Annotated in this window: 201 protein-coding genes and 7 pseudogenes (2 of these 208 cut by a window edge); 79 read left to right on the top strand and 129 right to left on the bottom strand. The window is 66.7% G+C overall.

Going from position 1 to position 228,490, the window contains the following annotated elements:
• Positions 1–283, bottom strand: partial view of a hypothetical protein gene (locus WJ16_RS17715; protein ID WP_069258371.1) — the 5' end (the start) only. Its footprint begins 1,232 nt before the window's first position; only the first 283 of its 1,515 coding nucleotides appear in the window; its start codon is at positions 281–283; its stop codon lies off the left edge, out of view.
• Between the two features lie 459 nt (positions 284–742).
• Between WJ16_RS17715 and WJ16_RS17710 the strand changes: the two genes are divergently transcribed.
• Both WJ16_RS17710 and WJ16_RS17705 read left to right on the top strand, forming a co-directional pair.
• Positions 743–2,914, top strand: coding sequence for a PA5441 family protein (locus tag WJ16_RS17710; RefSeq protein ID WP_069258370.1), 2,172 nt, complete (start codon positions 743–745; stop codon positions 2,912–2,914).
• 7 nt (positions 2,915–2,921) lie between these two features.
• Positions 2,922–3,635 (top strand): DUF3142 domain-containing protein, encoded by a 714-nt coding sequence (locus tag WJ16_RS17705; protein WP_069258369.1) that lies wholly within the window; start codon positions 2,922–2,924, stop codon positions 3,633–3,635.
• Positions 3,636–3,830: 195 nt separating this feature from the next.
• Here the strand turns inward: WJ16_RS17705 and WJ16_RS17700 are convergent, their stop codons facing one another.
• The gene (locus WJ16_RS17700; RefSeq protein ID WP_069258368.1) at positions 3,831–4,667 is read right to left on the bottom strand and encodes an alpha/beta fold hydrolase; all 837 of its coding nucleotides are present in this window, start codon (positions 4,665–4,667) and stop codon (positions 3,831–3,833) included.
• A 190-nt stretch (positions 4,668–4,857) separates the two neighbouring features.
• Positions 4,858–5,688, bottom strand: a complete 831-nt coding sequence (locus WJ16_RS17695; protein WP_069258367.1) for an oxidoreductase — start codon at positions 5,686–5,688, stop codon at positions 4,858–4,860.
• Positions 5,689–5,782: 94 nt separating this feature from the next.
• On the opposite strand from WJ16_RS17695, the gene WJ16_RS17690 reads away from it, so the two are divergent.
• Positions 5,783–6,754 carry an AraC family transcriptional regulator gene (locus WJ16_RS17690; protein ID WP_069258366.1) on the top strand — a complete coding sequence of 324 codons (972 nt, stop codon included), beginning with the start codon at positions 5,783–5,785 and terminating at the stop codon, positions 6,752–6,754.
• Between the two features lie 32 nt (positions 6,755–6,786).
• Here WJ16_RS17690 and WJ16_RS17685 read toward each other — a convergent pair whose 3' ends face one another.
• Positions 6,787–7,422 (bottom strand): NUDIX hydrolase, encoded by a 636-nt coding sequence (locus WJ16_RS17685; RefSeq protein WP_069258365.1) that lies wholly within the window; start codon positions 7,420–7,422, stop codon positions 6,787–6,789.
• 251 nt (positions 7,423–7,673) lie between these two features.
• On the opposite strand from WJ16_RS17685, the pseudogene WJ16_RS17680 reads away from it, so the two are divergent.
• Positions 7,674–8,150, top strand: a pseudogene (locus WJ16_RS17680) (PhzF family phenazine biosynthesis protein); the annotation flags it as partial.
• A gap of 170 nt (positions 8,151–8,320) precedes the next feature.
• Here WJ16_RS17680 and WJ16_RS17675 read toward each other — a convergent pair.
• Entirely contained in the window at positions 8,321–8,737 is a 417-nt protein-coding gene (locus tag WJ16_RS17675) for a PIN domain-containing protein (protein WP_069258364.1), read from the bottom strand.
• Entirely contained in the window at positions 8,728–8,982 is a 255-nt protein-coding gene (locus WJ16_RS17670) for a type II toxin-antitoxin system Phd/YefM family antitoxin (protein ID WP_069258363.1), read from the bottom strand. Before WJ16_RS17670 ends, WJ16_RS17675 begins: the two co-directional genes overlap by 10 nt.
• A 116-nt stretch (positions 8,983–9,098) precedes the next feature.
• On the opposite strand from WJ16_RS17670, the gene WJ16_RS17665 reads away from it, so the two are divergent.
• Positions 9,099–9,365 carry a hypothetical protein gene (locus WJ16_RS17665; RefSeq protein ID WP_069258362.1) on the top strand — a complete coding sequence of 89 codons (267 nt, stop codon included), beginning with the start codon at positions 9,099–9,101 and terminating at the stop codon, positions 9,363–9,365.
• A gap of 83 nt (positions 9,366–9,448) precedes the next feature.
• Here WJ16_RS17665 and WJ16_RS17660 read toward each other — a convergent pair whose 3' ends face one another.
• The 15 genes from WJ16_RS17660 to WJ16_RS17595 all read right to left on the bottom strand — a co-directional run bounded on the left by WJ16_RS17660 (position 9,449) and on the right by WJ16_RS17595 (position 23,319).
• On the bottom strand, positions 9,449–10,054 hold the full coding sequence (locus WJ16_RS17660) for a hypothetical protein (RefSeq protein WP_167375382.1): 606 nt from the start codon (positions 10,052–10,054) through the stop codon (positions 9,449–9,451).
• Between the two features lie 143 nt (positions 10,055–10,197).
• A complete protein-coding gene (locus WJ16_RS17655) occupies positions 10,198–11,427 on the bottom strand; it encodes a hypothetical protein (protein ID WP_069258360.1) in 1,230 nt (409 codons plus the stop codon).
• Between the two features lie 20 nt (positions 11,428–11,447).
• Positions 11,448–12,083: a LysE family translocator gene (locus WJ16_RS17650; protein ID WP_069258359.1), complete on the bottom strand. Its 636-nt coding sequence runs from the start codon at positions 12,081–12,083 to the stop codon at positions 11,448–11,450.
• A gap of 55 nt (positions 12,084–12,138) precedes the next feature.
• Positions 12,139–12,738 (bottom strand): formyltransferase family protein, encoded by a 600-nt coding sequence (locus tag WJ16_RS17645; RefSeq protein ID WP_069258358.1) that lies wholly within the window; start codon positions 12,736–12,738, stop codon positions 12,139–12,141.
• Positions 12,739–12,770: 32 nt separating this feature from the next.
• On the bottom strand, positions 12,771–14,000 hold the full coding sequence (locus WJ16_RS17640; RefSeq protein ID WP_167375381.1) for an amidohydrolase family protein: 1,230 nt from the start codon (positions 13,998–14,000) through the stop codon (positions 12,771–12,773).
• Positions 13,997–14,236, bottom strand: a complete 240-nt coding sequence (locus tag WJ16_RS35310; protein ID WP_167375380.1) for a hypothetical protein — start codon at positions 14,234–14,236, stop codon at positions 13,997–13,999. Before WJ16_RS35310 ends, WJ16_RS17640 begins: the two co-directional genes overlap by 4 nt.
• Positions 14,237–14,283: 47 nt before the next feature.
• Positions 14,284–15,615 carry an aspartate aminotransferase family protein gene (locus WJ16_RS17630; RefSeq protein WP_069258355.1) on the bottom strand — a complete coding sequence of 444 codons (1,332 nt, stop codon included), beginning with the start codon at positions 15,613–15,615 and terminating at the stop codon, positions 14,284–14,286.
• Between the two features lie 25 nt (positions 15,616–15,640).
• Entirely contained in the window at positions 15,641–15,775 is a 135-nt protein-coding gene (locus WJ16_RS35770) for a hypothetical protein (RefSeq protein ID WP_257785872.1), read from the bottom strand.
• Positions 15,776–15,796: 21 nt separating this feature from the next.
• The gene (locus WJ16_RS17625; RefSeq protein ID WP_069258354.1) at positions 15,797–17,638 is read right to left on the bottom strand and encodes a carbamoyltransferase family protein; all 1,842 of its coding nucleotides are present in this window, start codon (positions 17,636–17,638) and stop codon (positions 15,797–15,799) included.
• 63 nt (positions 17,639–17,701) lie between these two features.
• The gene (locus WJ16_RS17620; RefSeq protein ID WP_084636082.1) at positions 17,702–18,382 is read right to left on the bottom strand and encodes a LysE family translocator; all 681 of its coding nucleotides are present in this window, start codon (positions 18,380–18,382) and stop codon (positions 17,702–17,704) included.
• Between the two features lie 55 nt (positions 18,383–18,437).
• Entirely contained in the window at positions 18,438–20,651 is a 2,214-nt protein-coding gene (locus WJ16_RS17615) for an iron-containing redox enzyme family protein (RefSeq protein ID WP_069258353.1), read from the bottom strand.
• A 183-nt stretch (positions 20,652–20,834) separates the two neighbouring features.
• Positions 20,835–21,833: an SGNH/GDSL hydrolase family protein gene (locus tag WJ16_RS17610; protein WP_069258352.1), complete on the bottom strand. Its 999-nt coding sequence runs from the start codon at positions 21,831–21,833 to the stop codon at positions 20,835–20,837.
• A gap of 101 nt (positions 21,834–21,934) precedes the next feature.
• Positions 21,935–22,267 carry a branched-chain amino acid transporter permease gene (locus WJ16_RS17605; RefSeq protein WP_069258351.1) on the bottom strand — a complete coding sequence of 111 codons (333 nt, stop codon included), beginning with the start codon at positions 22,265–22,267 and terminating at the stop codon, positions 21,935–21,937.
• Positions 22,257–22,988: an AzlC family ABC transporter permease gene (locus WJ16_RS17600; RefSeq protein WP_199855897.1), complete on the bottom strand. Its 732-nt coding sequence runs from the start codon at positions 22,986–22,988 to the stop codon at positions 22,257–22,259. The genes WJ16_RS17605 and WJ16_RS17600 overlap by 11 nt, the downstream gene beginning before the upstream one ends.
• Before the next feature lie 49 nt (positions 22,989–23,037).
• Entirely contained in the window at positions 23,038–23,319 is a 282-nt protein-coding gene (locus tag WJ16_RS17595) for a DUF2917 domain-containing protein (protein ID WP_069258349.1), read from the bottom strand.
• A gap of 168 nt (positions 23,320–23,487) precedes the next feature.
• On the opposite strand from WJ16_RS17595, the gene WJ16_RS17590 reads away from it, so the two are divergent.
• The 7 genes from WJ16_RS17590 to WJ16_RS17560 all read left to right on the top strand — a co-directional run bounded on the left by WJ16_RS17590 (position 23,488) and on the right by WJ16_RS17560 (position 29,362).
• The gene (locus tag WJ16_RS17590; RefSeq protein ID WP_069258348.1) at positions 23,488–24,891 is read left to right on the top strand and encodes an aminotransferase-like domain-containing protein; all 1,404 of its coding nucleotides are present in this window, start codon (positions 23,488–23,490) and stop codon (positions 24,889–24,891) included.
• Positions 24,892–25,003: 112 nt separating this feature from the next.
• Positions 25,004–26,380: a nitrate regulatory protein gene (locus WJ16_RS17585; protein ID WP_236858301.1), complete on the top strand. Its 1,377-nt coding sequence runs from the start codon at positions 25,004–25,006 to the stop codon at positions 26,378–26,380.
• A 322-nt stretch (positions 26,381–26,702) separates the two neighbouring features.
• Positions 26,703–27,545: a formate/nitrite transporter family protein gene (locus tag WJ16_RS17580; RefSeq protein WP_069258346.1), complete on the top strand. Its 843-nt coding sequence runs from the start codon at positions 26,703–26,705 to the stop codon at positions 27,543–27,545.
• A 395-nt stretch (positions 27,546–27,940) separates the two neighbouring features.
• On the top strand, positions 27,941–28,189 hold the full coding sequence (locus tag WJ16_RS17575; protein ID WP_069258345.1) for a CsbD family protein: 249 nt from the start codon (positions 27,941–27,943) through the stop codon (positions 28,187–28,189).
• Positions 28,190–28,241: 52 nt separating this feature from the next.
• Positions 28,242–28,613, top strand: coding sequence for a phage holin family protein (locus tag WJ16_RS17570; protein WP_069258344.1), 372 nt, complete (start codon positions 28,242–28,244; stop codon positions 28,611–28,613).
• Complete coding sequence (locus tag WJ16_RS17565; RefSeq protein ID WP_069258782.1) at positions 28,613–28,924, top strand: hypothetical protein; 312 nt, start codon at positions 28,613–28,615, stop codon at positions 28,922–28,924. Before WJ16_RS17570 ends, WJ16_RS17565 begins: the two co-directional genes overlap by 1 nt.
• Positions 28,925–29,107: 183 nt before the next feature.
• Positions 29,108–29,362 carry a GlsB/YeaQ/YmgE family stress response membrane protein gene (locus tag WJ16_RS17560; protein ID WP_069258343.1) on the top strand — a complete coding sequence of 85 codons (255 nt, stop codon included), beginning with the start codon at positions 29,108–29,110 and terminating at the stop codon, positions 29,360–29,362.
• A 505-nt stretch (positions 29,363–29,867) separates the two neighbouring features.
• Here WJ16_RS17560 and WJ16_RS17555 read toward each other — a convergent pair.
• From WJ16_RS17555 to WJ16_RS17545, 3 genes are all read right to left on the bottom strand, one after another.
• Positions 29,868–30,089 (bottom strand): hypothetical protein, encoded by a 222-nt coding sequence (locus tag WJ16_RS17555; RefSeq protein ID WP_069258342.1) that lies wholly within the window; start codon positions 30,087–30,089, stop codon positions 29,868–29,870.
• Positions 30,090–30,240: 151 nt separating this feature from the next.
• The gene (locus WJ16_RS17550) at positions 30,241–31,365 is read right to left on the bottom strand and encodes a zinc-binding metallopeptidase family protein (protein WP_076605965.1); all 1,125 of its coding nucleotides are present in this window, start codon (positions 31,363–31,365) and stop codon (positions 30,241–30,243) included.
• A 37-nt stretch (positions 31,366–31,402) separates the two neighbouring features.
• Entirely contained in the window at positions 31,403–31,882 is a 480-nt protein-coding gene (locus tag WJ16_RS17545) for a hemerythrin domain-containing protein (RefSeq protein WP_236858299.1), read from the bottom strand.
• 642 nt (positions 31,883–32,524) lie between these two features.
• Here WJ16_RS17545 and WJ16_RS17540 point away from each other — a divergent pair.
• The 5 genes from WJ16_RS17540 to WJ16_RS17520 all read left to right on the top strand — a co-directional run bounded on the left by WJ16_RS17540 (position 32,525) and on the right by WJ16_RS17520 (position 37,558).
• Positions 32,525–33,028 (top strand): inclusion body family protein, encoded by a 504-nt coding sequence (locus WJ16_RS17540; protein ID WP_069258340.1) that lies wholly within the window; start codon positions 32,525–32,527, stop codon positions 33,026–33,028.
• Positions 33,029–33,093: 65 nt separating this feature from the next.
• A complete protein-coding gene (locus tag WJ16_RS17535) occupies positions 33,094–33,603 on the top strand; it encodes an AidA/PixA family protein (protein WP_069258339.1) in 510 nt (169 codons plus the stop codon).
• A gap of 558 nt (positions 33,604–34,161) precedes the next feature.
• Positions 34,162–35,088 (top strand): ribokinase, encoded by a 927-nt coding sequence (rbsK, locus tag WJ16_RS17530; protein ID WP_069258338.1) that lies wholly within the window; start codon positions 34,162–34,164, stop codon positions 35,086–35,088.
• A 41-nt stretch (positions 35,089–35,129) separates the two neighbouring features.
• Positions 35,130–36,503, top strand: a complete 1,374-nt coding sequence (fucP, locus tag WJ16_RS17525) for an L-fucose:H+ symporter permease (protein ID WP_069258337.1) — start codon at positions 35,130–35,132, stop codon at positions 36,501–36,503.
• A 2-nt stretch (positions 36,504–36,505) separates the two neighbouring features.
• Entirely contained in the window at positions 36,506–37,558 is a 1,053-nt protein-coding gene (locus WJ16_RS17520; RefSeq protein WP_069258336.1) for an aldose 1-epimerase family protein, read from the top strand.
• A gap of 22 nt (positions 37,559–37,580) precedes the next feature.
• Here WJ16_RS17520 and deoR read toward each other — a convergent pair whose 3' ends face one another.
• Positions 37,581–38,351, bottom strand: coding sequence for a DNA-binding transcriptional repressor DeoR (gene deoR, locus WJ16_RS17515; RefSeq protein ID WP_069258335.1), 771 nt, complete (start codon positions 38,349–38,351; stop codon positions 37,581–37,583).
• A gap of 146 nt (positions 38,352–38,497) precedes the next feature.
• Between deoR and deoC the strand changes: the two genes are divergently transcribed.
• Positions 38,498–39,178 carry a deoxyribose-phosphate aldolase gene (gene deoC, locus WJ16_RS17510; RefSeq protein ID WP_069258334.1) on the top strand — a complete coding sequence of 227 codons (681 nt, stop codon included), beginning with the start codon at positions 38,498–38,500 and terminating at the stop codon, positions 39,176–39,178.
• On the opposite strand, the gene WJ16_RS17505 is transcribed toward deoC, so the two are convergent.
• From WJ16_RS17505 to WJ16_RS17495, 3 genes are read right to left on the bottom strand one after another with little or no spacing between them, the layout of a single operon-like run.
• A complete protein-coding gene (locus WJ16_RS17505) occupies positions 39,144–41,096 on the bottom strand; it encodes a sensor histidine kinase (protein ID WP_069258333.1) in 1,953 nt (650 codons plus the stop codon). The two genes, deoC and WJ16_RS17505, sit on opposite strands and share 35 nt — an antisense overlap.
• 45 nt (positions 41,097–41,141) lie before the next feature.
• Positions 41,142–41,723 (bottom strand): FlhC family transcriptional regulator, encoded by a 582-nt coding sequence (locus tag WJ16_RS17500; RefSeq protein ID WP_084636080.1) that lies wholly within the window; start codon positions 41,721–41,723, stop codon positions 41,142–41,144.
• Between the two features lie 47 nt (positions 41,724–41,770).
• A complete protein-coding gene (locus WJ16_RS17495) occupies positions 41,771–42,094 on the bottom strand; it encodes a flagellar transcriptional regulator FlhD (protein WP_069258331.1) in 324 nt (107 codons plus the stop codon).
• Between the two features lie 375 nt (positions 42,095–42,469).
• Between WJ16_RS17495 and WJ16_RS17490 the strand changes: the two genes are divergently transcribed.
• Positions 42,470–43,111, top strand: coding sequence for a response regulator (locus WJ16_RS17490; protein WP_069258330.1), 642 nt, complete (start codon positions 42,470–42,472; stop codon positions 43,109–43,111).
• Between the two features lie 13 nt (positions 43,112–43,124).
• The gene (locus WJ16_RS17485) at positions 43,125–44,978 is read left to right on the top strand and encodes an ATP-binding protein (protein ID WP_157126801.1); all 1,854 of its coding nucleotides are present in this window, start codon (positions 43,125–43,127) and stop codon (positions 44,976–44,978) included.
• Positions 44,979–45,139: 161 nt separating this feature from the next.
• Here WJ16_RS17485 and WJ16_RS17480 read toward each other — a convergent pair whose 3' ends face one another.
• The gene (locus WJ16_RS17480) at positions 45,140–46,060 is read right to left on the bottom strand and encodes an ATP-binding protein (RefSeq protein ID WP_069258781.1); all 921 of its coding nucleotides are present in this window, start codon (positions 46,058–46,060) and stop codon (positions 45,140–45,142) included.
• Between the two features lie 26 nt (positions 46,061–46,086).
• Positions 46,087–46,995: a DMT family transporter gene (locus tag WJ16_RS17475; protein ID WP_069258328.1), complete on the bottom strand. Its 909-nt coding sequence runs from the start codon at positions 46,993–46,995 to the stop codon at positions 46,087–46,089.
• Positions 46,996–47,085: 90 nt separating this feature from the next.
• Between WJ16_RS17475 and WJ16_RS17470 the strand changes: the two genes are divergently transcribed.
• The gene (locus WJ16_RS17470) at positions 47,086–47,886 is read left to right on the top strand and encodes an AraC family transcriptional regulator (RefSeq protein WP_069258327.1); all 801 of its coding nucleotides are present in this window, start codon (positions 47,086–47,088) and stop codon (positions 47,884–47,886) included.
• Between the two features lie 8 nt (positions 47,887–47,894).
• Here the strand turns inward: WJ16_RS17470 and WJ16_RS17465 are convergent, their stop codons facing one another.
• Both WJ16_RS17465 and WJ16_RS17460 read right to left on the bottom strand, forming a co-directional pair.
• Positions 47,895–48,380 (bottom strand): anthrone oxygenase family protein, encoded by a 486-nt coding sequence (locus tag WJ16_RS17465; protein ID WP_069258780.1) that lies wholly within the window; start codon positions 48,378–48,380, stop codon positions 47,895–47,897.
• A complete protein-coding gene (locus WJ16_RS17460) occupies positions 48,377–49,207 on the bottom strand; it encodes a Rossmann-fold NAD(P)-binding domain-containing protein (protein ID WP_069258326.1) in 831 nt (276 codons plus the stop codon). The genes WJ16_RS17465 and WJ16_RS17460 overlap by 4 nt, the downstream gene beginning before the upstream one ends.
• A gap of 94 nt (positions 49,208–49,301) precedes the next feature.
• On the opposite strand from WJ16_RS17460, the gene WJ16_RS17455 reads away from it, so the two are divergent.
• The gene (locus tag WJ16_RS17455) at positions 49,302–49,967 is read left to right on the top strand and encodes a TetR/AcrR family transcriptional regulator (RefSeq protein ID WP_069258325.1); all 666 of its coding nucleotides are present in this window, start codon (positions 49,302–49,304) and stop codon (positions 49,965–49,967) included.
• A gap of 196 nt (positions 49,968–50,163) precedes the next feature.
• On the opposite strand, the gene icmH is transcribed toward WJ16_RS17455, so the two are convergent.
• From icmH to tssH, 16 genes are all read right to left on the bottom strand, one after another.
• Positions 50,164–51,384, bottom strand: a complete 1,221-nt coding sequence (icmH, locus tag WJ16_RS17450; protein WP_069258324.1) for a type IVB secretion system protein IcmH/DotU — start codon at positions 51,382–51,384, stop codon at positions 50,164–50,166.
• A 19-nt stretch (positions 51,385–51,403) separates the two neighbouring features.
• Positions 51,404–55,492: a type VI secretion system membrane subunit TssM gene (gene tssM / locus WJ16_RS17445; RefSeq protein WP_069258323.1), complete on the bottom strand. Its 4,089-nt coding sequence runs from the start codon at positions 55,490–55,492 to the stop codon at positions 51,404–51,406.
• A gap of 26 nt (positions 55,493–55,518) precedes the next feature.
• Positions 55,519–56,751, bottom strand: coding sequence for a type VI secretion system protein TssL, long form (tssL, locus tag WJ16_RS17440; protein ID WP_069258322.1), 1,233 nt, complete (start codon positions 56,749–56,751; stop codon positions 55,519–55,521).
• Between the two features lie 200 nt (positions 56,752–56,951).
• Positions 56,952–57,203 carry a PAAR domain-containing protein gene (locus WJ16_RS17435; protein ID WP_069258321.1) on the bottom strand — a complete coding sequence of 84 codons (252 nt, stop codon included), beginning with the start codon at positions 57,201–57,203 and terminating at the stop codon, positions 56,952–56,954.
• Positions 57,200–57,346, bottom strand: coding sequence for a hypothetical protein (locus tag WJ16_RS34870; RefSeq protein WP_157126800.1), 147 nt, complete (start codon positions 57,344–57,346; stop codon positions 57,200–57,202). Before WJ16_RS34870 ends, WJ16_RS17435 begins: the two co-directional genes overlap by 4 nt.
• Positions 57,343–58,317, bottom strand: a complete 975-nt coding sequence (locus WJ16_RS17430) for a hypothetical protein (RefSeq protein ID WP_157126799.1) — start codon at positions 58,315–58,317, stop codon at positions 57,343–57,345. Before WJ16_RS17430 ends, WJ16_RS34870 begins: the two co-directional genes overlap by 4 nt.
• Before the next feature lie 71 nt (positions 58,318–58,388).
• On the bottom strand, positions 58,389–59,330 hold the full coding sequence (locus WJ16_RS17425; protein WP_157126798.1) for a hypothetical protein: 942 nt from the start codon (positions 59,328–59,330) through the stop codon (positions 58,389–58,391).
• Between the two features lie 39 nt (positions 59,331–59,369).
• On the bottom strand, positions 59,370–60,215 hold the full coding sequence (locus WJ16_RS17420; protein WP_157126797.1) for a hypothetical protein: 846 nt from the start codon (positions 60,213–60,215) through the stop codon (positions 59,370–59,372).
• Between the two features lie 80 nt (positions 60,216–60,295).
• Positions 60,296–62,170: a zinc metalloprotease gene (locus tag WJ16_RS17415; protein WP_157126796.1), complete on the bottom strand. Its 1,875-nt coding sequence runs from the start codon at positions 62,168–62,170 to the stop codon at positions 60,296–60,298.
• 79 nt (positions 62,171–62,249) lie between these two features.
• Entirely contained in the window at positions 62,250–64,898 is a 2,649-nt protein-coding gene (locus WJ16_RS17410; protein WP_084636057.1) for a type VI secretion system Vgr family protein, read from the bottom strand.
• Positions 64,899–65,060: 162 nt separating this feature from the next.
• Positions 65,061–66,407: a type VI secretion system baseplate subunit TssK gene (tssK, locus tag WJ16_RS17405; protein WP_069258315.1), complete on the bottom strand. Its 1,347-nt coding sequence runs from the start codon at positions 66,405–66,407 to the stop codon at positions 65,061–65,063.
• A gap of 31 nt (positions 66,408–66,438) precedes the next feature.
• The gene (gene tssJ / locus WJ16_RS17400) at positions 66,439–66,942 is read right to left on the bottom strand and encodes a type VI secretion system lipoprotein TssJ (RefSeq protein WP_069258314.1); all 504 of its coding nucleotides are present in this window, start codon (positions 66,940–66,942) and stop codon (positions 66,439–66,441) included.
• 81 nt (positions 66,943–67,023) lie between these two features.
• The gene (locus WJ16_RS17395; protein ID WP_034180312.1) at positions 67,024–67,509 is read right to left on the bottom strand and encodes an Hcp family type VI secretion system effector; all 486 of its coding nucleotides are present in this window, start codon (positions 67,507–67,509) and stop codon (positions 67,024–67,026) included.
• 88 nt (positions 67,510–67,597) lie between these two features.
• Positions 67,598–69,091: a type VI secretion system contractile sheath large subunit gene (gene tssC / locus WJ16_RS17390; RefSeq protein ID WP_069258313.1), complete on the bottom strand. Its 1,494-nt coding sequence runs from the start codon at positions 69,089–69,091 to the stop codon at positions 67,598–67,600.
• Between the two features lie 27 nt (positions 69,092–69,118).
• The gene (tssB, locus tag WJ16_RS17385) at positions 69,119–69,661 is read right to left on the bottom strand and encodes a type VI secretion system contractile sheath small subunit (protein ID WP_069258312.1); all 543 of its coding nucleotides are present in this window, start codon (positions 69,659–69,661) and stop codon (positions 69,119–69,121) included.
• A gap of 37 nt (positions 69,662–69,698) precedes the next feature.
• A complete protein-coding gene (gene tssH / locus WJ16_RS17380) occupies positions 69,699–72,380 on the bottom strand; it encodes a type VI secretion system ATPase TssH (RefSeq protein ID WP_069258311.1) in 2,682 nt (893 codons plus the stop codon).
• A gap of 543 nt (positions 72,381–72,923) precedes the next feature.
• Between tssH and WJ16_RS33425 the strand changes: the two genes are divergently transcribed.
• Genes WJ16_RS33425 through WJ16_RS17345 form a run of 6 tightly spaced genes read left to right on the top strand, consistent with a single transcriptional unit; the run spans position 72,924 to position 79,058 of the window.
• Positions 72,924–73,562: a TagK domain-containing protein gene (locus WJ16_RS33425; protein WP_076605964.1), complete on the top strand. Its 639-nt coding sequence runs from the start codon at positions 72,924–72,926 to the stop codon at positions 73,560–73,562.
• Positions 73,562–74,410 (top strand): type VI secretion system accessory protein TagJ, encoded by an 849-nt coding sequence (locus tag WJ16_RS17365; RefSeq protein WP_418219862.1) that lies wholly within the window; start codon positions 73,562–73,564, stop codon positions 74,408–74,410. The genes WJ16_RS33425 and WJ16_RS17365 overlap by 1 nt, the downstream gene beginning before the upstream one ends.
• A complete protein-coding gene (tssE, locus tag WJ16_RS17360; RefSeq protein ID WP_069258779.1) occupies positions 74,403–74,960 on the top strand; it encodes a type VI secretion system baseplate subunit TssE in 558 nt (185 codons plus the stop codon). Before WJ16_RS17365 ends, tssE begins: the two co-directional genes overlap by 8 nt.
• Positions 74,961–74,998: 38 nt before the next feature.
• Positions 74,999–76,888 carry a type VI secretion system baseplate subunit TssF gene (gene tssF / locus WJ16_RS17355; RefSeq protein ID WP_069258307.1) on the top strand — a complete coding sequence of 630 codons (1,890 nt, stop codon included), beginning with the start codon at positions 74,999–75,001 and terminating at the stop codon, positions 76,886–76,888.
• A complete protein-coding gene (gene tssG / locus WJ16_RS17350) occupies positions 76,888–77,961 on the top strand; it encodes a type VI secretion system baseplate subunit TssG (RefSeq protein WP_069258778.1) in 1,074 nt (357 codons plus the stop codon). Before tssF ends, tssG begins: the two co-directional genes overlap by 1 nt.
• A complete protein-coding gene (locus WJ16_RS17345) occupies positions 77,958–79,058 on the top strand; it encodes a type VI secretion system protein TssA (RefSeq protein ID WP_069258306.1) in 1,101 nt (366 codons plus the stop codon). The genes tssG and WJ16_RS17345 overlap by 4 nt, the downstream gene beginning before the upstream one ends.
• A gap of 79 nt (positions 79,059–79,137) precedes the next feature.
• Here the strand turns inward: WJ16_RS17345 and WJ16_RS17340 are convergent, their stop codons facing one another.
• The 5 genes from WJ16_RS17340 to WJ16_RS17320 all read right to left on the bottom strand — a co-directional run bounded on the left by WJ16_RS17340 (position 79,138) and on the right by WJ16_RS17320 (position 86,208).
• Positions 79,138–79,992, bottom strand: a complete 855-nt coding sequence (locus WJ16_RS17340) for a 3-hydroxybutyryl-CoA dehydrogenase (RefSeq protein WP_069258305.1) — start codon at positions 79,990–79,992, stop codon at positions 79,138–79,140.
• A 38-nt stretch (positions 79,993–80,030) separates the two neighbouring features.
• On the bottom strand, positions 80,031–81,224 hold the full coding sequence (bktB, locus tag WJ16_RS17335) for a beta-ketothiolase BktB (protein WP_069258304.1): 1,194 nt from the start codon (positions 81,222–81,224) through the stop codon (positions 80,031–80,033).
• 48 nt (positions 81,225–81,272) lie between these two features.
• A complete protein-coding gene (locus WJ16_RS17330; RefSeq protein WP_418219861.1) occupies positions 81,273–82,901 on the bottom strand; it encodes an electron transfer flavoprotein-ubiquinone oxidoreductase in 1,629 nt (542 codons plus the stop codon).
• 79 nt (positions 82,902–82,980) lie between these two features.
• The gene (locus WJ16_RS17325) at positions 82,981–84,771 is read right to left on the bottom strand and encodes an acyl-CoA dehydrogenase (RefSeq protein WP_069258302.1); all 1,791 of its coding nucleotides are present in this window, start codon (positions 84,769–84,771) and stop codon (positions 82,981–82,983) included.
• A gap of 429 nt (positions 84,772–85,200) precedes the next feature.
• Complete coding sequence (locus WJ16_RS17320) at positions 85,201–86,208, bottom strand: SDR family NAD(P)-dependent oxidoreductase (protein WP_069258777.1); 1,008 nt, start codon at positions 86,206–86,208, stop codon at positions 85,201–85,203.
• A gap of 127 nt (positions 86,209–86,335) precedes the next feature.
• Here WJ16_RS17320 and WJ16_RS17315 point away from each other — a divergent pair, with 127 nt between their 5' ends.
• Together WJ16_RS17315 and WJ16_RS17310 are read left to right on the top strand one after the other, a co-directional pair.
• Positions 86,336–86,950 (top strand): TetR/AcrR family transcriptional regulator, encoded by a 615-nt coding sequence (locus WJ16_RS17315; protein WP_069258301.1) that lies wholly within the window; start codon positions 86,336–86,338, stop codon positions 86,948–86,950.
• Positions 86,951–87,345: 395 nt separating this feature from the next.
• Positions 87,346–88,605, top strand: coding sequence for a tetratricopeptide repeat protein (locus WJ16_RS17310; protein ID WP_069258300.1), 1,260 nt, complete (start codon positions 87,346–87,348; stop codon positions 88,603–88,605).
• 112 nt (positions 88,606–88,717) lie between these two features.
• Here WJ16_RS17310 and WJ16_RS17305 read toward each other — a convergent pair whose 3' ends face one another.
• From WJ16_RS17305 to WJ16_RS17295, 3 genes and pseudogenes are all read right to left on the bottom strand, one after another.
• Positions 88,718–89,650 (bottom strand): alpha/beta hydrolase family protein, encoded by a 933-nt coding sequence (locus WJ16_RS17305; protein WP_069258299.1) that lies wholly within the window; start codon positions 89,648–89,650, stop codon positions 88,718–88,720.
• Positions 89,651–89,817: 167 nt separating this feature from the next.
• Positions 89,818–90,543 carry a hypothetical protein gene (locus WJ16_RS17300; protein WP_069258298.1) on the bottom strand — a complete coding sequence of 242 codons (726 nt, stop codon included), beginning with the start codon at positions 90,541–90,543 and terminating at the stop codon, positions 89,818–89,820.
• A gap of 249 nt (positions 90,544–90,792) precedes the next feature.
• A pseudogene (locus WJ16_RS17295) lies at positions 90,793–91,224 on the bottom strand (AMP-binding enzyme); the annotation flags it as partial.
• 456 nt (positions 91,225–91,680) lie between these two features.
• Between WJ16_RS17295 and WJ16_RS17290 the strand changes: the two are divergent.
• The 11 genes from WJ16_RS17290 (at position 91,681) to WJ16_RS17245 (ending at position 104,370) form a co-directional block, all read left to right on the top strand.
• On the top strand, positions 91,681–92,820 hold the full coding sequence (locus WJ16_RS17290) for an ATP-binding protein (RefSeq protein WP_069258776.1): 1,140 nt from the start codon (positions 91,681–91,683) through the stop codon (positions 92,818–92,820).
• Between the two features lie 358 nt (positions 92,821–93,178).
• A complete protein-coding gene (locus WJ16_RS17285) occupies positions 93,179–94,336 on the top strand; it encodes an efflux RND transporter periplasmic adaptor subunit (RefSeq protein ID WP_069258296.1) in 1,158 nt (385 codons plus the stop codon).
• 20 nt (positions 94,337–94,356) lie between these two features.
• Positions 94,357–97,500 (top strand): efflux RND transporter permease subunit, encoded by a 3,144-nt coding sequence (locus WJ16_RS17280; protein ID WP_069258295.1) that lies wholly within the window; start codon positions 94,357–94,359, stop codon positions 97,498–97,500.
• Between the two features lie 4 nt (positions 97,501–97,504).
• Positions 97,505–98,947, top strand: a complete 1,443-nt coding sequence (locus WJ16_RS17275; RefSeq protein ID WP_069258775.1) for an efflux transporter outer membrane subunit — start codon at positions 97,505–97,507, stop codon at positions 98,945–98,947.
• Between the two features lie 113 nt (positions 98,948–99,060).
• Positions 99,061–99,747, top strand: coding sequence for a response regulator (locus tag WJ16_RS17270; protein WP_069258294.1), 687 nt, complete (start codon positions 99,061–99,063; stop codon positions 99,745–99,747).
• Positions 99,747–100,004 carry a hypothetical protein gene (locus tag WJ16_RS17265; protein WP_069258293.1) on the top strand — a complete coding sequence of 86 codons (258 nt, stop codon included), beginning with the start codon at positions 99,747–99,749 and terminating at the stop codon, positions 100,002–100,004. Before WJ16_RS17270 ends, WJ16_RS17265 begins: the two co-directional genes overlap by 1 nt.
• Positions 100,005–100,043: 39 nt before the next feature.
• Complete coding sequence (locus tag WJ16_RS33420; RefSeq protein ID WP_084636054.1) at positions 100,044–100,556, top strand: DUF3331 domain-containing protein; 513 nt, start codon at positions 100,044–100,046, stop codon at positions 100,554–100,556.
• A 239-nt stretch (positions 100,557–100,795) separates the two neighbouring features.
• Positions 100,796–101,422 carry a paraquat-inducible protein A gene (locus WJ16_RS17260; protein ID WP_069258292.1) on the top strand — a complete coding sequence of 209 codons (627 nt, stop codon included), beginning with the start codon at positions 100,796–100,798 and terminating at the stop codon, positions 101,420–101,422.
• Entirely contained in the window at positions 101,419–102,066 is a 648-nt protein-coding gene (locus WJ16_RS17255; RefSeq protein WP_069258291.1) for a paraquat-inducible protein A, read from the top strand. The genes WJ16_RS17260 and WJ16_RS17255 overlap by 4 nt, the downstream gene beginning before the upstream one ends.
• A 43-nt stretch (positions 102,067–102,109) precedes the next feature.
• Positions 102,110–103,732, top strand: a complete 1,623-nt coding sequence (locus tag WJ16_RS17250) for a PqiB family protein (protein WP_236858293.1) — start codon at positions 102,110–102,112, stop codon at positions 103,730–103,732.
• The gene (locus WJ16_RS17245) at positions 103,729–104,370 is read left to right on the top strand and encodes a PqiC family protein (protein ID WP_069258290.1); all 642 of its coding nucleotides are present in this window, start codon (positions 103,729–103,731) and stop codon (positions 104,368–104,370) included. The genes WJ16_RS17250 and WJ16_RS17245 overlap by 4 nt, the downstream gene beginning before the upstream one ends.
• 88 nt (positions 104,371–104,458) lie before the next feature.
• On the opposite strand, the gene WJ16_RS17240 is transcribed toward WJ16_RS17245, so the two are convergent.
• Both WJ16_RS17240 and WJ16_RS17235 read right to left on the bottom strand, forming a co-directional pair.
• Positions 104,459–105,619 (bottom strand): AraC family transcriptional regulator, encoded by a 1,161-nt coding sequence (locus WJ16_RS17240; protein WP_069258289.1) that lies wholly within the window; start codon positions 105,617–105,619, stop codon positions 104,459–104,461.
• Entirely contained in the window at positions 105,619–107,253 is a 1,635-nt protein-coding gene (locus tag WJ16_RS17235) for an AMP-binding protein (protein WP_069258288.1), read from the bottom strand. The genes WJ16_RS17240 and WJ16_RS17235 overlap by 1 nt, the downstream gene beginning before the upstream one ends.
• Positions 107,254–107,786: 533 nt before the next feature.
• On the opposite strand from WJ16_RS17235, the gene WJ16_RS17230 reads away from it, so the two are divergent.
• A complete protein-coding gene (locus WJ16_RS17230) occupies positions 107,787–108,242 on the top strand; it encodes a carboxymuconolactone decarboxylase family protein (protein ID WP_069258287.1) in 456 nt (151 codons plus the stop codon).
• 140 nt (positions 108,243–108,382) lie between these two features.
• A complete protein-coding gene (locus WJ16_RS17225) occupies positions 108,383–109,483 on the top strand; it encodes an AraC family transcriptional regulator (protein WP_069258286.1) in 1,101 nt (366 codons plus the stop codon).
• A gap of 28 nt (positions 109,484–109,511) precedes the next feature.
• Here the strand turns inward: WJ16_RS17225 and WJ16_RS17220 are convergent, their stop codons facing one another.
• From WJ16_RS17220 to WJ16_RS34865, 6 genes and pseudogenes are all read right to left on the bottom strand, one after another.
• The gene (locus WJ16_RS17220) at positions 109,512–111,017 is read right to left on the bottom strand and encodes a sensor histidine kinase (RefSeq protein ID WP_069258285.1); all 1,506 of its coding nucleotides are present in this window, start codon (positions 111,015–111,017) and stop codon (positions 109,512–109,514) included.
• Entirely contained in the window at positions 111,017–111,736 is a 720-nt protein-coding gene (locus WJ16_RS17215) for a response regulator transcription factor (protein WP_069258773.1), read from the bottom strand. Before WJ16_RS17215 ends, WJ16_RS17220 begins: the two co-directional genes overlap by 1 nt.
• 397 nt (positions 111,737–112,133) lie before the next feature.
• Positions 112,134–113,249, bottom strand: a complete 1,116-nt coding sequence (locus WJ16_RS17210) for a Rieske 2Fe-2S domain-containing protein (protein ID WP_069258772.1) — start codon at positions 113,247–113,249, stop codon at positions 112,134–112,136.
• Between the two features lie 24 nt (positions 113,250–113,273).
• Complete coding sequence (locus tag WJ16_RS17205; protein WP_069258284.1) at positions 113,274–114,974, bottom strand: NAD(P)/FAD-dependent oxidoreductase; 1,701 nt, start codon at positions 114,972–114,974, stop codon at positions 113,274–113,276.
• Between the two features lie 50 nt (positions 114,975–115,024).
• Positions 115,025–116,110: a monodechloroaminopyrrolnitrin synthase PrnB family protein gene (locus WJ16_RS17200; protein WP_069258283.1), complete on the bottom strand. Its 1,086-nt coding sequence runs from the start codon at positions 116,108–116,110 to the stop codon at positions 115,025–115,027.
• A gap of 29 nt (positions 116,111–116,139) precedes the next feature.
• A pseudogene (locus WJ16_RS34865) lies at positions 116,140–116,277 on the bottom strand (tryptophan 7-halogenase); the annotation flags it as partial.
• A gap of 488 nt (positions 116,278–116,765) precedes the next feature.
• Between WJ16_RS34865 and WJ16_RS17195 the strand changes: the two are divergent.
• Positions 116,766–118,325, top strand: coding sequence for a tryptophan halogenase family protein (locus WJ16_RS17195; RefSeq protein ID WP_208607009.1), 1,560 nt, complete (start codon positions 116,766–116,768; stop codon positions 118,323–118,325).
• Positions 118,326–118,561: 236 nt separating this feature from the next.
• Positions 118,562–119,164 carry a LysE family translocator gene (locus tag WJ16_RS17190; RefSeq protein ID WP_069258281.1) on the top strand — a complete coding sequence of 201 codons (603 nt, stop codon included), beginning with the start codon at positions 118,562–118,564 and terminating at the stop codon, positions 119,162–119,164.
• 102 nt (positions 119,165–119,266) lie between these two features.
• On the opposite strand, the gene WJ16_RS17185 is transcribed toward WJ16_RS17190, so the two are convergent.
• Positions 119,267–119,869, bottom strand: coding sequence for a TetR/AcrR family transcriptional regulator (locus WJ16_RS17185; RefSeq protein ID WP_069258280.1), 603 nt, complete (start codon positions 119,867–119,869; stop codon positions 119,267–119,269).
• A gap of 359 nt (positions 119,870–120,228) precedes the next feature.
• The gene (locus WJ16_RS17180; protein WP_236858291.1) at positions 120,229–121,062 is read right to left on the bottom strand and encodes a hypothetical protein; all 834 of its coding nucleotides are present in this window, start codon (positions 121,060–121,062) and stop codon (positions 120,229–120,231) included.
• 587 nt (positions 121,063–121,649) lie between these two features.
• On the opposite strand from WJ16_RS17180, the gene WJ16_RS34270 reads away from it, so the two are divergent.
• On the top strand, positions 121,650–122,477 hold the full coding sequence (locus WJ16_RS34270) for a hypothetical protein (protein ID WP_084636053.1): 828 nt from the start codon (positions 121,650–121,652) through the stop codon (positions 122,475–122,477).
• A gap of 303 nt (positions 122,478–122,780) precedes the next feature.
• On the opposite strand, the gene WJ16_RS17170 is transcribed toward WJ16_RS34270, so the two are convergent.
• The 7 genes from WJ16_RS17170 to WJ16_RS17140 all read right to left on the bottom strand — a co-directional run bounded on the left by WJ16_RS17170 (position 122,781) and on the right by WJ16_RS17140 (position 129,017).
• Complete coding sequence (locus WJ16_RS17170) at positions 122,781–123,263, bottom strand: hypothetical protein (RefSeq protein WP_069258278.1); 483 nt, start codon at positions 123,261–123,263, stop codon at positions 122,781–122,783.
• Between the two features lie 112 nt (positions 123,264–123,375).
• Positions 123,376–123,855: a BON domain-containing protein gene (locus WJ16_RS17165; RefSeq protein ID WP_069258770.1), complete on the bottom strand. Its 480-nt coding sequence runs from the start codon at positions 123,853–123,855 to the stop codon at positions 123,376–123,378.
• A gap of 204 nt (positions 123,856–124,059) precedes the next feature.
• Positions 124,060–124,572, bottom strand: coding sequence for a low affinity iron permease family protein (locus WJ16_RS17160; protein WP_076605962.1), 513 nt, complete (start codon positions 124,570–124,572; stop codon positions 124,060–124,062).
• A 148-nt stretch (positions 124,573–124,720) separates the two neighbouring features.
• Positions 124,721–126,391, bottom strand: coding sequence for a GMC family oxidoreductase (locus tag WJ16_RS17155; RefSeq protein ID WP_069258276.1), 1,671 nt, complete (start codon positions 126,389–126,391; stop codon positions 124,721–124,723).
• Positions 126,381–127,046 carry a gluconate 2-dehydrogenase subunit 3 family protein gene (locus WJ16_RS17150; RefSeq protein ID WP_069258275.1) on the bottom strand — a complete coding sequence of 222 codons (666 nt, stop codon included), beginning with the start codon at positions 127,044–127,046 and terminating at the stop codon, positions 126,381–126,383. The genes WJ16_RS17155 and WJ16_RS17150 overlap by 11 nt, the downstream gene beginning before the upstream one ends.
• Positions 127,043–127,894, bottom strand: a complete 852-nt coding sequence (locus tag WJ16_RS17145) for a hypothetical protein (protein WP_069258274.1) — start codon at positions 127,892–127,894, stop codon at positions 127,043–127,045. Before WJ16_RS17145 ends, WJ16_RS17150 begins: the two co-directional genes overlap by 4 nt.
• Positions 127,895–127,916: 22 nt before the next feature.
• Positions 127,917–129,017: an enolase C-terminal domain-like protein gene (locus tag WJ16_RS17140; RefSeq protein ID WP_069258273.1), complete on the bottom strand. Its 1,101-nt coding sequence runs from the start codon at positions 129,015–129,017 to the stop codon at positions 127,917–127,919.
• 130 nt (positions 129,018–129,147) lie between these two features.
• On the opposite strand from WJ16_RS17140, the gene WJ16_RS17135 reads away from it, so the two are divergent.
• Complete coding sequence (locus WJ16_RS17135) at positions 129,148–130,974, top strand: thiamine pyrophosphate-requiring protein (protein ID WP_069258272.1); 1,827 nt, start codon at positions 129,148–129,150, stop codon at positions 130,972–130,974.
• An 83-nt stretch (positions 130,975–131,057) separates the two neighbouring features.
• Here the strand turns inward: WJ16_RS17135 and WJ16_RS17130 are convergent, their stop codons facing one another.
• Entirely contained in the window at positions 131,058–132,836 is a 1,779-nt protein-coding gene (locus WJ16_RS17130; protein WP_069258271.1) for a glycoside hydrolase family 15 protein, read from the bottom strand.
• 3 nt (positions 132,837–132,839) lie between these two features.
• A complete protein-coding gene (locus tag WJ16_RS17125) occupies positions 132,840–133,823 on the bottom strand; it encodes an SDR family oxidoreductase (RefSeq protein ID WP_069258270.1) in 984 nt (327 codons plus the stop codon).
• Positions 133,824–134,135: 312 nt separating this feature from the next.
• Here WJ16_RS17125 and coxB point away from each other — a divergent pair, with 312 nt between their 5' ends.
• The 5 genes from coxB (at position 134,136) to WJ16_RS17100 (ending at position 141,190) form a co-directional block, all read left to right on the top strand.
• Positions 134,136–135,164 carry a cytochrome c oxidase subunit II gene (gene coxB / locus WJ16_RS17120; RefSeq protein ID WP_157126793.1) on the top strand — a complete coding sequence of 343 codons (1,029 nt, stop codon included), beginning with the start codon at positions 134,136–134,138 and terminating at the stop codon, positions 135,162–135,164.
• A gap of 13 nt (positions 135,165–135,177) precedes the next feature.
• Positions 135,178–137,811 carry a cytochrome c oxidase subunit I gene (ctaD, locus tag WJ16_RS17115; RefSeq protein WP_069258769.1) on the top strand — a complete coding sequence of 878 codons (2,634 nt, stop codon included), beginning with the start codon at positions 135,178–135,180 and terminating at the stop codon, positions 137,809–137,811.
• Positions 137,808–138,209 (top strand): cytochrome C oxidase subunit I, encoded by a 402-nt coding sequence (locus WJ16_RS17110; protein WP_069258268.1) that lies wholly within the window; start codon positions 137,808–137,810, stop codon positions 138,207–138,209. Before ctaD ends, WJ16_RS17110 begins: the two co-directional genes overlap by 4 nt.
• On the top strand, positions 138,200–139,837 hold the full coding sequence (locus tag WJ16_RS17105; protein WP_084636052.1) for a cytochrome c: 1,638 nt from the start codon (positions 138,200–138,202) through the stop codon (positions 139,835–139,837). Before WJ16_RS17110 ends, WJ16_RS17105 begins: the two co-directional genes overlap by 10 nt.
• A 543-nt stretch (positions 139,838–140,380) precedes the next feature.
• Complete coding sequence (locus WJ16_RS17100; RefSeq protein WP_069258267.1) at positions 140,381–141,190, top strand: endonuclease/exonuclease/phosphatase family protein; 810 nt, start codon at positions 140,381–140,383, stop codon at positions 141,188–141,190.
• A 161-nt stretch (positions 141,191–141,351) separates the two neighbouring features.
• On the opposite strand, the gene WJ16_RS17095 is transcribed toward WJ16_RS17100, so the two are convergent.
• A complete protein-coding gene (locus WJ16_RS17095) occupies positions 141,352–141,606 on the bottom strand; it encodes a hypothetical protein (RefSeq protein WP_069258266.1) in 255 nt (84 codons plus the stop codon).
• Positions 141,607–141,715: 109 nt separating this feature from the next.
• Here WJ16_RS17095 and WJ16_RS17090 point away from each other — a divergent pair, with 109 nt between their 5' ends.
• Complete coding sequence (locus WJ16_RS17090) at positions 141,716–142,966, top strand: phosphatidylserine decarboxylase family protein (RefSeq protein ID WP_069258265.1); 1,251 nt, start codon at positions 141,716–141,718, stop codon at positions 142,964–142,966.
• A 117-nt stretch (positions 142,967–143,083) separates the two neighbouring features.
• Here the strand turns inward: WJ16_RS17090 and WJ16_RS17085 are convergent, their stop codons facing one another.
• On the bottom strand, positions 143,084–143,632 hold the full coding sequence (locus WJ16_RS17085) for a type 1 glutamine amidotransferase domain-containing protein (protein WP_069258767.1): 549 nt from the start codon (positions 143,630–143,632) through the stop codon (positions 143,084–143,086).
• Between the two features lie 395 nt (positions 143,633–144,027).
• On the opposite strand from WJ16_RS17085, the gene WJ16_RS17080 reads away from it, so the two are divergent.
• Complete coding sequence (locus WJ16_RS17080) at positions 144,028–144,378, top strand: DUF3175 domain-containing protein (RefSeq protein WP_069258264.1); 351 nt, start codon at positions 144,028–144,030, stop codon at positions 144,376–144,378.
• Positions 144,379–144,421: 43 nt separating this feature from the next.
• Positions 144,422–145,741 (top strand): cation:proton antiporter domain-containing protein, encoded by a 1,320-nt coding sequence (locus WJ16_RS17075; protein WP_069258263.1) that lies wholly within the window; start codon positions 144,422–144,424, stop codon positions 145,739–145,741.
• Between the two features lie 3 nt (positions 145,742–145,744).
• On the opposite strand, the gene ligD is transcribed toward WJ16_RS17075, so the two are convergent.
• From ligD to WJ16_RS17035, 9 genes are all read right to left on the bottom strand, one after another.
• Positions 145,745–148,480, bottom strand: a complete 2,736-nt coding sequence (gene ligD, locus WJ16_RS17070) for a DNA ligase D (protein ID WP_069258262.1) — start codon at positions 148,478–148,480, stop codon at positions 145,745–145,747.
• 24 nt (positions 148,481–148,504) lie between these two features.
• A complete protein-coding gene (gene ku / locus WJ16_RS17065; RefSeq protein WP_069258261.1) occupies positions 148,505–149,557 on the bottom strand; it encodes a non-homologous end joining protein Ku in 1,053 nt (350 codons plus the stop codon).
• Positions 149,558–149,660: 103 nt separating this feature from the next.
• The gene (gene katE / locus WJ16_RS17060; protein ID WP_069258260.1) at positions 149,661–151,772 is read right to left on the bottom strand and encodes a catalase HPII; all 2,112 of its coding nucleotides are present in this window, start codon (positions 151,770–151,772) and stop codon (positions 149,661–149,663) included.
• 127 nt (positions 151,773–151,899) lie between these two features.
• Positions 151,900–152,286 carry a DUF3022 domain-containing protein gene (locus WJ16_RS17055; RefSeq protein ID WP_069258259.1) on the bottom strand — a complete coding sequence of 129 codons (387 nt, stop codon included), beginning with the start codon at positions 152,284–152,286 and terminating at the stop codon, positions 151,900–151,902.
• Positions 152,283–152,444 carry a DUF1328 family protein gene (locus tag WJ16_RS17050; RefSeq protein WP_027792525.1) on the bottom strand — a complete coding sequence of 54 codons (162 nt, stop codon included), beginning with the start codon at positions 152,442–152,444 and terminating at the stop codon, positions 152,283–152,285. Before WJ16_RS17050 ends, WJ16_RS17055 begins: the two co-directional genes overlap by 4 nt.
• Positions 152,445–152,495: 51 nt before the next feature.
• Positions 152,496–152,684: a DUF3008 family protein gene (locus WJ16_RS17045; protein WP_069258766.1), complete on the bottom strand. Its 189-nt coding sequence runs from the start codon at positions 152,682–152,684 to the stop codon at positions 152,496–152,498.
• Positions 152,685–153,103: 419 nt separating this feature from the next.
• On the bottom strand, positions 153,104–153,289 hold the full coding sequence (locus WJ16_RS35835) for a hypothetical protein (RefSeq protein WP_335622441.1): 186 nt from the start codon (positions 153,287–153,289) through the stop codon (positions 153,104–153,106).
• Between the two features lie 148 nt (positions 153,290–153,437).
• The gene (locus WJ16_RS17040) at positions 153,438–153,761 is read right to left on the bottom strand and encodes a hypothetical protein (RefSeq protein ID WP_069258258.1); all 324 of its coding nucleotides are present in this window, start codon (positions 153,759–153,761) and stop codon (positions 153,438–153,440) included.
• 211 nt (positions 153,762–153,972) lie between these two features.
• Positions 153,973–154,275, bottom strand: a complete 303-nt coding sequence (locus WJ16_RS17035; RefSeq protein ID WP_069258765.1) for a hypothetical protein — start codon at positions 154,273–154,275, stop codon at positions 153,973–153,975.
• A gap of 150 nt (positions 154,276–154,425) precedes the next feature.
• Here WJ16_RS17035 and WJ16_RS17030 point away from each other — a divergent pair, with 150 nt between their 5' ends.
• The 3 genes from WJ16_RS17030 (at position 154,426) to WJ16_RS17020 (ending at position 155,781) form a co-directional block, all read left to right on the top strand.
• Complete coding sequence (locus tag WJ16_RS17030) at positions 154,426–154,674, top strand: hypothetical protein (RefSeq protein ID WP_069258257.1); 249 nt, start codon at positions 154,426–154,428, stop codon at positions 154,672–154,674.
• 99 nt (positions 154,675–154,773) lie between these two features.
• Positions 154,774–155,205 carry a CBS domain-containing protein gene (locus tag WJ16_RS17025; protein ID WP_069258256.1) on the top strand — a complete coding sequence of 144 codons (432 nt, stop codon included), beginning with the start codon at positions 154,774–154,776 and terminating at the stop codon, positions 155,203–155,205.
• Between the two features lie 93 nt (positions 155,206–155,298).
• Positions 155,299–155,781 carry a PRC-barrel domain-containing protein gene (locus WJ16_RS17020; protein ID WP_069258255.1) on the top strand — a complete coding sequence of 161 codons (483 nt, stop codon included), beginning with the start codon at positions 155,299–155,301 and terminating at the stop codon, positions 155,779–155,781.
• Positions 155,782–155,891: 110 nt separating this feature from the next.
• Here the strand turns inward: WJ16_RS17020 and WJ16_RS17015 are convergent, their stop codons facing one another.
• Positions 155,892–156,785: a LysR family transcriptional regulator gene (locus tag WJ16_RS17015; RefSeq protein WP_069258254.1), complete on the bottom strand. Its 894-nt coding sequence runs from the start codon at positions 156,783–156,785 to the stop codon at positions 155,892–155,894.
• A 194-nt stretch (positions 156,786–156,979) separates the two neighbouring features.
• Here WJ16_RS17015 and WJ16_RS17010 point away from each other — a divergent pair, with 194 nt between their 5' ends.
• Together WJ16_RS17010 and WJ16_RS17005 are read left to right on the top strand one after the other, a co-directional pair.
• Positions 156,980–157,267, top strand: a complete 288-nt coding sequence (locus WJ16_RS17010; protein ID WP_069258253.1) for a DUF4148 domain-containing protein — start codon at positions 156,980–156,982, stop codon at positions 157,265–157,267.
• Between the two features lie 36 nt (positions 157,268–157,303).
• Positions 157,304–158,524 carry an MFS transporter gene (locus tag WJ16_RS17005; protein ID WP_069258252.1) on the top strand — a complete coding sequence of 407 codons (1,221 nt, stop codon included), beginning with the start codon at positions 157,304–157,306 and terminating at the stop codon, positions 158,522–158,524.
• Between the two features lie 25 nt (positions 158,525–158,549).
• On the opposite strand, the gene WJ16_RS17000 is transcribed toward WJ16_RS17005, so the two are convergent.
• Positions 158,550–159,026, bottom strand: a complete 477-nt coding sequence (locus tag WJ16_RS17000; protein ID WP_069258251.1) for a response regulator — start codon at positions 159,024–159,026, stop codon at positions 158,550–158,552.
• A 195-nt stretch (positions 159,027–159,221) separates the two neighbouring features.
• On the opposite strand from WJ16_RS17000, the gene WJ16_RS16995 reads away from it, so the two are divergent.
• Positions 159,222–159,887 carry a UdgX family uracil-DNA binding protein gene (locus tag WJ16_RS16995; RefSeq protein WP_069258250.1) on the top strand — a complete coding sequence of 222 codons (666 nt, stop codon included), beginning with the start codon at positions 159,222–159,224 and terminating at the stop codon, positions 159,885–159,887.
• Between the two features lie 66 nt (positions 159,888–159,953).
• On the opposite strand, the gene WJ16_RS16990 is transcribed toward WJ16_RS16995, so the two are convergent.
• The 7 genes from WJ16_RS16990 to WJ16_RS16960 all read right to left on the bottom strand — a co-directional run bounded on the left by WJ16_RS16990 (position 159,954) and on the right by WJ16_RS16960 (position 164,638).
• Complete coding sequence (locus WJ16_RS16990) at positions 159,954–160,562, bottom strand: DUF892 family protein (RefSeq protein ID WP_069258249.1); 609 nt, start codon at positions 160,560–160,562, stop codon at positions 159,954–159,956.
• 57 nt (positions 160,563–160,619) lie between these two features.
• Positions 160,620–161,237 (bottom strand): DUF4142 domain-containing protein, encoded by a 618-nt coding sequence (locus tag WJ16_RS16985; RefSeq protein WP_069258248.1) that lies wholly within the window; start codon positions 161,235–161,237, stop codon positions 160,620–160,622.
• A gap of 34 nt (positions 161,238–161,271) precedes the next feature.
• Positions 161,272–162,129, bottom strand: coding sequence for an SDR family oxidoreductase (locus tag WJ16_RS16980; RefSeq protein ID WP_069258247.1), 858 nt, complete (start codon positions 162,127–162,129; stop codon positions 161,272–161,274).
• A 91-nt stretch (positions 162,130–162,220) separates the two neighbouring features.
• On the bottom strand, positions 162,221–162,790 hold the full coding sequence (locus tag WJ16_RS16975) for a hypothetical protein (RefSeq protein ID WP_069258246.1): 570 nt from the start codon (positions 162,788–162,790) through the stop codon (positions 162,221–162,223).
• A 64-nt stretch (positions 162,791–162,854) separates the two neighbouring features.
• A complete protein-coding gene (locus WJ16_RS16970; protein WP_069258245.1) occupies positions 162,855–163,154 on the bottom strand; it encodes a hypothetical protein in 300 nt (99 codons plus the stop codon).
• 27 nt (positions 163,155–163,181) lie between these two features.
• A complete protein-coding gene (locus tag WJ16_RS16965; RefSeq protein ID WP_069258764.1) occupies positions 163,182–164,210 on the bottom strand; it encodes an SDR family oxidoreductase in 1,029 nt (342 codons plus the stop codon).
• A 29-nt stretch (positions 164,211–164,239) separates the two neighbouring features.
• On the bottom strand, positions 164,240–164,638 hold the full coding sequence (locus WJ16_RS16960) for a BON domain-containing protein (protein WP_069258244.1): 399 nt from the start codon (positions 164,636–164,638) through the stop codon (positions 164,240–164,242).
• Between the two features lie 274 nt (positions 164,639–164,912).
• Here WJ16_RS16960 and WJ16_RS33410 point away from each other — a divergent pair.
• A pseudogene (locus WJ16_RS33410) lies at positions 164,913–165,110 on the top strand (NAD-dependent epimerase/dehydratase family protein); the annotation flags it as partial.
• Between the two features lie 54 nt (positions 165,111–165,164).
• Here the strand turns inward: WJ16_RS33410 and WJ16_RS16955 are convergent.
• Positions 165,165–167,474 carry a hybrid sensor histidine kinase/response regulator gene (locus tag WJ16_RS16955; protein WP_069258243.1) on the bottom strand — a complete coding sequence of 770 codons (2,310 nt, stop codon included), beginning with the start codon at positions 167,472–167,474 and terminating at the stop codon, positions 165,165–165,167.
• A gap of 556 nt (positions 167,475–168,030) precedes the next feature.
• Here WJ16_RS16955 and WJ16_RS16950 point away from each other — a divergent pair.
• Positions 168,031–168,840, top strand: a pseudogene (locus tag WJ16_RS16950) (glycosyltransferase family 2 protein).
• 17 nt (positions 168,841–168,857) lie between these two features.
• Here WJ16_RS16950 and WJ16_RS16945 read toward each other — a convergent pair.
• Entirely contained in the window at positions 168,858–170,225 is a 1,368-nt protein-coding gene (locus tag WJ16_RS16945; RefSeq protein ID WP_069258242.1) for a sigma-54-dependent transcriptional regulator, read from the bottom strand.
• Between the two features lie 347 nt (positions 170,226–170,572).
• Here WJ16_RS16945 and WJ16_RS16940 point away from each other — a divergent pair, with 347 nt between their 5' ends.
• The gene (locus WJ16_RS16940; RefSeq protein ID WP_069258241.1) at positions 170,573–171,586 is read left to right on the top strand and encodes a sigma-54 interaction domain-containing protein; all 1,014 of its coding nucleotides are present in this window, start codon (positions 170,573–170,575) and stop codon (positions 171,584–171,586) included.
• A gap of 49 nt (positions 171,587–171,635) precedes the next feature.
• Here WJ16_RS16940 and WJ16_RS16935 read toward each other — a convergent pair whose 3' ends face one another.
• The 7 genes and pseudogenes from WJ16_RS16935 to WJ16_RS16910 all read right to left on the bottom strand — a co-directional run bounded on the left by WJ16_RS16935 (position 171,636) and on the right by WJ16_RS16910 (position 176,734).
• Positions 171,636–172,586 carry a glycosyltransferase gene (locus WJ16_RS16935; protein WP_069258240.1) on the bottom strand — a complete coding sequence of 317 codons (951 nt, stop codon included), beginning with the start codon at positions 172,584–172,586 and terminating at the stop codon, positions 171,636–171,638.
• On the bottom strand, positions 172,576–173,661 hold the full coding sequence (locus WJ16_RS16930) for a glycosyltransferase family 9 protein (RefSeq protein WP_069258239.1): 1,086 nt from the start codon (positions 173,659–173,661) through the stop codon (positions 172,576–172,578). The genes WJ16_RS16935 and WJ16_RS16930 overlap by 11 nt, the downstream gene beginning before the upstream one ends.
• Positions 173,658–174,518 (bottom strand): HAD hydrolase-like protein, encoded by an 861-nt coding sequence (locus WJ16_RS35570; RefSeq protein WP_236858288.1) that lies wholly within the window; start codon positions 174,516–174,518, stop codon positions 173,658–173,660. The genes WJ16_RS16930 and WJ16_RS35570 overlap by 4 nt, the downstream gene beginning before the upstream one ends.
• Entirely contained in the window at positions 174,519–175,034 is a 516-nt protein-coding gene (locus WJ16_RS16920) for a hypothetical protein (protein ID WP_069258238.1), read from the bottom strand.
• 86 nt (positions 175,035–175,120) lie between these two features.
• Positions 175,121–175,316: pseudogene (locus tag WJ16_RS35565) on the bottom strand (hypothetical protein); the annotation flags it as partial.
• An 8-nt stretch (positions 175,317–175,324) separates the two neighbouring features.
• Positions 175,325–176,179, bottom strand: coding sequence for a BON domain-containing protein (locus WJ16_RS16915; protein WP_069258237.1), 855 nt, complete (start codon positions 176,177–176,179; stop codon positions 175,325–175,327).
• Positions 176,180–176,365: 186 nt separating this feature from the next.
• Positions 176,366–176,734 (bottom strand): chemotaxis protein, encoded by a 369-nt coding sequence (locus WJ16_RS16910; protein ID WP_069258236.1) that lies wholly within the window; start codon positions 176,732–176,734, stop codon positions 176,366–176,368.
• A 286-nt stretch (positions 176,735–177,020) separates the two neighbouring features.
• Between WJ16_RS16910 and WJ16_RS16905 the strand changes: the two genes are divergently transcribed.
• From WJ16_RS16905 to WJ16_RS16900, 3 genes are all read left to right on the top strand, one after another.
• Entirely contained in the window at positions 177,021–178,610 is a 1,590-nt protein-coding gene (locus WJ16_RS16905; RefSeq protein WP_069258235.1) for a PAS domain-containing hybrid sensor histidine kinase/response regulator, read from the top strand.
• Positions 178,611–178,733: 123 nt separating this feature from the next.
• Positions 178,734–178,967, top strand: coding sequence for a hypothetical protein (locus WJ16_RS34860; protein WP_157126791.1), 234 nt, complete (start codon positions 178,734–178,736; stop codon positions 178,965–178,967).
• A gap of 680 nt (positions 178,968–179,647) precedes the next feature.
• The gene (locus tag WJ16_RS16900) at positions 179,648–180,442 is read left to right on the top strand and encodes a phytanoyl-CoA dioxygenase family protein (RefSeq protein WP_226243941.1); all 795 of its coding nucleotides are present in this window, start codon (positions 179,648–179,650) and stop codon (positions 180,440–180,442) included.
• A 252-nt stretch (positions 180,443–180,694) separates the two neighbouring features.
• Here WJ16_RS16900 and WJ16_RS34855 read toward each other — a convergent pair whose 3' ends face one another.
• The 4 genes from WJ16_RS34855 to WJ16_RS16885 form a co-directional block, all read right to left on the bottom strand.
• Entirely contained in the window at positions 180,695–180,982 is a 288-nt protein-coding gene (locus tag WJ16_RS34855; RefSeq protein WP_157126790.1) for a hypothetical protein, read from the bottom strand.
• Between the two features lie 80 nt (positions 180,983–181,062).
• Positions 181,063–182,238, bottom strand: coding sequence for an MFS transporter (locus WJ16_RS16895; RefSeq protein WP_236858285.1), 1,176 nt, complete (start codon positions 182,236–182,238; stop codon positions 181,063–181,065).
• A gap of 200 nt (positions 182,239–182,438) precedes the next feature.
• Positions 182,439–183,317: a phytanoyl-CoA dioxygenase family protein gene (locus tag WJ16_RS16890; protein WP_069258233.1), complete on the bottom strand. Its 879-nt coding sequence runs from the start codon at positions 183,315–183,317 to the stop codon at positions 182,439–182,441.
• 20 nt (positions 183,318–183,337) lie between these two features.
• Positions 183,338–184,195, bottom strand: coding sequence for an NAD(P)-dependent oxidoreductase (locus WJ16_RS16885; RefSeq protein WP_236858282.1), 858 nt, complete (start codon positions 184,193–184,195; stop codon positions 183,338–183,340).
• Between the two features lie 728 nt (positions 184,196–184,923).
• Between WJ16_RS16885 and WJ16_RS16880 the strand changes: the two genes are divergently transcribed.
• Positions 184,924–185,553, top strand: a complete 630-nt coding sequence (locus tag WJ16_RS16880) for a TetR/AcrR family transcriptional regulator (protein WP_069258231.1) — start codon at positions 184,924–184,926, stop codon at positions 185,551–185,553.
• A 555-nt stretch (positions 185,554–186,108) separates the two neighbouring features.
• Positions 186,109–186,708 carry a TetR/AcrR family transcriptional regulator gene (locus WJ16_RS16875; RefSeq protein WP_069258230.1) on the top strand — a complete coding sequence of 200 codons (600 nt, stop codon included), beginning with the start codon at positions 186,109–186,111 and terminating at the stop codon, positions 186,706–186,708.
• A 65-nt stretch (positions 186,709–186,773) separates the two neighbouring features.
• Here WJ16_RS16875 and WJ16_RS33405 read toward each other — a convergent pair.
• Positions 186,774–186,947 (bottom strand): annotated as a pseudogene (locus WJ16_RS33405) (aldehyde dehydrogenase family protein); the annotation flags it as partial.
• Positions 186,948–187,330: 383 nt separating this feature from the next.
• Here WJ16_RS33405 and WJ16_RS16870 point away from each other — a divergent pair.
• The 5 genes from WJ16_RS16870 (at position 187,331) to WJ16_RS16850 (ending at position 195,147) form a co-directional block, all read left to right on the top strand.
• A complete protein-coding gene (locus WJ16_RS16870; protein ID WP_084636050.1) occupies positions 187,331–188,311 on the top strand; it encodes an aminotransferase class IV in 981 nt (326 codons plus the stop codon).
• Between the two features lie 397 nt (positions 188,312–188,708).
• Positions 188,709–190,028, top strand: coding sequence for a DUF1329 domain-containing protein (locus WJ16_RS16865; protein WP_069258228.1), 1,320 nt, complete (start codon positions 188,709–188,711; stop codon positions 190,026–190,028).
• Positions 190,029–190,044: 16 nt separating this feature from the next.
• Positions 190,045–191,748 carry a DUF1302 domain-containing protein gene (locus WJ16_RS16860; RefSeq protein ID WP_069258227.1) on the top strand — a complete coding sequence of 568 codons (1,704 nt, stop codon included), beginning with the start codon at positions 190,045–190,047 and terminating at the stop codon, positions 191,746–191,748.
• A 58-nt stretch (positions 191,749–191,806) separates the two neighbouring features.
• Positions 191,807–194,155, top strand: a complete 2,349-nt coding sequence (locus WJ16_RS16855; protein WP_069258226.1) for an efflux RND transporter permease subunit — start codon at positions 191,807–191,809, stop codon at positions 194,153–194,155.
• 17 nt (positions 194,156–194,172) lie between these two features.
• Complete coding sequence (locus tag WJ16_RS16850) at positions 194,173–195,147, top strand: WD40/YVTN/BNR-like repeat-containing protein (RefSeq protein ID WP_084636048.1); 975 nt, start codon at positions 194,173–194,175, stop codon at positions 195,145–195,147.
• 460 nt (positions 195,148–195,607) lie between these two features.
• Here WJ16_RS16850 and WJ16_RS16845 read toward each other — a convergent pair whose 3' ends face one another.
• From WJ16_RS16845 to WJ16_RS16780, 14 genes are all read right to left on the bottom strand, one after another.
• Positions 195,608–197,245, bottom strand: a complete 1,638-nt coding sequence (locus WJ16_RS16845; RefSeq protein WP_069258225.1) for a GMC family oxidoreductase — start codon at positions 197,243–197,245, stop codon at positions 195,608–195,610.
• A gap of 416 nt (positions 197,246–197,661) precedes the next feature.
• A complete protein-coding gene (locus WJ16_RS16840; protein ID WP_069258224.1) occupies positions 197,662–198,612 on the bottom strand; it encodes an alpha/beta hydrolase in 951 nt (316 codons plus the stop codon).
• Positions 198,613–198,645: 33 nt separating this feature from the next.
• Entirely contained in the window at positions 198,646–200,136 is a 1,491-nt protein-coding gene (locus WJ16_RS16835) for a flavin-containing monooxygenase (protein ID WP_069258223.1), read from the bottom strand.
• Positions 200,137–200,607: 471 nt separating this feature from the next.
• Entirely contained in the window at positions 200,608–201,591 is a 984-nt protein-coding gene (locus tag WJ16_RS16830) for an alpha/beta hydrolase (protein WP_069258222.1), read from the bottom strand.
• A gap of 12 nt (positions 201,592–201,603) precedes the next feature.
• Positions 201,604–203,067, bottom strand: coding sequence for a flavin-containing monooxygenase (locus WJ16_RS16825; RefSeq protein ID WP_084636047.1), 1,464 nt, complete (start codon positions 203,065–203,067; stop codon positions 201,604–201,606).
• A gap of 52 nt (positions 203,068–203,119) precedes the next feature.
• Positions 203,120–204,286: an iron-containing alcohol dehydrogenase gene (locus WJ16_RS16820; protein ID WP_069258221.1), complete on the bottom strand. Its 1,167-nt coding sequence runs from the start codon at positions 204,284–204,286 to the stop codon at positions 203,120–203,122.
• A 29-nt stretch (positions 204,287–204,315) separates the two neighbouring features.
• A complete protein-coding gene (locus WJ16_RS16815; RefSeq protein ID WP_069258760.1) occupies positions 204,316–205,785 on the bottom strand; it encodes an NAD-dependent succinate-semialdehyde dehydrogenase in 1,470 nt (489 codons plus the stop codon).
• Positions 205,786–206,559: 774 nt separating this feature from the next.
• Positions 206,560–207,315, bottom strand: coding sequence for a histidine utilization repressor (gene hutC, locus WJ16_RS16810; protein ID WP_069258220.1), 756 nt, complete (start codon positions 207,313–207,315; stop codon positions 206,560–206,562).
• A gap of 67 nt (positions 207,316–207,382) precedes the next feature.
• The gene (locus WJ16_RS16805; protein ID WP_069258219.1) at positions 207,383–208,876 is read right to left on the bottom strand and encodes an HAL/PAL/TAL family ammonia-lyase; all 1,494 of its coding nucleotides are present in this window, start codon (positions 208,874–208,876) and stop codon (positions 207,383–207,385) included.
• Positions 208,877–208,883: 7 nt separating this feature from the next.
• Positions 208,884–209,675, bottom strand: a complete 792-nt coding sequence (locus WJ16_RS16800) for an ABC transporter ATP-binding protein (protein WP_069258218.1) — start codon at positions 209,673–209,675, stop codon at positions 208,884–208,886.
• A 27-nt stretch (positions 209,676–209,702) separates the two neighbouring features.
• A complete protein-coding gene (locus tag WJ16_RS16795) occupies positions 209,703–210,449 on the bottom strand; it encodes an ABC transporter permease (RefSeq protein WP_069258217.1) in 747 nt (248 codons plus the stop codon).
• A gap of 10 nt (positions 210,450–210,459) precedes the next feature.
• Complete coding sequence (locus tag WJ16_RS16790) at positions 210,460–211,182, bottom strand: ABC transporter permease (RefSeq protein ID WP_069258216.1); 723 nt, start codon at positions 211,180–211,182, stop codon at positions 210,460–210,462.
• A 92-nt stretch (positions 211,183–211,274) separates the two neighbouring features.
• The gene (locus tag WJ16_RS16785) at positions 211,275–212,135 is read right to left on the bottom strand and encodes a transporter substrate-binding domain-containing protein (RefSeq protein WP_076605961.1); all 861 of its coding nucleotides are present in this window, start codon (positions 212,133–212,135) and stop codon (positions 211,275–211,277) included.
• Positions 212,136–212,457: 322 nt separating this feature from the next.
• Positions 212,458–213,591 (bottom strand): TIGR03364 family FAD-dependent oxidoreductase, encoded by a 1,134-nt coding sequence (locus WJ16_RS16780; RefSeq protein ID WP_236858278.1) that lies wholly within the window; start codon positions 213,589–213,591, stop codon positions 212,458–212,460.
• 727 nt (positions 213,592–214,318) lie between these two features.
• On the opposite strand from WJ16_RS16780, the gene WJ16_RS16775 reads away from it, so the two are divergent.
• From WJ16_RS16775 to dctA, 3 genes are all read left to right on the top strand, one after another.
• Positions 214,319–216,223: a glycoside hydrolase family 3 protein gene (locus WJ16_RS16775; RefSeq protein WP_236858276.1), complete on the top strand. Its 1,905-nt coding sequence runs from the start codon at positions 214,319–214,321 to the stop codon at positions 216,221–216,223.
• 143 nt (positions 216,224–216,366) lie between these two features.
• Positions 216,367–217,290: a LysR family transcriptional regulator gene (locus WJ16_RS16770; RefSeq protein WP_069258213.1), complete on the top strand. Its 924-nt coding sequence runs from the start codon at positions 216,367–216,369 to the stop codon at positions 217,288–217,290.
• Between the two features lie 34 nt (positions 217,291–217,324).
• Positions 217,325–218,659, top strand: coding sequence for a C4-dicarboxylate transporter DctA (gene dctA, locus WJ16_RS16765; protein WP_069258758.1), 1,335 nt, complete (start codon positions 217,325–217,327; stop codon positions 218,657–218,659).
• Positions 218,660–218,683: 24 nt separating this feature from the next.
• Here dctA and WJ16_RS16760 read toward each other — a convergent pair whose 3' ends face one another.
• Positions 218,684–219,472 (bottom strand): substrate-binding domain-containing protein, encoded by a 789-nt coding sequence (locus WJ16_RS16760; protein WP_069258212.1) that lies wholly within the window; start codon positions 219,470–219,472, stop codon positions 218,684–218,686.
• Positions 219,473–219,533: 61 nt separating this feature from the next.
• Positions 219,534–220,829, bottom strand: a complete 1,296-nt coding sequence (gene tcuC / locus WJ16_RS16755) for an MFS transporter (protein ID WP_069258211.1) — start codon at positions 220,827–220,829, stop codon at positions 219,534–219,536.
• 296 nt (positions 220,830–221,125) lie between these two features.
• Between tcuC and WJ16_RS16750 the strand changes: the two genes are divergently transcribed.
• Together WJ16_RS16750 and WJ16_RS16745 are read left to right on the top strand one after the other, a co-directional pair.
• Positions 221,126–222,646, top strand: a complete 1,521-nt coding sequence (locus tag WJ16_RS16750) for a sensor domain-containing diguanylate cyclase (protein ID WP_069258210.1) — start codon at positions 221,126–221,128, stop codon at positions 222,644–222,646.
• A gap of 211 nt (positions 222,647–222,857) precedes the next feature.
• Entirely contained in the window at positions 222,858–224,816 is a 1,959-nt protein-coding gene (locus WJ16_RS16745) for a phosphatase PAP2 family protein (RefSeq protein ID WP_069258209.1), read from the top strand.
• A 47-nt stretch (positions 224,817–224,863) separates the two neighbouring features.
• Here WJ16_RS16745 and WJ16_RS16740 read toward each other — a convergent pair whose 3' ends face one another.
• The 4 genes in view from WJ16_RS16740 to xylF are tightly spaced (at most 58 nt apart) and all read right to left on the bottom strand, a layout consistent with a single transcriptional unit that may run on beyond the window.
• Positions 224,864–225,193 carry a hypothetical protein gene (locus WJ16_RS16740; protein WP_069258208.1) on the bottom strand — a complete coding sequence of 110 codons (330 nt, stop codon included), beginning with the start codon at positions 225,191–225,193 and terminating at the stop codon, positions 224,864–224,866.
• Between the two features lie 35 nt (positions 225,194–225,228).
• Positions 225,229–226,440 (bottom strand): sugar ABC transporter permease, encoded by a 1,212-nt coding sequence (locus WJ16_RS16735; protein WP_069258207.1) that lies wholly within the window; start codon positions 226,438–226,440, stop codon positions 225,229–225,231.
• Positions 226,437–227,996: a D-xylose ABC transporter ATP-binding protein gene (gene xylG, locus WJ16_RS16730; RefSeq protein ID WP_069258206.1), complete on the bottom strand. Its 1,560-nt coding sequence runs from the start codon at positions 227,994–227,996 to the stop codon at positions 226,437–226,439. The genes WJ16_RS16735 and xylG overlap by 4 nt, the downstream gene beginning before the upstream one ends.
• A 58-nt stretch (positions 227,997–228,054) precedes the next feature.
• On the bottom strand, positions 228,055–228,490 hold the 3' end of the coding sequence (xylF, locus tag WJ16_RS16725) for a D-xylose ABC transporter substrate-binding protein (protein WP_069258205.1). 593 nt of this gene lie beyond the right edge of the window; 436 of the gene's 1,029 nt are visible here — the last part of the coding sequence; its start codon lies beyond the right edge, outside the window — the gene reads right to left on this strand; it ends in the stop codon at positions 228,055–228,057.

Genomic DNA, 228,490 nt, shown 5'->3' with positions numbered 1-228,490 from the left:
GCGCATTGCCGCTCGCGTCGAGTGTCACGCTGGGCTCGCCTTCCGGTCCCTTGCCGTCCACGGCCGCCGCCTTCGACCAGCCGGCCTGCGGCTGCGTGGTTCCGCCGTCCGTCGGTCCGCCATTCGAACCGCCGTTCGAACCGCCGGGCGAGGTCGGACCGGAAGGTGAACCGGGCTTGTCCGGCGACGTCGACGACGCGCCGCCGTTCGTGGCGACGTCGTCGCCGCCGCATGCGGACAGCGCGAGCGCCGCTGCCATGACCATCCATGCAATGGGTTTCATCGGAATCCTCTTTTTGTCGTTCTCCGGCTTACTCTCGTCAGCCGTTCGCCGACACGCTGCATCGCGCCGGCCAGTCGATTGATAAGCAATGCTATTGAACAGGCATGAAAACCGGCGTTCGTTCCCGTCATGCCCGATTCCGTCGTGCGAATCGATGCGAACGCCGCTTTCTGCAGACCGCCCCCGTCGGGCAGCGCGGACACGACGTGTCATCTATCGCCGGATGTCCGTCGCTGCCGGCTGCATCTTAATTCAGGGCGTCCGGATTCAAGGTGGCGTTGCGTCTACAGTGAGTGGACTTCCGTTTCGCCCGCCCGCATCTGCGGAAACCGGCGCCTGGCCTGCGCGCGCTCGCGGCCGAATCACCCCGAGTGGCCGGTGCGGTACGATACGCGCCGGGGCGAAACGCCTCGCCTGAGAGACCCGGCCGCTGCGGCCTCACACCCGGGACAAGAAAAAATGCCCAACACCCCATTGCTGCACCGACACCTGTTCGCCGCGCTGGCGGCCGGCCTGTTCTGGATTCCGGCCGCCCATGCCAGCGGGGACGACGGCTGCTATGCGCCCCCCACGCTCCGGCAAACCGCCTACTCGTGCGCGAACGTGCCGATGCTCAGCCCCGCCAACGACACCCGCATCAACGCGATGCTGATGATGGTCGACAGCGCCAAGGTCGCGCAGACGTTTCCGGACCCGAAGACGATCCCGGCGAAAGACCGGATCAACCAGATCGTCGTGCCGTTCCCGATGGACTTCTCCGGATGGATCGACATCGGGCAGAAAGCGCCCGACAAGAGCGGCGACGCCGCGGATGCCGACACGGCGTCGAACCGGTACGCCGACGGCGAAGGCAGCATCTGCCGCAGCATGCGCGCGGGCGCCGACGCATTCAACGACGCACTGGGCAGCGCCGGCGGCCTCCCCGCCGATGAAGCCGCACGGCTGCGCACCGCGCGCGCCGACATCGCCCAGAAGACCTGTGCCGCGGGCGGCGCGAGCGCGGCCTGGGCAAAGCCGCCGGTCAAGTCGCCGCTCGGCCAGCAGTTCGCCGCCTACCTCGACGGCACGAACGCGTTCTACCGCGCCGACTTCCTGGGCGCGACCCGCGCGTTCGCGAGCGCGTCGCACAGCGCGAACCCGTGGCTGAAGGAAACCGGGCTCTACATGGCCGGGCGCGCGCAACTGAACGCGGCGCAGGCCAACGCGTTCGACAACGACAGCCCCGTGCCGTCGCGCGAGCGCGTGACGAAGGTGTCGCTCGACGCCGCGAATACGGTCTTTCGCACCTACCTGAAGATCTATCCGCAGGGACGCTATGCGACCTCCGCGACGGGGCTGCTGCGGCGTGTCGCGTGGCTCGGCGGGAACGTCACGCAGCAGGCCGACCTGTACGGCCACGCGCTTGCGCGCTGGTCGCCGGCGACGTCGAACGTGCCGCTGATCCAGCTCGCGAACGAACTCGACAGCAAGCTGCTGTTCGGCGCGGAATTCGATGCGCGCCAGATCCAGTCGCCGACCGTGCTCGCGACCGTCGACCTGCTGCGCATGCGCACGTCGGACAGCAGCGATTCGAGCCGCGCCAAGCCGCTGACGCTGGACGACCTGCAGGCGCAGAAGCCGCGCTTCGCGAACGCGCCCGCGCTCCATGACTACCTGCTCGCGACCTGGTACGTGCAGGTCGGCCGCAAGCCGGACGCCGCGCTCGCGTTGCTGCCGCAGGCACCCGCCGAGCCGCTCGACTACTTCGGCCTGAGCCAGCAGGCACTGCGCGGGTTCGCGCTGGAAGACAGCGGGCAGACCGACAAGGCGCGTCAGCTGTGGCGCGACCTGATCCCGCTCGCGACGTTCCGCTTCCAGCGCGAAGCGCTGGAACTCGCGCTCGCGATCAACCTGGAGCAAGCCGGGCTCGTCAACGACGCGTTCGCCGACGATTCGCCGGTGCAGAACGCCGCGATCCGCGCCGTGCTGCTGCAACGCTCGGCCAGTGCGGACCTGCTGCGCGCGCAGGCGCAAAACCAGGCGAGCGGCGGCGCGCTGCGCGACACCGCGCTGTACACGCTGCTGTACAAGGAACTCACGCGTTCGCACTACGCCGAATTCATCGCCGATGCCACGCTGGTGACCGGCACGCCGGCCGATCCGCTGAAGCCGTTCGTCGCGGCGGGCGCCAAAAACGAAGACGGCTATGTGTGCCCGTCCGCGCACGACATCGCCGCGACGCTCCAGCAGAATCCCGCCGATGCGAAGGGGCTGAACTGTCTCGCCGATTTCGTGCGCCTACACCCGCCCGCGTCGGGCCTCGAAGGCGATCCGGTGCCACCGTGGATGCGCTATGCGTCGAAGACCTCCGCCACCCGCATCCCGCCGACGCTCGGCGCGGCGCCGTCGCAGTTCGCGGGCAAGCCGTACGAGCGGATGTCGAGCTACGTGACGGTGATGGCCGATGCGCAGGCGAACCCGAACGACCGTGCGTACGCGTATTACCGTGCGATCAAGTGCTATGCGCCGGCCGGCTACAACGAATGCGGCGGCACGGACGTGCCGAAGAACGCGCGCAAGCGCTGGTTCGATGCGCTGAAGGCCAGCTACCCGGGCAGCCCGTGGGCGCAGAAGCTGCGCTACTACTGGTAAGCGCCGCGTGAAGCGTATCGCGTGCATCGCGTGTGTCGCGCTGCTGGCCGGACGCGTCGCGCTGGCCGGCACCGTCGACGCCAAGCAGTACGACGCGTTCTGGCTGTGGGCGGGCGTGAAGCCGCAGGCGGTCGTGCGCGACGCACGCGCCGTCTACGTGCTGCAAGGGCAGATCGAGGCGTCGCCGCGGGACGAGTCGCAGGTCCGCGTGATCGCGCAGGGTGTCGCGCTGCCGCCCGCGCCGAACGCGCGCGTCTGGCTCGTCTATCGTGCGCACACGCTGCGCTGGACGCCGCGCGTCGCGCAGATCATGCTCGCGCAGCTCACGCGCTGGCGCGCGTCGGGCCGCACGATCGCCGGCATCCAGATCGACTTCGATGCGCGCACGCGCCACCTGCAGGATTACCTCGAATTCCTGCGGTCGCTGCGCGAGACGCTGCCCGCCGATTGCCGGCTGAGCATCACCGGGCTGCTCGACTGGAGCAGCCGCATCGATACCGACCAGGTCAACCAGCTCAGGGGAATCGTCGACGAAGTGGTCGTACAGACCTACCAGGGCCGCCGCACGATCCCCGACTACGCGGACTACCTGCCGCGCGTCGCGCGGCTGCAGTTGCCGTTTCGCATCGGCATCATCCAGGGCGGCGAGTGGGACGCGCCGCCCTACCTCGCGACGAACCCGTGGTTCCGCGGCTACGTCGTGTTCCTGCGCAACGGCTGACGGGCAAAGCAAGGCGGCGTCGACCGCACCCGTGCTCCGGCTTCGTGATCGTCGATCTTCAGCATCGTCATCGCGTAACCGGGCATCGCATCCTCGCGGCCGTCGAACTCGCGGCCGAAGGTCGCGCGCTGAACCGGTTCGGTCTCCCACGACGGCGCGGCCCGCCGCAGCGGGCCGGTGCCGCCCCGGCAACCGTTACGCCTGCACGAAAGCCAGCAGGTCGGCGTTGAGCACGTCCGCGTTGATCGTCAGCATCCCGTGCGAGTAGCCCGGGTACGTCTTCAGCGTGCCGTTCTTCAGCAGCTTGATCGACTTCAGCGCGGCATCCGCGATCGGCACGATCTGGTCGTCTTCGCCGTGCAGCACGAGCGTCGGGACCGAGATCGACTTCAGGTCTTCGGTCTGGTCCGTTTCCGAAAACGCCTTGATGCCCTCGTAATGCGCCTTGGCGCTACCCTCCATCCCCTGCCGCCACCAGTTGCGGATCACGCCCTGATGCACGGTTGCACCGTCGCGGTTGAACCCGTAGAACGGGCCGCTCGGCACATCGAGGAAGAATTGCGCGCGATTGTCGGCGAGCGCCTTGCGGAAGCCGTCGAACACTTCGATCGGCAAGCCTTCGGGGTTCGATTCGGTTTTCAGCATCAGCGGGGGCACCGCGCTGACCAGCACCGCCTTCGCGACGCGGCCGGCCGGCTCGCCGTGCTTCGCGACGTAGCGCGCCACTTCGCCGCCGCCCGTCGAATGGCCGATGTGCACCGCGTTGCGCAGGTCGAGCGCTTCGACGACCGCGAACGCATCTGCCGCGTAATGATCCATGTCATGGCCGTCCGACACCTGCGCCGACCGCCCATGGCCGCGCCGATCGTGCGCCACCACGCGATAGCCCTTCTGGACGAAGAAGAGCATCTGCGCGTCCCAGTCGTCCGCGGACAACGGCCAGCCATGATGGAAGACGATGGGCTGCGCGTCCTTCGGCCCCCAGTCCTTGTAGAAAATCTCGACGTGATCTTTCGTGGTGACGTATGGCATCGCGGACTCCTGTGAGGTGGATGAAGGTGGCGCTCCGGCCGGTAGCCATTATGGGACAGGTTTGTTAAACGATGCTTCCAGGATGCGAACGAGCATCGTCGATCCGGTCGACGCGGGCGAAACGTCGCGGTGCGAACGATGCCGCGTCGACGCGCCCGTGCCCGTCGTGCCCGGCGCGCCGCCTCGCGCGTCAACCGTCCGTCGACACCGTCACGGCCTCCCACGCCCGGATTTCCTCGTCCAGCGCCGCCAGCTTGCCGCGCACGAGCCGCAGCGCGTCGCTGCCGAGCAGCAGATGCGCAGGTGGATGGTCCGACGCGATCGCCGCGAGCATCGCTCGCGCAGCCTTCGCGGGATCGCCCAGCTGCTTGCCGCTCCTCTCTTCGCGTGCCTGACGGATCGGATCGAAGAGCGCGTCGTAATCCGCGATCGAGCGCGGCGTGCGCGACATCGAGCGGCCGGCCCAGTCGGTGCGGAACGAACCCGGCGCAACGGCCGTCACCGCGATGCCGAACGGCGCCAGCTCCTTGCCGGCGGCTTCGGAAATGCCTTCCAGCGCGAACTTGCTGCCGCAGTAGTACGCGATGCCCGGCATCGTGATGTGGCCGCCCATCGACGTGACGTTCAGGATGCGGCCGTGCCGCCGTTCGCGCATGCACGGCACGACCGCCTTCATCATCGCCACCGCGCCGAATACGTTCACGTCGAACTGCCTGCGCATCTCCGCGAGCGGCGATTCTTCCATGATCCCTTCGTGCCCGTAGCCGGCGTTGTTCACGAGCACGTCGACGGGCCCGACGTTCGCCTCGATGTCGGCCACGACGCCGTCGATGCGATCGAAGTCGGTCACGTCGAGCACGCGCGCGACCGCCTGCGCGGACAGCGCGTCGAAATCCCGCGCCGCTTGCTCGCTTCTCACGGTGCCGACCACCGTATGACCGGCCGCGAGCGCTTCCTGAGCGAGCGCGCGGCCGAAGCCGCTGCTGACGCCGGTGATGAGCATGAGGTTGCCGGATGCCATGTGAGCTTCTCCCGAATGTCGATTGAAGCATGCATACTAGTCTGACACGCTACGCGGAATAAGCCCGATTCCGCTGATTTTCTTGCACAAAACTATGAGTAACGAGCCCTCTTCCGACCGTGTTCCGTCGCTGCCGCCGCGCGAACGCAAGCGCCTGGTTGCGCTGCTGCGCGCGCTGGCGCCCGACGAAGGCTACAACCTGACGGCGCTGCCGAGCGTGCGCATCCTGCGCTCGAACCGCGCGCTGTCGCGCACGCCGGTGCTGTACGACCCGGGCATCGTGATCGTGTGCCAGGGCTGCAAGCGCGGCTACTTCGGCGGCGAGCGCTATCTGTACGACGCGCATCACTATCTGGCGGTGTCCGTGCCCGTGCCGTTCACCATGGAAACCGACGCCACGCCGGAACGCCCGCTGCTCGCGCTGTACCTGCACCTCGATTTCACGCTGGCCGCCGAACTCGCCGCGCAGATCGACCGGGCAGGCATCGCGGAGCCCGTGCAGGCGCCCCGCAGCATGATGTCGACGCCGATGGACGAGACGATGCACGCATCGGTGCTGCGTTTCGTCGACGCGCTGCACCGGCCGCTCGACGCCGCGGTGCTCGGCCCGGCGTTGCTGCGCGAGCTGTATTTCCGCGTGCTCACCGGCGCGCAGGGCAGCGCGATGCGCAGCGCGCTGGCGATGCGCGGGCAGTTCGGCCGGATCGGCCGGTCGCTGCGCGTGATCCATGCCGATTACGCGCAGCCGCTCGACGTGTCGCAACTGGCCGACGAAGCCGGCATGAGCGTGCCGAGCTTTCACAGTCACTTCAAGGCGATCACGCAGGTGTCGCCGATGCAGTACCTGAAGTCGATCCGGCTGCATCAGGCGCGCTTGCTGATGGTGCGCGAGGACCTGACCGCGGAAGCGGCCGGCTACGCGGTCGGCTACGCGAGCCCGTCGCAGTTCAGCCGCGAATTCAAACGCCTGTTCGGCCTGACGCCGGCGAAGGAAACGCAGCGCATGCGCGAAAGCTTCGCCCTTCCGGCGGCGTTCGACGATGCGGCGTTCGTGTCGTCGCATTGAACGGCGTCGATATCCGGCCGTGCCGCATGCCGTCAACGCACCGCATCGCGCACCAGACCGGCGACCGACTTCAGGATGAGCGCGGTCACGCCCCAGATGTCCTGCGCCTGCTCCGCCCAGTACCACGCGCCCTTGCGCTCGCCGTCCGTGTATTGCCGCAGCAGATCCGGATTGAGCAGCACGGAGAACGGAAACTCGAAGATCTCCGCGACTTCCGCGGGCGCCGCCTCCCATAGCGCCGTTTCCGGCACGATGCCGATCACGGGAAAGATCGCGTGACGGCGCTTTCTGGTCTTGTGAATCGGCAAGCTGCCGACTAAGCGGACCGCGTCCGGCGCGAGGCGGATTTCCTCGAACGCCTCGCGCAATGCGGTCGCGCCGATATCGCGATCGGACGCCGCCGGGCGGCCGCCCGGAAAGCTCACATGCGACGAGTATTCGCTGAGATTCGGCGCGCGCAGGGTCAACAGGATCGTTGGCTCACGGCGTGCGACGATCGCGACCAGCACTGCCGAGAATTTCCACTGCCCGTCGTTGTCCGCGAGCGATTGCATCGCCGTCGGCCAGTCGGTGCCGGCAGGAATGCCGTAGCCTTCCACCGCACGGACGATCGCGTCGAGCACGGCCGGCTCGCCGCCGGTATTCGCGACGTTTCCGTCAGGTTCCATGACTTCCTCCTGCGTGCGGCAACCGGCACGCGCCGAGCGACCCTGACCCTGACAGGTGTTGCGTGGGTGCGGCGTCGTTGGGGGCAATCCGATCATGCCGCGTTCGCGTGCGATCGCCCATCACACGCACGAAGCCGCGACCGTCCGCTGCGGTGCGAAACGCTCCGCCGGCGTGGCGCAAGCCCGATCGGCGGCGATCAACGGTGCAATCCCATCATGCACGAAAATCGGATGTCGAATCGTCGTCGCGCGCGTTGTCCGATGCACGGACGACGGCCCTGCTGGGGCTCGACGAAGGCGATCTGCTCGCGCCGCCGCTCTGGGTCGACACCGGCGCCGACCAGTTGCTCGTCGCGCTCCGCGACCCCGCCGCCGTGCGCCGCGCGCAGCCTGACGGCGCAAGCGTCGACACCTGGCCGACGAGCAGCCTCGGCCGCAAGACCGCGTACGTGTTCGCGTTCGACGCCGAGCGGCCGGGGACGGTGGTGTCGCGCTACTTCTTCGTGAAGCAGGGCAGCGTGTCGGAAGACCCGGGCACCGGGTCCGCCTGTGCGAACCTGGGCGGATGGCTGCTGGCGATGAACCGCAGCCTGCCTGCCGCATTCCAGGTCGAACAGGGTGAAGCCATCGGCCGGCCTTGCCTGCTGCGGCTATCGGTCGACGCAGCCGGCACGATCGGCGTCGGCGGGCGCGTGATCGAACTCGGGCGCGGCGTGATCGACGTGTAACCCAGTTCGGTCGTCGCCGTGCGCGATGGCGAGCTGCGGATACGCGTCGCGCAAATGCGCGCCGATCGGCGTCAACTGGCGAAAGTTGCGCTCATCGATGAAAGCCGGCGCGTCGAGGTATTGCGGATTGCCATCGTGCACTCCGGTCAGGCTCAAGAGCGGCGGCCACGTCAGGCCGCCGCTGCAGGCATCAGCACGGTCAGCCCAGGCAAATCCGCGAAATCCGCGGTGTTCAGCGTCATTAGCACGTAGCCGTGCTCGATTGCCTGCGCCGCGATCCACAGATCGTTATAGCGCGGACGCGGCGAGCGGCCGGCTTGCTTGACGGCCGCTGCCAGTACGCCGAACGCGGCCGCGGTGTGGCTCGTGACGTCGAGCACCGGCCGGCGCTCGAGCTGCCTCAGGTGTGCGGCCCGCCGCGCACGCTCAGCGGCGTCCGCGCATGCATGCACGCCGAATGCCAGTTCGCCGAGCGAGACCGTTGAGATGAACACCGGCGCGTCGCCGGCGGCGTCGATCACGGCGCGGGGCTCAACTGCACCACCCGCCAAGCCCACCCAAACGCAGCTGTCGATAATTACGCCCACGGGTCACGCACTCCGTCTTCGAAGCCAGTGCGGCTATCGCGCAGCCAGCGGGCCGCGTCCTCGGCGCCTAGCGTCTGCGGCAAGCCCTCGAGCGCCTGCGCCGCATTCATGACGGGTTCGGCCGGCACCAGGCGAGCGATTACGGTCTGATTACGTTCGACCACGACGGTTTCGCGACGCTGCGCGACCTGGTCGAGGATCTGGCGCGTGTTGCGTGCCAGCTCGGTTGCTGTAATGGTTGGCATCTCGACCTCCGAGGACTCTTGAATACGTATTATACGTAATTTACGCATTCTTCGCGGGGCGATGCAAAGAAAGCCGGTCCTTTGCAGGACGGGCAGAGGATTGCTTCCAATGGTCGGTGAGCCAGCGGGCCGGGCAGATTTTTCTCGGTGCCGATCTCGCGATCCTCGCGGCCGAGCCCGACCGGCTGCGCGATTACGACTGCGCGATCGCTCGCGAATGGGCGCAGGACCTCGATGCGCCGTCGGCCGGGTTCCGCACCGGCCGCAGGCAGGCGCTCGAACATCTGCGCGCGCAAGATCCGCTGTTTCGCTCGGCTGAATTCGCGCCGCTCACGGCGCGCGCGCAACACAATCTCGATACGCTGATCGCCAGCTACGCATGAACGCCGGGCGTGCGCACGAACGCGCTTTCAGGGCCGCCACCGGATCGAGCGAAAGCAAGGCTCCCGATGGCGCCGATCCGGTTTCAAACCGGAACGGTCATGTCCGCCCTGCCGTCCGTTCGTAACGAAAATGCCAACCCGGTCGCACTCGGAGCAATGGCCGAGATGGCCTTGTCCGGATCGACGACCCACATCAGCAGCCGCGTGACGTCGTCCGCACAGCGGATCGGAAAAACCACCGCCTCGAGATGAGGGAGCGCGTTCACGATCTCCCGCACCCGTTCCGGTTCGGCGTTCAGCGCCGTGACGATGCCGCTGTGCCCGTTGGCCTCGAACACGGATTCGAGCATCGGCAACAGCGCGTGCGCATATCGTCCCTGCCGAAGATCGAGGACCGACGTATTCGCGCGCTTCCAGCGGTCGATCGAGTTCGTCGCGTGGGGCGCCGGGTTGGAAAAATGCGCAGTCAGCTCGAAATAGGCAAGCTGATGCGTCGGAGCGCCGCGCGGCGAGTATCCGCAACCGAGAGCCGCATCCGCCTTGATGAAATCGAGTGCCGAACTACCGTAGTACGCGCAGAAACCGGGAAGCGGCTTGCCGAACACCGAAGACAGATCGAGCCCGCCCCACGAGACGGGTTGACGCGGCATCGCATGCCATGGCCACCGATACGTGCCGTACAGGCGCACTTTCGTTCTTTTGCGTATTTCCATTCGGATTGCGAATCAGATTCCATTCCCACCTGTCGAGTGATCGCCACCCGTAGAAACGACGCACAACGCCGCTCACCCCGACGACGCGCCCGGACCGTACCCAGCGTGATCCACTCCGCTCATTGCCCCACCGGAAACTGCCTGCACAGCTCATGAACCTCGTCGCGAGCACGCTCGACGATTTCGTCGCGCTGCGGCGCGCCGAGCACGTCGGCGATCAGGTGCGCGACGTGGGCAGCGTCCCGCGTCGTCAGTCCGCGTGCGGTCAGTGCCGCCACGCCGACACCGATTCCCGCATCGACGATCTGATCCTCGTCCGGCCGGTAGAGGCGGTAGCGGTCCGCGAGCACGTGCGCGGCCGCCAGTCGTTCGAGCGCGGCCGACGCACCGCCCGCCGGCCCGAGACCGCCGACGACGATCTGCCCGGACTCGCGGCTGTCCGTCCTGAAGCCGCGCTCGACGAGCACCGCGGACATCGCCCGGACGTTGTCGAGCATTTGCCGCTGGTACCGGCGAAACGGTTCGGCGAACGCCTCGTGAAACGCAACCGCCTTCGCCGCGAGCGCGACGAGCGTGTCGTTTCCCACGACGAGCGCGCGCTCGACGTGCGGCTCGAAGCGGGCCTGCGCGAGCACGAGCCCGCCGCGCGGCCCGCGCAGCGTGCCGTTCGTCGCCATCGACACGAAATCGGCATACGGCACCGGCGACTGCAGGATCCCCGCCGCGACGGGCCCCGCGAAGTGACCGAGATCGACCGTGAAATACGCGCCGCCGTCATGCGCGACGACCGCGAGCGGCGCCCAGTCGTCCAGCCCCCAGTTGGCCGTGACGGTCGCGCGAACGACTCGCGGCGCGACCGTCTGCACATGCCATGCGAGCGCGGCGCAATCGATCTGGCCGCGTCCGTCGCCGATCCAGCAGCCGGCCAGCGGGTCGAGGTGCCCGAGCGCGTTCACGCGCGAGATCCGCAGCGTCGGCCGCCCGCGCGAGGCCGACACGTCGAGCACCGCGTCGCCGCAACGCAGTGTCGCGTGCTGCACCACGACGCCCGCCTGCGAGCCGGACATCGGCAGCGCATTCGCATACTCGGCACCGAACAGCCGGCACGCGCGCCGGGCCGCGACCTGCTGCACGGTGTCGACGACCGAGCGCATGTCGTCCGGGTCGCCCGGATTCACCGGCGTCGCGCGCCACGCGAGACTGGCGGTCGCCGCGGCGAACTGCGCCTCGAACACGGCCTCGCTCAGATAATTGAGGGCGATCTCCAGATGCAGGCAGTTGTCCTGGCGCGTGCGTTCGCGCCATAGCTGAAATGCGATGGTCGGGTCGCTGGTCTGAAGATGCCTCACGCGGCGCTCCGCCGGAGACGCTAGGCGAGCGAGCGGATGAAGCCCGCCGCGAGCACGCAGTAGAACAGCCCGCAGAAGAGCCCGAACGGCTTGCGTGTGCGCGTGAAGAACGGCCCCGCCGAATGCGACGAGAACGCAAGCGCATACGTCGTGAACACGATGAAGCCGAGCACCGCGCAACCGGCGACGAGCACGAAGCTCGTCCACGCCGGCGAGTTCGCCGACAGCCCGAGCGTCGTCACGGTCAGCCACGTCAGAATCGCTTTCGGGTTCGTGAGGTGGATGCCGAGCCCCTGCAGATAAAACACCGCCAGGCTGCCGCGCCGCGCCTGCGCGCCCGCCTTCAGCGGGTCACGCGACGAATACGCGGTGCGGATCGCCTTGTACGCGAGCCACAGCAGGTAGAGGGCGCCGAGGATCTTGAGCCACGTGAGCAGCGGCCGGTACGACAACAGCATCGCGGACACGCCGGCCGCCGCCGTCACGCCCCAGCAGAGCGAGCCGGAAATCACGCCGGCCGCCATCGCCAGACCGGGCGTGCGTCCGTAGTTGAGCGACGCGTTCGCGATCGACAGGTTGCCCGGCCCCGGCGTCGCCGTGCCGATCAGGTAGACGGCGAACGCGACGCCGAAGTTGGAGAAATGCGCGAGATTCATCTGGGTATCCTGTGCCGGTCGGGACGCGCGGCCGTCTCGCCGCGCGTCGTCATGCTTATCTGAAACAACGGTGATCGGGCTCTTCCTGCCGGATCTTGTCCATCCATCCCTGCAGCTCGCCCTGCCGGTACAGGCGCTCGCCCCAGCGTTCGGTCGACTGCGGCAACGCGCGGCCCGGCACGATGTAGTCCGTGACGAGCTCGATGAACTGCTGCAGGCAGTACGCGCCGACATGCAGCCGGAGCGACGACGCGGTTTCCGCCTGCGCGACGTTGAAGCGCGCGACGTTGATGATCTGCCCGCTGTCCACCGACGGCGCGAGGTGGTGGCAGGTCGAGCCGTAGGTCTCGTCGCCGTAGTAGATCGCGTAGTGCTGGCTGCCGAGCCCGCGATACTTCGGCGGCGCCGGATGGAAGTTGATCGCCCCCTTGCGGGCCCGCGAGTAGATCTCCTTCGGGAAGATGAAGTCGCCCCGGTACGAGATGATCCAGTCGCCTTCCCAGTCGCGCAGGTGGTGCGGATACGGGTCGCCCGGATCCCAGCGGAACACCTCGACGTCGGAGAACACCGTCTTCGCAAATTCGACGCCCAGGTCGCACCAGTTCATCGTGCAGACCGACAGCAGGACCTTGTCCCGGCACGGTTCGTTCGACATCGGACACCCTCCCTCAAACGGTGAAAAAACGATCAGCGTGCAAAGCGGATCGCGAAATCGTCGGCGGACGGCCCGCCGGGCGCATACGCGGCGGCCGGCGGCGCGCCGATGGCCCATTCGCCGTCGACGAGCACGGCGGCCGGCCTCGTGTGCGCGACCAGCTCGAGAAACGCCGCGGCGTCGAAGGCGGCCGGGCGCTCGCGCACGGCGGGCGGCCGGTCGTACAGCAGCAGGTCGGCACGCTGTCCGGTCGCCACGCGGCCGGCGTCGGCCAGCCCGAGCGCGCGTGCGCCCTTCCACGTCAGGCTGTCGACCAGTTCGGCGGCCGCATCCCGCGCGCGCCACGCGGCCGATGCGGCCCGACGTTCGCGGCGGCGCACGTCGAGCCACGCATCGAAGCCCGCGTCGGCGCCCGACCACGCGAGCACGGCCGCCTCGCCGCCCTGCGCGGGCGTGGCGCCGACCACGTGTGCGCCGCTCGCGCGCAGCATGCTGCGCTCGTGACTGCCGAGCGGCGTGGCCGGATAGGCCAGCACATGCGAATCGAGCGCATCGAGGCTGCGCAACAGCGCGACACCGGAGCAGCCGTACGCGTCGCGGAACTGCGACGCATATTCGCCGCCGCCGTCGATGCGCACCGCGAAACGGCTGCCGCGTCGGCGCGCCGCCTCGTGCAGCGCGAGGACGAGACGCGGCGATGCCGCGAGCTGCGAGCCGATCGCCGGCGCGACGACCACGCGCGCGCGCGCTTCGTCGGCGGCCTGCAGCGCCCGTGCGTATTCGAGCAGACAGCCGTCGACGCTGCGGATCGGCGGCCCGTCGCCGGGGCCGACCCAGCGATCGGCGAGCGTCGCGAACAGCACGACGCGGCCGCCGGCCCGCATCGCGCGCGGCAGGTCGCCCGCGACGTCCGCCGTCAGGCAACCGGTCAACGTGATGCCGCGCGCCAGCGAACGCGACAGCGCGTCGCCGGGCAGCGCGTCGGCCTGCGCGCCGCCCGTCGCGGGGAACACGCCGGCAAGCCCCGGCGCGCACAGAAGCCCGCTCGCGTCGATGCGCCGCGACACGCGCGCGGCACCCGCCGGCACGACCGCGACGATCTCGCCGGCCGCGATCTCGACGTCGGCCTGGCGCAGCACGTGGGCGCGGCTGTCGAATACGAGCGCGTTGACGAGCGCCCACGCATCGTCGTCGCGCGGTGCCGGCGCCACGGGCGGCAACGCCCGCGCCGGTGTAACGATCAGTGATTCCGCATGCATCATGCGTCCTCCGTTGCAGCGAGCGTCAGCAGGCCGCGCAGCCGGCACGCGCCGTCGCCGCCCCGCGCGAGCAAGTCGACGACGCGCGGCAGCACGTCGCGCGTGCGCCGTGCGCCGCTCGCCGGATAGCACACGTAGCAGCGCCGGTCCGAGTAGAACAGGTAGCCGTGCGACGGCAGCCGCTCGAAATCCGCGTGCTCCAGCACCCATCCGTCCAGTTCATCCGCTTGCAGTTTCATCGCGTCGTCTCCCGTTCCGCGCGCGAATCCTTCGTGCAGGCCGTGCGTCATGCGGGTTGCGCGACCACGCACGCCTGCACGACGTCCGCGAAGCGCTCGACCATCTCGTCGATGTCCTGCGCGGTCGCGACGAAGGGCGGCGCGAACAGCACATGATTGCCGTGCACGCCGTCCGCCGTGCCGGACCCCGGATAGATCAGCAGGCCGCGCCCGAGCGCCTCGCGCTTCAGACGCGCGGCGAACGCGCCGCCGCCGCTGAACGGCGCCTTCGTCGCGCGGTCGTCGACGAACTCCACACCGACGAACAGCCCCCTGCCGCGCACGTCGCCGACGTTCTCGACGTTGGCGAGCCGCTCGCGCAGCCGCGCACGCAGTTGCTCGCCGCGTGCGCGCACCGCGTCGAGCAGCCGCTCGTCCTCGATCGTGCGCTGCACTTCGAGCGCGACCGCACAGGCGAACGGATGGTTCACGTGGGTCTGGCCGTTGCCGAGCACGCCGGTGCCGCGCGCGATCGCGTCGTGGATCGCCGCGCTCGTCAGGACCGCCGCGATCGGCTGATAGCCGGCCGCCAGCCCTTTGCCGACGGCGACGAGGTCCGGCACGATGCCGTCGTCGAGATACGCGAAGAGCGGGCCGGTGCGGCCCATGCCGGCCATCACCTCGTCGAGCAGCAGCAGCACGTCGTGCCGGTCGCACACCTCGCGGATCTTCTTCAGGTAACCCGGCACCGCCGGGACCGCGCCGTTCGTGGAGCCGACCACCGTTTCCACGACGAACGCGCAGACGTTCTCCGCGCCGAGCGCGCGGATCTTGTCGTCGAGCTCCTGTGCGAGACGCGTCGCATACGCGTCGTCGCTCTCGCCCGCGCGCTGATGGCGGTACGCGTAGCACGGCGACACGAACTCCGCCGGCGGCAGCAGCGGCTCGAACACCGAGCGTCGCTGCGGATTGCCCGATACGGCGAGCGTGCCGAGCGTGCTGCCGTGATAGCCCTGGCGGCGCGCGATGAACGTCTGCTTCGACGGCTTGCCGCGCTCGCACTGGTACTGGTACGCGATCTTCATCGCGAGCTCCATCACCTCCGAGCCGCCGGACAGGAACTGCGCCTTCGCGAGCCCGTTCGACGCGGCGACGAGCCGCTCGGCGAGTTCCTCGGCGGCGGGCGTCGTGAAGCTGCCCGCATGCGCCCACGCGAGCTTGCGCGCCTCGCGTTCCATCGCCGCGACGATGCGCGGATGCGCGTGCCCGAGGCTCGATACCGCGACACCGCCGCAGGTGTCGAGATAGCGCTTGCCGGCGGCGTCCTCGATCCAGACGCCCGCACCGCCCGTCGCGACGATCGGCGCGGCATTCAGGTTCTTGTAGATGACTGCTGACATGTGCGTGGTTCCGTGACGTGCGTGTTCAGGTGCGGTCCCACGACGTGGGCGCGCGATGGAAACCCGGGCTGAAGCGCGAGTGGTTGCCGAGCCGGCGCAGCCACCCGATCGGCACGAGCACGAGGAGGTAAAGCAGAAAGGACAGTGTCTTGAGCAGCATGGTGGTCTCCCAGATCCGATGTCAGTCGAGCGGAATCGCCTCGCGCCAGTCGGTTTCTTCTTCGAACACGGGCTGGTCCGCCCGCACGAGCACGTGCGAGCCGAGCACCAGCACGTCCATTTCGGTACGCATGAAGCACGCGTACGCCTCTTCCGGTCGGCAGACGATCGGCTCGCCGCGCACGTTGAACGACGTGTTGACGAGCACCGGGCAGCCGGTGCGGCGCTTGAACGCACGCAACAGGCGCGCGAACGCCGGATTGCTTTCGTCGGTGACCGTCTGCACGCGCGCCGACAGATCGACGTGCGTGATCGCGGGCAGCGTCGAGCGCACGTCGTTGATGCTGCCGAGCCCGCGGTTCGGGCCGCCCGGGCTGCGCGACTGTTCGGTCTTGATCGCATCGGCGACCTCGGACACGATCAGCATGTACGGGCTCTCCTCGCGAATGTCGAAATACTGCGTCGCATCCTCGAGCAGCACGGCGGGCGCGAACGGCCGGAACGATTCGCGGTGCTTGATCTTGAGGTTCATCTTGCGCTGCATGGTCGTGTCGCGCGGATCGCCGATGATCGACCGTGCGCCGAGCGCGCGCGGCCCGAACTCCATGCGGTCCTGGAACCAGCCGACCACGGCGCCCTCGGCGAGATGGCCCGCGACCTCGTCGAACAGCGCCTCCCCTTCGAGGCGCTTGTAGCGATAGCCGTGGCCGTCGAGGAACGCGGCGATCTCGTCGTCGCCGAAGCGCGGGCCGAGCAGCGCGCCGCTCATCGCATCCGCGAGCTTGGTGCCGACATGTGGCCGGCCGTCGAGCTTCACCGCGGCGTCCATCGCCGCGCCGAGCGCACAGCCGGCGTCGCCGGCGGCCGGCTGGATCCACAGCGCGTCGAATTCGCCCGAGCGGCTCAGCACGCCGTTCGCGACGCAATTGAGCGCGACACCGCCCGCGAGGCAGAGCCGGCGTTCGCCCGCCTGCTCGACCGCCGCGCGCGCGAGCCCGAGCACGACTTCCTCGGTCACCTTCTGCACCGATGCCGCGAGATCGCATTCGCGCTGGGAAATCGGGCTTTCGGGCCGGCGGATCGGCGCGCCGAACAGCCGCTCGAACGCGTCGCCGACCATCCGCTCGCCCTTCAGGTATTCGAAATAATCCATGTTGAGCGTGAACGACCCGTCGGCGCGGATGTTGATCAGCTCGTCGCGGATCGTGTCCGCATAGATCGGATCGCCGTACGGCGCGAGCCCCATCAGCTTGTATTCGCCGGAATCGACCTTGAAGCCGCAGTAGTACGTGAATGCCGAATAGAACAGCCCGACCGAATGCGGATACGAGATCGAGTTCAGCAGGCGCAGCGACGTGCCGTCGCCGCGCCACACGGTCGTCGAGTGCCATTCGCCGATGCCGTCGATGCACAGCACGGCCGCGCGCTCGAACGGCGACGGAAAGAACGCAGCGGCCGCATGCGAGCGGTGATGCTGCGACGCGATCACCTTCGGTGCGTGTCCGAGGCCGAGCTGCGCGATCTCCTGGTCGACGTGCTCGATCATGCGGCGCTTCCAGCGCAGCCATTCGGGGATCGTGTGCGCGAACGCCCGCGCGCCGCCGGTGCCGGCGCTCGCGAACGACGACATCACGCGCGAGAATTTCTCTTTCGGATCCTCGTAGTAGACGATCGCCGTCAGGTCGCCGAGACGGATGCCTGCCTCGTCGAGACAGTAGCGGATCGCATTCGCGGGAAACGCCGGATCGTGACGCACCCGGGTGAAACGTTCTTCCTGGGCGGCCGCGATAGGCACGCCGTCCCGGATCAGCGCGGCTGCGCTGTCGTGATAAAACGCCGAGATGCCGAGTATATGGTTGGCCATGTCGAAGTGACTGTCGATTGATCGGTTGTTTGAGTTGGAAATGCGCGGGCGCGACGGACAGCGCTACGACAGACGGTCGTGCGCCGCCACGACATGCCCGGCGACGGGCCGGGCCGGCGCATCGCCGGCTGCGTCGCGGTGCCCTTTCGCGACGAGGCCGTGCAGGGCCGGTACCAGCGAGACAACAAGCACCGCGCTCATCGCGACGTTGAACACGCGCAGCGCGCGCGGCTTCGCCAGGTAGCGCCGCAGGAACGTCCCGAAGAACACCCACACCATCGAGCACGGCGAGCCGAACACGCAGAACAGCAGCGCGATCACGAGCACGTCGAACGCATACGAACCGGACGTCGACGCATACGTCAGCACCGCACCGACGGCCATCACCCATGCCTTCGGGTTCACCCACTGGAACAGCGCCGCGGACATCACGCCGAGCGGCGCCCCCGATTTCGCGTTGAAATCGACGGTCGGCGCGGTCGCGATGCGGTACGCGAGATACAGCATGTAGACGGCGCCGACGACCTGCAGCACATCGTGCAGCGACGGGTAGCGATGAAACACCACGCCCGCGCCGAGCCCGACCGCGATCAGCATCAGCGGAAAGCCGACGTTGATCCCGATCACGTGGCGCATCGTGCGCGCGGTGCCGAAGTTCACGCCGGACGACATCAGCATCACGTTGTTCGGACCGGGCGTCACGCAGGTCGAAATCACGAACAGAATGATCGACAGGTAATCCATCGCGGTGCGGCTCCGTTCAGCAAGTGACTTCGAGGCGAGCGCGCCGGCGCGCCGCTCATGCGGGCCGCGCAACCGGCGCATGGTGAAACAGGTCCGACGCGGACGACACAGACGACGCGCCGCCGGCGGCCGGCGCGACGCGGGTCCAGCGCCGCACGCCGAGCTTGCCGAACCAGCGCTCCCGGCGATCGGGCAACGGCGCGAGCGATTCGTAGCCGATTCGAACCCGCTCCCAGCTCGCGGCCGTCACGTCGGCGCCCGCGCCCTGCGCGGCCGCCTGGCGCATGTACGCGTCGATCGCGTCGACCGCCCACGCGGAATGGCCGGTCGACACGTTGTCGATCGTGTTGTGCAGATCGACGAACGCCGTGCCGAAGCCGTAGTGGCGCAGGAAGCGCCGCGCGCTCCGGTAGCTGCCGCCCACCCCCGACAGTTCCATCGCGAGGTTCATCCCGAGGATCTCCGGCATGAACGTGCGCGGCAACTTGCCGAGGCACAGCCAGTAGACCGGCAGGCGGAACGACTCGTCGCGAAAGCGCGGATCGTGCGCGAATGCGCGACTGCCGGTCGGCGGCAGTTCGATGCCCATCTCGCGCAGCCCGTCGCGATAGATCTTCGGGTGATTCAACGCGTACAGGCCGTTGCCGAGCTCGTCCCAGTAGGTCTGGAACAGCGCGAAGCCGACCTGCGACGCGGCGAGCCGCCAGTCGCTGAACCCCTGCAGCCACGAGCCGTCGATCAGCGTGAGCGGCGCGAGCTGCAGCGTGGAATCGATGACCTCCTCGCGCGACGGCAGGCTGGCCGGATCGCTCTGCTCGAATTCGCGCCCGTGCCGGTCGTGCTGGTCGAGCAGCCATGCCCGCAACGCCCCCACGTGCCACGTCGCGGGCAGCCCGCGGTTGGCGCGGTGCAGCGAGCGCGCGGCGCGCGCGAGCCAGTCGCGCACATAGCGCTCGGCGAGTTGCCGCGTGCGCGGCGCGAGCGCCCGGCCCTGCAGCACGAAATACAGTTCGCGCAGGCTCGATGGCGCGCTGCCGAGCGTCGTGTCGTCGACGGCCAGCGACAGCGCCGGTTCCGTCTCCGGCGCCGTATTGGGTACCGGCCGCGGTTCGGCCGCCGCCGCGCGCGGTGCGGCCGCGATTGCCGCCGGTGCGTCGGCCAGCGCATCGATCCAGCGGCGGATGATCGCGAGATCGTCGTCGCTGAATACGCGGAACATCCGTCCGCCCGGGCCGATCAGCGTCGTGACCAGCGGGCTGCGCTCCGCGTGGCCGGGCACGACGAGGCGGCTTTTCGCGAGCATGTCGACCAGCGGCTCCGGGTCGCGCAGCGCGTCCTTGAACCACTCGGACAGCACACGCCCGCCGAGCTTGTACTCGTGGTGATAGACCATCGCCTCGCGCGCACGCTGCTGCATCAGCCGCGCCATCGCCAGCCGCGGCGATGCCACGCGGGCGGCCGCGGCTTCGACGAACGCATCCCAAGCGCGCAGCGCATCGAACGTCCATGCGAGCGTGTGCTCGATGCGCTCGCGCGCCGCGGTGTCGTGCGCCGCATACTGTTCGACCACCCAGCGCGACTGGGCGGGCGCGTCGAGCCCTTCCACCCGCCCGACGGGCGTGCGCAGATCGAGCGCCCGCACGTCGAATGCGTGCGCCGGCACGGTGCCGAGCGCGGCCCAGCAGGGCATGAGGCCGATCGAGCGAAACGCGAGATCGACGGCCGCGAGTTCCGGGCCGAACGCGTCCGAACGGCGGCTCATCGCCAGCAGCAGCGCCGGCAGGCGGAACGCTTCGTCGTCGATCGACGCAACCGTCGACAGCTCGAACGGCTCGAGCGCGACATCGGCGAGCGCGGCCTCGCGCAACAGCGCCTTGAACCGGTCGTAGCGCGACGCTTCCGGCCGGCCGACGCCGACCTCGCCCGCATGCAGCGCCATGATGCGCAGATGTGCGTCGTCCTCGAACACGCCGGGCGCGCTCATGCCTTGCAGCCACGCGCCGAGCACCGACGCGAGCGGCGCCGATTGCACGAGGATCGCGCTGGCGAACGCCGCGCCGCCGCCGGTGCGATGCGCATCGTTCACAAGTTGCTGCCAGCCGTCGCGCCGCGAGTCGCGCCACGCGACGATCTCGTCGACCTGTGCGGAAAATGCCTGCGCACGCCGGCCGGGAACGACCGCAGTCGTTCCCGCGAGCCGCGCGCGAATGCGCCGGTCGTCGAGAAAGGCTTCCGGATCGGTCGCCAGTCGATAGGTCTCACGCCACATGTCGGGCCTCTGAAGAATGCAGCAATCCGGGCGGCTGCCCGTGCAGCCGCCTGCTCGTCACGCGACACGCGTGCCGGAATCAGAACATCGGGTAGATCGACGAATCGGCCTTCTTCTTTTTCTTGCCGAACAGTTGACCGAGCCGGGAGAAGAGTCGCTTGAACACATTCATGGTCTGCTCCTTCAGATGACGTCGAGAATGAGCTTCGAGACGAAGTCATGCCCCTGGTCGGTGAAATGGATGCGGTCGACGAACAGCCACTGGTCGGGCTTCAGCGCCTCCGCGATGAACGGGGTGATGTTGACGAACTTCACGCCGAGCTTCGACGCGCCGTCGCTCAATTTCGCCGCGTACGCGTTGCACGCGTCGCGCGTCAGGATGTCGCCGTACACGTCGCTGAAACGGCCCGCGCGGTCGAGCTCGGCGAACAGCGCTTCCTCCTGTGCGCAGCCCTTCGGACGAATCCATCCGGCAAGCGGCTGCAGGATGAAGGTGAGCTTCGCGCCCAGATCCGCCGCGAGCGCACGCCACGCATCCAGATGACGCAGCGTGAGATCGGCGGCGTAATCGATCTGCGCGTCGAGCGACGGCGGCGGCTCGACCGGCTCTTCGACCTCACCGCGGCCGAACAGCGACAGCCCCTTGCGGCGACCGGCCGGTTCCGGACGGAACGCATCGAAGAACTGGTTGCAGTTGAAGAATGCGCCGTGCTCGAGCCGGTTCTGGCTCGGCTGCCGCGCGAGGCCCAGGTTGTTGAAGCCGGAAAACAGCACGATTTCCTCGACCTTCGGCAACAGGTGGCGATACAGCGTGAACAGGATCAGCTCCTGGGTGGAGTTGAAACTGCGTCCACCGAAGTTCAGCCACGGCGCGCCGCGACGGTCGTTCTCCGACAGCCGCGACGACAGCGTCCAGCGATCGGCGCTCGCGCCGATGCCGAACACCGTCGAGCTGCCGGCGAGCAATCGCGCGGAATGGATGCCCGCGTGATCGGCGACTGAGTAGCGCACGCCGCCGCGCTCCGAGTAGCGGAATCCGCTCGCGTCGGTGTTGACGACCGGCGAGCGATGCTCCGCGGGATGGAAATACATCAGATACGGCAACCAACGGACCTCTCCACCGTCGGTGAATTTCTTCTCGTAATCCGCCATTTGCGGCGTCAGTTCCTCGCGTGCACTCATTGCTATCTCTCTCAGATATTATTTCTTATTTATTAAGCGACGGCCCATGATTCTTTAAATCCACATCGAGCGCAAGTGGATCTTTTGAAAATCGATTTCAATCAATTGGCGACAAGGAAATTCACGGCCAATATATAAGGCACGAGCCCGGCGGCGATCGCCAGCAGGCCGTTCCTGGATTTCCAGTAAACCAGCACGGACAGCGCGAGCGCCGCCAGATCGGGCAGGCAGTACGGATAATGGCTAATGTCCTTGTCTTTAAGCGTATACAGCACCAGCAGGATCATGACACCCGGCGGCATGCTTTCGCCAAGATATCGGAGGTATCCGTTTTTTTCAAGTCGTTTCACCAACAAAATCGGTGCATAACGCAAACCAATTGTGACAACAGAAATGGTGATTATTACGGAAAATGCACGCCAATCATTCGTCACGATCTTTTGCTCCGAAAATATAAAGCAAAGTCAATATCGCGAGATAAACCAGCAGACCGGCGAACAGGAACGATTCGTGGTAAAGCCATTTCTCGCTCGCGAAGGCGGCCGCGCTCGCGACCGCCGCGGCGCCGATCAGCCGCGCGGTGCCCTTCGTGCGCACCGCGTCGACCGCGAGGATCACGAACATCGACGTCAGCGCAAAACCGAAGCCCTTGACGCTGCTCGGGATCGCGAGGCCCGTGAGCGAGCCGAGCAGCGCGCCGCCGACCCACCACACATGGCTGATGACCTGCAAAGCGGTGATCTGGAACCCGTTGAGCGTCGCCCCTTCGCCCGCCGACGTGATCGCATAGGTCTCGTCGGTCAGCGCGAAGACGCCGTACAGTCGCTGCGGCACGGTATGCAGCCGGGTGTACGGAAACGACAGCCCGTAGAACACGTGACGGAAATTGACGATCAGCGCGGTCAGCGCGACCTGCGGCAGCGTCATTCCGGACACCATCAGGCTCACCGCGAGGAACTCGATCGAGCCCGCGAAGATCATCAGCGCCGATAGCGGCGCCCAGTACCACTGCACCCCGCTGGTCACGAGGAACACGCCGAATGCGATCCCGAGCGGCACGTACGCCATCGCCACCGGGATCGACAGTCGGAACGATTGATAGAGCTGCTCTGACTTCGGCAGCGCCATCACGAACGGCTGCGACTCGACACTCACGCTTTCCGACTCCCCATCGGTTACCGGCGGCCGCCGTGCGCGTCCGCCGTCATCGCCCCCACAACAGCATGCGCAGCCGCGAGCCGGTCTGCGCACGCACCGGCCGCTCCTCCGCGATCGCGATCTCGCTCCCGCCGATCCCGCTCACCCAGATCGTCGAATGCGCGGCGAGATCGAATCGCTCGTTCTCGCGCAGCCAGAAATCCCTCAGCACGTCCGGCACCGTCACCCACACCATGCCGCGACGCACCACCAGCGTCTGCCGCGTCCACGCATCCCAGCGCGTGGGCGTGCCGTCTTCTTCAAGTTGGAACAGCCGGATTTCCCGCATTTGGTCCTCCTTGCCGCTCGGCGCGATCGCCGCCTTTCTGAAGGTCTTACGGCGGCGATTATTCGGCTAGAATGCGTCCGATGGAATGAACAAACCCGAACAATCACCCGCAAAGTGTTCTGTGGTTTTACTGAACACTTTGCGTGCACTTACCCACGGTGGGGTCGAATGAAACTTGCGCTCGATACGACGGCAGGCGTTCCGCTGACCGAGCAGCTGGCCTGTCAGCTCGAACAGATGATCCGCTCGCGGCATTTGCGCAGCGGCGTGAAACTGCCGTCGATCCGCAAGATGGCGGCCGACCAGCAGATCAGCCGCTTTCCCGTCGTCGAGGCATACGATCTGCTCGCCGCGCGCGGGCTGATCCGACCCCGTCACGGTTCCGGCTTCTATGTGACCGACCGGTTCGATACTCATGCGCTCGCCGGCGGCGCGGATCCGCGGGTCGCCGAGGAGGAATCGAGCCACATCCTCGGCCAGTTCGCGTCGAGCGACGATCGCGTCAAACTGTCGAGCGGCTTCATGCCGGCCGCGTGGCGCGACGTCGACGGCATCGCGCAAGCCACGCGTCACGTGGTGCGAAGCGACGCGGCGAACCTCGTCGACTATGCGCAACCGCAGGGCGATCCGCTGCTGCGGCAGCATCTGAGCCGGCACCTCGCGCCGCTCGGCATCGACGCGCAGCCGCAGCAGATCGTCGTCACGCACAGCGCGAGCCAGGCGCTCGACCTGATCGTGCGCCTGATGTTGAAACCGGGCGACACGGTGTTCGTCGAGGACCCGGGCTACTTCAACCTGTTCGGCCTGCTGAAGCTGCACGGCGTGAAGCTCGTCGGCGTGCCGCGCCGCGCCACGGGACCGGACGTCGAGATGGCCGAGGCGCTGCTGCGCGAACACCGTCCGAAGCTGTTCTTCGTCAATACCGTATTCCACAACCCGACCGCGACGAGCATTACGCCGCAGGTCATGTTCCGGCTGCTGCAGCTCGCGCACCAGCACGATTTCACGTTCGTCGAGGACGACGTCTACGCGGACTTCGAAGCGGCCCCTTCCCAGCGGCTCGCGACGCTCGACCAGCTCGAGCGCGTGATCTACCTCGGCGGGTTTTCGAAGTCGCTGTCGTCGTCGCTGCGGATCGGCTACCTGGCCGCGCGGCCCGACCTGATCAAGTCGCTCGTCGACCTGAAGGCGCTCACCAGCATGGGCGGCGCGCGCATCGCGGAAAGCATCGTCGCGTTGCTGCTCGAACGCGGGACGCACCGCAAGCACCTGGAGCGGCTGCGCAGGCGTCTCGCGCAGGCGTCGGCCAACACGGTTGCGCGGTTGCGGCAGGCGGGCTGGGAAGTGTACGAACAGCCGAGCGGCGGCATGTTCGTCTGGGCATGCGTGCCCGGCGTGGAGGATTCGGCGCGGCTCTGCGAAGCCGCGCGCACGTTCGGGCTCGATCTCGCGCCGGGGCGTGACTACCGTCCGAACGGCGAAACGACGCCGTGGGTCCGGCTCAACGTGGCGGCGGCAAGCGACCTGCTGGCGGAGCCGTTCATCAACGCGGCGCCCCGGCTCGCGCGGTGACGTGACGGGGGTGCTTGCCTGAGTGCAAGCCGCATCGCTGCAAGTGTCTGCGATCGAACCGCGGCGACGTGTCGGCGGGCTCCGAAGCTGTGGCGCGCGACAACGCCATTTATTGTCCGCACTACACTGCGTTCAGCCTCTACCGCCGCTCAACGCCACCATGTCCGCCACCGCCCTGCAATTCGCGCTGTTCGCCAAGCAGCAGGAAATCGCGGCGCTGCGCCGCGTGGCCGAGCAGATCGAGCTGATCGACCTGCTCGGCCGCCTGATCCACGCGCTGCAGCGCGAACGCGGCGCGACCAGCATCTATCTGGCGTCGCTCGGCCGGCGTTTCGCCGCGGAACGCGCGGCCGCGCGCGACGAATCGGCGCCGCTCGTCGCGCAGCTGCGCGAACGCCTGGATCTGGAACTGACGCCGTCGCGCGGCTCGACGTCACGCCTGCTGTCGCTGATCGCCTGGGTGCTGCTCGACCTGGAATCGCTGGACGTGCTGCGCGAACGGATCGAGCGCATCACGCTCTCCGCGCCGGATTCCGTCCAGGCGTTCAGCACCGTGATCGGCGGCCTCGTGGAACTGATTTTCCAGCTTGCCGACAGCGCGGCGGACCCGTCGGTGGCGCGCATGCTGATCGCGCTCGTCCATGTCGTCGAAGGCAAGGAGGAAGCGGGACAGGAACGCGCAGTCGGCGCCCATATGTTCGCGGCAGGCACGTTTTCGGCGGACCAGCAGCAGCGGCTGCTGTATCTGATTGCGGCGCAGGAGCGCAGCCTCGAGGTGTTCGCCAACTTTGCGAGCGCCGCGCAAAACGCATGGCGCGAAACGCGGATGACGGAGCAACACGAGGTAGCGCTCGAGAAGCTGCGACGCGTACTGTGCACGGCGCAGGCCGGCGATGCGCTCGATGCCGGCCTGAGCGAAGCGTGGTTCGACGCGGCGAGCGCCCGCATCGACGATCTCTGGCACCTCCAGATCGCGCTGACGCTGCAGGTGCGTGAAACCTGCGACGCGCGAATCGACGACGCACGCCGTACGCTGCGCGATTCCGAGCGCCTGATGGCGCAGTTGCGAAACAATCCGCCGCCGCATATCCAGGCGCTCGCCCATTTCTTCGCCGGCGAGCCGCCGACGTCGCGCGCGGCGGTTCACGAACCGCCGGAGCGCCTGTCCGGCGCCGATCCGTCGACGCTCGCCAGCCTCAAGTCGCTGCTGGAATCGCAATCGGCGCGACTGGCCGGCGCGGAGGTCGAACTCGACGCCGCGCGCCGCGCCCTTTACGAGCGCAAGCTCGTGCAGCGCGCGAAAAACACGCTGATGACGCGCTACAACCTGCGGGAAGACGAAGCGTACCGAATGCTGCAGAAGGCGTCGATGGACGGCAATCGTCCGCTTGCCGATATCGCGGAAGACGCGCTGACGTCGCCCGAGCGATTCGTCGACGAGCACGCACGGCCTGCCGCGCGGCGACGCTCGCGGCGCGGCACGACCTGAACGGAACCCGCCGCACCGCGATAGCGCGCGCGGCGCGGGCGGGAGGCGCGATTGCACCGCACGAGTGCGATGCGCCGCGGTCGTTTCGCGGCGGCCGCTGCCCGGAATGGCGCGCCCGGCCGGCCTGCCCCGCGATTTCCTCGTCACTGGTATGAAAGTTGCGAACAACACGATCGTCAGGCTAATGGCGGCCTGACGGTCGCGCCATGTCGAACCATGGCGGACGATCACGTGGATAACAGCGTCCGCGCCGGGTACCCGCACGTCGAGCGAGTGCCCGGCGCGGATTTTTTTTGCCCGTCCAACTTTGCGAGCGCACACCATGGCCTACCTCACGCCCAACGAGTTCGTCACCAAGATGGTCGACGCCGGTGAATCGAAACTGTCGCTGTCGACCCGCGATACCCTGATTCGCGCCTATATGGCGGGAGCGATCCTCGCACTCGCGGCCGCTTTCGCGGTCAGCATCACGATCAATACCGGCAACGCGCTGGCCGGTTCGCTGCTGTTTCCGGTCGGCTTCTGCATGCTGTACCTGCTCGGCTTCGACCTGCTCACCGGCGTCTTCACGCTCGCGCCGCTCGCGGTGATCGACCGCCGGCCCGGCGCGACCTGGGGCGGCGTGTTCCGCAACTGGACGCTGGTGTTCTTCGGCAATTTCGCGGGCGCGCTGACGGTCGCGCTGTTCATGGCGATCATCTTCACGTTCGGCTTTTCGGAGGCGCCGAACGCGATCGGACAGAAGATCGGCGGCATCGGCGAAGCACGCACGCTCGGCTATGCGGCCCATGGCGCGGCCGGCATGCTCACGCTGTTCGTGCGCGGCGTGATGTGCAACTGGATGGTGTCGACCGGCGTGGTCGCCGCGATGATGTCGACGTCCGTGCCGGGCAAGGTGATCGCGATGTGGATGCCGATCCTCGTGTTCTTCTACATGGGCTTCGAGCACTCGGTCGTGAACATGTTCCTGTTCCCGTCCGGCCTGATGCTCGGCGCCCACTTCACGATCGTCGACTACCTGCTGTGGAACGAGATCCCGACCGTGCTCGGCAACCTGGTCGGCGGGCTGCTGTTCGTCGGCGCGGCGCTGTACAGCACGCACTACAAGACCGCGCCGAAACGCGTGCCCGCCGCGCCGGTGGGGGTCGTTGCGCGCAAGGCGTGATCGGCGCGCTTCGGCGGCCTTGAAAAACGGTTCATCGCGATCCGGTTATCCCGAGCGATATAAAGCGATAAAGTATCCGGCGGACGTCGTAAAGTCGTTCGCCGCGCCTCCTTGCAAGCAGCGCGCATGTGCAATCGCGCGTTGCTTCGTTGCGCACTCGCCGGCACTTCGCCAGCCACCGCGCCTCCTTCCTCGACGCGATCCCTCATGCACGGGTCAACGCGACGCGATTCGTCTCCTCCCCCCTCAAATGCACTACCCGTCCCGGTGCATTTGAACATGACGCGCAACGCGCGGCCTCTCTACACTGAGTCCCGGGATATCGAACGGCTTCACGAATGTGATCCATCGTTGTCCCGATAGTCAGGCAACCCGATTGAACGACGAGGTCGATCATGTTCGAAAAGACGGAAGGCACGGTACAGAAGCTGGCGGGCAAGGCGCAGGAAGCGGTAGGGGACGCCACGGGCAGTGCCGACATGCAGTTCGAGGGAAAAGCGCGTCAGGTGGCCGGCGCGGTTCAGCAAACCTATGGCGAGGCGCTCGAGCAGGTGCGCGACGTTGCCGCAAGCAATCCGATTGCGACGCTGGCGACCGTTGCGGCGGTGAGTTTCGTCATCGGCGCACTGTGGTCGAAGCGCTGATCGGCTGTCGCGAGCCCGACGGCATGCATTGAGGTCATCATCGGAGCATGTCATGGTTTTGCTTTCAAGAATCAGGAAATGGCAGGATGTCGCGCAATTCTCGGTCGCGCGCCTGACCGATTACGCGGGTCTCGCGGCAATCGAATTCGATCTCGCCCGGAAGTACTTCTTGCGCGATCTGATGCTGTACGCGCTGCTCGGCCTGAGCGTAACGTTCGGGCTGGCTTTCGTGTGCGTGGCGGCGATCGTCAGCGCCGCACGAACGCCGTACCTGATCGAGACGTCATGGATCGTCGCCGGGTTCTGGGTGTGCGTGTCGATCGCCTCCTTCGCGGCGGTGCGCATGCGTGCCGAGCGCGGCACGTTTTCCGTCCTGACCGACGAATTGCAGCGCGACATCCAGACCATCAAAGAGAGCCTGTGATGAAAAGCCGAATCCCCGACGGTTCGCCGGAATCGAGGCGGCGCGTTCTGCTGGCCCGCATGGCGGCGACCCGTGCCGAATTGTCCGCGTCGAACCACGTCGTCGAAATGACACGGCGGGCCCGTCCCGGCGATATCGCGGCCTATCCGGCGATGAAACTGCCGACCCTCGGCGGATCGACCGGCGCAGCCGTCGCAGTGGCGCTGGCCTGTCTCGTGATCCTCGGGCCGCGGCGGCTTGTGACGACGGCCGTTCGCACCGGGCTGGTCACGTTGATCGGGCGAATGACGCGGGACATCATGCAGAAGTAGACCGGTGCGGACCCGAGCGCATGCCGGCCCGATTGCTTCGGGCCATTTCAATCGTGCGGCACGGCTTCGCCGGGTAGTGCAAAAAGAAGCGATTCCGTTCCGCGTTTTGTCCTGTATTGCGCGGACCGCCGGGCAGATCCCGTTTCACGAATCTGTCGTAAATCCTAAGGAGAAGGAAACATCATGGACGTACATGGTTTGATCGTATGGCTGATCATCGGCGCAATCGCCGGCTGGCTCGCTGGCGTGCTCGTCAAGGGTGGAGGGTTCGGCTTGCTGATCGACATCGTGGTCGGCATCGTCGGCGCGGTGATCGGCGGCTGGCTCGCCGGATTGCTCGGCATCGGCTTCGGTGGCATTCTCGGCTCGATCATCATCGCCGTCATCGGCGCCGTGATCCTGCTGTTCGTGATTCGGCTGTTCAATCGCGCGGTCTGACGGTCGGCCGCGTTTTTTGTCACGCATTCGGCATGCGTCGTCGCATGCCGCTTACTGAGCTTGCCGCGTAAGCCAGTGAGGCTCTGGCCGGGATCGAATCCGTTCGCTTCGCCGCTCAAGAGAAAAGCCGTCGACGCACGGCGACGCCGCGTACGAAGGCCGCTTCCCGCAAGCGGCCCGCGCTGTCCAATGACGGCGTATGGTCCCGCTCGTTTTTCTCGTCGCTGCCGGCGCCCGGCCCTTTCGTCAATCACATCACCTGCTCGCTGTATCGTCCGCGCAGCGCGCAGCGCCGTGGCCCGCTCGTCGTCATGCTTGACGGCTGCCAGCGGCGGCCGAGTCGTTCGCACTCGGCACGCGGATCGCTCGCACCTGACGCCGCCTATTCGGCGCCGATCTCGCGCCGTTCGACGGAGTGGCCGCGGGGCACCATCCGGCTTGCCGCGATGGCCGTCCGGCGGGAACGGACGAGCGGCCGCTGGTTGCGGCCGCTCGTCCCGTCGCGTCACTGAGACGCCGCAGCAGCCGCGCTCGCCTCTTTCGCCTTCTTCGCCGCATGGTGATGGCCGATCGCACATCCCGCCGCCGCACCGACCGCGCCATGATGGCCGGCGACGTGCCCGGCCACCCCACCCACCGCCGCGCCCTTCAGGCATCCAGCCGCCTGAGCCGACATGGAAGCAGCCGACAACGCGACACACACCACTGCGATCGAGAGGAATTTCATAGGGAATTCTCCTTGGAAAAACGGGACGCCCGCGCAGGCCCATCCTGCGTGAAAGCGCACGCGTCGTTTGCATCAAACATTGGCGACATGCATCACGCGCATGCCGCGTGCCTGTGTTCGAACCGTGCCGGTAGTCGCCAGGGCCGGACGTCTACGTCACGCTGTCAGGCTCCGCCCCGCTCCCCGCCGCATACGCGACGAGCGACGGCTTGCCCGCCGTCGCGGCGCCCGACGCGGCCACGACATCGTGCACGAAGCGCAGTTTCGCGACGACGGCAGGCGCCAGCACGAACGGATAGGCATCCGGCGTCCCCATGCTGCGGTTCAGGCTGTTCAGCGCGTAGGTCAGCGGGAACCAGCGCCGCATCAGGTTGCCGAAGCTCGCTTCGTCGACGGACGTCTGGTCGGCGAGCGTCGGCAGGCTCGTGTCGTCGGGGGCAAGCACGAGCCCGCACGCGGTCGCGGTATCGAGCGTATCGACGATATGCAGGTAGTGCGCCCACGTCTCCGCCCAGTCTTCCCACGGGTGCATCGTCGCGTACCCGCTGACGTACGCGTTCTCCCAGCCCGCAGGTTCGCCGTTGGCATAGTGTGCATCGAGCGCCGCCTGGTAATCGGCGCGCTCGTCGCCGAAACACGCACGAAACGAGTCGATCCAGCGGCTGCCGCTCACGAGGCGGTCGAAGTAGTAGTGGCCGATTTCATGCCGAAAATGGCCGAGCAACGTGCGATAGGGCTCGCGCATGTCCGCGCGGATCCGCTCGCGCTTCGCGTCGTCTGCTTCGTCGAGGTTCACCGTGATGAGGCCGTTCGCATGGCCGGTCATGACGGGCTCATTCTCCGTCGACGCCTTGAATGCGAAGCTCATCCCGTGTCCCGGTTGCTGCGCGCGCGATTCCACCGGCAAGCCCAGCACCAAAAGCGTATACAGCAGCCGTCGCTTCGCAGCCTCGAGCCGGAACCACAGCAGCCGGTTGCCGGGAGACGACAGGTCCGGGATCGTCTCGGTGAGCACGCATGCGCGGCACAGCGTGTCGTCGCTTTCCGCCGGAATCATCCAGTTGCAAACGTGCTCGATCGCGTAGTTCGCGCATTGCCGATAGCGTTTCCCGAGCGCGGCCGCGTGCAGGCTGCGCCATGTTCCGTCGCCGGCGGGCTCGAACGCGCCGACTTCGCCGACGTCCGGCAGATAGCCGAGCAGTGCATCGCAGCGCTCGCACTTCACGTTCTCGAAGAACACCAGTTGCGAGCATTGGCCGCAGTGGAAGGTTTTCATGATGTGCCGTCCGGGTAGAGGAGGACGTCGCCGTCCGCTATTCGCTCTCCAGCCGCGCGTGCATGCGCAGATAGTCGTTCCGGTATCGCTTCGCGAGCGTCGACTTCTCCGTATCGCGCAGGATCTTTCCGGATATCTGAAAGAAGATCTTCTCCTCTTCCTTCAGATGATCGTGCAATTCTTCGGACAGTTTCCGGGCAGTCGCCAGCCAGCCGCGCGAACCGGAGTCGCGGCCGCGCAGGTTGTCGACGATCTCGTCCATCCGGTGATGATCGGCAAGCGCATCGCGCGACGGATGAAGGCCGCGGTCGTCCATCAGTATCGGAGCGTACAGAAAGCGCTCCTCGGCGGCCGCGTGCGCGCCAAGCTCGATGCGCAGCTGTTCGAACAGGATGCCCCGATCCGGGCCCGGCCTTGACCGCAACAGCCGGCGCATCAATGCGCGCTGGATCTCGTGGCTTTCGCGCAGGGCATCGAAAATCGTTTCGGACATGCGGGGCTCCCGGGTGGACGGCATCCGGCGCAGTGCGCCGTGGCTCCGACATGGTCACAAACCTGCGTGCGTCGCGACAGTTGCAAATGCACTAGTGCATACCCGTGCGACCGACGACCTTCGGCACTCGACGCGCAATGAACGACGGGGAACCGTGCATCGCCGAGTACGACGTGACACTCGAATTGCTTCGGAGACGGCCGCTTCCGAGATGCCGTGCTTGCGGCACAGCTCCGCCGGCTTCATGCCAGCTTCGGCTGGCCTTCAAGGTGCCGATGAATTGTTCTTCGATGAATCGCTTTTCACTGCCGTTCCTCTCTGGAACTGACGCTACCCCGTCACCGTACTGAACACGGGCAGCAGGGACCCATCCGCCCCCTTTCTTGCGCCTAAAAACAAGGGGCCAATTAATTGACATATTCAATGTCCATCTATTTTTGTTATTCATCGATTAAATTGATTCATATTTCAATATTATCCCTATAAATCATTTAACCACCCTGTTTACTTTGGCAGCTTCCACAATTAACCAAACGGGGTAATCTGCATTCGCCGTCGCTGCCGCGTGGATCGATACCGCCACAAAGCCTTGCGGAATAAGGCGATGGCGGCCGCACAACGCAATTCACGCAACGATGTATCCCATTACTTAAAACGGGAGCTTTTATGTCACGCGTAACCGATGTGCTCGTTTCGTTCGATACCGAAACCATTCTCAAAAAATATCCGAATCCCAGCAAGAATCCGGCCGCGCCGACGCTGATCGACTGGCACTATGTCTATATGGTGACCAATCAGGACAACGTCATCTCCGGACAGGCGGGTGGCGAGCTCGACCTGAAAGCGCAGGTCGGCGACCTGATCCGCTGGCGCGAAACGAGCCTGTCGCTGGGCTTCGAGAACCAGGTGGTGTTCTACAAGTTCATCGGCAACGTCGGCAACGATCTGATCTCGACGCCGACGCCACGGGTCGCGGAAGCGTCGATCCCGGTGCCGAACACGAGCAATCCCGAAGTGCCGACGTGCCAGAAGGTCGCGAACTACTACTGGTCGTCGGAATGCCTGAAGGTCGGCCGGGTGACCTACCACTTCCTGTTCCAGATCATCGATCGCAACTGCAAGAGCCAGGGCTGCTTCTCGTGGGATCCGTTCATCTCGATCCATAACTGATCGCGGCATGCGGGCGGCCGCGCGACGGCCGTCCGTGCCGACCCCCTGTTGCGGAGGGCGTGTTCATGTCTGGTCTTCGTTACGATGTACTCGCGATCGTCGACGCCGTCACGCTGCTGTCGGCCTACCCCGATGCGAGCCGGGATGCCGACGCGCCGACCGCGATCGACGGCCGGCACATCTACGTGTTGAGCCCCGGCGACGCGGGGCAGGTCGGCCACAACGACAACCGGCTCTTTGCCGGCCTGTCGCCGGGCGACCAGCTTCACCTGCGCGAAACCGCGCTCGCGCTGCGCGCCGAGGTGACCGTGCTGTTCATCCGGTTCGCGTTGAAAGACGCCGGGATCGTCGCGCCGATCGACGCGAATGTCCGTGACGCCGCCACGCCGGTGCCGGACGGCGACGACCTGCTTCATCCGTCGTGCCAGCCGATGAAAGACCATTTCTGGCGCAGTGAAGTGCTGGCCCCGGGCACTACCACCTGTACGGCGGATTTCGCCGTGCTCGATCGCGACGGTACCGTATCGGGCTACTTCCGCTGGGAAACGACGATCGAGATCGTCGGCGTCCAGTAAGGCTCCTTCCGCAAATGCGGGGCGGCCATGGTCAAGCTGCGGAACTGAGCAGCGTCAGGCCGTCGGCAAGATTCCAAGAGGTGCGCCGAGTTCCAGACGATGGTGTTGAAACGCGACATAGGCGTCCACCACGGCTAATGTCGAAAGCCTCCCCCACCCTGGAAAACAAGCATTAAAGTCGCGCCGCCGGCCTTGGGACGAGGGGCATATTGTTGCGCACTCACCCAATTTTTTCGATCCCGCGTTCCGCGCACGCCATGCCCCTTTCACGAGCGACTTGCCTCATTGATATCAATCAGTTGCTTCCATTTGTCACATCGTGAAATGCGAGGTGCAGTCTTTTTTGCGCGTTTCAGCCCGCCCCCTTCTCGTCAGTACGACCTTTTTGTGCGTCGGCATCCGTCGCTTATCCCCGGCTGACGCACCCCCATTCCCGCCAAAAGTAACCCCACCAACATCATATGATTGCGTTTTCACATGTAATGTGATTTTATTATCACATCTTGCAGACCGCCGCCGACCACACGCGGCGCACCCCATACCAAGGAAGAGACACAGATGGAGACGATCGCCGTCATCGGCAGCAACATGGTCGACCTCGTGACCTATGTCGCGCGCATGCCCGCCCGCGGTGAAACGCTCGAGGCACCGAACTTCGAGCTCGGCTGCGGCGGCAAGGGCGCGAACCAGGCCGTCGCGGCCGCCCGCCTCGGCGCGCGCGTCGTGATGGTCACGAAAGTCGGCGATGACGTCTTCGCCGACAACACGATCCGCAACTTCGAGCGAGAAGGGATCGACACCACCCACGTGCGCAAGGTCGCCGGCGTGCCGAGCGGCGTCGCGCCGATCTTCGTCGAACCCGATTCGAGCAACAGCATCCTGATCGTCAAGGGCGCGAACCGCCACCTGAGCCCGGCGGACATCGACGCGGCCGCGCCGCAACTCGCCGAATGCGCGCTGATCGTGCTGCAGCTCGAGATCGAGCTCGACACCGTCTATCACGCGATCGAATTCGGCGCGCGGCACGGCATTCCGGTGCTGCTGAACCCCGCCCCCGCGGTGACCGATCTCGATTTCGAGCGGATCCGCACCGTCGAATTCTTCGTGCCGAACGAAACCGAACTCGCGATCGTGTCGGGCATGCCGGTCGATTCCCGCGAAAGCGCCGCGCTGGCCGCCGAAGCGCTGATCGCGCGCGGCCTCAGGCACGTGCTCGTCACGCTCGGCAGCAACGGTTCGCTGCTGGTCTCGCGCGACGGCGCGCGGCACGTGCCGGGCGTGCCGGTCGACGCGCGCGACACGACGGGCGCCGGCGATGCGTATATCGGCTGCTTCGCACGCTGCTACGCCGCGTCGCGCGACGCGCTCGACGCGATGCGCTACGCGTCCGCGTACGCCGCGCATTCGGTCACGGGCCTCGGCACGCAGAAGTCGTACGCCGACACCGCGACGTTCGAACGCTTCCTCCGCGACGCCGGCATCTGAACGGCGCCTTCATCGACGAGACAACCGGGAAGGAGACACCCATGGGCCGAGCCCGAATCGAACATACCCCCGACGGCTATTACCTGAACCGCACGCCGCTCTTCGCGTTCACGTTGCTGTGCTGCCTGTTCGCGCTGTGGGGCACCGCCGCGAACCTGAACGACGTGCTGATCGCGCAGTTCAAGAAGTCGTTCTTCCTTTCCGACTTCGAATCCGCGTTCGTGCAGTCGGCGTTCTATCTCGGCTACTTCTTCCTCGCGATTCCGGCCGCGACCGTCGTGAAGAAATTCAGCTACAAGACGACGATCCTCGTCGGCCTGCTGCTCTACACCACCGGCTGCCTGCTGTTCTTTCCGGCCGCGTCGATGGCGAAGTACGGGATGTTCCTCGTCGCGCTGTTCGTGATCGCGGCCGGCCTATCGTTCCTCGAAACCGCATCGAACTCGTATTCGACGCTGATGGGCCCGCGCGAAACCAGCACGCGGCGGCTGAACATCTCGCAGACGTTCTATCCGTTCGGCGCGATGGCCGGCGTGTACATGGGCAGCTTCCTGATCTTCAAGGAAGGCGATGCGTCGCACGCGCAGCTCGCCGCGATGTCGGCGGCCGACGCGCACGTGCACCAGCTCGCGATGATCCAGGCCACGCTCGAACCGTACAAATGGCTGATCGTCGTGCTCGCGGCCGTGTTCGTCGTGTTCGCGCTCACGCCCTACCCGGCCTGCAAGGGCAACGGCCCCGGCGCGACCACGCACCGGATCGATGCGCGCGGCACGCTCGCGCGCCTGTTCGGCAACCGGCGCTTCGTCGCGGGCGTTCTCGCGCAGTTCCTGTACGTCGGCGCGCAGGTCGGCGTGTGGAGCTTCACGATCCGGCTGGCGATGCAGATCGGCGGCCTCACCGAGCGCGGCGCGTCGCACTACCTGCTCGCGACGTTCTTCGCGTTCTTCGTCGGCAAGCTGATCGCGACGCTCGTGATGAAGCGCGTCGGCCCGGCCAAGGTGCTGATCGTCTACGGCATCCTGTGCATCGCGTTGCTCGCGTACACGATCAGCGTGCACAACATCACGGCCGTCTATGCGGCCGTGGGCGTGAGCGTATTCCTCGGCCCGTGCTGGCCGACGATCTACGGCCTCACGATCGACGGGCTCGGCAAGGACACCGAGTACGGCGGCTCGATCCTCGTGATGAGCATCGTCGGCGGCGCGGTCGTGCCGCTGATCCAGGGGCTGATCTCCGATCACACGGGCGGCAACATGCAGCTCGCGTTCGTCGTGCCGCTCGCGTGCTTCGTCGTGATCGTCTACTACGGCTTCTACTGCCTGCGCCATCTGCCGGCCGCGACGCCCGACGCAGCCGCCGCCGGCAACGCGCCCGCGCGCTACGCCGCCCCGCGCAACACGTCGGGAGCGTGAGCATGCGAGGCGAAATCGAACTGCGGCGCGACGACTTCCGCGACCCGCCGCGCACGCTGTATCGCACCGACGGCCTCACCGTCACTGCGTTCGCGTATCCGTCCGGCGTCGAAGCGCTGAAGATCGAGAACCGTCGCGGCCACATCGTCGTGCTGCCGTATCTCGGCCAGATGATCTGGGCCGCCGCGTTCGACGGACGCGACCTGACGATGAAGCACATGTTCCGGCAGCCGAAGCGCGCGGCATCGATCATCGATACCTACGGCTGCTTCATGTTCCACAGCGGGCTGCTGCGCAACGGCTGCCCGGGGCCGGACGACACGCATGCGCTGCACGGCGAGATGCCGTGCGCGCCGATGGACCGCGCGAGCCTCGTCGTCGGCACGGATGCGCACGGCGCATTCGTCGAGGTGACGGGCGAATACGAATACGTGCAGGGTTTCGGCAGCCACTACGTGGCGCGCCCGTCGGTGCGGCTCGCCGAACACGGCGCGCAGATGACGATCGCGATGGACGTGACGAATCTCGGCGGTACGCCGATGGACCTGATGTACATGGCGCACCTGAACTACGCGTACGTGCCGGGCGGCCGCTTCGTGCAAGCGTTGTCTCGACGCGGGCTGCGACTGCGGGACAGCGTGCCGGCCCATGTGAAGCCGACCGCCGCCTGGCGCGACTATACGGCCACGCTGGCGCGCGAACCGGAACGGCTTCATACGCTCGATGCGCCCGCGCTGTACGACCCGGAAATCGTGTTCTTCATGAACGACGTGGCAACGGATGCGGACGGCGTCGCGCATTTCCGGCTCGCGCATCCGGACGGCGGCGCGTTCCACACCGCGTACCGCCCCGAGCAGTTCCCGCACGCCACGCGCTGGATCCTGCACAACGCGGATCAGCAGGTCGCCGCGTTCGCGCTGCCGTCGACCTGCGAGCCGGAGGGGTATGAAGCCGAACGCCGCAAGGGCCACGTGGCCGCGCTCGCGCCGGGCGCGACGCGGCGCTTCGAAGTCGTCACCGGCTACCTGAGCGCGGCGGAAGCCCGCGATGCGTGACGCGCCGCAGGACCGCGCGGCGTCAGGTCACGAGCGCGATCCCGTGTTCGCGGATCGTCGTTTCGTAGCGCGGGCTCAGGTGAGCGTCCGAAATCACGTAGTTGAAGTCGGTCAGTTCGGCGAAATAGGCCGCGCGCACTTCGTCGAACTTCGTGTGGTCGACGAGCAGGAAGCGGTTCTGCGCGCGCGCCATCACCTTTCTCTTCGCGTCGACTTCGTGGAAGTTGAAGCAGGTCACGCCGCAGCGCTCGCTCACGCCGGCCGCGGAGATGAACGCCTTCGACACGCGCACCGTGTCGAGGATGCCCGTCTCGGCCGTCGACTCGAACACCATGTTCTTGCGGTGATACACGCCGCCGCACAGGATCACGTTGCAGTGCGGCTTCTGCTGCAGCTTCGCGAACACGTTCAGCGAATTGCAGACCGCGGTGAATTCGAGCTCATCCGGAATGAAATCGACGATGAACGGCGTGGTCGAGCCGCAGTCGACGAAGATCGTGTCGCCGGTGGTCACGAACTGCGCGGCCAGCTTGCCGATGCGGCGCTTCTCCTCGGTCTGCCGGTCGTTCTCGGCGCTGACCACGTACTCGCCGATGTCGCTGCGCTGCGCGGCGAAGTGACGCGTCACGTAGCCGCCGATCAGGCTCAAGCCGTGCGGGTTGTCCGCGAGATCGCGGCGGATCGTCATTTCGGAGACGCCGAACAGCTCGGCGACTTCCTTCAGATGAATCGCGTTCTGCCCTTGCAGCACGTTCATCAGAGTCCTGATCCGTTCGCCCTTTTTCGTTTCCATGCCAGTATCCTGCTTGCCCGTCGCATCCGTCGCTTGTGGTGCCGGGCGCGCAGGCCCGGCTGGGGTGTCGTATTTGTAACAAACCGATGTGAAAACATCAACTTTACGTGTGACCTTTTAGCACACGCTCCGTGGAGTCCTGAAACATGCCGCTTTCCAACGCCCAACTCGCTCAAACCATCGATCACACGCTGCTCGCGCCCGACGCGAGCGATGCGCAGATCCGCGAACTCTGCCGCCAGGCGGCCGAGCATCGCTTTTACTCGGTCTGCGTGAATTCGGCGAACGTGCCGCTCGCCGCGCGCGAACTGGCCGAGACCGGCGTGCTGGTCTGTGCGGTGGTCGGCTTTCCGCTCGGCGCGGGGCTGTCGGCCGCCAAGGCATTCGAAGCCACCGCCGCGATCGCGGCCGGCGCCGGCGAGATCGACATGGTGATCAACATCGGCGCGCTGAAGAGCGGCCGCGCCGACGACGTAAAGGCCGACATCGACGCCGTGCACCGCGCATGCGGCGCGGTGCCGCTCAAGGTGATCCTCGAAACGGGGCTGCTGACCGACGACGAGAAGGTGCGCGTGTGCGAGATGTGCCGCGATCTCGGCGTCGCGTTCGTGAAGACGTCGACGGGGTTCGGCCACGGCGGCGCGACGCTCGCGGATGTCGCGCTGATGCGCCGCACGGTCGGCCCCGTGCTCGGCGTGAAGGCGTCGGGCGGCGTGCGCGACCGCGCAGCCGCGCTGGCGATGATCGAAGCCGGCGCGACGCGGCTCGGCACCAGCTCGGGCGTCGCGATCGTCACGGATCAGGCGGGCAGCGGGTCGGCGTACTGACGGCGCCCGCCGCCGGCAGCCTCACCGTCACCGTCGTTCCCTGCCACGCGGCGCTGCGCACGCGGATCTCGCCGCCATGGCGCTCCACGACCGCCTTCGCGAACGCCATCCCGAGCCCGACGCCCTTCGCGTCGGGCTGCCCCGGCAGGCGAAAGCGCCGGTAGCGCTCGAACAGTCTCGGCTGCTCGTCGATCGCGATTCCGTAGCCGTGGTCGCGGATCACGCAGCACACCGACGCGCGATCGTCGGCGAGTTCGACGCTGCATTCGACGCGGGTGTGCGGCGCGCTGTACTCGACGGCGTTCCCCAGCAACTTGACCAGCGCGCGCGACAGCAGGACGGGGTCGCCGTGCACCAGTGCGTCGTCGCAAGGCGGCACGTCGTCGACGTCGATGTGCTTGTCGTTCGCGTGCGACCAGATCTCGTCCCGCGCCTGATTCAGCAGGTCCGCGAGATTGACGAGCTCCGGCGCGTATTCGCCCGCCTCGGCCCGCGATACCTGCGCGAAGCCGTCCGCCATCGCCAACGCATGACGCGTCAGCCTGCCGATCTCGTGCAGGCGTTCGCGCAACGCGCAGTCCGGCGGGCACGCGGCCGGCGCGCCGACGAGCACGACGACCGACGTGAGCGGCGCCCGCATGTCGTGCGAGAACAGCGTCAGCATGTCGTTGCGCTGCCGCTCGAGCACTTCGCGGCGGACGTACGCGCCGCGCAGCCGGGCCAGCGCATCGTTCAACCGCGCGATCTCGGGGCCCTTGCCCGGCACCGCGACGGCCGGTGACAGGTCGCCCTGGCTCAGCGCGACGATGCCGCGGCTCAACGCATCGAGCGGCTTCGACAGCGTGCGCTGCGTGCCGCGGACGAGCAGAAACAGAATGACGATGCAGCATGCCGCTTCAGCGGCAGACCACGCCATCCTGATGCCGGCCGCGTCGCGCAGCGCGACGGCGCGCGATCGCGTGACGTCGATCACGCGATCGCGCAGTTGTTCCGCCGGCAAGAGATCGCGCATGATCCGCCGCGCGAAATCCTCCGCGCTCATCGCATAGTCGCCGGTGCGCCCCGCGCGGATCATCGTCGCGACAAGCGGCAGGAGGCTGCCGTCCATTGCATCGTTCAGCCGTGCGAAATCGTTCGCGAGCGTTGCGTCGGCTAATTGCGGCGCGATCGCGCCGCCGATCAGCGCACGCAGTTGCACGACGCGGCCGCGCGTCTGGAGAATCCGCGCGAGCTGCTCGTCGTCGAGCGGCTCCCGCCGCATCAGCGACGCGACGAACAGCGAGCCGAGCCGCCCGCTGTGTTCGCGCAGGTGGCCGAGCAGGTTCGCGAGCATCAGCGCGTTCGCCATGTCGGGGTGGCGCATCGCGGTGCCCGTCATCATGTCGCGCGCGAGCGCCGCCACGTCGTCGGCGGCCGCGAACATCCGGTCCTGCACGGACCGTACCTGCCACGCCAGGCGCGCTTCCGGCGGCTGCGCGGCGAGCGCATCGGCGTCCTGCCGCGCGTCGGCCAGTTCGGCGCGGATCGCGTCGACCGCGTGCAACGCGATTCCGAGCGCGGGTGCGTCGAGCACGCGCGTCCGTGCCAGATGCGCGCGCAGCGCATCGAGCGCGTCGTCCGAGCGCGCCCGCGATGCGCTCACGGCCACCGCATCGGGCGCCGCATCGCGCCGTCGATGCGCGAGCAGCGCATTGACCGGCCAGCGTTCGGCCGAGATCCGGTTCAACGCGACCATCGCGCGCTCGACCTGCTCGAAGTCGCGCAGGTCGAGACACCCTTGCCGGTATTGCCGGTAGCTTTCCCAGACATGCGTCCCGCACGCCACCGCCGTCAGCGCCACGACCAGCGCGAAGCCGGCGTGCATCCATTGCCGGATCGGCAAGCCGCCCGAATTCACGATGCCGGCCCGGTTCGCCATGCACGCGCCTCACGCGCGGCGTCGACCGCTGCCGCAGCAGCCGCGCTAGCCGGCATCGCATTCTCCCGGGCCGCCACGCGCCCCGACAGCGCCGGGCTCGCTGCGCGGCCTGATCGGCGTGCGCCTGTCCTGTCGCGTCGCACGTTGGGCGGCCGCCGCCCCCTTGCCGGCGCGGGCCGGCAACCGGCAGGCCACGCAGACCGGATGGCGGCGCAGCGCATGGCGGTACGTCACGAACGACGCGCCGCAATGCACACACGGCGCGAGCTCGAGCACGGCGCCGTCGACGAAACGCACGAGCATCCAGGCCCGCGTCAGATCGAGCGGGAGCGCGACGTCGGCCGCCGCGGCGTGTTCGGCGTAGAGCATGTAGGCCTTGATCAGCGCGTCGAGCCGGGCGCAGCCGGCGTCGTTTCGCAGGAAACGGTAAATGCCGTGGAACAGCGACGCATGAAGATTCGCGCGCCACGTCATGTACCAGTCCGTCGAGGACGGCAGCATCCCCTTCGGGGCCGCGACACCGCGCACTTCGCGGTAAAGGCGCGCGAGATGGTCATGCGGCAGCGCACACTCGATTTCCAGCATCTGCAGCCGCGCGCCGAGCCGGATCAGCGTCGCCGCCTGCATCGTCCGTTGCGCGTCGTCGGCGAGGCCGCGCCGCGTGGCCGGATCGTTCACGATGCGACCTCGTCGGGCAGCGCCATGCCGGCCAGCGCCATCGCGGTGTGGAGCCGCACGAGGTCGACCGGCGGCGTCGGCCGGGTCAGCGCCGATATCACGCCGTGCCGGCTCGGCCGCAACGCGCAGATGAGCTGTCCCGACGAAGCGAGATCGTTCATGTGCTTCACCGACAATGCCGCCAGCTCGACGGCGGTCTCGGCGCTCACGCCCAGACGAAACATGCCGGTCGCGCGATCCGACCGCAGCAGCCGTTGCGCGAGGCACAGATACGACATGTTCAATTCCCATATTGCGTCACTGTCGTTGGCAAGTTTCATCGTTCACCTCGATTGATGCGCGATCAGGATCAATGAGCCATCGTCAAAATGCGTGCCGATAAAAACGTTTATTCCGAATCGTCATTCCCTTCTTTCAATCCGGCATATCGGAACCGGACCTGCCCGCACGATTGGCGCCGCACGGATGCGGCGGGCCGAGACTCGATGCGGGCGCACCCGAATTCATCTGCATTGCCAACCGTTGCGATTGAGTCTCGGCGATATTTCGTCGAATGTAAACGCGACGTTAGGCGCAAGACAAATGCAGGATAAATCGAGCGAAAGTAAGACTTTAGTATTAAGACTTACGTCTTGTACAATCCGGTTCGCTCATCCTGAATCGACACCGGCCGCCACCCCCACTTCATCGTCCCAATGAAAATTCTGATCGTCGACGATCACGCGATCCTGCGAGATGGCGTGGAAATGCTGCTCCGCCAGGAAGACGGCAGCACGATCGTCGTTCAGGCGGGCGATGCGGACGGTGCGCTGCGCATGCTCGACCGGCACACCGACCTCGACGCCGTCGTGCTCGACCTGAAGCTGCAGGGCATGGACGGGCTCGAAGCCCTTGCGTTGTTCGCGCAGAAACGCCCGGGGCTGCCCGTCATCGTGCTGTCGTCGTCGGAGGACCTGGGCGCCGTGCGCAACGCGTTCGCGCAGGGTGCGATGGGCTACGTCCCGAAGTCCGCCGGCCCGCGCACGCTGCTGTCGGCCATCCGGTTCGCGCTCAACGGCGAACGCTACGTGCCGCCGCTCCTGCTCGACGAACAGGCCGCGCCGCCGCCGGACGGCGCCGCGAGCGCTGCGCACGCGTTGCGCGACACGACGCTGACCCAACGCCAGATCGAAGTGCTGCGCCATCTCGCGGAAGGCGTGCCGAACAAGCTCATCGCCGACAAGCTCGGCCTGTCCGAAAAGACCGTCAAGGCGCACATTACCGCGATCTTCAAGGCGCTGAACGTGATCAACCGGACCCAGGCGGCCGCCGCCGGCAGGAAGGCCGGACTCATCTGAACGCGTCCGGCCATTGGGCCGCGGCACGCCGGTCGAACCGGCCGTCGATACGGGAAGGTGCCTCGGCGAATTGCCAACCCGACGCAAATCATCTAGATTTTTTGCATCGCCAACGCCCGCGGGACCGTCGATGCCCTCCACGCCTCCCCCCACGGACGGCCGCGCCGCCCCCGACACACCGGCCGGCCACGACGGCCCGTTCGATCTCGCCGCGGAGGTGATCGAGCGATGGCAACGCCTCGTCGATCTGATGGCGGAGATCGTCGGCGTCCCGGCCGGGCTGATCATGCGTCATGTCGGCAAGGACATCCAGGTGGTGGTGGCCAGCCGCAACGAAACCAATCCGTTCTATCAGGGTGAATCGGCCGAACTGTCCGGTTCGGGGCTCTATTGCGAAGCGGTGATCGACAGCGATCGCTCGCTGATCGTGCCCGACGCGCGACAATCGCCGCAATGGCGCGACAACCCGGACCTGCGCGTCAACATGGTCTCGTATCTCGGCCTGCCGATCCACTGGCCCGACCGCACGACGTTCGGCACGATCTGCCTGCTCGACTGCAAGGAGAATGCGTACTCCGAACGATACCTCCGGCTCGTCGAGGAATTCCGCGACCAGATCGAAATACAGCTCCAGTTGATCGACGCGCAGCGCATCGCTGAACGCGAGCGCCAGCGCGCCGCCCAGCTCGCCGAAAGCTTCCGTCAGCAGAAGGATCTCGCCACCGCGGCCGCGCACGTCAAGTCGCGCTTTCTCGCGGCCGCGAGCCACGACCTGCGCCAGCCCGTCCATGCGCTCAGCCTGTTCGTCGGCGCGTTGCGGCACGTGCAGATGCCCGCCGACGGTGCGTTGCTCGTCGAGCGCATCAACGAGTCCGTCAACGCGATGGACGAGCTGTTCACCGCGATCCTCGACATCTCGCGGCTCGATGCGGGCGTCGTGCCCGTGCATCGCCGGCCGTTCGCGATCGGCACGGTGCTGGAGCGCGTGTGCAGCGACGTCGCCGTCGATGCGCACGCGAAGGGATTGCAGCTGTCGTACGTGCGCAGCAGGGCCGTCATCGATTCCGATCCGGTGCTGCTCGAGCGCATCGTACGCAACCTGCTGTCGAACGCGGTGCGCTACACCGACACCGGACGCATCGTCGTCGGCTGCCGGCCCACGCGCACGCACGTGCGCGTGCAGGTGATCGACACGGGGCGCGGTATCCCGGCCGACCAGCAAGGCCGCGTATTCGACGACTACTACCAGTTGTCCCACCACGACCGCGGGCACGAACAGGGAATGGGCCTCGGCCTGGCGATCGTGCGGCGTCTGGCCGAGCTGCTCGATTGCCCGCTGACGCTGCGCTCCGAACCCGGGCGCGGCTCGTGCTTCGAACTGCAGGTGGCGCGCATGCCCGCGACCGTCCTGCCGCCCGCCGCTGTCGCCGACGAGATCACCGTTGACACGGCCGCCGCGGCCGCCCACCTCGTGGTCGTGATCGACGACGAATCGGCCATCCGCACCGGGATGTCGATCCTGCTCGCGCAATGGGGCTACCGGGTCGTCGCGGCCGCGTCGGCGAGCGAGGCCATCGCGCGCCTGGCGTCGGACGACGTGCGCCCGACCCTGCTGATCTGCGATCTGCACCTGCACAGCGACGAGAACGGCATCGGCGCAATCATGCGGCTGCGCGACGAGTACAACACGGCGATTCCGGCGATGCTGATCACCGGCGACACGACCGCGCGCCGCCCCGGCCGGTCGAAGCACGGCGGCTTCATGCTGCTGCACAAGCCGGTGCCGAGCGACAAGCTGCGCGTCGCGATGGAGCGCCTGCTGCGCGCGCGGACGGGCACACCGGCGCGACGCGCGGGGCCGCCCTAGCATGTGTTTCACTTTCGACGTCGCGCGCGATCGCCGAACGGCGAACGCACATGTCGCCGGGCGGTTGCGGTGGATGCGGTCGGTTCATCGGACGGAATCGGACGCACGCAACGCCCTCGACCGACCCGAGCCGGCCGTGCCGAGACCGACACGCAACGCGTTCAGCGCGCCTGCGCCTCTTCCGCCAGCCGCCCGACGTAATCCCGCACGAACTGCGCGGCGATGCGCCCCGACCGCGCACCGCGTTCCAGCGCCCACTGCAGCGCCGGTTCGCGCGCCGCGCGGATCTGCTGCGCATCGAACCCGGCTTCGCCGAGCCGGCTTTCGACGACGGCCAGATACGCGTCCTGCGTGAACGCGTAAAACGTCACCCAGATGCCGAAGCGCTCGGACAACGAGATTTTCTCCTCCACCGCGTCGCCCGGATGCAGTTCGCCGTTCTCCGCGCGCGACACGTTCGCGTTGTCGCTCGCCTGCTCGGGCATCAGGTGGCGGCGATTGGACGTCGCGTACACGAGCACGTTCGACAGGTCGCTCGCGACCGAGCCGTCGAGCACCGTCTTCAGTTCCTTGTAGCCGGTCTCGCCCGCCTCGAACGACAGGTCGTCGCAGAACACGATGTACCGTTCGGGCCGCGGGCGCACCAGCTCGACGATCGCGGGCAGATCGCCCAACTGCTCCTTGCCGACCTCGATCAACCGCAGCCCGTGCCGCGCGAACGCATGCAGGCACGCCTTCACGATCGACGACTTCCCGGTGCCACGCGCGCCAGTCAACAGCACGTGATTCGCCGCGAGCCCGCGCACGAACTGCCGCGTGTTCCGTTCGACGATCGCCACCTGACGTTCGACGTTGCGCAGCGCGTCGAACGCGATGAGCGCGGGGGTCGCGACCGGTTCGAGCGGCGCCGCCTGCGGCCCGCCGTCGAAGCCGCGCCAGCGAAATGCGATCGCCGCATCGAAATCGACGACAGCCGGACGGCCGGTGCCCGCCAGCGCCTCGAGCGCGGTTGCGATCCGTTCGAGTTGATGCACGAGCGCCGGCCCACGCGCGGACCCGCGCGCGTGGGGCAGCGCGGCCATCAGGTTCCGCATGTCGCGATCGCCGCTCATTGCCGCACACCTTGCGACGCGCTCGCCTGGAACGGAAACCGCTGCGCGATCGCCACGCCGACGAGCGCGAGCCCGCCGCCGATCAGGTGATACGGCCGCAACGATTCGCCGAGCAGCACGATCGCGCCGCCGGCCGTCATCACCGGCAACAGGTTCATGAACATCGCGCAGCGGCTCGGGCCGAGCAGCCGCACCCCCTGCATCCACAGATACGGCAGCACCACCGACGCCAGCACGCCCGCATACAGGATCAGCGGCACGCTCGCTCGCGTCGGCCACGCCGCCTGCGCGGGCAAACGCACCAGCATCGGCACCATGAACACGAGCGCGGCGAGCGCCTGCACGTAGGTCGACTGCCACGCCGGCAGCGCACCGATGCGCCAGCGCTTGAGCAGCACGCCGTACAGCGCATACGCGGCCGACGCGGCCAGCATCAGCAGATCGCCCGCATGCACGCCGCGCGCGGCGATCGTCGCCGGGTGCCCCTCGGCGATCAGGCAGACGACGCCCGCGAGCGACAGCCCGCCGCCGCCCACCATGCCGACGCCCGGCGGATCGCCGAGCAGCAGCGAGCTGAGCAGCATCGTCATCAGCGGCACGAGCGCCGTGATGATCGCCATGTTGGTTGCGCTGGTCGTTTTTGCGGCCTCGTAGGACAGGCTCTGGAACAGCGCCATCGCGAGAAAGCCGAGCACCGCGAGCTTCGGCAGGTGCGCGACGAGCGCCGCGCGATTGCGCCACGCGGGGCGCAGCGCGAATACGCTCATCAACGCGACGGCGAGCAGCAGCCGGTAGAAGGTGATCGCCGACGGGTCGATCGTCGACGCCGACAGCTTCGACACGACCACGTTGCCGGCCCACAGCGCGATCGCGCAGAAGGGAAACAGAAAAGGAGACTTGTTCATCGCGTTTGACGGATTAATATCCTGACAGGGATCTGGCGTGGATGGGAACGCCATCGTGCCCGCCCGTCCAACTGCCTGTCTCACGCCAAAATGTCACGACTTGTCGCCAATCGGACACTCGAGTCCACCCCGCCCGGTGCTCACCTGCGCTTCGAATCGACGCCGATGCCCGTCTCGGCGATGGCGGCGACGTACGCGCACGGCACGTCGATCGCGCCGCACCGCCACCGCCGCGCGCAGCTTCTCTATGCGATCGAGGGCGTGATGCACGTGCAGTCCGACGGCGCGTCGTGGGTCGTGCCGCCGACGCGCGGCGTGTGGCTCGAAGCCGGCCTCGACCATACGGTGCAGATGAGCGGCGACGTGCAGATGCGCACCGTGTTCGTCGAGCCGGGCGCGGTCGAGCACCTGCCCGCGCGCAGCTGCGTCGTGGAAGTGCATCCGCTGCTGCGCGAGCTGATCCTCGCCGCGGTCGACATCCCGCTCGACTATGCGCCGGGTTCGCGCCACGATCACCTGATGCACCTGCTGCTCGCCGAGGTGACCGTCGCGCCGCTGCTGCCGCTGTACCTGCCGTGGCCGCACGACCCACGCCTGCGCACGATCTGCGACGCGCTCGTCGCCGCGCCCGACGACCTGCGCACGATCGCCGAATGGGGCGACCTGCTCGGCCTGTCGGTCCGCACGCTGCATCGCGCGTTCCGGCGCGAGACGGGGCTGAGCTTTCGCCGCTGGCGCGAGCAGGCGCGGCTGCTGCTCGCGCTCAAGCGCCTCGCGCACGGCGAGAAAGTGCTGACCGTCGCGATGGATCACGGCTACAGCAGCCAGAGCGCGTTCTCAGCGATGTTCAAGCGGCATTTCGGCGTGTCGCCGTCGGCGTTTTACGCGTAGCGGCAGCCCTACCGCGCCGCGATCCCCGCGATGAAGCACACGCACGCGGCGGCCGACGCCACCGTGCGCACATGATTCCACCACGTCCAGTCGTGCACGTAGCGCGTCCACAGCGCCACGCCGTGCGCGGTCGACGGATCGGCCGCGGCGAGCGCATCGTTGAGCGGCACGTTGACGGCCATTGTCACCACGAACATGCCGAACACGTACAGCACGCCGCCCGCGAGTGCCGCCATCGCGCCCGGCTGATCGCGATCGAGCAGCGCGAGCACGACCAGTGCGAGCGCCATCAGCGTCGTGACGAGGAACAGCGGCATGAACGGCGAACGCACGATGTCGACGTTGATCGCGTTCATCGCGGCCACGCCGGCATGCGGCGCGATCCGCCCGAGCGACGTCATCACGAACGTCGAGAACGCGAAATACACGCCGGCCATCAGCCCGCAGCCGATGGCCGAACCCCACAGCAATGCGGCGCTCGCGAACGCGATCATGATCGTGCGCGCCATACGCCGGTGGCGGCAACCCCGCGCGCATAGTCGGCGAAATCGCGCGCCGGCCGCCCGAGCGTCTCTTCGATGCCGTGCGTCACCGCGCTGTTGCGCCCGTCGAGCACCACGCCGAATAGATCGTCGAGCAGCGCGACGACCGGCTCCGGCACGCCGGCCTCGCGCAATCCGGCAACGAAGGCGTCGGCCGGAATCTCGCGATAGACAACCGGCCGGCCGGCGGCTCGAGCGATTTCGCCGACCGCTTCGGCGAACGTCAGCGCGCGCGGCCCCGTGACCTCGAGCACGCGGTTCGCGAAACGCGCATCGGTGAGCGCGGCCACGGCCACGTCCGCGATGTCGTCCGCATCGACGAACGGCTCGCTTACCGCGCCGGCCGGCAACGCGACCACGCCTGCCAGCACCCCATCGATCAGGTAGCCCTCGGAGAAGTTCTGGTTGAACCAGCTCGCGCGCACCACGCCCCAGCCCACGCCCGACGCCTGCAGCGCGGCCTCGGCGGCCTGCGCGCGGGGCTCGCCGCGCCCGGATAGAAGCACCACGCGCTCGACGCCGCTTTCCCGCGCCAGCCGCGCGAATGCGGCAATCGCTTCCACCGCGCCTTCGACGGCCAGGTCGGGCTGGTAGGTCACGTACGCGGCCGACACGCCTTCCAGCGCGGCCGGCCACGTCGCGGGCGCCGTCCAGTCGAAGCGGATGGCCGACGTGCGCGACACGGGCCGGGTAGCGATGCCGCGCGCGCGCAGCCGCGCATCGACGCGGGCGCCCGTCTTGCCCGAACCGCCGACGATGAGGATGGGAAGTGCCGACATGAGCGTCTCCTTTGACAAAAATACGAGAGTTCCTCGCATTTTCAAAACACGATAGACTCTCGCATTAGCAACGTCAAGCTTTTCTGGAGGCGGCATGGGCCGGCAAAAATCGGGGCAGAACGACGAGCCCGAAGCGGCGGCAGCGGACGCGCCGGCGCGCGCGCGACTCGTGCCGACGCAGCAGCGCAGCCGCGAGCGGTTCGAGCGCATCCTCGCGTGCGCGTCGGAAGTGATGATCGAGAAGGGCTGCGACGCATTCCGGATGAGCGACATCGTCGAACGCACGGGCATCTCGTTCGGTTCGCTGTACCAGTACTTTCCGGACAAGGCGGCCGTGATCGGCACGCTCGCTGAGCGCTACAACGCGGTCGGGCACGACTGTGTGCGGCACGATCTGGCCACGATGAAGACGCTCGACGATCTGCACGACACGCTCGCCCGCATCACGGACAGTTACTACCGGATGTTCGTCGACGAGCCGCTGATGCGCGACATCTGGCGCGCGACGCAGGCCGACCGCGCGCTGCAGGAACTCGACCGGGCAGACGGCGAGTTTCTGGCCGCGCTGTTCGCGGATGCGTTGGGAGAAGTGGCGCCCGACACGACATGCGTGCAACGGAGCGCGTTCGCCGAACTGATGATGATCCAGATCGCCGCGGCCGTGCGCCATGCGATCACGCAGCCGCCGAAGGCGGCGCGGCAGACCCTCGCGATGTTCAAGCGGATGCTGCCGCGGGATCTGGCGGTGCTTGAGGCGTAGTCGGGCAAGTCAGGCCGCGCGACCGACACCCTCCCCCGCAGCAGCGGGCACGCACGATACTTCGGATCGCATAATTCTTTCAGGGGAACGGCGATGCTCAACGTAGCGGCAAGATCAGATTCTCGGCGATTTCAGTTGCCTTGCGCATCCTTCATCTCCGGCCTTCTCCGGGAAATATGTCTTGCGGCTTCCTGCATCAATTCGATACGGTCACTTCGACGCGGCGGTTTCTCGCGCGTCCTTCCTTCGAGGCGTTATCGGCCAGCGGATCGGCATCGCTCTGGCCTGCCACGCTGACGCGCTCGTTCGGCACGCCAGCCGCCACGAGAATCTGCGCGACCTGCCGAGCACGAGCTTCTGAAAGCGCCTGATTGGTACCCTGACGCGTCGTACCCGCCGGTATGGCGTCGGTGTAGCCGGCGATACGGACGTGGGCGGTTGGTGCCGACGAGGCAATGGCCCGACCAATCGAAGCCATCATGGAAGCCCACCACGGCGCCACCGTCACGTCGCCGGACCCATACATACCATTGAATCTGAGCGTCAGCGCGTTCTTCGCTACATCGCGGCTCAAATCGACATTTCCGGCAGCAAGTTCATCGCGCAGGCTCGATCCGAGCTGCTCCGTCAGCGCATCGAGCGATGACGTCGCCGAAGCGGGCTGCGTGCCGCCAACCCAATGGCCCACAGCGGCATATCCCGCCGCCGCCAGCGACAACGCAACGACCAGCCCGGCAGCAATCCACCAAGACGATCGCCGCACCGGCGCGGGACGCACCCACGGATCAACCACCGTGTGTCGGGGTAGTCGGAAAAGTTCACTCTCACGAACGACACCAAGTCCACTCGTCCTCACGACGTCATGCACACGTTCACGGATGTTCAACAAGCGCATCGCGCCTTCGCTCGCAAAGCGGTAGCGCCCCTGGAATCCGAGATCGAGGATGTTCTGATACAGTTCGATCAGGTCGAGGTGTTCGCGTGGGCTCCCCATCGCCTCATCGATCAATCGAAACACCCGATCGCCGCCCTGCCGATCGTGGCCCAACGCCACCGCCAAGCTGTTTGACTGCCAGTCAACCCCCGTCACCTCGCCGTTTCCCCAACGCGTCTGCATCGCTGCTTCATCGAGTGCGGCGCACAGGCAGTAACTCGCGCGGACCACGTGCTCGGATCGAAGCTTCAGTTCGTTACAGACACGCGTGAACAGCCTGAGCTCGTGTTCCAGCCATTGCCGCCGATGCACAACAGCTTCATGGTCCAGTGCAGCCGGCGTGCTCACCAGAGCAAGCAGCAAGATGCGTGAGGATTCAAGCATCGGATTGACCGCTTGCTCCGCAGCCTTCAGGCGCGCTGCAAATGGCGGAGATGCCAGCACTCCGGCCCGGTTTCTCGAATCGGCGGTCGAAATCGTCACCGTGCAGGTTCCTCGCGGTTCATTGGGAAACGCCTGCCGGGATCACCGGCATCGCGCCGCGCGGCAATCCAGGGGGCGGTCCGCTATCGGACAGGTTGAACACCGGCATCGAGGTTGGGCAGCGGAATGTCTTCAGCACATCGCTCGTCAACGGATTCGCCACGCTTCCCGTGCTCGCAACGTCAAGCACCGCCTTGCGACCATCGAAGTCAAACGCGACGCGGGTACGGCCGGGCGTGGCCGCCTCGACAACCTGCCCCTTCCGGAGCAACCGCATCAGCGCCCACGGTCCGTCAGCCACGATCGTCGACGTATCGGGGCGAATGCGAGGACTAGCGGTGATCTCCGCGTGAACGCCACCACGCGGCCCCGGCCACGACACCGCGAAAGGTGCCACCGGACCATGCCGATAGAGCGAGCTCTGGCCGTCGATGTCGAGCGACAGGCTTGTGATCGTGGGATCCAGTTCGGGAATACGGATATCGGCTTTCCACGTGAGCTGCTTGTGGCCAGGATCATTGAAGAAGACGTCGCGAATCGCCTTCGCATGCTCGAACGGCTCCAGATCGGGTCCCTGGACAGGTTCCGTCGCGCCGGGCAGCGTCCGGTAGCGCCACGGCTTCGCCGCCGTGTCGACGAACGGCGCCAGCGTCTTCGTGAAGAAATCGTCGATCACGCCTCCTTGCGCGAACACACGGGTGAAGTCGTCGATGCTGACGTCGCGCTTGCTGTCGGGCGAGAACGGATAGTTGCCCTCGATGGAGAGTCGACACGCGTCGCCGACCACCGCCTGCATCTGCCGGGACAGCAGTTGGCCGATACCCTGGTTGACTTCCCGGGAGCCGTCTGCAGCGAGTTGCAACAGCACTGCCCGGAAAGGCGCGGGCATCGTGTTGGCCGTCATCTTGAGCTTCGCCCCCGTGTCGGTCGCCGGCGGCATGCTGTTGTTCGACAATGCGTTGTCAGAAACCGTGAGCGCCGTGTAGTAATCGTTCACGAGGTTGGCCACCCCGTCCAGGCCCGTCCTTCCGGCCTGCGCGGCCGCCGCCTGGGGACCGGCCTGCGAGTCGGCGTTGCCCGTCACGACCTCGCGCAGCGCTGCGAAATGGTTGTCAACGAGATCGCGTTCGACGCGTTCCGATGCGCGGATGCCAAGTACCTTGTCGCCATTCTGGTTGAGCTGATCGGCCGCCTTCTGAAGAAAAGAACCGTCCGCCCCGGTCACCGGCGCCGTGAGCGTCGTTTCATGCACGGCCGCGCGGGCAAGTCGCGCGAGCGGCGAGTCGGGGGCCGCAAAGCTGCGCAGCACCTGAAGGTTGAATGCGAGGCTCGTGCCGCTCACCGTCCGGATGTCGTTGAGAAACGCGTCCCACTGCTGCGCGTATTCCATCAGGTACTCGCGGCGGACAGCATCCGTCAGTGCATCGTCCACCCCGGTCGCATTGCCCACGATCTCAGCCGTTTTTTTTTGAGCCTCGCCCAGATACGAGCGCCCCATCACCCACGCATCGTCGTCGCGCGCGATCTGGACGAACTCCGGTAGCCGTTTGTCGAACAGGTTCCGGTAGCCGTCGAACGTGAAGAGGCCAGGCACGCCGCGGGAGAGCGGCTGGTCGCTCGCCCGCGTGAACACGGTGCCGGCTTGCGGCCCGACGGCACGCAGCAGCGTGAACTCGTCCGGGGCCTCCTTCAGCATCGCCGCCTTCGCACGTTGGTACAGGCGGTCGGTCGCGTTGCTGCCGTCGAGAAACGCTCGGGCCTGCTGGATCAGTCCGTCGTTACGAATCAACGGCGACTTCACGACGCGGTCGCCTGAAAACAGCTGCTGCACGTGCTCGATCATCGACGCGCGGCCACCAAAAATCGCCGCGCTGTCGTTTTTCGCCCAGTCGTCGAGCACCCACGCCTTGACGTCGGCGGCATTGAATTTCGCGTTGTCGTGAAGCATCAGGTAGACGCGCAGCGCGTCGTAGGCCGTCTTCGCGTCCTTGGCCGCAATCGCGCCCGACATCACCTCCTCCATCCGGTGCACAATCTGCGGCAACAGCAGATTGTCCTCCAGCGCGTCGTAGGTGCGATGACTTTCCGCCACGATATCGGTCGGAGTGTAAAGACCATAGCGCCACGTACTGGCGGGACCGGACAGGTCCAGGTTCGGGAAAGCCGGCAGGTAGCGTGCTTCCGTCAGCGTATCGGGCACCGCTTCAGGTTTCGGCTCCTTGTAGAGCTGTGTTACCCGGCTCGCCAATGCCTGAACCTTTCGGCCGATCACATCGAGATAGTCGCTGTTATTGCCGAAGCTCACGCGCAAACCCAGCGCGAGCCAGACGAACAGCAGCAAGGCAAGTGCATGACCAATCAGGCGCAGTAGCCGAAAGCGGTATTCCCAACGCAAGTTGGGGACAACGAGATGGGCCTCCGGGAAGATCACCCGAGTCAGCAAATCGTGCAAGAAAAAGCTCTGGCTGCCCTCCGGGCGTGCCGGTGCAACGGACGCCAGCTTCTGGGTCGACGCAAGACGTTGTACGACCGTACGGTGCTCGGCGACGAACTCGCCGCCGCGTTGTTGCGAGCTCGTGAAATACACGCCCCTCAGCGTTGAATGCAACTGAGTGTCGTCATAACGCGAGTCGAGAAACACACGGTCAATCAGGTCGACTATCGGCCCGACCAACGCCGAAAACTCTTCCGGCAATGCGACGAGCTGTTGACGCTTTACGAGATCGTATTCGTCCTGCAAGCGCATATCGACCGAGCCGGCAAGCCGATCAGCGAGCAGGGCAAGCTCATCGTTGCAGCGTGCACGCAGCCCCTCCTTCACAACCGTCTCCTCGCCGTACGGAAGCGTAAAACCCCAGGTCTGTGCGCGACCTTCCGAGGTCAGTGTGCCGAAATAGTCGGTGAACCCGGTCAGGCGATCCATCTTCGTCACGAGGAGGTAGACCGGGAACCGAATACCCAGTTCATCGCGCAGCTCGGTCAGTCGCGCGCGCAATGCAGCCGCTTCGGCAATACGTGCCTGCTCGTCCACACTCGCCAGCGTCGCAAGATCGACGGTGAGCAGCGCGCCATTAATGGGCGCGCGAGGCCGATGCCGGCGCAGCATGCCGAGAAAGCCCAGCCATTCGGCGCGGTCCAGAGCCTGCCTCGGGTGGCCAGCGTTGGCACGAACCGCAACGACCTTCGCACTTGATTTCGGCGCTGCGGCGGCCCGCGATTCGGTCAAAACAGCGCCGTTCGCAACGTCATCACCTGCTTCCGGCTTCGGATGTCCAGGTCCATCCTCACCAGGCACGCCAGGTGCCGGCTTGTCCGATTTCATACCCGAAGCGTCAACGTCTCCGATTATCGAGGTGCCATGGCGCGTGTAATACCCTGCCGTGTCGATCAACACCGCGTCGTTGGTCAACCACCAGTCCATCGAAGCAGCACGATCCGAGCGTTCCCCGGCTGCGCGTAGCATCTGCTCCGCCACCGGAAATGCGAGACCGCCATTGAGCAATGCGCTCGTTTTTCCCGAGCCGTTCGAGCCGAGTGTGATGTACCAGGGCAGTTCATACAGGTAGCGCTTGCCCTGGAGCAGCTTGCGTGGCCCCCGAGCGCCGGTGCGCATAGACTTCAGTCGCGACAACGCACTCGCGACGATTGCTTCAATCTTTTGCAATCGTGGCGCCGCAGGCGACGGCTCCTTCTTGCCGCCGGCTCGCAGCACTTTCTCCAGGAACCGCGCGTCGTCGCGCATCTTCTTCCAGAGACTGAATATCCCGTAGACGAAGTACACCACGAGCACAAGAGCGATCGCGATCAGGCGAGCTGAAACCGGCTCAAACGGTGCGCTGCGTCCGAACGACAGCAGTGGCGACGCATACCAGATCAACAGACACAGCAACGCCACAGGCACGACGCTCGTCGGCAATCCCGCAAGCCAAAGCAGCACGCCGGCCAGCAGCAGCGCGATCAGGAATACGCGCATACCGGCCCCGGCCAGGGGCTTGAGACCGCCAAACGCGACGAATGGCCCGAGAAACCAGATCGTCAACGCAACGATGATGAGCGCGAGGAACGCCAGGAATTGGCGCGATGCGAGAAACGACAGGAACTTCTTCATGTTCAATTCCGGACGCAGATCGGGGGCTAATGCGCGACGACGATTTCGACACGTCGGTTCAGCGCACGCCCCTGGGAAGTACGGTTGTCACCGATCGGCTCGGCGTCGCCCTTGCCAACCGCTTCAAGACGGTTGGCCGGCACACCGGCGGCTTGCAGCATCTGCATCACCTGCGTCGCCCGCTCCTCCGACAGTGCGCCGTTCGACGGGAACTGGCGACTGCGGATCGGCAGATTGTCCGTATAACCCAGGACAGTCACTTTGCCTGGTACTTTCACGATCTCGCCCGCAATCTTCGCGACGAGCGGTGCCATTGCAGGCTTGACTGCGACGCCGCCGGGCTGGAACATCGCATCGCCCCGAAACGTCACCGCGCTGTGGCGCGCATCTTCGTCCACGCTGACCGTGCCTGCCGCGATCTCGTCCTTGAGCAGTTGCTTTAAATGCAGTTGCTGCGGCACCGGTGGCGGTGTCATGCGGCCGATGTCCGCGATCTGTTTCCGGATACCGACACTGTGTGTCACCAGTTCATACTTGAAGTAGCCGAACAGGCCGAGCAGCGCCACCGACAGCACCGTGGCCGTGATCCATACGGGAAACTCCCAGAACGACATATGCGGCTTGCGCGCATCGCTCTTCCAGTGCGGCGACAGTGCCTGGGGCACCGGCTCGCGCCTCGACATGATCTCGGTATAGATGTGCCGGCGAATCTCGCCATGACGGCGTGCCCCCCCTGCCTCAAACCGGTACCGGCCTTCGAAACCAAGACTCAGAACACGGTAGATGACTTCCAGTAGATCGCGGTGCTCTCGGGGTTCCGACACGAGTCTTCCAATCAGCATGTATATCTTTTCACCGCCGTCGACATCTCGATGAAACGTCGCTGCCAGGCTCGTATGGACCCATGCCGCCGCCAGCGCTCGATCGTGTGCACAGGCGGTCCGCATCGCCACCTCGTCGAGCGCCGTACACAGGCAATAGCTGGCGCCGACCATATGGTCGCGTCGGATATTGGCCTGTGTGCACAGCTTTTTAAACTCATCGACTTCCTGCCCCAGCAATTCCCGCAATTGCTCGACCGCACTGGAAGACAGCGAATATGGCATGTCGGCCAGTGCCCGCAGCAGCACGCGCGAGGCCTCGAGCAGCGGATTCGTCGCCGCAAGGATGCGGCGCAGACGGTCCTCCGGCATTTCTCCGGACGGGATCGATCCATCTAGCGTGTCGGGATTTTCCAGTCCGTCCGTTTCGTTCGTCACGATACCTGTTCCTTCATGTCTTTCTTACGAAATGCCACTGGCCGGTTTCGGTGTCGTACAGTGCGTCGATATGCTTGGCACGACCTGATGGGCCCCGCGCGCTCGCGAATTGTGCCGATACGTACAGGCGCTACCGTATCCAGCATGCTGAGAACGGTCAGTCCTGGCAGACGAGTCAAATCCAGCACGATCGCGTGGCCTCACTGCAAGCTCGAAACGAGGTGACAACCACAGGTGCCACGATGCCCCGCACGGGCAATGGGACGGCCCTCGTCGAGCATGTCCTCGTCGCCCTCCTCGATCACGTTCGGCTGCACGTCAGGATGCCGAGGGCATTCGATCAAATCCCCCTTTCGGGCAAGCGGGATGCTGTCGTAGTCAGCCGTTTCGGACGCGGTCGTTACCCTGCCCCCATGGTCAGTCGTGTCGCCGAGGCGGATGAAATTGATCATGAAATGTTTCCTCGTTTTTTAAACAACTTCGGCTTGCGCAAAGCAACAGGATCAGGCGAACAAGCCATCGCCAGTTTCAGTGGCGATTCTTGAATTCCATGCTGTTGGCTTGCTGGAATAATTTGATTGGAAAATTCACTCAAGCAGGCGTGATCGGATACGGCTCGTCCGTCACGGTATAGCCGAGGTCCCGCAGCTTCTGCTTGACCAGGTCACGTTGCTCCTTCGTGTACGTGGTCTGATCCTCGATCTTGAATGGCAAGTCGAGATTGAGCGTTTTCGCAATGATGTTCAGCGCGTAGTCGCGGGCACGGCTATAGCGCTCTTCCTCTGAAGTCATGGACTGCTCACCGCCTCCCGGCAGGTACATGCGAATACCGATGTCATCGAGCGGCATCGGATCATTGAGCATCGGAATCAGTATCGGTACGAACTTCGGGATGCGCCAGGCTTGAAAGTCATAGAAGACGCGTAGAAAGTCCTGCTTACGCTGTAGCCGATCAGTACCAAGCTCCTTGACAACACGCTCCGTGCTGCCCGGATCATCCAGTAGCGCGAGACCGAGAATGGCCCCCTGACGCACCCCGTAATGCTTCGCCTCGATATATGGCTTAATGTCGGCGACGCGCTGTTCAACCGGAACATCCATCTGCGCCATAATTAGCAGAAGATCCTCGTCTACTTCGTCCAGTGGCGACTTCAACCTTGCTTTGAGGATGGGGTAGGCCTCCGGGCGCGGATTCTCGATCAAGCCATACACGGTTTCCCGCCACCCCCCGTGAAAATCCTTTGCCATCAGTATCGCGGACGCTGCAGTTCGAATCTGACGGAGGCAGTGATACATGAAATTTGCCGTTGCAGAACTTAGCTCTGGCGTATCAAGAACTAAATTGATTTCTGGAATGGCTACGTCCTTATATATTTTGCAGTATTTAATCGCGCCATCCCATTTCTCGTGCTTGATCAGATCCGTCAGTGTCGGCATGGTTTTACTCTCCAAGGCAGAGGTGGTTGAAGCGGGAACACCTTGAGCCAACGCTGTACCCGTCGCTCCCAGCGACAAAATCAAGACAACAAGCCATCGTAATTTTCGGTGTCGATGTGTGAGTTCCATGCCGTTGACGTAGTTGGAATGATTTGATTGAAAATTCGCTCAAGCAGGCGTGACCGGATACGGCTCGTCCGTCACCTTGTAGCCGAGGTCCGCAGCTTCTGCTTGACCAGGTCACGTTGCTCCTTCGTGTACGTGGTCTGATCCTCGATCTTGAATGGCAAGTCGAGATTGAGCGTTTTCGCAATGATGTTCAGCGCGTAGTCGCGAGCACGGCTATAACGCTCTTCCTCTGGAGTCATCGATTGCTCGCCACCGCCAGGCAGGTACATGCGAATGCCGATGTCATCGAGCGGCATCGGATCATTGAGCACCGGAATCAGTATCGGAATGAACTTCGGGATGCGCCAGGCTCGGAAGTCGTAGAAGACGCGTAGAAAGTCCTGCTTACGCTGTAGCCGATCAGTACCAAGCTCCTTGACAACACGCTCCATGCTGCCCGGATCATCCAGTAGCGCGAGAGCGAGAATGGCCCCCTGACGCACCCCGTAATACTTCGCTTCGATATATGGCTTAATGTCCGCGACACGCTGCTCAACCGGCACATCCATCTGCGCCATAGTCAGCAGAAGATCCCTGTCTACTTCTTCCTGCGGTGACTTCAAGCGTGCCTTGAGGATAGGGTAGGCCTCCGGGCGCGGATTCTCGATCAGGCCGTACGCATTTTCTCGACCACCTCGATTGAATCCTTCGGCCAATCGTACAGCAGCTCCAACCGTGCGAATCTGGCGCAGGCAGTGATACATGAAATTCTCCAGCGTGCCATTTAACCGGGGCGTGCCAAGCACGGCATTAATTTCTGGAATGGCTGCATCTCTTCTGTCGTGGCAGTACTGCAACGCGTCATCCCATTTCTCTTGCTTGATCAGGTTCGCCAGTGTCGGCATGGTTTTACTCTCCGAGGCAGAGGTGGTTGAAGCGGGAACACCTTGAGCCAACGCTGTACCCGTCGCTCCCAGCGACAAAATCAAGACAACAAGCCATCGTAATTTTCGGTGTCGATGTGTGAGTTCCATGCCGTTGACGTAGTTGGAATGATTTGATTGAAAATTCACTCAAGCAGGCGTGATCGGATACGGCTCGTCCGTCACGGTATAGCCGAGGTCCCGCAGCTTCTGCTTGACCAGGTCACGTTGCTCCTGCGTGTACGTGGTCTGATCCTCGATCTTGAATGGCAAGTCGAGATTGAGCGTTTTCGCAATGATGTTCAGTGCGTAGTCGCGAGCACGGCTATAGCGCTCTTCCTCTGGAGTCATCGATTGCTCGCCACCACCCGGCAGGTACATGCGAATACCGATGTCATCGAGCGGCATCGGATCATTGAGTACCGGGATCAGTACCGGTACGAATTTGGGGATGCGCCAGGCTCGGAAATCGTAGAAGACACGCAAGAAATTCGACTTGGATTGCCGGTATTTCGTGCCGAGCTCATAGACCATGCGCTCCGTGCTGTCTGGATCGTCCAGCAGAGCCAGACTAAGAACAGCCCCCTGACGTGTCCCGTAGTATTTGGCCTCGAGGTATGGTTTGATGTCGGCAACGCGTTGCTCAACCGGCACATCCATCTGCGCCATAGTCAGCAGAAGATCCTTATCCCTCTCTTCCTGTGGCAACTTCAACCTTGCTTTGAGGATGGGGTAGGCCTCCGGGCGGGGGTTCTCAATCAGTCCGTACACGGTCTCCCGCCATCCGCCATGAAAATCTTTTGCCATCAGTATCGCGGACGCTGCAGTTCGAATCTGACGAAGGCAGTGATACATGAAATTTGCCGTTGCAGAATTTATCTTTGGTGTATCAAGGACAAAATTGATTTCTGGAATAGCTGCATCCTTGTGGTCTTGGCAATACTGGAGCGCATCATCCCATTTCTCCAGCTTGATCAGGTGCACCAGTGTCGGCATGGTTTTACTCTCCGAGGTAGAGGTGGTTGAAGCAGAAATATCTTGTGCCCGTGTTGTACCCATTCCTCCAAGCATCAGGATCAAGCAAACAAGCCATCGCCAATTTCGGTATCGATTCGTGAGTTCCATGCTGTCGTCCTTGTTTCAATGACCTGATTGAGTATCGCGATACTGCGTGTGGTGACAATCTCTGAATCTTTTTCACTTGACACGATCTTCGGCACCACCTTGCAGCAAAGCATCTTTCCGCCTACGAACCATCCATTTCCAACGTCCAACTGACGGCCGCGCTGCCTGACATTGGGCGCCAGCGGATTAGTGGGCCCTAGACTGGTGTAGACATACATCAAGCTTCGACGAGACCAGTAGTCCTGCATGGCATGGTCTTCTGGATGCTGAGGTGGAAATGGCAGGTTATCGCCTTCCGAATTCGCCGTGCCGGGGTGCCAAAGGCCAAGAAAATGACCGATCTCGTGGGCAAAGGTCTGTACCAACTGGTCTGGCGTGGAAGGTCCGGCGCCATGCATTTGCTCAGCAGCCACCAACGCTGTATTCCTCGCCCCCCAACCAATACCGTCTCCAATCATCGAGTCCACGACGTACATATTCAGATGTGCGGCTATGCGGTTCAAACCGGTCACGTCGTTAAACTCATTGATAGCGCCTTGGACGGTCATCACCCCCGCCTGATTCAAATCGATGGTGTCGTCAAGCCATTGCGTGACTTGAAAGCGAATACCGGCTGTACGCCAGATGTCGTTGATGCTGTCGAAGATCGGCTCAATAGTCGAACGCTGCAACGAAGGGGGAACGCGTGGAATTTCAGGATGTCCGTTCTGCCCGATGGATACCAGATGAACGGCCACCGCAACTGTAATTGGATCGTAGTGCTCCACAAACAACCTGTGCAGTAGCGGGCCATCAGAACTTCCATAGCGCACCTCAACCGTCGAGTTTCGCGGATCGACAACTGCGATGGACCGCCCTGTCCTTGCAACACCCGTGAGCTCAACAACATCATCAGCAAGGAGCCGAACCCTCACCACGGTTTCATCACTGCTCTTGAGAAACAGCGGCACACCCCTCGCCACATGCACGCGCACCATCCGCACCTGAATGGTTTCCCCCGCCATCAGGCTCACAACCGGGCCGGCACGGCCGTCCACAAAACCACGCTCGTCCAGTTCCGGTTGCCGTGGATTGAATCGCCCCGGATTCTGGCGAACGAAGCGAACGGGAACGAATCGATGCCCCTCGTAGATCTCGCGAACGAGCGGTTGAGGCGCCGCTGCCGAACTCGCCTTGGCCGGCGATTTTCCCTTGGCTGGCGTTGATGGCGGCACGCCGCATGGCACCATCGTGTCCGGCGGGGCGCTGCCACCACCCGCCGCCAGCTTCGCGACGAAGTCGGGATGGAACTGCTTGATCGTCGAATTGGACAGATCACGATGGAAACCATATCGCAGGCTGGTATCGATCCTGCCGCCAACGATCTCATGGCGTTCGATCTCCCCGTTTGGCACCATCCCGTTGTCCACCTGGAATTGCAGAATCGCCTCCTCGATTTCGACATGATCCAGTTTGTCGTCGGGTGTTTGACTCAAACCGTTGAAACGATACGGCTTGTCGTAGTAACCCATGATCATCAAGCGACGCTTGGCGCCCTGGATGCCCATGGTGGTTCTGCCGTCGGTGGTTTCATCGGCGCTGTAGTCTCGCGGGCGCAGGTGGATCACGGTTCCCAGGATCTGGAGCTCCCCCGTCATACCGGGCTGCAGGCCCGGCAGCAGAATCTGCCCGTTCGGCTCCGTCTTGCCCTCGATTTCGGGATGACCGGGAATACGCAGCTTGTACGGGATACCCGCTAACGCACGGTCTGCCTCGCTACCGCTCACGCCGGGATAGGTCTGGAAGTAGATGCGCAGAGGGCGCTGCGGCAGTTCGACCTTGCACACCGAGCCGCCTGACTTCAGCTTCAGTTCAGGTGGAGGCGCGGACGTTTTCCTGGTGGGTCGTTGGCTCGTCATCGGTGAGTCACAGAAGTTCGATTTTCAAGGATTCGCTGTATTCGGCCAGATGCAGTGTGGTTTCCCCGTCGGCATTGGTGATGCCCTCGATCCGACTGCCATCGGCACGCGTGATGCGATACGGGTGATACGGCGCAATCTGATTGGTACCTTCCCAATGCAGCTTGAAGAATCCTTCGTAGATCTTGCCGAAGCTGTCGGAAAACGGGATTCGCATCGATTCCGCTCCCGCCTTGCTCCACTTCGCGCACTTCTCCTGGATCTGCCCGGTGGTCCCGTTTACGATGCCGTCGGCGGTGATGCGAATGAACGAGCCGCCTACGCCGATCCAGATCTCCTTCGACGCGTTCAGCACGATTTTTCCGTCCAGGCTGGTAACCGTCAGATCCTTCAGCGCCGCGAGCGCCATCGCATCGTCTTGCGCCTGAATCTCGACCTTGCCCTGCGCTGCGACCAGTCGGATACCCAGCTTCGCGGCAAACAACGAGATCGCGCCCTTGATCGAGCCGATCAAGGATCTGCCGGACGACACGCTCACGTCTCGTGCCGCCGTCACTGCGTGGTCCCCCTGGCTTGCAATATGCACGCCTTGCGCCGCGCTCATGCCGATACCCGACGCGCTCGCCAACACGATGTCAGGGCGACTCATTTCCGGAAACAGGTTCTCGCTCGGATCGGCGACATCGCCTTTTATCGCTTCGTTCTGCGTCTTGATCGCCTGCGTCGCATCATGCTGGCTCACCCCGGCTTCCTGCGCGTTGTGCCGCTGCGCCAGATCCGCCATCTCCTCATGCAGTTCCCTCGCCTGGGTCAAGCGAGCCACGGTCTCTGCCATGTCCTTCGCCGGTGCGCTTGCCCCTTCCCGCGCCTCTGTCGTCACCAGCATTCCGCGGTTTGCCCGCATCACCCCGTGCGCTTCCGTCGCCATCTCGAACCCGACGCCACGCTCCTGCTGTCGTCCCGTGCCTCCCTCGATGCGGGTGTTATACCCAAGCACCAACCTCGACTGCGCGTAATCGCTCGAAATCTGGACCTGAAGTTTTCCAGGCGTGTCGTCAACCACTACCTGGTTAGCCTGACTGCCAGTCAGACTCATGCTGCACCAGCCCATCAACGCATGATTCTTCGGCAACACCCACGGTGGCTGGTTGAACTGGTTCACCTGACGATCCGACACATACGGCTTGTCCGGATCCCCTTCGTGATAGCTCACCGTCACCTCCTGGCCGATGCGCGGCAACGCCACGAACCCGAAGCCGCTCCCCTGCCACGGCGATGAAACCCGCATCCAGCAGCTCGAATTCTCGTCACGCGAACCGAGCCGGTCCCACACGAACTGGACTTTCACGCGCGCATAGCCATCGACCCATATCGGCTGGTCAGCAGGCCCCACCACGACGGCCGTTTCCGATCCGCATGGCGGCTTGCGCTTCGGGCGGCTACGAAAAAACGTCGTAGCGGGCTGCAGCACAAAATCCGTTACGCAGTGGTACGGTTCGCCGCCCGTGGCTTCATCGTTGTTACGAATGTCGATCGTCGCGGCGACCACCAGGTATTCCGCATTGGTGCGCGCCTGCGGACACCCTTCGAGGTGAAAGGTGTGGCCCGTCGCTATTCCACGCAGGTTGCCGCGCCCCTTCGCACGCAAGCTCCTGCAACGCTCTGCGTCGACACGCACCCCTGCCAAATATCGCGCCTCCTGAACACAACTGTTCGGCATTCCAGACAGCCCCATCGTCCCTGCCAACGGCTGCGAGTAATCGCCCCACGCATAGTGCTCTGCATTGCTAAATGGAATATCACTCGGACGATCGACTACCGTCGACAGATTTGCACGAGATTGGGTCGAATCGTAATCGATCAAACTCACCGCTCCCGCGGTAAGCCGGCGCGACACCGTCAGGCGATGGATATGCTCTTCGTCGACTCGCTTCCCCGCCGGTGCGTGATAAGAAATCGTGTCATACATGTTTCCGTGCGGCTTGTGTGATCCAGGCGAGTCGCACAGCACCAACGTCGAGCCATCCATGAAGTAGTAGATGCCCCACTCGCACCATAACCGGCTCAGGAATTCAAAATCAGATTCCCACATCTGCCGCACATAGTCGCGCGTCGGGTAAACACCCTTCAATCCAACCGCACCTAACCGCCATTCATATTTGAACGGATAGAGGCTCGAACCGAGAATCGCTTCCGTGATCTCGACGACGTTTTTGTTCTGGAAAATGCGGTTTTCGCGGTTGAGCGTCGTGAGCCACAGCCACGGCCGTACGCTCATCTCGTAATAGGCGTACCGATCGTCCTCGCCGGTAGACGTAAACTCGGTGATCAAGCCGACGATTTCGCGCTTGCCTGCGCCCAGGTTGCCCAGCCCGGCACCGCCTGGTATGCCGGGAGAGAACGTCCCCTTGCCATCGAATTCGATTGAGATGGTGAGTTCCGTTCCGACCAGCTTTTCCGGTTGGATGCGATCACGTGCCTCATAGACGGGCAACGTCGGCATATGCAAGGTCTTGAGTTCCAGCGTGAACTCGGCGAGCGTGCCGAGTTCTTCTTGACCATGAAGTCTGATAGGCAGAAGGATTGACCGGCCTGCCACGCCAGGAAGCGCCGCACCCGAAATCGACACGACGCGGGATTGCGTTGGTACGTACATGGACTCCCCTTCTCAAGCTCTATCGATTCGTGTCATGGCAGCGCCATGAAGATCCGCCGAGGGCCGACGCCCATTCCCGACTATCGTGTCCAATTGCCGCCGGTTCGTGATTGCCTCGGGTACCCGGTACCTTCATGCAGGTCAATCGCCCGTCTTCGCCAATCACCCTCTGACGCCCCACAACTCCAGTTTGAGTGATGGAAAATCACCCGCTACGTGCAACGCCAAACCACCGTGACGCACAACCTCCTCCCACAGCGGCCCATCCTGGGTCAACTCGTAGTAGATGTAGCCCGCGTTGAACGGGAGCTGCCGCGGCGGAACAGGCAAGGTCTGGAGACCGATTCCCGGCAAGTGGCTGCGCACGAGGCTTGGCAGCTTGTCGGACGGACCGGCCTTTGCTTGTGCAAGGAACTGCTGCTTCAGCAGGTCAGGCGGCATGGCGGCATGCACGGCGAGCACGACGGCGGTAAAACCTTGCATGTCGAACGGATCGACCACCGCGTTTCGCATGCCGTGGCCCCGATCCTCGAGTGCAATGCTTTGCGCGCTGCGCACCAGCACGGCGTTGAGCAGTCGATGCGTGTCGTCGACAACCGGCTTCAGGCACAGGTGCGGCGTCGTGTGCTGATAAGGCGGATGTGTATCGAGCGGCCGGCGCGTATCCGTGCGCAGATGGGTCGACAGCTCGCCCGCCATGCCGATCAACAACACATGGATGTCCGCGGGCGACGTGGTCGGCACGCGCAGCATGTGCTGCAGCAACGGCTCGTACCGGTTCAGGATCTGCAGCAACAGGTAATCCGTGACCGTTGCGGCACTCGCGGTGGTGTCCTCGGTGCCCGCCAGCCGTTGTGCCAGCGCATTCGCGCGCAACCTCGCGAGATCGTGAATCTTCGTGACCCAGCTGGTCAGCAGATCGCTCGCCCCAAAACCCGAAACAGGTGGCACGAGCGTATTGTCGAGCTCGATGCTGCCATCCGCACGAATCGTTTTCACGCATGTGAGTGCGAGGCCGATCCACGCATCACCGAGTTCCTTCTCTGGCAGAAGGCGCAAGCGCAGGTTCGAAAGCTGCACGGATTCGGGTGCGAGGCCGACCGAATTCGTGTCGCGCAACTCAGTGTCGAACACGAGGTAGCGCGCCAGCGAATCCGCAGTGTTCACGAACGTCGTCTCTTCGCAATTCGGCAGTCGGACCGGTACCGCCAGATAGATCACCTGATCGAGATGCTCCGGTCGAATCGTCAACGGAGGCGGCAGCGGCGTGTTACCCGGCGCGTCGAACGGCGAGCCGTCGGCGAACACGCCGGCGGCGGATTTGACGATCACCTTGCCGAGCGCGAGCGATTCCAGATCGAGTGCGTAGTGCGAAAAACCGAAAAAGAACGGCGACAGCGGCGCCGCGCGCATGTGCGCGTACTTCTCCAAATAGCGATCCTGCTGCTGGAACAGTTGCGGACGGAAAAACAATCCTTCCTGCCAGGCGACCTTGGCATACCAGCTCATACGTATCGTCCGTTTCGTTGCGCGACGTGATTCATTTCTTGGCTTCCTCGATCCGGACGGCCTTGGCCTCGAGATCGATCTTCAGTTTCAGCTTCGGCGTGAAGAAGCGGTACCACGCCTTGTCGGGTGCGATCGGCATCGTGTAGACCGTCCGCCACACGGAATTCGGCAAGTCGCGATAAGCCGCAATCACGCCGATGACGGTCGTTGCCGGATCCGGGCGCCGAGCAATGGTCCGATGTTCGCCAGGTCGCAGTTGTACTTCGTCGCGCTTCACGACGTCGTCGCCCAGTACGGTCTTCTCCTGGGTCTGCAGCGTGAAGAAGTCCGCCGCATTGAAGGCGTTGTCGTTCTTCAGCTCATAGAGGCGCACGACAATCGGCGCCGCCCGTCCACGGTCGTCCGGATTGACGTCGACCTTCGCGTCGACCATCATGTCAAGCCGGATCGGCTCCTTGGGTTTCGGCTCGCCGCTCGCACAGGCGGAAATCAACACAACACTGGCGAGGGTGGCGGCAGTCAGAATCGAACGCATGCAGATTTCACCTTGTTGGACAGCGAGATGCGCCGCGCGCGGAGAAAGCAGCCTTCTCCCAACGCGCGGCACCTCCCGGGCTTACGCTTCCTTGTTGCCCTTGATGTCGAAGCTGGCCGTCACGGCACCGCCGCTGCCGCCCTGCGCGTTCTGCACGACGTACTCCTGCTTCACCTTCGCGAACGACAGCGACACCGTTTCGCGGCTCTTCTCGGCATCCAGCTTGCTGCCCGACGGCTTCACGCGCGTGACGATCACGTCGCTCATCGTGAGCTTCAGGTACTCGAGCGGGTTGCCACCGGCCTTGCGCATCACGAGCGTCGCCTGGTCGATGTGCTTGCCGGTCAGCGCGTACTTCATCAGGTTCGGACTCGCGCGATCGATGTTGTGTTCGAATGTCAGATCCTTGACCGTCGCCTTGCCTGCACCGCCGCCGCTACCGGCATGCATCGTCGATTCCTGCAGGATTTCCCAGTCCCAGTTCAGGATTTCGATCTCGTCCTTGTGCTTGTCGTCGAGCGATTCGCCGTTGATGCCGTCGATCTTCAGGAAAATGTCTTGTGCCATACCAATGCTCCTTGAGTGAGTGAAAACGGGTCGGGCGCTACGGGAGAGAATGGTCCGACGCCCGACCTAAGAGGGCCAAGCTTCTATATCAAGCCGCTTCCTTGATCGACGGCAGCTTGGTGACGAGCCGCAGCGAAACCGTCAGTCCCTCGAGCTGGAAGTGCGGACGCAGGAAGAATTTCGCCTGGTAGTAGCCGGGATTGCCTTCGACGTCTTCGACGAGGACTTCGGCTGCTGCGAGCGGCCGGCGCGCCTTGGTGTCTTGCGACGAGTTGGCCGGATCCGCGTCGACGTAGTGCATGACCCATTCATTGAGCCAGCGCTGCATGTCCTCACGCTCCTTGAACGCGCCGATCTTGTCGCGCACGATGCACTTCAGGTAGTGCGCGAAGCGCGAGCAGGCGAACAGATACGGCAGGCGTGCGGACAGGTTCGCGTTGGCAGTCGCATCCGCGTCGTGATACTCGGCCGGCTTTTGCAGCGACTGCGCGCCGATGAAGGTCGCGTGATCGGTATTTTTGCGATGCACGAGCGGAATGAAGCCGTTCTTCGACAGTTCGGCCTCGCGCCGATCCGAGATCGCGATCTCGGTCGGACACTTCATGTCGACCCCGCCGTCGTCGGTCGGGAACGTGTGGCACGGCAAGTTCTCGACCGTGCCGCCCGACTCGACGCCGCGGATCAGCGAGCACCAGCCGTACTGCTTGAACGAGCGGTTGATGTTGACGCCCATCGCATACGCGGCGTTCGCCCAGCCGTAGCGGCTGTGATCCGACCCATTCGTGTCTTCCTCGAAATCGAACTCGTCGACCGGATTGGTCTTCGCACCATACGGCACGCGCGCGAGGAAGCGTGGCATCGCGAGCCCAACATAGCGCGCGTCCTCGGTGTTGCGCAGCGAATTCCATGCCGCGTATTCGAGGTTCTGCGTGAAGATCTTCGTCAGGTCACGCGGGTTCGCGAGCTCCTGCCACGACTCCATCTGCAGCACCGACGGCGCCGCGCCCGTGATGAACGGCGTATGCGCGGCCGCGGCGACTTTCGCGATCGAGCCCAGCAGGTCGACGTCGGGCGGCGTATGGTCGAAATAGTAGTCGGCGACCAGGCAGCCGTACGGTTCGCCGCCGAGCTGGCCGTATTCCTGTTCGTAGATCTGCTTGAAGAGCGGACTCTGGTCCCATGCGATGCCCTTGTACCGGCGCATCGTGCGGTGCAGTTCGGTCTTCGATACGTCGAGGGCGCGGATCTTGAGGTGCTCGTCCGTCTCCGTGTTCGATACAAGGTGATGCAGACCACGCCAGGCCGACTCCAGCGCCTGATAGTCGTCGTGGTGGAGAATCAGATTGATCTGCTCGGAGAGCTTGTGGTCGATCTGCGCGATGATCGCGGCGATGCTCTTGTATGCGTCGTCGCTGATCGTGGTCGATTGCGTCAGCGCCTGCTCGGCGAGCGTCTGGACCGCATGTTCGACTGCTTCACGCGCCTGCTCGGTCTTCGGGCGGAACTCCCTTTCGAGCAGTTGCGTAAAGTCGGATTGAATGGCCGTCTGAGCGTGGTCGGCCTGTGCTTGCTGTTTCGCCATGGTGGTCATCCTCGATCGCTTCGTCGGTCAGTTCGCTTTGTTCCGTTCGGCTTCATCGCCCTCGTGACGCACGGGCCTGGGCGCGGAGGCCAGCGACTCGAGCAGCGCCGGATCCTGCAGCAATTGGGTAACGAGCGCTTCGGCACCCGACTTGCCGTCCATGTAGGTCTGCAGGTTCGCAAGCTGCGTACGCGCTTCGAGCAGCCGGCGCAGCGGCTCGACTTCTCGAGCGATGGCGGCCGGCGAGAAGTCCTCGATGCTCTCGAAGGTCATGTCGACCATCATCTGACCTTCACCCGTCAGCGTGTTCGGCACGGCAAACGCGACGCGAGGACGAATCGCCTTCATGCGTTCGTCGAAATTGTCGATATCGATGTCGAGGAACCGCCGATCCGATACAGCCGGCAGCGGCTCGACCGGATGCTTGCCGGAGAGGTCGGCCAGCACGCCCATCACGAACGGCAGCTCGACCTTTTTCTCCGAGCCGTAGACCTCGACGTCGTACTCGATTTGCACGCGCGGCGCACGATTGCGCGCGATGAATTTCTGCGAACTGCTGGAAGCGGACATGAACAGGTTCTCCTGGACGGTGGTAAGTGGACTGCGCTCAGCAAAGCGCTTCGTCCAAACGGGATGGCAATGCATCGAACGTCAACGCCTGCACAGGCGCTGCGGCTGGATCGGCGACACCGATTGCAATACGTGCAAGCGCGGCGTTCGACGTGAACGCGTCGAGCCAAAGGGCCGACAGGCGAGGCAGCACATGTTGTTCGATAAAGCCGATGAGGACTCGCGCACCGGTCTCCTGTACGAGGCAACGGCCGACGATGTAGTCGACCAACGACTCGTCATAGGTAAGCGCGATTTCATGACTGTCGGCCATGCGCTTCGCCACGCGCCCCAGATGCAGACGGACGACGCGAGCAAGCGCGGCGTCGGCCAGCGGCCGGTAAGGCACGACCGTCACTCGTCCGAGAAAGGCAGCCGGGAAGACTTTCAGCAATTCGGGGACGAGCGCATCCCGTAACCCGTCCATATCGGGCGACAACATTGGATCGGCGCACAGGCCCGCGGTCAGATCGGAGCCGACATTGCTGGTCAGCAGGATGGTGGTATTGCGGAAATCGATGTGGCGACCGTCGCCGTCCTCCATGTAGCCCTTGTCGAACACCTGGAAGAACATTTCATGCACGTCGCGATGGGCCTTTTCGATCTCGTCGAGCAGCACGACCGCGTACGGACGGCGGCGTACCGCTTCGGTCAGCACCCCGCCCTCCCCATAACCGACATACCCGGGCGGCGCCCCTTTCAAGCCCGACACGGTGTGGGCTTCCTGATACTCGCTCATGTTGATCGTGATCAGGTTTTGTTCGCCGCCGTACAGCGCCTCGGCCAGTGCCAGTGCTGTTTCTGTCTTGCCCACACCCGACGGCCCCGCGAGCAGGAACACGCCGAGCGGCTTCTTCGGGTCGGTCAGGCCGGCCCGCGCGGTCTGCACGCGCTCGCCGATCAGGCGCAGCGCATCCGCCTGACCGATCACGCGCGCGTCCAGCGTTTCGGGTAGTCGGCGCACGGCGGCCACCTCGTCCGTGACCATGCGACCTACCGGGATACCGGTCCAATCCGAAACGATCTCCGCGACGATCGCCTCGTCGACTTCCGGAAACACGAGCGGTGCCTCGCCCTGAAGGTCAGCCAGCGCGCGCTCGAGCTCGCGCAGCCGTTCAACGGGCATCGGCGAATCATCGGGCGATCCTGCCGCGCCCCCGCGTGCGGCAAGCAGCGCCTGCGCGGCGGCGACCTGTTCACGCCAACGCATGTCGACCGCGGCCTCCTCCGTTGCCAGCGTGTCGATGCGCACCCGCACATTGGCTAGTGCCTTTTCCGCGTCCAGACCGACGCGGGCCTCCTGCACGAGCAGCGCCTCTTCCGTGCGCGCGGCCGCGAGGCGCTGGCGGACGTCGTCGAGCTCGCGCGGCGTTGCATGTTGCGACAGCGCGACCCGCGCACAGGCGGTATCGAGCAGGCTGATCGCCTTGTCCGGCAACTGGCGTGCCGGAATGTAGCGGTGCGACAACGTCACTGCACCCCGGATCGCATCGTCGCGCACCACGACACCGTGATGCGCCGAGAACGTTTGCGCGAGCCCCCGCACCATATCGATGGCAGCGACCTCGGACGGCTCCGCGACCTGCAGCACCTGAAAGCGCCGGGTCAATGCGGGATCCTTTTCGATATGCCGCTTGTACTCGGCCCAGGTCGTCGCGCCGATCGTCCGGATCGTGCCGCGCGCGAGGGCCGGCTTCAGGAGGTTGGCGGCGTCGCCCGTGCCCGCCTGGCCGCCCGCGCCGATCAGCGTATGGATCTCGTCGATGAACAGGATCACGGGGGCAGCCGACTTCGCGGCCGCTTCGAGTAGCCCCTTCAAGCGGGCCTCGAACTCACCCTTCATGCTGGCACCGGCCAGCAGCGCGCCGACATCGAGGCTGAGCAACCGCACGTCGGCCAGCTTCGGCGGCACGTTGCCCGACGCGATCGCGCGGGCGAGACCTTCGACCACGGCCGTCTTGCCGACGCCGGCTTCGCCGGTCACCAGCGGGTTGTTCTGCCGCCGGCGCAGCAACACGTCGATCATCGTGCGGATCTCGAGCTCGCGGCCGATGACCGGATCGATTTCGCCAGCGCGGGCCAGTGCCGTCAGATCCGTGCAGTACTGCTCAAGCGAACCGCTCTTCGGCGCACCCGGCATCGCGCTGGACGCCTCGCCCGGCGTGGCAGGTAACAATTCGCTGCGGTCATACGGATCATCAGCCGCTTCCGGCGAACCGCCGATCCAGGCCGGAAGCACGTCGGCGAGGCCGTCGACCGGGATTTTGCCGAACGCGGGGGAGATGCCAAGCAGCACACGCCGCAAGTCAGGCGTGGACACGAGTGCTGCGATCAACCACGCACCGCGCACGCGGCGGTCACCGCGTTCGAGCGTCGCAAGCACCCACGCGCGCTCGATTGCCGATTCGATGTGCCACGAAAAATCGCTGATCGAACTTGCGCCCGCCGGCAACGCAGCCAGCGCCCGCGCGAAGTCACGCTCGAGCGTGTCGCGATCAATACCGGCGTGACGAACGATCCGCTGAAGGTCGCCGTCCGGCTGCTGCAGCATTTGATGCAGCCAGTGGATGAGCTCGACGAACGGATTCCCGCGCAACTTGCAGAAACTCGTCGCCGACTCGATGCTTCGGTAAAGCCGAACCCCGAGCTTACCGAACAGTGCTTGGCGCGAAATGGTCATGATGTTCTTAGTTGGTGGCCGCGATGCCCCAAGCATCATTCCCTTGATATCAGGACTACTACGTAGATGCTTCGACTGATATCGCTGGAAATACTCGATCCATCGCTCTCTCTTAGATCCGATTCAATCGGCCAATTCGAATCGGAGCGGCATTATCGACACGAAATTCAATTTCCGTCAATCCATTCCATTGACCTCAATTACCGAAATCAAGCTGCACCACCCGGAATCCATCGCATCGCCCCGCCCCAAATCACACACTTTCCCGCGAGCGCCCCCAGGCCGACACACTCAGATCAAGACAATCCAAGTCATTGTTATTTTGAGATATTTTCGATATCCCAATTATTTGCAATTTTTCACAAATATGCAGCCAATTGATTTTAATATCTTTTTCATACCAACCGTTACTGCATTTAACATTTCACGATCAATCTCAAAAATATTCACAACCCATCTCGAAAAGTCGATTATCTCCGCGACGATAGACGAACCGCCCGGACTCGTGGTTAAAATGCGAAATTCCAGTCATCGGACCCCCAGATGCGTTCCTTTCGTCAGCCGTGGCGTCGCCAACCGAATATCTCTCACACCGAGCCCGTGCCTGACGGATACCGAGAGCGGCAGACGCCCGGCGTGGAATGCCCATACCTTCCGGATTACGAAGTAATCGACCACCCGTACAACAGCGATGATGTGCTGCGCGAACTCGGTATCGGATGCATGGATGGTGCCGATGCACCGGTACGCACCGTAGCCAACGCCGACGGCGCCGACTCCCTGGTCGAGACGTTGCACGCGCAGTACTGGCGCGCGCTGACCGATCCCCATGCGTCGGTTACCACAGAACTGATGCCACCGGGGGATGAACCGACACCGCACACGCTCGCGCCAGATTCGCAGGTCGATCCGGGCGTACGCGGCGAATGCGATTCGATCGAAGCGCTACTGTGTGGCAATCACTCGCTCGAAGACATGTTTGAGCAACTCGATCTGCACGCCGAGCACATCCCGGGCGATGAACCCGTGCCGGAGATCTTGCGACTGTTTGCCCCTCCTGAATTTCACGCAGCGGCCGCGCGGCGGGGGCCGGCCCTGCCGCCTCCGCTCACTCGGCGCGAACACCATGCGCTGTCGGTAGACAGTCCGCTATCCGCCCCTACACGCAAGGACGAGGGATGATCCGGCGCACCGCCTCCGACTCGCCTCAAAACCAACGCTTGAGCGAGCCCCCCCTCGGCGAACGGATCGAGTGCATCTCGACGCGTCTGCGCACGCAGCCGGCCACTGCGTCCCATCGGTGGGCGCTGTTCCAGTTGATGTGCATAACGGGCGAATGGCCGCGAGCGATCCAGCAATTGCAGATGTGGGCAAAACTCGAACCTGGCCAGACGCAAGCCGCACAGGTGTATCGCGACCTGATCCGGGCTGAAAGCTGGCGCAAGCAGGTCGTCGAGGGACGCGCTCGCCCGGGCTTCGTGCTCGAACCGTCAGCAGGAGTCGAGGGTCTGCTGAATGCGCTGCGCCTGGCTGCCGGAGAACAGAACGAGCAGGCCGACGCCGCGCGTGAGGCTTCACTCGATGCCGCGTCGACCGTTCCGGTGCGCGTCCCGCACGGAACGGCGAACTGGATCGTCGATAGCGACTCCCGTTTCGGCCCGTTCTGCGAGGTCATCACGGCCGGGCACTATCGCTGGGTGCCGTTCGCCGATCTGGCTGCATGGCGCGTGTCACTGCCGACGAAACTGGTCGATCTGGTATGGGCGCCATGTACGCTCACGCTCGTCGACAGAAGCATCGTCCGTGGCTTCATGCCTGCACGATATCCAGGGTCGGAGAGCGGCGACGATGCGGTGCGTCTCGGGCGCACGACCGTCTGGCACGAGCATGGACGAACCGGCGTTATCGGTCTCGGCCAGAAAACCTGGACCACTGATCAAGGCGACTTCAGTCTCTTCGAATTGGCGAATGCGGAATTCGGCACGCATGTCGCTGACGGTGCCGCCGGCGGGGAGCGAGTCGATGACTGATCGCAAGAGACCGTCATCCGCCCCGGATACGCTGGCTGTTCGCACACCCCGCCGGGCCAACGCTCACCTGATGCCAACCCTGCTCGACCGGCTGCGCGACGACGCGCCGCATCGACATGTCGAAGCCCCTGAGGAATACACGGTCACGCGCAAGCAGATGCGTGACATCGTGCAGCGCGACCTCGCCTATTTGCTGAACACGACCAGCATCGAGGATCAGATCGATCGCGCGCGCCATCCGCATGCGGCCGCCTCGACCGTCAACTTCGGCGTGCCGCCGCTCGCGGGGGCCTTTCTCGCGTCACGTCAGTGGAACGACGTCGAACGCATGATCCGGCAGGCCATTACCGATTTCGAACCGCGATTGATTCCGGATTCGCTGGTGGTATCGCCTCGCCATGCCATCGAGGCCGGCGAGCATCACAATGTCCTCGCGTTCGAAGTCCGCGGACTGATTCACATGGATCCGTACCCGCTCGAATTCATGGTGCAGAGCTCGCTGGATCTCGAAACGAGCGAGATTCGCATCATCGGCATGCGCACCAGCTGAGCCCGGTGCGACACAACGACAACAAAGAGACCACTCCGATGGACCCGCGACTGCTCGACTACTACAACCAGGAACTCATCTACATGCGCGAGCTGGCTGCTGAATTCGCGCATGCACACCCTAAAATCGCGCGTCGACTCGGGATGCAGGCAGGCGAAGTGGCCGACCCCTACGTCGAGCGCCTGATCGAATCGTTCAGCTTCATGGCCGCACGCATGCAGATCAAGCTTGACGCCGAGTTCCCACGCTTCACGCAGCGGTTGCTCGAAGTTATCTACCCGAACTATGTCGCGCCCACTCCCTCGATTGCCGTCGCACGCATGTATCCGGGCCGGACTGAAGGCAAACTCACCGAAGGGTACCGTATCGCGCGCGGCACATCGTTCACTGCGCGGGTTCCTGATGGAGAAAGAACCGCGTGCCAGTTTACGAGTGGACAAGACGTGACGCTGTGGCCGCTCACGATCACCGACGCACGCCTGACCGGTATTCCGCCCGACATTCCTGCGCTCGAACGTTATACGCCACCGGATACGCAAGTACGAGGCGCGTTACGGATCAAGCTCGCCACGACCGGCGACGTGCATATCGCCGATCTGAAGGGGCTCGATCGGCTTCCCGTCTACCTGGCAGGTGATGAGCAGGTCGCCTCGCATCTCTTCGAACTGCTGCACGCAGGCGGAATCGCGTCCGTGATTGGCGTACCCGGTGAATTCGGCGTACCCGGTCGTCCGCTTGCCGCGGTAACTCAGAGCGCGGTAGAGCACGAGGGGTTGCGCATCGACCAAAATCTGCTTCCGCTCAGCTGGGCGAAATTTCACGGCCACAACCTGCTGCACGAGTACTTTGCATGCCCGGGACGGTTCTGGTTCTTTGCGTTGAACGGCCTCGCCGAAGGACTCTCGCGTATTCGTGGCCGGGAAGCCGAAATCGTCGTCCTGCTCGACCGGGTGCCAGGGCCGCTCGCAAACCTCGCTGACGCTTCTCGCTTTGCGCTTTTCTGCACGCCCGTCATCAATCTCTTCAGCAAACACACCGACAGAATAGAAATCTCGCCGCGCGAGACCGAGTTTCACCTCGTGCCAGCGCGACTGGCGCCGCTCGACTACGAGGTGTTTTCGGTGGAGACCGTGTACGGTCAGGTGGCCCTCACATCCGAAGAGCTTGAATTCCGTTCGCTCTACCAGACACTGAACAACGACGAGGGTAATCACGGGCGTTACTTCTCAACGCGGCGTGAACAGCGCCTCGTGTCCAATTCCGCGCGTCGTTACGGCACGCGTACGCCCTACGTCGGCACCGAAGTGTTTCTCTCGCTCGTCGACCAGAACGAGGCACCTTATGCCGAAAACCTCCGCTTCCTGTCAGTCGACGCGCTCCTGACCAACCGCGATCTGGCCACGCTCGTGCCGCGCAACGGCGTACGCGATCTGGAGACCGCGGAGTCCACGCCGGTGGAAAGCATCGGCCTCATCCGGCCGCCGAGTCCGCCGCTGCCGCCGTATGCCGAGCGGGAAATGGCGTGGCGCCTGATCCGCCAACTCAACTTCAACTATCTGCCGCTCGACGATCTCGATCACCGCGAAGGCGGTCAGGGGCTTCGCGATCTGCTGCGCCTGTACCTCGCGGAAGGCGACTCCGCGCAAAACCGGCAAGTCGAAAGCCTTGTCGGCGTCAAGACACGCCCGGTGACGCGCAAGCTGCCGGGGACCGGCCCGATGACGTTCGGGCGCGGCATCGAGTGCGCGCTGACGGTAGATGAGACCGGCTTCTCTGGCATGAGCCCCTATCTCTTCGGCACGATCCTCGAGCATTGGCTCGCACGGCACGTCTCGATCAACAGCTTTACGCACACCGAGCTGCATTCGATGCAGCGTGGCCGCATTGCCCGCTGGCCAGTGCGCACGGGCACGCGCGGAGTATTGTAATCAAGCGCGCGACGCTGCCGGTGCTGCTACGCGACAGCACGCTGTCGCCAGAGCTGCTCGAACACTTGCAGGCCGAGCCCTGGCGTTTCGGATTCCTGTCGCTGTTACGGCGCATCGGCGCGAATCCAGCGATCGATCCGATCGGCACCGCATCCCGACCGCGTTTGGAGCCGTTCCGGCTCGGCCAGCAACCGAGCCTTGCGTTCGCACCGCGCGAAATCGCCAACGCTCAGGAATCCGATGGACGATTGAAGGTGCGACTGTTCGGTCTCGGGACGCTTGGCCCCAATGGTCCGCTGCCGATCCACGTGACCGAGATCGCGAAGGATCGCGAGGATAGCCGGCGAGATACGACGACGGTTGATTTTCTTGACCTCTTCCATCACCGCTTCTTCACGCTGCTCTATCGCGCGTGGGCTTCGTCCCAGTCCACAGCCGGACTTGACCGGAAGGAAAACGAGCGGTTTTCGTTTTACATCGCGTGCCTCGTCGGGCAAGACGTCGGCGAAATCAGCCGGCGCCCCCTACCCTCGCACGCGCGTCTCGCCGCCACCGCGCACCTCGTGCGCGAAGCGCGCAATCCGGACGGACTACGCGCCACGCTCGAACGCTACTTCGGCGTGCCGGTCACGATCGCGGAGAACGTGTTTCACTGGATCGAGATCGATCCCGCCGATCTCGGCCGCATGGGTCGTCCTGGAGCGACGGCGACAATGGGACAAGGCGCAATGCTCGGCCGCGTCGCCCCGGATCGACAGCATCGCTTTCGCATTGTGATCGGTCCGGTCGATCTCGACGCCTACTTACGCTTCACGCCGCAGGGCGAGGATCTGCCTCGGCTCGTCGAGTGGGTACGGGCGTTCGTCGGCTACGAGTTGGGATGGGAGCTTGAGTTGCGTATCAAGCCAGAGAGTGCTCCGCCTGCGGTTATGGGCGGCCGGCAGCGCATGGGCTGGTCCGGGTGGCTCGGTCGCCCGTCTCCGCATAAGCCCATTACCGGCATGCGATTCGAGCCCGAACGTTACGTGCGGCATTTCGATCGCCGTGCCACTGATCTCAAGAACCGACCATGAGCAAGAAGCAATCCGCCGCGCCCGGCAAACCGGCCCGGACGTCCGCCGCGAATGTGCCGAATTTCGACTGGCTCACGCCCGTAAGCGATGACTTGCTCTGTGGCCCGGACCTCGAATACGACCACGATTTCGTCGTGCTGTTCTCCCGAGTTGCCCCCAAACAGGACGTACAGTACGGTGCGTTCGTGGGCGCGCCCGATCCGCTCAACTGGAGCGAGATCGAACGGGATTGCCGGCGGCTCATGATGCGCACGAAGGACCTGCGTGTCGCCGTGCTGTATACACGTTGCCGCGTACGTCTCGGTGGTGTCGTGGGCCTGGCAGAGGGAACCGCGGTGCTGGCTGCGTGGGTGCAAGCCTTTCCGGACGATATCCATCCGCAGACGAGCACCGATAACGATCGCGACGCGGCGCTGGAAATGCGAATGAACGCATTGCAAGCGCTATCGGACCCCGAAGGGTTGCTGGCCGATGTCCGGGAAATCGTACTGGTGAAGTCGACCGCTACCCGCCTGCAGGTGCGTGACGTCGAACGCGCCTTCGCGCATCCGCGTCCGGCCGATGCGCTCGCGCCCGAATCCGTCATCCAGCTGTTGCAGGATCTGCGCACGCAGCACCCCGCAACGATCGAAGGCATCGACGATACGATCGCCCATCTCGCCACGATCAACGCGTGGTGCAACAGTCATCTCGAATCCCACCAGCCAGACCTTTCGATGCTGACGCGACTGCTCGACAGATTAGGCACGCCCACGCAGGCCGAATCGGCCGAACCGCCCGATACGATTCCCGCCCCGACCGCGATGCCCGACACATCTTCGCAGGACAATGCGGTAACGCTGACCGCGCCGGCGAATTCCGTATCGGCGAGCGATCCTGAATGTGCCTCGGCGCCAAATAAGTCCATGCCGTCCAACCGCGACTCGGCGCTTGCAACGATTCGAGCCGCACGGGCATGGTTCGAACATCACGAACCGAGCAGCCCGATTCCGGTGTTACTCAAACGCGCCGAACAGTTCGTCGGCAAACGCTACGCCGAAGTCGTCAAGGCAATTCCGGCCGAGCTTCTGGCGCAATGGGAAGACGACGGTTCGTGACCGACCAGAAAACAAGATTGCATCGCTCAACGCACGCGGCCGCCCGAAGGCGGCCGCGCGAAGTGGCATGGCGTGCCGCTTACTTGCTGTAGTCGTACACCCCGCGCCCCGTCTTGCGCCCGAGCCGCCCTGCCGTCACCATCTCGCGCAGCAGCGGGCACGCGCGATACTTCGGATCCCCGAAGTCCTTCACGAACACGTCCATCACCGCGAGGCACACGTCGAGGCCCACGAGATCGGCCAGCGCGAGCGGCCCGATCGGATGGTTCGCGCCGAGCTTCATCCCCGCGTCGATTTCCTCCGCCGATGCGATGCCTTCCGCCAGCACGAAGAACGCTTCGTTGATCATCGGCACGAGAATCCGGTTCACGACGAAGCCCGGCGAATTGCGCACGCCGATCGGCGACTTGTCGAAACGCTCGGTCAGCTCGCGCACCGCCGATGCCGTCGCGTCGCTCGTCTGCAGCCCGCGGATGATCTCGACGAGCGGCATCAGCGGCACCGGGTTGAAGAAGTGCATGCCGACGAAGCGCGCCGGATCGGCGAGCGGTGCCGCGAGCGCGGTGATCGAGATCGACGACGTGTTGGTCGCGATGATCGCTTCCGGCCGCGCGACGGCCTCGATCTGCTTCAGGATGCGGCCCTTCAGCTCGACGTTCTCGGTCGCGGCTTCGATCACGATATCGGCCGACGCGAGCTTCGCGTAGTCGGTCGACGTCGTGATGCGCGCCAGCGCCGCGTCGCGCGTGGCGGCGTCGAGCTTGTCCTTCGACACGAGCCGCTCGAGGCTGCCCTTCAGCGTCGCGATGCCCTTCTCGAGCGCGGCGTCGCTCACGTCGATCATCACCACGTTGAGCCCTGCAACGGCGGCGGTCTGCGCAATGCCGTTGCCCATGGTTCCGGCGCCCACGACGCCGACGATTTCGATGGCCATGAAATTTCCTGTGTGTTCGGGTGCTGAGCGTTCGATTATCAGATGTTCTCGAAGATCGCAGCAATCCCCTGGCCGCCGCCGATGCACATCGTCACGAGCGCGTAACGCCCGCCGATGCGCTTCAGTTCGTACAGTGCCTTGACCGTGATCAATGCGCCGGTCGCGCCGATCGGGTGACCGAGCGAGATGCCCGAGCCGTTCGGGTTGACCTTCGCCGGATCGAGGCCCAGCTCCTGCGTGACCGCGCACGCCTGCGCGGCGAACGCTTCGTTCGCCTCGATCACGTCGAGATCGGTGATCTTCAGGCCCGCGCGTTCGAGCGCCTTCTGCGTGGCCGGCACGGGGCCGATGCCCATGTACGCCGGATCGACGCCGGCGTGCGCATACGCGACGAGACGGGCGAGCGGCTTCACGCCCTGCGCGCGCGCGGCGTCGGCGCTCATCATCAGCACGGCGGCGGCCGCATCGTTGATGCCCGACGCATTGCCGGCCGTCACGGTGCCGTCCTCTTTCTTGAACACCGGGCGCAGCTTCGTGAAATCGTCGGCGCTCGCGTCGTGACGCACGTGCTCGTCGGTGTCGAACGCGACTTCGCCCTTCTTCGTGCGGATCGAGATCGGCAGGATCTGATCCTTGAAACGCCCTTCCGCGATCGCGCGCGCCGCGCGACGATGCGATTCGAGTGCGAGCGCATCCTGCGCGTCGCGCGTGATGCCGTACTTCGCCGCGACGTTCTCGGCCGTCACGCCCATGTGGATCGTCTGGAACGGGTCGTGCAGCGCGCCGAGCATCATGTCGACGAGCTTGCCGTCACCCATGCGCTGGCCGAAGCGCGCGGCCGGCACGGTGTACGGTGCGCGGCTCATGCTTTCCGAGCCGCCGCCGATCGCGACGTCGGCGTCGCCGAGCATGATCGTCTGCGCGGCCGACACGATCGCCTGCAGGCCCGAACCGCACAGGCGGTTCACGGTCAGCGCGGGCGTGTGCTGCGCGACGCCGCCGTTGATCGCCGCGACGCGCGCGAGATACATGTCCTTCGGCTCGGTGTTCACGACGTGGCCGAACACGACATGCCCGACCGCGTCACCCGGCACGTTCGCGCGCGACAGCACGTCGGCGACCACCTTCGCACCGAGGTCGGTCGGCGAGAAATCCTTCAGGCTGCCGCCAAAATCACCGATCGCGGTACGGACACCGCTCACCACCACGACTTCTTTCGCTGCATTGCTCATCGTCTCACTCCGGTTCGTTCGCGCCCGCAGGCGCGGGGATGCATTGCGTTACATGTTCGGGTAATTCGGCCCGCCGCCGCCTTCCGGCGTGATCCACACGATGTTCTGCGTCGGGTCCTTGATGTCGCAGGTCTTGCAGTGCACGCAGTTCTGCGCGTTGATCACCAGCCGGTCGCTGCCGTCGTCGTTCTTCACGAACTCGTACACGGCCGCCGGGCAGAAACGCCCCTCCGGCCCCGCGTACGTGCGCAGGTTCACGTTCACCGGCACGTTCGCATCCTTCAGCGTCAGGTGCGCCGGCTGGTTCTCCTCGTGGTTCGTGTTCGAGATGAACACCGACGACAGCCGGTCAAACGTCAGCTTGCCGTCCGGCTTCGGGTACTCGATCGGCTGGCATTGCGACGCCGGCTTCAGCATCTCGTGGTCCGCGTGCTTGTGATGCAGCGTCCACGGCACGTTGCCGCCCATCACCTTCTGCTCGAGCCCGACCATCAGCGTGCCCAGGTACAGCCCCTTGGCCATCCACTGCTTGAAGTTGCGCGCGCGGTACAGCTCCGTGTACAGCCACGATTGCTTGAAGGCGTCCGGGTACGCGTTGAGTTCGTCCGACTGGCGGCCGGCATGCACCGCGTCGAACGCGGCGTCGGCCGCCAGCATGCCGGTCTTGATCGCCGCGTGGCTGCCCTTGATCCGCGACGCGTTCAGGAAGCCCGCGTCGTCGCCGATCAGCGCGCCGCCCGGGAACACCGTCTTCGGCAGCGACAGCAGCCCGCCCGCGGTGATCGCGCGCGCGCCGTACGACACGCGCTTGCCGCCTTCCAGGAACGCGCGGATCGACGGATGCGTCTTGTAGCGCTGGAATTCCTCGAACGGCGACAGGTACGGGTTCGTGTAGCCGAGGCCCACCACGAAGCCGACCACGACCTGGTTGTTGCCCATGTGATACAGGAACGAGCCGCCGTAGGTATCCGACTTCAGCGGCCAGCCGGCCGTGTGGATCACGAGGCCCGGCTTGTGCTTGGCCGGATCGATTTCCCACAGCTCCTTGATGCCGATCCCGTACGCCTGCGGATCGGCGTTCGCGTCGAGCTTGAACTTCGAGATCAGCTGACGGCCGAGGTGGCCACGGCAGCCTTCGGCGAACAGCGTGTACTTCGCATGCAGCTCCATGCCGAGCTGGAAGTTCTCGGTCGGCTCGCCGTCCTTGCCCACGCCCATGTTGCCGGTCGCGACGCCTTTGACCGAGCCGTCGTCGTTGTACAGGATCTCGGCCGCGGGGAAGCCGGGGAAGATCTCGACGCCCAGCGCTTCGGCCTGCGCCCCGAGCCAGCGCGTGACGTTGCCCAGCGAAATCACGTAGTTGCCGTGGTTCTGGAAATTGGCCGGCAGCGCCCAGTTCGGCGTGGTGACCGCGCTTTTCTCGGACAGGAACAGGAAGCGGTCTTCCGTCACCTCGACGTCGAGCGGTGCGCCGCGCTCCTTCCAGTCGGGGAACAGTTCGGTGATCGCGCGCGGGTCCATCACCGCGCCCGACAGGATGTGCGCGCCGATCTCGGAACCCTTCTCGAGCACGCACACGCCGATTTCGGTGCCTTTCTCGGCGGCCAGCTGCTTGAGCCGGATCGCCGCCGACAGCCCGGCGGGGCCGCCGCCGACGATCACGACGTCGTATTCCATCGATTCGCGCGGGCCGTACTGCGCGAGCAAGTCCTGTGTGGTCAAAATCCTGTCTCCTCCTGCGTCCCGACCGTGCCGGTCAGAACTGGTCTTCCGTCAACGCGAGCACGCCCTCGTTGCCCTTCGTGCCGACGATCGACGCTTCGAGCGCGCCGGCCTGCACCAGCACGTGCTCCGCATAGCATTGCGCGATCGCGATCTTCGCGTCGAAGAACGCCGGGTCGCTCGCCCGCCGCGCCTGCGCGGCCACCAGCGCGCGCCCCATCTGCCACCCGCACAGCACCACCCCCGCCAGCTTCAGGTACGGCACGCTGCCCGCGAACACCGCGTTCGGGTCCTGCTTCACGTTCGCCACCACGTAATCCACCACCGACGACAGCGCCTTCGCGCCCTTCTCCAGCTGCGCCTTCACCGAGGCCGCCGCCGCGCCGTCCAGCTTGCCCAGCGCCGCCACCGTCTCGCCGATCTCCGCGATCAGCGCCTTCGCCACCGCGCCGCCGTCGCGCATCGTCTTGCGACCCACCAGATCGTTCGCCTGGATCGCCGTCGTGCCTTCGTAGATCGCCAGGATACGTGCATCGCGGTAATACTGCGCCGCGCCCGTCTCCTCGATGAAGCCCATCCCGCCGTGTACCTGCACGCCCAGGCTCGCCACGTCGTTCACCATCTCCGTGCTCCAGCCCTTCACCACCGGCACCAGATACTCGTAGATTGCCTGATGACGCGCGCGCGTCGCCTCGTCCGAATGGCGGTGGGCAATGTCGCTGTGCGCGGCCGCCACGTACGCCAGCGCCCGCGCGCCTTCGGTCAGCGCGCGCATCGTGCCGAGCATGCGGCGCACGTCCGGGTGATGGATGATCGTCACCGACTGCTTCGCCGACCCGTCCACCGGGCGGCTCTGCACGCGCTCCTTCGCGAATGCCGCGGCCTTCTGGTACGCGCGGTCGGCCACGCCGATCCCCTGCATCCCGACGCCGAAGCGCGCCGCGTTCATCATGATGAACATGTATTCGAGGCCGCGGTTTTCCTCGCCGACCAGGTAGCCGATCGCGCCGCCATGGTCGCCGTACTGCAGCACCGCGGTCGGGCTCGCCTTGATCCCGAGCTTGTGCTCGATCGACACGCAGTGCACGTCGTTGCGCGCGCCCAGCGAGCCGTCGTCGTTGACGAGGAACTTCGGCACGATGAACAGCGAGATGCCCTTCACGCCTTCCGGCGCGTTCGGCGTGCGCGCCAGCACCAGGTGGACGATGTTGTCCGCCATGTCGTGCTCGCCCCACGTGATGAAGATCTTCGTGCCGAACACCTTGTACGTGCCGTCGCCCTGCGGCTCGGCGCGCGAGCGCACCAGCGCGAGGTCGGAGCCCGCCTGCGGCTCGGTCAGGTTCATCGTGCCGGTCCACTCGCCCGAGATCAGCTTCGGCACGTAGCGCTGCTTCTGCTCATCGGTGCCGGCCGTCAGCAGCGCCTCGATCGCGCCGTCGGTCAGCAGCGGGCACAGCGCGAACGACAGGTTCGATGCGTTGAGCATCTCGATGCACGGCGTCGCGATCAGCTTAGGCAGCCCCTGGCCATCGTACTCGACCGGATGCTGCAGCCCCTGCCAGCCGCCTTCGACGAACTGGCGGAACGCGTCGCCGAAGCCGGGCGTCGCGGTCACGACGCCGTCCTTCCAACTGCTCGGGTTGCGGTCGCCTTCGACGTTCAGCGGCGCCAGCACCTCGCCGCAGAATTTCGCGGATTCGTCGAGCACGGCCTGCGCCGTGTCGTAACCGGCATCCTCGAAGCCCGGCAACTGCGCAACGGCGTCGATGCCGGCCAGTTCCTTCAGCACGAACAGCATGTCCTTGACGGGGGCGTGATAGCTCATGGTCGATGTTCCAATCAGACGGTATATGAGGGGCGCAACAGGGCTCGATGCGGCCAAACCGGCCAGGCCCTGGCGACGACGTGAGCCATCCTAATGCCGGGGCGGTCGATTCTCATTGTCATATCCGGCCCATGTGGTGACAAAATCGGCCACGGGATTCGGGGAAGTAGACGGGGAAAGCCGGCTGGGTGCGGGTTTGCGCGGGGGCGGGTTGGCTGGTTTCGGCGATTGGGCGAGCAATTGGCATGCCGCGCGGGGCGGGTCAAGGGGGCCAGATTGGGCGATGCCCTTCGGGGCGTCGGGCGCCCTTGCCGCCGCATATGTGCCCCCCAGCGACGAGCCTCTTCGCCGTCGCGAGCCCCATGCCGCTCGTCCCGCCGATGATGACCGCTCGTTTTTCTCCCTACCGCTCCCTGGTGCTTTCCTCCGTCAGGGTTGGCTTGCCAGTTTTGAACCGCTTTGTACGACGCTTGGCGCAAACGATGCGAGGTTCGACAGGTTGACGCCGGAGACATTGGCGACCGCCTGCCACGCGGCCTCCTGATTCGCGCCATCGAGGAGGTGCGGCTGGCGCTGCGCCTCGATCGGGCCTGTGAATTTCCCTTTGGCCGACGCGAAGAATTGCCCTGAGACGTCGGTTCCGAACGCCGACGCCTGAAGGTACCGACGGGCCGCAGTCTCCGGCGTCTGATTCATGCCGGGGATGAGGTTCACGATCGGGATCATCAGATATTTCACCGCCCAGCCGGCGTTTCGCCCCACGTTGGTGGCGGTCGCCGCACCGGGCGAGACGGCGAACACGGCCATGCCGGAGGGCAGCCGGCGCGCGAGCGCCGCAGCCCACCAGGCAACGATGAGCTTCGCGTCGGCATACGCATTGTTAGGCACATATTTCACGTGAGGCCCGTTGCGCAGCAGCGCTTCCATCGCGGCGGTCAGGTCGCCTCCGTGGTACTTGGCGGCGAGTGCGTCCACGTCGGTGTATCTGAACATGGGTACGCCCCCCCGGGCAGGTTCCGCGCTGGCGATAACGATCCGCGCGTTGGGGCTCAGCAGGTTGGCGCGGAGCAACCCGACCGTGAGCTGATGATGGCCGATGAGCGGCGCCTGAGAAGCCTCGACGCCCGCCGCGGTGATCACCCGCTCCGTACCCGGGACCATCCCGGCATTGAGCAGCAGGAAATCAATCGGCCGACCTCGCTTGACGAGCTCGGCCAGGGCGGATTGAACGCTGGCCGGCTCGTCCAGTTCCAGCTCCAGCGGCGTGAATACCTGCGTCCCGGTCTGAGCCGCGAGCTGAGCGGCCGTTGCTTGAACCCGGGCCAGGCTGCGCCCGGTGACGATGACTTGGCGGTAGCCGTGGGCGGCGAGCAAGCGGGCCGCCTCATAACCGACCCCGGAGGTGGTGCCGGTGACGAGCGCAATTGAATGTTCCATGGGCATCTCCGTATTAAAGGGTGATGGTCGAGTCGCAAGGCCCCGCGAGGCCGAGATCGGCTTGATAATTTAGAACTATTCAGTTATAAATTTGCGCAGCGGACGTTGTCAAGGAGTTTTAAACCAAATGATTCAAAATACCGCCAGGCCGGTGGGCCGACCGCGCAGCTTCGACGAGACGGGGGCGCTGGAAAAGGCGATTCCGGTGTTCTGGTCGAAAGGCTACGACGGCGTGACGATTGACGATCTCGTCGCCGGGATGGGTGTGGGACGACCGAGTCTGTATGCCGTCTTCGGGGACAAGCGGGCGATATTCTTGCGCGCCCTCAAGATGTACGCGGAACGAAAGGGCGCATCGGCCGCGAAGGCACTCCTCTCGCCACCGGGTCTTCGCGACTCGATCACGGGTTTTCTGAGGTATGCCGTCGAAAGTGCGACCGAGAAAGGGTCTGCCCGGGGCTGCCTCATGATATGCGTCGCGCCGCTCGTAAACGACGCTGAGGTTCAGCGGTTCCTGCAGACCGCGGTCGAGGGCGGCGTGGCGCTCGTGGAACGCCGTTTCCGGGACGGTATCAGTGCGGGAGAAATCCCGTCCGACTTCCCCGTCACCGCGCGCGCAACCCAGGTCACTGACTTGGCGCGCGGGCTGACCATGCGTGCACAGATGGGCGCGCCGCGCAAGACGCTCCTCAAAGATGCCGAGGAAGCGGCCGACCTGGTTCTCCTGCCTCGGCGCGCCTGACCGGCGATCGGGAACGGTGGGTTGCTCGACGCCGTTCTTGCTGAAAAATCGCCTCAACTTCAACGACGCATTTTTCATGAATGGTGACACCCGACAGGATTTCCGATAATCGACCTGCAACGCAGTGGCTACCGCCCTGCGTTTGACTTTCATTGACAACGCCGTACTCGATCTCGGGATAGTGTTCGCCATCGAGTGCGTCGCCGCAAAACCGGCCAAAGCTGACCGGTACCGGAATGCGTAGCCATCCGCGATCAGGCGTGGTCGATCGATATATTCCCGTCCGTCGCCGGCTGAGCGGGTCATTTTTTCTCACGTCAGCCGGCGGAACAGACCTACCGGCAACACGCCCGTGCACTGCTTCCAGCTACACGCACAAGAATACGAACCGACGCATGAACCGACCGCTCCTGTCCATTCTTCTGGCAACGTTATTGACTTCGACCTTCGTAACCGGCGTATCGGCCAATCCGGCCGCCGAGTTGACGATCCCCGACACCGTGCCGCCACCGTCGTCGGTTGACTCCACGAACGCACAACGGACATCCATCACGCTCGCTCAGCTTGGGCGAGCCGCGTTCAAGGAAGGCAATTACCCGCTCGCCATCGAGTATTACACCGCCGCACTGGACGCCTACCCGCTGCTTGATGCGTTCCTGGGCCGGAACATTGTCTACAGCGCAATGCACGAGCGGGAAAAGTCTGCAGATGACGCAATCGCCGCGGCAACGATCATAAAAAACACCGGCACTAACTATAAGTTTGCGACAGACCTCTATCACCTTGCCGGCCTGGGGTACAAGCTCTCCGAGAAATATGACAAGGCGATAACCGCTTTTACGGACGCGATCGACCTCGATCCATCGGATCCTAAAATCTATGCCTCCAGGGCGAGTGCCTACAAACAAAAACTGGATTTCGAGCATGCGCTCGCCGATCTGGAAAAGGCAATGCGCCTCGATCCGAAAAGCATCGAGATAAAGGATAGTTATGCGATGGCGTTCGCGGATATGGGGTTGTACGCAGTCGCGATAGACAAGCTGAATGCGTCGCTCGCGGCGGACGACAGTTCGCCAACCACTTACATGAACCTCGGGCAAGTGTATATGTCGATGGGGAAATATGACGATGCCCGTCGCAATCTGGACAAGTCGTTGCAACTCGATCCGCAAAACTGGGATGCCGTTCAAAACGACATCAAATTGAATTTCTATACGAAGCGCTACGCAACTGCATTGCGTGACGCCGACAGATGGCTGGAGAACAACAGGGAATCAAGCAGCTCTCAATCCGTGGAATACATGCTCATCCTGAAGCATCTGATATCGCAGCGACAGAAAACGGATGACCGGGCAAGCCTGGAAGGCGAAACGTCGAAATTACGGGATCAGACCGCATGGCCCCGACCGATCATCGATTTTTTCCTCTTGAAAATAAACGCAGACCAACTCAGGAAAGCGGCGGCCAGTGGCGACGCGTATTCACTCAAAATACGCCAATGTGAAGCCGAAACTTATATTGGCGAGATGAACCTGGCAAACGGCAAAACCGATGACGCAGCGAAAAATTTCGAAACAGCCGTCGCACTGTGCCCGGTATCCTGGGAAGAATACGATTTTTCCCGATTCGAACTAAAGGCGATCAACGCCCGTTGAGCGACACGCGTGGCCCGTTATCGGGAACGTGGGGGGCCGCGCGCAGATCGGCCGCGAACGCTGCAAAAGGCCGGTAGTGCCCCCTTCGACCCGATTCGCCCCCCCTCTCGGATCAGCCTCCCTGCTTCACCGCCACCAGCGGCCCGACAAACGCCTCGAAGTGCGGCAACCAGATGGGAATCGCCTCCTTGACCGCGAACATCCCGTGCCCGTTCTTGCCGAACGCCGGCTCGACCACCATCTGCCCGCGCCCACCGGCCGCCTGAAACGCGGCAAACCAGGTCGCCACGACCTCCGGCGCGAAATACTTGTCGTTCTCCACGTAATGCCACAGCACCGGCACACGCGTCGTGCTCGCGAAATGTCCGATCGTGTCGGCCATCTGCTTCGGATCGCACGGCATGCCGGGATGCGTCGTCGGGTTACCCCCACGCCCACCCGAGAAGTTCACCACCGCGACCACGCCCGGCGGCGCGTAGCTTGCCGCCGCCAGCGACGCGAAGCCGCCCGCCGACTGCCCGACCAGCACGACGCGGTTGCGATCCACCTGCGGCAACGTCTGCGCGTATCGCACCGCCGCGAGCACGTCGCGCGCGGCTTGCTGCCCCGCAGCAAGGTAATCGGGATGCCGGCACGTGCCTGCATCCTCTGCGTCGACCCCGCCCGTCGCCCCGTACCCGCGGCGAATCGGCACGATGACCGCGAAGCCGTGCTGCACGAACGTCCGGATCTGCGGCAGCGCACGATAGCGGCGCACCTTCGGCCGGTCGCGCGGGTCCGGCGGGCTGCCGTGGCTCAGCACGATCAGCGGGAAAGGCCCGGGGCCGTCCGGCATGTAGGTGGTGGCGACGATGTCCCGCGTGCTCGCCCCTTCGTCGACCGGGATCTTGACGATGGTTTCATGCAAATCGGCGGCGATGGACGTGTCTTCGACCGCCGGCGCCGCGCAACCGGTGATGGTGGCGATAGAGGCAATCAATACGCCCGAGATCAGCCCCCGGCACAGGTGGATGGCGATCCGGTTTCGACGAACGGCGATGCTCATGAGGGGGCTCTCCGCGATTCCCGAGCCGACGGTCGGCGCTGCGCGACGCATACGGCGAAGGCGTCAGTGTATTCGTCCGGGCGGCGGTGCTGCAATGTGCGCCCCGTGTGGTGCAGTGTCCCTTCCGACGATGTCTAGCCGCCCCCGTCATCGCAGCGATCGACCCCTTACCCCGCGACCGCCACGCCCGCGTTCACGCTCCGGCCGGCACGCCGCATCAATTGCCAGCCGAACCACAGCATCCACAGCGGCAGCACGAGCACGACGACGATCTCGCTCGCCCCCGTCACGGCTTCGAACTCCGGAAAGAACCCCGAGACGAAGATGATCGCGAAAAACCACGCGACGATTTTCAACAGGAACGACCCTTGCCATCCGGCCTTCTTCAGATGGTTCGCGACGATCGGCGCCCAGAAGAACACCAGCGGGCCTTCGGTCCACCAGAGTCCGCTTTGCGTACCGTTGGCGACCGTCGCCCACGCGGCAGCGGTGGCAGCCCGGGTTGCGTCGTCTCCGCCCGCATACGCTTGCGCCAGCGGACCGAGCACCGACAGTTGAAGTGCCGCACCGGTCACGCCGAGCACCGCGTACAACCCGATGCCGAACGCCACCATGTAGCCGAGCGCGCCGAGTTCCTCGTTGAATGCGTGCAGGAAGTACCCGCCGATCACGAGCACCGGCAGGTAGAAGCCGAACACGTCGGCCAGCATCGACAGGCGAAACAGGTCACGCGTGTCGGACGGCAGGCTCAGCATCGTCGCGCCGTGCAGCAACATGCCGGTATCCGTGCCGGCCACCATCGACACCAGCCCCACGTTCGCATAGGCCAGCAAGCCGCCGATGATCGCGCTCCATGCCGTGAAGCGCATGACCTTGTATGAATCGTTCGTCATTCTCTTTCTCCGCATACCATGCCGGTTCTCGCGTGGAGAACCATTCGATGAACCGTGACAGGCCCGCTCGCGCGATACCGAAAACCGGGCCGCCCCAACAGTAGTCCACATTAATAATGATAGGTCGACATGACAAACACAAAATCGACCCGAAACACGAGGAAACGCCCTCGTGGCGACTGCATTCATGTCGACGCGCGACGCATGCACCCCGTGTGACCGAGCGCGAAACGACGCATCGCACGCACGTCATGTCACTGCGTTTCCTTGAGCGGCAGCAGCAGCCGCTTCTTCCCTTTCCTGAAGTTCGCGCCACATGATCTTTCCGGACCCCGACTTCGGCAGCGACTCGACGAATTCGACGATGCGCGGAACCTTGTAGGACGCCATATGGCCGCGCGCCCATGCGATCACGTCTTCGGGCGTGACGCCGCTAGCGCACGCCGGGGCGAGCACGACGAATGCCTTGACGGTCTCGCCGCGATGCGCGCTGCGCGTGCCGATCACGCACACCTCCTTGATCGCCGGATGGCGGTACATCGTCGTCTCGACTTCCGCGGGCCACACCTTGTAGCCCGACGCGTTGATCATCCGTTTCAGCCGGTCGGCCATGAAGAAATAGCCGTCCGCGTCGATGCGGCCCAGATCGCCGGTGCGCAGGAAACGCTTGCCGTCGATCTCGACGGATCGCTCGACTCATCGACGAGGCATGCGGCCGATCGAAGACGCTGCGCTGCCGACCACGCACTGTCATGTCGTCCGGCGGCGCGATTTCGTGCGCTAATATTGCGGTTCGATGGCGTGAATAGCCGTATCCGGAGCGGACACCATGAACGAAAAACCCATCCCGTCCCGCGCGAGTCGAGCCGTTCGGCCGCTATCCGTGTCGATCGGGCACGATCCCGTCGATACGAACGCGGCCTGTTCCGGTCTCGGGCGACACTCCGTCTCAAGCACACCGCCAGCCGAAACCACCGACACTCAGGCGCACACCCCGCCCTTTCGCGTCGCTTCGGCCGCCCCCGCCGGGTACACGCCCTCGCCGAACCGTTCACACCACGCGCCTGACGCCACGATCATCGCACCGCACGACCTTCTCGCGATGAACCGATGCAACGCCATGTTCCGGAGCACGAAATGAAGCTCGGCGGGCTGGGCCGCAAGATCGCGGTGTCGATGGCGGAGCTGGCGCTCGGCATCATGTTGATCGTCGTGCTGATGACCTACGCGTTCTACTACTCGCTGCTCCATCACTGGAGCGACATCTGCAATCAGGCGAGCTGGATTCCGTCGAGCACCGAATTGCTATGGCTGGGCGTCACGCTCCTGATCGGCCTGGTATTCGCGATCGTCATGTCGACGCGGCTCGCGCATCGCATTCTGGTGCCGCTCAACTCGGTCGCGGACAGCATTCGCCGCGTCGCGACGGGCGACCTGACCGCGCGTGCCGTCGCCGACGATCGGTCGATTCGCGAAGCCGCGCTGATCGCGGACGACTTCAATGCGCTCGCCGCCCAGTTGCAGCGCATGACGGACGAACAGGCGTTCTGGAATGCCGCGATCGCGCATGAGCTGCGTACGCCGATCACGGTCCTGCGCGGGCGCTTGCAGGGGCTGGCGGAAGGCGTCTTCCAGCCGGGCGAGGCGCTGTTCCGCAGCCTGTTGACGCAGGCGGAGGGACTGACGCGGCTGATCGAGGATCTCCGCGTGATCAGCCTCGCCGAAAGCGGGCACCTGAGCGTCAGCATCCAGGAGACCGACCTGGCCGCGCACGTGAAGGCGGTCGTCGAGATGTTCGACGCGTCGCTGGCCGCGGCCGGGCAACACATGGTGCTCGAACTCGATACGCGGCCCGTGCACTGTGACCCGTTCCGGATGCGCCAGGCGCTGCTCGCGCTGCTGGAAAATGCGCGGCGCTATGCGGTACCCGGCGCGATCCGCATCCACACGCGCGTCGAAAACGGTGCGTGCCGCCTGCTGGTCGAAGACGAGGGGCCCGGCATTCCGGCCGATTGCGCGGCGCATATTTTCGATGCATTCCGGCGCGTGGACGACACGCATTCCAGCCAGAAGGGCGGCAGCGGCCTGGGGCTGGCCGTGGTCGCGGCCATCGCGCAGGCGCACGGCGGCGACGCCTCGTGCCGCCCGACGGCGCGCGGCGGCACGGCGTTCGAATTGCGCTGGCCCGACAACTCCGCATCGCCGCGCATCGCGACACCGAACCGGAAGGACGCGCCGGCCGCCGCGCCGCGCAGCGTCGATACCGATCCGCGCTGAAGCACCGGCGCGCGACCGGGGCGCGCGTGCGCCGGCCTGACGCCGCGCCGCCTCGCGCAGACGCCCGCCATCGCTGAACGAGGCGCGCGCCTGCCGCGTCCATGCATGCGGCGCCGTCACGCCACCCGGCATACGGGGTCGACGATGCCCGCAACATGCCCGGCCGCCGCCACTTATTTGATCAGATGATTACGACGGCCCGGGATGCCGGCGCCGCCCGCCCCGCTTCCCGCCGCCCGCGAATCTTTCGCTCCCTCCATCGAACCTCCATCTTTCCGCACAAAAAACTCCATCGGCCGCACGCACACTGCGATCCGAAAATGCGGGCCGTCGGGTGCCTGCGTCCCAAGGAGTCCACATGAAGATTCAGAAACGAGGCTGCTACAGCGCCGTGTGCGCGCTGGTGGCGGCGATGCTGGCGGGCTGCGGGCCCTCCGAACAGCAGGCCGCCGCGCCGGCCACCCCGGTTGCGGCGATGACGCTGGCCGGCGCCCCCCTCGACCTGACCGAAGACCTGCCGGGCCGCGTCGCGGCCGTCCGGATCGCCGAGATCCGGCCGCAGGTCAGCGGCATCGTGCAGCGACGGCTGTTCGAACAGGGCACGGAAGTGCGTGCCGGCCAGCCGCTGTTCCAGATCAACCCGGCGCCGTTCAAGGCCGACATGGACACCGCCGCCGCATCCCTGCAACGCGCGCAAGCCGCGCTCGAACGCGCGAAGGTGCAGACCACGCGACTGAAGCCGTTGGTCGAAGCCGACGCGATCAGCCGCCAGGTCTACGACGATTCGGTGTCGCAACGCGACCAGGCCGCCGCCGACGTCGCGCAGGCGCGCGCGACGCTCGCCCGACGCCAGCTCGACCTGAAGTTCGCGACCGTCGAAGCGCCGATCACGGGCCGCATCGACCAGGCCCTCGTGACCGAAGGTGCGCTGGTCGCGAGCAGCGACAGCCAGCCGATGGCGCGCATCCAGCAGATCGACCAGGTCTACGTGGACGTGCGCCAGCCGGCCGCGTCGCTCGAATCGCTGCGCGGCGCGCTCGCGGCGCAGCCGGACACGGCGGGCAACGGGCTGCCGGTCGACGTGCTGCGCGACGACGATTCGCGCTACGACGTGAAGGGCCGCATGCTGTTCTCGGGCGTCAACGTCGATCCGGGCACCGGCGACGTGCTGCTGCGCGTGCTGGTCGACAACCCGAAGCGCGAGCTGCTGCCGGGGATGTACGTGCGTGCCCGCATCCCGCGCGGACACTTCGACAACGCGCTGACCGTGCCGCAGCAGGCGATCGTCCGCGCGGGCGGCAAGCCGCAGGTGTGGGTGCTCGACGCGAAGAGCCAGGCGCACCTGAAGGCCGTCGAACTGGGCGAGCTGACGAACCGCAGCTACCGCATCAAGTCCGGGCTGCAGGCCGGCCAGAAGGTCGTCGTCGAAGGCATGGAGCGCCTGAGCGACGGCGCGACCGTGACGGCGACCGCCTGGAAGGCGCCTGAAGCGGTCAAGACCGCTTCCTCGCACTGAGTCACGGGGAGCCTCCAGTCATGTCCCAATTCTTCATCCGGCGCCCGGTCTTCGCGTGGGTGATCGCCCTCTTCATCATTCTGCTGGGCCTGATCGCCATCCCCGAACTGCCGGTTGCGCGCTATCCGTCGGTCGCGCCGCCGACCGTCACCATTACCGCCACCTACCCGGGCGCCACGCCGCAGACGATGAACGACAGCGTGCTGAGCCTGATCGAGCGCGAGCTGTCCGGCGTGCGGAACCTGCTGTACTTCGAATCGGCGTCGGATACGTCCGGCCAGGCGAAGATCACCGCGACCTTCAAGCCCGGCACCGATTCGGCGATGGCACAGGTCGACGTGCAGAACAAGCTCAAGTCGGTCGAGCCGCGCCTGCCGCCCGTCGTGCGTCAGAACGGCGTGATCGTCGAGTCCGCGTCCACCGGCTTCCTGTTGTTCGTCGGCCTGAAGTCGGACAGCGGCCGCTACGACGAAAACGCGCTGGCCGACTACATGGCGCGCAACGTCGTCGAGGACCTGCGACGGGTCGAGGGCGTCGGCAAGGTGCAGCTGTTCGGCTCCGAACAGGCGATGCGCATCTGGGTCGACCCGCAGAAGCTGATCACCTACGGCCTGTCGATGAACGACCTGACGACGGCCGTCAGCCAGCAGAACGTGCAGATCGCGCCGGGCAGCCTCGGCGCGGCGCCCGCGCTGCCGGGCCAGCGCGTGACGGTGCCGCTCACCGCGCAGGGCCAGCTCACGTCGCCTGAGCAGTTCGCGAAGATCGTGCTGCGCGCGAACGCGAACGGCTCGAAGGTCGTGCTCGGCGATGTCGCGCGGGTCGAACTCGGCCCGCAGTCGTTCACGTTCGTCAACAGCGAGAACGGCAAACCGGCCACCTTCGCCGGCGTGCAGCTCGCGCCGGGCGCCAACGCGGTGAAGACCGCCGAGGCCGTGCGCGAGCAGCTCGACATGATCGCGAAGACCATGCCGGCCGGCATGACCTACTCGATCCCGTTCGATACCGCGCCGTTCGTGAAGATCTCGATCGAGAAGGTGATTCACACGCTGATCGAAGCGATGGTGCTCGTGTTCCTGGTGATGTACCTGTTCCTGCAGAACGTGCGCTACACGCTGATTCCGGCGATCGTCGCGCCGGTGGCGATGCTCGGCACCTTCACGGTCATGCTGATGACGGGCTTCTCGATCAACGTGCTGACGATGTTCGGCATGGTGCTCGCGATCGGCATCATCGTCGACGATGCGATCGTCGTCGTGGAGAACGTCGAACGCCTGATGGTGGAGGAAGGCCTGTCGCCGAAGGACGCGACGATCAAGGCCATGAAGGAAATCACCGGCGCGATCATCGGGATCACGCTGGTGCTGACGGCCGTGTTCCTGCCGATGGCGATGTCGAGCGGCTCGGTCGGCGTGATCTATCAGCAGTTCACGATGTCGATGGCCGTGTCGATCATGTTCTCGGCGCTGCTCGCGCTGACGCTCACGCCGGCCCTGTGCGCGACGATGCTCAAGCCGGTCGAGCATGGCCATCACGAGAAGCGCGGCTTCTTCGGCTGGTTCAACCGCCGCTTCGAGCGCCTGACGAACTGGTACGAAACGCGCGTCGGCCGGCTGGTCGGCCGCACGGGCCGCGTGATGCTGCTGTTCGTCGCGATCGCCACCGCGCTGGTGTTCGGCTTCCGCATGCTGCCGTCGTCGTTCCTGCCCGAAGAGGACCAGGGCTACTTCATGACCGGCTTCCTGCTCCCGGCGGATGCGACCGTCGAGCGCACGGGCGACGTGGTCAAGACGCTCGAGGAGCATCTCGCGTCGCGTCCGGGCATCGAATCGAGCATCTCGATCATCGGCTACGGCTTCTCCGGCCTCGGCTCGAACGCGGCACTGAACTACGCGGTGCTCAAGGACTGGGACAAGCGCGGCGACGCAAACGCGATGGACGAAGCGATGCGCGCGCAGGCCGCGATGGGCGGCGTGACGGAAGGCACGGTCATGAGCCTGCTGCCGCCCGCGATCGACGGGCTGGGCACCAGCTCGGGCTTCACGATGCGCCTGCAGGATCGCGCGAACCAGGGCTACGCAGCGCTCAAGGCGGCTGAAACCCGGCTGCTCGAACTGGCCGCGCAAAGCAAGGTGGTGACCGGCGTCTATCCGGACAGCCTGCCGCCCGGCACGAGCGTGAAGCTGGACATCGACCGCGACAAGGCCGAAGCGCTCGGCGTGTCGTTCACGACCATCAGCGACACGCTGTCGGCCGCGATGGGCTCGACCTACGTGAACGACTTCCCGAACGCGGGCCGCATGCAGCAGGTGATCATCCAGGCCGATGCGCCGGCGCGCATGCAGATCGAGAACGTGATGAAGCTCTACGTGCGCAACGCGACCGGCGGCATGGTGCCGCTGTCCGAAGTGGTGCGTCCGGTGTGGTCGGAAACCCCGCTGCAACTGGTGCGCTTCCAGGGTTATCCGTCCGCGCGGATCTCCGGCGGCTCGGCGCCCGGCTACTCCAGCGGCGCGGCGATGGCCGAGATGGAGCGGCTGGCCGCGCAATTGCCGCCGGGCTTCACGGTCGCGTGGACCGGCCAGTCGCTGCAGGAGCGCGAGTCGGCGTCGCAGGCGCCGATGCTGATGGCGCTGTCGATGGTCGTCGTGTTCCTGGTGCTCGCGGCGCTCTACGAGAGCTGGGCGGTGCCGCTTTCGGTGATGCTGGTGGTGCCGCTCGGCCTGATCGGCGCGCTCGCCGCGGTGCTGCTCCGCGGGCTGCCGAACGACGTGTTCTTCAAGGTGGGGATGATCACCGTGATCGGCCTGTCGGCGAAGAACGCGATCCTGATCGTGGAAGTCGCGAAGCAGTTGCGCGAGGAAGGCATGGGGCTGATCGAGTCGGCCGTGCAGGCATCGAAGCTGCGTCTGCGCCCGATCCTGATGACCTCGCTCGCGTTCGGCCTCGGCGTCGTGCCGCTGATGATCGCGACCGGCGCGAGCGCCGAAACGCAGCACGCGATCGGCACCGGCGTGTTCGGCGGGATGGTGACCGCCACCGTGCTGGCCATTTTCTTCGTTCCGGTTTTCTACGTGTTCGTGATGAGCATCCAGGAACGCCTCTCGGCATGGCGCGCATCCGGCAAGAAGCCCGCCGCCGTGACCCACGAACATGAAGGTTGATGCCATGCGATTACTCATTCTTTCCGCCGCGGTTTCCGCCGCCCTCGCGCTGTCGGCGTGCTCGATGGCGCCGAAGCTGGTCAGGCCCGAGATGCCGGTGCCGACCGCCTATACGACCGCTGTCGCGGCCGACCAGCACGCGAACGCGGCCGATCTCGGCTGGCGCACGATGTTCGGCGACCGTCGCCTGCAGCGCCTGATCGAGCTCGCGCTCGAGAACAACCGCGACCTGCGCCTGGCCGCGCTGAACGTGCAGGCCGCCGAAGCGCAGTACGGCATCCAGCGTTCCGCGCGCCTGCCGTCGATCGGCGCCGGCGCGAGCTTCACGCGCCAGCGCACGGCGGCTGATTCGCAGTCGAACCCGCCGCTGCTGGAAAACACGCAGAACCAGTACGGCGTGAACGTTGGCGTCAGCGCGTTCGAGATCGACCTGTTCGGCCGCGTGAAGTCGCTGTCCGATGCCGCGTTCGCGCGCTACCTCGCGACCGATCACGGCCGCCGCGCGGTGCAGATCGCGCTCGTCGGCTCGGTGGCCAACGCGTATTTCGCCGAGCGCCTCGCGCAGGAACAGCGCGCGCTGTCCGAGCACACGCTGAACGACTGGCGCCAGTCGCTCGACCTCGCGCGCCGGCTCAAGCTCGCGGATCAGGCCAGCGGCGTGGACATCGCGCAGGCAGAAGGCCAGGTCGCGAGCGCCAGCGCCGATCTCGAAGCGCGTGCGCGCGCCGTCGAGCAGGCGAACAACGCGCTGCGGCTGCTGGTCGGCACCGACCTGCCGAAGAACCTGCCGGACCCGCTGTCTCTGGAACGGCAGCCGGTGATGACGCGCCTGCCGGCCGGGCTGCCGTCGGAGTTGCTGTACCGCCGGCCGGACATCCAGCAGGCCGAACAGAATCTCGTCGCCGCCAACGCCGACATCGGCGCGGCGCGCGCGGCGTTCTTCCCGCGCCTGTCGCTGACGTCGTCGATCGGCTTCCTCAGCCCGGGGCTCGGCAGCCTGTTCGACGGCGGCCAGCGCGTGTGGAGCTTCGCGCCGCAGGTCACGCTGCCGATTTTCCAGGGCGGCCGGCTGCGCTCCGAGCTGAATCTCGCGGAAGTGCGCAAGTCCAGCGCGGTCGTCGAGTACGAACGCTCGATCCAGACCGCGTTCCGCGAAGTGGCCGACGGCCTCGCCGGGCGCGAGACCTTCAGCCGCCAGATCGATGCGCAGACGAAGGTCGTCAAGAGCGCCGAGCGCCGGACCGATCTCGTGAACCTGCGCTATCGCGCCGGCATCGAGGACCGGCTCGAACTGCTCGACTCGCAGCGGCAGCTGTACGCCGCGCGTCAGGCGTTGCTGGATCTGCGCACCGCCGAACTGAACAACGCGGTCGCGCTCTACAAGGCGCTCGGTGGCGGCCTGACCGACACCGACGTGCCTCCCGCCAACAGCGTGGCGAACAACTGAGCCATGAGCCGTCGCCGATCCGTTCGCGACGACTGAAAGCACGGTGAAGTCCGGCGGCGCACGTGCCGCGCCGCCGGCCCGCCGACCGGTCACGCTCACTTTCAGTGAACCCGATGAACCCTCTGATACTCATTGCCGAAGACGATCCGGAGATCGCCGAGATCCTCGATGCGTACCTCGCTCACGACGGCTTTCGCACCTATCGCGTCGGTCACGGCCAGGCCGTGCTCGACGTGCAGCCCGTGCTGAAACCCGACCTGATCCTGCTCGACGTCAGGATGCCGCAGAAGGACGGCTGGGAAGTCCTGGTCGACCTGCGCCGCCGCTGCGACACGCCGATCGTCATCATCACCGCGCTCGATCGCGAGATCGATCGCCTGCAGGGGCTGCGCTTCGGCGCGGACGACTACATCACGAAGCCGTTCAATCCGGCCGAGGTGGTCGCACGCATCCGCGCGATCCTGCGCCGCATCGAAGCGGCCGCGTCGGGACGCTTCATCAAGGTCGGCAACCTCGAAATCGACACGCAAAGCTACCTGACCACGATCCGCACGGACACCGGCGAAACCAGCGTCATGCTGACGCTGACCGAATTCCGGCTGCTCGCGCACCTGGCCGGCTCGCCGAACCGCGTGTTCACGCGCAGCGAACTGATCGACGCATGCCTCGCCGATGTGGATGCGCTGGAGCGCACCGTCGACAGCCACATCAGCCGGTTGCGCAAGAAGCTCGAATGCGCGGGCGCATCCGGGACGCCGGAAGTGATGCGCGGCGTCGGCTACCGGTTGCGCAGCGCGTAGTGAACGCGCGTCACGGAACGCGGTGGCGCGCCGCGCGGATCGCCGGCCTCCTGACGGTCGCCGTCGTGCTGGCGATCGCGTCCGGATGGTTCGTCGTCTACGGCCTGATCGTCGCCGTTCTGTCCGCGGCGATCGACCACCCGCTCGCGGTCGTGATACGGCAGACGCCGAGCGATCTGATACTCGCGGCCGTGCTGTTCGCCGCGCTGGTCGCCACGATCGTCGACCTCGTCAGGCTGGCGCGCCGAACGGACTGACCGGAACCGGCAACGGCATGCGCGCATGGGAGGTGCACGATGAGAAATCCTGGACACGTCTTTGCTTCGATCGCCGGCCACGTCGGCGAGCCGGAAAGAAGCGACGATTCACCGATTGGCCGCGCAAGGCCGGTTCCGGTCGACGAGATCGAACCGGCGGAACGCTGGCAGCGCATCATGCACTCGCTCACCGCGTGCAGCGACAGTTTGCCGTTCGGCTTGCGGCGCAAGGACTACGCGGCTGACATACGTCAAAAAATGACGTTGACCGTTCGGTCCACGTACAGCGCGACAATCGATTTTCTCGATCGACCGACGTCGGGCACCGTGGTGCTGTCGTGGCGGGATTCGACCGGCGGACATTATGGCTATCAAAGCTGGCATAAAGGATGTGCGAGACGGCCCGGAACATGCGCGGCAAGCGGCATGCCCATCCACCCGGGCGACGAGATTTTCCGGCCCAGCGCGCGAAATGGCCGGCCGACGAACTGGTCCGCGATGATTCTCGCGCTTCACATCGCGCGCATCGACTTTGCGCGGATCACGAAATAGACGAGGCTCGATGCGCGTATGGATACCGCACTGAAATCGGTCGCGGCGTGGCGGTGTCGCCCTCGAAGGGATGCAGCGCATCCACGCACTGCGTCGCAATCCGTCTCCCGGCGAAGCCGATCCGCCGCCCGAAAGCCCGGCTCCATCGTTTCTCCATCAATCCGCACAAAAACGTCCATCGACGCCGAGCACACTGCGCGGCAAGTCATCGAATCCGCATGCACGCGCCACCCGCACCCATGGACACGTTTCCAACCCTGATCGCCTGCGAGCACTGCGACAGCGTCTATCGACGCCGCGCGCTGGCACGGCACGAGGTCGCGCGCTGCGAACGCTGTGCGGCCGTGCTGTTCCGGTCGAGCTGGCTCGATATCGACCGCTGGTTCGCGCTGGCGGTGGCCGCCGGCGTGGTGTTCGCCATCGCCAATCTCTGCCCGATCATGCGGATCAGCGTGCAGGGGCTGCATAGCGAGGCCACGCTGTGGCAATCCGCGCTCGCGCTGGCCAAAGGCTTCGCCGCGCCGATCGCGATTCCGACGGCGCTCGCCATCGTGGTGGTGCCGTTCCTGCAGATCGCCACGCTGATCTGGTTGCTGGCCTTTGCCCGTGCGGGACGGCGCGCGCCCGCGTTCGGCCCGCTGATGCGGCTGCTGGTCGCGCTGCGTCCGTGGAGCATGATCGAGGTCGGCTTGCTCGGCATCCTGATCGCGATCATCAAGCTGTCGAGCATCATGCAGATCATTCCCGGCGCCGGCCTGTGGGCCACGGCCGTGCTGATGGTGCTGATCCCGCTGATCGCGGGTCACGATGCGCGCCAGCTGTGGGACTGGGTCGTGCCGGTGGCACCTGCCGGAGACCGCCCGTGAGCCTGCCCGTGCGCGCCAGCCAGCTGGGCATGGTCGGATGCCATGCGTGCGGCCTCGTCTGCCGCACGCATGCGTTAGCCGCGCAGCATGCACATTCGCATGCGGCCGACGCGCAACGCTGCCCGCGGTGCGGGTCCGCACTGCACGCGCGCCGCCCGGACAGCCTCGTGCGCGCATGGGCGCTCCTGATCGCCGGCCTGATCTTCTACCTCCCGGCGAACCTGCTGCCGGTGATGCGAACCACACTGCTCGGCAGCCACAGCGAATCGACGATCCTCAGCGGCGTCGTGGTGTTCTGGAAAGCCGGCTCGTACGGCATCGCGGCGGTGATCTTCATCGCGAGCGTCGTCGTGCCGTGCGCGAAGTTTCTCGCGCTCGGCACGTTGCTCGTCACGACCGGCCGGCGCAGCGTGTCGGCGATGCGCGAGCGGGCCGTGCTGTATCGCGCGGTCGAGCTGGTCGGCTACTGGTCGATGCTCGACGTGCTGGTCATCGCGATCATCTGTGCGCTGGTGAAGTTCGGTCCGCTGTCCGAGGCCGAGCCGCGCGCCGGCATTTTGTTTTTCGGGCTGGTCGTCATGCTCACGATGCTGTCCGCGATGAGTTTTGACCCACGCCTCATTTGGGACGCCGAAGAAGCATGAATCCTGCATCCGGCCCGCAAGGCCTCGACCCCGCGATCCGCCCGTGACCCACAGCCGCCTGCGCCCGTCGCTCGTCTGGCTCGTGCCGCTCGTCGCGGCGTTGATCGGCCTGTCGATGGTGATCCACGCGTGGTGGTCCGTCGGACCGGAAATCACGATCACGTTCAACACCGCGCAAGGCCTCGAAGCCGGCAAGACGCCCGTCAAGTACAAGGACGTCGTGATCGGCACCGTGACCGCGATTTCGCTGAGCGACGACAGCTCGCACGTGGTCGCGACGGTGTCGTTCGTGAAGAACGCGCGCAACCTCGTTCGCGACGACACGCGGTTCTGGGTCGTGCGGCCGCGCGTCGGCATGAGCGGCGTCTCGGGCATCGACACGCTATTCTCCGGTGCGTACATCGGCATGGACACGGGCCGCTCGGACAAAGCACGCAAAGCCTACACCGGGCTCGAAACGCCGCCGACCGTCATCAACGGCACGCCGGGAACGAGTTTCGCGTTGCGCGCCACCGATCTCGGCTCGCTCGATATCGGCTCGCCGGTCTATTACCGCCATCTGATGGTGGGCCACGTCGCGTCGTACAAGCTCGACATGCAGCGCCGCGACATGAACCTGCAGGTGTTCATCGATGCGCCGTACGATCGACTGGTGACGACCGATACGCGCTTCTGGAACGCGAGCGGCATGGATCTGTCGCTCGACGCGAACGGCCTGAAGCTGAAGACCCAGTCGGTCGCGACGATCGTGGGCGGCGGCATCGCGTTCGCGACACCGGAAGACAGCGACGCGGCGGCCGCCCGTGCAGGCCACCTGTTTACGCTCGCCGACACCGAAACCGCCGCGATGGCTGCGCCGGACGGCCCGTCCCAACTCATTCGGCTTCGTTTCGAGCATCCGTTGCGCGGGCTCGCGGTCGGCGCGCCGGTGGAATTCTCCGGCATCGACATCGGCAAGGTCGTGTCGACCCAGCTCGACTTCGACCGCGCCACGCGGCGCTTCCAGTCGATCGTGATGGTCAAGGTGTATCCGTATCGGCTCGGCCCCGTCGTCGAGAAACTGCAGAAGACCGAAGGCAACGGCAATCCGCGCGCGGCCCAGTTTCTCGCGGGCCTGGTCGAGCACGGGCTGCGCGCGCAGGCGCGTACCGGCAACCTGCTGACGGAGCAGCTCTACATCTCGCTCGATTTCGTGAAGAACGCGCCGAAGGTGCCGTTCGATGCGAATGCCACGCCGCTGACGTTGCCCACCGTGCCGAGTACGTTCGACAAGCTGCCGGAGCAAGTCGCCGACATCGTCGACAAGATCAACAGGATGCCGCTCGATTCGATCGGCAAGCATGTGGATTCGAGCCTGACGAACCTGGACGCGACGCTCACGCAGGTCAACGGCCAGTTGCTGCCGTCGACGACGCGCGCGCTCGACCAGGCGAACCAGACATTCGGCGCGGTGCGCCAGGGCATCGCCGACGACGGCCCGCTCCAGGAGAACCTCGCGAACACGCTGACTGAAGTCCGGCGTACCGCGCGCTCGCTGCGCACGCTGACCGACATGCTGGGCCGCCGCCCCGAAGCGCTGCTCCGGGGAACCGGGGCCGATCCCGCGCCGATCGCGCCCGTCGACCCTTCCACCTCGCCTGTCCAGCAGGAGCCACGACAACCATGAGTTTCCCGATTCGCGCCACGGCGATCGCCGTGGGCGCCGGCGCCGTGATCGCGCTGACCGGCTGCGCGTCGAACCCGGTGCATTACTACACGCTCGTTGCGCCGGCCGCGTCCCTACCCCCATCCGCGACGTCGACAACCGCGCGCGCCGCCGCGCCGCTGGCGATCAACGTGTTGCCGGTCGGCATTCCCGCGCAGCTCGATCAGCAGCAGATGGTCGTGCGCAGCGGCACGGGCACCGCGGTGATCCTCGACAACGAACGCTGGGTCGCGCCGCTCGGCGACGAGCTGCGCGCAGCGCTTGCTTCGGCGCTCGTCGAGCAACTGGGCGCGCGCAACGTCACCGGCCTGCCGCGTCCGTCGAACCAGACCGTCATGAGCATCCGCACGCAGGTGCGCCGCTTCGACGCGTGGCCCGGCAGCATGGCGCAGTTCGAAGCCGACTGGGTCGTCGGTGTGCAGCAGGACACGCCGGGCACGCGCATTTCGTGCAGCACGCGGCTCAACGACGCCGCACCCGGCAGCTATGCGGACATGGTGCGCGTGCAGCAACGGATGATCGAGCAGTTCGCCGCGCGCATCGCGAGCACGGTGCGCAGCTTCGGCGGCGGGCATCCCGCCTGTCCCGCCGATTCGTAAACCGTCCCGCGTTCGGGGAGCCGTCCATGGGAGCGCGCGAAGGTATCCGGTTATGGGAACCGGCTACCTTGAAACTCGAAGCGACCCGTTATGCACGCCGCCGGTAGGTACCGGGCGTGCTCCCGGTCCAGTGCCGGAACGCGCGGTGGAACGCGCTCGGATCGTCGAAGCCGATGTCGGCGCCGATCGCCGCGATCGTGTCCGGCGTATCGGTGAGCCGCTGGATCGCGATGTCGCGCCGCAGTTCGTCCTTGAGCACCTGGAACGTCGTCCCTTCGGCGGCCAGGTGGCGGCTCAGCGTGCGCACCGAGCAATGCAGGTGCTCGGCTGCGTGGTCGATCACCGGCAGGTCGGGCAACGCCGCCGACAGGAACTGCCGCACGCGATGGCACACGAGCTGTTCGCTGAACGATTCGAAGATCCAGTCGCCGGGCGCGCGCGCGAGGAACTTGCGCAGGTTGCGCTTGCTCTGCCGGATCGGTGCGTCGAGGTAGTCCGCGCTGAAGCGCATCAGCGTGCGCTCGGAATCGAACTGCACGGCGCCGGTGAAGAAGTACAGGTGGTCGACCGCATGGCGCGGCCGCGGGCACGCGAACTCGATCTGCAGCAGCGGAATCTTCTGCCCGATCAGCCACGAGCACACGCCGTGCACGAGCTTGAGCATCAGCTCCTGGCCGAGCGCGCCGATCGGGCCGATCGCGTCGTTCGGGCGCAGCAGCACCTGCGCGACGAGGCCGTCGCGCTTCGATTCGACGAAGAAATCGTCGAGCAGGATATGGAAGAACTGCCCGAAACGGTGCAGCGCCGTTTCGAGGTTGCGCGCATCGAGCAGGCTCAGGCACAGGTACTTCAGCGTGCCGCCGCGCAGCGGGCGCGAGAAGATGCCGGGCATTTCGTCGTCGAGGTCGATCGCGAGCGTACGGTACAGCGTCGAGAACTGCTCCTCCGTCACGCGCGCATGCGGTTCGCCGAGCAGCTCGACCGGAATGCCGGCCCCGCGCAGGTAGCGCTCGACCACGTCGCGCTGCGCGCCCGCGCTCGCGAGGAAACCGTTGACGAGCGAGATCGGCACCGTCGCGCTCGGCGACGGCAGCGCACGCCGGGGCCCAGGCCCCGGCTGGGCGGAAAGTGAATCTGAAACGGTCATCGCGTCCCCGTCGAACGAACCGCTCGCATTGTACTTGAGCGGTTCGCGCGGAGCCTTCCGGGCCCGCGGCGCGCCGGGCCCTGCGCGGCGAGCCGACGCCATCAGTCGGTGCGGCTGAGTTCCCGGCGCAGGATCTTGCCGACGGTCGACTTCGGCAGCCGGTCGACGAAGCGAACGAGCTTCGGCACCTTGTAGCCCGCGAGGCTCGCGCGGCAATGCGCGACGAGTTCCGCTTCCGTGACGGCAGCATCCTGCGCGAGCACCACGAACAGCTTGACGGCCTCGCCCGTGCGCGCGTCCGGCACGCCGATGCACGCGCATTCGGCGACGCCCGGCACGGCGGTCGCGACCGCTTCCACCTCGTTCGGGTACACGTTGAAGCCCGACACGATGATCATGTCCTTCTTGCGGTCGACGATCCGCAGGAAACCGGCTTCGTCGAACACGCCTACGTCGCCGGTGCGGAAATAGCCGTCGGCCGTGAACGCGGCCGCGTTCGCGTCCGGTTTCTGCCAGTAGCCGCCCATCACCTGCGGCCCCTTCACGCAGATCTCGCCCGCGCCGCCGATCGCCACCTCGTTGTCCTGGTCGTCGAGCAGCTTCACGTCGGTCGACGGCAGCGGCACGCCCGTGGTGCCCGTGAACGAGTCGATCGACTGCGGGTTGAACGACACGACCGGCGACGTTTCCGACAGCCCGTAACCCTCGCGGATGAAGTTGCCCGTCACCGTCTTCCAGCGCGACGAGATCACGTCGATCACGGCCGCGCCGCCGCCGGCCGACAGCTTCAGCCGCGACCAGTCGACTTCCGGCAGGCGCGGATGCGCGGCGAGCCCCGCGTACAGCGTATTCACGCCGACGAACACCGTCGGGCGCGCGGCCTTCAGCACGTCGATGAAGCCGTCCATGTCGCGCGGGTTCGCGACCAGCCAGTTCTGCGCGCCGATCGCGAAGTAGGACAGGAAGTTCACCGTCAGCGCGAAGATGTGATACAGCGGGATCGCCGTGACCACGACCTCCTCGCCCGGCGCGCGCGCGGCCGGCACGATCGCGCCGAACTGCTCGATGTTCGCGACGAGGTTGCGGTGCGACAGCGCGGCGCCTTTCGACAGTCCGGTCGTGCCGCCCGTGTACTGCAGCAGCAGCAAGTCCGCGCCGTCGAGCGCGACCGGTTCGAGCGCAAGCGACTCGCCGGCGGCCACCGCGTCCGCGAGCGCGATCGAACCGGGCGGCAGCGCGTCGCATGCACCGGCCGGCGCGTCGACCACGCCGAGATCGCCGCGCCCGACGCTCAGCACGGTGCGCACGCGCGTGCCGCCGACCACTTCCGCGAACGTGCCCATCGACCCGCCGCACACCACGGCGACCTCGACGCCCGAGTCGTTCAACTGATGTTCGAGCTCGCGCGCGGTGTAGAGCGGGTTCACGTTGACCTGGATCGCGCCGATCTTCGCGACTGCGACGAACGCGACCGGGAACGCAAGCACGTTGGGCAGCATCACGGCCACGCGATCGCCCTTGCGTACGCCCACGACCTGCTGCAGATACGCGGCCAGCGCGGTCGACAGGCGGTCGACGTCCGCATAGCTGAGCGTGCGGCCATACGAGTGGAACGCCGGGCGATCGGCGAAACGGCGCATCGCGTCGCCCAGCAGCGCGGTTACGGAAGGAAAGCGATCGGGATCGATCTCGGCGGGGATCGAGCCGTACGACCCGATCCAGTGTCTGTTCGTCATGTCTCACTCCACGGGGGACGGCGCGCCGGCCGCGCCGTTCGCACGACGGCCTGCACGCCGGAGAAGCGCGGGCCATCGCCTGACCGGCGACTATCGCCCGCGCGGCGCACTTTGAAAATGATCCGGGCGGCCGAAAGATGATCGAAACGGACAGGCGGGGGGCGTTCTTGTCTAGACAACGACGCACGAAACCGTCGGTTCGGGCCGTGTCGACCGGCCCCACTATCGGCCCATCAGCATGAGCACCATACGGGATCGGGCGATTCCTGTCGCCGCTCGCGCCTGATACGATCGCTTCGCTTCCGGTTCGCCACGGCCGAACGAGCCGCGCGCCGCAGCCGATGCCGCCGATACGCATCATCCGCACAACGGGTCGTGCGCGCATCGTCACCTTGTCTCGCCGGTCGATCCCACCACCTGACAATCAGGATTCCTGCGCATATCGCGCAGCGTTCTGAAACACGCGATGCCGGCGCAAGCAACACGGCCGGTTCCCCAACGATCCAGTTCCGCTCATTCAAAGGTCAATCGCCATGCCAGAACGCATCTCGTTTGGACAACTCCCCGCCCGGCTGCTCGACGTCGTGCTCAACGTCGAGGACTATACGAACCACACCGGCCACGATGTCAGGCTCGTGGAGCTGGTGCGCGCACGCGTGTCGCAGCTCAACGGCTGCGCGTACTGTCTCGATCGCCACGTCAAGGAAGGCGTCCACGCCGGCGACGATCCGCTGCGCTACCATCTGCTGGCCTTGTGGCGCGAGACGCCCGATCTCTACAGCCCGAAGGAGCAGGCCGCGCTGCACTGGGCAGAAGCGCTGACGCTGATCAGCGAGCACGCGATCGACGACGCGCTCGTCGACGCGACGCGCGCGCACTTCGATCGAGACGAATTGGCCACGCTCACGCTGATCGTCGCGCAGATCAACACGTGGAACCGGCTCGCGAAGCCGTTCGCGTGGCAGGCCGGCGTGTTCCAGGCCGGCTGACGCAGGCCGATGCCGGCGGGCGGCGGCCGGCGCGCCGGCTGGCGCCGGCACGCATCAGGGTGAACCCTGTGGCGCATGGGGCCGATCCCGCGCAGAATTGCGTGCCGCAAACGATATCGATTCGGACGCAGGATGCTCCCATGCCGCGCAATGCGCCCTTGAACCCGCCCCCCGTCCGCGCAGCCCGCCTGCCGGACATCGAGACGACCCACGCGTTGCGCGAGCAGCGCTTCACGCCGGCCAAGCTCGCCGTGCTGCTCGACGTGGCCGCGCAAGCCGGCCTCGACCCGGCCGCGGTGCTCGACGGCACCGGCCTCACGCCGGCCGCCGTCGCGGACCCGTTCACGCTCACGTCGCCGCTGCAGTTCCTCACGGCCGCGCGCAACGCGCTCGCCCGCTACGACGGCACCGATCTCGGCGTGCGCGTCGGCCAGCGGCTGCACGCGTCGAGCTACGGGATGTACGGCTACGCGATGCTGTGTTCGGAATCGCTCGCGCACGCGTTCGACTCGGCCGTCAAATATCACCGGCTCGCGAACGGCATGCTCGCGATCCGCTGGGTCGAACAGGGCGACACCGCGTCGTGGCTGTTTCCCGACCGGCACGAAGTCGCGCTGCCCGATCTCGACGAGCCGCTGTACCGGTTCCTGATCGACATGCAGTTCGCGCTGCACGTGACGATCATCAAGGACGTGATGGGTGCGTGGTGCGTGCCGGCGCGCGCGCAGTACGCGCAGCCGCAGCCCGCGCACGTGGCGCGGCTGGCCGACGCGCTCGAATGCCCGATCGCGTTCGACCAGCCGCATCATGTGCTCAGCTACCCGGCCGCGTGGCTCGCGCGCGCGCCGCAGCTCGCGAATCCGATCACCGCCGCGCAAGTGTCGTCGCATTGCGCGAGCCTGCTCGACGAGCTGCGCAGCCAGGCCGGCGTCACGCGGCGCGTGTACCAGGAACTCACGCGCACGCCCGGGCAGTTTCCGGACCTCGACGCGATCGCGGCGATCCTGTGCATCACGTCGCGCACGCTGCGCCGCAAGCTCGAAGCCGAAGGCACGTCGTACAGCGAACTGCTGGCGAGCGTGCGCAAGGCGCTCGCGATCGACTATCTGAGCACGACCACGCTCAGCACCGAAGACATCGCGCTGACGCTCGGCTTCAGCGACGCGGTGGGGTTTCGCCACGCGTTCAAGCGCTGGACCGGCATGACGCCGAGCGACGTGCGGCGCAAGCGCCGCGCGTGAACCCGGCGGGTACGGGCGTGGCCGGCGCTCAGCGGCCGTCGCCCGCCGCGGGCGTGGCCACCGCCAGCGCGAACTCGAACACCGCCCCGCGCCCGGCCCGGTCGACCAGCCGGATGCTGCTGCCGTTGAGCGCCAGCATCCGGTGCACGATCAGCAGCCCGAGCCCGCCGCGCGTCATCGCGGCGCCGCTCGTCGGCCGCTGCGGCCGCTCGAACAGCCCTTCGCGGCGCGCCGCCGGAATCCCTTCCCCGGTATCGGCAACGGTCACGACGACCCGGTCGCCGTGCGGCGCGAGCGTGACCTCGACCTCGCCGTGCGCGGGCGTGTGCCGCAGCGCGTTGTCGAGCAGGTTGGTCAGCACGCGCTCGATCATCCCGAGATCGGCCGACACGACCGGCACGCGCGGCGGAATCCGCGCATGCAGCGCGACGCCGCGCGCCTGCGCGGTCAGCTCGAACTTCTGGAACACGTCCTGCACGAGATCGACGAGCGAGAACGGCTCGCGCTCGGCCTGCACGCCACCCGATTCGAGCCGCGCGAGCTCGAACAGCGCCTGCGCGAGCCGGCCGACCTTCGCGCTCTGCGCGAGCGCGATCGACAGGTAGCGCCGCCGCTCGGTGTCGGCGAGCGTGTCGGCCTTCAGCGACAGCGTTTCCAGATAGCCGTGCAGCGACGTGAGCGGCGTGCGCAGGTCGTGCGAAATGTTCGTGATCAGTTCGCGCCGCTGCTGGTCCTGGTGCGTCAACGCGCGCCACTGTTCGCCGATCCGGTCGGCCATCTGCGCGAACGCGGATTCGAGCACGGCGATGTCGTCGCCGCGCCGACCCGGCGGCGAGCGCGGCACCGGCGGCTGCGTGTCGGGCGTGCCGTTCGCGTCGAAGCGGCGCATCGCATCGGTCAGCCGGCGCAGCGGGCGCGTGATGAAGCTGAACGCGGTGAGGCCCGCGAGCAGGCCGAGCAGCGCGACGAGCGCCATCGACCACAGCGTCGTGCGCAGCACGTTGCCGGCGTCGACGCGCGCGGCCAGCCGGTCGTGCGCCTCGCCGAGCAGCACCACGTAGATGTAGCCCGACGGCGGCTGCCCCGCGCGCTGCAGCGGCGCGGCGCTGAACACCTTGCGCGCGTCGGGGCTGCGCGGGTCGTCGCCGAGAATCGGCAGCGGGTCGCCCGCGATGAAGCGCTGCACCGGCGCGAGATCGACGCGGTCGCGCTTCACGTGGCCGGGCGGCGCATCGTCGCCCTTGACGCGCCCCGCGTTGTCGAGCAGGTACACCTCGACGCTCGGGTTCACGCCCATCAACTGGCCGAACAGCGTGCGCACGGCGTCCGGGCGCAGCCCGTTCGCATCCATCAGCGGCGCGCTGTGGGTCACGCTGTCGACGATATTGGCGGCCAGGTCGCGCGACAGCCCCTGCACGACTTCCTGCTCGCGCATGTCGTTCGCGCGGATCTGCAGCCACGCGGACGCGCCCGAGCACGCAAGCAGCAGCACCGAGAACACGAGCGACAGCCGCTGGGTGAGCGTGAGCTTCATCATGCGTCCCGCTGGCCCGGCGCCGCGAGCTTGTAGCCGCGGCCCCACACGGTGAGGATCCGCACCGGCTCGGCCGGATCGGCCTCGATCTTCGCGCGCAGCCGGTTGATGTGGGTATTGACCGTGTGCTCGTAGCCTTCGTGCTGGTAGCCCCACACCGCATTGAGCAAGTCCATCCGCGAAAACACCTTGCCCGGGTGGCGCGCGAAGAAATACAGCAGGTCGAATTCACGCGGCGTGAGGTCGATGCGCGCGCCGTCCACGCTCGCTTCGCGCGCGATCGGGTCGATCGCCAGCCCCGCGACGTCGAGCGTGCCCGCGTCGATCCGCGAATCGCGCGCGAGCGCATCGACGCGCCGCAGCAGCGCCTTCACGCGGGCGACGAGTTCGAGCACCGAGAACGGCTTGGCCAGGTAGTCGTCGGCGCCGAGTTCGAGGCCGAGGATGCGGTGCACTTCGCTCGAACGCGCGCTCGTGATGATGATCGGCGTGTAGCGCGTCATCGCACGCGCGCGCCGGCAGATCTCGAGGCCGTCTACACCGGGCAGCATCAGGTCGAGGATCAGCGCATCCCAGCCGCCCTGTTCGAGCAGGCGCAGCCCTTCGGCCCCGTCCGCGCTGTGCACGACTTCGTAGCGCTCGTCGCGCAGGTGCAGGCTCAGCACGTCGGCGATGTCGGCATCGTCCTCGACGATCAGGATACGTTTCGGTTGTTCCATGGCAGCAGGCGGCGGCACGTCGGTGCCGGGGTCGGGTTTCGGGTCGGGCCGGCCCCGGTCCGGCAGGCCGGGTTCGCGGGGGTGAATCGCGGCAACCGGCCGCGCTGCCGCCATTGTGCAAAATTTTGCGGCGGGCAGGGATCACATTTCATTTAACTTTGGAGTGTGATCCGGAGGCGAGGTAATGATGGCGGGGCTCTGCGGTCTGGCCCCTGAAATGGAAACGCGCGCTCGTGCGGGGGCTCGGGCGCGCGCCGGGCACCCGCCGCATCGAAGTATCGCGTCGTGTTTCCCGCCGATGCGTTGAATGCCGAGCAGGCACGCGCGTCGGCAGGCCCGCACGCGTCTCCCCCTCTCCGGCCCGCGAGCGTCCGACGGAACGACGCGGCCCGGCCGGCTACGGCCGCCGATTCACGCCGGGCCGCTCGCTTGCGGCGACGCGATCGACCCAGCCGCGATAGAACGCGCGGTACTTGAGCACGAGCTTGTCGTACTTGCTGTACGCGCCGCCGCCGTCCGGTTTCATCGCGTTCCAGATCTTGACGTCGTAGCCCGCGGCCTGCCTGGTCTGGAGTCCGAACAGCACGAAGTCGAGCGCGCGCCGCAACGGGCCGCCCCTCTTCCTGATCGAGATGAGCATGTGCATGACGTTCCTGCCGTCGCTCACCGGCGTCACGCACTGGAGCAGCTTGTACTTGGCGACGCCGTCCAGCGCGACGGTCATCACGCACCCGCCGGGATAGCCGTCGAAGTGCAGGTTCATCTGCGACATGTTCAGGCCGAGCGCGCGCGACAGCATGCCGAGCGGCCCGAAGTACCGATCCACGGTGAAGTCGATCCCGGCTCCGAACCACGCACCCGCCCGGGCCAGCGGCTCGACCTCCGGCCACGGGCGCCAGTCGTCGAACAGCTTCAGCTCGAAGGCCGAGATCGGGAGCGCGTGGACGGGGTGCGCGTGCTGGGCGTCGTAGAAGTTCTCGACGATCCGCAAGACCGCCGTGGTCGTCTCGAACGCGATGTGCAGGTGCATGAAGTCGCCGTTGTCGACGTCGGCCGCGGCGATGTCGGGCAGCGGGTGCTGCGGCTGCGGGGAGCCGTACCAGACCCACACGTAGCCGTACCGCTCGGCCGTGACCAGCGTCGGCTGGCGCGCCCCGCGCGGAACGGGCTCCAGCCGGTGCACCGTCTGGCTGTGGCCGGGAATGTGCGCGCACTGGCCCTGCTCGTCGTACCGCCAGTGGTGGAACGGGCACTGGATGCACCCGTCCTTGACCTGCCCGTCGGCCAGGTTCGCGCCCAGGTGCGCACAGTGGCGGTCCATCACCACCGCCCGCCCCGTCGCGCCGCGCCACGCGACGCACGGCCGGCCGAAGAGCGTCAACGCCACCGGCTTGTCCTTGAGGCGGTCCGAGCGCATCGCGACGTACCAGCTAGCCGCCACGCGCGTGGTCGCGTCGTACATCCCGGCGGGATGCACGGCGGCCTCCACTTGCTTCAATTGAACGTCTTCGATCATGTTCGTTCCGGGGTCGGTCGACTACTTCAGCGCCAGGCCGATGCGGGTCGTGACGTACGCCCTGAGCAGCGCGAACATCGGGTTGTAGTCGAAATACCGTTTCACCTCGGCCGGCGCGCTGGTCTGCGTCCAGTGCAGCAGCTTCATCGCCGGCACCAGGCTGTACTTCGAGTTGTTGAGCTGCGGCCGCGCCCCGGTGATGCAGTACCCGAAGCCGAACATCGGCTTCGCGAACTCCCGTTCGTTGATGAGCACGTGAATCCGCGCCGCGGCGTCCCCCGCCGACTTGCGCCCGGCGCTCACGGCCTCGACCTCGGCTTTGGCGTCGTTGAACAACTGGTAGTAGCCCTCCATGTCCGCGCACAGGAACCCGAGGTACGGGGCGTTGTTGTCGAGGTGATCGAGGTCGGCCTCGTCGCGCGACGCACGGAACCGCGCGTGGGCCTGCACGAGCCGGAACTGCCCGAGGATCGTGCCGACCGCCCATAGCCTGTGGAACGCGTCCCACAGGCGGAAGTCCGAGAACGCCGTGTAGCAGCAACTGACGAAGTCGTCGTTGTGGTCCAGCAGCTTCTGCTGCAGGCGCTCGATGTACTCGAAGCGCTCGGGGGAGAAATCGTCGTCGCGCAGCGCCTTGATGAGTCGCGCCGCAAGCGCGTGGATGGTCACCGCGGTGTTCTCGAGCCCCCGCGAGAACAGCGGGTCGATGAACCCGTTCGCGTGCAGCATCAGGCAGTAGCGGTCGCCGACGCAGGCGCGCGACGAGAACTGCAGGCGGTCGGTCTTGACCCAGTCGCGCACCGGCACGGCGTCGCGGAACTGCGCCGCGATGCTCGGGAACCGCGCGAGAAATTCGTCGAATTCCTGCTGCGCGGGGATGTCCGTTTTCGGGTAGACGCGCGGGTCGAGCTGCAGGCCGACGCTCACCAGGTTGTTGGTCGAACGCGGGTGATTGTTGAACGGAATCACCCACAGCCAGCCGCCCTCGAACATGTGGTGCAAGGTCCCCTCGTGCCAGCGCCAGCGCTGCCCCTTGACCTTGAAGATGTCGTCGAACGGCTTGACCCCGAGCATGTGCGTATAAAGGCTGCGCGAGTGCGTCTTGAAGCGGCACGGCTCTTCGCGGAGATTGAATTTGGTTGCGAGCGGCGCGCGGGGCCCGCCGCAGTCGATCATGTACCGGCCGGTGAATCGTTCGCCCTGGGCGGTGGCCACCGCGACGCCGTCCTTGTCGGCGTGGTATTCGGTCACGCTCGTCTTCTGGCGGACCGTGCAGCCGTATTTGATGGCGGCCTGCAACAGGTAGGCGTCGACGTCCTGCCGGTAATAATGGCTCTCCGGCCCCCACGGCAGCTCGGGAATCACGCACTGCGTGAACTCCTTCGGGTCGTGCTCCTGGCCGGGCTTGTGGAACACGAAGCCGAAGTTGCGCTTGATGCCCGTGCTCGACGCGACGTAACGCTGCGTCGCATAGAACGACGTGATGTGGTCGAGCTCCGGAATGCCGTAGCGATCGGCGATGATGCGGTTCATCAGCGACGTCTCGGGGATCGACGATTCGCCGATCGTGAACCGCGGGTGCGACGACTCCTCGACGATCAGGACACGAAACTTCTGCTTGGCCAGGATCGCCCCCATCTGGGTGCCGGACATGCCCGAGCCGAGGATGATCACATCGAAGTGGTTGCTGTCACGCCCGTTCGCGGGGCTCTGCTGAGTCATGGGGGCCACTCTCCTGGTGAGATGAAACACACGGGACTGCGGGTGAGGTGTCAGCACACGTCGAGCGCGGCGCGCACGCGGGACCGCGCGTCACGCGTGAGCGTGAGCAGATCGCCGAGCATGCTGGGCGCGTACCCCCCGCTGCCGATCGACGGGCCGCTTTGCCCGGCCTCGTACGTCCGCTCCGCCAATTTGAGGTGCGGCGCGCGGAAGTGCAGCAGGATTTCGAAGACCCGCTCGAGGGCCGCGAGCCCTGCCCCGACGGGCTCGCCCCGCACGCGGGCCGCCTGCGCGTCGCCGAGCACGCGGTCGACGAGCGCCGGCTTCCCGTCGAACCGGGCGTAGATCGCCCTGAACGCGGGAAGCACATAGGGCAGGTACGTCTCCTTGAATTCCCGATAAGCCGCGTGGTCCGATTGCGAGCCCCACAGCACGTGCTCCAGCACGAAGAGGGGCATTTCCACCGCACCGGGGCCGAGGTAGCTGCGGCCCCCCACTTGAATCGGTTCGTAGAACGGGCGCAGCTCGTCGTAGAAGACTTGCGGCGAGATGAAGCGGTAAGCGTAGACGATCGACTCGACCATTTTCTGAAGATAGGCCGCCAGCTCGACGCACCCTGGCTCGAACGCGGACGAGCGTAGCGGCACGTCGTAAAGCTCGACGGTCAACGCGATGGCCGCCTCGAGGGCCGCCATCGAGATGCGCACGCTCTCGAGCAGGTGCGCTTCGTCGTCGAGCCCAGTGTAGCTGCGCTGCGCGTCGGGCGCCGCGGGGTTCCAGACCGTCACGTGCAGAAGCGTCTCGCGCGGCGGCAGGTCGGTCGCGCGTGCCAGTTCGAGCAGCACCGGCTCGAGCCCGGGCACCACGTCCACGGGCTCGTGTCCGTGCCGCTTGAGCGACCCCAGGAAGAATCCGATGTCCCGCATCGCGGCGGCCGCTTCGACGAAGCCCCAGCCGGCGGGCACGCCGCGCACCGGGAGGAACTCGCGCAACAGCCCGACGATGCCGGGCACATCCTTTTGACGGTTCAGGCCCGGCAGTCGCAGCACGCGCTCCCGCGCCCGCAGCGGATCGCAGGCCGCGACGGCGGCGTGCATGGCCGCCGGTGCGCTTAACCGGTCCAGGGTGCGCTCCACTACCGGATCTCCCGCGGCGCGAGCGCCGGCCCGGGCCGGGGAATCGCCGCTGACTCGACGCGCGTGATGTTCGCCGGCTGCCGGCGTGGCGTGACGAGGTACGACGCGGCCATCCAGCCCGCCGCGCCGCCACCGACGATGGCAGCATTCCTGATCGGATTGCTCATGACACTTCCCATAGGATTTAAACCCGAATGGACTTCTGCGATGGCGGCCAATTGATCGGAACCCAGAATAGACCGACGACCATTTAAAACAAGCTGATACGTTTGACAGGTTTTTATTATTTATTGATCACTGCATTCAATTATTCAAAAACAGATAAACAATTTACCTTGCAATAAATTTGCGATTCAATTCCATTGATTATTTCAAGATCGCCAAACGGCACCCATTTCCCGCCGCCGCCCGAATTTCATTTAACACTGTCACACTCACGAACGCAGATTCCGATACATCAAATAAATAAACAACCGTTTCAGATTAAAAAACAATCATCCTCTGAATTTTTCCTGTCAAACCTGTCAGTAACCGTAAATAGCGGCGTTAGCATAGACTGCGCAAATTACAATAAAAATGACAATGACTAATCGGATTGCGCCGCCAAGCTAAACAGCCTAACTCCAGTCAAACGAGAGGACTTATGCGGAATTTGATGAAAAGCATCCTGATTGTGGGCGGAGGGAGCGCGGGATGGATGACTGCCGCCTATCTTTCCAAAGCGTATGGCCACCAGGTCAAAATCTCGCTGATCGAGTCACCCACCATTCCAAAAATCGGCGTAGGCGAAGCAACCATTCCAAATCTGCAAAAAGTATTCTTCGATTTTCTGGGGCTGAAAGAACAGGACTGGATGCCGCACTGCAATGCATCGTTCAAGTCGGCGATCAAATTCATCGGCTGGAACACCAAAAGCGACCCGGCCGATTACTTCTATCACATGTTCGGGCAATTGAAAGAGGTCAACGGCATTCCTCTTTCCCACTATTGGGCGCACCTGAAAAATACGGGACAGACGTCGGAACCGTTCGCGTACGCCTGTTACAACAAGTCGACACTGCTGGACGCCAAGCTTTCACCGAAGGATCGCGACGGCAACTCGCGCATGAGCCATGCGTGGCATTTCGATGCGCATCTCGTCGCCAATTACCTCAGAGACCTGTCGGTAAGCTGGGGGGTCGAACATATCCAGGGCGAAGTCGTCGAGACGCGGCTGAATGAAGATGGCGGCATCCGGTCGGTGCGGCTCCAGTCGGGTGCCGAGATCGCCGCGGATTTCTTTGTCGACTGCTCGGGGTTCAAGGGGCTTCTGATCAACCAGGCGTTGAAGGAGCCGTTCATCGACATGTCGCGATACCTGCTGTGCGATTCGGCGGTTGCGGCGTCGATCACCCACGACGACGAGGCCAACGGTGTCGAGCCGTATACGTCGGCGATTGCGATGAGCAACGGCTGGACCTGGAAGATTCCGCTGCTCGGCCGGTTTGGATCGGGCTACGTCTACTCGAGCAGCTTCAGTTCGAAGGACACCGCGACCGAGGATTTCCTGAAGCTCTGGGGTGTCAGGGAAGATCAGGTCAAGCTGAACCACATCAAATTCCGCACCGGACGCAACCGCAGAGCCTGGGTCAAGAACTGCGTGTCGATCGGGCTCGCGTCATGCTTTCTCGAGCCGCTGGAGTCGACCGGGCTCTACTTCATTTATGCGGCGATCTATCAGTTCGCCCAGCATTTCCCGGACGCCACCCTGGACCCCCGCCTCGCGGATGCATTCAACAAGAAGATCGAAGTGATGTTCGACGACTGCCGGGATTTCATCCAGACCCACTACTTCACGACGCAGCGAAACGACTCCGATTTCTGGCGGGCCAACAAGCACGACCTCACGATTTCGGATTCGCTGCGCGAAAAACTCGACGCGTACCACGCGGGGCTCGTCGTCTGCCCGCCGGTGACGGTCGACGAGCGCAACTATTACGGCAACTTCGATCTGGAGTTTGCGAATTTCTGGACCAACAGCAACTATTATTGCATGTTCACCGGCCTGAACTGGATGCCGCAGAAATCCCATCCGAAGCTCGTCTACCACGATGCGTGGATGAAGCAGGCGCTCGCCGAATTCCAGAATCTCAAGCGCGAGGAAGCAGCGCTGTCGGCGACGCTGCCCACCAATTACGACTATCTGCGCAATATCAGAGGCACCCGATCGAGCTGACGGTTACCGGGGGCCGACATCTTCGCGTTGTCTGCCATCTTCTGCTTTGCCGGCGCGATCCTGCCGGGACCGATTTCGACGTCGATCTGGTCCGGCGGGATCGCGAAAACAAGGTTTCTTTTGTACAGCCGGCGCCGCGATATCAGGCAGGGTGATCGTCGGCCCAGCATGGCATTCAAGCCGGACTCGAAGGGTTTCCAGGCAATACGCTGTCGTTGGAAAGACGAGGCTAGTCCATGTTGACATCGAGTCCCATGCTGCAAATGTCGTTCTACGCCGCCATCGTGCTGCTGGTGCCCGGGCCGACGAACACGCTGCTGCTTTCCGCCGGGCTCAAGCTGAATCTGCGCGGGGCGTGCGGACTGGTCGCGGCGGAGGCGGCAGGCTATGTGACGGCAATCACCGTATGGGGATTTTTTCTCTGGTCGCTGGCGGCGCGATATCCGTGGATCGTCAGTTGCGTCAAGTTGATCAGCGCCCTGTTCATCTTCTACCTCGCGGTGAAGATGTGGTTCAAAGGTGCCGACTTCGACACGACCGACACGGCGCCGTTGGGGTTCCGGGGGCTTTTCGTGGCGACCTTGATGAATCCCAAGGCCCTGTTGTTTTCAAGCGCGATTTTCCCGGAGTCGGCATTCAGATCGCTCGATGTCTTCCTGTTGTCGACCGGCGTATTCCTGATCACCCTGATTCCGATCGGACTGCTATGGTCGCGGTCGGGGCGGCTTCTGCTCATGAACCGGACGGAGGGTCGACTGGCTTCGATCGTGTTGCGATGCTCGTCGCTCGTGTTGCTGATGTTCGCAGCCACGCTGGCCGGTTCCGTGCTCGATCGATGAGGCAGTCATCGCGCGTGCCGGCCGTCGCTGCCCGCTGCCGGCCGGTCGCGCGACCCGGCGCAGCTCGATGAAGCCCGGGCCGAACGCACGGTCCGCACACCGTCAAGCATCGCGGCCACGGGTCTTGCGCGTGCTTTCCGTTGCGGCTCTGGATTCGTTCAGCAGCATCTCCGCCGCCTGCCACGCGCGCGCGGCAGCACGCGCATCCCCGATCGCACGCGCATCCGCGGTCGCCCCGCTCAGCAACATCACGTACACGCCTGCAAGCTGACGTGCGCGGCGACGCGGAACGAGCTCCGACAGCAATTGCTCCATGAGGGCCAGCAGGTCATCGCGATAGCGCACCGCCACGTCGGTCACCTTCGGGCAGGTCGCGCCGAATTCGGCCAGCGCACGCTCGAACAGGCAGCCCGCGAACTCCGGGCTGCCGAACCACGTGCCGTACCAGTCGAAAATTCCCTTCAGTCGCGCTGCGGCATGCGGCATGCGGTCAAGCTTGGCGGCGATGCTCTCCATGATGAAGGTGTAGCGCTGCTCCAGCACCGCCTTGATCAGATCGTCCTTGCTTGCGAAATGATGGTAGAGCGTCATGCGGGCAACGTCCGCCTCGGCGATGATCCAGTCGATACCGACCGGATGAAAGCCATGGCGTGAAAACAGCTCACCTGCCTTGTCGACCACCTGCTGGCGTTTGCTCGCGCGCATTCATGCATCTCCTGACGACTGGGCCGCATCTTAGCACCGCCGCCCACACTGCTCGTTACCGTCGCGCACGATGTATGGAAGGTCCGAGGACATGCGCACTGCGACGCGACGCGCTGGGCGAACCGGCAAAACATCGTCAGCTGCCACGAAGCCAGACGAAATCGCGGTCTTTCGGGTGCGGGCTTCGGCAATACGAAATCGCTTCGCCGCTACGACCTCGGCTGATTGCGATACGCAACCCGTGCGGCGTCAGCAAACGCCCTCCCCGAGCCGATACGCGCATCGCGTCCCACGTGCGTAGCGAGTGCGCGCCCGGCCGGCATCCACTCCGGCCGCCCATGCCGCTGCTCGCAGCGGTTTCAGCAAGGCACCCGGCCGCCGTTCATCATGCACCAGCGCTGCGTGTCCTGTTGCGGGGGCGCATACGGCAGTCCGGTCCTCGGATCGATGTGATCGTACTGGCCCATCGGGTGTTGCGCCCTCCACGCGGCCTGGTCGGCATACTGTTTCGCGATCGCGGCTTGCTCTCGTGCGAGGTCTGCCTTCTGCGCGTCGTCCATTTTCTTCGTCATGGTCACGAGCCGTGCGAATTTCGGATCGCGCACATCCTGCAGGGGCGGAAACGGGGGCGCAGGCGGCATGATGAGCACAGGGCCGGTGTATTTCGGAATCGGCAACCTGGATGGCCGGCCAAAGTTCGCTGCCCTATCCATCTCCCACAGCGCAGCGTCCATTCCGAGCACATGTTCGTAGTCGCGATTGACGACTGCCAGCGTGACCGGCCCCGACGGCGCCGGCAACGGCTGCAGGGAAGGCGGCAGCGTCTGTCGGGCGTCGGGATAGATGGTGCGGGCATACGCGATTGCAGCGACGGAGTATTGCTGGAGGACCGCCTCGTACGCGTCCAGTATCTGCGCGCGGCCATAGCCGCCGGGATTCTCGAACATCGGCTTGTAGGCCAACATCTTCCGGCTGTACAACGCATTCGCATTGCGCTGCTCTGCGACAAACTGCTGTTGAGGATCGGCCGGCGCAGACGCCGACAGCGGCGCGCACCCCGATAGCACGCCGGCGACAAGCACCAGCCCGGCTGTCGCGCGAACAGCCGACGGGCATAGACGCGACATATCGGCGATCGCCCGGTTGAGCGAGGCAAACAGAACAGAGGTTTTCTTGATCGCGCTGGTCGGCATCGAACGGTGTCTCGAAGGCTGGGTCATTTTTGGGAGGTCCTGATCGCGACCGTGAATGCGATGCGTCGCAGTAGAAAAGGAAATCGGCACTCGGCCGTCTTTGGGGCCAACCGTTAATCCAGCGCACATCGCACAGGCTGCCGAGATCGACGAACGACGTCAGCAATCCCGTGCAAGTCGGACACGCCCCGGTCGCATTGCGGGCAAGTCCCTCATCGACGTCGGCCCGGTCGTTGCGCACGCACTCGTACCGCCCCGAACACGCGGCCCCGGCACCCGACGGGTATCGGGTGCGCTTCTTCATCAATCGAGAGGCGCGACATGATGAATGTATACTAGTCGATCTACTTTGACTAGAATCGCGATCAGCGTGACTGACGCAATCGGCGCGGGCATAACGGCCGCCGTGTTTTTACTTCTCGATATATTTTCCGATCCTGATATCTGGGAAATGAACACGTTTCAAAAATGTGCGGTTCGGCAATTGATACCCGCCCGTAATGCGCGCGACAGGCAAACCCATGTGCGCCATGTCTTGAAGCCCGCATCCACCGCCCTCTGCGGATCGCCCGCCGCGCCGTGCGCGAGTGCTGCCGTTCACGCATCATCGGCCGCTTCGCGCTGACCGCCGCGCAAACCCGGAGCGCCTGATGCAACGCCTGCCCATGCGAACCCCGTCCCTCATCCTGCGTGCGCTATGCGCCGGCGTCCTGTTGATCGACCTGAACGCGTGCCAGCGCGCCGCGCCGTCCGCCAGCCCGGCGGCGGCACCCGCGTCCGTGGCGTCCTTGGCCGCCCATGCGCCGGAAACGGCCGCGGTATTGCCGCTGCAAGCGCTGTTGAGCGTATTCGGCGGTGCAAAGCCGGCAACCTGGGCGGCGTTCGACGATGTGCCCGGTGTGCACTGGAGCGACGCGAAGCCGCTCGGCAATCCGGACAGCCGCTCCCCCGACACCACGCACTACCGTGGCGGCAGCCTGCTGCTCGCCGGCTTCGGCGACGTGGACGTCCCGGACGGCAAGGCCGGCGACGAAGCCGGCGTCAAAAAGGACAACGAAGGCCACGTCGGCGTCGTACTCAACGGCAACGCGGCCGCCGTCCTGTCGATCGCATTGCGCAAGTTCTACCCGAGCGACGACACGCAGGACATTCTGCTGCGTCAGTTCGGCGGCGATGCCAAGGTCAAGCGCATCGCCGGCCGATGCGCGTTCGACTACGGCACCACGGCGCCGAACGTGCAAGATAACGTGTTCTACCGGGTCAGCATCGGCAGCGCCGCCGTGCCGGTGTTTGCGGAAACCTACGTCGAAGAGGAAGGCGGCAATCAGGGGCCGGGAGCGACGAATTTCGTGTTCTACCGCACGCGGCCGGACCAACGTATCGCGAAGATGCAGTGCAAGGGCGCCGACGCCTGAGCAGGAACGCTTCGGCATCGCGATCGTGGCCGAATCGACACATCGACTGGACCCTACTAACTATCCGGACTACTTATCGGATCGATGACGTCGGTTTGACGCGATCACGATAAGGGAAATCAGTCTCATGAGTTTCGTACACTTGATCATGGAAACCGCAGACAGGATGCCCTCGCGCATCTAACGTCGCTCCGGGCAGCCGCCGCGGGGGTCGTTGCACCGGCCGGCCTTATCCGTAGCGATCAGGCAAATGGCGAGCCCAAGCGCCGCATGCGACGCACCCCGCGCGCATCCGGCCATGCGTCACTCGCCCGTCGTTTTCCCGCCGGGCGTCGCGGCGCGCGTGTCAGGGTCGCGCGCGAGGCCCTGCGCGAACACCTTCAGACCTTCGAGCAACGGCGTCAGCGCATCCCACAGCGCTTCGTCGTGCAGCAGCCGGTACACGCCGCGCACGCCGGGCGCGACGTGTTCGTGCTGCGACGGCTGCCACGCGCCGACGTGATGCAGCGCGTCGGCGGCCGCGAACGCGGCCTTGCCGAACTGCTCGGGTGGAATGCGCGACAGCGCCGTCACCAGCACCGCCAGATTCTGCATGCCGCTCTGCATGCCCGGCTTGTCGAGCGCGTCGACGAACGTGCCGGCCAGCTGCGCGTTCGCGCTGACGATTTCGTTGGCGACATGCAGGAAGCCGTGCCGGTGCAGGCTGCCGAGCAGATGTTCGAGCGCGTCGTGCGCGCCGGGCTCCGCGTGCGGAGGTGTGTCGTCGGGGGACAGGCGTTCGGTCATCGGCCATGCTCCGGATGAGGCGCCGCGCTGCCGTCGCGCCGGCAGTCGTGCGTGCGCCGAATTCGTGTCGTGGATCGTTCTCGCCTGGCCGGCTGGCGCTCGCGCGCCGCCGTCAGGACGTGCTGCCGTCGGGCTGCGCCCGGTATTCGCTGCGGGCGCCCATCGCGTCGTCGACGTCTTGCACGCCGTGCAGCGCGGCCACCCCGTCGACGACGGCTCGCCGTTCGGCTTCGTCGATCTGCCCGGTCAGCCGCACGTGTCCGTGGTCGACCGTCACGTCGACGTCGCGCGGATGGCTGACCAGCCGGCCGAGCGCCGAACGCACGCGCTCGGCAACCTGGGCATCGAGTGCGTCTCCGGCGAGCCGGTCTGCCCGCACGCCCGCGATCGCGCCGCGCGCGCGCTCGGCCGCCCGTTTCGCCTGCGTGTTCGCGTAGTCGGCCGCGTCGTGACAGCGCTCCGCCGCCTTGTCGCGAACGTACGCGCGCCGCCGCCGACCCGATGCGGGGTCGAGGAAGTACATCGCAGCCGCGCCGCACGCAACGGCGATCGCAAGATTCAACAACGGGTTCGAACGGGTTCTGGCATTCATGTCGGCACCGTAGGGCAGCACCCGGAACGACCGGGTATCGTCACAACGTCAAGCACGTGCCGTTCCCCGAACGATTGCGTCGGCGGCGGCCGATGCATCGCGGGCGCCGCGAGTTCACGCCGCGACGCCGGACAGAAATGACAAGCGCTTGAAAAATCGTCCGCGAATCCGGGGCCGGCCGCGCCGCCGTCGCGCCGCCGCGCGTCAGGATTCAGGCGAGCGGTCGGCCGGCTCCCCATCGCGTCCGGGCTCATTGTCGTCACCCCGTTCGGCGACCCGCTTCGCCAGGTTGAGGTAGGTCTGGGCCATCGCGCGCAGTTCTTCTTCCGACGCGTCCTCGATCCCGATCAGCCGGTCGCTTGCCGCATGCGTAACGGCGACGAGTTCGTCGAGCTTCAGGTGCATCGCGACGCTGTCGCGATTCTGGTTGCGCTGCAGCAGGAACACCATCAGGAACGTGATGATCGTCGTCCCGGTATTGATGACGAGCTGCCACGCGTCCGAATAGTGGAACAGCGGCCCGGTGACGAGCCACAGCACCGTAATGGCGACCGCGCTGCCGAATGCGACCGGCGAACCGGCCCAGACGGTCACGCGCGACGCAAACCGTTCGAACGCGCGCGTGACGGGATGCTCGACCGTGACCGCTCGCGGGTCGGCCACGGTCCGGTCCTGTGCGCCCGACCGGGCGCGGGGTGAATCGTCTGCTGCTTGCATGGCGTCTCCCGGATACGAGTGTCGATCTCGGCGCACGCGCGAGCCCGCCGCGCGCAATGGCACGGGGTTCGGTCCCGTATGCCGGCGCCACCGACGAAGGAGCAGCTTGCGTGCCCGGCTGCGTGGCCTGCGCCGAAAGCGCCCCGGCTCATCGCCACCGCGCTCGCGTATGCGCGTCGCCGCGGGCAACGAGCGCGCGGATGCGGTCGGCGGTGCGGCACGCGATCGCCTGGATCGTCAGCGACGGGTTCACGCCGCCGACGGTCGGAAACACCGAACCGTCGCAGATCCACAGGTTCGGGATGTCCCAGCTGCGGCAATCGGCGTCAACGACGCTCGTCGCCGGGTCGTCGCCCATCCGCACGGTGCCGGCCAGGTGGCAGGTGTCGTCCTGCTCGTGCCAGATGTCGCGCGCGCCGGCCGCTTCCAGCGAGCGCCCCATCTGCGCGAGCGCGTGGCGGATCATCCGGCGGTCGTTGTCGTCATACGAATAGGTGACGCGCGCGACCGGCAGGCCGAACGTGTCGCGTTCGTCGGCGAGCGTCACGCGGTTGTCCGCGCGCGGCAACGTCTCGCCGACGATCTTCAGCCCCGCCTGGAAGTTGTAGCGGGCCATTTCGCGCTTCAGCGCGTCGCCCCACAGCCCGCGCGCGGCGAGCTTGCGCGCCCAGTCGATCGGCAGCGGCCCCTGGCTCATCCAGCAGTAGCCGCCGAAGAAATCCTTGCCTTCGTCGACGTAGTTCCAGTGCTCGGTGATCGCCAGCGACGGCGGCCCCTTGTACCAGCGCACCTCGTCGTCCATCGTCCCCCACGACGCCTGGTTCAGCTGCGCCATCAGGTAGCGGCCGACGAGGCCCGAGCTGTTCGCGAGGCCTTGCGGATAGCGCCCGTTCGCGGACAGCAGCAGCAGGCGGGGCGACTCGATCGCATAGCCGGCGACCACGACGTTGCGCGCGCGCTGGAAATGCGTGCGGCCGTCGCGCGCATAGTGCACGCCGGTCACGCGGTCGCCTTCGGCTTCGATGCGCAGCGCCATCGCGAGATCGCGCACCTCCGCGCCGGCCGCGACCGCGCGCGGAATCCACGTGACGAGCGCGCTCTGTTTCGCGTTGGTCGCGCAGCCGGAGATACAGAAGCCGCGATACACGCACGGATGCGCGCGGCCGCGTGGCGCGGACAGCGTCGCGAGCGGCGTCGGCGTCCAGCCGATGCCGAGCGCGTCGGCACCGCGCGCGAGCACGAGCGCGGCCGCGTTCAGTTCGTGCGCCCGATACGGATAGCGCGGCCGCGGCGGCCCCCACGGGTAGCGCACGGGCCCGCTGATCTTCAGCGCCTGCTCGACCTCGCGGTAGTAGCGCCACATCTCGCGCCAGTCGAGCGGCCAGTCGACGCCGTAGCCGAGCGTCGTGCGCGAACGGAACCACTCGGGGCGAAAGCGCAGCGACACCATCGCGAAATGCACGGTGCTGCCGCCGATCGCGCGGCCGCTGTTGTTGGTGCCGAGCGTGAGCGGATCGGCGCCGTCGCAGATCCGCTCGTCGGTCCAGAACAGCTTGTGCTGATGCGTCTCGTCCGACGCGAATTCCTCGAGCGGCCGCCACCATGCGCCCGCATCGAGCGCGACGACCGAATAGCCGTATTCGGCGAGCTTGCAGGCGAGCGTGCCGCCGCCCGCGCCGGTGCCGACGATCACGAAGTCGACCACGTCGTCGTCGCGGAACATTCGCATCGGCGACCAGCCGCCGACGCGCAGCGGATCGGGCGCGCGACCGTCGCAGCCGCGCGGCTTCATCGCGGACAGCGGCGCATCAGCGGTCATCGAGTTCGCCCTCTTGCGTCAGGCTCACCTGCGCTTCCCACGGATCGCGCCGGTTGAAATCCATCCGCACGTAGCCGCGCGGGCTCGCGGGGCCGCCGAAGCCGATCTCGTTCCACGCGAACGGATGACTGTAGTAGGCGCCGCAGATGTCCGGCAGCACGCGCTTCGCGAAGAACGTACGCCGGTCCATGCCGCCCCACGCCGGTTCGACGCGCGGGTCGACCTCGCCGTGCTGCACCGCGCGCAGCAACGCATCGGCGTCGTGCGCGCCGAGCGAGGCGAACGGGCAACCGTGCGCGGCGCGCGCCGTCGCGTCGAGTGCATCGAGGCCGGCTTGCCACGCGGCGCGCAGCGGCGGCAGCCGCGCGTCGCGATAGCCGTCGCCGTCGTCGCTCGCGAGCCGCGCGTCAATCAGGGCGGCGGTCGGCACCGTGCCCGCGCCGCCCGAATCCTGCGGCACGATGCGCGCGCACAGCGCGGCGAGCGTCGCGTACCGTTCGGCATCGAGATGACGCGGCGCGGTCGCAGCCACCCGCAGGCGCGCATCGATCGCGCGGCGGGTCGCATCGTTCCACGACGGCGTGTCGCGTTTCGCGAGCACGTCGTAGCCCGGATAGCGCGGCAGCACGGCCGGCTTGCGGATCGCATCGCTCATGGCGTCTCCCGTTCGGCCAGCGCGGTCGCGGCGAGCCCGGCGATCGCAAGGGCGGTGAAGCTCGGCGGCGCCGGCAGCGGCGGGCCCGACAACAGGTTCTGCGACCAGTTGCGCCAGCCGCCCATCTGTCGCGCGACGCCGCGCGCATGGAACGCGACGCCGACGAAGCCGAGCACGGCCGTCGCGCGCATCCACCCGCGGCAGAAGCGCCGGTCGCCGCGCGGGCGGGACAGTGCGACCTGCGCGGCCGCGAAAGCCGCGACGGGCGGCACGACGAGCGGCGCGAACATCGCGCGATGCTGGAACGCCCCGCGAAAATGCAGCAACCCGACTTCGCCGAGCGTGCCGACGAGCCCTGCCGCGACGAGGCCGGCCAGCGCGCGGCCGGCCGGCAGCCCGGCAAGCTTCGGCGCGTCGGCCGGGCTCGCGCGCAGCCGCTCGCCCGCCGCGCCGAGTACGCCCGACAGCAGCAGCGCGAACGGCGCGCCGAGCGGTGCGCCGTAGAACAGGTTGTGCCAGCTGAAGCGGCCCGGCCGCTTCGTCACGTTGTACAGATGGAACCCGGCGCCGGCGGCGCCCACCGCGGCAGACGCGACATGCACCGCGTCGCGCAGCCGGTGGCGCGCGGGCGTGTCGTCCGCGTGGCCGTGGACGCTCGCGATCACCGACAGCGTCGACATCGCGAGCGGCGCGAGCATCGCGCGATTGTGAAACGTGCCGCGATAGTGCTCGACGCCGCTGTCGGCCAGCACCGAGCCGGCCAGCAGCAGCGCGCTGCGGTTCAGCAGCCGCGCGGCCTCGGCCAGCAGTTGCTCCTGCTCGGCCGCGCGGTGTCGTGCGTGTCGCATCGCTCCTCCCTTCGGTCCGGATTCACAGCACGAAATCCACCAGGTCCGCCGTGCGCAGTTCGAGGCCGAGCCCGGCGCGCGTCGCGTCGACTTCGAGCGCCCCGTCGACGAGCGCGGGTGCGCCGTCGAACAGCATCCGCTCGATGCGCACGTGATCGTGGAACCACTCGACATGGCGCAGGCGTGGTGCGGCGCAGCCGACGTGCCGGTGCAGCGCGGGCGCGCAATGCGCGGACAGGTCGACGTGATGCGCATCGGCGAGCGCGGCCGCCGCGAGAAAACCGCTCACGCCGCCGCACCGTGTCGCGTCGGCCTGCAGCACGTCCACCGCGCGGCCTTCGAGCAGGCGCCGGAAATCGTCGGGCACGTACGCGTATTCGCCGGCCGCGACGTCCACCCGCGCGCCGACGTGCTCGCGCACGAACCGCAGCCCGTCGACATCGTCGCTGCTGACGGGCTCCTCGAACCAGCGGATGTCGCAATCGGCCACTGCCTGCGCGAACGCGAGCGCGGTGCGCGGCGCATACGCGCCGTTCGCATCGACGAACAGCTCGACGCCGGGCCCGAGCGCGGCGCGCGCCGTGCGCACACGCGACGGATCGTGCGCGTCCTGCACGCCGATCTTGATCTTGCACGCGCGCACGTGCTCCGCGCGCCACCCGTCGAGCTGCGCGGCCAGCGTGCGGTCGTCGTAGGTCGTGAAGCCGCCGCTGCCGTACACCGGCACGCGTTCGCGCAGGCGGCCGAGCAGCAGCGCGAGCGGCATGCCGGCGAGTTTCGCCTTCGCATCCCACAGCGCGACGTCGATCGCCGAAATCGCGGTGGCCGCGATGCCGCTGCGGCCGATATTGCGCACCGCGCGCCACGACGCGTCGACGGCGGCCGGAATGTCGACGGCCGGCCGGTTGCGCAGCACGTCGCCCAGCAGCGACGTCACGAGCGGCACCGCGCTCGCGTCCGTGTACGTATAGCCGAGCCCCGTCACGGGCCCCGCGTCGATCTCGACGACGACGACGGTCGTCGCGGTCCACGCGTAGGTGCCGTCGGCTTCGGGCCGGTCGGTCGGCACGCGGTACGCGCGGGCGCGTACGTCGTCGATCGCCGGCGCGGCGGAAAGGGCCATCGTTGCGCTCCGGTCAGCTTGCTGTTTGCTTGGAGTTGTCGCGTGCAACCCCTGTGCCCGATGCCGAGCGCGCGGCACGCACCTTGCGCCGACGCCCGCATCGGTTCAATCCGGACCAAGGAGAAACGGCATGGCGACAGTGGCGGATTTCATCGTCGAGCGGCTGTACGACTGGGGCGTGCGCCGCATCTACGGCTACCCGGGCGACGGCATCAACGGATTTTTCGGCGCGCTGAGCCGTGCCGACGGCAAGATCGCGTTCATCCAGGCGCGCCACGAGGAGATGGCGGCCTTCATGGCGTCCGCCCATGCAAAATTTACAGGCGAGCTCGGTGTATGCGTCGCGACGTCGGGCCCCGGCGCGTCGCATCTGGTGACGGGCCTCTACGACGCGCGGCTCGACCACATGCCGGTGCTCGCGATCGTCGGCCAGCAGGCGCGCGCGGCGCTGGGCGGCCACTATCAGCAGGAAGTCGATCTCACCGCGCTGTACAAGGACGTCGCAGGCGCGTTCGTGCAGCTCGCGACGGTGCCGGCCCAGGTGCGCCACCTGGTCGACCGCGCGGTGCGCACCGCGCTCGGCGCGCGCACCGTCACCGCGCTCGTGCTGCCGAGCGACCTGCAGGAACTCGACTATGCGCCGCCGAAGCGCGCGCACGGCACCGTGCATTCGGGGATCGGCTACACCGCGCCGAAGGTCGTGCCGTACGCCGACGATCTGCAGCGCGCGGCCGACGTGCTGAACGCGGGCAAAAAGGTCGCGCTGCTGGTCGGCGCGGGCGCGCTGCGCGCGACCGACGAGGTGATCGCGGTGGCCGACCGGCTCGGTGCGGGCGCCGCTAAGGCGCTGCTCGGCAAGGCCGCGCTGCCGGACGACCTGCCATGGGTCACCGGCTCGATCGGGCTGCTCGGCACGAAGCCGAGCTACGACCTGATGAACGAATGCGACACGCTGCTCATGGTCGGCTCCGGTTTCCCGTATTCGGAATTCCTGCCGAAAGAAGGTCAGGCGCGCGGCGTGCAGATCGACCTGAAAGCCGACATGCTGAGCCTGCGCTACCCGATGGAGGTCAACCTCGTCGGCGACAGCGCCGAGACGCTGCGCGCGCTGCTGCCGCTGCTGAAGGCGCGCGACGACACGCACTGGCGCGACCGGATCGCAAAATGGAACGCGGACTGGCACGAGACGCTCGCGGCACGCGCGGCCGCGAAGGCCACCGCCGGGCGCGGCGTGAATCCGCAGCGCGCGTTCACCGAACTGTCGCCGCGCCTGCCCGACGACGTGATCCTGACCAGCGATTCGGGCTCCTGCGCAAACTGGTATGCGCGCGACCTGATGATCCGGCGCGGGATGATGGGTTCGCTGTCGGGCGGGCTCGCGTCGATGGGCGCCGCGGTGCCCTATGCGATCGCCGCGAAGTTCGCGTATCCGCTGCGCCCGGTGATCGCGATGGTCGGCGACGGCGCGATGCAGATGAACAACATGGCCGAGCTGATCACGGTCGCGAAATACTGGCGGCAGTGGGCCGATCCGCGCTGGATCTGCATGGTGCTGAACAACGAGGATCTGAACCAGGTCACGTGGGAGCAGCGCGTGATGGAAGGCGATCCGAAGTTCGACGCGTCGCAGCAGATTCCGGACGTGCCGTACTACCGCTTCGCGACGCTGCTCGGCCTGAAGGGGATCTACGTCGACGATCCGGAACAGCTCGGCGCCGCGTGGGACGAGGCGCTCGCGTCCGATCGCCCGGTCGTGCTCGAAGTGAAGACCGACCCCGAGGTACCGCCGTTGCCGCCGCACGTGACGCTGCAGCAGGCGAAGCATTTCGCCGAGACGCTCGTGAAAGGCGATCCGCGCGAGGGCAGCGTGATCGTCGAGACCGCGCGGCAGGTGCTGTCGGCCGTGCTGCCGGGCCACGGCGAGCGTGGCGGCAAGGGAGACAAGAACGGGGCGTAACCGGGGTGAAGGACGCGCACGACGGCGCGGCATGCCCGCCGCGCCGTTGCGCATCACGCATCACGCATCACACCCCGCGCACCTCACCCGATATCGATATCGTCGCGCCCGTCGCCCTCCAGCGCGAGCGCCGCGTTCACGAGCCCGACATGGGCGAGCGTGAACGGAAAATTCCCACACATGCGCTGCGCGTTCACGTCGTATTCCTCGGACAACAGCCCGACGTCGTTGCGCAGGCCGAGCAGCCGCTGAAACATCGCGTGCGCGTCGTCGTCGCGGCCCTGCATCCGGTAGACCTGCACGAGCCAGAACCCGGCCGCCAGGAACGCGCCCTCTTCGCCTTCGCAGCCGTCCGCGAAACGCGGCGGCCGATAGCGGAACGGCAAGCCGTCTTCGAGCAGCTCGCGCTCGATCGCGGCAACCGTCGCGGCGACGCGCGGATCGGTCGCGTCGAGCATCCCCGTCAGCGGAATCAGCAGCAGGCTCACATCGAGCCCGTCGCCGTCGTAGCGGTCGACGAAGCGGCCGAGCTTCGCGTGGTAGCCGCGCGCGAGCACGTCCGCATGCACCGTGTCGGCCCAGCGCCGCCACGCGTCTAGCGGCGCGTGATGGCCGAACGCGCGCGCGGACCGGTACGCGCTTTCGACGGCGGCCCACACCATCACCTTCGACGACGTGAACGGGTGACGGCCGCTGCGCACTTCCCAGATGCCCTCGTCCGGTTCGCGCCAGATCGTCGCGAGGTGGTCCAGCAGGCGCCGCTCGAGCGTCCACGCGTCGGCGTCGGGCGGCAGCCCGTGCCGGCGCGCCTGGTACAGCGCGGCCAGCACCTCGCCATAGACGTCGAGCTGCAACTGCTCGGCCGCCGCGTTGCCGAAGCGCACCGGCCGCGCGCCTTCGTAGCCGGCCAGGTGCGCGGCCTCCCATTCGTCGGCGCGCCGTCCACCGTCGGCCGCGTACAGCACCTGCAGCTGCGACGGATGATCGGCGATCGCGCGCACGAGCCAGTCGCGCCAGCGCGCGGCTTCGTCGCGATAGCCGCAGCGCACCAGCGCGCGCAACGTGAAGCTCGCGTCGCGCAGCCAGCAGAACCGGTAATCCCAGTTGCGCGCGCCGCCCAGGCGTTCGGGCAGCGAGCTGGTCGGCGCCGCGACGATGCCGCCGGTCCGCACGCTCGACAGCAGCTTCAACGTAATCAGCGCGCGCTCGATCGCGTCGCGATACGGGCCCTGCGCCGCGTTGCACCTGGACCACACGCGCCAGAACGACTGCGTGTCGCGCAGCGACGCATACGCATCGGGCACCGCCGGCGGCCGGTCGTACGAGCGCGCATAGCTGATGCAGAAATCCACGCATTCGCCCGCCGCGATTCGCAGCGCACCGACGAGCCGGTCGTCCTGCACGTCGACGCGTGCGTCGGTATCGAGCCACATCGCGTCGCCGCCCGTCATCATCCGCCAGCGCCGGCCGAAACGTCGGCACCACGGCAGCGCATGACCGTAGTCGAAGCGCACGCCGAGATCGACGTCGAGCTCGACCACGCCCCGCTCGCCGCGCACGCTGCGGATCAGGCACGGATCGGGCGCGTCCCAGCTCATCCAGTCGAGCATGACGACGCAGCCGGTCGACGTCTCGAAGGTCGTTTCGAGCATCGCGGTGCCGGGCAGGTAACGGCGCGTCGCGCGGGCGGCGCGCTCGCGCGGCGCGACGCGAAAGCGACCGTTGTCCGGCGTGCCGACCAGCGCGGCGAAACACGGCGGCGAATCGAAATCCGGCCAGCACAGCCAGTCGATGCTGCCGTCGCGTGCGACGAGCGCGGCGCTGCGGCCGTCGCCGATCAGCGCGTAATCCTCGATCCGCATCGCTCACCCGTCGCGCTTGCGCGCAGCGACGAAGCCGGCCGCGAGCACCGCGCACAGCGTGCCGAACGCCACCACGCGCACGGTGCCGAGCCCGGCCTCGACACCCGTGCGGCGCGCCTCGGCGCCGAACGCGCCGCGCGTCGCGTGCAGGTCCGACACGGTGTGCCACAGGTTCGATTCGCGCGGGCCGGCCGGCGCCGCGCGCTGCTGGCCGCGCACGGCCGTATGCGCGAGATAGCGGTCGAAGCAGCCGGGCGCGATCCCGTTCGCGACGATCGCCGCGAGCGACGACCAGCCGACCCAGCGCTCTCGGCACGGATGGCGCGCGGCCTGCACGATCGCATCGGCCGCCACTTCCGGCGCATAGACCGGCGCGACCGGGCGCGGCGCATGCGGCAGCGTGGATTCGGCCCAGTCGAACTGCGGCGTGTCGATCGCGGGCAACTGCACCATCGTCACGCGCACGCGGCTGTGCGCATGCAGCAGTTCACAGCGCAGCGCGTCGGTGAAGCCGCGGATCGCGTGCTTCGCGCCGCAATACGGCGCCTGCAGCGGAATCGACCGGTACGCGAGCGCGGAGCCGACCTGCACAATCGTGCCGCGGTTGCGCGCGGTCATCCGCGCGAGCGCCGCACGGGTGCCGTTGACGCAGCCCAGATAGGTGACGTCGGTCACGCGCGCAAAGTCTTCCGGCGAAATCTCGTCGAACGGCGCGAACACGGTGACCATCGCATTGTTGACCCACACGTCGAGCGGCCCCAGTTCGCGCTCGATCTGCCCGGCCGCCGCATCGAGCGCGGCGGCGTCGCTGACGTCGACCGCGATCGGCAACGCGTCGACGCCATACGCCCGCACCTCGCACGCGGTGTCCTCCAGCGCGCGCGGATCGCGGGCGAGCAGCGCAACGTTTGCGCCGCGCCGCGCGAACGCATGCGCGGTCGCACGGCCGACGCCGGCGCTCGCGCCGGTGATCGCGACAGTCTTCACGTTCGGTTCCTCCCGTTGTCCTGACGATGGCCGGCACGCCGCCGCGGCCTTCCCGAAACTGCGTGCCCGAACGCGATCGACGGAGCAAACGGCGTGCCGCGGGCGACCCGCACCGCCCGGTCGGCGCACACGGCGCGAACAGTCGCCACATTTACAAGCCTGCTGTAACGCGCCGGCCGTGGTGCGCGCAACGCGCTGCGTCGCGCGTCCGGGGCCATCCGTCCCGTGCGCGCACGGGAATTGCTCGGCCGCGAACGGCTGTCGCCCTGTCTTCCCGTCCGGCAAGGAGTCGCATTGCTCATTTCGCCGTCCATGAAAGCGCATCGCATCGCGTGCCTCGCGCCGGGCGCCTGCATGGCCGCGCCGGTGGCCGCGCGCGCCGCCGCGATCGAGCCCGCGAACCCCGCCGGCCCGCTGCCGCTCGCGTACGTCGTGCACGCGGCCGGGCCGGCCGCGCAGCCGGTGTTCGTGCTCGGCTGGGCGCTGCTCGCGCTGTGCATGCTCGTCTGCGTCACGATCGCCGCGCTGCTGCTGATCGCGATCTTTCGCCGACGCCTGCGGACGGGCGGCCACGGCAACGGCACGGCGATCGTGACCGTCGGCAGTGCGATCTCGATCGTGCTGCTGTTCGGCGCGCTCGTGTACATGCTGCGCGTGCTCGGCGCGGTCGCGACGCCGCCGCATCCGCCCGGGCTGACGATCGTCGTCACCGCGCACGACTGGTGGTGGGACGCGCGCTATCCGGACCGCGCGGGCGGCGCCGCGATCGTCACCGCCAACGAACTGCACATTCCGGTCGGCGAGCCCGTCGCGATCGAGCTGAAGAGCGCCGACGTGATCCATGCGTTCTGGGTGCCGCAGCTCGCGGGCAAGACCCAGACGATTCCCGGCCAGACCAACCGGCAATGGCTGCAGGCCGACCGCCCGGGCGTCTATCGCGGGCAATGCTCGCAATTCTGCGGCGCGCAGCACGCGCACATGGCGCTCGAGGTCGTCGCGCAGCCGCCCGCCGCGTTTGATGCGTGGCTCGCCGCGCAGCGCGAGCCGGCACCCGCGCCCGGCACCGATGCCGAACGGCGCGGCCGGCGCGTCTTCGCCGCGCGCTGCGCGGGCTGCCATACGGTGCGCGGCACCGACGCGACGGGCGACGCGGGCCCCGATCTCACCCACGTCGCATCGCGCCGGCTGCTCGCGGCCGGCACGCTCGACAACACGCCGGACAACCTGCGCCGCTGGATCGCGCACGCGCAGCAGATCAAGCCCGACGCGCTGATGCCGTCGATCGCGCTCGCGCCGCGCGACGCCGACGATCTCGCCGCGTATCTCGCGACACTGCACTGAACGGAGGATGCCGATGGCCATCGCCCGCGATACGCCCGCCCCCGCCCGCGTGCCGGATCTCGGCGACGCGCCGCCGGGCTCGGCGCACGAGCGCGCGCTCGCCGAGTTGTGGGAATCGGCGCCCGGCTGGCGCGGCTGGCTCGGCACCGTCGACCACAAGCGCATCGGGCTGCGCTACATCGTCACCGCATTCGTGTTCCTGCTGCTCGGCGGCGTCGAGGCGCTCGTGATGCGCATCCAGCTCGCGCGGCCGAACGCGACGCTGCTCACGCCCGCGCAGTACGACGCGCTGTTCACGATGCACGGCGTCACGATGATCTTCCTCTATGCACTGCCGGTGCTGTCCGGCTTCGCGAACTACCTGTGGCCGCTGATGCTCGGCTCGCGCGACATGGCGTTCCCGCGGCTGAACGCGTTCTCGTACTGGGCATTCCTGTTCGCCGGGCTGTTCCTGTACGCGAGCTTTCCGCTCGGCGCGGTGCCCGACGGCGGGTGGTTCAATTACGTGCCGCTCACGTCGCTCGACTACAGCGCCGGCGCGAACATCGACATCTACGCACTCGGGATGATCCTGCTCGGCATCTCGACGACGGGCGGCGCCGCGAACTTCGTCGTCACGCTGCTGCGCATGCGCGCGCACGGGATGTCGATCGACCGGCTGCCGATCATCGTGTGGGGCACGCTGACGGCGTCGGTCGCGAACCTCGTCGCGGTGCCGTCGGTCAGCCTCGCGTTCCTGCTGCTGTGGCTCGACCGCAATGCCGGCACGCATTTCTTCGACGTCGCGAACGGCGGGCGGCCGCTGCTGTGGCAGCACCTGTTCTGGATGTTCGCGCACCCGTGGGTGTACGTGGTCGTGCTGCCGGCGATGGGCATCGTGTCGGATGCGCTGCCCACCTTCTGCCGGCGGCCGCTCGTCGCTTACGAGGCCGTCGCGGTGTCGACCGTCGCGACGATGCTGATCGGCTTCGAGGTGTGGGTCCACCACATGTTCGCGACCGGCATCGCGCCGCTCGCGCTCGCGTTCTTCGGCGCGGCCAGCATGCTGATCTCGATTCCGAGCGCGGTCGCGGTGTTCGCGTGGATCGCGACGATCTGGACCGGCCGCCCGGTGTTCCGCACGCCGTTCCTGTATTTCGCGGGCTTCGTGCTGATGTTCGTGATCGGCGGCGTGTCGGGCGTGATGACGGCCGCCGTGCCGCTCGACTGGCAGCTCACCGACACCTACTTCGTCGTCGCGCACCTGCATTACGTGCTGCTCGGCATCAACGTGTTCCCGGTGCTCGGCGGCGTCGCGTACTGGTTCCCGAAGTTCACCGGGCGGATGATGAACGAGCGGTTCGGCCGCTGGACCTTCTGGGTCGTCCTGGCCGGCTTCAATCTCGGCTTCTTTCCGATGCACGTCTCCGGGCTGCTCGGGATGCCCCGCCGCATCTATACGTATCCGTCCGGGATGGGCTGGGACACGTCGAACCTGCTGACGACGATCGGCTCGTTCGTGTTCGGGATCGGCATCGTGATGTTCGTCGTCAACGCGCTGGTGAGCGCGCGGCGCGGCGCGCGGGCCGGCGAGAATCCGTGGGGCGGGGCCGGGCTCGAATGGTCGGTCGCGTCGCCGACACCCGTGTACAACTTCGCGGTGCTGCCGCTCGTCGCGTCGCGGCATCCGCTGTGGGAGACGCGCGACGATGCGCGCCGCACCAGCATGCGGGTCGGCTACCGGCTCGCCGACGGGCGCGAGGCGCTCGCCGTCACGCCGCTCGCGGCCACGCCGAACGCGATCCTGAAGATGCCTGACGACACCTGCATCCCGTTCGTGCTCGCGCTGCTCGCCACCGCGGTGTTCGCGGCGATGCTCATGCGCTCGCCCGCCCTCGTCTGCGCGGCCGTGGCCGGCTGCGCGTTCGCCACCGCCGCGTGGCTGTGGCCGCGCCGCACGCTCGGCCAGCGGGCGCGCGTGCCGGCCCGCGCCGACACGCAGGCGCCGGCCGCCGCCGGGCTGCATCCGGACGAACCGTCGTCGGCGGCGGTGCCGCCGGGCGCGCCGGCCGCCTGCATCGAACCGCTGCCGGTCGGCAGTTGCGGCGCGCGCGCGGGCGGCTGGTGGGGCGTGATCACGCTCGTCGTGACCGAAGCCGGGCTGTTCGGCTACCTGCTGTTCTGCTACTTCTACCTGCAGTCACAATCGGCCGCGCCGTGGCCGCCCGAAGGCATGCCGAAGATCGGGCTCGCGGCCGTCAACACGGCCGTACTGCTGTCGAGCAGCGGGTTCGTGTGGCTCGCCGAGCGCGCGGTGCGGGCCGGCCGGCGGCCGCGCGCGGTGGCCGCGCTGGCCGTCGCGCTGGCGCTCGGCACCGCGTTTGCCGTCGTGCAACTGCACGAATGGCGCGACCATCCGTACGGCCCGACCGCGCACCTGTACGGCAGCCTCTATTTCACGATCACCGGGTTCCACCTCGCGCACGTCGTCGCCGGTCTCGCGATCCTCGCGCTGCTGACGGGGTGGACGGCCGCCGGCTTCTTCGGCCGCGAGCGGCGGGTCGCGCTGACGGTCGGTGGCCTCTACTGGCACTTCGTCGACATCGTGTGGCTGTTCATCTTCACCGCGCTGTACGTGTCGCCGTACTGGCTCAGGAGCGCGGGATGAACGACGCGCGACGCTCGTGGACATCGCTGCTCGCGATCGCGGCCGGCCTCGTCGGCGCGCCGGCGCTGTGGTTCGCGCAGATGCTCGTGTCGGAGACGCTCGCGTCGACCGCGTGCTATCCGCTTGGCGTCGCGCAGGCGACGCCGCGCTGGGCGCACGTGGGCGGGTGGCTCGCGCTGATCGCCGCGTGCACGTTCGCGCTGGCCGCGGCTTTCGCGACCTGGCTCGTGCGCACCTGGCGGCATCGGCACGACACCGGCGCCGCCCTCGCGACGCGCGACGACAGTACGCGCTTTCTCGCGCGCTGCGGGATGCTCGCCGCGCTCGGCTTCGTGATCGGCCTCGTGTTCACGGGCATCGTCACGGCTTTCGTGGGGCCCTGCAGCCCATGGCACTGAACCTGAATCCTCATCCGAATCCGTTGCGGCTCGCGTGGGCGCATGCGCCGTGCCGTCGCGCACGCGACATACGTACCTTACGCACCGCACTCGGCGCGCTGGCGGCACTGGCCGTTTGCGGCGCACTCGCGGGCTGCGACGCGCACGACGACACCGCGCGAAACGACGATCCGGCGGATACCGGATCGTCGGCTTCGGCACCGGCCGCCGAGCCCGACGCCGGCTGGCGATTCACGCGGATTCGTGCAACGGCCGATGCCGCAGCGGCGGCCGGCGCATCGTTGTCCGCCCGCGTGCGTGACGACCCGAGGCTCGCGCAACCGGGCGCCATCGCGATACCGGAATCTGCGTCTGCCTCAGCGCCACGAGCCACGGCTGCGGATGCCCCCACCCGTCTCCCGGCCGTCCAGGCCGCCGCGGCGGACGCCGACGCCGCAACGCTCGCGCGCGGCCGCTATCTCGCGCTCGCCGGCGACTGCTCGGCGTGCCACGACGCGGCCGATCACACGCCGTACGCAGGCGGCCTGCCGGTGAATTCGCCGTTCGGGCCGATCTATGCGCCGAACATCACGCCGGACCCGACGCACGGCATCGGCCGCTACACGCTGCAGCAATTCGACGACGCGCTGCGTCGCGGCGTGCGCGCCGACGGCAGCCGGCTTTATCCGGCGATGCCGTATCCGTCGTTCGCACGGCTGAGCGCCGACGACGTGCGCGCGCTGTACGCGTATTTCATGCACGGCGTCGCGCCGTCCGCGAACGCGGTGCGCGCGACGCGCCTGCCGTTTCCGTTCAACCAGCGCTGGGCCCTCGCGCTGTGGCGCTTCGCGTTCGCGAACACCGGCCGGTTCGCGCCGTCGCCGTCGCGGTCCGCCGAATGGAATCGCGGCGCGTATCTCGTGCAGGGCCTCGGCCACTGCGGCGCCTGCCATACGCCGCGCGGCCCCGGCTTCAACGAGCGCGGCTACGACGAGCGCAGCGCCGCGTTCCTGACCGGCGGCATCAACGACCACTGGTTCGCGCCGAACCTGACGGGCGCGTCCGCGGACGGCCTCGGCCGCTGGTCGGCCGACGACATCGCCACGTTCCTGCGCAGCGGCCATGCGGCGCGCGGCGCGGTGTTCGGCGCGATGGCGCCCGTCGTCGGCGAGAGCACCGCGTTGCTCACCGACGCCGACCGTCACGCGATCGCCGTCTACCTGAAGTCGCTGCCGGCGCAGCCGACCGCGGCGACGAACCCGCTCGGCATCGGCACCGCGCGGCTGACCGCGGCCGGGCCGCGCCCGGAAGGCGGCCAGCAGGCGCCGGGCGCCGGCGTGTATGCGGGATTCTGCGCACGCTGCCACGGCGCCGACGGCGCGGGCGTGCGCGATCACGGGCCGCCGCTTGCCGACAACCCGGTCGTGCTCGCGGCCGATCCGACCAGCGCGATCCGGATCGTCGTCGAAGGCGCGCGGCCCGCGCCGGGCACGTCGGGGCCGGTGCAGCGGATGCCTGCGATGCACGGCGTGCTGACGAACGGCGAGATCGCGGCAGTGGTCAGCTATGTGCGCGGGGCGTGGACGAATCGCGCCGCGCCGGTGTCGGAGCGCGACGTCAGGCGATTGGCCGCGAAGATCGATCGTTGAGCAAGGCCGAATGCGGTCGGCATGCGACGCCGGAGAGTGCTTCGGAATCGGCCCTTCGTTGCGATCGACGTCGGATGCCGTCACGGGGTGTCGTGCCTTCGTGCGATGAAAGATGGGCCTGCTCGTTCGCTACCGGCCCCGGTGCGTCGCGCGTACCGAGGCCAAATCATTCCGCCGCACAACATCGACGAAGCGAAATCCGCCCGGAGGTCGTGATCCTCGTTGCAGCCCTGCATCGCCAGTCCATGCCTATCTGTAACGTCGATGAAAAAAGTACGCCGTACTGATGTATTACGTCCGGCCCCCTGTGGCACACGGCTTGCGCCTGCTTGCACACCGGAATCTCCCGCGCGGGTAACGGGACAGAACACACGGAGCGTACGTCATGATCGGCCCTCTCGAACGCGTCGGACGCGTACCGCTGGCCACCCGGCACAGCGGCCGCATGCTCGCCTCTCGTCGGCCGCGGGCTTGGGAGCGATACGGTGCGCCGGCTCGCCGAGGCCCGCGCGAACCGGTGCCCCTCGTCAGCGTGCCGCGACGATGGCGCTAAGCACGCATGCGGCGCCGCCGCCCGAAATCGCCGTCGCCAAGCACGCACCGGCCGCCGCGCCGGGCGGCCGGGAACTGCGGATCGCGACGTACGACATCCGCGGCAGCTACGGCGCGTGGCCGGCGCGCGCGGCCGACCGGATCGGCGACGTGATCCGCGAACTCGACGTGGACGTGATCGCGCTGCAGGACGTGCCGCTCGGCGGCACGCGCGCGCCGGACGTGCTCGCGCATCTGCGCGACGCGACTGGCATGCATGCGGTGGCCGCCCCGACGATCGACACGCCGGCGCGCCGCTACGGCAACGCGGTGCTGTCGCGCTGCCCGATCCGCGCGGCGCGCACGCTCGACCTGTCGTTCCACGCGCGCGAGCCGCGCGGCGCACTCGAGGTCGACATCGATTGCGGCGCAAGCACGCTGCGCGTAGTCGCGACCCGCCTCGGGCTGTCGGCCGACGAGCGCGGCGCGCAGGTGCAACGGCTGCTTGCCGAATTCGACACGAGCGCGATGCCGGTGATCCTGCTTGGCGACATCGACGAACGGTGCGTGCGCAGCCGCGCGCTGCAGGCGCTCGTCGCACGGTTCCGGCGCGCGCCGGCGCCGCGCCCGTTCCCCCCCGCGTGCCCGGGGTTCTGGCGGGACCGAATCTGGGTCCACCCGGGCGAGCTGCTGATCGACATGGTCGTGCATCGCAGCATACGCGCGCGGCGCACGTCGGATCATTACCCGCTGGTCGCGCGGCTGCGCGCGCCGACCGCGGTGAACGCAGCCGCCGAGGCAAGCAGGTACGGTTCGCAATGAGCGGGGCACGCGTCGCAACCCGCGTGCGTGCCAGTCGGCGGAGTTTCCGGAACGAATCCCGGCGCATGACGTGCCCCCCGCCCTGAGAACGAACCCGAGGCGCGTTTCACTGCCGTCGCGTTCGTCCGATCACATCAAGCGACCGACCCGCTTTCCCCCTTTCACGACCACTCTTCCGGCGGCAACGGTCCGCCGTCGTCCTCCCACGACGGCTGGGCAGTCTCATCGCGTTTGCCCGCGGTGCCTGCCGTCACCGGCCCGCTCTTCGCTTCCGGCTTCCGCGCCGGCCGCGTGCCGCGCGACGCCGCCCCTGCGTTGCGCTCGCGCGTGGGCGCCACCGTGCGCTTGGCGCCCGCGCGCCCCTCGTCGATCGATTCGGCCTGCTTCGTCGGCCGTGCCTGCGAAGTCGCGTTCATGCTCCTCTCCCGTCTCAACGATCAAGCAGCCGACCCGCAAGACCGATGCCCGCGCCGGGCAGGCGGATTGCTCCATCCGTCGGGTCCAGCTTATCGCCCGGAGACGACCATGCCGACCGACCGCCCCACGCCGCCTGCCACGCGCCACCGCCTCGGCGAATGGATGGCCCGCGAAGAAGCACACATGGCCGCTTTCCGCGACAAGGTCGCAGCCGATGCGCGCGCGCATGCGGGCGACCGGCTGCGTACGCCGGCCGTGCAGGAATTCGCACGGCTGTTCGACGACGACGCATTGCTGCGCATGAGCGTCGTGCGCGCGATCGACGAAGCGGCGGAGGCGGGCCATCGGCTCGGCTATGCATCCGTCGGCGAGCTGATGACCGTGCTGGATTTCCTGATGACCTACACGCCGCCGTTCAGCGAAGCGAGCCTGATCGTGTGCCCGATCAACGCGTTTCTCGACTGGCCGATGTGCATGCCGTCGGGCCATGCGCTGTTTCGCGACGCCACCGTCAACGCGCATCTGCAACGCATGCTGAACGTATGGTGCGACTTCCTCGGCGGCCCGCACTCGCGCGCGCATCTCGACACGTCGGCACCCGACGGCTGGTTCTGCGACGCCGCGCGCGAGCGCGTCGGGCTGTCGCAGTTCCAGTATCGCGACGACCTGCCGTACTGGGGCTTCACGTCGTGGAACGACTTCTTCACGCGGCGCTTTCGCGACGGCGCGCGCCCCGTCGCGGCGCCCGACGATCCGCACGTGATCGTCAGCCCGTGCGAGGCGGCCCCGTATCACACCGAATCGAACGTGAAGCTGCGCGACCGGTTCTGGCTCAAGGAGCAGCCGTATTCGCTGCGCGACATCTTCACGCCCGCGTGGCTGTCGCTCGCCGAGCGCTTCGTCGGCGGCGACCTGTATCAGGCGTACCTGAGCGCATACAACTACCATCGCTGGCATGCACCGGTGCGCGGCGTCGTCACGCATGCGTACCGGGTCCACGGCACCTACTACTCCGTCGCGGACGCGGAAGGCCCCGACCCGGCCGGACTGAACGACTCGCAGGGCTACATGACGGCCGTCGCGACGCGCGCCGTGGTCGCGATTGCGTGCGACGATCCGGGCATCGGCACCGTGGCGGCCGTGTTCGTCGGCATGGGCGACGTATCGTCCTGCGTGATCGACGTCGTGCCCGGCCAGCGGGTCGACAAGGGCGACGAGATCGGCTATTTCCAGTTCGGCGGTTCGACCTGTTGCCTGCTGTTCGAAGCCGGGGTGATCGACCGGTTCCTGCATGCGCCGCCGCTCGCCGGCGACGCGCCCGTCGTGCCGGTCAATTCGGCGGTCGCGGTCGCCCGCTGAGTCGCGCGCCGCTCGTCGGGCCGGCGCGCCCCGCGCGCGGGCAGCGGTGCAATGTTTTCAACGATTTGTAATGCCGCCGCGCGAACGCCGCGCCGTCGAGCGCCGGCCGACGCGGGTTCACGCCGCCTGCGGCGCCAGCGAATCGATCAGCGCGCCGTTGAACGCGGGCAGGTCGTCGGGCTTGCGGCTGGTGATGAAAGGGCCGTCGCGTACGACTTCCTGATCGACCCACTTGCCGCCCGCATGACGGATGTCGTCCTGCAGGCTCGGCCAGCTCGTCATCGTGCGGCCTTCCACGAGGCCGCAGGACACGAGCAGCCAGCCGCCGTGGCAGATCGCCGCGACCGGCTTGCCGGCGCCGACGGCCGCCGTCACGAACTCGCGCGCGGCCGTCACCATCCGGATCGCGTCGCCGTTCACGACCCCGCCGGGCAGCACGACCGCGTCGTAATCGCCCTCGCGCACCTCGTCGAACGTATGATCGACCTTCACGCGCTTGCCCTTCTCGACGTGCCTGAAGCCCTGGATCTCGCCCGCTTCCTCCGAAATCACGTCGACCTGCGCGCCTTCGGCCGCCAGTGCGCGCTGCGGTTCGACGAGTTCGGCTTCCTCGAAACCGTCGACCGCGAGGATCGCCACCTTGCAATGTTCCAGCCTTCCGCTCATGAAATCCTCCGTCAGTAATGCGGCACGCGTCGTGCCGAGCCGGTCTTGCAGCAAGCGGCGTGCCGATCGTGCCGACGGGATGCGCGCGACAGACCCGGCGAATGCTTGCGCGCCCCGACGCGCGCGGGTGTCGCGCTTCCAGAGTCCGCCGGACGTCGGCGGTCGGCGGCAGTCGGCGGCAGTCGGCGGCGACACTGCGCTACTGCAGGCGACTTGCGGCGTCCGGCATCGCGTCGGTCACTTCGATCACGAGGCGGACATTCCCGCCCCATCGACTCGGCAACGCGCATGCCGTCGTCGGCACGCTGGCGCGGCGCGGCACGCGGCTTGCGTCGCTGCACCGCGTACGGACCCGTGTGTCCACCACCGTCTGTCACTTTTACGGAGTCCTCGTTATGCCTTCCGCTTCCGCTGCGCACGGCAAGCGCCGCACGCGACGCCCGGGCCGCGCCCGCGGCACCGCCCCGACCCATCGCAAGCGCTGGTCCGGCGAAGTCACCCAAACAAGCGACGCGCTCGACATCGAGCCCGACATCTTCAAATCCGACGATCCGGCCGCCATCGCCGCGTCGCTCAAGCATTCGGCCGAACACAGCCGCCGCCGCAAGGCGTCGCCGTTCCAGTCGGCGATGTCGATGCTGAATTTCTACGTGAACCGGGCGGGCCGCAATTTGCCGAAGACACGCCGCGCGACGCTCGAACGCGCGAAGCGGAAACTGCGCGAGGCGTTCGGCCGCAAGCCCTGAGCGGCTTGCGCGCCCGTCCTGCCAACCATCGATAGCCGTACACATGCACGAAACGCTCTGGTACCTGATCGTCGGCGCCGTGCTGATGGGCATGGGCCTCGCGGCGTCCGCGCTGCGCCACCTGCCGTGCAGCACCGCGATGATCTATCTCGCGCTCGGCGTCGCGCTCGGCCCCGCCGGCGCCGGTCTGCTGCATCTCGATCTCGAACGCGACGCGCGGCTGCTGCGCGAAATCGTCGAAGTCGCGCTGCTCGTGTCGCTGTTCGCGATCGGGCTGCGGCTGCGCGTGCCGCTCACCGACCGGCTATGGCTCGTGCCGTGCCGCCTCGGGCTGCTCGCGATGATCATCACGGTGCCGCTGCTCGCCGCATGCGCGGTGCTCGCGCTCGGGCTCGACTGGGGCCCCGCGTTGCTGCTTGCCGCGATCCTCGCGCCGACCGACCCCGTGCTCGCGCACGACGTGCAGGTGCACGACCCGGGCGATCGCGACCTGGTGCGCTTCGCGCTGTCAGGCGAAGGCGGCCTGAACGACGGCGTCGCGCTGCCGTTCGCGCTGGCGGGGCTCGCGCTGTGCGGCACACGCGACGCGACGGACGGACTGCCGCCGCTGTCCGGCGCGTTCGCGCTCGTCACGCTGTGGGGTATCGCGGGCGCGGCCGCGATCGGCGGCGGCCTCGGCTGGGCGGCGACCAAGACGATCGGCTGGCTGCGCACGCGTCATGCGCAGGCGCTCGGCCTCGAGGGCTTCTTCGCGCTCGCGCTGATCGTGCTGTCGTTCGGCGCCGCGCAGCTCGCGCACACGTTCGGCTTCATCGCGGCATTCGCGGCGGGCGTCGCGATGCGCCGCGTCGAGCATCGTGCGAGCGGCGACCGCATGCCGCGCGAAGTGATCGGCCGGATCGATTCGGCAGACGTCGTCGCCACCGAGCAGCATCCGGACAAAGCGCATGCGTTCATGACGGAATCCGTACTCGGCTTCACCATCGAACTCGAGCGGATCGCGGAAGCCGTCGTGATGACGATGATCGGCAGCGTGCTCGCGACGCTGCCCGGCCCGCTGATCACCGTGGGCGCCGCGATGCTGGCCGCCGTGCTGTTCGTCGTCGTGCGCCCGCTGGCCGTGCTCGCCACGCTCACCGGCTCGCCCGCGACGCATGCGCAGCGGCGGCTGATGGCGTGGTTCGGCATCCGAGGGATCGGTTCGTTCTACTACCTGCTGTATGCGCTGGAACACGGGCCGTCGAACGCGGTGCGCCCGCTCGCGGCGCCCGTGCTGGCCGTGGTGTCGGCATCGGTGATCGCGCACGGCATCTCGGCGACGCCGCTGATGAACTGGTACCACCGGCTGCAGCAGCGGCGCTGATGCTCACGAATCGGCGCCCAGTTCAGCGCGCATCGCCGCGGTGATGCGCTGACGCGCGTTCGCATAACCTTCCCACGGGTCGCGCGTCAGCGCGTCAAGGCGCTCGTGCAGTGTGTCGATCGTCCATTGCGCGCCGCCCGTCGTCGTCGGCACCTCGTCCCAGTCGAGCGGCACCGACACGCCCAACCCGGGCCGCGCGCGCACCGAGTACGCGGCGATCGTGCTCGCGCCGCGCCCGTTGCGCAGGTAGTCGACGAAGATCTTGCCGCGCCGGTGACGCGGCCCCATCGTCGCCGTGAAGCGCTCGGGCAGCGTGCCGGCGACGTGCTGGGCCACCGCGCGCGAAAATGCCTTCACGTCGTCCCAGCCCGCGTGGCGCGTGAGCGGCACGACGACGTGCAGCCCCTTGCCGCCGCTCGTCTTGCAGAACGACACGAGCCCGAGCGCGTCGAGCAGCCCGCGCACGAGCTGCGCGGCGTCGATCATCGCGCGCCACGGCAGCGCCGGATCGGGATCGAGGTCGAACACCATGCGGTCCGGCCGCTCGATGTTCGACGCATGCGCGTTCCATGTGTGCAGCTCGATCGTGCCCATCTGCGCGGCGCCGAGCAGCGCGTCGACGCTGTCGATCGACAGCAGCGGTCCGTGGCCCGGGTCGAGCCCGTCGTGCTGCGTGACGAACGGAATCTCGCGGCGCTCCGCATGCTTCTGGAAGAACAGCTCGCCGCCGATGTCGCCCGGGGCGCGCACGAGCGACACGGGCCGGCCCTTCAGGTCCGGCAGCAGCCACGGCGCGACCCATTGCCAGTAATGCGCGAGATCGATCTTGCGCGTGCCGCTTTGCGGGTCGAGCACGCGGTCGGGGTGCGTGATGCGCACGCGGCCGACGTGGTCGGCGGCCTCGCCGTGCGACTTTCCTGAAGACGCGGACGAGCGCGCGCTTCTGCGCCCCGTGTCCGTCTTTCTTGCCGGCGGGGAAGATTCATGCGCTTCGCGCGGTTCGTTCATGGTCGTCTCCGTTCCGGTTGGCTTTGGCACTTCGCGGACGATCTGCCGCGCCGGCTTGTCTTCGCGCAGCGCGATGAACGCAGCCTGCCGCACGATGCCGTCGCCCGTCCATTCCGCGAATTCGCATTCGGCGACGAGCGTCGGCTCGACCCAGTGGACACGCGTGCGGGAACGTTCGCGCGGCGGCGGATCGAACGGCGGCGTCGCGCGTTCGTGCCGGCGCAGCAGCGCGGCGAGCCGGTCGAGCATGCGCGTATCGAAGCCGGTGCCGACGCGGCCGACATAGCGCAACGGCGCCGCACCGCGCTGCCGCTTGCCGCCCGCGGGCGGCTCGTGGACGCCGAGCAGCAGCGCGCCGAAGCCGTGCCGGCTGCCCGACGGCTCGGTATAGCCGCCGATCACGAACTCCTGCCGGCGCCGGCATTTCAGCTTGATCCACGTGGACGAGCGGCCGCCGCGATAGCGGGAATCCGCGCGCTTGCCGATCAGCCCTTCGAGCCCCGTGTCGCACGCGTTCGCGAACAGCGCGGCGACGTCGCCGCCGAGGTCGGGCGAATCGCGCAGCCGCGCGGGATCGCTGCCGGCGAGCAAGGGCCCGAGCAGCGCGCGACGCGCGGTGAGCGGCGCATCGCGCAGGTCGTAGCCGTCGAGATACGGCAGGTCGAACACGAACAGCGTCACGGCCTCCGAGCGGCCCGCGCCGAGCGCGTTCTGCAGTGCCTGGAAATTGGGCAGGCCATTCTCGCCGAGCACGACCGCCTCGCCGTCGAGCCACGCATTGTCGACGTCGAGCGCGGCGAGCGCGTCGCGCTGTACGCGCAGTTTCGCGGTCCAGTCGCGACCTTCGCGCGTCATCAGCGTGACGCGCCGCCGCGTGCCGCGGCCCGCGATCCGCGCCAGGATCCGGTAACCGTCGAATTTCACTTCGTAGCGCCAGTCGTCCTGAGCGGGCGGTGTATCGACCAGTGTCGCGAGTTGCGGCGCGATCCAATCGGGCAACGCGGCGCGCACTGCGCCTTCCACGCGCGACGGATCGACCGCGGCCGTGCTCGCGCCGCCGCTGTCATGCGGCGCCGCAGCCGACGCCGGGGGCGAGCCGTGCACGCTGCCCGGCCGCTCCGCGACCACGTCGAATGCCTCCGCATCGCGTGCGTCGTCGTCACGCTCCTTGATCAGCAGCCATTGCTCCTGCCGCCCCTGCTGCCGCCCGCTGCGCACCAGCGCCCAGCCGCCGTGCAGCTTCGTGCCGTCGAGGCGGAACGTCAGCTTGCCGGCACGATAGCCGGCGCGTGCCTGCGCGATGCCGCCGTCGGGCGTCCACGTGCCTTCGTCCCATACGGTGACCGAGCCGGCGCCGTAGTGCCCGGCCGGGATCTCACCTTCGAACGACGCGTATTCGAGCGGATGATCCTCGACGTGCACGGCCAGCCGTTTCACCGACGGGTCGACGCTCGGCCCCTTCGGGATGGCCCACGACTTCAGCGTGCCGTCGAGTTCGAGCCGGAAGTCGTAGTGCAGCCGCCGCGCGTGATGCTCCTGGATCACGAAGCGCAGCGGCCGGGCCGTGCGCGCGGCCGCGCCCGCCTTCCGCGCAGGCCGGGCCTTCGGGGTATCGCGGGCCGTCTGCGCATTCGCGTCGGCATGCGCGCGCCGCCGCCCGTGCGCGCCCTGCGGCTCCGGCGTCGCATCGAAGCGGCGCTTGCGGCGATAGGGGTCGAGCTTGCCGGCCATCGCGTCACCCTCCGTGCGGCGCCGTCACGCGGCGTGCCTGCGGCGCACGGCGGTCTTCTTCGCCGCGTGCGTGGCGCTCGCGCCGTGCTTCGCAGCCGCGCGTTTCGATGCCGTCTTCGTCGCGCCTTTCGCGGTACTTTTCGCTGCCCCTTTCGCTGCCGCTTTCGCTGTCTCTTTCGCGGCCCCCTTCGCCGCCGGCTTGCGCCGTGCGCCGGCCGCACGCGCAGGCGCCCGCGCGTCCTCGCCGTCGTCCTCGTCGTCATCCGTGCGCGATCCACGCGCACCGCCGCCCTTCAGGCTGCGCTTCAGAAGCTCGGTGAGGTCGAGCACGTTGGTCGCCGTGCGCGCCGTCTGCGCGGGCCGGTCCTCGATTTCCTCGATGCGGCCCGCGTGCACCTTGCGCTCGACCAACTCGAGGATGTCGTCGCGGAACGTGTCGTGATACTCGTCCGGCGTCCACGAGCCGGCCATGTCGTCGATCAGCTTCTTCGCCATCGCGAGTTCGCGCGCACTGACGCCCGCGCGCTTCGCGTCCTCGACCGGCGTCGACAGCTCGTCGAGCGGGCGCAGTTCCTCCTGCCAGCGCAACGTATCGAGCGCGAGCAGCGGCCCCACCGGAATCAGCGCGCCGAGATGCTGGCGGTCGCGTATCACGAGGTGCGCGATACCGATCTTGCCGCTGTCCTTCAGCGCGTCGCGCAGCAGCGCGTAGACCTTCTCGCCCTTGCGGTCCGGCACGAGGTAGTACGGCGTGTCGAGATACAGGAACGACACGGCGTCCGCGTCGACGAACGTGACGATGTCGACGGTCTGCGTCGATTCGGGGTTCGCCGCGCGGATCTCGTCGTCGGTCAGCACCACATAGCGCTCCTTCTCGTACTCGTAGCCGCGCACGATGTCCTCGCGTGTGACTTCCTTGCCGGTGCGCTTGTTGATCTGCCGGTAGCCGACCGGGTCCATCGAGCGCTTGTCGAGCAGCCGGAACGACGGCTTCACGGTGCGCGTGGCCGGGAACAGCTGCACGGGCACGTGAACGAGCCCGAAGCTGATCGCGCCTTTCCAGATCATGCGTGCCATCGATGTCCTCCTCGCGGCGTCCGTCGCCGCCTGCAACCGTCAGGGCCGACGGCCGCTGCGCACGATGCCGGCGCGCGCGCAGCGCGCCGGCATCGCCGCGGCGCTACGCCGGCAACTCGGCCGCCTGTTGCTCGCGTGCCCATACGCGATGCTGGCCAATGTGGTCGGACAGCGCGTTCAGCACCGCGTCGAGATCGGCGCTCTGCCCGACGCACACGCCTTCGGCCGGGTCCGGCAGGTGCGCGGCGCTCAGCAATTGCCGCCCCGACCCGACGGCCGCGATCGGCTTCAGGTGCTTGAACGCTTCGCGCACGAAATGCCGCGCGTCGGCACTGTGCGCGAGGTCGCCGCCATCGTCGTCGCCGCCGCACACGAACACCGCGTCGAACATCACCGACGGCATGCCGACGAGCGTCGCCTGCGGCACGAGGCCGCCGACCGGCGCCAGCGTGGGCGCGACGATCGTCGGTACCGCGTGCTCGGCCAGCAGCGCATCGCGCACCTGCTCGACGAGCGCCTGGCTCGCGTCGGCGGTCGCGATCAGCGCAATCTTGCGCGAGCGCATGCCCGGTTTCGAGCGGCCGATCAGGCTCAGCGCGGGCGAACGCTGCGCGACGGCCGGCGCCACGGCCGCGGGCGGCGCGGGCAGCCCGAGCCGTTCGGCCACCTGCGCGGCGAGCCCCGTGTCGAAGCGCGCGATCGTCTCGTTCACCACGCGTTCGCGAATCTGCGGCTGCGTGACCTTGCCGAGTTCGAAGCAGTACGCGTCGCGGATATGCCGCTGCTCGATCTCCGTCATGCTCTGGTAGAACAGCGCGGGCTGCGAGAAATGATCGGCGAACGATTCGCTGCGCACGCGCACCTTGTCGCCTTCGAGCGGCTCGTGCACGGTTTCGAAGCCGCCGCCGGCCGGCGCGGGCGGCGTCTCGCGCGGCCAGCCGCCGCTCGTCGAATTCGGCTCGTACGACGCCTGGCCGACGTTGATCGTCTGCCGGTGCATCGCATCGCGCTGGTTGTTCGCGAACGGACACACCGGCCGGTTGATCGGGATCTCGTGGAAATTCGGGCCGCCGAGCCGGCTCAACTGCGTATCCGTGTACGAGAACAGGCGCCCCTGCAGCAGCGGATCGTTCGTGAAGTCGATGCCCGGCACCACGTGGCCCGGGTGAAACGCGACCTGCTCGGTTTCCGCGAAGAAGTTGTCGGGATTGCGGTTCAGCGTCATCCGGCCGATCGGCCGCACCGGCACCAGCTCTTCCGGCACCAGCTTGGTCGGGTCGAGCAGGTCGAAGTCGAAGGTATCCGCATCGGCCGGATCGATCATCTGCACGCCAAGTTCGAACTCCGGATAGTCGCCGCGCTCGATCGCCATCCACAGGTCGCGCCGGTTGAAATCCGGGTCGTGGCCGGCGATCCGCTGCGCTTCGTCCCACAGCAGCGAATATGCACCGCTCACGGGCCGCCAGTGGAATTTCACGAACCGCACGTCGCCGGCCGCGTTCACGAAGCGGAACGTGTGCACGCCGAAGCCGTCCATCGCGCGGTAGCTCGCGGGCAGCGCACGGTCCGACATCAGCCACAGCACCGTGTGCGTGGTTTCCGGCACGAGCGACACGAAATCCCAGAACGTGTCGTGCGCGGATGCGCCGGTCGGCATCTCGTTCGGCGCCTCCGGCTTCACCGCGTGGACGAAATCGGGGAACTTGATCGCATCCTGAATGAAGAACACCGGCATGTTGTTGCCGACGAGGTCGTAGTTGCCCTCTTCCGTATAGAACTTCACCGCGAAGCCGCGCACGTCGCGCACGGTGTCGGACGAACCGCGCGGCCCCTGCACCGTCGAGAAACGCACGTACACCGGCGTTTCGGCGGCCGGGTCCTGCAGGAACGCGGCCTTCGTGTAGTCGGCCATCGGCTCGTACACGCGGAACACGCCGTGCGCGGCCGAGCCTCGCGCGTGCACCACCCGCTCCGGAATGCGCTCGTGATCGAAGTGCGTGATCTTCTCGCGCATGATGAAGTCTTCGAGCAGCGACGGGCCGCGCGGGCCGCCGCGCAACGTGTTCTGGTTGTCGGCGATGCGCACGCCCTGGTTGGTGCGCAGCGCCTCCTGGTCAGGCCGCGCGCGGTGCTCGTCGAGCTGGCGCGATTTCGCGCTGTCGGACGGCTGCGTGGGCTTGGCGGCCGGTTTCTTGCCGGATGGGGAACGGGTCATCGATCGGTCCTCGTGGTATTCGGGTGGACAGCCGCCACGCGCGCCGGGTCGCTGCGGCGGCGCACGCGGACAGCAGGAAAATGCCGGCGCGGCCGGGCGCGTCAGCACCCGCCGGCCGGCCGTGGCATCAGGGCGCGCGCAACGCCGCGTCGAATTCGGCGCGTGTCACGTCGAGCGCCACGTTGCATTCGATCGCCGCATCGTCGACGCGCGGCTTGCGCTCGTCTACCGCGCGCCGCGCGCTGTCGCACAACTGCGTGCGCACGCGCAGGCGGTCGGCTTCGCCGAGCGACGCGTAGCGCGTGATCACGTCCGGATCGAGCCGCAGATCGACCGTGCAACGCCATTCGCGCGCGCTCGGGTCCGCCGGCTCGCGCACCCACGACACCTGGATCGTCAGCCGCCCGGATGCATCGTCCGCATGCACGACGACGGTCGACTCCGACGGGAAGCTGTTCGCGAGCGCATGCTCGAGTTCCTCGATGCGCTGCGAGCGGTCGGGCGCGTGGCTCATCGTCGGACGACGCCCAGCAGCAGCGTGACCAGGAAGATCACGACAAAGATGTAGAACAGGATCTTCGCGATCTCCGCCGCGCCGGCAGCGATGCCGCCGAAGCCGAACACGGCCGCGACGATCGCGATGATGAAGAAGATGATGGCGTATCGAAGCATGGAACCCTCCTGGATGACAGCGCTCGCCGACGCGCGTCGGCATCGGTCACGTCACGCGTCGTGCTTGTGTTTCGGCTTGCCGTGGACCGGCGTGGAAGCCATTTTCTCAAGCTCCTTCTCGCTCATCGATTTGGCCATCGACTTCGACGGTCCCTTGAGGTCCTTCATTTTCGTGTCGCCGCGCTTGGCCGACAGGGCGGCCCCCGCCGCGCGTTGCTGGGCCTGGGATTTGGCTGGCATGGTCGTGCTCCTCTCGTGGGCGCGCGCATCGCCGTCAAGCGACGGCACGCGCGCGGTTGGTTGAAACACCCGGCCTTCGGCGTCACCACACCGCAGCGGCGCGGGACGGGCGGCGCAATGTCCTGCGCGTGGCGACACCGGGGCCGCGTGCGATGCGCAAGAAGAATGCCTCGACCCGCTGCGCGCACGGCGAGCAAGCGCGGCTTCGAAAGCCGGTTGAGCGGCCGGTACAACAGCAGGTCGTCTGCGGAAGTCATGCAGCTATCGTGCCAACCCGGCGAAGCGCGGCCGGCGCGGCTGTCGCGGGATCACACCGCGTGGCGCGGCCGGCCGGGGGCGCTTATTTACAAGCCGGCGGCAAGTTTGGGGGCACGCCTTGCGCGCGCCGGATAACGCGCCCGGCGCTCGACTGTCGACCGTCATTGCGTCGCATCGATGCGGTCTACGGACGAACGGCCGGGAAAGGACGCCGTCGTTGCCGGCAGGTGGCGCAGCAGCCTCGCGGACATGTCGCGCGTCTGTTGCGGAAACCGTTCACGGCACGCGCCGATTTCCGTTTCGCCCACCGCCTGCGCGACTGCCGCGAGCGCCGTAAACGCGGCGATCCCGACCTTCGCGAACGCATGACCGGCCAGTGCCCTTCACCCCTTCGTCAGCGGCCAGCCTGCCGCCTGCGATCCGGCCGTACGCGGCGATCCTCACAGCGCACGCGATACCACTGCGCGCACCGTGAGGTGACGGGCCGGTGCCCGGTCAATACTGCATCGGCGGCGGCGTGCCCGGCAGCGGCTGGTCGCCCTGCGCGCCGCTGCGGCCCGACGACGGACCGTCGGCCGGTTCACCGCCGGCCCTGCCCTGCGGCATCGTGTTGCCCGGCGACGGACGCTTGTCGTAGCGCGTATTCGCGTCGGGCATCGTCGTGGTCGTCTGGGCCCCGCGACCGTCCGGTGGCGCGGGTGGTGCGCCGTGCGTGCCGTAGGGGCCGTTCATCGGCTGCGTACATGCCGCGAGCGTGCACGCCGCGGCGAACGCATAGAGGCCCGCGCGAATCGCGCGGCTCGTCTGGATCGTGTTCATCGAATTCCTCCTCGGATCGACGGCTCATAGCCGATTGAAACTGGAAGTCGCCCGCGCAGGCGGCCGGTGAGCGGCGTGCCGTCATCTCGTCGAATTCCGCCGCGCTGCGCGCGAGCGTGCGGCGCCGCACGACGTACGGTGGCGTGACGTGACCTGCATGCCGTGCCGTGCATTCGCTACACCGTCCGCTGCAAAACTTGCAAGCAGGCCGTTACGCGTCGTACGCGGCCATCACGAGCCACAGCTCGCGGCCGTCGTCGCGCACGCGCGCCGCGAGCGCGTACGGGTCGGCCGGTTCGCACGCACACTGCAGCGCGAAACGCGCGGGCTCGGTCGAGCCGAACGTCTCGTCGCCGAGCGGCCGCACGTCGGCCTTGCCCTCGAACATCCGGCGCTCGGGCCGGTAGATCAGCGGTTCATCCTTCCATCCGTTGAAGTGGCTCTTCACCGAATCGAATCCGCCGCCGCATACGTTGATCTCGTAACGCACGCCTGGTCGTCGTTTCGGAATCATCTTCGTGCCTCCCGCTCCATAGGCGCGGCCGTCCTCTGCGGGGCCGCGCGTCGTCATCGCGATCGACATGGCAATTCGCGTGCCGCGTCGCACGCGCGGGCACGGCCGTTGCGGATAGAACACGTCACCGCATCGACATGGAGGCTCGCGATGAAGGATTCGACCCGTTCCGGCCGCGACGCGCCGGCGCACGAGCAGCACCGCGATCCGTCGCCGCCGCTCAAGGACCACGACCACACACGTACGCGCCATTCGGAACGTCATATCGACAAGCAGCTCGAAGACACGTTTCCGGCGAGCGACCCGCCCGCGACCGGCGGCGTCACGCGCATCGATCCGGACACCCGCAAGCACGACGAAGGACCGCGGGAGGACAAGCGCAAACGCGACGACGCGTGAGCGTGCACGGCACGCGGCTTGCTGAATCCGTTGCCGGATTCGCCGCGCGCCCGCCGGCCCGGCCGCCCCATTCACCCCTTCAACCCGCAGGAGAATTGCATGCATCGCGTCAACGAAATCATGTCGCAGGACGTCGTGCGCATCGCGCCGACCGATTCGATCCGTCATGCCGCGCAACTGATGGAGCGCTACGACATCGGCGCGCTGCCCGTATGCGACAACAACCGGCTGGTGGGGATGGTGACGGACCGCGATCTCGCGGTGCGCGCGATCTCGGCCGGCAAGCCGCCGCAGACGCGGGTGCACGAAATCGCGTCGGGGCCGATCGAATGGTGCTTCGACGACGATTCGCTGGACGAGGTCCAGCACTACATGGCCGATGCGCAACTGCGCCGTCTACCCGTCGTCGATCACGACAAGCGGCTGGTCGGCATGCTGTCGCTCGCGGACATCGCGACGCGCACGGCCGGCCCCGAACGCAACGACGTCGCGAACACGCTCGAAGGCGTGTCTCAACCGAAGCAGACGTGACGGCGTGCAGCGCGTCTTCATACCGTCCCGACCACCCGCGCGGCCCGCGTCACTGACGAGCCCGGTCGCGCCCCATGCAGCCTGGAGGAAACCATGCACACTCCCGATCAAGGTCAGACCCGCATCATCGGCAAGGGCGCCGCAACGGCGGCCGGCCCCGGCCCGGACGTAATGGCGGCCGATACGCTCGAAGGCAACAAGGTCTATACGACCGACGGCGACGACGTCGGCAAGATCAAGGACATCATGCTCGACGTGCGCTCCGGCCGCGTCGCGTACGCGGTGCTGTCGAGCGGCGGCATCCTCGGCATCGGCGACAAGCTGCACGCGATTCCGTGGAGCGCGCTGACGCTCGACACCGAACGCAAGTGCTTCCTGTTGTCGGTGTCGTCCGAACGCATCCGCAATGCCCCGGGGTTCGACAAGGACCACTGGCCGGCGATGGCCGACCCGCAATGGGCCGCGCCGCTGCACGAGTTCTACGGCAGCACGCCGTACTGGAGCGCCGGCGACGAACTCGGGTTGACCGACCCGACCGAAGATCTGAACGATCCGCGGGCGCGCGACCGTCACTGACCGCGCGATGATGCAGCGCCGGTTCGCCGGCGCATCCGTTTCGAACGCCCTGCCTACGCGGGGCGTCTTTTTTTGCAGACAGGGGCCGCGGCAACGCCGGAGGCAGTGCGCTACGCGCGATGCCGCAACGCGTCGATCACGAGGGTGAACGCGCGCGACGCCGGGCGGCGGCTCGGGTAGTACGCGTGGTAGCCGGGAAATACCGGACACCAGTCCGGCATCACGATCCGCAAGTCGCCGTTGCGCACGTGCGCGAGCACGACGTCCTCGGTGACGAACGCGATGCCGAAGCCGTCGAGCGCCGCCTGCACCATGTGCGGCTGCGTGTTGCAGGTGATCCGGCCGTTCACGCGGGCCAGCACGTCGTTCCTGCCCTTCTTCAGCTCCCACGCATAGAGGCCCTTCGCGGTGGCGAGCCGCAGCGTGATGCAGTCGTGATCGAGCAGGTCCTGCGGCTTCTTCGGCGGCTTGCGCCCGTCGAGATACGACGGCGCCGCGACCATCGCCATCCGGACGTCCGGGCCGATGCGCACCGCGATCATGTCCTTCGCTACCTGGTCGCCGTACCGCACGCCGATGTCGTAGCGCTCCTCGACGATGTTCGACAGCCCGTAGTCGACCGACAGCTCGACGCGGATGTCCGGGTATTCGGGCAATACCGTCCTGAGCTTCGGCCAGATGATCGTGTCGATCGGATGCTCGGTGGCCGTGATGCGCACCACGCCGGCCGGCTTGTCCCTGAAATCGGACAGCGCGGCCAGTTGCGCCGAGATCTCGTCGATACGCGGCGCCGCCGTCCGGAACAGCGCTTCGCCCGCCTCGGTCATCGACACGCTGCGCGTCGTGCGCGTGAGCAGCCGCACGCCCAGCCGCGCTTCGAGATCGCGCACGGTCTGGCTCAGCGCCGACTGCGACACGCCGAGCCGCGTGGCCGCGCGCGTGAAGCTGCGCTCGCGGGCCACCGCGAGAAAAACGAGCACGTCGTTCAGATTGCCGCGCGCCATGTCGAAAGGCTCCTGTCGGGACGGACGCCCATCGTAGCACCGCCGCGCGCGATTCATCTGGCTGGCTAATAAGTCCAAGCGTGCCGCGCTACTTAATCGATCCGGCATCGGTCGCTAGACTGCGAAGCCATCGACCGAACGCGTCGCGGCCAAGCCACGACGCACCGACCACCCGCTTTCCGGAGCCGCCCGTCATGCCTACCCGTTTTCCCGCTGCCTTCGCCGCCGTCGCCGCGCTCGTCTCGCTCGTTTCGCTCGTCGCATCCGGCCCGCTGTTCGCGCAATCCGCGCCGGGCCTGACGCGCGAGCAGGTCCGCGAGGACATGCAGCGCTACGCGGCCGCGGGCTTCAATCCCGCGCGCATGAACCCGCGCACCTGGGTCGACGACGCGCAGGCCGCCGCGGCCACGGTGCACGCGGCGCGCAACGACGACGCGCGCACGCAGCTGGCCGTGCACGGCACGACGACGCGCTGCGATTGAGCGCGCCCACCCCTTTCGATCCGATCCGGTTCCGTCATGCAATCCGTTTCCACACCCGATCGCGGCACGGCACCTGACGGCGCGGCCGCGTGGGGCGCCGTCCTCGCGATGTCGGTCGGCGCATTCGCGCTCGTCGCGTCCGAATTCATGCCGGTCAGCCTGCTCACGCCGATCGCGGGCGACCTGCACGTCACCGAAGGCCAGGCCGGCCAGGCCATCTCCGTCTCGGGCGCGTTCGCGCTGGTGACGAGCCTGTTCATCGCGTCGCTCGCCGGCCGGCGCGATCGCAAGCCGTTGCTGCTGGTGCTGACGCTGCTGACGATCGTGTCCGGCACGGTCGTCGCCTTCGCGCCGAACTACGCAGCATTCATCGCCGGCCGCGCGCTGATCGGCGTGGCGATCGGCGGCTTCTGGTCGATGTCGGCCGCCACCGCGATGCGCCTCGTGCCGGCGCGGCAGGTGCCGCGTGCGTTGGCGATCGTCAACGGCGGCAACGCGCTCGCGACGGTCGTCGCGGCGCCGCTCGGCAGCTTTCTCGGCGGAATCGTCGGGTGGCGCTGGGCATTCTTCAGCGTCGTGCCGGTCGCCGCGATCGCGTTCGGCTGGAAGCTCGTCAGCCTGCCGTCGATGCAGTCCGCGCCGCGCGGCAGGTCCGCCCATGCGCTCAGGCTGCTGGCCCGCCGGCCGGTCGCGCTCGGCATGGCGGCGGTCAGCCTGTTTTTCATGGGGCAGTTCGCGCTGTTCACCTATCTGCGTCCGTTCCTCGAAACCGTTACGCACGCGGGCACCGTCACGCTGTCGCTGCTGCTGCTCGTCGTCGGCGTGGCGGGCGTCGCGGGGACGGTCCTGATCGGCGGGTTCCTGGAGAACGGGCTCTACCGGACCCTCGCGGCCACGCCCGTATTGATGGCCGCGATTGCGGTCGCGCTGACGGTGTTCGGCGGCTCGACGGCGGCGACCGCCTGCCTGCTCGGCGTCTGGGGCCTGCTCGGCACGGCGGCGCCGGTCGGCTGGTGGACGTGGCTCGCGCGCACACTGCCGCACGATGCCGAAGCCGGCGGCGGCCTGATGGTGGCCGTCGTGCAGCTCGCGATCGGGCTCGGCGCGACGGCCGGCGGGATGCTGTTCGACCTGCACGGCTACCGCGCGACCTTTGCGCTGAGCGCGGTGCTGCTCGCGCTCGCCGGCGCGCTGGCCGTGGTCGCGGGCCGCTCGGCCGCGCGCGCCGCCCGCGCCGCCCGCCGCGACGCACATTGACGGCCGCGCCGGCCCGGCGGCTTTTTTACAAGCGCCGTGTAACCGCCCCGTCCGGTTTCGCGCGGCCGCTCGCCGCTTCCAGATAGGCCAGCAGCCGGTGCGGCGTCAGCGGCTTTGCGCAGTGCGCGTCGAACCCGGCTTCCTTCGCCTCCTCGCGATCGCGTCGCGACGCCAACCCGCTGCACGCGATCAGCAACATGTCCGCGGTACGCGGATCGCCGCGCAGACGCGCCGCCAGTTGCAGCCCGTCGAGACCCGGCATCGCGATGTCGAGCACGACCGCGAACGGCTGCCAGTCGCGCGCGATGCCGCAGACCGCGAACGGGTCGTCGGCAATCCGGCATTCGAAGCCGCACGCCTCGAGCACCAGGCGCAGCGCATCGGCCGCGTCGCGATAGTCGTCGACCACCAGCACGCGGTGCGCACGCGTCGGCACGCTGTCGGGCGCACGCCACAGCAGTACGTCGTCCGCGGCCGGATCGTCGCCGAACTCGGGTTGCATCGCGTTTCTCCTGTCTTCGACACGCCCGCTCCGCAAGCCGTGCGCACAGCTCGCCCGACGCGGTACGCCGGTTGCTGCACCTGTCGCATTCGCCGTACCGGAGCCCTTCATGCGTGTGACGCTGCGTGTTCGTATCGGTTTCATCCCGTGTGCGCGGGCGGCATCCCGCGCGCCGGCCCACCCGGGCGCCGCGACATGACGCGAACGCCGCCCTCCGCCGACGACGCCGCGCCGGCGACGCTCGACGCGTGCCGCCGCTGCACGTTGTGGGAACACGCGACGCAGCCCGTGCCGGGCGCCGGGCCCGTCGATGCGACGATCATGCTGGTCGGCGAGCAGCCGGGCGACCAGGAGGACCGCACGGGCCTGCCGTTCGTCGGCGCGGCCGGCCGCATGCTCGACCGTGCGCTCGACGAAGCCGGACTCGACCGCGCGCGCTGCTACCTGACGAACGCGGTCAAGCACTTCAAATGGGAGCCGCGCGGCAAGCGGCGGCTGCACAAGACGCCTGCGCAACGCGAAGTGGCCGCGTGCCGCTACTGGCTCGAGCGCGAACTCGACGCGGTACGCCCGCGCGTGATCGTCGCGCTCGGCGCCACCGCGTTGCGCGCGGTGCTGCAAGACAACGACGCGACGCTCGAGCGCGCGCGTGCGCCGATTCGCACCGCGCAGGGCCGGCTCGTCGTCGCCACGTATCACCCGTCGTACGTGCTGCGCACGCGCGGCGCCGATTCGCGCGAGCACGCGTACCGCACCCTCGTCGATGCGCTGCGCACCGCGTCGCGGCTGGCCGGCGAACCCGACCATGACCACGACGCCAACCACCGCGACCGGCGCGGCGCGCCCGCAGAGCCGCGATGAGCGCGCCGGAGCGAGGACGCGCGGCCGCGGCCGAACGCGGGCGCCGCAGCGCCCGGCCCTCCGCGCTTACATCATCTTGCCGCGCGACCGTTCGGCGCGCGCCGCCTCGGCGGCCGACTCGACCTTCTTCACTTCTTCCGGCGGCGGCAGCACGGCCTTGAAGCCCATCGATGCGATCCACATCTCGCGCGCCCAGCCGCGGGTGTGATACAGGTGATGATCCTCGTCGGCCTCGACCTCGTCGTGCGCGGCCTTCAGCGTCTTCGCGGCGTCGCCCGACAACTGGTCGGCCGCATAGCCGATCAGCTCCCAGTTCAGGTGATCCTTCGTCTCGGCGAGCACCACGCACTCGGCCGCGACGACCTGCGCGACGGCCGGATCGGCCTTCTTCTGCGCCTGCTCGATCGTATGCACGAGCGCCTTGCCGATGGCCGACACAGCGCTGCGCCCCGGCGTCTGCGCGTCGGGGTCCAGGCCCAACGTCTCGAACACCTCACGCAGCACCTCCTGGTGGTGCAGCGTCTCGCGATGATATTTCTCCCATTCCTTGTGCAGATCCTCGTCGGTCGCGCATTGCAGCGCGGCCTCGTAGATCTTCGCGCCGCCAAGCTCGGTCTCGTATGCCTGGCACAGCAATTCGTGGATGCCTTCATGCTTCGGTTGCCGATGGGCCATGACTCACTCTCCAAAAAGACGGGCCGCATGCGCAGCCCGGGGTTGAACGGGCACGCGTTATTGCGCGCCCACCTTGCGTTCGAGCGCCTGCGCCATGCTCAGGTGATGCCGCAGCGTCGGCAGCGTCGCGCTCGCAAACGCGCGCAACTGCGGGTCCCGGCCGTCGCGCGCCTCGCCCTCGAACAGCGCGACGGCCTTGCGGTGTGCAGCCGGGCCGACCGCCGCGACGTACGCGACGTCGAAATCGTGACCGCTCTTGCCGCGCAGCGCCTCGACGTCGGGGTCCTGGATCTGTTCGACCTGCGGCTTCATGCCCTTGCGCGCGGCGATCTCGTTCAAGCGCGCGTTCGCCTTGCCGTGGTCGGTCACCATCCGCTGCGCGAACGCGCGCACGGCCGGCGACTGCGCCTGCTTCAGCGCGAGCTGGCTGGCCTGCATCTCGGCCTGGCCGGCCATCGCGGCCTTGTCGACGAATTCCGCATCGCCGCCTTGCGGCGCCTTCGCGATCCGCGCGTCGCCCGAGCCTGCGCTTGTACCCGGCGACGGATTGATCACGCCGCCCGGCACGTGGCCGTTCGAGGCGGGCGGCTCGCTCGGCATCTGCGCGCGGGCGAGCCCGGCGGTGGCGAGCACGCCCGCGGCGAGCGTCGCGAGCGTCCAGTGGGGTCGTTTCATCGATGTTCTCCTTGCACGTGGCGTGAGGCGGCCGTCAGCCGCCGACGATCGAGCCGCCGTTCGGGTGCAGCGTCTGCCCCGTCATGTAGCTCGCGCCGTCCGACGCGAGCAGTACGTAGCAGCCGATCAGTTCGTCCGGCTGGCCCGGCCGCTTGAGCGGCACGTTCGAACCGAACTTCGCGACCTGCTCGGCCGTAAACGTCGACGGAATCAGCGGCGTCCAGATCGGCCCGGGCGCGACCGCGTTGACACGGATGTCGCGTTCGGCCAGTTCCGCCGACAGCGAGCGCGTGAACGCGACGATCGCGCCCTTGGTCGCCGAGTAGTCGGGCAGCGTCGGATTGCCGTGATAGGCGGTCACCGACGCGGTATTGACGATGCGTGCGCCGGGCTTCATGTGCGCCAGCGCCGCCTGCGTGCAGAAGAACGTCCCGTACACGTTCGTGCGGAACGTGCGTTCGAGCTGTTCCTCGGTCACCGCCTCGATGCCCGGCTGCGGATGCTGTTCGCCCGCGTTGTTCACGAGCACGTCGAGCCGCCCGAGCCGCTCGACTGTGCGCGCCACCGCGTCGTACGCCTGACGCCGATCTCCGACGTCGCACACGATCGCCTCGCAACGCCGGCCGGCCTGCTCGATCAACTGCTTCGTATGCGCGGCATCGTCCGACTCCTTCAGGTAGACGATCGCGACGTCGGCGCCTTCCTTCGCGAAACCGATCGCGACCGCGCGCCCGATTCCGCTGTCGCCGCCCGTCACGAGCGCGACCTTGCCGGCGAGCTTGCCGCTGCCGACGTAGTCCGCCGCGTCGTCGCGCGGCCGCGGATGCATGTCGCGCTCGGTGCCCGGCTGGTGATCCTGGTGCTGCGGCGGCGGGGTCTGTGCGGTAGTCATGGATGCGTTCCTCCCTGAACGGTGTCGTCGAGACGTCGCAAGCGGCGTGCCGCGCGCGGCACGCATGCGACGCTGCATACGGGTGCAAGCATCAGCGCGTCTCGCCCCCCGATGCGGGTTCGCCCGGCCGGCGCACCGGATCGAAGTCGCGCCACTCGCCGTCCTGCCAGTCGCCGTCGACGCGTTCGACCGACTTCGCACCGGACGCGCGCAGCACGTCTTCCGCGGTGGTCGCGGTATCGGGCGCCACGCGCACCGCGAGGATCACGCCGGTTTCGCTGTGCGCGAGCGTGCCCTTGCCTTCGGCCTGCTCGCCGCGCATGCGGCCGAGCGCGCCGCCGAATGCGCCGAGATATGCGCCGGCCAGCGCGCCGGCGGCCGGCACGAACCAGTAGCGCACGCCGATCGCGTAGACGGCGAGCCCCACGACGACGCCGATCAGCAACCCGCGGATCGCGCCCACCATCGCGCCGCGCCCGCCCGGTTTCGCCGCCGAATCGGCGTACACGTCGCCGCCGATCGGAAAGCGCGCGTGCTGGCCGCCCGGATTCAGGAAAAAGATCGATACGTCATCCGAACCGAATGCGCGCTCGTACAAGTGGCGCGCCCCACCTTCCGCTTCGTTGAACGTCGTGAAGCGGCCTGCGACGATCATCGTCATGGTCGTCCTCCTCGTGACGGTAGTTGGGCCGCACGCGACCGCCCGCGGCGCGGTGCGGCCGTTCTCACATCAGCCGGCCGGGCTCCTTCGACACCGAGGCCGGCGTGCCGTACTCGCGAGCGTGAATGCGGCGGAGCATGTCGAGCCCGCTCGGGGCCGCATGCGGGCGCTCCGCGCACCCGTCGGCCGCCGCGTTGCCGGCCCGATAGCCCATGCCCTTCAGCGCCTTCCGCCCGTCGATCGGGCTGGGCCCATTGCCATGCCCGCCCCGATGGCCGCTGCTGTCGTGGCCCTGCCGGGTACGCTCGTCTGCGTGCGCACGCGAGCGGCTGTATTCGCGGCCCGTATGCTGTCGGGATGTCATGGCAATCCCTTTGGAAAAGCACCGGCATCACGACGACGCACGGCGCGACCGCGTGAGCGCGGCGACCACGAGCGCGGCCGCGCCGAGTGCGACCGCACCGGCCACCTTCGGCCGCTGGACCACCGTGTTGTACGCGCAGCCGCGCAACACGGGTCCGTCCATGCCTTCGCGCTCGTGCAGCGCATGGCGTGGCGCGTACAGCGCGTTGTCGTCGCGCGGGCGGGCCGGGCGGTCCGTGCGCTGGCTGCGCCAGAAGAGCCGGGACGCGATACGATCGAACAGGCGCGGCGCGTGGTACGCGCTCGCCGACGTGAACTTGGCCGCGCCGCCCACGAACAGCGCGCGGCGCGGATGCGCGGCCGCGAACAGGATCGCGTCGGCCACGAGTTCCGGGTCGTAGATCGGCCCCGGCAGCTTCGCCTCGACGTTCATGTAGTTTTTCGCGTGCATCACGAACATCGTGTCGATCGCGGCCGGCTTGATCAGCGTGACGGACACGGGCAGATGGTCGCCCTCCATCTCGAGCCGCAGCGAATCGGTGAAGCCCTTCACCGCATGCTTGGACGCCGCATACGCGCTCTGCAACGGCACCGGTGCGTCCGACGCCTCGCTGCCGATGTTGATGATCGCGCCGCCGTGAAAGTCGCTCTTGCGCCGGAAGTGGTCAGCCGCGACGAGCGAGCCGTGCACGACACCCCAGTAGTTGGTGTCGAACAGCCTGCGCTGGTCGTCGAGCGGCACCGCGGACGCCGGCCCGAAGATCGACACGCCGGCGTTGTTGATCCACGTATCGAAGCCGCCGTAGGTCTCGACCGCCTTCGCAGCCGCGCGCTGCACGTCTTCGAGATTGCCCACGTCGCCCGCGACCGCCACCGCCAGGTCGCCATGCTGGCGAAGCTCGTCGCACAACGTGTTGAGCGCCTCCTCGTTGCGCGCGAACAGCACCAGCTTCGCGCCGCGGCGCGCCGCCTTGCGCGCGGTGACGAGGCCGATGCCGCTCGTCGCGCCGGTGATCACGATCGTCTGTTCGCCGACCGGTTTGAGCATGCAGTTCATGGTGGACTCCTTGTGCGGCGCGGCCGCGGTCATTGGGCGCGGATCGTCAGCTGGTTGCGCACGTCCCGCACGCCGTCCACCTGCTTCACGACGCTGCCGGCCTGCGTGCGCTGCTGCTCGTCGGGCACGCTGCCGGTGAGCGTCACGATGCCGTGCCGCGTCTTCACGTGGATGTCGCCGGACGACAGGCCGTTCGCGCCCACCAGTTCGGCCTTCGCCTTGGTCGTGATCGTCGCGTCGTGGATCTTCATGCCGGTCGTCGAATGCGACGTGGACGTCGATGCGGCGTTGTCGTCGCCGGCGGCGAACACGTTCGGCGCGATGACCGCGCATGCCGTCGTGGCGGCGATCGCGAGCGCCATGCCGGTACGCGTCGCGATGCGACCACGGAAACGCAACGCGCGGGCTTGCAGCGGGAATACTTTCATCGTGACCTCCTTTCGTCTGGCCGGGCGTGCCGGCGGGTCGACGGGAGAGCGCAAGTCGCGTGCCGCTGCATGGGCGCCGCACGTGCGCGCGGCGGCGCGACCGGCCGCCCTTTCATCCAATCCGTTGTAATTTTTTCGGCGCACCGGCGGGCGGGTTATGGGCCGACGTCGCGGGTATGGCGCTTGCCGAGGGGAGGACAACGGCAGCCCATTCGCGCGGCCCCCAATACCGGGCGCAACGCCATGCAAGGAATCGCGTTGATCAGTGAGCGTGCGTCGCTGTGCGGCAACGCTTTTCATGGACTCGCTGGAAATGGACTATTACCGCCGGTACGGCGTCGACGTGCGGATCGCGCGGATCTTCAACGCGTACGGCCCGCACATGTATCCGGCGGGCGGCAGCGTCGTGTCGAACGTCATTACGCAGGCGCTCGCCGACGCGCCGCTCACCGTGTACGGTGACGGCAGGCAGTGATGACGGTAGGGTGTCGGCGAAAGTGTCGGCGACGGCGCCGTGCGCGCCGCGTCAACCGTCGCGCTGCGTCACGCGCATGATCTTGTGCGCCAGTTCGCGCACGTCGACCGGCTTGCACAGGTAGCCGTCGAAGCCGGCCTCGAGTGCGCGGCGCTCGTCCGCCTGGCCCGCGTGCGCGGTGACGGCGAGCACGCACATGTTCCGCGTGTCCGCATGACCGTTTCCGGCCCCGTTGCGAAGCGCATCGAGCAACCAGAAGCCGTCGCCGTCGGGCATCGCGAGATCGGACAGCACGACGGTGGGCTGCAGGTCGGCGGCCATCGCCAGCGCTTCGCGGCCCGACGAAGCAACCGTGACGGCCGCGCCGAACGTGGTCAGCGCGGCGGTGAGGCTCGCGCGCGTGGTCGCATCGTCGTCGACGATCAGGATCCGCTGCGCGGCGAGCCGCAGCGTTTCGTGCCGCACGCCCGGCTGCGGGTGGCCCCACGCCATCGCACCGGTCGGTTTCCAGCCGGTCGGCAGGGTCACCGTGAACGTCGTGCCGAGATTGCGGCCCGCGCTTTCGACCGCCACGCTGCCGCCGTGCAGTTGCGCGATATGCCGCACGATCGACAACCCCAGCCCGAGCCCGCGCCGCGACGACGCGGGCGAATCGTCCGCGCGGCGGAACATGTCGAATACGTACGGCACGAACTCCGGTACGACCCCCTGCCCCGAATCGGCCACCTTCAACACCGCGTGCGCACCGTCGTGCACCAGCTCGACCCGCACGCTGCCGCCGCCCGGCGTGAACTTCAGCGCGTTCGACACGAGGTTCGACAGCATCTGCCGCAACCGCTCGGCGTCGCCGGGCACGATGAACGTGCCGGTATCGCAATCGAATTCGAGCGCGACGCCGGCCGACGACGCGGCCGTCTGGAACGCGCCGACGGCATCGGCGAACAGCCGTGCGATGTCGACCGGCGCCGCATCGAGCCGCAGTTTGCCGGTCGCGAGCGACGACGCGTCGAGGATGTCGCCGACCATCCGCGTGAGCGAGCGCGCGCTGCGGTCGATCGCGTCGATTGCCTGAAGCTGCAACGCGTGGTCGGCCGAATTGCGCAGCACCTCGACCCAGCCGTAGATCACGTTCAGCGGCGTGCGCAGTTCGTGCGACACCGTGGCCAGCAACTCGTCCTTCAGCCGGTTCGACGTATCGGCCTGGTCGCGTGCATCGCGCGCGCCCTGCAGCGAGCGCTGCGCGCGCAAGTCGTGCCGGCGCTGCGCACCGGTCTCGCGCAGCGTCAGCGACAGTGCGACGCGCGCGCGCGCTTCGCCATCCACCGGGCACGCCGAGACGGTCGCGCGAAACCGCCGTCCATCGCGGCGCACGCACAGCAGATCGACCGGCCCGCCTCCCGCGCGCATGTCGTCGAACGATTCGGCGAACCGGCTGCGCCGCAGCCAGCGCATCGCGATCAGCGTCTCGAGGGGCCGGCCGCAGGCATCGCCTGCGTCATAGCCGAAGATCCGCTGCGCGGCCGGATTCCAGCTGACGATGCGGCCCTCGCCGTCGACGCCGACGATCGCGTCGGGCGACGCGTCGACGACCGCGTGCTGAAGCCACGATGCATCGGCCCGCGCGCGGTCCGCGCCGGCGTCGCGTAGCAGCATCACCGCGCCGTCGATGTTGCCGTGCGTATCGCCGAGCGGCGACGCCACTTCGACGACTGGAACCGGCAGGCCGCCGCCGGCAGCCTGCAGCCAGTGCCGGTCGGACGTCGCATGGGCACCGCCGAGCGCGCGATCGAGCGGGGTCGTCTGTACGCGGCGGCCCTCGTGATCGACGATCCGCAGCACGTCGCGCGCGGGCCGCCCCGTCGCATCTTCAGGCCGGCAGCCGACGAGCTCGGCCGCCGCCGCGTTGACGTAGGTGAGCCGCCCTTTCGCGTCGACCGCGACCACCCCGTGCGGCAATGCCTGCAACACGGCTTCGAGCCGCTGCCGCGCGGCCGCCTCGCGCCGGCGCGCGCGATCGTTCGTGAACCGCGTATTGCGCAGCATCGCCGCGAGCGCGCACACCAGCAGCCCGACCACCATGAACGTGCCGAGCTGCACGAGCCGGTTGGACAACGGCGCCGTATAGGCGGACGAATCCGACAGGAACAGCGTCCACACGAGTATTCCGCTGACGACGGTCGACACGACGCCGAACAGGAACGACGTCGCCCACGCTGCCCCGGCGAGCAGCGGGTAATACAGCACGAACGGCAGATTCATGCCGCCGAAACGGATCGCGAGCGCCTGCAGTACGGTCGCGATCGCGACGAGCATCGCGGCCATCGCGTAATTGCCGGCTTGCGGTCGGGCCATTTCGATCATCGGACACGCTCCTGCCGGATCGCGACGGTTCGGGCGCCTTCGGGAGACGGTGGGCCGGCACGGTGCATGCTTGCCCGCTGCAGCCGCCCGAGCGGCCGTCCACCCACGGAGATCCTCTCGTCATCGTCATGCATGCGCCGACAGGCAGGCGCGTTTTCTCGCCCTACCTCGACAATGCTGTCTTCGGGTGCGCTCGCCTGCTCGCGGCCGCGCCCGGGTCGGTCGTCGTCACCGGCTTGGCCGGGATTGCACCGCGCAATACACGCGCGCCGCCGTCGGTTCGCCACGCGGGCTCGAGCAACGCCGACGAGGCCGTGCATGTGCGCCACGACGAACACCGTCACGCGCTCACACGGCCCGGCGCCCCGGGCGGCCGCCGCGCAGATGGCGCCGCCGCGAAAGCTCCCGCCGTCGCCACACACGCGAGCCTGGTTGCGTTGTTCGATCCTCATATGCGCGCCAATCTCCATGGACCCCAAACGTACTGGCGGCTCGAACGCGACGTCACGTTCGCGTCACGCCCGCGCGCGACGGCTTGCCGCCGCCGGAACCGCGCATGACCGCCGTCGTGCCGACCTGCCGGCACACGACCGAACTCGCGCGCACGCCGGCGCACCGCTCGCCGCTGCCCGACCGGCCCGCGATCGTCGTCGTCGACAATGCATCGGTCGCCTGCACCGCCGCCTTGATCCGCAGCCGCTTTCCCCGCGTCGTACTCGTGCATGCGCCGGCTAGTGCCAATCCCGGCGCGGCCGCCGCGCGCACGCGCCACGTCGCGTTTTGCGACGCCTACACAGAGTGAGCGCCCGGCTGGCCCTAGCAAGCCGCGAACCTGCTCGATACCTGTCCGCACGTCGCGGTCATCACCGTGCGCTTGCTCGTCGGCCCCGACACGCGCGAAGACCCGACCTGCCAGTTGATGGCCGAACGCCCGCTCGATGCCCGCGTCGGGCTGCCCACCGACGCGACGGCCTTCCGGCGCGATGCGTTCGTGAACGCGGGCGACTTTCTCTGCGGCGAGGACGCACTGTTCGCGCTCGACCTTTACCGCGCCGGAAGATGACTCGCGTATGCCCCGCGCCTGACGGTCCATCCTCACCCGTCGTCGCCGCGCGACGTGCACACCCGCACACGCATGGCCGCCCGCAACGACGTGCGGACCGCGTGGCTCAGATGACCGGCGCGGGCCGCGCTGCGGCAAACCGTGCGGCGCTTGCCCTGCCTGCGACGCGAACGCACGATCGCGCGCACGTTCGCCGGCCAGACGCCAAACCTGCCGACGCGCCGTACGATCCCGCCGCACGTCGCGCGCAGGCGTCGCCAACTCGAACGCGATGCGCGTCCTGATGAGCGAAATGGAGCATGAGCGCGATCGCGGCGGCATCAGGTATCCGGCTTGTCCGCTTCGCCTTCGAGCTGCGCGAGCCGGTTGTAGATCGTCTTCAGGCTGACATCGAGCACCTCGGCCGCCTGTGCCTTCACGCCGCCGCATTGCTCGATCGTGCCGAGGATCAGCTTGCGGTCGACTTCCTCGAGCGGTGTGCCGAACGGCACCGTCATGCAATCCTCATGCGAATCGACCATGCTCGACAGTTCGTCCATGATCGGCGGCGGCAGGCTCTCGATCACGTCCGCGTCGCTGAAGATGGCCGCGCGCTGCACGAAGTTGCGCAACTCGCGCACGTTGCCGGGCCACACGTACGCCTTCAGCGCTTCGCGCGCAGCCGGCGAAAAACGCAGCGTGCGACCGCTTTCCTCGTTGTAGCGCTGCAGGAATGCGTCGGCGAGCATCGGGATGTCGTCGCCGCGCTCGCGCAGCGACGGCAGCGGAATCGGGAACACGTTGATCCGGTGAAACAGGTCGGGCCGCAGCTTGCCGTCCGCCATCGCGGCTTCCGGATCGCGGTTGGTCGCCGCGACGATCCGCACGTCGACGTCGATCTCGCGCGTCGAACCGAGCCGCGTCAGGCGCCCCGTCTCCAGCACGCGCAGCAGCTTGACCTGCGATTCGAGCGGCATCTCGGTGATTTCGTCGAGGAACAGCGTGCCGCCGTCCGCGCGTTCGAAGAAGCCCTTGTGCTGGCGCTCCGCGCCGGTGAAGCTGCCGCGGTCGTGGCCGAACATCTCGCTCTCGACGAGGTTCGCGGCGATCGCCCCGCAGTTCACCGCGAGGAACGGGCCGCGGCGGCGCAGGCTCAAGTCGTGCACCGTCTGCGCGGCCAGCTCCTTGCCGGTGCCCGATTCGCCGGTCAGCAGCACCGACGCCTCGGTGCGCGCGACGCGGCCGATCGCGTCGTACACCGTCTGCATCGCGGGCGAGCTGCCGAGCATGCGGCCGAAGCGGCCGAGACGCTGCAGCTCCGAGCGCAGCTCGGCGATTTCCTCATGCAGTGCGGTGGTGCGCGGCACGCGCGCGAAGATGCTGTTCAGCCGCTGCATGTTCAGCGGCTTCACCAGGTAGTCGGTCGCGCCGCGCCGCAATGCGTCGATCGCGGTTTCGAGGCTTGCATGGCCGGTGGTCAAAACCATTTCGCAATGGGAACGCTTCGGCAATGCATCGAACAGATCCATCCCGTTGCCGTCCGGCAGCACGAGATCGCACAGCACGAGATCGGGGGTATGCGTCGACACGAGCGTGCGCGCTTCTTCGAGCGTCGCGGCCGTATCGCAGGCAAGCTGCTGCGTGCGCGCGAGCGCCGCAAGCATCGCCCGCGTATCGGCATCGTCTTCGACGATCAGGACGTAGGGCATCGTGGCTCCTCGTGTGGCGGCCCGACACACGCATCGGCCGGCACACCGCGACGGGCGCGCAGCGCAATGCAGGCCGCCTCGCTCACGCGGCCTGCGTTGCGCTGCACATGAACGACCGGGCAAGCACTCCTGCCCGGTAGCGAGTGCTTAGCAGTATAGAAGAACCGTGTTGCGCATTCGTCGTCGATCGAATAAATCTATCCGGCCGCGCGAGCCGCATTGCCAGATTCAATGTCACACCGTCGCTATAAAATGTATTCTCGATACCGGAAAGCGTGACGTGTGCCACGTCATTTCTTCACCTGGTCTCGACGCATTCGGTCAAATCTTCCGCTCGATAGCACACCATGGCGAAATCCGTCGATGACGGCGCGCGGCTCGTCGGCCGCTCGCGTACGATCCAGACCCTGTTGCTGAACATCTCGCGCGTGGCCGCGACGCGCGTCGGCGTGCTGATCGTCGGCGAAAGCGGCGCGGGCAAGGACATCGTCGCGCGGCTCCTGCACGATATGAGCCCGCGCCGCCGCGGCCCGTTCGTTCCCGTCAATTGCGGCGCGATTCCTCACGACATTGCGGAGTCGCAACTGTTCGGTCACGAGAAAGGCAGCTTCACCGGCGCGGTTGCCCAGCATGTGGGCATGTTCGAAGCCGCGCGCGGCGGCACGCTGTTTCTCGACGAAATCGCCGAAATGCCGGCCGAGCTGCAGGTCAAGCTGTTGCGCACGCTCGAGTCGAACACGATCGTGCGTGTCGGCGGTCATGAATCGATTCCGCTCGACGTGCGGATCATCGCCGCCACCCATCACGATCCCGTCGAGGCGGTACGCAGCGGCCGGCTGCGCGAAGATCTGTTCTACCGGATCGCGACGGTTGCGCTGCACGTGCCCGCGCTGCGGCAGCGCGAGGACGACGTCGACGACATCGCGCTGCAGATCGTCGATCGGCTGAACGCGCGGCACCGCACCCGAAAGCGGCTGTCCATGCAGGCGATGAAGGCGTTGCGAACCTATACGTGGCCGGGCAACGTGCGTGAGCTGCGCAATACGCTCGAGCGCGCGTTCATCCTCGCGGACGAACAGATCGAACTGCAGTTGCCGCGCCGCGCGCCGCCGCGCGAGGAATTGCGCCAGAACGCGATCACGCTGCATATCGGCACGACGCTCGCGCATACGCAGCAGCGCTTCATCGTCGCGTCGCTGCGGCATTTCAACGGCGACAAACCGCGCACGGCCAAGGCGCTAGGCATCAGCCTGAAGACGCTGTACAACCGGCTCGCGCTGCTGCCCGAACACGAACGGAACGCGGTGCGCGCAGCGGGTACGTCGAGCACATCGAGCACATCGAGCACATCGAACGTGTAGTACGTATAGAACGCGTCGAATCGCCGAACCCGCGCCGCATGCGCGCGGCTCACATCGCGACGTCACACAGCGCGGCGTCCCAGTCGCGCACGAACCGCTCGATGCCGAAGCGTTCGCACGCATCGCGTCGCGCGGCGGCCCCCCACTCGCGCGCGAGCTCGGCATCGCGAATCAGCATGCGCATCGCATCGATCAGCACGGCCGGCCGCGTATCGGCCATCCCGTTGCGGCCGCTCCTGACGAGCTGCGCCATCTCGGTCGTCGCGAGCGCGACGATCGGCATCCCGATCATCATCGCCTCGATCACGGCGAGCCCGAGGCTCGTATAGCGGACCGGATTGAAGAAGAACCGGTAGTGCGACAGGAAGTGCGGCAGCGCCGGGTTCGGCACCTCGCCGATCCCCCCGAGTTCCTTCGAGCCCGTCCCGACGAGATCGAGCGGCACACTGTGGCGCACGACCTCGAACAGGTCGGCGCCGACACGGCGGCCGCGGCGCGCCAGGTCGTTCGCGACCGTCACGCCTTTCGGCAACGTGCCGCGATACTCGACGTTCTCGGGCATCAGCACGCCGTGTTCGATCACGCGTGTCGGCGTCACGCCGTTGTCCCACATCAGCGCGTTGAACGGCGTCACATGCACGAGCAGGACGTCCGGGTCCTGCACCGGGTGCAGCATATCGGTCGGATGCTCGCGCGGCGGATCGTGCTCGACGAACAACGTCGGCAGCGCACGTTGCGCCTCGCTCAGCAGCCGCATCCGGTCGTGCTGGTAATGGCGCAGATGCTGGTACAGCACGCAGTCGAACGTCGTGTCGCGCACGCACTCCGCCGGCACCTCGTGCACGTTGTCGCCCCACGGCAGGCGCCCGACGCGGCCCGCGTAGCCGGGCGGATTGTGCGGCTTCGTCACGATGAAGAAATCGTGCGGCGCCTGCGACAGGTAATACAGGTAATTGCCATGCACGTGCCAGGTCAGCACGCGCAACCGCCTACGTGACATCGCGCGCCTCCTGCGCGAGCAGTTCACCCGCCCGCTCGATCACGTCGCCGACGCCGATCGCCGTCGCGCATTCGTGCCCGTGCGGGCACGTGTCGAACATGCAGGGCCGGCACGCCGGATAGTTCGCGAGTACGCGATGCCGCTCGCCGTCGGGCGGCGCCCAGCGGGTCGTGTCGCTGCCGCACGCGACGACCACGCTCGGCGTGCCGAGCGCCGCGGCGACGCGCGCTACGCCCGTGTCGTTGCACAGCAGCAGCCGTGCGCGGCCGATCAGTGCCGCGAGCGCGCCGAGCGGCGTCCGGCCGCAGAGGTTCACGCACGGCCGCGCGAGGTGCTCGGCGAACGCGCCGGTCAGCGCCATTTCCGCGCGCGTGCCGGTCAGCACGATCTGCCAGTCCTCGTCGGCGAGCTGCCGCGCGGCGAGCGCGAAGCGTTCGACCGGCCAGCGCCGCGACGCCATCCGCGCACCGGGATGGACGATCACGTAGCGCCCCGGTTCGAGCGCATGCTCGTCGCACAGCACCTGCCATAAAGCATCGTCCAGGCCGCCGAGCGGGAATTCGAGGAAGTCCCCCCGCTCCGCATAGCCGAGCTTGCGCATCAGCGTCAGGTAGCGCGCGACCTCCGGCTCGCCGTCGCGCCACACGAGCGTGCAGTCGAGCGGCGTCGCGCCGCCGTCGGCCGGCATGAAGCCGGCCGTGCGCGTCGCGCCGAGCGACGCGACGATCGCATTGGTGTGCGTGCCGCTGCCGTGCAGCTGGATCGCCAGGTCGAAGTCCCGCGCGCGGCACTCCGCGACGAACGCTTCACGCGCGGCCGCGTCGGGCGCCGGTTGTTCGTCGAGCCCCGGCGCACCGGGAAACGCGATGAAACCGTCGATGTAGTCGGAAAAGCGCGACGCAAACTCGCGCGCCCACGGCAGCCCGATCAGCGTGATCCGGGCATCGGGTTCGCCGTGCCGCAGCGCACGCAGCGCCGGCACCGCGCACAGCATGTCGCCGAGCTGCAGCGCGCGGAATACCGCGATCCGCCGCGGGCCGCGCACGAGATCGAAATCGGCAGGATTGGACGTCATACGAATGGAACCCGGAAATGAAGCGCGCCGCGCGGGCGCCGGTAAGGCGATACCGGGGGCATCGCGATGGGCGTCGCGATCCGCTCCGCGACGGGCGGCGGCGCGCGCCGCGTGCCGCGCCGCCGCACGGCCTCGCGCATGACGATGTCCGCCTTGAGTTCGTCGCGTTCTCCCCCATGCTGCGCCGTGCGCACGGCGTCGATGCGCGATTCGGTCTCGCGACCGCAGTCGACGAGGATCGTGCCGTACCGCGCGGCGCGGCCGGCCTCGACGTCATCCGGGATGTTGCCGATCAACCGGCTCCATTCGGAGCCGCCGCCCAGGGTGGCGAGCGCGCGACGCAACCTGCGCGGGCGCGGCTTGCGGCACACGCGGTCGATCGGACAGGCCGGCACGCTGCCCCGCGGGTGATGCGGGCAGCAAAAAAAATCCGCCAGCGCCGCGCCGTTTGCTTCGAACAGTTCGGCGAAACGCTGGCGGACCGCGCCAAGCTTGTTTTCGATACAGCGGCCGAGCGCGATGCCCGGCTGATTCGACACGACCACGCGCGGCAGGCCGGTCGCTCCGGGCGTGCGCCCTGCGCGCGCCGCGCCCGGCGCGCGTGCGATGCGGCCGGCGAGCGATGCTCGCGCCGGATCGTGTATGACGTCGTTCACCTGTATCTCCTTTGGACATCCGGGCGCATCCGAACCGGAACCGACCGCGACGGACCGTGACGCTTGCCGCGACAGGCGTCGATGCAGGAGACACAGCGAAAACCATGCCGGCTTGCGTGCGCCCGCGCCGCCATGCGGGCCGGTGCGCGGTCGCCGGATTTTTTTATAACCGGCTGTAAAAAGCGGCGCCGGCGACCGCACTCAGATCGCCAGCGCGTCCGGCGTCGCCTGCGCGCGGCGCTTCGCGAGCGCGCGCAGGCACTGCGCGATACAGCCCGCGAACGCCTCGTCGAACCAGGGCTGCGCGCCCGCCACGCCGACCACGATCCCGCCGAGCGCGACGCTGCCCCACAGGTTCGTGTCGCCCGCGCGCAGGCGGTACGGCTCCAGCGCCTGCACGACGTGGCCGTCGCGGCCCGTTTCCCACGACAGTCGCGCCTTCGCGCGCGCGTACGCGCGGTAGTCGGCGTCCCAGTCCTTCGGGTCGGGCAGTGAGAACTCGTACAGGATGGCATCGTCGAACGCCGCATCGCCCGGCCCGAGCGCCGGGTCCATGACCACGATGTGCAGGCACCCGCTGTCGCCGACGAAATCGCTCTGCAGCGCGGCCGACAGGCTCGGCAGGAGCAGTTCGACGGCGGCGACCGCGACTGCGCGGTCCACGAACGCGCTACCGGCGCGGCGCCCGGTCAGCGTGTCGGATATCGGGTTCGGCATGGGTTTCTCCAGAGGAAACGCGAGTGCGCGCAACGCCGCGATCAGGTCGGTCGTCGCCGCGGGCTTGGGTCAAGTACGCATGGAAACCGGCCCGGCTCGCGGCCGCAGTCGACATGCTCGAACGCGCTCGCACCGCCGCGCGCCGCGAGCGCTTGCGCACCGGGCGGGCGAGTCATCGTTCTCGCCAGGCTTACGGTGCGCAACGCGCCGCCCGAACCGCCGCCCGAGGTTCGGCATCGCGTCGTTCGCCTCGCGGAACACGAAGCCGCGCGCGTTCAAAGGCGGGCCGCTCAGTGAGGCGGATTGCGTTCGCGGTCGCGACCGACGGTGCCCGGCTCGGGATCGAGCGCGGCAGGCTGCGTCGGCGTGATGGTCCGTTGTTCGGGATGCAGCACCATGCCCGTATCGTGCTCGCCGTCGCGGCGCACGCGCACGCGATTCTCGACGTCGCGCACGCCCAGGCAGCCGTCGGCCAGATCCTCGATCCCGTGCTTCATCCACCGCGCCGGCACCGTGCCGTCCAGTTCGACGCGGCCCTCGTTGACCTGCACGGTGACGTCGCTCACGTCGATGTCGAGCGCATGGGCGAGCCGTTCGCACACGTCCTCGCGGATCCGCTCGTCCGTGCGCGTATAGCCCTTCGGCCCGCTGCGCCGGCGCAGCGCATCGCGTTCGGCTTCGCTGCCGAAACGCGACGGGCCGGGGCCGCCGTAGCGCGGATTGCCGCGCGGATCGCCATACGTCCGGTCGCCGGCGTACGCGCCCGTGCGGTGCTGACCGCGAAATTCCGGGGCGTCGCCGCGGTCCCGGCCTTCCCGCCATTCGCGATCCTGCGCGCGATGCTCGCGTGAGCCGTATTCCGGTTCATGCGGCTCACGCGGCAACCCGCGCTGCCAGGCGTCGGCCCTGCCGCGCCGCTGGCCGACCGGCCGCGCGTCGCGCTCGCTCCATTCGCTGCCCCAGTCTTCCGGCCCGACGTCCTCGCTCGCGAAGCGGCGATACGCCGCTTCGTCGTCTTCCGGCCACCGCGCCGGGTCGTCCCGCATCCCGCGCTCGCCAGCGCCGCGGTACGCGCGTTCGTCGCGCGCTTGCCAGTCGGACGGGTCACCGCGCTCGCCGTGCCGTCCCGGATATCGTCGTTGCATCGTGTCCCTCCTTGATCGCATGTGCGCCGCGCGCGGCCCATGCCGCGTCGCGACGCGCGTCGGTCCGGTCGAACGCAAGGCGCGTGCCGATACCGTTGCCGATGCGGCACTAACGCGCCTCGCGACGTCGATGCGCGGCTGCACGCGCCAAACTGCAATGCGATTGCAGTTTTTGCGTGCCGGATGTCACGGCGCGCCGTCGTCGCCCGGCTCGGCCCGGTCGTCCGGATCGTCGGTACGACCGGGCTCGCTCAACCGCTCGGTGTGGTCCGGCCGGATGTCCGCGTCTTCGTCGAGCGTCGAATCGCCGTCGGCTGACGCGCGCTCGCCGGTGCCCGCGCGGTCCGTATCGGTGTCGAGCGAGGCATCACCGCGCTCCAGCGCGTGATCGTCGAGCGGCGAATCGACGTCGAACGGATGACGCCGTGCGCCGGCCGTGTCGCTGCCGCTGTCGGACGAGTCGCCCGGGCCCAGCGCGCGGCCGTCGCGGCCGCGGCCGGCGTTGCCGTCGTCGGGGCCGGCCGGTTCGTTGTCGGGGTTCAGCGTACTGTTCATCGCGTTCTCCTTTCCAGGCGCGTGGCCGCGGGGCGGCCGGGCGGCCGCGCAACGGCACGCGGGCTGGCAGGCCGTGCAATCGCCATGCCCCGTCGCGCGCCGCACCGCCCGCCCCCCGGTTGCCGGCCGCCGGCTCGGCCGACCGCACAACCGATGCGCACCCATTGATCAGCCGAAGCGAGTTCCCTTATGCTTCCGGGGTGCCAATCCGATTCGTATTGCCGCCGCCGGCGCCCCGACGGCGGCCGGTTGGCGTTTACCCGCTCTCCTTCGACCAGCCGCTCCGATGAAGCAAGACGACGCCGATCCCCATTCGCCCCTGCCGCCGCACGGGCAATCCGACGCGCGCGACCTGCAGCACCGTTTCGCCGAGTTCCGGTTCCAGACGGTGGTCGAGTCGATCACCGACTACGCGGTATTCATGCTCGATCCGCACGGCAACGTCGCGACGTGGAACGCTGGCGCGCAGCGCATCAAGGGCTATCGCGCGGCGGAGATCGTCGGCCACCACTTCTCGCGGTTCTATCCGCCCGATGCGGTCGCGGCCGGCCGGCCATCGTACGGACTCAACGAAGCGGCCACGAACGGCCACTTCGAAGACGAAGGCTGGCGCGTGCGCAAGGACGGCTCGCAGTTCTGGGCGAGCGTGACGATCACCCCCGTGCACGACCACACGAAGCAGCTGTGCGGCTTCATCAAGATCACCCGCGACATGACCGAACGCAAGCGGCTCGAGGAACTCGAGGCGTCGACGCAGCGGCTCAGCGTGTTCATCGCGATGCTCGCGCACGAGCTGCGCAACCATCTCGCGCCGCTGCGCCATTCGGTCGGCGTGCTGCAGAGCCTCGCCGATCCGGCGCCCGCGCTCGCCCAGTGCGGCGACGCCGTGAATCGTCAGGTCACGCAACTGACACGGCTCGTCGACGACCTGCTCGACGTCGGGCGCATCACGGCCGGCAAGGTCGAACTCGACGACCGGCCCACGACCGTGCGCGACATCGTGTGCCGCGGCGTGGAAAGCATCCAGCCGAAGCTGGCCGCGCGCGGCCAGCACATCCGCGTCGACCTGCCGCCCGATGCCGTACCGCTTCACGGCGACGATGCGCGGCTCGTCCAGGTGCTGCACAACCTGCTCGACAACGCGTCGAAGTTCTCGCCGCACGGCGGGCGCATCGAAGTCGGCGCACGCGTCGAAGGGCCGGTCGTCGCGATCCGCGTGGCCGACCACGGCGTCGGCATCGCGCGCGACGCGCTCGAAACCATCTTCGACCTGTTCGAACAGGAAAGCGGGTCGGGCCGGCAACCGGCCGAAGGCTTCGGGCTCGGGCTCGCGATCTGCCGGACCTTCGTCGAACTGCATGGCGGGCGAATCTCGGCCGAAAGCGGCGGGCCCGGTCAAGGTGCGACGTTTACGGTGCGGCTGCCGATCGACCGGATGACCCGCGCCGCGCCCGTCGACGTGCCCGCGCCGGTCAAGCAGCCGGGCATCCGCCCGCTGCGCATCGTCATCGTCGACGACAATCGCGATTCGGCCGACACGCTCGCCGTGCTGCTGCAGGTCAAAGGGCACGCGCCGCGCGTCGCCTACAACGCGAACGACGCGCTGGCGCTCGCCCGCGACTACGCACCGCAGCTGATGATCCTCGACCTGACGATGCCCGACATTGACGGCTTCACGCTGCTGCACGAACTGCGCAAGCTCGACGCGCTGCGCGACGCGACCTGTGTCGCGCTGTCCGGTCATGCCAGCGCGGCCGACCGCGCACGCACCGAACACGCCGGCTTCGACGAGCACCTCGTGAAGCCCGTCGAGATGGCCGTGCTCGACGGGCTGCTGCAGCGCGTTGCGCGTAAGGTCGGCGACGACGCACCGTAACGTCGGCGCTCCGGGCGGCGAATCGCGCGGCACGTCGCTGCGCGTGATTCGTACGCGAGTGCGCAGCGGCGGCAACGATCGTGCGCTTGCCGAGGGCATTCGGTCGCGCACAGGTCAGGTCGCATGCGTGCGCGCGCAGGCGGCGTCGAAGTGTCACCTGCTTATTCCAGCCGCCCGGCGCAGCGGGCACGCTTTGTTCAAAACAAAGTCTGCCGATACCGAGCGGCGATCATTTCCGGATTCCTATATAAATCGCTTCGCGCCATCGAGCATCGCGGCCGCATTCTGCCGCTTGATGACTACGCTCGTCGCGATCTTCCAGCACTGTTTCGTGCATTCGTCGCGTTGCCTCGATGAGCGGCTGTCGCATCACGGGCGGGTGCTTCCAACGCAAACAAGATAGCAACCGCTCTCACTCGACAAGGCGGTAAGAAGTAAGCGCAGGCTGATCAGTCTGGCTTCGCTTGCGAACGTCCTTCCCCGGTCCAAATGCGTGTATCCATCGGACGTTTGCCGCCCGTTTCGCACCTCGCGTCACGGTTCACGGTGTAACCACAATTCGTTCGTTCGCGTCGGAACGGTCTCTCGTCTTTCATCGGCTACTCCGTTCGGAAAGCGAACGGGTTAACCATGATCGACCGTCAAAAAACGCCATGTTAACTTCATCGCTCATATGACTTGGTCATTTGACTTACTTTGTCGAAATAGCCGGATTTGCGCGAAACACCGATGAATGGCGCGAGGTCTTCCGACACCGAATTCATCGCATCGATCATTCCGAAATCGCGATGAAGGCGGGAAGAATGCATGCGCTTCGGCAACTCGCACGAATGGAATGTATCGCGTGAAGCCAATCCATATACAGTCAAATGACCAAGTCAATCATTCAACTTGCTGTTGGGGTTCACATGAGTCAGACAGCGCCCCCCTTCTGACTTACCCGTCCACGCGACTTTGAGGCAAACATGAACGCCACTATTCCGAACACACTGCCCACCGTGTCCAGGCAGACCAGCGCACAAGAGATCGTGTCGCTCATGAATCAGTTTGGCGGCGTCCGCATCAAGCACTATCTGACCGACGAACAGGTCGCGAACATCAATCGCGAGATCGACGGCCCGCTCGACCGGCTGCGCGAGGGTTCGTCTCACGAAAACGAACTGATCAAGGAATTCCACGGCACCCATACGAAGCGCCTGACCAACATGGTCACGCACAGCAAGACGTTCGGCCGCGTACTGGACGACGATCTCTTTCACGAACTCGGCGAAGTGCTGTACCGCGAAGAGTCGGGCGACTGGTGGCTTTCGACCGCGCAGGTAATCGACATCGGCCCGGGCAACACCGCGCAGATGCTGCATCGCGACGTCGGCAATTTTCCGCCGCTGTGCGCGCTCGGCGTGAACGGTCCGACAGTATTCACGAACCTCATGATAGCGCTGACGCGCTTCACCGAGGAGAACGGTGCGACCCGCATCATTCCGGGAAGCCAGAGCTGGGACGAGGATTACTTCGACAGCAAGGGTACGCCCGACATGACCATCGCCGCCGAGATGGACGCCGGCGATGCATTGCTGTTCAGCGGCAAGGTGATCCACGGCGGCGGCGCGAACGTGACGAAGAACGAGCGCCGGCGCGGGCTCACGTTGCCGATGCAGCCGTCCTACCTGACGCCGGAGGAAGCGTACCCGTTCATCGTCGACATGGACACCGTGCGAAGCCTGTCGAATCGCGTCCAGCGAATCATCGGCTTCCGCTCGCAATATCCCGCCGGTACGCCCGGCCTGTGGCAAGTCGACTACGACGACATCGCCACGCATCTCGGCCTCTGAGCCACGAACAGTGGGCTTTCCAATGCACCTCACCCGCACAGGAGCGCGATCATGGTGAAACGTTTATTTGTCGCAGTATCACTCGTTGCCGGGGCACTGCTTGTTTTGAGCCCGGGATTCATGGTTCTGTACCACGTCGAGCATTACGACTCGAGCCGATAGACTCCGCTGAAAAGACAGAAGCTCCCGATCCAGCCTTGCGCGCGGATCGTGTCGAACACACACCGCGCGGGCCTCCCCGCGTCGAATGCTTCAGAGCGCGAGGCTCACGCCGCCGCGCACACGCTGCGCGCCGGCATCGCCGAACACACCGAGCGACAGGGTTTCGAACTCCAGTAGACCGAGCCGGGCGTCATGCCCCGGACGCCGTTCACCAGTGACGACGCGCTCGTGCCGCGCGGCCGCGCATGGCCGTCGGAAGTCGTCAAGAATGGCGCGTTCCTTCACCCGTGGCACAACATGCTCTCCATGGCGAGTCACGCCGACGAAGACATCGCGCGTCCGCTCGAAGAAATCGAAACGGCGCCTTCGCGCCGGCATGTCAGGCGGCGGGCGCCGCCCCCGCACCCGCGAGGGCCGCGGCGCGTTCGTCCGGCGAGCGGATCGCGCTGCGTCGCGCGTCAAGCGATCGCGGCCCGTGCATGTCGCGACTTGAGCTGCCGGATCGCGACGCTGGTCAGAAAGATCGGCACCATCAGCAACCCGACGGAGAGCCAGCCCACCGCGTGCAGACCCGCCATACCGAACACCGTGCCGGCAATCGCGGGGCCCACTGCCAGACCCAGGTTGATGGCCGACGCACTGGTCGCGGTGCTTCTGCCGCTGGGGTCCATTTTCGACAGCGCCGCGACCATATAAGGGGCAACGAGCGTCGCACCAGCACTGACGAGCGCCGTCGACACGATGAACGCCCACCGGCCGCCCACGCAATACATGCCGAGGCTGCACATGATCAACAGCGCGAGTCCGAACGCGATCGGCTTGAACAGACCGAAGCGATCGCCGAGCCAGTTGACCGCGATCCCCACCGGCAACTGGGCCGCGGCATTGATCATGAACAGGATGCCGAGCTGCCCGGCCTCCACCCCACGGGTGGTCGCGACTTCCGCGGCGAATCCCATCAGCGCCGTCTGCGACACGTAGATGAAAAATGCGCTGGCCAGCATCCCGCGGACGTCATTGGATTTGATCGCATCCTTCGCGACCGCTTCTTCGCCGGCATGAATGGCGGGATGCATGAATGCGCCGAACAGCAGCGCCGCCGCGACGATCGCGAACTGGACGGCATCCACGCCGATGCTGCCCAGCTTCGCATTCGCGATCGGTACGGCGTACATCGCGGTGGAAAAGATCACGGCCATCGCCACCGCCACCTGAGCCGCGACCTTCTCCGGGTGCCGGACGTGCGAAATCACGCCGTACGCGCACACGCAACTGATGCCCAGCGCAGCGCCGAGCACGAGTTTCGCGGCGACGAATACGTAGAACTGGTTCGAGAACATCGCGCACGTCGACAGGACAGCGAGCGCGGCCGCCGTCAGCGCGCCCGTTCGCTTGTTCAACGTCGCCATGTGCCGACCGAAAATGACGATGGAAAACGACAGGCAGAGCAGCACCGCGGACGCCAGCCAGCCGGCGCTGCTTTCCGACAGGCCGAACCGGGCCATCGATTCCTCGATGTTGAACGGCAGCAGATAGGCGGGCGTCCAGACCAGGGCGCCGGTGTAAAGCAGCGCGATTCTTCGGATTCCGTTGATTTCGTCATTCACGATCCACTCCTTGTCGTTGGCCCGCACGCGTGAGGACATCGACGCATCGACATCGCCGTCCTGGTCGCATCCGCACTTGCACTGTTTCGAAGACGGCTTCATTCGATCGAACAATCGCCCTGCCAACCAGCCCGCTCGTCGCCGGCCGGCGACGATGACGCCCGCTGATGGAACGGCCCGTTTTCCGCCGGAACACCGGGCCTGGCCCCCACCACGCATCGCGCCCGTCAGTCGAAATGCCCGACCTCGAGGAAGTCCTTCATCTTCAGCAGGTCGTTCGGGTCCGACATTTGTCCGTTACGCTCGACGAAGCCCGCGAACGTCGTCCCGTACGTCCAGCCGAGCAACCGCTGCAGTTCTTCCGGATAACGCTTCACGCGTTCGATCGGCAGCGTGAGGTACTGGTTTTCCTCTTGCCGGAGGATCGACAGGTCGTACGACATCGTCAGGCCGGTTCGCGGCGCATCGCTGGTATTCTTCCCGCCGCCGTGATAGGTGGAACCGATGAAGAAAAGCGCATCGCCGGCGGACATCACCGCGGGAATGCCTTCCTCCTGCTTCGGCATGCGCTCGTCATCCCACTTGTGGCTCCCCGGGATCACGACGGTGGCGCCGTTTGCCTCCGTGAAGTCGGAGATCGCGACCATCACCTGGAAGCGGGCTTCACGCGCGTAGTTCGGATGGCGCCAGAGCCATACCGAATCGTCGCGGTGCAGCGGCTGCAGGCCCTGGCCCGGCAGGATCTGGATGGCTTGCGTGACCCCGACCTGGATATCGGGCGCGATATCGATCCGGTTTTCGCCGCTCCAGATCTGGATCGGCGTCTGCAGGATGTTGCGCGCCGCGCCCAGGTACAGCGGATGCAACGCCACCTCGGCCATCCAGTCGGTGCGCGCGAACAGGCGCGAAACCCGACGCGTCTGGGTCCCTGCGAAGTAGTCGTCTACGCCGTTCGGAGCCGATTCGAGCATGTCGAACAGCGTGCGCTGGATACGTGCGAGCAAGTCGGAACCGAGAAAATTCCTGACGATCGCGCCGCCGTCTTGCCGAACCGCATTCGCCAGATCGTCAGGAGTGCTATTACTCGAAAGGTATTGCAATGACATGATGCTTCTCCCAATAGGGGTTAATGATTGAAAAGTGCGGCGTATCCGCGGTCACCGCCGCCTTCGGCGATGGATGACAGGATTCGCTCACGAAGCGCTTTCATGATTCGCGGCGGCTGCCCGGCATCTTCCTGTGCCTGCTGGAACAACCCGGTTGCTCGCGCATAGACGTCCAGGTCTGCGCCCCTCGGTTGATAGTCGGAAGCCGACACGGATTCGAACAGACCTTCGATGAAGCGGGCCTGTCCGGCGATATACGTGGGGATCAGGTCGCGAATCTCGTCGATCGAAATGCCCGAGTTCACCACGAACCTGAGACCTTCGAGAAAGGCCGCGCCGGCGCCGAAAATGAAGGTGCCCGTCAACCCGGCATCGAGCACGTTCGGCACGTCGGGTCGGGTGCTGACGTATAGCGATCGCGGCGCGATCTTGCGGAGCAGGGGTTCCGCTTCTTTCCAGATCCGTTCGTCGCCGCCCACCAGAATCGTCGCGCGCTCGTTGCCGATATCGGGCGGGAAGCACTGGATCGTTCCGCTGACGAATTTTGCGCCGGCGCCGCTCACGAGCCGATCCAGCGCCTGGACTTCGGACGGGCGCCCCGTCGCCAGATTGACGACCGTTTTCCCGTGCAGGCGTTCGCCCAGTGCGTCGAAGTCTGCGGCGAGATCGAGCGGCGTAGCAGTCACGACGATGATGACGTCCGCCTGATCGCAGGCCGCCGTCGCGCTATCGGCAACGCGGGCGCCGAGCGCACGCATGCGCTGCGCCTTTTCCGCGTTTCTGTTCCAGACGACGACCTCCTCACCCGCTCCCGCCAGCGACGCTGCAATTGCAGCCCCCATCGCCCCCAAGCCCAACACAGCAATCAAATCGCTCATTCGCATACCCTGTCGTTGACCGCACCATCGAGAGATCGCCATTGCTCAAGCCGACGTGCGAAGTCGCGTGACTTGATCATATGAACATAAAGCAACAGGCATACCAGCCAGATTCAAGCGTCCGTCCTTCCTGCGTCGTGGGCGGCTCGCCTTGTGGCAATACGCATACCCCGCAGCGGGGAATCGTCCGCACCAGATGACGCCAACGGTCACGTCGATGGTGCAGACAAATTGACTTGATCAAATGACCATGTTCTACAGCCACGAATCTTATGCTTCGACGGAACATTTGAAATACGGGGTTTCCATTAGTCACCGCGTGACGGTACCGTCGGACCAACGCCGTCGTGCGCCTTCCACCACACGTGGCCGCTATTTCGTGCAAACGTGTCGACCGCCGAACCGGCGCATCTCCCGGCGGCATCATCATCGAAACAACCATGTACGCGTGACGCGCAACAAGCGAAGCGCCACATGACATGCCGGGTCGATGCCCGACGAACGAGCGCGCCCCACGCTCCCGACACGTGCTGCCGAATCGCATCGGCTGCGTGGCGTTCGCATCGCGCCGCGACGTGCCCGCGCCACTCGAGCGACGCAACATCCGGGCGCGACCATGCATCGCGTGGCTCGCGAAATGCCGTTCATCGTCATGCTACTATCCGGGCATTCGACTACCCTGCGCGGGTAGCACCTTTGGACGAAGACATAAAACGGAGCGCTGGCCTATGCAGCGAGTACGGGCTGAAGTCCGCCGCCAGGACCTCGTAGCGGCGACTGTCGCGGTGATTGCAGAGCACGGTGTGAAGGGCGCCACGACCCGGCGCATCGCCGAGGCTGCGGGGTGCCCTCTGGCTTCCCTGCACTACGTTTTTCATTCCAAGGACGAGCTGCTGCTCGCTGTCTACGAGTCGCTGATCGACCTGATCCGCTCGGATAGCCCGGAAGCGCCGGAGCACGGCACCCTGTCCGACCTCGCGGAGTACAACCTGCGCTCAGTGATGGCGTGGTTCGAAGCCAACCCGACCTACGCGAAGACCCAATCGGAGTTGTTTACGTGGGCGCTCAGGCATCAGCCCGACGTGGCCGTCGGCGCGTTTCGCATCTCGCTGGAAGGCGCCCGCGGCAACCTGTCTGCCGCCGAGCCTCGCGCGGACGCGAAGACGCTGGATGCGATCGCCCGGCTCATCATCATCCTGATCGACGGGTTGCTTTTCTCGTGGTTTGCGCAGGATGATCCGAAGCGTCTGGCTACCGACGTCGACCACGCGAGCAAGATGCTGGCCTCCTACGCAGCCACCCTGTCAGACGCTCGCACCGCCGCCAAGACTGCTCGCAAGTCCGTACGCAAGCAGTAAGCTGCTGCCCCCTGCCCCGAGGCCCCGCTTCCTCCGGGCACCCCCGCTGCGGGCAACGTTCGCAGCGCCCCACCAGGATGCCCGCACGGCTCGCGGCGCGCTTCGTCCCATGCGCCGCCCCGCGCCCGAGCGCTGCGCGACGACGCTGTCGGGTATCACGTCTCCCGCCCGGCTACGACACGTGCGACGAGACGTAACGCTCGCCGACGAAACACCCCGCTAGCGGCTACCCCGCATTCCGCATCCGTTCGCCTGCAGGCCCGACGCTGCCTCCTTTGCGCACGGGTTTACCTCGATCGACAGCCGATCTTCGACTGCTTAATTTTCGTTGGTAATCCGATCATTTGATCAAGTCAAAAGGCCGTTATTTTCCGACGACGCCCCACCCGGGCGGACAGGATGCACGGCCGACCCGTGCCCTGCCCGTTCATGGACAAACTTTCAAGAAGCCGACATAATTCACGAGCTTGATAGTCAATTGACCATGTATCACGGATGGCGCTACCCGTCCGAACGATGTGAATGGAAGAAGATTTTGGGTACCGGAGCTTATCAATGACAAGAGTTCGCGCTGCGTTGCGGCGACAGGATTTCGTTGCCGCCGCCGTTGAAGTCATCGCCGCGCACGGTGTCGCCGGAGCCACCACGCGGCGAATTGCCGAGGCCGCAGGGTGCCCGCTGGCATCGCTCCATTATGTCTTCCATACCAAGGACGACCTGTTCGACGCCGTGTACGAATCGCTGTTCGACCTGCTCGCGACGAACGTCTCCACCGATATCGAGTTCCAGTCGTTCGGCGAACTCGCCGGATGGCAGTTGCGCAAGATGGTCGAATGGCTCGTGCAGAACCCGTCGCACGCGCGAGCGCAGTCCGAACTGATCCAGTGGGCGGAGCGCCATCGCCCGGATTTCGCGTTGAAAACCTATGTCCAGACCGTCGAGCGGACGATCGCCTACTTCGGCAAGTGCGCGCCGCATGTCAGCAAAGACATGATCGAACCCGTCGCCAGAATGAGCATCATCCTGATCGACGGATTACTGAACAGCTGGCACGCGGAAACGGATAGCCGCAGGCTCAAGGCGAACCTGAACAGTGCAAGTGCGGCCCTGGCGGCATTTGCCGCGTCCGTCTCGCGTTCGACGGTACAGGCTTGAGACGCGGCGCATCGTAGCGCCGGCAAACTGCAACGCGCCCGCGACGCGGGCTCACCCGGCACCGCGCCGAACCTCGACTTAATCTCCCGGAACTCCTCGACGCCGGTGCAGCCCCATTCCCGCCCGTTGCCGGACTGCTTGTACCCGCCGAACGGTGCCGCGATGTCGACGGACGCGCCGTTCAAGTACCCCCACCCTGCCCGCAATTCTCCTGCGACACGTTCCGCCCGTTCGATCGAATCCCCCCTAGACGTCGCCGGACGAACCGTACGGTGATGCGTCGCCCCGGAAGATCCATCCTAACGTCTTTTTTGATCATTTGGCCAAGTCGTATGACTCGGTAATAATCAGTATTGTCGCCGGCCCGTCAAAGTAAGACGCTTCACGACATGAACCGCACGGCAACATGAGTCCCGCCAGCGTCACAAAGGGTTAACCTTCATCGACAAGGAATTTTTCGAGCAATACTTTCTGCTACACGGTCAATTGATCAAGTCATGTGGCAAACTTCCAGCCGGATGGCAGAAGGTAAGCAATCCGTAAAGTGGCGCACCGCAATCCGGTCGCTTTCCGACGTCTACGTCGACCGACAACGCTCCTGCCGGAGAGAAAGGTAACTACGATGGCAATCATTCAAGTCCAGCAGATCATGCACGAGAACCCGCTGCATGCTCGCGCGCCGCACGAACCCCGTTACGAAGACGGCAGCGCCTTCTGTAACGGCAACTACGTCCCCGTCACCGAAGCGACCGTCCCGCTCGTCGACGCCGGGTTCCTTCATGCCGATGCCGCCTACGACGTCGTGACCGTCTCGCGCGGCAACTTCTTCCGGCTCGACGATCACCTCACGCGCATGGAGGAGTCGGCGGCGAAGTTCTTCCTCGAGAATCCGTTCAATCGCGACCAGGTCAAGGAAATCCTCCACACGCTCGTGCGAAACGCCGGCCTGAAGGACGCATACGTCTGGTGGTGCGTCACCCGCGGCCCGTTGAGCGTCGACCGTCGCGACCGCAGCGCGATGAAGAACGCGATGTTCGCGTTCGCCGTGCCGTTCTTCTTCCAGGCGGACGACGAAGTCCGCACGCGCGGCTCGAACCTGCTGATCAGCAAGCGGTACAACCGGATTTCCGCGAAGGCCGTCGATCCGACGGCCAAGAACTTCCACTGGATGGACATGAAGCTCGCCCTCTTCGAAGCGATGACGCAGCAGAAGGACTGGGCGGTTCTCGTCGACGAACACGACAACCTCACCGAAGCCGCCGGTGCAAACGTCTTCTTCGTCAAGAACGGCGAGCTCCATACGCCCGCCGAAGGCTGCCTGCTGGGCATCACGCGCCAGAGCGTCTTCGATATCGCGGTCGAGCTCGGCATCAAGGTGAACATCGGCACCTACACTGCCACCCAGCTGCGCGACGCGGACGAGGCATTCACGTCGTCGTCCGCCGGCGGGATCATGCCGGTCAGCGCCGTCGACGATCAGCCGCTCGGCAACCGCAACGGCCCCGGCCCGATCTCCGAGAAGATCCACAACCTCTACTGGGAGAAGCGCTGGGCAGGATGGCACGCACGGCCGGTCGAATATTTCTCGTCGGTTCCGGCATAAGCCGACGCCCGTCAACCGCCGCGCACGCACGGAGCAAGCCCGGTCGAATCGGACGAATCGGGTGCTGACGGGCGCACGATAGCAGTACGCATCGACAATCCGTCCGGCATGCCGTCACGGTGCCGGACAACACGAACGCCCGTGTCACCGCAATGCACAGGCGTTCGCAGGCTGAATCAAACAAAGCGAAACGCACTTCACTCATTTCGCATAGCTAATAAATGGACGGAACGATCGGTACGTTCATCCGCAATCGTCTATGCACAACCCTTTGTCGGGCGCACGTTACCTGGTCAAGGTCAAGGAGATAGCTGTGGTCAAGACTCATGCTTTCAAGAAATCCGCTTCGCTCGTTCGAACGGCGGCCAAATCGACCGTCATCGCGTCCGCGTTGGCGATGACGCTGACCGGTGCGCTTGCGGAAGGCACCGATTCGGCGCATACGCCGTCGGGTGCCGACGTGGCCGGCACCGCAAGCGGGATTCCCGCCTGGACGCCGGTCGGCAACGTCGGCGCGGGCTGGTCTTACGGCAAGCGCCGCGCGGATTTCTTCAAATACAAGTCCGACAAGCCCTTGTACACGATCGACGCCGGCAACGTCGACAAATACGCGGACAAGCTCAACCCGGGCCAGATTGCGCTGCTGAAGAACCTGAAGGGTTTCACGATGCCGGTCTATCCGTCCCGGCGCACGTGCGGCGTGCCCGATTTCGTCGCGGAAAACACGAAGAGCAACGCGGGCTTCGCGAAGATGTCCGCGGACGGCTCGGAACTCGCCGATGCGCACCTGCCCGGCTACCCGTTCCCGGCGCCCAAGACCGGCGCGGAAGTGATGTGGAACGCGAAGCTGCACTACCGCGGCGCCGGTGTCGAGATGCGCGACATCATCACCGTCGTCTCGCCCCGCAAAGGCTCGTCCGACTGGATCAAGAACGTCTCCGACGCGTGGATCTACCAGCCGTGGGGCGACAAGGCCGGCACGACGTTCGCGAAGGTCAACCAGGTCGAAGGAAACGCGTACTACGCGTACAAGTCGCCGGCGGCCATCGCCGGTCAGGCCGCGATCTTCACGACCTACGCGGGCAAGCCGACGGAAGTCTTCTACTACTTCCCGGGGCAGCGTCGCACCCGTCGCATGCCGTCGTACGCCTACGATGCGCCGCAGATCGGTTTCGACAACCAGTACAACATGGATGAAGCGCTGGTCTTCTCCGGACAGACGGACCGCTTCTCGTGGAAGCTGCTCGGCAAGAAGGAAATGATCGTTACCTACAACGACCTGGGCATGTACGACTTCACGGAAAAATTCGACGATGCGTACGGCCCCGACTTCGTGAATCCGTCGAAGCGCCGCTACGAACTCCATCGCGTGTGGGTCGTGGAAGCCACGGTCAAGCAGGGGATGCGCCATACCGCGCCGAAGCGCCTCTTCTACGTCGACGAAGACAGCTGGAGCTACCTCGGCGCGGTGGACTACGACGCGCAGGGCAACATCTCGAAGGTCCGCGAAGGCTACATCATTCCGGTGTACGAGACGGGAAGCTGCGACACGCTCGCATTCGCCCAATACAACCTCGTCGATGGCCGGTATCTGGTGGACGGCTCGATGCTCGCGGCCGGACGGGATGCGAAGTGGTCGGTCGATTCGTCGGCGGACCAACACTACAAGCCCAGCTTCTACAACGCCGACAATCTCCGCGCGTTGAGCGAGCGTTGACAGGCGCCGACACAAAATGGCTACCCCCACCTCCTTTCAGCCCCGATCCAGCGTGGTTTTCGTGCGCGCGGCAATCTCGGCGCTCGCCCTGAGCTGCGGCAGCGCGCACGCGTTCACGTTCACGATCGGAAATATCGAAGGCAGTTTCGATTCGACGCTGTCGGCAGGCGTCGGCATTCGCACTGCGTCGCCCAGCAGCAATCTCGTCTCGCCGACCTACGACGCGAGTACCGGCGCGCAGACCGGGGGCGGCCGGCTCGGTCAGCTCAGCGGCCTCTCCGATCAGGGCGACATCAACTACAAGAAGGGCAACCCGTTCACGAGCTATCTGAAGGGCAACCACGAGCTGCTGCTGAAGATGCCGTCCCAGGGGCTGACGTTCATGGCGCGCGGCACCTGGCAATACGACTACTCGGGCACGCACACGTCGGGCGCGACGAGCGGACAGAACCTCTTCTACAACCCGGCGCCCGACCTGAGCGGCGGGCTCCCGTCCGACGCCGAGAAAAACATCCGCTTCAAGCCCCGACTGCTGGATCTGTGGGTGAGCAAGCAGTTCAACGTGGGCGACCAGATTGCGCGCATCCGGGTGGGCAACCAGGTCGTCAGCTGGGGCGAAAGCATCTGGGAAATCGGCGGGATCAATGCGACGAACGCGATCGACGTGAACCGTGCGTCGCAGCCGGGTGCGCAGGTCAAGGAGTTCATCCTGCCCGCACCGATCCTGAGCGTCGCGTCCGGCGTGGGTCACGGCGTGAACGTCGAAGGGTACATCCAGAGCAACTGGAACCAGAACTACCTGCCGCCGGTGGGCAGCTACTGGTCCAATCAGATCGTCGGCCCCGGCAACAACGCGTACGGCGTCGCGACCGTCCATCCGAAAAACGGCGGGCAGTACGGCTTCTCGATTCGCTACCAGCCCGCCGGCACCGACCTCAATCTCGGGTTCTACACGATCGCGTATCACGACAAGTTCCCGGAGGTGTCGCTGAGCCCCACGGGCGGGACGGTCTTCCGGTTTCCGGAAGATCGCCACATGATCGGCGTCAGCGCCAACTTCCCCGTCGGCGACTGGGCGATCGGGACCGAGCTGTCGTACCGGCCGCGCGACGCCGTTCCGCTGAATCCGGCCAGCGGATGCGTCGCGCAAGGCGGGAACTGCTGGGTCGACGAGAAGCGCTTCCAGTGGCATCTGACTTCGCTCTACGCACTGCAGCCGGGCAATTCCGGCGCGCTCCTCAAGCTGCTCGGCGCGCAGACCGCCACGCTGACGACCGAGACCGTGATCATCGGCTATCCGGGGCTCCACAAGAGCTACGGCGGTTCGCCGATCGCGCCCGGCGCGCTGCTGTGGGGCAACGAGTTCAACGACCTGTTCGCGAGCGGCGCACTCAACTCGCCCGGTAGCGCACAGGGCACGAAGTACTCGGGCGGGATCGACGTCGATTTCAACTGGGTGTATGACGGCACGCTCATTTCCGGGTGGCAGGTCAATCCGGGCGTGTATCTCCGGTACGGCCTGTTCGGCAACACGCCGGACGTCAATGCGCAGTTCATGCGCGGCGTGATGGCGATGAACCTGTACGTGAATTTCATCCAGAACCCGGCGAACTGGCAGGTCGGATTGAACTACACCCGCTTCATGGGCCCGACCAACCCGCTGTCCAACCCGCTACGTGACCGGGACTTCGTGGCAATCGTCGCATCGCGCAATTTCTGAGGTCAACATGAATCAAACGCCTGTTTCCGACGCAGCCCCGCCCGGCAAGCTGCCAAGAATGCTTCACTCGCTGGAAAATGCGCTGTTCGGTCACAGGCGTCTCGTGCTGGGGCTGCTGGTGCTCTTCACGGTCGTGATGGCCTGCTTCGCCGTCAAGCTGCGCATGGATGCGGGGTTCGAGAAGCAGTTGCCGATCGGCCACGAATATACGCAGACCTTCAACGCGTATCGCGGCGATCTGCTCGGCGCCAATCGGCTGATCGTCGTCGTCAAGGCCCGCAAGGGCAGCATCTGGACGCCGGCCGCGTTGAAGCGCTTGTATGACGTCACCCAGGCGGTCACGTTCCTGCCGAACGTGTCCCGCAGCAGCGTCCAGTCGCTCTGGACGCCGAATTCGTTCGTCAACGAGATTACCGAAGACGGCTTCCGCGCCGACCCGCTCATTCCCGGCACCGTGACGCCGGATCAGCTCGACGGCAGCACGGTCGGCGCCATTTCGCGCTCGACGGCCCAGGGCGGCTTCGTCGGCAGTCTCGTGTCTCGCGACCAGACGAGCGCGATGGTCACCGCGGACCTCAACGAGCTCGATGCGAAAGGCGAGCGGATCGACTACGTAGCGTTCGATCGGGCGCTCGAAGCGCAGTTGCGCGCGCGGTTCGAGGATGCGAACTACGAGATCCAGATCATCGGCTTCGCGAAGCAGATCGGCGACATCGCGAACGGCGCGGCGTCCGTCCTCAAGTTCTGCGCGATCGCGCTGCTCCTGACCGCGCTGGCCGTCTACTGGTACTGCCGCTCCGTGCGCCTCACGATCCTGCCGCTGACCTGCTCGCTCGTGTCGCTCGTCTGGCAGTTCGGCACGCTGCATCTGCTCGGCTACGGGCTCGACCCGCTGGGCGTGCTGGTGCCGTTCCTGGTGTTCGCGATCGGCGTGTCGCACGGCGTCCAGCAGATCAACTTCATCGTTCGCGAGATCTCTCACGGAAAAACAATGGAGCAGGCGGCCCGATCGAGCTTCAGCGGGCTCCTGATTCCCGGCACGCTCGCCCTCGTGACGGCCTTCGTGTCCTTCGTCACGCTGATCCTGATCCCGATTCCGATGGTCCGCGAGCTCGCGATCACCGCTTCGCTCGGCGTCGCGTACAAGATCGTCACCAATCTGGTGATGCTCCCGCTGGCCGCGTCGTTGCTCCAGGTCGATCACCATTACGCGAAGAACGCGGAGCTGCATGCCGCGCGTCGCGCCCGCGTGCTGCGCGTGCTCGCCAAAGTCGCGATTCCCCGCAATGCGGCGATCGTTCTGCTGGCCGCCGTCGTGGTGTTCTGCGTGGCGGCGTGGGAAAGCCGCGACCGCGTGGTCGGCACGCTGCAGGCCGGCGCCCCCGAGCTGCGCGCCGATGCCCGCTTCAACAAGGATTCGGTTTCGATCGCGTCGAGCTACGACGTCGGCCTGGACTGGATGTCGATCGTGTTCGAAGCGCCGCCGCAGTCCTGCAATAACGTCGAAATCGGCGCGTACCAGGATCGCTTCGTCTGGTCCATGCGCGCCGTTCCCGGCGTCCTGTCGGTCGTGTCGTTTTCTTCGCTGCTGCGGCAATACAACGAGGGATACAACGAAGGCAACCCGAAGATGTCCGCGATCCCGATCGATCCAGACAACTATTCGTCGCTGGCCGGCGAGGTGGCGCGCACGCCCGGCGTCATGCGCAAGGACTGCAGCATGACCGCGGTGAACATCTATCTGGCCGACCATAAGGCGACGACGATCAACCAGGTGATCAACGCCGCGAAGCACTTCCGCGACGCCAACAAGCTGCCCGGCGTGAAGATCCGGCTCGCGTCCGGAAACGCCGGCGTACTGGCCGCGGTCAACGACGAGATCGAGCGCAGCGAATTGCCGATGATGCTTTACGTCTATACGACGATCGTGCTGCTCGTGCTCGTCACGTACCGCGATCTGCGCGCCGTGCTCGCGTGCTGCCTGCCGCTGACGATCGGCACGTTCATCGGGTACTGGTTCATGAAGGAGCTGCAGATCGGCCTGACCGTCGCCACGCTGCCCGTGATGGTGCTGGCCGTGGGCATCGGCGTCGACTATGCGTTCTACATCTACAACCGCCTGCAGCTGCATCTCGCCAACGGCGTGGGAATCGTCAAGGCGCTCGAGCAATCGATCCTCGAGATCGGGACGGCCACCATCTTCACGGCGATCACGCTCGCGATCGGCGTCGCCACGTGGTCGTTCTCCGAGCTCAAGTTCCAGGCGGACATGGGCAAGCTCCTCGCGTTCATGTTCATCGTCAACATGGTCATGGCGATGACCGTGCTGCCCGCCTTCGCCGTCTGGCTCGAACGCATCTTCCCGAGACGGCGGCCCGCGCGCGCGCCCGGCCTGCTCGCACATTGAAGAAAGAAGAGGATTCCATGACCCTGAATCGCAAGGTTCTCTCCGTTTCGGCCGCCATCGTCGTCTTCGGCGCGCTGCTGGGCGGCATGCAATGCGCGGTGGCCGCGCCGGAACTCAGGCCCGTTCCGGCCGTCCAGTCCGGCATCGCCACCCAGTCGCCGGTGCTGGATGCCGCGTGGGCGGGCCAGCGGGTGGTCAGTGTCGGTGCGAACGGCATCGTGCTGCTGTCCGACGATCGCGGTGCAACGTACCGACAGGCGAAGGCCGTGCCCGTGAGCTCGACGCTGACGTCCGTCAGTTTCATCGATGCCAGGACAGGATGGGCCGTGGGCCACTGGGGCGCCATCCTGAAGACGACCGACGGCGGCGAGACGTGGGAGATTCAACGACTCGCGACGACCGAGGATCGCCCGCTGTTCGGCGTCCACTTCATCGATGCGAACCACGGCGTAGCCGTCGGCCTCTGGTCGCTCATCCTCGTCACCGACGACGGCGGCAAGACCTGGACGAAAAAAGACGCCGTGCTTGCGAACGGCAAGAAGTCGGACCTGAATCTGTTCGGCCTTTTCTCGAACGGCAACGGCGATATTTTCGCGACCGCCGAGAAGGGGCAGCTCTTCGTGTCCCGGGACAAGGGCAACACGTGGGAGAGCATCGAGACCGGTTACAAGGGGTCGTTCTGGTGCGGCGTGGCGCTTCACGACGGGGTGCTGCTGGTCGGCGGGCTGCGCGGCACGCTGATGCGAAGCGACGACAACGGCCATACGTGGTCGCGCGCGACGCTCGATACCCGGAATTCGATCACCGCGCTCGCGTCCAGAGGCACCACGATATTGGCGGTGGGCGTCGACGGGTTGCAGGCGCAAAGCACCGACGACGGAAAAACGTTCCAGCGCTCGCATACCGGGACCGGGACGACATACACCGCGGCGCTGCCCTCGCCGGGCGACAAGTGGCTGATTTTTTCCAGCGACGGGGTCGTTGCTCAGTAAGCGTCGATTCGATGCGTGGTTGGTGCAGCGGGCCGGGGTCGTGAAAAACGGCGCGCTGTGTCGATGCCTTTCCGACCTGACGTGAATGGTGTAGCGACAGGGCGATCGCGTTTTCCTCTGCCGCCATGCAGGGCTGATCTGCTGTCGAGGTCGCTCGTTGCTGCGACCGGTCGCCGTGTGGCGAGCGAGCGCGGGGCGTTTTGCGAGTGTCGATGCAGGCGAACCAGCACACGGCACACCAGCGGCGAGCCGCGTTACCACTCAATCGCTTGGCGAGAGCAAGCCCGCGAGGCCTCCAAAGCGCCCCGCCCTGCCTCGCCTCAACCTGCCAGCAAGCCCCGCCCCTTCGACGGCGACCGTCGCCGCGCATTCGATGCTCGCAACGTCCGTGCGCGATCGAGGCATGCGTGCCGACGCATGCCGTCGCGAGAAGGAACCGCTCGAATCACGCTTCGAACCTTCACTTCGGCATCGCGGCCGGCGTCGGCATCGCCGCCGGGAATCGCGTGATCCCCCGAATCATGTCCGACGCTTTTTCGCCGATCATGATCGTCGGCGCATTCGTGTTCGCACCGACCAGCGTCGGCATGATGGACGCGTCGACGACACGCAAGCCCTCCGTGCCCCGGACGCGCAATTGCGCATCGACGACGGCAAGCGCATCGTTCCCCATCCGGCAGGTGCCGACCGGGTGGTAAACGGTGTCGGTCCGTTCGCGCAGCAACGCACGAATGTCGTCGTCGGAGGTCGACCGGGACGCGAACGTGTCCTCCGTCACGAACGCCGACATCGCCGGCGCCGCCATCAACCGCCGGGTCAGCTTGTAGCCATCGACCAGCACGTCGAGATCATCCGCGTGCGCGAGGAACGCCGGGTCGATCAACGGCGCATCGACGGGATCCGCGCTGCGCAGCTTGACCGTGCCTCGGCTCTTCGGCCTCAACAGGCACACATGGCAGGAAATCCCGTGTCCGAGCTGCAGCTTCCTGCCGTGATCGTTGACGGGCGCGACGACGAAGTGCATCTGCACGTCCGGCCGCTCCATATCGGGGCGCGTCTTCAGGAACGCACCGCCTTCGGCAAAGTTGGTGGTCAGCGTGCCCGTCCGCGCATGCCGGTATTGCCGGATGTCGCCCAGCGTCTTGAGCCCGCCGCGTAACGACACGCCGAGCGCATCCAGGCTGTTCGTCTTGTAGCTGACGACGAAGTCCGGGTGATCCTGCAGGTTCTCCCCGACGCCCGGGAGATCGGCGACGACCGCGATGCCGTGACGCTGCAGTTCGGCCTTCGGCCCGACACCCGACAACATCAGCAACTGGGGCGACTGCAACGCGCCCGCGCAGAGGATCACCTCTTTCTTTGCCCAGACCGTCTCGACGTTCCCCGCACGCACGATTTCGACGCCCACGGCCCGATGGCCGTCGAACACGATGCGCGTGACCTGCGCCCCGGTTTCCACCGTCAGGTTGGCACGCGCCTTCATATGCGGGAAAAGATACGCACGTGCGGCGCTCCAGCGCTCGCCATGCTTCTGCGTCACCTGGTAAATGCCGACGCCTTCCTGCTCCGCACCGTTGAAATCATCGGTAATCGGCAGCCCGCATTGTCGTCCGGCTTCCAGCCAGCGCGCCTGAAACGGATTGTCCGTGCGCAGATCGCTGACCCAAAGCGGGCCGCCGCGCCCGTGCCATTCGTTGCCGATCCGCTCGTTGTGCTCGCTTCGCTTGAAATACGGGAACACGTCGTTCCACGCCCAGCCGTCGTTGCCGAGCGCGGCCCAGTCGTCGTAGTCGGCATGATGGCCGCGCGTGTACACCATTGCATTGATCGCGGACGAACCGCCCAGCGCCTTGCCGCGCGGCTGGTAGCCGCGCCGCCCCTGCAGCCCCTTCTGCGGAACGGTCTCGAACGCCCAGTTGTTCAGCCGCGACGGGATCATCAGCACGAGCGCGGCGGGAATGTTGATCGGCCATCCGTCGCCGGTGCCGCCGGCTTCGAACAGGCACAGCGTCACATCGGGGTCCTCGGTCAAACGCGACGCCAGCACGCTGCCGGCCGAACCGCCGCCTACAACAAGATAATCGAATGAATTCTTCACGGGTCTGCCCAGCCTGATCAAAGGAGGTCGCGACGTACACGCGCCATCACCCGGTCCGGAATTTGGCCGGTGACAGCGGCGACGCCGCCGTTCCATGTAGTTGGAATGGTTAGTTTTGCAAACTGAATTGTCGAGATGCGTGCCGAATTCCGTGGCCTGCACCGTCCCGCACGCATCGGATCAACGCAAACGTTAGCGCGGTTTTCGCAGTCGGCCGATCCGTCGCGAGCGACGATCCCGGCATCGATGACCAGGCGGATGACGGGACGCAGTGCCGTCGCGATGGCACGCGCCCGGCCGCTCGTCGTCGTGCGAAGTGACCGTGTAGCCGCGTCGGCGAGACCGGCACTCGCCCGTCGCACCGCACGCGGCCACGGAACGTCGAACAGCGGGATCAAGTCGCTACCGCGCCCCCGTCAACGGTGCGATGCACTGCCAAGCAGCTGTCGAAAACTCGCGATGCCCTTGTCGATCCACGTCCGGGCACCCGGCGAGATCCCGCCCATGTCGAAGAACCCGTGGAGCATGCCGTCGCACCGGATCGTCTCGACCTTGACGCCGCTCGCGTGCAGCAGGCGGCCGTACGCTTCGCCCTCGTCGCGCAGCGGATCGAATTCCGCGGTAAGGATGACCGCGGGCGGCAACCCGGCAAGGTCCTTCGCACGAATCGGGGCCAGCCGCGCGTCCTCGCGGTTCGTGCCGTCGGACACGTAGTGTCGATCGAACCACGCGATCGTATCGAGGTCGAGCAGGTAGCCTTCGCCGTTCTCCGTGAACGAAGGAAAGGCGGTACGGTCCTGCGCCACTGCCGGGTAGATCAGGAACTGGGCGGCAAGCGCAATGCCGTCGGCATGCAGTTGCTGGGTCGCGACGGCCGCGAGATTGCCGCCGGCGCTGTCGCCGGCCACCGCGACGACGTCGCTTCCGCCCAACTCGCCGGCGTTCGCGATCGCCCAACGGGTCGCGGCAACCGCGTCGTCCGCCGCGGCCGGAAACCGGTGCTCGGGCGCGAGCCGGTAGTCCACCGACACGACGACCGCGTTCGCGCCGCGCGCCAGCTCGCGGCAAATGGTGTCGTGGGTATCCAGATCGCCGATGACGAACCCGCCGCCGTGGAGATACACGACCGTCGGGAGATGACGCGCCTGCGTCGGACGATAAACCCGTGCGCGCAATGTTCCGGCCGCGCCGGGAATGCTCAGGTCTTCCACGCCGTGAACGTCGACAACGGCATCCGGCGTGCGAACGGCGCGTGCCAGGTGCTGCATCAATGCGCGCGCTTCCTGCGGGGTCGACTGCGACAGCGGTTTCGCGCCGGCGCCCGCAAAGGCTTCGAGAAAACCGGCGAGGTGCAAATCGAGTGCCATGACATCACCTTGTAATCGTACGTTGTTCGGAGATCAGCGATACACGAGGACTTCGGCATCCGGGTTCAATTCCGGCAGCGTCTTGCGCTCCTCCTCGTACTCGAAGTGGTGCTGCCACGGCATGCGATCGCCGCGCGAATGCATCTGGTGCTGCGAGCGCATCACGTAGCCGGCATTGAAGTTGTTCGGGTCCGTCCAGGGCAGCCGCTGCATGTCGGCGTCCTCGGCACGCAGGCACGGCTCCACCGTCTTCGCCCCCACCTTGTCCATGTGCGCCAGCACGCGGCACGTGAATTCGCAGACGAGATCGGCGCGCAGCGTCCAGCTCGACCGGTAGTAGCCGTAGATGAACGCCATGTTCGGGATGCCCTCGATCATCATTCCCCGATACGAGACCCGCCTGGTCATGTCGACCGGATCGCCATCGACGCGAAACGCGATCTGGCCGAATGCGCTCATGTCGAAGCCGGTCGCGGTCACCACGATGTCCGCCTGCAGGTGCTCGCCCGATGCCAGCGTGATGCCGCTTTCGTCGAACGATTCGATCGTGTCCGTCACGACGGAGGCCTTGCCGTCCCGGATCGCCGTGAAGAGATCGCCGTCGGGGATCGCGGCCACGCGCTGCTGCCACGGCCGATAGTCGGGATTGAAGTGCTTGTCGACGTCGAACCCTTCCGGCAGTTGTTGCCGGGTCTCGTTGATCAGCCAGTCGCGAACGGCGTCCGGGTTCGCGGCGGACAGATTGATCAGGTCGAACGTCTGCTTCAGGTGCGCGCGCCGCAGAATCTCTGCGCGCCACTCCTCGGGCAAGCTCAGTTCGCGAAGCGTCGCGTCCAGCTGGTGGGTCCAGGGCACCGCAGTGAAGAACGTCGGCGAGCGTTGCAGCATCGTCACGTGCGCCGCGGTGGCCGCCAGCGCCGGAATCAGCGTCGCGGCCGTCGCGCCCGAGCCGATCACGATCACCCGCTTGCCCGCATAGTCGAGATCTTCCGGCCAGTGCTGTGGATGCACGACCGTACCCTTGTAACGATCGAACCCGTTCCACTTCGGCGTATAGCCGTGACGATGGTCGTAGTACCCGGCCCCCAGCCACAGGAAGTCGGTGGTGATCGAAAAGCGTTCGCCCGTATCGTTGCGCAATACCTCGACCGTCCAGCGCTTCTGCTCGCTCGACCAGCTCGCCGTCTGAACCCGGTGCCCGTAGCGGATCTTCGAACCGAGGTCATATTCGTTGATGACCTGGCCCAGATAGCTGTGGATCTCCTCCGCGGTGGCGATCGAACGGCCCTGCCACGGGCGGAATCCGAACGCATACGTGTACAGGTCGCTGTCGGAGCGCGCGCCGGGGTAGCGATGGGTCCACCATGTGCCGCCGAATCCGTCCATCGCTTCGAGGATCGCGAACGAGCGGTCCGGCAGATTCATGCGGAGATGGCAGGCGGCATCGATTCCCGAGATTCCCGCACCAATGATTAGTACATCTACGTGCTCAGCCGAAAGCGCATCTGTCTGTTTCCTGGTCATGAGATCCCTCCGCTGACCGGTTATTGAAAATATCCGTAACGCCGCACAACTAGATCATTCGATTTGGTCAAATGACCATTAAGAAGAAACGCCAGCACGCACACGCGCATGCCGGCGGCAACGCTTCAAACCTGCGCGGGACGATTCCGGCGTCGAGATCGTCTGCACCTCCGGTCCGACAAGTACGCAAGCCATTGGCGCACGCATCGCGGTTTGACCGGTCACCGCCAACATGGTCAATTGACCAACTTGGAAGGTTTCCAGTCTCATGCAGTCGACACGCAATTTGAATCAGGGGTTTCCATGACACGATCGGTTGCGAGGGTGGCGACGTCAATCGTCCGGCGCCCGCAACACGATACGCGCCGGCATCAACTCGGCGGGCACCGCTGGCGGATACGCATCGAGCCGGATCTCGTCCATACGCCCCCTCCTCCGCCCCGTTCGAACGATCGCGCGACAGCCAACGCGTCAAACGGTGAAAGCGTCCTTTCCGGCCAGCCGCCGAACAAAGAACGCGGCGCGATCCAGCAGATATCTCGCTGTAGGAATAGCGCGCGCCGCGGTGACGATGCCGTGATGGTGTGCGGGCAGATGGTGATGCTCGACCGTGCTCCCGGCGCGCGCCGCGCACGACGCGTACGCGATGCCCTCGTCGCACAGCGGGTCGAGTCCCACCGTTGCAATGAACATCGGCGGCTGCCGCCGGCCTTGCGCATGCAGCAGCGGGGACAGGCGCGGATGGTCGAACGGAACGCCGGCCGGCACGTAGTGGCTCCGGAACCAGCGCATCGATTCGGCGACGAGCGGAAACCCGGCCTGAATACGCTGATACGACGGAAGCGACGCCGTGAGGTCCGTCACCGGATAGAACAGGATCTGCCCGACGATTGCAGTGCCCGCCGCCGGTGCCGCGCAAGCCATGACGGTCGCCATGTTGCCGCCGGCGCTGTCGCCCGCCAGGATCACCCGGGACGCATCGATGGACAGCGCGGGCGCGTGGCGGATCAGGTAGTCCAATGCCTGCTCGCAGTCTTCGAGCGGGACCGGCCACCGGTGCTCGGGCGCTCGCCGGTACTCGACCGACGCGACCGGACACCCGCCGTGCCGGGCAAGATGACGGCAGATGCCGTCATGCGTGTCCACGCTCCCGATCACCCAGCCGCCACCGTGAATGAAGACGATCAGCGGACCGCCGTCGACGCGCTCCGCGTCGGGCGGACGATAGAGCCGCACCCGGATGCTGCCGCCCGGCACGGGCACATCGATATCGTGATGGGCGACGGCCTCGTCAGCCGCGATGCCGTTCAATTCGCAGGCGCGCACGAAGTTCGCACGCGACTCGTCGACGGAAAAACTGCCGTAATACCGTCCGCCCAGATCGCGGAACGCCCGAACTGCATCCCGGGCGTCGTCGGCCACTTCCGTCAGCGGCAACCCGTGCACGGATGTCATGTGCGCCCCCGCTCAGATCGCGCTGAACACGCTTTGATCCCATTGCGTCGCGGCGCGGTACTCGTCCACCGTGCCGGGCCAGTTGTTGATCACCTTGCCCTGCGCGTTCTTGTACCAGCTGGAGCAACCCGCCGAAAACGCCGAGCCGATCATCGCCGCCTGCAGCTTGCTGTTGTATTCGTCGAACACGGCCCTGTCGACGTCGACTGCCTTCACGCCGGCCGCGGCCATTCCGCCGATCGCGTCGATGATGTAGTTCTGCTGGATCTCGAGCATCGACACGATGGAGTTGTGATTCAGGTTCGTGTTCGGCCCGTACAGCATGAACATGTTCGGAAAGCCCGGCACCGTGATGCCCAGATAGGCTTCCGGGCCGTCTTCCCATGCCTGGGCCAACGAGCGGCCGGCGCCCCGAACCTGCAGGCTGCCCTGGAATGCCTGACTCTCGAATCCGGTTCCGAACACCACCACGTCGAACGGGAGCAGACGGCCGTCGCGCGTCACGATGCCGTCCTCGACGAACGCTTCCACGCCCGCCGTCTCCAGCGCGACGTTGTCGCGCATCAGCGCCGGATAGTAGTCGTCCGATCGCAGAATCCGTTTGCACGCGAATTCATAGTCCGGCGTCAGTTGCTCGCGCAGTACCGGGTCGGGCACCTGGCGATGCAGATGCGCCAACGCAAGACTCTTGCCTTCCGCCTGCGCGTTCGAACCCATCCGGGTGCGCTCGAACCCCGCTTCACGGAAAGCGTGCAGCGATTTCCTGCTTTCCTCGAACAGATGGGGCTCGCGCTCGTACGCATCGAGCTGCTCCGTCGAGAACACGATCTGATTGCGCGGCATGATCCAGTTCGCGCTGCGCTGGAACACCGTCAGATGATCGACCTTCGGCGCGATGTGCGGCACATACTGCACGGCGCTCGCGGCGTTTCCGATGCTGGCCACCCGCTTGCCGCTCAGGTCCACGTCGTGCCGCCACTCGGCGGAGTGGAAATAGTCGCCTTTGAAATCCGCGAGGCCGCGCACCGCGGGAATCATCGGACGGTTCAGCTGCCCCCAGGCCGGCACGAAGAAACGGGCGGTCAATCGCGAGCCGTCGTTCAGCTCGAACCGCCAGAGGCACGCGCTTGCGTCCCATTCTGCACTGCGAATCTCGCTGTCGAACCGCAGGTGTTCGGTCAGGTCGAACCGCGCGGCAAGCGATTTCAGGTAATTGAGCAGCTCGTTCCTGCCCGCATACATCGCGCTGACGCGCAAATGCGGATGGAAGCTGTAGCAATACAGGTGCGATTCGGTATCGCAGGCTGCGCCGGGATACGAATTGTCCAGCCAGACGCCGCCGAGCCCGGGGCGCTTCTCCAGCACGACGAAGTCGTCGATGCCCGCGATCTTCATGCGGGCAGCCATCCCGAGACCGCCGAAGCCGGCACCCAGAATGACGACCTCGTGATGCTCAATCCTTTCTACGTTGTTCACGATGCACTCTCTATGTTGACGTTACGGCGACGACGGGTTTGCCTGCGTCGGTTCAATAGGCCTGCTCGTACAGGCACAATGCGTCGGCATCCGTGACGACGACCGGATTGTTCTGCAGCAGGCGCTGCTGCTTCATCGCGTCCGCCGCGAGAGCCGGCAGGCTCGAGTGCGTGACACCCACGTCGCGCAGGCGACGCGGCGCGCCGGAACGATCCATCAGGTTTTCCAGGAATGCGATGAACGCGGCCGTGCGTTCGGTGGCGTCGCCCGATCCGCCCACGCCTGCCACGTCGGCCAGTTCCGCATACTGCGAAGCCGCCGCTGCGGCGTTGAATCGCAGCACGGGTGCCAGCATCAACGCGTTGGACAGCCCATGCGGGATATGAAAGTGGCCGCCCAGCGGATAGGCCAGCGCATGGACCGCGGCCACCGGCGCATTCGCGAACGCTTGCCCTGCGAGGGTCGCGCCCAGCAGCATGGCCTCGCGCGCACGACGGTTTTCGCCGTTCTCGCACGCCGGGATCAGGTGGCTCACGAGCAATCGCAGCGCCTCGCGCGCGAGTGCGTCGGAGATCGCGTTCTTCTTGTGCTTGCTGGTATAGGCTTCGATCGCGTGAACCATCGCGTCGATGCCCGTTGCGGCGGTATGGCTGCGCGGCAGACCGACGGTCAGTTCGGCGTCCAGAATCACGCGGTCGGCATACAGTTGCCGCGCGACGATCCCCATCTTGCTCGTTCCGCTCACCGAAACGATGGAGATGTTGGTGACCTCCGAACCGGTACCGGCCGTCGTGGGAATCTGCACCAGCGGCAAGCGCGCGCCCTGCACGTTGCCGATGCCGTACATGTCCGCGAGTGATTGCCGCGACACGGTGAGCACGGCGGCCAGTTTCGCGATGTCCATCGACGAGCCGCCGCCCAGGCCGATCACGACGTCCGCCTCCGCACCGCGCGCGAACTCGGCGCAGCGCGACACCACATCCTCCGGCGGGTCGGCGACGACCTCGTCGAACACCGCGACGTGAAATCCCTCGGCCGCCAGCGACGCTTTCGCCGGCTCCAGCACGCCGGCCTGGTGCAATCCCGCGTCGGTCACGATCAGCACGCGGCGGCGATCCGTCCATGTCGCCATCACCTCGCCCAGGCGGCGCACACAGCCCCATTCCTGAAGAATGGACGGAACGGTTTCGAAGAGCATCGACTGCGCGAGCATTTCCATTGACGTTTCCTTCATGCGGACGTTGGCGGTCAGATCTGCGTACACATGTACTTGATCTCCAGGTATTCCTCGATGCCGTATCGGGAACCTTCACGGCCGAGCCCGGATTGCTTGACCCCGCCGAACGGCGCGACCTCGTTGGAAATCACGCCGGTGTTCAAGCCGACCATCCCGTATTCGAGCGCCTCGCCGACACGCCAGATGCGACCGTGGTCGCGGGTATAGAGATACGCGGCCAGCCCGTATTCGGTATCGTTGGCCATCGCGATCGCGTCGGCTTCGTCGTCGAAGCGGAACACCGGACCGACGGGGCCGAACAGCTCCTCGCGCGCGACACGCATGGCCGGCGTCGCATCGGCAATGACCGTCGGCTCGAAGAACGTGCCGCCAAGCCGATGCGCGTTTCCGCCGGTGACGATCCGCGCGCCCTTGCCGACGGCATCGTCGATCAGCTGATTCAGGTGATCGCACGCGGACTGCTGGATCAGCGGCCCCTGCTGGACGCCCGGCTCCAGGCCGTTGCCGACCTTGAGCGCCTGGACTCGCTGCGCGAGCGCGTCGACGAAGCGGTCGTAGATGCCGGCCTGGACCAGAAAGCGGTTCGCGCACACGCAGGTCTGGCCGCTGTTCCGGTACTTCGACGCCATCGCGCCTTCAACCGCCGCGTCGAGATCCGCATCGTCGAACACGATGAACGGTGCGTTGCCGCCGAGTTCGAGGGAAAGCCGCTTGATCGTCGCGGACGATTGGCTCATCAGCACGCGGCCGACTTCGGTCGAACCGGTAAACGAGAGCTTGCGCACGATCGGGCTGGCCGTGAGCACCGCGCCGATTTCGCGCGACGGGCCGCACACCACCTGCAGTACGCCCGCCGGAATGCCCGCGCGCTCGGCCAGGACGGCGAGCGCAAGCGCCGTCAGCGGCGTCAGGTCCGCCGGACGCACGATGATGGAACACCCCGCGGCCAGCGCCGGCGCGACCTTGCGCGTGATCATCGCCGCAGGAAAATTCCACGGTGTGATCGCGGCGCACACGCCGATCGGCTGACGAATGACGACGATGCGCTTGTCACCTTGCGGATGAGGCATCACGTCGCCGTAGACGCGCTTCGCTTCCTCGGCGAACCATTCGACGAAAGACGCCGCATACGTGATTTCGCCACGGGCCTCAGCCAGCGGCTTGCCCTGCTCCGACGTCATGATGAACGCGAGATCGTCGGCATTCGCAACGATCAGGTCGTACCACGCGCGCAACAGCTTGGCGCGCTCGTGGCTCGTCCGCTTTTGCCAGCCTCGTTGCGCGAGCGCGGACGCCGCAATGGCTTGCTCCACTTCAACCGCGCCGAGACTCGCGACGCGCGCGAGGATTTCACCGGTAGCCGGGTTCGTGACGGGAAACGAGCGCCCGTCCGTGCTCCCCTGCCATCCGGACGCGAGCCACGCGCGCGTCTCCAGCAACGAGCCGTCTCGCAGCCGGGCGCGCAGCGCCGAGGGGTCCATCGCTTGGTTCGTCCTGCCGTGCATCTCGTTCACGAGCACCGTCTCCAGAAATTTTTTTCGACCCACGCGCTTTCAGCCGACAGGCAAAAGCGGCTCGGGCATCCATGTGCGCATGCCCGCTTCATCTCCCGCGATTTCGTCCGGCTTCAGGCAGCCGACACGCGCCGCTCGTTCGAGCGGCGGCTTCCAATTGGGGATGAAGCACGCATGTAGATCATCTGACATGGTCATTTGACCATAAACCATTTTTCGCGGCAACTCAGTAGTTCCACGGGCTATCGGAGGTCTGTAGAGAGAGGGCAATGCGAGGGGGGAAGTCAGACGGCGGAGGAACGCTCGGGGCTGGGGCTAGCGCAGAAGAAGAGAACCGGACGGATGATCCGGGCGCCGCAAGGTCTCGTGATAACGGATCAGTACACGGATCGTCGGGCTACGCACGGTCAGCCCGGCGCAGCGGAGGGGCTGCGACTTGCGCGCAGTGTCGCGGCCGATGGCCACCGGAACATGCACGCACGTACAGTGTGTCGCTCGCGCGGTTCGCCCCCGATGAATGAGGCGCGGCATCAGGACAAGGAGAAAATTGCGATGATCGACAATGCGCGCGGTGTGATAGATACCGACGCGATCAAGAGAGCGCGACATAGCGCGAGCATCTCGGACTCGCATATGCGGTCAACCGACACGCGCGAGCGGCCTGAACACCGATCACGCACGACATGCGCATCAGGAAGCCGGCAGGCAGTGAGGTCAAATCACCGCAACACGCTCGCCGCCTTACACCTTCCCCGCCAGATGAAACCGCGACGCCGGATGCCACAGCTGCACCGACGTCGCCACCTGCCCGCCCACCCACGTGCGCCGCCGCAGCAGCAGACACGGTTCGCCGATTTCCATCACGAGGTGCCGGCGCACCTGCGCATCGGGCTTCTGCGCGTAGATGCGGAACTCCGCGCGCTGGATCGGCGCGAGCCGCACCATGTAGTGGTTCGGCGTCTCGACCGTGAAATCCTGCTCGAGATAGGCGGGAAACAGCGCCGGATTGACGTAGCGATCCTCGAACTGGATCGGCTCGCCTTCCTCGCAATGCACGATGCGCGAATGAAACACCGGCCCCGTACGAAGCCCGAGCGCTTCGATCGCCTCGGGGTCGTCGCTGCGCTCGATCGTCAGCACGCGCGCCGTGTGCCGATGGCCGCGCTCGGCGATCTCGTCCGCGATATTGCGGATCTCGAGCACCGTCGATTCGTAATGACGGCGCTCGACGAAGGTACCCGCCCCCTGGATGCGAGTCAGCACGCGTTCGCTGGTCAGCTCGCGCAGCGCACGCGACACCGTCATCCGCGCCACGCCGAACTCCTTGACCAGTTCGGCCTCGGTCGGAATCGCGCTGCCGGGCTTCCAGTCGCCGTTCGCGATCCGGTCGACCACGTAGCGCTTGATCTGCTGGTACGCAGGCAGCGCACGCGCCGGCACGTCGTCGCCCGGTTCGCCGCCCGGCCGGGCAGCCGTGTATCGTCCCGCTTCGTTCATGCGCCCTCGATCGAATGAAGGTTGAATGCAGATTGAATGACCTGCCGGCCGTCGCGTCGCCGATGCGTCACGCCAGCGACGGCGGTACACCCGCGACGATCGCGGCCGCGGTCGCGAAATCGTCCGCGAGCGGCCGGTCGTCGTGATACACCGGCACGCGTTCGCGCACGTAGCGCCACAGCGCATCGGTCGGCGCCGCCCGCGCCGCGCCGTTCTCCTGCAAATCGTACGCCTGCGCGGCGGCCAGCAACTCGATCGCGAGCACGCGCGTCGTGTTCTCGATGATGTCGAGCGTCTTCAGCGCGGCCGGCGTCGCATGGCACAGATGATCTTCCTGCAAGCCCGACGTGATGCCGCCGTCGAGGCTCGCGGGCGCGGCGAGCCGCTGGTTCTGCGCGACCAGCGCGACCGCGGTGTACTGCGCGATCATGAACCCGGAACACGTGCCGCCCGGCGCCGCGAGAAACGCCGGCAGCCCGCTCACGAGCGGATTGACGAGCCGGTCGAGCCGCCGCTCGGCAATCGCCGCGACCTGCGCCATCGCGGCCGCAAGGCTGTCCATCGCGAGCGCGATGCCCGCGCCGACCGCATGCGCCTGCGAATGGACGGCCGGCGCATCGGGCGTGCCCGCGACGATCGGATTGTCGGTGACGGACGCAAGCTCGCGGTCGACGACGTCCGCCGTGACGGCCAGCACGTCGCGCGCCGCGCCATGCACGTGCGGAATCGTGCGCAGGCTGAGCGGGTCCTGCGTATGCCGCCCGGTCGCCGCGGCGAGCATCGCGCTGTCGGCAAGCATCGCGCGCAGGCGCGCGCCGACATGCCCGATGCCGGGCGAAATGCGCAGCGCCAGCGACGCCGGATCGAACGCGGCGAGCTGGCCGCCGAGATTCTCGAAGCTCGTCGCCGCGACCCAGTCGGCCCAGTCGAGCAAGCGCTCCGCCCGCGCGAGCGCAAGCGCGGCGAGCCCCGTCACGCACGGCGTGCCGTTGACCAGGCTCAACCCTTCCTTCGCGCCGAGGACCAGCGGCTCGCAGCCGATGCGGCGCAAAGCTTCGTCGCCGCGCACGCGTTCGCCGCGATGACGCGCGTGGCCGTGCCCGATGCAGACGAGCGCGACGTGCGCCATGTGCGTCAGGTACCCGACCGAACCGTGCGCCGGCACTTCCGGCAGGCAATCGTGTTCGAGCAGCGCGACGAGCTGGTCGACGATGTCGGCGCGCACGCCCGAATGGCCGTGCGCATAGTTGTTGATCGCGGCCGCGATGATCGCGCGCGTCTCCGCCGCACCGAGCGGCGCGCCGACGCCGACCGCGTGGCTCATCAGAATGTTGCGCGACAGCGCGCCCTGCTGTGCAGGCGACACGATCACGTCGCACAACGCTCCGACGCCCGTGTTCACGCCATACGCGCGGATGCCTTGCGCGACGATCGCGTCGACGAGTTCGCGCGCCGCGACGACACGGCCGCGCGCGTCGTCGGTCAGCGCGAGCGGCGCGCCGGCCGCGACCGCTGCGATCTGCCGCCAGTCGAGCGGCCGTGCCGAACGGAAGACGGTCATGGCGGCCTCAGTTCGCGGCGCGGTCATGATGGCTCGACACGAACTGGCGGAAGCGCTCGGAACACTGGCCGCCGAACAGCTCGCCGGGTGTGCCGTCCGCATCGACCTCGCCTTGATGCAGGAACATCACGCGGTTCGACACGTGCCGCGCGAAGCCCATTTCGTGCGTGACGACGAGCATCGTGCGCCCTTCCTCCGCGAGCGAGCGCATCACGCGCAGCACCTCGCCGACCAGCTCCGGATCGAGCGCCGACGTCGGTTCGTCGAACAGCATCACCTTCGGATGCATCGCGAGCGCCCGCGCGATCGCGACGCGCTGCTGCTGGCCACCGGACAGGTGCGCCGGGTAGTAGCCGCGCTTGTCCGCGAGGCCAACGCGCGCGAGCAGCGCCTCGGCCTCCTCGACCGCTTCCGCGCGACTGCGCTTCTGCACGCGCAGCGGCCCTTCGACGAGATTGTCGAGCACGGTCATGTGCGACCACAGGTTGAAATTCTGGAACACCATCCCGAGCTGCGAGCGGATGCGGTCGACCTGGCGGCGGTCGCCCGGATGCAGCTTGCCGTCGCGCGCGCGCTTCATCTTCAGTTCCTCGCCGGCGAGCGCGACGGTGCCGTCGTCCGGTGTTTCGAGCAGGTTCAGGCAGCGCAGGAAGGTACTCTTGCCCGATCCGCTCGCACCGAGGATCGAGATGACGTCGCCCTCGTGCGCGTCGAGCGAAATGCCCTTCAGCACGTGATGATCGCCGAACGACTTGTGGATGTTCCTGACCGACAGGGCGACGGGAGCAGCAGTGTTCATCGGATTCTCCTGGAAGGAAGGATGCGGTCAGGATGCGACACGCCGGGCGGCGCTGGCGTCGGCGGCGGGCGCGCCGGACGGCTTCGGCCCGCGCAGGTGGCCCGACAGCCGCCATTCGAGCGCACCGAGCACGCGTACGACGATGAAGTTCAGGCCGAGGTAGATGAGGGCCGCGCACACGAACACTTCGGTCGTCCGGTAGGTTTGCTGAATGATCTGCTGCGCGACACCCGTCACCTCCCACACCGTCACGAGGCTCGCGAGTGCGGTCGACTTGACCAGCAATACGGCTTCGGTCGAATACGCGGGCAGGCACTGGCGCAGCGCGATCGGGCCGATCACGCGGCGCAGCAGCGCGAAGCCCGACAGGCCGATCGAATAGCCCGCCTCGATCTGCCCGACCGGGACGGCCATCAGCCCGCCGCGCAGGATCTCGGCCGTGTAGCCGGCCGTGCACAGCGCGAGCGAGAGCACCGCGCACACGTACGGCTCGCGCAGCAGCGGCCACATGAAGCTTTCGCGGATCACGCCGAACTGGCCGAGCCCGTAGTACACGAGAAACATCTGGATCAGCAGCGGCGAGCCGCGAAACACGAGGATGTACGCACGCGCGAAGCGGTTCGGCAGCCAGCGCGGCGACACGCGCATCGTGACGATCACGAGCGACAGCAGGCCGCCGAGCACGAGCGATGCGAAGAACAGGCCGAGCGTGGTCGGCACCGCCGCGAGCAACTGGCGCAGCGTGTCGAACAGGAAGTCGAAATCGAGTGACATGTGCGCTCCGTCAGTTGCGTGCGAAGTTGCGGCGGAACGACCGGCCGACGATCGCTTCAGCCCGGTTGAAGACGCGATTCGACAGCCCCGTCATGACCAGGTAGAGCGCGCCGCCCGCGACGAAGAACACGAAATACTGATGCGTCGAGTTCGCCGCGATCTGGCTCGTGCGCAACAGCTCGGCGAGCCCGGTGACCGAGATCAGCGCCGAATCCTTCAGGCTCAACTGCCACACGTTGCCGATGCCGGGCAACGCGAAGCGCAGCACCTGCGGAATCAGGATGCGGCGCAGGACCATGCCGCGCGGCATGCCGATCGAGCGCGCCGCTTCGAGCTCGCCCTTCGACACCGCGAGCACGGCCGCCCGATACACCTCGGCCTGGTACGCGCCGGAAATCATCCCCACCGCGAGCGCGCCGATCACGAACGGCGGCACGCCGATGAAGCCTTCCGCGCCGAACCACTGGCCGACGGCCGTGACGAGCGTCGAGCCGCCGAAATAGAACAGGTAGATCACGAGCAGTTCGGGTACGCCGCGAAACACCGTCGTGTACAGGTCGCCGAGCAGGCGGGCGCTGCGGTAGCGCGACAGTTTCGCGGCCGCGATCACCGCGCCGATCACGGCGCCGACCGCCAGCGCGGCAAGCGTCAGCGCGACCGTCATCAGCGCGGCGAGCAGCAGCACGCCGCCCCAGCCCTCGGTTCCGAAGCCCAGCATTTCAAGGATCGCCATGCGTGCCTCCCGGCAAGCGTTGATTGGATCGGCAGGATGTGCGCCGCCGCGCGTCGCTCATGCCGCGTGCGCGGCGGCGGCCGGACGCGCGCTTACGGCGTGACGTCGGTCTTGAACCACTTGTCGGCGAGCTTCTTCACGGTGCCGTCCGCGAGAGCGGCGCCGATCGCCGAATCGAACTTCGTCTTCAGGTCGGCATCCTGCTTGCGGAACGCGAGGCCTTCACCGGGCCCCCAGATCGGGCCGCCGAGCTTCGGGCCGGCGAGCACGATCGACGCGTTGTCCTTCTTCGCGTTGTTCGCCGCGTAGTACGTGACGTCGTCGAACGATGCGTCGATGCGGCCGGCGACGAGGTCGAGATCGCGCTCGGGCGACGTCTTGTACACGCGGATCGACGCGATGTCCTTGAAGCTGTCGTTGATGAACTTCGTGTAGACGGTGCCCGACTGGATGCCGATCGTCTTGCCCTTCAGCTGCTTGCGCAGCGCATCGACGGTGGGCTTGTCGGCATTCGCGTCGCCCGACAGCTTGACGATCGGCGCGCCCGGCGCCGCCTTCGGCAGAATCTTCGTGTCGGTGACCGCGAACGTCGCGGGCGTGGCCGCATACGGACGCGAGAACAGCAGGATCTTCTCGCGCTCCGGCGTGATCGAGATCGCATCCATCAGGACATCGAACTTGCCGGCCTGCAGCCCCGGAATCATCCCGTCCCAGTCCTGCGCGACCATGTTGCACTGCACCTTGATGCGCTCGCACACGTTGGCGAGCAGTTCGGGCTCGAAGCCGCCGAGCTTGCCGCCCGGCAGCGTGAGGTTCCACGGCGCGTAGCCGCCTTCGAGCGCCACCGTCACGGTCTTCCACTCCTTCGCCTGCACCGGCGCCGAAAGCGTGGCCGCTGCCGCCGCGATGATGCCGATCGTCCTGACTGCCCACTTGATGTGCTTGCCGTTCACGAGAGTTCTCCTTGCGTTGAAGATCGTCATCCCCTCGGACATGCACGCCGCCTCAGGAATTTGTCTATACAAGCATGCAAGAAGAAAAACGCAGCGACAAGCGTTGATCAAAAAAAACCGGGAAAACGCGGGAAATCCCCTAAGCACGCGGCTCCGGCGTGCCTCTTGGCGGTGATTCGCAGCACGAACATGGTGCATTCCGTACGATCTTTCGATCAGAATGACTAGACAAATTTCCGATTCGACCGCTTCGCTAAACACGCCGTCATCGGCCACGCTTTCCGAGCGCCCCCGCGACCGCCCCTCCCGCCTGCTCACAGGATCACCACGCGGCAAACACGTCCTGCGCGATCCCGAAGCCCATGCTCATGCCGGCGCCGCTCGTCACGACGACGACGCGCGTGGCGTCGTCCGGCGCGTCGATCACGCAATCGGCATCGGCTGCCGACGGATAGCTGCCGGTCCAGCGTTCGATCACGTCCAGGTCCGGCACGTCGAGCGTCTCGTGCAGCAGGCGCAGGATCTGCGCATCGATTACCTGCGTCGCGAACGGCAGCGGTGCGGCGCCGTATTCGTGCGAATCCCCGACCACGAGACTGCCGTCCGCGCTCTGCACCGCGATCAGATGAATGCCGTGACCGATGCACACGGGCTCCTCCGCAGTCAGGCGCGCGCCCAACGCGCCGGCCTCGGGCAACGCCGCGAAACCGGCATAGCGCAGCAGGCTCAGGTCGCTCATCACCGCGGCGCGCAGCGCCAGCGGGCGACGCGGCCGCACGCGCAGCATCTGCAACTGGCAGAGCCGTACTGCATGCCGCGCGAACCAGTCGCCGTACAGGTGGCGGCTGTCCGCATTGCCGCAGACGATCACGCGCTCCGCATGCAGCACGCCGCGCGACGTCCGCACGGACGGGGTACGGACTTCATGCACCATCTCGCCGTAGCGAAACCGCACCCCGAAGCGTTCCGCGAGCCATGACGCCAGCAACGCGATCGCGGTACGCGGCTCGATGCGCAGTTCATGCGGGCTGTGCAGGACGCCGTGCGCACCGTCCAGCCGCAGTTCCGGCGCGACGGCTGCCGCGTCGCCGGGCGTCATGACCCGGCAGCCGTCGGCCATGCCGGTTTGCATAAACGCGTCGAGCACGCTCATCGCCTCGGGGCGGCGCGCGATCAGATGCAGGCCCCGGTGAAGCACGTCGATTCCGGCTTGCGGCGCGATGTCCGCCCAGACTTCGCGGCTCGCGCGCGCACGCCGCCAGCTGTGTTCGGCGCGCTGCCCGGTGACGGTGACGAAGCCGAAATTGCGGATCGACGCGCCCGTGCATGCGGCATCGCGCTCGATCACGCAGACGCGCAGCCCCTTGAGCGCCGCCGTATAGGCATGGGCGAGGCCGACGATGCCGGCGCCGACGACGATCACGTCATGAGAATCTGCCGCTGCGATGGCGTTCACGATTGGATGTTCCTTCTGTGCGGATGACACGCGCCGCCGCCGGGAGCCAACGCTTCGGTTGCCGCTCGCCGTCTCCGATGGACGGCTCCCCGGGAGTGGGGCGAACGGGCCGGCTTGCGCCGGTCGATGCCGGGACCGGTGCCCGTTCCGCACTATCGCAACGCGAAATGACATCCGGATGAAAAGCCACAAAACAGCATGAATTGGCATATTTTGCCATTACATCGGAGAGCATCGGATCGCGCGGAAAATCCGCGTCGCCCTGCCCGTGCCGCGCATTCGCATACGCGGCCTCTCCGGATCGGGCGTTCCGTGCGCATCGATGCAGTACACGTCACGCGCAAGATTGTGCGGATGTGCGGCGGCCGCCGCGGGACGCGGCACCGGCGCCAAACCGACGTCGACGCCCTCGTGTTCTGCGGCGGCACTCGCGAGCGCGTGCGCGCAGACCCTGCCATGGATGCCCGTCGGCCACACCGCACTGCACGTCGTGCTCCATCGGGACAAGAACTGCACCCGGCGGCAAAACGTCACCTGAAACAGATCGGTAAAGTGGCGAGCGGCTATTTGTAATGCTTCACGGCCGCCCCTAAAAAAACCGATTCAGGAGACATGAATGCAACGCTTCACGAGATCCGCCATTCGCCGATCGGCTCTGACCGCGTCGGGCGCCGCAGTCACCGTCGGGCTGTTTGCCTGTGGCGGCGTCGACTCGACTTCCACGCCCGTGACGCAACAGGACTTCGGCTACACGACGTTGAACGTACTCACCCGCGACGGCCTGAAGTTCAAGGACATGGACAAGAACGGCCAGCTCGAACCGTACGAAGACTGGCGGCTGAGTGCCGACGTGCGTGCGCGGGACCTGGTCGGCCGCCTCACGCTGGCCGAGAAGGCCGGCCTGATGATGCACGGCACCGCACCGGTGCTGAACGATACGACCGGTTCGGGCACCGGCTCCGCGTACGATCTGGCGGCGCTCAAGTTGCTGATCGATCAGCGCGGCATCAACACCTACATCACGCGCATGAGTGCCGATGCGCAGACGATGGCCGACCAGTACAACCAGATTCAGACGCTGGCGGAGCAATCGCGGCTCGGCATCCCGGTGTCGATCAGTTCGGACCCGCGCAACCATTTCCAGTACACGCTCGGCGCGAGCGCCGGCGGCAGCGGTTTCTCGCAGTGGCCAGAAACGCTCGGCTTCGCCGCGATCGGCGACGCGGCACTCACGCGGAAATTCGGCGATATCGCGCGCCAGGAGTACCGCGCGGTCGGCATCACCGAAGCGCTGTCGCCGCAGGCCGACCTGGCGACCGAGCCGCGCTGGGCGCGCATCAACGGCACGTTCGGCGAAGACGCCGATCTCGCGCGCGCGCAGGTTCAGGCGTATATCGAAGGGTTTCAGGGCGGCGGCAACGGCATTCAGGCCAATAGCGTGATCGCGGTCGTCAAGCACTGGGCCGGCTATGGCGCGCAAAAACTCGGGTTCGACAGTCACAATTACTACGGTCGTTACGCGACCTATCCAGGCAACAATTTTGCGTATCACCTGAAACCGTTCGAAGGCGCGTTTGCCGCCAACGTCGGCTCGGTGATGCCGACCTATTCCGAACCGGACGCGACGGTGACGGTCGACGGCATCACGCTGGAACCCGTCGGCGGCGCGTACGACAAGGCGTTGCTGACCGACCTGCTGCGCGGAAAATACGGCTTCAAGGGCGTGATCCTGTCGGACTGGCTGATCGCCGACGACTGCGACGCGAACTGCATCAACGGCGTGTCGTCGGGGGCGCCGTCGTTTGCCGGACTCGGCATGCCGTGGGGAATGGAAGGCGCCACCCGCGTGCAGCGTTTCGTGCGGGCGGTCAATGCCGGTATCGACCAGTTCGGCGGCGACGACGATCCGTCCGACCTGATCGATGCCGTCAACCGCGGACAGTTGTCGGAAGATCGCCTGTCGGAGTCGGCCTATCGCGTGCTGCTGCAGAAGTTCCAGCAAGGCCTGTTCGACCATCCGTACGTCGACGCGGCCGCGGCCGGCAAGATCGTCGGCAACGCCGAGTTCCGGGCCCAGGCGCTCGACGCCCAGCGCCGCTCGATGGTGCTGCTGCAAAACAACGGCAAGCTGCTGCCGATGACGGCATCGGGCAAGAAAGTCTGGCTGTACGGCATCGATCCCGCGATCGCACGACAGTATGGTTATCAGGTCGTCGATACGCCGCAGGCCGCGGACGTCGCGATTCTCCGCGTGAGCACGCCATACGAAAGGCTGCACCCGAACTACATGTTCGGTTCGATGCAGCACGAGGGCAGTCTCGCGTTCGTCGACGGCAATGCGGACTACGAGGCCATCAAGCAGGCCGCGCTTGCGCCGCAATCGATCGTGTCGGTCTACATGGATCGTCCCGCGATCCTGACCAACGTGCAGGACAAGGCCACCGCGATTCTCGCCAACTTCGGCGTGACGGACGCCGCCCTGTTCGACGTGCTGACCGGGAAAGGTCAACCGCAAGGGAAGCTGCCGTTCGAGTTGCCGTCGTCGATGGCTGAAGTCGTCGCCCAGCGGGAAGACGTGCCGCACGATACCGCCCATCCGTTGTATCCGTTCGGATACGGTCTGACGTATTGACGCAGTGTCGATGCCGGCTCGCGGATCGCGGCCGGCATCGCGCGTCAAACGGCGATCGAACCGGCATCGCCCGCCGCCCGCCGCGCGGCAGTCGCGGCGGAATCGGGCAAAATGCTCCGCATCTGACATGCGGAGATGTACCCGTGGCAATCAATTTCGATTTAACCGACCTGCAGGCATTCCGCGCGGTCGTGGAAACGGGCAGTTTCCGCAAGGCCGCGGAGACGGTCAGCCTCTCGCAGCCCGCGTTGAGCCGCCGGATCGACAAGCTCGAGGAAGCGCTCGGCGTGCGGCTCATCGAGCGCACCACGCGCAGCGTTTCGCTCACCACCGTCGGCCGCGTGTTCGCCCAGAGTGCCGAACAACTGCTCGACGATCTCGACGCGGCCCTGCTCGGCATTCGCGACGTGTCGTCGAGCCGGCTGGGCCATGTGACCATCGCATGCGTACCGTCAGTGGCCTACTACTTTCTGCCCGGCATCATCGCGCGCTATCATCGCCGCTTTCCGCGCATCCGCGTCAAGCTGCTGGACGCGAGCGCGAACGACGTACTGGGCGCCGTCATCAGCGGCGAGGCCGATTTCGGCGTGAGCTTCATGGGCAGCCAGGAGGCCGACATCGAGTTCAAGGTGCTGCTCCAGGAGCGCTTCGTCGCGGCCTGCCGCCGCGACCATCCGCTCGCGCTCAGGAAGCGCGTGACCTGGAACGAACTCTACGAGCACGATTACGTGTCGGTCGACAAAACGTCCGGCAACCGCCTGTTGCTCGACCAGGCGCTGGCCGCCGTGGCGCCGCGCGGGCCGAGCGTGTGCGAAGCGCGCCACGTGACGACCCTGCTCGGCCTGATCGAAGCGGGGCTCGGCGTCGCCGCGGTGCCGTCGATGGCGATGCCCGGGCACGACCATCCCGTGCTCACGAGCGTGCCGCTCGTCGAGCCGGTCGTCAAACGACGCGTGGGCATCGTGAAACGACGCGGGCGCCCGCTCACACCGGCCGCCGAAGCGTTTCATCGGATGATCATCGAGACGAAACGTGCGGGTGCCGCAGATGGCGGCGCATCCGTATGACAACGACAGAAGCAACACGAAGGAAGACCGTACCGTGAGGTTGGCCAGGCTGCTCGGATCGCTTTATGTGCAGGTCCTGCTCGCGATGATGCTCGGCGTGAGCGTCGGGCACGTCTGGCCGGAAGCCGGCGCGATGCTCAAGCCCCTCAGCGACGCCTTCGTCGGCCTCGTCCGGATGACCATCGCACCGATCGTCTTCTGCACGATCGTCTCGGGCATCACGTCGCTGGCGAACGGAAGGGCAATCGGCCGCACGATCGTCCGGGCGCTGGCGCTCTTCTATCTGCTGACCGCCGTCGCGCTCGCGATCGGCCTCGTCACCGCGTTCGTATTGCGACCGGGCGCCGGCATGCACATCGACGTCCACCACCTCGATTCGAGCATCCTCGCGCCGTACGTGAGGGAAGCGCAACCACGCGGGCTCGTGGCGTTCGCGCTGAGCGTGATCCCCGATACGATGCTCGGCGCGTTCGGGAACGGCGACGTGTTGCCGGTGCTGCTGCTGTCGCTGCTGTTCGGCTTCTCGCTGAACGCCCATCCTCGGGCCGGCCGGCCCGTTCTTGCACTGATCGACGGGGTCGCACAGATCCTCTTTCGCGTGCTCGCGATGATCATGCGGCTCGCGCCGCTCGGCGCATTCGGCGCGATGGCCTTCACGGTGGGCCGCTTCGGGATCGGCTCGGTCGGCTCGCTGGCGAAGCTGATGCTGTCGTTCTACGTAGCGTGCGCGTTGTTCGTCGCGCTGGTGCTCGCCCCGCTCGCGCGGCTGCACGGCTTCGCGCTGTGGCGACTGCTGCGCTATCTGCGCGAAGAGTTGCTCATCGTCCTCGCGACGTCCTCTTCGGAACCGGTCCTGCCGCGCCTGATCGTCAAGCTGGAGTCGCTCGGGTGCGACAAGGGCGTCGTGGGGCTCGTGCTGCCGGCAGGCTATTCCTTCAACCTCGACGGCACCGCGATCTATCTGACGCTCGCGGCCCTGTTCATCGCGCAAGCGTGCGACGTGCCGCTGTCGGCGTCGCAGATCGCGATGCTGCTCGCCGTCATGCTGCTGACGTCCAAGGGCGCGGCCGGCGTGTCCGGCAGCGGGCTGGTGGCGCTGGTCGCCACGCTCGCCGTCATGCCCGACCTGCCGGTTGCCGGGGTGGCCCTGCTGATCGGCATCGATCGCTTCATGTCGGAGGCGCGCGCGCTGACGAGCGTAATCAGCAATGCGTGCGCGGTCATCTTCGTTTCGACGTGGGAACGCGCGTGCGATCGCGAGCGTCTTGCACGGGTGCTCACCGCGGCCGGGTCCGCCTCGCGTGACGGGGCCGCTGAAGACCCTGCGGCGGTGGCGGCAGAGGCCGACGGTAACGGGAAGGCGTGCTGACGCGGGCCTTCCCGTCGTCCGGATTCAGTGAGCGGAAGCGGAAACGGAATCGAGTCCGGTCGACTGCACGTCCGCCTGCACATCGGGCGACGCGAGATAGTCGAGCAGCGCCTTCGCTTCGGCCGGATGCTGCGCGCCAACGGGGATGCCCGCGGCGAAGCGCGTGACGGACTGCAGCGACTCGGGAATCTTGCCCACGAAGGTTGCACCCTTGACCGGCAACAGCTCGCTCACCTGCTGGAAGCCGATTTCGTAGTCGCCGTTCGCCACGACCGACGCCACCGGAATCCGCGGAACCATCTTCGCCTTCGACTTCACCTGGTCCTCGATTCCGAGCTTCCTGAACAGCTCCCGTTCGATATACACGCCGCTCGCGCTGTCCGAATAGGCGATCGACGTTGCATGCAGCAGCACCTGCCTGAGTTTGTCGACCGAGCTGATGTCGGGCTTCGCCGCGCCTTCGCGCACGACCATGCCGATGCGCGAATCGGCCAGCTCGACCCGCGAGCCGGGCACGACCTTGCCCTGCTTGATCAATTCGTCGAGGGCGTAGCCGACCATGATCACGGCGTCGGCGGGTTCGCCGCGCGCGAGCCGGTTCGGAATCGCTTCGGGCGACTTGCCCATCGACGGGCCGAGCGCGGTATCGAGCGTATTGCCCGTCGCGGACGCGAACCGCGGGCCGAGCAGTTTGTACGCGGCGGTGAAGCCGCCCGAGCTCATCACGTGCAGTTCGGCGGCCTGCGCGTTGGCCGCCACCGCGGCGGCAAGGACGAGCGCGGTCGTGCAAAATTTCCGGAGCAGATTTTTCATGATCGTGGTGTGGGTCGTGCGGATTCGTATGTACGGGTGAATCATCCGGATGAACCGGGCATCAATGCGCGGGCGTCAGCGTTGCTGAATGGCGACGATAGAGCGCGAACGTCGCGAGCAGCGCGCACACCGCGGCGAAGCTCATCCAGTAGCCCGGGGCCGCCTTGTCGCCCGTCATGTGAATGAGCGCGGTCGAGATGGCGGGCGTGAAGCCGCCGAACACGGCCGTCGCGAGGCTGTATGCGAGCGAGAAGCCCGCGACCCGCACCTGCACCGGCATCACTTCCGTGAGCGCGACGACCATCGCGCCGTTGTAGATCCCGTACATGAACGAGAGCCACAGGAGGACGAGCAGCATGTTGACGAACGACGGCGCGTGAGCGAGCAACGACAGCGCCGGGTAGGCGGTCACGATGGCGAGCATCGTCATGGCGACCAGTAGCGGCCGGCGGCCGATCCTGTCGGACAGCGCCCCGCCGATCGGCAGCCACACGAAGTTCGACACGCCGACGCAGAGCGTCACGAGCAGGCTGTCGGCGGTGCTCAGATGCAGCACCGTCTTGCCGAAGGTCGGCGCATAGACCGTGATCAGGTAAAAGCTCGTGGTGGTCATCGCGACCAGCATCATCCCGGCCACCACGACGCCCCAGTTCTGCACCAGCGTACCGAACACTTCCTTCATGCCCGGGCGATGCGTACGCGCGTTGAATTCCCGGGTTTCCTCCAGGTTCCGGCGCAGCATGAAGATGAACGGCACGATCATGCAGCCGACGAAGAACGGCACGCGCCACCCCCATGCGGCGATCGCCGATGCGCTGAGCCAATGGTTGAGCGCAAAGCCGAGTCCCGCCGCGACGACGATCGCGACCTGCTGGCTGGCGGACTGCCAGCTCGTGTAGAACCCCTTGCGGCCGGGTGTGGCCAGTTCGGCGAGATAGACCGATACGCCCCCGAGTTCGGCGCCGGCGGAAAAGCCCTGCAGCAAGCGTCCGAGCAGCACGAGCGCCGGTGCCAGCAGGCCGATCGTCGCGTAGCCCGGCACGAACGCAATCAGCACGGTGCCGCTCGCCATGATCGCCAGCGTGACGATCAGGCCCTTGCGGCGGCCGACTTCGTCGATGTACGCGCCCAGCACGACGGCGCCCAGCGGCCGCATCAGGAAACCGGCGCCGAACACCGCGAACGTCATCATCAACGATGCGAACTCGCTTTGTGCGGGAAAGAAGACGTTGGCGATCTGCGTGGCATAGAAGCCGAACAGGAAAAAGTCGAACTGCTCGAGAAAATTCCCGGCCGTGACGCGAAAGACCGCGGCGGCCTTCGAACGTTCGGCCGGAAGGCTGGACGAGGGGTGCATCGGGGTGTCTCCTGAAGATTCGGAAGAATGCGGAAGAGGCGGATCGATTGTCGTTTTCCGGCATGTTCGCTCGGCGCCGGCCAAACGATAAGTGCAATTTTTGGAAGAATTGATGTTGATTGGTTATCAATCGGCGCAACGGCGCGCCCGGCCGCATACGTTTGCGCGCCCGTGCGCGATCGCCCGCGTCGACCCTGGCGCGATGCGCGGCCTCGATTTCCGGTTAACCGTGCCGTTAACCCGGATTTGACCCGCGCCGGATCACGTGCAGCCGGCCTCCCCTACGAGCGCGTAGCATGCCCGCATTCACTTCGATCGAGAACATTGCCGACTGGGCCGGACGCAACCATCTGGTCGTCGGCGCATTGGGCACGCTGATGTCGCTTGCGGCGCTCGCGATCAGCGCGGCGACGCTGTGGGCCGGGCGCAGCGAAGTGGTCGAGCACGCACACGAGACGTCGCGCAACGTCGCCGCCGTGCTGGCGAGCCAGATCGCGCGCACCGTCGAAACGTCGAACAACGCGCTGGTCGCGCTGGCGTCCGATCTCGGCAAGCCCGCGGTGCGGCGGATGGATGCCCGGCTGCGGCACGACCTGCTGTTCGAGCGCACGGCAGCCCAGTACGTGACCGGCATGGGCGTGACCGACGCGCGCGGCCGGTTGATCGACGGATGCTGCGGCACGACCCACCATTGGAATTTCAGCGATCGCGACTATTTCACCGTGCATCGCGATTCGGACGCCGTCGGCCTCTACGTGTCCGAGGCCTATCGCGCGCGCTCGCGCGGCGGCAAGGAGTCCATCGCGCTGTCGCGGCGCATCGACCGGCCGGATCGCGCGTTCAACGGGATCGCGGTGGTCGCCATCGACCTCGCTTACTTCGAGCAGCTGCTGTCCCGTCTCGATGTCGGGCCGCACGGGGTCAGCGCCATTCTGCGCGCGGACGGCACGATCCTCGCGAGAAATCCGCCGTTGAGCGACGGGCAGATGAATCACCTGCGCCGCTCGAAGACCTTCGTGCGGATGGTGAACAGCGAATCGGGCTTCTATCCCGCGCGTTCGAGCATCGACGGCATCACGCGGCTGTATACGTACCAGCGGGTGCCGGGCACGCCGCTGATCGCCGTCGTCGCGCCGGCCGAGCACGACGTGCTGGCGGGCATGACGCGCCTGTCGTGGACGGTCGGCGTATCCGCCACCCTGATCAGCGCACTGTTCTGCGCGGTCGTATGGCTGCTTGCGTTCGCGCTGCGGGACAACCTGCGCAAACAGACGCAGCTCACGGACCTCACGCGGACCGATCCGCTGACGGGCCTGTGCAACCGCCGCGCGCTCGACATTGCGCTGGCCGACGAATGGAGCCGGCTGCAGCGCAGCAGCAGCGGCAGCCTGTCGATCCTGTTCATCGATGCCGATCACTTCAAGCAGTACAACGACCGGCACGGGCATGCGCAAGGCGACACCGCGCTGCGTTTTCTCGCCGAATGCATCCGCGCGCATACGCGGCGGCGCGGCGATCTCGCCGCGCGCTACGGCGGCGAGGAGTTCGTCGCGGTGTTGCCGGATACCGACGAGAACGGCGCCACGCAGGTCGCGGAAGCCATTCGGCGCGACGTCGAACGCAACCGGCTCGACGGATTTGCGGAAGCCGTTCCGGCCTTCACCGTCAGCATCGGCAGCGCGACCGGCCATCGCGCGCGGCCCGCGTCCGTGCATGCGCTGTCGCATCAGGCCGACATGGCGCTCTATCGTGCGAAGCGCGAAGGCAGGAACCGGGTGTGTTGCGCGGAAACGGAGCCGTTCGCGCGCTCGGCATGACCGGTCGCGGGGCCGCGTCTGCGCGGTGCGTCGGCCGGTGACGGACGACCGATTGCGCATCGAATCCGGCGCCCGACATATTCAGCACCGGAAATTAACCAGATAGTGGGAATTTTCGCGAATCGAGCACGTCGCGAAACAAATCCTTAACCGTCGCGTAATGATCCATCACCACAATGCGCCATCTTTGACCATCAGGATGGAGTCTTGCATGTTTGCGTCACGAAGCCGTTTCCCGCTGCACGTCGCAGCATTGTCGACTGCGATCGTACTGGCTGCCTGCGGCGGCGGCGACGATGTGGCGTCGACCGGCACGATAGCGGCAGCCGTTCCGGCGCCGCCGGCCGACCCCGGTTTCGTCGACAGTGCGCCGGTGCCGAGCGTGCCCGCGTTCGTCGACAACATCGCGACCAACCAGCGCGGCGATGCGCGCTATGCGACGCTGTCGACCAACGCCGCGGTGCGCGTGGTGAGCCGCTTCCTCGATCTCTGGCAGCCGTCGACGATGCTGGTCGACGCGGGCGTGAGCGCGCCGGCGGTCGGCGCGTTTCCGGCCATCTCGCCGTCCACGTGCTCCGGCCTGCCCGGCAACGGCACACCGTGCGGCGCGATCGTGAACGACGCGGTGCTGTCGGCCAACGTGCAGTACGTGGTCAACGCGACGACCGCGCGCACGCCGCAGCAGGCCGACGCCGCGTACTACGACGACCGGCGCGGCAAGGGCTTCAGCGTGACCGACGGCATGGGTCCGCTCACCGCCGCGTGGCGCACCGCGGCCCAGCAGACGACCAGCATCACCAGCATTCCGTCGGACGCGACGTCGGTGCTGTACAACGACTCGGGCAACAACGTCGGCGTCGGCAGCAGCACGAACGCGAGCTTCGGGAAAGTCGTCGACCTGCTGAACGAAATGGGCAACAACGCGTCGACCGAACCCGCCAAGCGCTTCTTCAAATACGCGCGGCCGTACCGCTGGAGTTCGAGCGTCGTGGTCGCGCCGACGCTCGTGCCGGCGGAAAGCACGACGCCCGCGACCGACGGTGGCTTCATCAGCGGCCACTCGGCCGAAGCGATGCGCGATGCGACGACGATGGCGTGGCTCGTACCGGAGCGCTTCCAGGAAATGGTCAGCCGCGGCCTCGAGCTCGGCGAGAACCGCATCATCGCCGGCATGCACTCGCCGCTCGACGTGATCGGCGGGCGCATGCTCGCGCTGGCCGTCAGCGCGGCGAACCTGACCGCGTATGCGGGCGACGCGCAGGCGGCGACCGCGCAAGCCCATCAGGCGCTGCAGCAACTGACGGGCACGACCGCCGCGACGTTCCCCGCGTTCGCGCACGCCGCGACGACGGCAACCGACCGGTTCGCCGACTATGCGACGAACAAGGCCGCGTTCCTGCGCCGGATGACGTTCGGCTTCGCCGCGATCGAATCGACGGACGCGCCGCCGGTCGTGCCGAAGGGCGCGGAAGTCCTGCTGCAGACGCGCTTTCCGTACCTGAGCGCCGACCAGCGGCGCGTCGTGCTGAAAACCACCGAACTGCCGTCCGGCTATCCGGTGATGGACGATGCGGAAGGCTGGGGCCGCCTGAACCTGTTCGCGGCGGCCGACGGCTACGGCGCGTTCAACGGCAACGTGATCGTGTCGATGGATGCGTCGCAGGGCGGGTTCAATGCCGCCGATCTGTGGCGTAACGACGTCGTAGGCGCCGGCAAGCTGACGCTGCAAGGCACCGGCACGCTGACGCTCGCGGGCAACAACAGCTATACGGGCGGCACGCAGGTGAGCGGCGGCACGCTGGCGGCCGCGTCGACGACCGCGTTCGGCAACGGCGACGTGTACGTCGGCCCGGGCGGCAGCGTGAAGATCGCCGCCGGCGCGCCGGTGACGATCGCGGCCCGCTATACGCAGCTCGACGGCACGACGCTCGAACTCGACGTCGACGGCAACGGCGGCGGACGCCTGCGCGTGGGCGGCCCGCTCACCGTCGCGGGCGGCACGCTGCACGTGAAGTTCGTGAACGGCTACACGCCGAAAGCCGGCGACACCATCGCGCTGATCGACGGCGCAGCGGCAGCCGCGAAGTTCTCGACGGTGACGATCGACGGGTTCAAGGCCACGCCGGTTTATACGGCGGCGGGCGTGTCGGTCAGGTTGTCGGCGTCGTAATCGTCAGCGGACGCACACGGACTGCGCGCCGCCCCGCGCGTGGCGCGTCAGCGCGCGATGACGGGCGCGGGCGCGTTCGCGGGGTTGCCGCATCGCTCCGCCCGCTCGACGACACGCGCCAGCCGGATGATGTCGGACAGCGCGAAGTCGTTCGCGTCGGGCCTCGGCCGATCGCGCTCGTCGGCCACCCGCATCGCGAACGCAAGCGCTTCGGCGCGCTCGCGCAGCAGCGCGCGCAGCGCATCCGCGACGATGCGCCGGTCGCGCGGATCGCCCAGGCCGAGTACCGGCTCACGGGCGGGTTCGATCTCCGGCTGCGCGAGCGGCGTGACCGCCTGCGCGGAACTGCCGGACATGCAAACGGGGTTGCGTTTCATGTCGTCCTCTCGTTGACCGATGGCCTCGCGCGGCGTCACCGCCGGTTCGACCGCGACACCACGTCGATCCACACGGCCAGCACCAGCACCGCGCCCTTGACGATCATCTGCCAGTACGCGTCGACGTCGAGCATCGACATGCCGTTGTCGAGGCTCGCCATCACGAGCGCGCCGATCAGCGCGCCATAGACGGTGCCCGACCCGCCGCGCATCGACGTGCCGCCGATGAAGCACGCGGCGATCGCATCGAGTTCGCCCATCGTGCCGGCGGACGGCGACCCCGCCGCCAGCCGCGCCGTGTTGACGAGGCCGGCGAACGCGCACATCAGGCCCATCAGCCCGAAGATCGCGAGCTTCACGCGATCGGTATCGACGCCCGACAGCCGCGTTGCCTCCAGGTTCGACCCCACTGCATAGATGCGCCGGCCGAACACCGTCTGCGTCGCGATCCACGAGAACACGCCGAGCAGCGCGAGCAGCAGCAGCACCGGCACCGGGATGCCGCCGTAACGGTCGAGCATCGACACGAACGCAAACAGCACCGCACCGGCGCCGACGATCTTCAGGACGTCCTGCCACAGCGGCGCAACCGCAAGCCGGTAGCGCCGCCGCGTCCCGCGCTGGCGCACCACCAGCAGCAACACGAGCGCGAACAACAGGATCGCGAGGCCATCCCCCGCCACGCGCGGCAGATAGCCCTGCCCGATGAACACGAAGCCGTCCGAGACCGGTGCGATCGTCGAGCCGCCCGTCACGCCGAGCAGCACCCCGCGAAACGCGAGCATCCCGCCGAGCCCGACGATGAACGACGGGATGCGCCGATAGGTCGACCACCAGCCGTTGAAGAGCCCGATCAGCACGCCGAGCGCGAGCACGGCCGGGACCGTCGCCGCGACCGGCCAGTGGCGGTTGACGTCGAGGATCGCGGCGACGCCGCCGAGCAGCCCGAGCAGCGAGCCGACCGACAGGTCGATCTCGCCCGCGATGATGACGAACACCATCCCGCACGCGAGCATGCCGGTGATCGACATCTGCCGCAGCAGGTTCGATACGTTGCGCGGCGTGACGAACGCGCCGTCCGTCAGCACCGAGAAAAACGCCCAGATCGCGGCGACCGCCAGCAGCAGCGCGAGCAGCTTGTAGCGCGCGAAGACCTGACGCAGCGGAAGCCCCGCCGTGCGGCCTGCTGAACCACGGGCCCGGGCATCCGGCGTCGCCGGGGTCGAGGAAGAAAGTTCGGAATTCATGTCGCACTCGCTGCGGTAGGTTCGGTGGGGCGCCGCGCGGGTGTCAGCGCGGCGCCGAGAATCTGTTCCTGCGTGAGATCCCGATTGACGAAATCGCCGCGCAGTTCGCCTTCGCCGATCACCAGCACGCGATCGGCCAGCCCGAGCACCTCGGGCAGCTCCGACGACACGACGATCAGCGCGACGCCGCGCTTCGCTAGCGCGAAGATCAGCCGGTAGATCTCCACCTTCGCGCCCACGTCCACGCCGCGCGTCGGCTCGTCGAGGATCAGCACCTGCGGCTCGGCCAGCAGCATCCTGGCCAGCACCGCCTTCTGCTGGTTGCCGCCGGACAGGCTCGCGATCGGCAGGAACGGATGCGCGGCGCGCACCGACAGCCGCTGCATCTCGGTGCGGATCGCGTCGAGCTCCGCCGCCGCGTCGATCCGCCCGCGCGCCGCGAAGCGCCGCAGCACCGCCAGCGTGATGTTGTGACCCACGCCGAGCTGCGGCACGATGCCGTGGCGCTTGCGGTCCTCGGGCACCATCGCGATGCCCGCGCGGATCGCATCGGCCGGCGAACGGATCGACAGCGCCCGGCCGTTCATCAGCACGGTCGCCGTGCATGCGCCCGGATAGGCGCCGAAGATCGCCTGCATCAGCTCGGTGCGCCCCGCGCCGACGAGCCCGGCGACGCCGAGAATCTCGCCGCGCCGCACGCTGAACGACACGTCGTCGACGCGCTTGCGGCGCGGGTTCGTCACGTCGCGGCACGTCACGTTGCGTGCTTCCAGCACGACGTCGCCGATCGCGTGCGCCTCGCGCGGATACAGGTCGCGGATCTCGCGGCCGACCATCATCGCGATGATGCGGTCCGTCGTCAGCGCGCGCATCGGCTCGGTCGCGACATGGCGGCCGTCGCGGATCACGGCGACGGTGTCGCACACGGCCGCCACCTCGTCGAGCTTGTGCGAGATGTATACGCACGCGACGCCGCGCCGCTTCAGGTCGCGCACGATGTCGAGCAGGATCCGCGTTTCCGTGGCGCTCAGCGACGACGACGGCTCGTCGAGGATCAGCAGCTTCGCGTGCTTGTTCAGCGCCTTCGCGATCTCGATCAGCTGCTGATGGCCGCCGCCGTAGTTCATCACCGGCTGCGCGACGTTGATCGAATCGATCCGCAACTCGCGCAGCAGCGCCTCCGCGCGCTGGATCATCGCCGCGTAGTGCATGCGCCCGCCGGGCAGCACGATCTCGTTGCCGAGGAAGATGTTCTCCGCGACCGACAGCTCGGGCACGAGCATCAGCTCCTGGTGGATGATCGCGATGCCCGCGCGCTCGGTGTCGCGCACGCCGGAGGCCGCGAGCGGCGCGCCTTCCCAGCGGATTTCACCGTCCCAGGTGCCATGCGGATACACGCCCGACAGCACCTTCATCAGCGTCGATTTGCCCGCGCCGTTCTCGCCGCACAGCCCGACGCATTCGCCGGGGTGCACGGTGAGGTCGATGCCGTCGAGCGCCTTGACGCCGTCGAATTCCTTGACGATGCCGCGCATCGTCAGCAAGGGTTCCGTCATTCGTTCATGCCTCGCAGGATGCGCGCGGGCGCGCCGGGGCCGCCCGCGCGTCGCGCCGTTACTGGCTCGCCAGCTGCGCCTGGGTATAGAAGCCGTCCTTCACGACGACGTCGACGTTGCGCTTGGTCAGCAGCGTCGGCTGCAGCAGCACCGTGTCGACCTTCTTCTTGCCGTTGTCGTACTGCGCATTGAACGCGGGTTTGGTGCCCTTCGCGAGATCCACCGCCAGCTTCGCCGCCTCGCTCGCGATCAACTTGAGCGGCTTGTAGACGGTCATCGTCTGCGTGCCGGCGATCACGCGCTTGACCGCCGCGAGATCCGCGTCCTGCCCGGACACCGGCACCTTGCCGGCCAGATGCTGCGCGGCGAGCGCCTGGATCGCGCCGCCGGCCGTGCCGTCGTTGGACGCGACGATCGCGTCGATCTTGTTGTTGTTCGCAGTCAGCGCATCCTCGACGATCCGCAGCGCGGTCGACGCACTCCATTCGGGCACC

The sequence above is a fragment of the Burkholderia metallica genome (genome assembly GCF_001718555.1).
GTDB lineage: Bacteria > Pseudomonadota > Gammaproteobacteria > Burkholderiales > Burkholderiaceae > Burkholderia > Burkholderia metallica.
The sequence above is the reverse complement of the archived record's forward strand: the minus strand, read 5'-3'. Positions and strand labels throughout refer to the sequence as shown.

What these genes read in the sequence shown, in the direction of transcription:
- WJ16_RS17185 (WP_069258280.1), bottom strand. Translation starts at nt 119,869, where the DNA reads ATGCGCGCGAGCAAACGCCAGCAGGTGGTCGACAAGGCAGGTGAGCTG.
- WJ16_RS17040 (WP_069258258.1), bottom strand. Translation starts at nt 153,761, where the DNA reads ATGAACACGATCCAGACGAGCCGCGCGATTCGCGCGGGCCTCTATGCG.
- WJ16_RS17610 (WP_069258352.1), bottom strand. Translation starts at nt 21,833, where the DNA reads ATGAGTGCACGCGAGGAACTGACGCCGCAAATGGCGGATTACGAGAAG.
- WJ16_RS16815 (WP_069258760.1), bottom strand. Translation starts at nt 205,785, where the DNA reads ATGGACCCCTCGGCGCTGCGCGCCCGGCTGCGAGACGGCTCGTTGCTG.
- deoR (WP_069258335.1), bottom strand. Translation starts at nt 38,351, where the DNA reads ATGGAAACGAAAAAGGGCGAACGGATCAGGACTCTGATGAACGTGCTG.
- WJ16_RS16910 (WP_069258236.1), bottom strand. Translation starts at nt 176,734, where the DNA reads ATGAACAGTACGCTGAACCCCGACAACGAACCGGCCGGCCCCGACGAC.
- WJ16_RS16745 (WP_069258209.1), top strand. Translation starts at nt 222,858, where the DNA reads ATGTTTGCGTCACGAAGCCGTTTCCCGCTGCACGTCGCAGCATTGTCG.
- WJ16_RS16955 (WP_069258243.1), bottom strand. Translation starts at nt 167,474, where the DNA reads ATGATCGAAATGGCCCGACCGCAAGCCGGCAATTACGCGATGGCCGCG.
- WJ16_RS16835 (WP_069258223.1), bottom strand. Translation starts at nt 200,136, where the DNA reads ATGACCAGGAAACAGACAGATGCGCTTTCGGCTGAGCACGTAGATGTA.
- WJ16_RS16985 (WP_069258248.1), bottom strand. Translation starts at nt 161,237, where the DNA reads ATGAAACGACCCCACTGGACGCTCGCGACGCTCGCCGCGGGCGTGCTC.
- WJ16_RS17110 (WP_069258268.1), top strand. Translation starts at nt 137,808, where the DNA reads ATGAACGACGCGCGACGCTCGTGGACATCGCTGCTCGCGATCGCGGCC.
- WJ16_RS34860 (WP_157126791.1), top strand. Translation starts at nt 178,734, where the DNA reads ATGCGTGCGCGCGCAGGCGGCGTCGAAGTGTCACCTGCTTATTCCAGC.
- WJ16_RS17695 (WP_069258367.1), bottom strand. Translation starts at nt 5,688, where the DNA reads ATGGCATCCGGCAACCTCATGCTCATCACCGGCGTCAGCAGCGGCTTC.
- xylG (WP_069258206.1), bottom strand. Translation starts at nt 227,996, where the DNA reads ATGACGGAACCCTTGCTGACGATGCGCGGCATCGTCAAGGAATTCGAC.
- WJ16_RS16820 (WP_069258221.1), bottom strand. Translation starts at nt 204,286, where the DNA reads ATGGAAATGCTCGCGCAGTCGATGCTCTTCGAAACCGTTCCGTCCATT.
- tssB (WP_069258312.1), bottom strand. Translation starts at nt 69,661, where the DNA reads ATGTCCGCTTCCAGCAGTTCGCAGAAATTCATCGCGCGCAATCGTGCG.
- WJ16_RS17500 (WP_084636080.1), bottom strand. Translation starts at nt 41,723, where the DNA reads ATGCAGGCGGCGACGCTGATCCGGCTCGGCGCGCGGCTGCAGATGCTG.
- WJ16_RS16905 (WP_069258235.1), top strand. Translation starts at nt 177,021, where the DNA reads ATGAAGCAAGACGACGCCGATCCCCATTCGCCCCTGCCGCCGCACGGG.
- WJ16_RS17100 (WP_069258267.1), top strand. Translation starts at nt 140,381, where the DNA reads ATGGCGCTAAGCACGCATGCGGCGCCGCCGCCCGAAATCGCCGTCGCC.
- WJ16_RS16945 (WP_069258242.1), bottom strand. Translation starts at nt 170,225, where the DNA reads ATGCCCTACGTCCTGATCGTCGAAGACGATGCCGATACGCGGGCGATG.
- WJ16_RS17480 (WP_069258781.1), bottom strand. Translation starts at nt 46,060, where the DNA reads ATGGCCGCGCTGCCCCACGCGCGCGGGTCCGCGCGTGGGCCGGCGCTC.
- WJ16_RS17270 (WP_069258294.1), top strand. Translation starts at nt 99,061, where the DNA reads ATGAACCCTCTGATACTCATTGCCGAAGACGATCCGGAGATCGCCGAG.
- WJ16_RS16900 (WP_226243941.1), top strand. Translation starts at nt 179,648, where the DNA reads ATGAATCAGTTTGGCGGCGTCCGCATCAAGCACTATCTGACCGACGAA.
- WJ16_RS17550 (WP_076605965.1), bottom strand. Translation starts at nt 31,365, where the DNA reads ATGAAAACCTTCCACTGCGGCCAATGCTCGCAACTGGTGTTCTTCGAG.
- WJ16_RS17470 (WP_069258327.1), top strand. Translation starts at nt 47,086, where the DNA reads ATGTCACGACTTGTCGCCAATCGGACACTCGAGTCCACCCCGCCCGGT.
- WJ16_RS16915 (WP_069258237.1), bottom strand. Translation starts at nt 176,179, where the DNA reads ATGCAACGACGATATCCGGGACGGCACGGCGAGCGCGGTGACCCGTCC.
- WJ16_RS17575 (WP_069258345.1), top strand. Translation starts at nt 27,941, where the DNA reads ATGTTCGAAAAGACGGAAGGCACGGTACAGAAGCTGGCGGGCAAGGCG.
- WJ16_RS16740 (WP_069258208.1), bottom strand. Translation starts at nt 225,193, where the DNA reads ATGAAACGCAACCCCGTTTGCATGTCCGGCAGTTCCGCGCAGGCGGTC.
- WJ16_RS17615 (WP_069258353.1), bottom strand. Translation starts at nt 20,651, where the DNA reads ATGTGGCGTGAGACCTATCGACTGGCGACCGATCCGGAAGCCTTTCTC.
- tssJ (WP_069258314.1), bottom strand. Translation starts at nt 66,942, where the DNA reads ATGCGTTCGATTCTGACTGCCGCCACCCTCGCCAGTGTTGTGTTGATT.
- WJ16_RS17220 (WP_069258285.1), bottom strand. Translation starts at nt 111,017, where the DNA reads ATGAAGCTCACGCTCACCCAGCGGCTGTCGCTCGTGTTCTCGGTGCTG.
- WJ16_RS17170 (WP_069258278.1), bottom strand. Translation starts at nt 123,263, where the DNA reads ATGACCGAACGCCTGTCCCCCGACGACACACCTCCGCACGCGGAGCCC.
- WJ16_RS17435 (WP_069258321.1), bottom strand. Translation starts at nt 57,203, where the DNA reads ATGATCAATTTCATCCGCCTCGGCGACACGACTGACCATGGGGGCAGG.
- WJ16_RS17235 (WP_069258288.1), bottom strand. Translation starts at nt 107,253, where the DNA reads ATGACGAACAGACACTGGATCGGGTCGTACGGCTCGATCCCCGCCGAG.
- WJ16_RS17280 (WP_069258295.1), top strand. Translation starts at nt 94,357, where the DNA reads ATGTCCCAATTCTTCATCCGGCGCCCGGTCTTCGCGTGGGTGATCGCC.
- coxB (WP_157126793.1), top strand. Translation starts at nt 134,136, where the DNA reads ATGAAAGCGCATCGCATCGCGTGCCTCGCGCCGGGCGCCTGCATGGCC.
- WJ16_RS17195 (WP_208607009.1), top strand. Translation starts at nt 116,766, where the DNA reads ATGAAAAGCATCCTGATTGTGGGCGGAGGGAGCGCGGGATGGATGACT.
- WJ16_RS17150 (WP_069258275.1), bottom strand. Translation starts at nt 127,046, where the DNA reads ATGAGCGATGCGATCCGCAAGCCGGCCGTGCTGCCGCGCTATCCGGGC.
- WJ16_RS17455 (WP_069258325.1), top strand. Translation starts at nt 49,302, where the DNA reads ATGGGCCGGCAAAAATCGGGGCAGAACGACGAGCCCGAAGCGGCGGCA.
- WJ16_RS16760 (WP_069258212.1), bottom strand. Translation starts at nt 219,472, where the DNA reads ATGAAAAATCTGCTCCGGAAATTTTGCACGACCGCGCTCGTCCTTGCC.
- WJ16_RS17290 (WP_069258776.1), top strand. Translation starts at nt 91,681, where the DNA reads ATGAAGCTCGGCGGGCTGGGCCGCAAGATCGCGGTGTCGATGGCGGAG.
- WJ16_RS17075 (WP_069258263.1), top strand. Translation starts at nt 144,422, where the DNA reads ATGCACGAAACGCTCTGGTACCTGATCGTCGGCGCCGTGCTGATGGGC.
- WJ16_RS16860 (WP_069258227.1), top strand. Translation starts at nt 190,045, where the DNA reads ATGGCTACCCCCACCTCCTTTCAGCCCCGATCCAGCGTGGTTTTCGTG.
- WJ16_RS17620 (WP_084636082.1), bottom strand. Translation starts at nt 18,382, where the DNA reads ATGGATTACCTGTCGATCATTCTGTTCGTGATTTCGACCTGCGTGACG.
- WJ16_RS17030 (WP_069258257.1), top strand. Translation starts at nt 154,426, where the DNA reads ATGAAGGATTCGACCCGTTCCGGCCGCGACGCGCCGGCGCACGAGCAG.
- WJ16_RS17285 (WP_069258296.1), top strand. Translation starts at nt 93,179, where the DNA reads ATGAAGATTCAGAAACGAGGCTGCTACAGCGCCGTGTGCGCGCTGGTG.
- WJ16_RS17490 (WP_069258330.1), top strand. Translation starts at nt 42,470, where the DNA reads ATGAAAATTCTGATCGTCGACGATCACGCGATCCTGCGAGATGGCGTG.
- WJ16_RS17215 (WP_069258773.1), bottom strand. Translation starts at nt 111,736, where the DNA reads ATGGAACAACCGAAACGTATCCTGATCGTCGAGGACGATGCCGACATC.
- WJ16_RS17190 (WP_069258281.1), top strand. Translation starts at nt 118,562, where the DNA reads ATGTTGACATCGAGTCCCATGCTGCAAATGTCGTTCTACGCCGCCATC.
- WJ16_RS17090 (WP_069258265.1), top strand. Translation starts at nt 141,716, where the DNA reads ATGCCGACCGACCGCCCCACGCCGCCTGCCACGCGCCACCGCCTCGGC.
- tssM (WP_069258323.1), bottom strand. Translation starts at nt 55,492, where the DNA reads ATGAAGAAGTTCCTGTCGTTTCTCGCATCGCGCCAATTCCTGGCGTTC.
- WJ16_RS16875 (WP_069258230.1), top strand. Translation starts at nt 186,109, where the DNA reads ATGACAAGAGTTCGCGCTGCGTTGCGGCGACAGGATTTCGTTGCCGCC.
- WJ16_RS17135 (WP_069258272.1), top strand. Translation starts at nt 129,148, where the DNA reads ATGGCGACAGTGGCGGATTTCATCGTCGAGCGGCTGTACGACTGGGGC.
- WJ16_RS34855 (WP_157126790.1), bottom strand. Translation starts at nt 180,982, where the DNA reads ATGCCGGCGCGAAGGCGCCGTTTCGATTTCTTCGAGCGGACGCGCGAT.
- WJ16_RS17050 (WP_027792525.1), bottom strand. Translation starts at nt 152,444, where the DNA reads ATGCTTCGATACGCCATCATCTTCTTCATCATCGCGATCGTCGCGGCC.
- WJ16_RS16940 (WP_069258241.1), top strand. Translation starts at nt 170,573, where the DNA reads ATGGCGAAATCCGTCGATGACGGCGCGCGGCTCGTCGGCCGCTCGCGT.
- WJ16_RS17690 (WP_069258366.1), top strand. Translation starts at nt 5,783, where the DNA reads ATGAGTAACGAGCCCTCTTCCGACCGTGTTCCGTCGCTGCCGCCGCGC.
- WJ16_RS17035 (WP_069258765.1), bottom strand. Translation starts at nt 154,275, where the DNA reads ATGATTCCGAAACGACGACCAGGCGTGCGTTACGAGATCAACGTATGC.
- WJ16_RS16920 (WP_069258238.1), bottom strand. Translation starts at nt 175,034, where the DNA reads ATGCCGAACCCGATATCCGACACGCTGACCGGGCGCCGCGCCGGTAGC.
- WJ16_RS17225 (WP_069258286.1), top strand. Translation starts at nt 108,383, where the DNA reads ATGCCGCGCAATGCGCCCTTGAACCCGCCCCCCGTCCGCGCAGCCCGC.
- WJ16_RS16885 (WP_236858282.1), bottom strand. Translation starts at nt 184,195, where the DNA reads ATGAGCGATTTGATTGCTGTGTTGGGCTTGGGGGCGATGGGGGCTGCA.
- WJ16_RS17160 (WP_076605962.1), bottom strand. Translation starts at nt 124,572, where the DNA reads ATGCAAGCAGCAGACGATTCACCCCGCGCCCGGTCGGGCGCACAGGAC.
- WJ16_RS17430 (WP_157126799.1), bottom strand. Translation starts at nt 58,317, where the DNA reads ATGGAACTCACACATCGACACCGAAAATTACGATGGCTTGTTGTCTTG.
- WJ16_RS17045 (WP_069258766.1), bottom strand. Translation starts at nt 152,684, where the DNA reads ATGCCAGCCAAATCCCAGGCCCAGCAACGCGCGGCGGGGGCCGCCCTG.
- WJ16_RS17330 (WP_418219861.1), bottom strand. Translation starts at nt 82,901, where the DNA reads ATGGAATACGACGTCGTGATCGTCGGCGGCGGCCCCGCCGGGCTGTCG.
- WJ16_RS17145 (WP_069258274.1), bottom strand. Translation starts at nt 127,894, where the DNA reads ATGCGACACGCACGACACCGCGCGGCCGAGCAGGAGCAACTGCTGGCC.
- WJ16_RS16990 (WP_069258249.1), bottom strand. Translation starts at nt 160,562, where the DNA reads ATGGCCCATCGGCAACCGAAGCATGAAGGCATCCACGAATTGCTGTGC.
- bktB (WP_069258304.1), bottom strand. Translation starts at nt 81,224, where the DNA reads ATGAGCAATGCAGCGAAAGAAGTCGTGGTGGTGAGCGGTGTCCGTACC.
- rbsK (WP_069258338.1), top strand. Translation starts at nt 34,162, where the DNA reads ATGGAGACGATCGCCGTCATCGGCAGCAACATGGTCGACCTCGTGACC.
- WJ16_RS17240 (WP_069258289.1), bottom strand. Translation starts at nt 105,619, where the DNA reads ATGGCGTCGGCTCGCCGCGCAGGGCCCGGCGCGCCGCGGGCCCGGAAG.
- WJ16_RS17475 (WP_069258328.1), bottom strand. Translation starts at nt 46,995, where the DNA reads ATGAACAAGTCTCCTTTTCTGTTTCCCTTCTGCGCGATCGCGCTGTGG.
- WJ16_RS17595 (WP_069258349.1), bottom strand. Translation starts at nt 23,319, where the DNA reads ATGCGGGAAATCCGGCTGTTCCAACTTGAAGAAGACGGCACGCCCACG.
- WJ16_RS17205 (WP_069258284.1), bottom strand. Translation starts at nt 114,974, where the DNA reads ATGACTCAGCAGAGCCCCGCGAACGGGCGTGACAGCAACCACTTCGAT.
- WJ16_RS17465 (WP_069258780.1), bottom strand. Translation starts at nt 48,380, where the DNA reads ATGATCGCGTTCGCGAGCGCCGCATTGCTGTGGGGTTCGGCCATCGGC.
- WJ16_RS17025 (WP_069258256.1), top strand. Translation starts at nt 154,774, where the DNA reads ATGCATCGCGTCAACGAAATCATGTCGCAGGACGTCGTGCGCATCGCG.
- WJ16_RS17580 (WP_069258346.1), top strand. Translation starts at nt 26,703, where the DNA reads ATGGCCTACCTCACGCCCAACGAGTTCGTCACCAAGATGGTCGACGCC.
- WJ16_RS35770 (WP_257785872.1), bottom strand. Translation starts at nt 15,775, where the DNA reads ATGCTGCTCAAGACACTGTCCTTTCTGCTTTACCTCCTCGTGCTCGTG.
- WJ16_RS17710 (WP_069258370.1), top strand. Translation starts at nt 743, where the DNA reads ATGCCCAACACCCCATTGCTGCACCGACACCTGTTCGCCGCGCTGGCG.
- WJ16_RS16965 (WP_069258764.1), bottom strand. Translation starts at nt 164,210, where the DNA reads ATGAACTGCATGCTCAAACCGGTCGGCGAACAGACGATCGTGATCACC.
- WJ16_RS33420 (WP_084636054.1), top strand. Translation starts at nt 100,044, where the DNA reads ATGAGAAATCCTGGACACGTCTTTGCTTCGATCGCCGGCCACGTCGGC.
- WJ16_RS17085 (WP_069258767.1), bottom strand. Translation starts at nt 143,632, where the DNA reads ATGAGCGGAAGGCTGGAACATTGCAAGGTGGCGATCCTCGCGGTCGAC.
- WJ16_RS17625 (WP_069258354.1), bottom strand. Translation starts at nt 17,638, where the DNA reads ATGGCCAACCATATACTCGGCATCTCGGCGTTTTATCACGACAGCGCA.
- tssF (WP_069258307.1), top strand. Translation starts at nt 74,999, where the DNA reads ATGGACCCGCGACTGCTCGACTACTACAACCAGGAACTCATCTACATG.
- WJ16_RS33425 (WP_076605964.1), top strand. Translation starts at nt 72,924, where the DNA reads ATGCGTTCCTTTCGTCAGCCGTGGCGTCGCCAACCGAATATCTCTCAC.
- WJ16_RS17325 (WP_069258302.1), bottom strand. Translation starts at nt 84,771, where the DNA reads ATGAGCTATCACGCCCCCGTCAAGGACATGCTGTTCGTGCTGAAGGAA.
- WJ16_RS17260 (WP_069258292.1), top strand. Translation starts at nt 100,796, where the DNA reads ATGGACACGTTTCCAACCCTGATCGCCTGCGAGCACTGCGACAGCGTC.
- WJ16_RS17495 (WP_069258331.1), bottom strand. Translation starts at nt 42,094, where the DNA reads ATGAAACTTGCCAACGACAGTGACGCAATATGGGAATTGAACATGTCG.
- WJ16_RS17630 (WP_069258355.1), bottom strand. Translation starts at nt 15,615, where the DNA reads ATGTCAGCAGTCATCTACAAGAACCTGAATGCCGCGCCGATCGTCGCG.
- WJ16_RS17395 (WP_034180312.1), bottom strand. Translation starts at nt 67,509, where the DNA reads ATGGCACAAGACATTTTCCTGAAGATCGACGGCATCAACGGCGAATCG.
- WJ16_RS17410 (WP_084636057.1), bottom strand. Translation starts at nt 64,898, where the DNA reads ATGTACGTACCAACGCAATCCCGCGTCGTGTCGATTTCGGGTGCGGCG.
- WJ16_RS16735 (WP_069258207.1), bottom strand. Translation starts at nt 226,440, where the DNA reads ATGAATTCCGAACTTTCTTCCTCGACCCCGGCGACGCCGGATGCCCGG.
- ligD (WP_069258262.1), bottom strand. Translation starts at nt 148,480, where the DNA reads ATGGCCGGCAAGCTCGACCCCTATCGCCGCAAGCGCCGCTTCGATGCG.
- WJ16_RS17055 (WP_069258259.1), bottom strand. Translation starts at nt 152,286, where the DNA reads ATGAGCCACGCGCCCGACCGCTCGCAGCGCATCGAGGAACTCGAGCAT.
- WJ16_RS16995 (WP_069258250.1), top strand. Translation starts at nt 159,222, where the DNA reads ATGACGCGAACGCCGCCCTCCGCCGACGACGCCGCGCCGGCGACGCTC.
- WJ16_RS16890 (WP_069258233.1), bottom strand. Translation starts at nt 183,317, where the DNA reads ATGTCATTGCAATACCTTTCGAGTAATAGCACTCCTGACGATCTGGCG.
- WJ16_RS17645 (WP_069258358.1), bottom strand. Translation starts at nt 12,738, where the DNA reads ATGTCGAACGAACCGTGCCGGGACAAGGTCCTGCTGTCGGTCTGCACG.
- tcuC (WP_069258211.1), bottom strand. Translation starts at nt 220,829, where the DNA reads ATGCACCCCTCGTCCAGCCTTCCGGCCGAACGTTCGAAGGCCGCCGCG.
- ctaD (WP_069258769.1), top strand. Translation starts at nt 135,178, where the DNA reads ATGGCCATCGCCCGCGATACGCCCGCCCCCGCCCGCGTGCCGGATCTC.
- tssK (WP_069258315.1), bottom strand. Translation starts at nt 66,407, where the DNA reads ATGAGCTGGTATGCCAAGGTCGCCTGGCAGGAAGGATTGTTTTTCCGT.
- WJ16_RS16970 (WP_069258245.1), bottom strand. Translation starts at nt 163,154, where the DNA reads ATGACATCCCGACAGCATACGGGCCGCGAATACAGCCGCTCGCGTGCG.
- WJ16_RS17305 (WP_069258299.1), bottom strand. Translation starts at nt 89,650, where the DNA reads ATGAGCATCGCCGTTCGTCGAAACCGGATCGCCATCCACCTGTGCCGG.
- WJ16_RS17310 (WP_069258300.1), top strand. Translation starts at nt 87,346, where the DNA reads ATGAACCGACCGCTCCTGTCCATTCTTCTGGCAACGTTATTGACTTCG.
- WJ16_RS17080 (WP_069258264.1), top strand. Translation starts at nt 144,028, where the DNA reads ATGCCTTCCGCTTCCGCTGCGCACGGCAAGCGCCGCACGCGACGCCCG.
- WJ16_RS17275 (WP_069258775.1), top strand. Translation starts at nt 97,505, where the DNA reads ATGCGATTACTCATTCTTTCCGCCGCGGTTTCCGCCGCCCTCGCGCTG.
- WJ16_RS17095 (WP_069258266.1), bottom strand. Translation starts at nt 141,606, where the DNA reads ATGAACGCGACTTCGCAGGCACGGCCGACGAAGCAGGCCGAATCGATC.
- WJ16_RS17105 (WP_084636052.1), top strand. Translation starts at nt 138,200, where the DNA reads ATGGCACTGAACCTGAATCCTCATCCGAATCCGTTGCGGCTCGCGTGG.
- WJ16_RS16750 (WP_069258210.1), top strand. Translation starts at nt 221,126, where the DNA reads ATGCCCGCATTCACTTCGATCGAGAACATTGCCGACTGGGCCGGACGC.
- WJ16_RS16795 (WP_069258217.1), bottom strand. Translation starts at nt 210,449, where the DNA reads ATGTCACTCGATTTCGACTTCCTGTTCGACACGCTGCGCCAGTTGCTC.
- WJ16_RS16830 (WP_069258222.1), bottom strand. Translation starts at nt 201,591, where the DNA reads ATGACATCCGTGCACGGGTTGCCGCTGACGGAAGTGGCCGACGACGCC.
- deoC (WP_069258334.1), top strand. Translation starts at nt 38,498, where the DNA reads ATGCCGCTTTCCAACGCCCAACTCGCTCAAACCATCGATCACACGCTG.
- WJ16_RS17570 (WP_069258344.1), top strand. Translation starts at nt 28,242, where the DNA reads ATGGTTTTGCTTTCAAGAATCAGGAAATGGCAGGATGTCGCGCAATTC.
- tssC (WP_069258313.1), bottom strand. Translation starts at nt 69,091, where the DNA reads ATGGCGAAACAGCAAGCACAGGCCGACCACGCTCAGACGGCCATTCAA.
- WJ16_RS17000 (WP_069258251.1), bottom strand. Translation starts at nt 159,026, where the DNA reads ATGCAACCCGAGTTCGGCGACGATCCGGCCGCGGACGACGTACTGCTG.
- WJ16_RS17130 (WP_069258271.1), bottom strand. Translation starts at nt 132,836, where the DNA reads ATGCGGATCGAGGATTACGCGCTGATCGGCGACGGCCGCAGCGCCGCG.
- WJ16_RS17555 (WP_069258342.1), bottom strand. Translation starts at nt 30,089, where the DNA reads ATGAAATTCCTCTCGATCGCAGTGGTGTGTGTCGCGTTGTCGGCTGCT.
- WJ16_RS17460 (WP_069258326.1), bottom strand. Translation starts at nt 49,207, where the DNA reads ATGTCGGCACTTCCCATCCTCATCGTCGGCGGTTCGGGCAAGACGGGC.
- WJ16_RS16865 (WP_069258228.1), top strand. Translation starts at nt 188,709, where the DNA reads ATGACGCTGACCGGTGCGCTTGCGGAAGGCACCGATTCGGCGCATACG.
- WJ16_RS17020 (WP_069258255.1), top strand. Translation starts at nt 155,299, where the DNA reads ATGCACACTCCCGATCAAGGTCAGACCCGCATCATCGGCAAGGGCGCC.
- WJ16_RS17650 (WP_069258359.1), bottom strand. Translation starts at nt 12,083, where the DNA reads ATGAATCTCGCGCATTTCTCCAACTTCGGCGTCGCGTTCGCCGTCTAC.
- WJ16_RS17640 (WP_167375381.1), bottom strand. Translation starts at nt 14,000, where the DNA reads ATGATGCATGCGGAATCACTGATCGTTACACCGGCGCGGGCGTTGCCG.
- WJ16_RS17670 (WP_069258363.1), bottom strand. Translation starts at nt 8,982, where the DNA reads ATGCCAACCATTACAGCAACCGAGCTGGCACGCAACACGCGCCAGATC.
- WJ16_RS17345 (WP_069258306.1), top strand. Translation starts at nt 77,958, where the DNA reads ATGAGCAAGAAGCAATCCGCCGCGCCCGGCAAACCGGCCCGGACGTCC.
- WJ16_RS17560 (WP_069258343.1), top strand. Translation starts at nt 29,108, where the DNA reads ATGGACGTACATGGTTTGATCGTATGGCTGATCATCGGCGCAATCGCC.
- WJ16_RS17425 (WP_157126798.1), bottom strand. Translation starts at nt 59,330, where the DNA reads ATGGAACTCACACATCGACACCGAAAATTACGATGGCTTGTTGTCTTG.
- WJ16_RS17165 (WP_069258770.1), bottom strand. Translation starts at nt 123,855, where the DNA reads ATGAATGCCAGAACCCGTTCGAACCCGTTGTTGAATCTTGCGATCGCC.
- WJ16_RS16840 (WP_069258224.1), bottom strand. Translation starts at nt 198,612, where the DNA reads ATGGCACTCGATTTGCACCTCGCCGGTTTTCTCGAAGCCTTTGCGGGC.
- WJ16_RS17340 (WP_069258305.1), bottom strand. Translation starts at nt 79,992, where the DNA reads ATGGCCATCGAAATCGTCGGCGTCGTGGGCGCCGGAACCATGGGCAAC.
- WJ16_RS16930 (WP_069258239.1), bottom strand. Translation starts at nt 173,661, where the DNA reads ATGACGTCCAATCCTGCCGATTTCGATCTCGTGCGCGGCCCGCGGCGG.
- tssE (WP_069258779.1), top strand. Translation starts at nt 74,403, where the DNA reads ATGACTGATCGCAAGAGACCGTCATCCGCCCCGGATACGCTGGCTGTT.
- WJ16_RS17420 (WP_157126797.1), bottom strand. Translation starts at nt 60,215, where the DNA reads ATGCCGACACTGGTGCACCTGATCAAGCTGGAGAAATGGGATGATGCG.
- ku (WP_069258261.1), bottom strand. Translation starts at nt 149,557, where the DNA reads ATGGCACGCATGATCTGGAAAGGCGCGATCAGCTTCGGGCTCGTTCAC.
- WJ16_RS17540 (WP_069258340.1), top strand. Translation starts at nt 32,525, where the DNA reads ATGTCACGCGTAACCGATGTGCTCGTTTCGTTCGATACCGAAACCATT.
- WJ16_RS16975 (WP_069258246.1), bottom strand. Translation starts at nt 162,790, where the DNA reads ATGACGATGATCGTCGCAGGCCGCTTCACGACGTTCAACGAAGCGGAA.
- WJ16_RS17685 (WP_069258365.1), bottom strand. Translation starts at nt 7,422, where the DNA reads ATGGAACCTGACGGAAACGTCGCGAATACCGGCGGCGAGCCGGCCGTG.
- WJ16_RS16790 (WP_069258216.1), bottom strand. Translation starts at nt 211,182, where the DNA reads ATGGCGATCCTTGAAATGCTGGGCTTCGGAACCGAGGGCTGGGGCGGC.
- hutC (WP_069258220.1), bottom strand. Translation starts at nt 207,315, where the DNA reads ATGAACGAAGCGGGACGATACACGGCTGCCCGGCCGGGCGGCGAACCG.
- WJ16_RS35310 (WP_167375380.1), bottom strand. Translation starts at nt 14,236, where the DNA reads ATGAAACTGCAAGCGGATGAACTGGACGGATGGGTGCTGGAGCACGCG.
- WJ16_RS17015 (WP_069258254.1), bottom strand. Translation starts at nt 156,785, where the DNA reads ATGGCGCGCGGCAATCTGAACGACGTGCTCGTTTTTCTCGCGGTGGCC.
- WJ16_RS16870 (WP_084636050.1), top strand. Translation starts at nt 187,331, where the DNA reads ATGGCAATCATTCAAGTCCAGCAGATCATGCACGAGAACCCGCTGCAT.
- WJ16_RS17180 (WP_236858291.1), bottom strand. Translation starts at nt 121,062, where the DNA reads ATGCCGACCAGCGCGATCAAGAAAACCTCTGTTCTGTTTGCCTCGCTC.
- WJ16_RS17700 (WP_069258368.1), bottom strand. Translation starts at nt 4,667, where the DNA reads ATGCCATACGTCACCACGAAAGATCACGTCGAGATTTTCTACAAGGAC.
- WJ16_RS17520 (WP_069258336.1), top strand. Translation starts at nt 36,506, where the DNA reads ATGCGAGGCGAAATCGAACTGCGGCGCGACGACTTCCGCGACCCGCCG.
- WJ16_RS17005 (WP_069258252.1), top strand. Translation starts at nt 157,304, where the DNA reads ATGCAATCCGTTTCCACACCCGATCGCGGCACGGCACCTGACGGCGCG.
- WJ16_RS16980 (WP_069258247.1), bottom strand. Translation starts at nt 162,129, where the DNA reads ATGACTACCGCACAGACCCCGCCGCCGCAGCACCAGGATCACCAGCCG.
- WJ16_RS17245 (WP_069258290.1), top strand. Translation starts at nt 103,729, where the DNA reads ATGAGTTTCCCGATTCGCGCCACGGCGATCGCCGTGGGCGCCGGCGCC.
- WJ16_RS16850 (WP_084636048.1), top strand. Translation starts at nt 194,173, where the DNA reads ATGACCCTGAATCGCAAGGTTCTCTCCGTTTCGGCCGCCATCGTCGTC.
- WJ16_RS16935 (WP_069258240.1), bottom strand. Translation starts at nt 172,586, where the DNA reads ATGTCACGTAGGCGGTTGCGCGTGCTGACCTGGCACGTGCATGGCAAT.
- WJ16_RS16880 (WP_069258231.1), top strand. Translation starts at nt 184,924, where the DNA reads ATGCAGCGAGTACGGGCTGAAGTCCGCCGCCAGGACCTCGTAGCGGCG.
- WJ16_RS17590 (WP_069258348.1), top strand. Translation starts at nt 23,488, where the DNA reads ATGAAACTTGCGCTCGATACGACGGCAGGCGTTCCGCTGACCGAGCAG.
- WJ16_RS17140 (WP_069258273.1), bottom strand. Translation starts at nt 129,017, where the DNA reads ATGGCCCTTTCCGCCGCGCCGGCGATCGACGACGTACGCGCCCGCGCG.
- WJ16_RS16960 (WP_069258244.1), bottom strand. Translation starts at nt 164,638, where the DNA reads ATGAAAGTATTCCCGCTGCAAGCCCGCGCGTTGCGTTTCCGTGGTCGC.
- WJ16_RS17315 (WP_069258301.1), top strand. Translation starts at nt 86,336, where the DNA reads ATGATTCAAAATACCGCCAGGCCGGTGGGCCGACCGCGCAGCTTCGAC.
- katE (WP_069258260.1), bottom strand. Translation starts at nt 151,772, where the DNA reads ATGACCCGTTCCCCATCCGGCAAGAAACCGGCCGCCAAGCCCACGCAG.
- WJ16_RS17545 (WP_236858299.1), bottom strand. Translation starts at nt 31,882, where the DNA reads ATGCCGTCCACCCGGGAGCCCCGCATGTCCGAAACGATTTTCGATGCC.
- WJ16_RS16800 (WP_069258218.1), bottom strand. Translation starts at nt 209,675, where the DNA reads ATGAACACTGCTGCTCCCGTCGCCCTGTCGGTCAGGAACATCCACAAG.
- fucP (WP_069258337.1), top strand. Translation starts at nt 35,130, where the DNA reads ATGGGCCGAGCCCGAATCGAACATACCCCCGACGGCTATTACCTGAAC.
- WJ16_RS17155 (WP_069258276.1), bottom strand. Translation starts at nt 126,391, where the DNA reads ATGACCGCTGATGCGCCGCTGTCCGCGATGAAGCCGCGCGGCTGCGAC.
- WJ16_RS17300 (WP_069258298.1), bottom strand. Translation starts at nt 90,543, where the DNA reads ATGACGAACGATTCATACAAGGTCATGCGCTTCACGGCATGGAGCGCG.
- WJ16_RS16855 (WP_069258226.1), top strand. Translation starts at nt 191,807, where the DNA reads ATGCTTCACTCGCTGGAAAATGCGCTGTTCGGTCACAGGCGTCTCGTG.
- WJ16_RS17230 (WP_069258287.1), top strand. Translation starts at nt 107,787, where the DNA reads ATGCCAGAACGCATCTCGTTTGGACAACTCCCCGCCCGGCTGCTCGAC.
- WJ16_RS17320 (WP_069258777.1), bottom strand. Translation starts at nt 86,208, where the DNA reads ATGGAACATTCAATTGCGCTCGTCACCGGCACCACCTCCGGGGTCGGT.
- WJ16_RS17010 (WP_069258253.1), top strand. Translation starts at nt 156,980, where the DNA reads ATGCCTACCCGTTTTCCCGCTGCCTTCGCCGCCGTCGCCGCGCTCGTC.
- WJ16_RS16805 (WP_069258219.1), bottom strand. Translation starts at nt 208,876, where the DNA reads ATGACCGTCTTCCGTTCGGCACGGCCGCTCGACTGGCGGCAGATCGCA.
- WJ16_RS17565 (WP_069258782.1), top strand. Translation starts at nt 28,613, where the DNA reads ATGAAAAGCCGAATCCCCGACGGTTCGCCGGAATCGAGGCGGCGCGTT.
- WJ16_RS17505 (WP_069258333.1), bottom strand. Translation starts at nt 41,096, where the DNA reads ATGGCGAACCGGGCCGGCATCGTGAATTCGGGCGGCTTGCCGATCCGG.
- WJ16_RS17535 (WP_069258339.1), top strand. Translation starts at nt 33,094, where the DNA reads ATGTCTGGTCTTCGTTACGATGTACTCGCGATCGTCGACGCCGTCACG.
- tssH (WP_069258311.1), bottom strand. Translation starts at nt 72,380, where the DNA reads ATGACCATTTCGCGCCAAGCACTGTTCGGTAAGCTCGGGGTTCGGCTT.